Raw genomic sequence first — 192,076 nt, forward strand, 5'->3', positions numbered from 1 at the left:
CCTCGCTCCAGATGTAGGAGTAGTAGCCCGCGCTGTAGCCGCTTGACCAGATGTGGGCGAAGTACGTGCTGCGGTAGCGCGGAGGGACCAGGGGGACGTCCACGCCGGCCTCACGCAGGGCCTGGCGCTCGAACTCCAGGGCATCCAGCGGGTCGGCCGTGGTGGCGTCCACGGTGTGCCAGGCCCAGTCGAGCAGGGTGGCGGCGAGGTACTCGACCGTCTTGTAGCCCTGGTTGAACTTCTGGGCGGCCAGCATGCGGTCGACCAGCTCCTGCGGCATGGGCTCGCCGGTCTCCCAGTGGCGGGCGTAGTTGGCGAGGACGGCGGGCCACAGGGCCCACATCTCGTTGACCTGGGAGGGGTACTCGACGAAGTCACGGGGGACCGCGGTGCCGGAGAAGCGGGGGAACCTGACGTCGGAGAACAGGCCGTGCAGCGCGTGGCCGAACTCGTGGAACATCGTGTTGACCTCTTCGAAGGTCATCAGCGTCGGCTCGCCCGCCGGCGGCTTCACGATGTTGAGGTTGTTCACCACCACCGGCTTGGTGCCCTCCAGCACCGACTGCTTGACCAGGCTGTTCATCCAGGCGCCGCCGCGCTTGGACGGGCGGGCGTAGAAGTCGCCGAGGAACAGGCCGAGCTCCGAGCCGTCCTCGTTGAAGACCTCGAACACCCGCGCGTCGGGGTGGTGGCCCACGAGGTCGGGACGCTCGGTGAAGGTGATGCCGTACAGCAGCCGCGCCGCGTGGAAGACGCCGTCGCGCAGCACCCGGTCCAGCTCGAAGTACGGCCGCATCTGGCGGCCGTCGATGGCGTAGCGCTCCTTGCGGACCTTCTCCGAGTAGAACGACCAGTCCCACGGCTCCAGGTCGAAACCGGCCTGCTCGCGCAGTTCCTCGGCCTCGCGGTGCGCGTTCGCGACCGCGGGGGAGGTGAGCTTGCCGAGCATCTCGGTGACGGCCTCGGTGCTCGGCGCGGTCTGGTCGGCCACGACGTACGCCGCGTGCGTCGGGTACCCGAGCAGCGCGGCCCGCTCGGCGCGCAGCGCGGCGATGCGGACGATCAGCTTGGAGTTGTCCGGAATGCCGCGCTGCACCGAGGCGCGGTGGATGCGCTCACGCAGGGCGCGGTCGGTCAGCTCGGCGAGGTCCGGCTGCCCGGTGGGCAGCACCAGCGGGAGGACGTACTTGCCCGAGAGCCCCCGGGACTTCGCGGTCTCGGCGGCGGCCTTGATCGAGTCCTCCGGCAGGCCGTCCAGCTCGGCCACGTCGTCCACCACGATGGCCGAGGCGTTGGTGTGGGCCAGGAGGTTCTGCTCGAAGCGGGTGGACAGCGTGGAGAGCTCCTCGTTGAGTGCCCTCAGCCGCTCCTGGTCCTGCGCGCCGAGCTCGGCCCCGGCCCGCACGAAGTCGGTGACGTAGCGCTCCAGCAGCCACTTCTGCTCGGCGTCCAGGCCCTCGGGGGAGATCTGCCTGATGCGGGCGAACAGCGACCGGTTGAGGTGGATGGCGTCGCCGTGCTGGGTGAGCTTCGGGGTGATCTGCTTCTGGATCTCCTGCACCGTGGGGTTGGTGTCGGAGGACGCCTGGTTGAAGAACACCGTGGAGACGCGGGTGAGCAGCATCCCCGAGCGCTCCAGGGCCGCCACGGTGTTGTCGAACGACGGCGGCTCGGGATCACTCGCGATGACCTCCACCTCGGCCAGGTGCTCGGCCATGCCGCGCTCGAAGGCGGGGACGTAGTGCTCCTCCCGGATCTCGGCGAAGGGGGGCAGACCGTACGGCAGGGCACTCGGGACGAAGAAGGGGTTCTCGCTCAAGGCGCGGGCTCCTCACGTGGAAAGGGCTCTCGCTAGCAGCCTCGCACAGCCGGGCGCCGCCCCGGCACCCCCTGTGGACGACCGCGGGATGTGACGGGCGACCTGGGCGTTCACCAATCGTTTTGGTCCTCACCGCCAAGCTGGGCTATTCTTTCGGAGGCGCAAGCGGGCCGCTCCGCAAGGGGTTCCGCGAGCCGATGGGGTATGGGGTAATTGGCAGCCCGGCTGATTCTGGTTCAGCTAGTCTAGGTTCGAGTCCTGGTACCCCAGCAGGTCGCCAGCAACGACGCGGATGTCCGGCAACGGGCGTCCGCGTTCGTCGTTCCACACGGGCTTTCCGGGCCCGGGTGGCCCGGCTACCGGTTTGGCCGTGCTGTCAAGGGTGCGGTAGAGTAACGCCCGTTGCCGAGGCGTCCGGAAGGGCGCCTCAGTCGGTTCGGATCACCGGGCCGGCAGGCAGTTCGCGCAGGGGTCCCGTCGTCTAGTGGCCTAGGACGCCGCCCTCTCAAGGCGGTAACGCCGGTTCGAATCCGGTCGGGACTACCACTGCGCAACCGGCTCGTCGAGCCGTTGGCTCCGTCGTCTAGTGGCCTAGGACGCCGCCCTCTCAAGGCGGTAGCGCCGGTTCGAATCCGGTCGGGGCTACACCTGGTGTAGGCGAACCCTCGGACGTTCCGTCCGGGGGTTTTTCGCGTTTCACCCGGGATTGTGGACCCGCCGGGGACGGCCGGCTCGCGCCGTCCCCAGCCGCGGAAAGGACCTACCGGGTCGTGTTGCCCGAGCGGACCTTGAACAGGGCCCGCCGCGCCGCCTTGGCCACCTGACGGTCCGGGTGGGAGTCGCCGATCATCTCCAGCAGCTCCTCGACGTGCGGGTGCGGCACCCGCCAGATCACGTCCAGCAGGTTGCTCAGCACCGGCGCCGGGCCGATGTCGTGCAGGCTGCTGACGAACTCCGGCGTGCCGAGGCCCGCCGAGATCGTCCACATGTCCAGGATGAGCCAGTGGGTGTCGCTCTGGCTGGGCTCCGGCGCGTCCGGCACCCCGAGCTGGGTCAGGTGCGTCGCCGCGTACGGCCGCAGCGACGGCTCGTCCAGGGCGGCCTGCCAGGCGGGGACGGCGACCGGCCCGAGCGTGCCGACCAGGCTGGCCGCCTGCACCCGGATCAGCGCGTCCGCCTCGTCGTCCGCGGCGGCCTCCAGCAGCTCCTCGGCGGCGGTGGCGGGGTCGCGCAGCTTCATCCAGGCCGCGAACTCGGCGTCCGCCTCCTCCTCGGGCAGGTCGGCGCTGAGCGACAGCAGGTCGAGCGCCGTCATCGCGTCGATCGCCGGGCGGGCGTCCACCTCGATGTCGTCGTCGTCCAGCAGGTGGACGACGCCCTCGGTGCCGAGCGGGGTGAGCCGCACGACGTCGCCGGACACCTCGGCCATGCCGTACCCCGACAACCACTCCAGCACGGACGCCAGCGGGTCGCCGGCCTCCTGCCAGGCCTGCGCGCCGAGGTCGTCGAACTCGGCGGCGGCCTCGGCGAGCTCCTCGCGCAGCTCACCCACCGGGCGTTCGCCGCCCGCGAGCAGCAGGCGGATCAGCAGGCCGCGGGTCAGGCCGGAGAGCGCCAGCGTGAGATCGTCGTCGTCCAGCTCGGGGTCGCCGTAGTCGACCGAGTGGAGGCCGAGCATCCAGGCGTCCAGGACGTCCTCGTCGTTCTCGAACGGCCACGCGGAGGTGTCCTCGTCCACGCTGACCGTGTCGACGTCCGCGTTGCCCCCGTCGTCCGGGGTGAGGAACTCGAGGTCCACCGCGAGGTTCCACAGGTTCCACAGGGCGGGAACCTCGTCGGCGAGCGGTTTGGCGGCCGGCTCGGGCAGCCCCACGACGGCGAGGGCCTCGCGGATCTCCTCGTCGCTGAGCAGGGTCTCGGTCCCGACGGTGCGGGACGTGCCGACCCAGACGGCGAGGTCGCGGGCCTTGGCGATCAGCGGCGCCGCGCGGGCGGCGGTGGCCAGCTCGGCGTCCGGCCGCAGCCTGATGGTGGGCAGATCGGCGATCTCGTCGGCGAACGGCTCGAAGTCGCCGAGGCCCTCGACGTCCTCCTCGTCCAGATCGTCCTCGTCATCGTCGTCGTCCCACTCGCGGTCGCCGAGGACCTCCTCCAGCGCCTCGTCGAAGTCGTCCTCCAGGGTGTCGAGCTCGTCCAGCAGATCGTCGAGGGAGTCGGACCCCTCGGCGAGGCGGCCGGTCTCGGAGAGGAACGTCAGGTAGGCGCGCACGGCGGCGATCATGCCGTCCGCCGCGGCCTCGGCGTCCTCGACGACCTGAGGCATGCGCTCCACGAGGATGGGGCGCAGGTCGCCGCGGCGCCACAGGCGCACGTCCTCCCGCAGGATCAGGCGGTGCCAGAGAGCGACGGGCCCCACCAGATCGGGATCACTGTCCGGTGCGTTGTCCGGTGCCCAGAGAATGAACTCTTGCAGGAGGGGACGCAGCTCGGACGCGGCTGCCTCGATGCGATCTGTCACTCCGCCAGGCTAGTGCTTGGCGGCAGTGCTCTCTAATCAGTTAGGGCCTGTTGTGAGGCCATGTGGCGCCGTGGCGCCCGGCGGCTCAGTTGCTGCGGCGCATCGCCTCGGTGATGCGTTCGGCGGCGGCCACGACCGGCCCGGCGTGGATGCGCCCCGGGGTGCGGGTGAGACGCTCGATCGGGCCGGACACGGACACGGCCGCGATCACCTTGCCGCCCGGGCCGCGGATGGGGGCCGACACGCTCGCCACGCCCTGCTCGCGCTCGCCGACGCTGTGCGCCCAGTTGCGGCGGCGCACGCTGGCGAGGGTGGCGGCGGTGAACTTCGCGCCGCGCAGCCCGCGGTGCAGGCGGTCGGGCTCCTCCCAGGCGAGCAGCACCTGGGCGGCCGACCCGGCGGTCATCGGCAGCGAGGAGCCGACGGGTACGGTGTCGCGCAGGCCGCTGGCCCGCTCGGCGGCGGCCACACAGACGCGTTCGTCGCCCTGCCTGCGGTAGAGCTGTGCGCTTTCGCCGGTGATGTCGCGCAGGTGGGTGAGCACGGGGGAGGCGACGGCCAGCAGACGGTCCTCGCCGGCCGCGGTGGACAGCTCGGACAGGCGCGGGCCGAGCACGAACCGTCCCTGCGTGTCGCGGGTGACGATGCGGTGGTGTTCCAGCGCCACCGCAAGGCGGTGGGCGGTCGGCCGGGCCAGGCCGGTCGCCTGGACGAGTTGAGCGAGGGACGCGGGGCCCGCCTCGAGGGCGTTGAGGACCAGCACGGCCTTGTCCAGCACGCCGACTCCGCTAGAGTTGTCCATACCCCGATACTGCCGTCTCGCTATCCGAGATGCAACTGGCTTGTGGGCGTGGAGCGGGTAGGCTTGTCCATATAACGATATGTCCGTCTTAGAGATTGAGACGATCCGGGGCATGAAACGCGAGGAGGCGTTCACAGCATGGGTCGCACACTGGCCGAGAAAGTATGGGAGCAGCACGTCGTCCGCCGGGCCGGCGGAGAGCCCGACCTGCTCTACATCGACCTTCACCTCGTGCACGAGGTGACAAGTCCGCAGGCGTTCGACGGCCTGCGCATGGCCGGGCGCAGGGTGCGACGCCCCGACCTCACCATCGCGACGGAGGACCACAACGTCCCGACCGTGCTCGGGCCCATCGCCGACCCGGTGTCCAAGGCGCAGGTGGACACCCTGCGCAAGAACACCGCCGAGTTCGGCATCCGGCTGCACCCCATGGGCGACGACGGCCAGGGCGTGGTGCACATCATCGGCCCGCAGTTCGGCCTCACCCAGCCCGGCATGACCGTGGTCTGCGGCGACTCCCACACCTCCACCCACGGCGCCTTCGGCGCGCTGGCCTTCGGCATCGGCACCTCCGAGGTGGAGCACGTGCTCGCCACCCAGACGCTGCCCGCCTACCGGCCGAAGACCATGGCCATCGAGGTGACCGGCGAGCTGCCGTACGGCGTCACCGCCAAGGACCTCATCCTCGCCATCATCGCCAAGATCGGCACCGGCGGCGGCCAGGGGCACATCGTGGAGTACCGCGGCGAGGCCATCCGTGCGCTGTCCATGGAAGGCCGCATGACGGTCTGCAACATGTCCATCGAGGCGGGCGCCCGGGCCGGCATGATCGCCCCGGACGAGACCACGTTCGCGTACCTCCAGGGACGGCCGCACGCCCCCTCCGGGGCCGCCTGGGACGCCGCGGTGGAGTACTGGCGGTCGCTGCGCACCGACGACGACGCGGTGTTCGACACCGTGGTCGAGATCGACGCCTCCACCCTCTCGCCGTTCGTCACCTGGGGCACCAACCCGGGTCAGGGACGGCCGCTGCGTGACGCCGTGCCCGCGCCCGAGGAGACCGACGACCCGGCCGCGGCGCGGCGGGCGCTGGAGTACATGGGCCTCACCGCCGGCACTCCGCTCACCGAGATCGCGGTGGACACCGTCTTCGTCGGCTCCTGCACCAACGGCCGCCTGGAGGACCTGCGGGCCGCCGCGGACGTCCTGCGCGGGCGCAAGGTCACCACGCGCACGCTGATCGTGCCCGGATCCATGCGGGTGAAGGCCGAGGCGGAGGCCGAAGGGCTGCACGAGGTGTTCACCGCCGCGGGCGCCGAGTGGCGGGCCGCGGGCTGCTCGATGTGCCTCGGCATGAACCCCGACACCCTGTCCCCGGGGGAGCGCAGCGCGTCCACCTCCAACCGCAACTTCGAGGGACGCCAGGGCAAGGGCGGACGCACCCACCTGGTGTCGCCCGCGGTCGCCGCCGCCACCGCCGTCACCGGCCGTCTCACCGCGCCCGCCGACCTCTGACAGGAGCCTTCGATCATGGAAGCCTTCACCACGCACACCGGGCGCGCCGTGCCGCTGCGCCGCAGCAACGTCGACACCGACCAGATCATCCCGGCCGTGTGGCTCAAGCAGGTCAGCCGCACCGGCTTCGAGAAGGGCCTGTTCGCCGCCTGGCGCGAGGACCCGTCCTTCGTGCTGAACGACCCCGCGTACGCCGGGGTGTCCGTCCTGCTCGCCGGGCCCGACTTCGGCACCGGCTCCTCCCGCGAGCACGCCGTGTGGGCGCTGCAGCAGTACGGCTTCCGGGTGGTGATCGCCGCGCGGTTCGGCGACATCTTCCGGAACAACTCCACCAAGATGGGCCTGCTGCCGGTGGTGCTCCCCGCCGAGACCGTCGAGCGACTCCAGGCCGCCGCCGAGGCCGACCCCGCCACCGAGGTGACCGTCGACCTCGGCGAACGGCAGGTGCGCTGGGCCGGCGGCACCGCGTCGTTCGAGATCGACGACTACACCCGCTGGCGTCTCATGGAGGGCCTGGACGACATCGGGCTGACCCTGAGGCACGCCTCGGACATCGAGAAGTACGAGAATGGTCGGCAGCAATGGCTGCCGACGACCGTCTGACCCGACCCGCGAGCCCTGAGGAAGAGCTGGCGCGGCGACTGCGCGACGCGCACCGCCGCGTCACCGCCATGCCGCTTCCCGCTGCCGAGAAAGAGCGTTTCGCCCGCCGTTTCGTGGCGATTTGTGAGGTCGCCAAGCGCGATCTGGACCACGCCCGGGCCCGCCTGGACGCCTTCATGGCCGATCTCGACGGGCACTCCGACACGCCGCGTAGGTGAAAGATTGCGGAATGTGATTGAGTCCTGGCCCGGTGTCCCTTAATTTCAAGCGGGTAGGGGGTTTCTGACCGTTGACTGGTGGTTGCGTGCCGGAACCCCGCACTAGGCAACACCGGGTGAGGCGGGGTCGCGCGTCGACGCCGGCGACGCTCATTCTCAGACAGCGGTAACAGGGGGAGCAAAGCCAGATGAACAAGCGAGAACTCGTAGACGCGATCACCGATCGGGTCGGCGACAAGAAGACGGCGACCGAGGCGGTGAACGCCATCATCGAAGCGATCCAGCAGGCCGTTTCGAGCGGGGACAAGGTCTCGATCACAGGCTTCGGCGCGTTCGAGATGGCGCACAAGCCTGCCCGCCAGGCCAGGAACCCGAGCACCGGCGAGCCCATCAAGGTCTCCGAAAGCTGGGGCCCCAAGTTCCGCCCCGGCGCCGACTTCAAGGAACAGGTCAACGCCGCAGGCAAGAAGGCCTCAAAGAAGAAGTAATCCCAACCGCGCGCCCGGACCCCACTCCGGGCGCGCACCCACCCACACCAGAACACCTTCGGTGCACGCACCCACTCCGCGCCGAGCCGCTTCTCGAGGTGCGCATCCACTCCCCGCCGACGTTGCTCGGGGCGCGCACTCACTCCGTGCTGGGACGCCGCTCGGGGTGCGCATCCACTCCGCGCCGGGACGCTCCTCGGGTGCGCAGCCACTCGTGCCGGGACGCTCCTCGGGGCGCGCACTCACTCCGCGCCGGGACGTTCCGTGGTGCGGGCACCTGCTCCGTGCCGGGGCTTTCACTCCGGGTGCGCAGCTACTCTGTGCCGGGACGGTCCTCGGGGCGCGCACTCACTCCGCGTCGGGACGCTCCTTGTTCCGGGCCGGGAAGGGTCAGTCCGGGCCGGGGCGCCAGGGGCGGGTGATGGCGCTGAGCATGGGGTGGATCTGCACCGGGCCGAGGCCGGCGGTGACGACGGGGTCGCCCGCGCGGATGGCCTCGGCCTCCTCCAGGGAAGCGACCTCCAGGATGCCGGCGCCGAAGGTGCCGGCGGGGTCGGCGACCGGCCCGACCGCGATCGCGATTCCCTTGTCGGCGAGCACGCGCCAGTAGGCGGCGTGCTCGCTCATGACCGCGGCCTCGGCCTCGGTCATCGTCTCGACGAAGTCGGGGCGTGAGGTGAACTTGTAGAAGAAGTAGCTCATGTACCGTTCCTGCCGGGTTGGTCCGCCGCCTCGGCGGCGGTGGTGAAGCGGGCGAGAATCGTCGTCCAGCCCTCGTTGTAGGCCCCGCCGGTGTAGCCGCCGGGCAACGCGCAGTCCTTGGACAACTCGGCGTCCCCGAGCGCCTCCCACCCACGGTGCTCGACGGCGACCCTGGTCAGCGCCGGCCCGAGCGCGGTGAAGGTCAGCTCGACCTCGGTCGCCACCGGGGTGATGTCCCACGTCATGGTGAACCCGTGAGGCGGCCGCCAGTCGACCAGCTCGCCCCACTGGACGACGGTCCCGTCCTCCCACGTCTCGTAGACCCGCCCACCCGCCCGCTGCTCCAGCGTCACGTCCCGCACCTTGTCCTGCCCCGCGGAGAACGGCCGCACCGGCCACCACAGCCCGATCGTGCGGACGAAGACCTCAAAGGTGTGATCGACATCGCTACGCACAATGGTCGACTGCCGAACCGGCGGCGGCCGCAACGGCCTGCTCTGGGTGGTCATCGAACTCTCCCCGTGTGATGTCGAACCTGGCAAGGCGTGCCCTGCAAATGACGCCGACTGTGCCGACGCTGGTGGTGGTCATGCCGACGGTGGTGACGCCGGTACGGGTCACACCGGTAGTGGTGACGCTGATGCGGGCCACGCTGACGCTCGTACGGTTCACGCCGGTAGAGGTGACGACTCTCAGACGGCATGCCGTCCCTCCTCGTCATCGCTCAGCCCACGCTCGGCTTCGACAAGCCGCCGTGCCGTGTCCAGCGCGTCCCCCCACATCCCATCCAGAAAGGCCCGCACCCCGTCGAGTCCCTCCGGCCGCGCCCGGTACAGCCGCCGCGTCCCGTCCCGCCGCTCAGCCAGCAACCCCGCGTTCTTCAACACGGTCACATGCTGGCTGATAGCCGTACGACTCACATCGAACGCCGCCGCGATCTCCCCTGCCGACAACTCGTCCTGAGCCACCAGCCGCAAGATCCCCCGCCGCCGCGGCTCCGCGAGCGCCCGCAGCACCTCGTCGGTAGACGAGTCCTCGCTCACGCCCACAGCCCCACCTGATTCCCGTCCGGATCCGTGAACACCGCGATCCGCCCCACGTCCCCCGGCAGCTCCATCGGCGCCACCAGCCGCTTCCCCCCAACGCCTCCTCGATCCGTCAGCAGTCGCTAACGTTAGTGAAGGCTGACACTCTTGGCAATCCCCCCGAACTCCTGCGCGGTGGGACACCGGCCCCTCCCTCTGCTGCTATCGCGCAGCCTCCTTTTCGACGTCGCGCCAACGGTTGTCGTACGGCGAGGCGTCACCACCGTGTCGTACGGCGAATCCGTCCTCCGTGCCGTACGGCGGATCCGGCGCCTTCGTGCGGTGAGTGACCGGGAAGGGTGCGGAAGTTAGACTTACGGCCGTGCAGGCGACGGTGCGGTCCTATGACGAGCAGACGCGGTCGGGCTCGGTGTTCTTGGACGACGGCACCGAGATGCCGTTCGGCACCGCGGCGTTCGACGCGGGGCCGCTGCGGCTGCTGCGGTCAGGTCAGCGAGTGAACATCAAGGTCCAGGACGGGACCATCACGGTGATCACGCTGTCGACCTTTCCCCTGCCCGACTAGCCGGTCGGCGGCCCTGTGACGGCGCGCCGACTCCGCTGTACAACGTCCCGATGTCTTGGCGCCGGAAAGTTCTCTGTGCGAAAGCATCAGGGGGATGGTGCCGGTGTCTCGCCGCACATGGCGCCGGATTGGCCGTACAACGTCTCGCCGTCGCGGTGCTGGGAGTGTTGGCTGGTGATGGCGCCGGGGGCCCCGCCGGTCGGCTTTCGTGCGGTGGCGGCTTCGCCGTATGACAGCCTGTCGGCGTGGCGCCGGAAAGTTCTTCGCGCCAAAGTTCAGAGGGATGGTCGGGGAGGGTGGGTGGGGGTTGGTCAGGTGGTGAGGGTGGTCAGGGCTGAGAGTACGTAGAGGCAGCCGGCGATGGTTACTGCGAGGCCTGCTAGGGCGGGGAGCCATTTGGTCAGGTGGGTGGCATAGGGCCAGGTTTTGGTGCGGGTGTTGAGGAAGGTGTGGCTGCGGATGGTCAGGGCGCCTACGGCGGTGAGGGTGGCGGCCATTCCGGTGCCGAAGGCTATTACCAGGATCACGGCGTCCAGGGCGCGGCCGGTGAGGAGACCGGTGACCAGGATTATGAAGGCTGAGGGGGAGGGGAGGAGGCCGCCGGAGAGGGCTAGGGCGATCAGGCCGCGGCGGGACCATGGGTCGGTGGGGGGTGTTGCTGCGGGGTCTGGATGGGTTTCTTGGGGCTTCAGTAGGAGATGCCCGTGCCCGTGGCCGTGACCGTGACCGTGGTCGGGGGATGGGGAAATGCGGTGGCGGAGGTGGCGGTAGGTGAGGTGGGTGCCTACGGCTATGACGATCAGGCCGGCGGCGATCTGGAGCCACGCTGTTACGGAGTCGGTGGCGTAGCCGGCGGCGGTGGAGAGGCCGACCCAGGTGAGGGCGAGCACCAGTACGGAGAAGGTGTGCATCATGGCGACGATCACGCCTAGGCGTACGGCGTCGCGACAGCGGCCGTGGGTGCCGATCAGGTACGCGGCGGTGATGCTCTTGCCGTGGCCGGGGGCGACGGCGTGGAAGGCGCCTACGCCGAGGGCGATGGCGAGCATCAGAAGGAACGCACCCCCGCTGTCGAAGAGCGCGATGAGTCGGCTCTCGGCTTCACCCATGCCGGTCATGGACGCGCTCCTTCGCGGTGGCGGTTTGCGGAGCGGTCATGGACGCGCTCCTTCGCGGTGGCGGTACGCGGGGCGGTCATGCACGTGCCGCGTTCGCGGTGGCGGGCGGTGACGGTACGTGGGGTGGTCGTGGGCGTGCTGCGTTCGGGGTGGTGGGTGGGGGTGGTGTGTGGGGTGGTCATGTGTGGGTTTTTCTGCGGTGGCGTAGGTGGAGCAGGGCCAGGGTGCCGAGGAGTGCTGTGGCGGTTGTGGCTGTGGTCAGGGCCGTGGTGGTGACGGGGGAGGGGGCGGTCTCGGGGGAGAAGTGGAGGGTTTGGGTGGGGGTGGTGGCGGTGAAGAGGGTTTGGCTGGGGGTGGCGGGGGTGGTTGCGGTGAGCATGGTGCGGTAGTTCTCGTTCAGGTCGGTCAGGGCGCCTACGGTGACGGTCAGGGTGGTGACGGGGTGGGGGCAGGTGTAGGTCAGGCGGGCGCCTTGGGTTGTCAGGGATTCCAGGGGGTGCAGGGTCGCGGGGCAGGGGTGGCCTTGCTGGGTCACTTCGAGGTGGCGTAGGAGATAGGCGCGGACGGCGGGGGAGCGTTGGAGTTTTTGCTCGCCGGTCAGGGTGGTGGAGACTTCGCCGGCGCCGGGGGGTTCGAAGGCGCCCAGGGACTGGCCGAGGGCTACCCAGTCGTCTTCGGCGGCGAGCCAGGTGAGGGTCACCTCGGGGCCGTCGGCGCTGATCCGTGCGGTCGAGGGCGGGCCGAAGGGGTGGGCGGCGGCCGGGGCGGCGATCGCGAGGACGGCCAGTGCCACGACTGCCGGCAGGCCGATGCGGATGTTCACGCGTGCGGGTCTCCTGACGAGCGGGGGAACGTGAAGAGGCCCGGGTGCGTGCCGCCGGGTCCCGGCGGCACGCACCCGGGAGGGATCACTTGGCCACGGTGATGACCGGGCTGGTGATCTTCTGGTTGGCGCTGGTCAGGTACACCTCGTAGGCGCCCGGACGGATGTGGGCGGGCACGTCGAAGGTGTAGGTCAGGCGGCCGAGCTCGTCGGCGGTGGCGGTGCCGATGGTGCCCTTGTCGCCGTGGTGGCCGTCCCAGCCGTCCCGGCGGTCCCGGTCACCGTCGCCGTCCTCGCCGCCGTGGCGGGCGGCGTCGGCGGTGGCGGGCTCGGCGGTGCGGAGGTGGACGGTGACCTTCTCGCCGGGGTCGTACCCGAAGGCGGACACGGAGAGGCGGGCGCGCGGCTTCACCGTGGTGGTGCTCACGGTGACCTGCTGCCCGACGGTGTTCTCGGGGGTGCGGAGGTCGTTGACGGTGCGTTCGCCCTTGGCGTTCTTGCGGATGAGGAACCCGTCGTGGTGCTCGCCGTTGGCGTACCGGGCCTCGAACCGCAGTTGGCCGGACTCCACGTCGATCAGTTGGTAGAGCTGCGTGTTCTGGCTGGTGCTGACCACTTCGGCGCCGTTGCCTGTCCAGTTCTCGCCGCCGTTGAGCGCGTACATCTTGCCGCCGGACACGGACACGACGTACGCGACGCCGTTGTGCACCGTGGCGGACCTGCGGGCCGTCCGCACGTTGCCGCGGCCGTAGGAGTGGTCGTGGCCCTGCAGCACGAGGTCCACGCCGTACTTCTCGAACAGCGGGCCCCACTGTGCGCGGACGTTCGGGTTGTTGCGGGTGCCGGTGGTGGAGTACACCGGGTGGTGGAGGGTCACCACGGTCCACCGGTTGGGGTTGTCCTTGAGCAGGCCCTCCAGCCACGTCGTCTGCGCGGCCATCAGGGCGGCGTTGCTCTGGTGGTTGCTGTCCAGGCCGATGAACCGCACGCCCTGGTAGTCGACGTGGTAGACCGTCTGCTTGAGCTCAGGGTTGCCCGGTCCGTTGTCCGGATACGGGAACTGCGGCCGCCAGAAGGTGGACAGGCCGCTGCTGTACTCGTGGTTGCCGGGGATCGAGATGTTGTTGACCTGGCTGTCGATGAAGCCGCCGGCCTTGTACCACTGGCCCCACTGCTCTTCGCTGTTGGCGCTGTCGATGAGGTCGCCCGCGTTGACGATCATCTTGGCCTGGGGGCGCTCGGCGAACGCCTGGCGGAAGACGCGCGGCACGGCCGAGTCGATGTAGTTCTGCGCGTCGCCGTAGTAGATGAACGAGAACGGCTTCAGCTCGCTGGCGGCGGTGGTGAAGTCGTTCCACTCGCTCCAGTTGGTGCCGTCGCCGACCCGGTAGGTGTAGCGGGTGTCGGGCTTCAGGCCGGTGAACTCCACGGTGTGGTACGTGGAGGCGTACCCGAGGGTGGTGTTGACGGGGGTGGTGGACAGCGCCTTGATGTTGGCGACGGCACCGGCGGCCGGGGCGACCTGGCCGAGGGCGCGGGGAGATTCGAGGATCTCGGCCTGCGCGAACTCGGCGGTCGTCTCGGCGCGCCAGGTCACCTTCTGCGAGGTGGACGGCGTGGTGGTCGGGGTCAGGATGATGCGGTCGGGCATCGGGGACGGCTTGTGGATCTCGGCGGCGGGGTACTTCGGGGGGGCCGCCGCGCCGAAGGCGACGGGCCCGAAGGCGAGGCCGCCGACGAGTAGCGCACTGGCACCGATCAGGGTTAGTTTGCCCTGCCGGGTCCGGAAGGACCACGGCGCACGGACGTCACTCACGGTGAGGATCACTCCTGGGGGGACACGGGGAGACCGCCACGGAACCGCAGCGGGCGGAGTGGATTCAGCCAGATCGGCCTGACCGTTGATCCAATGGGGCTTTACGGCCGAATGAACGAATGATCCACAAGTGCCCGATGAGTCCCATGATGGGTGATCCGTCACCCGCCCTTCACGGCACCGACACCCGGAGTTGCCGCCTGCCTCGGCCGCGCCCGCCACGATGTGCCGGGCTTCGGCGTCCAACCGCCGTGCCCGGTCCGGGCGCAGTGCCGGCACGACCCGGCCGTGCGCAACCCCCTGAGGAGAGGTTCCCCCGATGACGACGGCTGCCGGGCAGGCCGCCCGAGGACGGTCGCGCCGCTTGGCGTTCCTCCCCGGTGTCCTCGCGCTCGGCGCGCTCTTCGTCCCCCCGGCCGCCCCCATGGTGACCAAGGGGGACACCTTCCTGAACGCGCGGACCACGGGTGTGCTCAACATCGAGAACGGCGAGTGCTTCGACGACCCGGCCTACTCGGCGGGCGCCGGCGAGGACGTCGTGGTCTACCGCCCGTGCGCCGAGGGCGCCGGCAACCAGGTCTACGGCTTCGTGCACGCCGAGGACGGCCCGTGGGACCGCCCCGCGCTGGCCGCGTTCGCGTGGGAGAGCTGCGGGCGCGGGTTCGCGCATTATTGGCCGGGGGAGACGCGGCTGGACTTCTACCCCGTGCTGCCCACCGCCGAGACGTGGGCGGACGGCGACCGTGACGTCATGTGCGTGGTCTACGACCCGGCGGGACGGCTGGCGCGCTCGGCGCTGCCACGTAACTGACCGGTGGGCCGGGGTCAGGTCCGGTCGGGGATGTAGCTGGCCAGCCCGCGCAGCAGGATGTCCAGGCCGAGCAGGAACCGCGTGTCGTTGTCCTTGTGGAACATGTGCCCCGCGAGGGCCACCAGGTGGGGGAACTGCTCGGGCGGCAGAGCGGCGAAGTAGGCCTTGAGCGTGCCGCTCATCTCGTCCCAGTCGGCCACCGCCGAGTCCCGCTGCCGTTCCTCCCACAGGCTCTCCTCCAAGGAGAACCCGTCGACGTAGGTGGCCATGATGTCGCCGGCGGTGGCCGCGATCTCGTCGGGCAGGCCGGCGGCGCGGAAGATGGCGAAGAGCCTCTCCACGGTGGGCAGGAGCTCGGGCGTGAAGGGCACCTGCGCCACGGAGATGCGGGCCATGTCCCGGTGGCGGAGCAGGCGGGTGCGCCATTCGAGCGCGTAGTCCTTGATCTGCTCCTGCCACCGCTCGGGGTCGGGCTCGGGCGGCTGGTGGCCGCGGAACAGGCGCTCGTACATGATCTGCAGCAGGTCGTCCTTGCTCGCCACGTGGGCGTACAGCGCGGAGACGGCGACCCCGAGCTCGGCGGCGACCTGGCGCATGCTGAGCCTGTCGTAGCCCTCGCGGTCCAGGACGGCGTACGCCGCCTCGACGATGCGCTCCAGGCTGAGGGGGACGCGCGCGGGCGCGGCCCGCTTGCGCGTGCGGTCCCAGGGAGGCGGGGGAGGAAGCTCCCCCTGGCGCCCGGTCGGGACGGGGGCCTCCCGGTCTGGACGGCTCATGTCTCACCGCCCCTCGGCGTCCCAGGTGATGGCGTACTCCGGAGTCTAGTGCGACGGCCCGGGCGCTTGATCCGCCAGGAAAAACCCGTGGGATCGGGGAACTTTGCCATCAACTTCACGATATATCTTGTCTTCCGCCTTGACGCGACATATCTTGAGAACGCCGCACTTTGCGACGAACACTGTTCAAGTGTAGAACACTGCTAACTGTTACTGAACACTGTTCTGTCCCCCCGCCTGGCGGACGCCGGCCCAAGGAGCCCTCCATGACGACGATCGACACCTCAACCACCACCGCCCCACCCGGCCCCGCGCCGTACCGATGGCGATGGGTCGCCCTGTTCGTCATCCTCGCCGCCGAGGTGATGGACATGCTGGACGCCCTGGTCACCAACATCGCGGGCCCCACCATCCGCGAGGAGCTCGGCGGCAGCGCGGCGATCATCCAGTGGCTCGGCGCCGCGTACACCTTGTCGATGGCGGTCGGCCTGATCACCGGCGGCCGGCTCGGCGACATCTACGGCCGCAAGAGGATGTTCATGATCGGCGCGATCGGCTTCACCGTCGGCTCGCTGCTGTGCGCCGTGGCGCAGACCCCGGAGATCCTGGTCGGCGCCCGCGTCGTGCAGGGCCTGTTCGGCGCGGTGATGCTCCCGCAGGGCCTCGGCATGATCAAGGAGATGTTCCCGCCCAAGGAGATGCAGGCGGCGTTCGGCATGTTCGGCCCGGTCATGGGCCTGTCCTCGGTGGGCGGCCCCGTGCTCGCCGGGTGGCTGATCGACGCGGACTTCTTCGGCACCGGCTGGCGCATGATCTTCCTGATCAACCTGCCCCTCGGCGCCGCCGCGGTGCTCGCCGGCCTGCGCTTCCTGCCCGAGTCCCGCTCCCCGCACCCGCTCAAGCTGGACTTCGGCGGCATGCTGCTGGCGTCCCTGGCCGGCGTGCTGATCGTCTTCCCGCTGGTGCAGGGCCGCGAGCACGACTGGCCGCTGTGGTCGTTCCTGATGATCGCCGGCTCGGTCGTGGTGTTCCTGGTCTTCGGGTGGTACGAGGCGCGCAAGAGCCGCGCCGGCGGCGACCCGCTGGTGGTGCCCAGCCTGTTCCGCAAGCGCGCCTTCACCGGCGGCCTGGTCACCGGCCTGGTGTTCTTCTCCGGCATGATCGGCTTCTCGCTGGTGTTCAACCTGTACACCCAGATCGGCCTCGGCTACAGCACGCTCACCGCGGGCCTCGCCATGGCGCCGTGGTCGATCGGCATGGTCGTCGGCTTCGGCGTCGCCCAGCCGCTGCAGAAGTTCGGCCGCAAGGTGCTGCACGGCGGCACGCTGGTCATGACGCTCGGTGTGCTGGCCATCCTGGTCACCATCAACGTCGCCGGCATCGGGGTCTCGCCCTGGCAGCTCGCGCCCTCGCTGCTGTTCACCGGCATCGGCATGGGCCTGCTGATGGCGCCGTTCTTCGCCATCGTGCTCGCCGGGGTGGAGCAGCACGAGACCGGCTCGGCGTCCGGCACGCTGACCGCCGTCCAGCAACTCGGCAGCGCCTTCGGTGTCGCGCTGCTCGGCACGGTGTTCTTCGGCCTGCTCGGGGGCAACGTCGCGGCCGCCGCGGACGACGGCACGCCCAAGCTGCGCGCCGACCTGGCCGCGGTGCAGGTCGCCGGCGCCCGGCAGGACGCCATCGTGACCGCGCTGCGCGACTGCGGACGCGACCGCGCGATCGCCAAGGACCCGCAGGAGGTGCCGGCCTCGTGCGTGCGGCTGGAGCGGGCCGGGCGTGCGGCGGCCACCTCGCCGGAGTCCGGCGCCGCGATCCAGAAGGCCGTCATGGACGCGGGGACGGACGCGGCCAAGGAGGGCTTCGGCGTCGCGATGAAGACCATCCTGTGGGTGGTGGCCGGCATGCTGCTGCTGACCTTCGTGGTCGCCTTCCTGCTGCCGAAGCAGGCCCTCCCCGAGGACCAGCTCACGCACTGAGCGTCACCCGGCCGGCGGTCACAGGGGTCCGCCGGAACGGGCCGCCTCAGGCGGTCACGGCCGGCCGCGCACGGTCACTTGGATCACGCGGGGGTCCACCGTCCGGTGGGCCCCCGCATCGTGTCGGCCACCGCCGCGGTGTGCGGGCCGACGCCGAGGGAGAGCGCCTCCAGCAGGTCGGCCGGGGTGTCCACGTCACGCCGCAGGGAAGCGATGCCGTCCAGGGTGAGCTCCTTGGCCCCGGAGCCGAGGTGCCGCGCACGGGACTCGCCCCCGAAGCGGGGACGGAACGCCACCCCGGGCCGCACCCCGTAGAACGTGGTCCCCACCTCGGCGGCGTCCGGCACGAACGCCTGGTCGAACTCGGCCGCCGCCGCCAGCGCCGCCGACAACTCGGCGGGACGCAGCGCGGGCAGGTCCGCCTGGAGCGCCCCCACCGGGTCCCCGGGCGACAGCCGTACGGCCTCCGCGCCCCCGGCCCGCAGCGCGGCGTTCAGCCCCGCCTCCGGGTCGGGCACCACCAGCGCGCCGAGCGCGGACAACGCGGCGGCGGGCACCGGGTCGGCCGTCACCACCACGACGCGGGCGACGTCCGGGCAGCGCAGGGCCGCGGACACCGTGTCGCAGGCGACGGCCACGGCGAGTGCCGCCCGGTGCGGCCCGGCCGCCTCGGCCAGCCGGGTCTTGGCCGCGATCAGCGTCTTCACCGGCACCACGAGGGTCCAGCCGTGCCCCCGAAGGGCATCAGAGGCGTCACCATGCATAGCCTTTAGCATCGCGCCTCGACAGCATGCCGAGCCAACCGGGAGACTGAGGGCGCACGAGGCATGACTGGAGGAGTCAATGAGCCGCCCCGGACGTCCGCCCATCCCGTTGGAAGCCTTTGTCGTGGTGATCGTCAAAGCCTTTCTCTACCTGTTCAGCAAACGGGACTGGCGGGGACGCGCCCACCTGCCGCGCACCGGCGGTGTGATCATCGCGACCAACCACCTGTCGTGGAGCGATCCTCTGCTGCTCGCGCACTTCACCTACGACAACGGGCGCTGGCCGGTGTACCTCGCCAAGTCCGGCCTGTTCGACATCCCCGTCATCGGCTGGATCATCAGGAAGTGCAGGCAGATCCCGGTGTTCCGCGGCAGCACCGACGCCGCCCGCTCGCTGAAGTTCGCCGAGGACGCCCTGCGTGAGGGCTCCTGCGTGATCTTCTACCCCGAGGGCACCATCACCCGCGACCCCGAGCTGTGGCCCATGGCGGGCAAGACCGGTGTGGCGCGGCTGGCGCTCGCCACCGGCGTCCCGGTGATCCCGGTGGCCCACTGGGGCGCGCAGGACCTGCTGCCGTACGGCCAGAAGGCGCCGCGGCTGCTGCCCCGCAAGACCTTCCACGCCATCGCGGGGCCGCCGGTCGACCTGTCCAAGTACGAGGGCCTGCCCCTGCGCGGCAAGGTGCTCAAGGAGGCCACCGCCGACATCATGGCGGCCATCACGGCGCAGCTCGCCGAGCTGCGCGGGGAGAAGGCGCCGGACACCCCCTTCGAGGCGGGGGAGAGCCGTTAGGCCTGTTTTTCCGTACGAGCCCGAATGCCCCTGGTCAGGTGCTATGTGTGGTCCGGTACGGTGAGCGGTCGGTTCAGGGCGTCGAGGGCGATGTGCGGAAAATGGGGCTGGGGCTCCGGTGATCCAAAGATGATCGGTCCATCCGAGTGAGCGTACGGTGAGCACATGACCAAGGCCGTCGTTTTCGGAACAGGTTCGTGGGGCACGACTTTCGCGATGATCCTGGCGGAGGCGGGCACCACGACCACGCTGTGGGGACGGCGCGCCGAGGTGGTCGAGGCGATCGACCGACGGCACGAGAACCCCGAGTACCTCCCCGGCATCACGCTCCCGTCCTCGCTGCGCGCCACCACCGACCCGGCGCTGGCCATGGAGGGCGCGGACTTCGTGGTCCTCGCGGTGCCGTCCCAGACCCTGCGCGGCAACCTCGCGGGGTGGCGGCCGCACATCCCCACGGACGCGGTGCTGGTCAGTCTCATGAAGGGCGTCGAGCAGCGCACCTGCCGCCGCATGAGCGAGGTGATCCACGAGGTCGCGGGTGTGCCGGCCGAGCGGATCGCGGTGGTGTCCGGGCCCAACCTCGTCGGCGAGCTCGTGCGCCGCGAGCCGGCCGCCACGGTGGTCGCGGGCGTGGACGAGCGGGTCACCATGCGCCTGCAGGAGGCGTGCCACCTGCCGTGGTTCCGCGCCTACACCAACCCCGACGTCGTGGGGGTGGAGCTCGGCGGCGCGGTCAAGAACGTCATCGCGCTGGCCGTGGGCGTGGCCGCGGGCATGGGCCTCGGCGACAACGTGCGGGCGATGATGATGACGCGGGGCCTCGCGGAGATCTCCCGGCTCGGCGCGGCGCTCGGCGCCGACCCCCACACGTTCGCGGGGCTGGCCGGCATGGGTGATCTGGTGGCCACCTGCATCTCCCCGTTGTCGCGGAACCGTACCTTCGGTGAAAATCTGGGCAGAGGCATGACCATGGCCGAGACCATCGCCGCGACCAAGCAGACCGCGGAGGGGGTCAAGTCCTGTGAGTCGGTCCTCGATCTGGCCAGGAAGCACGACGTCGAGATGCCGATCACCGAGGTGGTCGTGGGTGTCGTGCACGACGGAATGACCCCGAGCGAGGCCGCCATGCTGCTGATGTCGCGCACGCCCAAGCCCGAACGGTACGGCGTGTGACCCCCTCACGAAGGATGCGCAGGAGGCTGGGCGAGAACACCCGGGCGGTGCACCTGCCGGCGGCGCCCGTGCCCCGCCAGGCGCCCATGGGGTTGCCGGTGTGGCGCAGCGCCGCGTGGAGCTTCGACAGCTCCGCCGAGTACGGCGACGTGCTCGGCGACCGCGCGCCCGGTTTCGCCTACAGCCGCATCGACAACCCCACCGTGGCGGCGTTCGCGTCCGGCATCGCGTCCCTCGAGGGGGCCGCCGCGCCCGAGGACGTCGCCGGGCAGGCGTTCGCGTCGGGCATGGCGGCGGTGAGCACGGTGCTGCTGACGTTCCTGCGGGCCGGGGCGCACGTGGTGGCGCCCGCGCCGGTGTACGGCGGCACGTACTCGATGTTGTCCAACGTGCTCGGGCGGTTCGGGGTGTCGGTGGACTTCGTCGACTACTCGGACCTGCGGCGGGTGCACGACACCGTGCGCTCCGCCACAAAGATCATCTACGCCGAGACGCTGAGCAACCCCACCATGGCGGTCGCCGACATCCGGGGCCTGTACCGCATCGCCCGCGACGCCGGGGCCCTGCTCGTGGTGGACTCGACGTTCGCCACCCCTGTGGTGTGCCGGCCGCTGGAGCACGGCGCCGACCTGGTCGTGCACTCGGCCACCAAGTACATCGGCGGCCACGACGACTGCACGGGCGGGGCCGTGGTCGGCCGTCCCGACCTGATCACCAAGATCCGCGAGACCCGCATCGACACCGGGGCCACCCTGTCGCCGGACGAGGCGTTCCTGCTGCGCCGGGGCCTTGAGACCCTGCCGCTGCGGGTGCGCCGCATGTGCGCCACCGCCATGGTGTTCGCCGCCTCCATCGCCAAGCACCCCGCGGTGCGCCGCGTCGACTACCCCGGGCTGTCCGGCCACCCCGGGCACCAGCTCGCCCGCCAGCTCTTCGACTCCGGGCCCGAGGGCACACGCTTCGGCGCCTGTGTCACCGTCACCCCGCACGGCGGGTACGAGGCCGGGGTCGCGCTCGCCGACACCGTCCGGTTGTCGCGCATCGCCACCTCCATCGGCGGCACCCACACCAAGGTGGCCCACGTCGCCTCCACGACCCACCGCCAGCTCGACGAGGCGGCGCTCACGGCGTCCGGCGTCGACGCGGGCGCCGTGCGCTTCTCCGTGGGCCTTGAGGACGCCGAGGACCTCATCGCGGACGTCACCGATGCTCTGGACGCCCTGCGGTCCGGGCCGGCCGGCCGGGGTTGATCCCGGCCCGACCTGACAACCTGGGACGATGGGTACGCACGGTAGATTCGGGCGTCATGAACGAGCAGCATGACTCCCGGCGGCGTGTTCGGGTCGCGGTGGTTTTCGGCGGGCGCAACTCCGAGCACTCGGTCTCCCTCATGGGCGCGGGCAGTGTTCTCGCGGCCATCGACCGGACCAGGTACGACGTGATCCCCGTCGGGATCGCCCCCGACGGCCGGTGGGTGCTCGCGCCCGAGGACCAGAGCTTCCAGATCGAGGAGGGCGAGCTGCCCGCGGTGGCCGGCGCGGGCGCGGAGCTCGCCCTGCCCTCCGGCACCGGCAAGCTCGTCGCGCTCGACCCCGGCCGCATCCCCGCCTCCCTCGGGGAGGTCGACGTGGTGTTCCCGATGCTGCACGGGCCGTTCGGCGAGGACGGCACCATCCAGGGCCTGCTGGAGATGGCGGGTGTCCGCTACGTCGGCTCCGGGGTGCTCGCGAGCGCCGTCGGCATGGACAAGGCGTACATGAAGGCGCTGCTCGCCGCGGCGGGGCTGCCGGTCGGGCCGCACATCGTGGTGCGCGACCGCGAGTGGCGGCTGGACCGCGAGAGAGTGATCAAGGACGTCGAGGAGCTCGGCTGGCCGGTGTTCGTCAAGCCGTCCCGCGCCGGGTCGAGCCAGGGCATCTCCCGGGCCTCGGACGTCTCCGAGCTGGTGACGGCCGTGGAGGCGGCCCGCGAGCACGACCCCAAGGTGCTGATCGAGGCGGCCATCGAGGGACGCGAGATCGAGTGCGCGGTGCTGGAGTCGCTCGGGGACGAGCCGCCGGCGGCGAGCCTGCCCGGCGAGGTGCTGGTCGACGGCAGCCACGAGTTCTTCGATTTCTCGGCCAAGTACATCGGGTCCGACATGACGCTGCGGGTGCCCGCGGACATCCCGGTCGCGGTGAGCGAGGAACTGCGGCAGATGGCGGTGCGGGCGTACGAGGCGCTCGGGTGCGAGGGGCTGTCCCGGGTGGACTTCTTCTACACGCCGTCGGGCAGCCTCATCGTGAACGAGATCAACACCATGCCGGGGTTCACGGCGATGTCGGTGGCGCCGCAGCTGTGGGCGGCGTCGGGGCTGACGTACGCCGAACTGGTGGAACGCCTGATCCAGCTCGCGCTGGAACGGCCGGTGGGGTTGCGCTGACCGGTCCTGGACGGTCCGCGCGGGCCGGTCCGCTTCGCGCGGGCCGGCCGCCGGACGTCGGCGCGGATCAGCCTCCGAAGGCCGCCTTGATGGGCGCGGCCAGGTCGACGAGCACGCCGGCCGGCTGGTGGCGCGCGGAGATCGTGACCTCGACGTACCCGTCCCCGGCCAGCGCGGTGAACAGCGCGGGCCGGGCCGGGTCGTTGTACCACGGCACGCCGTCCACCTCGGTCACCTGCTGCTGCGGGTCCATGCCGGCGGGCCTCGGCACGCCGCAGCGCAGCGCGATCTCCGCGTCTCCCCACACCGCGACGTACGGCGAGGGCGGCTCGGACGGCACCCGCTCGGCGCCGTCAAGGGTGCGCGGCAGCCGCCCGTCCAGGGTGCGGCACGATCGCACGGCCGCGCCCTGCGGGCTCGGGGGGTCGACCCGGACCGCGCCGCCGCAGCCCGCCAGCACCAGCAGTGCCAGCGCGGCCAGCAGGACCCGGACCAAGGCTCTCCCCGCGACGCTCAGATGTGCACGATCGGACACGTAAGGGTACGCGTGATCCCCTCCACCGCCTGAATCTGCGCGACCACGAGTTTGCCCAGCTCGTCGACGTTGTTCGCCTCGGCCCGCACGATAACGTCGTACGGTCCTGTGACGTCCTCGGCCTGGGTGACTCCGGTGATCGACGAGATCGCGTCGGCGACCGCCGCGGCCTTGCCGACTTCGGTCTGGATAAGGATGTAGGCCTGCACCATCACGTCCTCCCGGCGGGGGCGAGTTGCCATGGTTCAAATCGCCCAATCTAGATCAGCGTGCCGAATCGCCACCGTACATGGAACACACCTGGAGGTGTGCTATCACAGTCGCAGATCTTGGCGAATTTGGGATCATTGCACGTATTGTCGGACGCTTGCCACAATCTCCGGCTGTATTGCTCGGTCCTGGTGATGACGCGGCGGTGCTGGCTGTGCCCGGCGGGCGGGTCGTCGTGACGACGGACCTCCTACTTGAGGGTAGGCACTTCCGGCGGGATTGGTCCAGTGCATACGACATCGGCCGCAAGGCGGCCGCGCAGAACCTCGCCGACGTCGCCGCCATGGGCGCCGAGCCGGCCGCCCTGTTCGTCGGCCTGGGCCTGCCCGGGGAACTGCCGGTGGAGTGGCTGGACGGGCTCACCGACGGGTTCCGTGACGAATGCACGCCGGTCGGGGCGAGCGTGGCCGGAGGGGACATCTCCCGCTCCGACCTGGTGGTGCTCGGCGTGACCGCGCTCGGCACCCTGGACGGCCACGCACCCGTCACCCGCGCCGGGGCCCGCCCCGGTGACGTGCTCGCCGTGACCGGCCGGCTCGGGTACGCCGCGGCCGGCCTGGCGCTGCTGGAGGCCGCCGTGCCCGACCCCGTTCCTGAACTGGTGGAGGCCCACCGCCGCCCGCTGCCCCCGTACGCCCGGGGCCCCGAGGCGGCCGCGCTCGGCGCCACCGCGATGGCCGACGTCAGCGACGGCCTGGTGCAGGACGTGGGGCACATCGCCTCGGCGAGCGACGTCGGGGTGGAGATCGACGCCGAGGCGTTCCCGGTGCCCGAGTCCCTGGTCGCCGCCGGCTCGCTGGTGGGCGAGGACCCGGTGCGGTGGGTGCTGACCGGTGGGGACGACCACGCGCTGGTGGCGGCCTTCCCCGCCGGTACGGATCTGCCTCCCGGATGGCTGATCGTCGGGCGGGTCGTCGAAGGGGAAGGTGTGCAGGTCAGAGGGCATGCCGGGGGAGAGGGTGGCTGGGATCACTTCCGTTAATGCAGCGAAAATTGTGACAAAGAAGTATCAAAGGTGTTATGAAGATGGGCGCCGAAGTTTCTAGCAGAGAGGCGCTTCATGGGACGGGGACGCCACACGTCATCCCACGGCCGGGACCACACCCCTTCTGGCACACCGGACGGCGACCCGCTCGTCCCTGAACTGCCCGACGAAGTGGACTGGTCCGCGGCGTACCGCCCCGTGGAACCCACACCGGACGGCTCCCCCCGCCGCTCCAGCGCCTGGGACGCCGAACTGCCGTCCTGGCCGAGCGCCTGGGACGACTCACCTGCGGCACCCCCCGAGCGCCCCGAGGTCCTGAGCGACCACGGCCCCGCCACCGGCCCGCTGGACGCGGCCCCCGGCGCCCGCGTCCCCGCCTGGGTGCACGGCGCGCAGACCCAGGGCGCCGCCCTGGACAGGCCCGCCGGGCCGGGGCTCGGCGGCTGGGCGGACGGGGGCGGCCTGCCGGGTGCCGGGGCCGCCGCCGGTCGTGAAGGGGGGAGCGCCGGGCCGGTTCCGGGCGTCGGGGATACCGGCGCTTGGCCGGCCCCGGGCCTGGAGGACACCGGGACGTTCGCGGGCATCGAAGGGCCGGGTGCCGGGCCGGCCTCGGCTTCTGACGGGCCGGAGCCCGGGGCCGGTGCGGACGGATCGGAGATCAGGTTCGGTGCCGGTGCGGACGGGCCGGAGATCAGGTTCGGTGCCGGTGTGGAGGGGCCGGAGATCAGGCTCGGCGGCCTGTCCGCCGAGCCGACCGGGGGGGACGGCTCCGGGGACTCCGGCGAGGGCCGGAGGGGCCGCTCGCGGCGGTCCAGGCGCCGGCCCAAGGTGTGGCAGGGGCGGCGGCTGGTGGCGTTGTGCGCTGTGGCGGTCGTGGCGGCGGTGAGCGTCGTCGTGATCGCCGTACGGCTCGGCTCCGGCCCGCTGAACCTCACCGAGGCACCGGACTGCGGCCCGGACGAGGTCTGCGCCGCCGTCGCCACCGGCGAGCCGAACAACGGCCTGGCCCTCCCCGGCACCGCCGACGCCGACCCCCTGGCCACCGAGGCCCCAGTGGACGAGCCGTCCGCGACACCCAGCAAGAAGGCCAAGACGGGCGACGGCAGGCCGTCCGCCCGCCCCACCGCGTCCGCCGTGCCGTCCCCGCGCCCGAGCCGCACCGGGGAGCGCTCCCGCCCCACCGGCCGCCCCACCCCCGAGCGCACCACCGCCGAGCCGGTACCCGACCCCACCAGGGACGCGCCGGACCCGTCCCCCGAGAACACCGAGATCAGTCCGCCGGACGACGACCTCACCCCCGACCAGAACGAACCTCTGACCACCGTGGGCACCGTCTCCGTGGGCTTCGGGGTCTCCGACGTCACCCGCACCGGCTACACCGGCCGCGTCACCATCACCAACACCGGAGAGGCCCTGAACGGCTGGGAACTCCGCCTCCCCGTCGGCGGCGCCGTCACCGCCGCGGACACCCCCGGCTGGTTCCAGGACGGCGACACCCTGGTGCTCACCTCCAGCGCTTCCCTGGGCAGGGACGAGACCCTCGTGGTGACCTTCACCGCCGACGGCGAGCCCAGTGAACCGGGCTCCTGCGAACTCACCGACGGCGACTGCCGCCTCCGCGGCGACGGCTAGTGCGCTGCCCGCACACCTTCGCCCGGTACTCGGACCGGCCGGGTGGTGTCCCGATCACCCGGCGGGGGCTGGTTTCATGAAGGCATGACTCCTCCCCGTGTGCTGACCGTCGCAGGCTCCGACTCCGGGGGAGGCGCCGGCATCCAGGCCGACCTGAAGACCATGCTGGCGCTCGGTGTGCACGGCATGAGCGTGATCGCGGCGGTGACCGCGCAGAACTCGCTCGGGGTGCAGGGGTACTGGGAGCTGCCGCCCGAGGCGGTGCGGGCCCAGCTCGACTCGGTGCTCGGCGACATCGGCGCGCAGGCCGTCAAGACCGGCATGCTGGCCTCTCCCGCGCTGGTCGAGGTGGTGGCGGAGGTGCTGGCGACGGTGACGGCACCCGTGGTGGTCGACCCCGTCGGCGTCTCCAAGCACGGCGATCCGCTGCTCGCCCCCGAGGCCGTCGGCACGATCGTCTCGCGCCTGCTGCCCGTGGCGACCGTCGTCACCCCCAACCTCTGGGAGGTGGAGCAACTCACCTCGATCAAGGTGGAGGACGAGGACGGCATGCGCCCCGCCGCCGAGGCGCTGCTCGCCCTCGGCCCGAGGTGGGTGCTCATCAAGGGCGGCCACCTCCCCGGCCCCCCGGTGGACCTGCTCACCGACGGCACCCAGGAGTTCCGCCTGACCGCCACCCGCCACGACAACCGCCACACCCACGGCACCGGCTGCACCCTGGCCTCCGCCATCGCCTCCTGCCTGGCCCTCGGCGACGACGTCCCCACGGCCGTCCACAAGGCCAAGGACTACGTCACCGGCGCCATCGCCCACGGCTTCCCTCTCGGCGCGGGCATCGGCCCCGTCGACCACGCCTGGCGCCAACGCTGAGCCGGCGGCGCAGAACGCCGTGGGTCTCGTGGAATGACAACAGCCCGCCCCCACGTGGGGACGGGCTGGAGAAAGGCCGCGAGCGAGGCTCTAGCGAGTGATCTTGCCGGCCTTGATGCAGGAGGTGCAGACGTTCAGCCGCTTCGGCGTGCTGCCCACCATGGCGCGCACACGCTGAATGTTGGGGTTCCAGCGACGGCGGGTGCGGCGGTGCGAGTGGGAGATGTTGTTGCCGAAAATCGGCCCCTTGCCGCAAACGTCGCAGACGGAAGCCACGGTAATCGCTCCTTAGATCAGTCGATCAGCCCGAACCGACTTCGGAAGCGGTAGTCGGGCATGCCGGGACAACCGGCTGGCCGTACGAGGATATCCGAACCCCCCGGGTCCACGCGAAACGGAAGCACCACCGACGGGGATAGTCTCGTGACACCCACCGTACCGCACCACCCCCCGCCCCGCTCCCCGAACCGCGCCCCACCCGGCGCCGGCCCAGGTGAGCCCCCGGGAGGGGAGGACGCCGGATACGCCGTGGAGGTGATGTCGGCGAGTCGAGGGACGTACGCGGCGGAGTCCGGGTGCGACCAGGGGGTGTCCATGGCTTCTGACTCCGGGGCGACGTCCGGGCCCGGGGGCGCGGTCGCACTCCAAGTCCTGGACGCGGCCGCCGTGCGGCGGTGGTCGCGGGTGTGCGCCGAGGCGCTCGGGCGGGCGCGGGCGGAGATCGACGCGCTGAACGTCTTCCCGGTGCCGGACGGCGACACCGGCACCAACCTCCACCTGACGATGCTCTCGGCGGCCGAAGCCCTCGACGACCTCCCCGAGGACGCCGGTACCGAGGTCACCTGGCGCACGCTCGCGCACGGGGCCCTGCTCGGCGCGCGAGGCAACTCGGGAGTGATCCTGAGCCAGGCTCTGCGCGGCATGGCCGAGGTGCTGAGGCGCGCCGAAGGCGGCGGCAAGGACCTCAGGGACGGCCTCGTCAGGGCTTCCGAGATGGCCAGGAGCGCCGTCGCCCGGCCCGTCGAGGGCACGGTGCTGAGCGTGCTCACCGCCGTGGCCGGAGCCGTGCAGAACACCTCGGGCGAGCTCGCGGAGGTCGCGGCCCGCGCCGCGTCGGCCGCCCGGACGGCGCTCATCCGCACGACCGGGCAGCTCGACGTCCTCGCCCGCAACGGCGTCGTGGACGCGGGCGCCGCCGGGCTCACCGTGATCGTGGAGAGCCTCGCGGCCGTGATCACCCGGTCGTACGCGGACCGCTACGACGTACCGCGGCCCGCCGCGAAAGTCGTGCCCGCCGAGAAGGACGCCGGCCCCGGCTACGAGGTCATGTACCTCCTGGAAGCCGGCGACACCGCCGTCGAGGCCCTGCGCCGCGAGCTGGACGCCCTCGGGGACTCCCTGGTGGTCGTCGGCGGCGAGGGCCTGTGGAACGTCCACGTCCACGTGGACGACGCGGGTGCCGCCGTCGAGGCCGGCATGCGCGCAGGCCGCCCGTACCGCGTGAAGATCGTCTACCTGGGCGCCCCCGCCCGCACCCACCGCCGCGCGGGCACCGGCCGGGGCGTCGTGGCCGTGGCCGCCGGTGCCGAGATCGCCGCCCTCTTCGAGAGCGCCGGCGCCGTGGCGGTCCGCCGCACCCCCGGCTCCGCCCCCACCCTGGCCGCCGTCCTGGACGCCGTCCACGCCGCCGGCACCGAGGTCGCCGTCCTCCCCAACGACGACGGCGCCTACGCCGTCGCGACCGCCGCCGCCGAGATCGCCCGCGAGGAGGGCACGGCCGTCGCCGTGCTCCCCACCAAGGCCACCGTGCAGGGCCTGTCCGCCCTGGCCGTGCACGACCCGCTGCGCCGCTTCGACGACGACGTGGTCGCGATGACCGGCGCCGCCGTCCACACCCGCCACGGCCACATCTGGATCGCCGACCGCGAGGCCATGACCAGCGCCGGCCTCTGCCGCTCAGGCGACGTGGTGGGCGTGATCGAGGGCGACGTGGCCCTGATCGGCTCAGCCGTGGAGGACGTCGCCATGGAGATCGCGTCACGCATGCTGTCCGGCAGCAGCGAACTGATCACCTTGATCGCCGGCTCAGGCCCCGGCCCCACCCTGGCGGAAACCGTCCGCACCCACCTGACCACCCACCGCCCCGACCTGGAGGTGACGGTCTACACCGGCGGCCAGGGCGGATACCCCCTCCTGATCGGCGTCGAATAACCCCAAACTCCGCCCAGCGTGGCGCCTCCGCCCAGCGTGGCGCCTCCGCCCAGCGTGGCGCCTCCGCCCAGCGTGGCGCCTCCGCCCAGCGTGGCGCCTCCGCCCAGCGTGGCGCCCCCGCCTGGTGTGGTGGCCTCCTGCCTTCGCCGGGTGTCCGCGGTCTTTCCGGTAATCAGGGGTTCTTCTTCCGGCGCCGGTACGGCGGGGTGCGGTATGGCGATTCCGGCGCCGCCGTACGGTGCCTCACCTCGAGAATCTGCGTGGACAACGCACTGGAGGCGACCGGGGTCGCCGGCCGGGGGAGCGACCTGTGGTCCGCTGGAGGTGGTGATCCCCCCTGACCAGGTTGGGCATCCGTACGGTCAGGCGCGTGGCCGCCGGTTGCTCCACGGTCTCCAGGGGGTCCCGTGACCCCACCACCTCTGTCCGGCGGCGAGGCCGGGCCGAAGGGGCGTCCACAAGGCGTGCCCTGGCCCGGGGAGTTGTCCACAGGTGGGGCGTCGGCGGGTGTGGTTGTCGGGTGCGGGCGGTAGAACTTGGTGGCGTGACGCGTTTTGAGGAGCCGCTCGGCAAGGCGCTCGACCCGAAGACGGCCAAGCCGCTGGAGAGTTCGCTCAACCTCACCACGGTGGGGGAGCTGCTCCGGCACTACCCCCGCCGGTACGCCGAGCGCGGCGAGCTGACAGAGCTCGACGCGCTCCAGGTGGACGAGCATGTCACCGTCGTGGGCGAGGTCTCCCGGCTGATGCGCAAGCCCATGCGCAACAGGGGCGGCACCTGGCTGGAGGTCGAGGTCGTCGACGGGCGGCGCAACAAGATCTACCTGTCGTTCTTCGGCAAGGTCTCCCACGTGGTGGAGACCCGCCTGAAGCCGGGCACCCGGGCGATGTTCTCCGGCAAGGCCGGGCGGTTCGGCCGCGGCACCGGCGGGCGGTGGCAGCTCAACCACCCCGACTTCGAGCTGTTCGAGGACGGCGACGCCACCGCGGCCGAGTTCGCCGCCGCCCCCGTCCCCATCTACCCGGCCGCGGCGGGCGTGTCCTCCTGGGTCATCCGCCGCGCCATCGCCGTCGTGCTGGACACGCTGGGCCCCCTCCCCGACCCCCTCCCGCCCGCGGTGCGGGCGAGGCACCAGTTGACGGGCCTCGCCGAGGCCCTGGAGGCCGTGCACCGCCCGCGCGACCACGCCGACATCGGCAAGGCGCGCAAACGGCTCAAGTTCGACGAGGCGTTCGTGCTGCAGGCCGTGCTGGCCCAGCGCCGCCAGGCCGCCGCCGCGTGGCCCGCGACCCCACGCCCGCGCCGGCACGACGGCCTGCTGGCGCGCTTCGACGAGCGCCTGCCGTTCAGCCTCACCGAAGGGCAACTGGAGGTCGGTGAGCAGGTCGCGGCGGAGCTCGGCCGCGACCACCCCATGCACCGCCTGCTCCAGGGTGAGGTCGGCGCGGGCAAGACCGTGGTGGCGCTGCGGGCGATGCTCCAGGTGGTGGACGCCGACGGCCAGGCGGCGCTGCTCGCCCCCACCGAGGTCCTGGCGCAGCAGCACCACCGCTCCATCACCCGCATGCTCGGCGACCTCGCCGGCGGCGGCGTGTTCGGCGGCACCGGGGTCGCCCTGCTCACCGGCTCCATGGGCGCCGCAGCCCGCCGCCAGGCCCTGCTGGACGCCGCGTCCGGCGCCGCGGGCATCGTGGTGGGCACCCACGCCCTGCTCCAGGAGCACGTCCAGTTCGCCGACCTTGGCCTGGTGGTCGTGGACGAGCAGCACCGCTTCGGCGTCGAGCAGCGGGACGCCCTGCGCGAGAAGGCCGGCGGCGGCCGTCCCCACGTCCTGGTGATGACCGCCACCCCCATCCCCCGCACGGTCGCCATGACCGTCTTCGGCGACCTTGAGGTGTCCACCCTCAGCCAGCTCCCGTCCGGCCGCGCCCCCATCACCACCCACGTGGTCCCTGCCGCCGACAAACCTCACTACCTGGAACGCGCCTGGGAACGTGTCCGCGAGGAGGTCGCCCTGGGCAGGCAGGCGTACGTCGTGTGCCCCCGCATCGGCGACGACGAGAGCGACGAGGACGTCCTGTCCGCCCCACCCTCCGACGAGGACCGCCGCCCCCCGCTCGCGGTCGCCGAGGTCGCCACCACCTTGTCCACCGGCCCGCTCTCCGCCCTGCGCGTGGAGATCCTCCACGGCCGCATGCCCCCCGAGGAGAAGGACGCGGTGATGCGCTCCTTCACCAAGGGAGACATCGACGTCCTGGTCTCCACCACCGTCATCGAGGTGGGCGTGGACGTCCCCAACTCCTCGGTCATGGTCATCATGGACGCCGACCGCTTCGGCGTCTCCCAACTCCACCAGCTCCGAGGCCGCGTAGGCCGCGGCGGCCTCCCCGGCCTGTGCCTCCTGGTCACCGACTCCCCCGAGGGCACCCCCGCCCGCGAACGCCTGGACGCCGTGGCCGCGACCGTGGACGGCTTCGAACTCTCCAGGGTGGACCTGGAACAACGCCGCGAAGGCGACGTCCTGGGCGCCGCCCAGTCCGGCCGCAGATCGAGCCTGAAGATGCTCCAACTCCTCCGAGACGAAGACGTCATCCACCAAGCGAGAGAGGAGGCCATCACCCTCCTGACCACCGACCCCACCCTGACCGCCCACCCCGACCTGAGAGCCGAAATAGACCGCCTCCTGGGCGACTCCCGCGCCGAATACCTGGAAAAAACCTGACCCCCGCCCGCCCCTCGCACCGCCCCCATCCGCCGAGCGGCGGCCTCACCAAGGCTCTTCTCCATCCCGGCAGAGCCGAGGTGACGTCCTTGGAGTGGTGACCGATCAAGTGGTCAGGGTGGGGTGAGCGGGGTGTGCCCGAACGTGAGCGGGTGGGTGCGCCGAAGGTCGGGCCGGGTCCGCAGCCTGGTCCTGGTCCTGGCCCGGTCCTGGCCCTGGCCCCGTTCCTGGTCCAGGTCTTGGTCCGGGTCGGGGTTCTGGTCCTGATCCTGGACTGGCGGCGGCTCGGAACGGCTGAGGGCCTGCTGGAGCTCGGCGCCGGCGGACAGCGGCCCGGTGGCTGGCATGGACAGGTTCTGCGGCCCTGTCCCGGGCCCCCCGGCCGGCGGGCCGAGAGGGCCGTGGTGGGAGCCGTTCGGGCCGCCGAGGGGTTTGGCGTGCGTCCCGCGGCCGTACTGCGAGGCGCGGCCCTGGTCCGGGTCTTGGCCCTGGTCCGGGCACCATGGCTTCGGCTTGTCGGCGCCGATACGGCGGGATGTGGAACGGCCTATCCGGCGCCTATCTGCGGTGGTCAACCGGCCGCCCGTATGGTGAGCGCTCCGGTGCCGGTTCCCCGTCCGAGTGATCGGTTGCACCACTCCATGGGACGCCACCGGGGGTGGTGGTTGGAGGGGTGGGGGTGGAAATGACCCAGGGCCCAGCCGCGGGACGGCCTCCCCCCGAATGCCGTCCCTGGCTGGGCCCACCCTCGGGTCAGGTGCCGAGGGCACCGGCGCGCGGAAGGGCTCACGATCACGCCGGTCGGCCTTCCCCTGGGTCACCATGAAGGCCGCAGAACTCATCATGTGGGCTCGGGCGGCCGGGGGGAATCACCCTTGCTCATTCGTCGACGACACTTGGGGACTCTTGACCCGTGGGACGCCGGTGGGCGCCGGGGCGGCGAGAATGGGGGAGTGACCAGGGTGATCGCGGGGAGTGCGGGAGGGCGGCGGATCGCGGTGCCGCCGGGGCGGGGGACTCGTCCTACCAGTGACCGTGCGAGGGAGGGGGTGTTCTCCACTGTGGGGTCGCTGCTCGGGTCGCTGGACGGGGCCAGGGTGCTCGATCTGTACGCGGGGTCGGGGGCGGTGGGGCTGGAGGCGCTGTCGCGGGGGGCCTCGCACGCCTTGCTGGTGGAGTCGGACGGGCGGGCGGCGCGGACGATCCGGGGGAACGTGGGGTCGCTGGGCCTGGAGGGCGCCGTCGTGGTGGCCGACAAGGTGGAGCGGGTGGTGGCTGGGGCGTGTGAGGAGCCGTACGACTTCGTGTTCGCCGATCCGCCGTACGCGGTGGGGGATGAGGCGGTGCGGCAGGTGCTCGGCCTGCTGAGGGACAACGGTTGGCTGGCGGGGGACGCCCTGGTGGCGGTGGAGCGCGAGTCGCGTGGGGCGGACCTGGAGTGGCCGCCGGGCTTCGAGGCGGAGAAGGTGCGCCGCTACGGGGAGGCCGCCGTCTGGTACGCCCGGGCGGTCTAGTGCTTCGCGCCTGATGGCCGCGCCTGCATAGCCGCGCGCCTGACAGCGGTCGGCTGGGGTTCCGACGGTGTGGCGCGGATGGGACGGGCCGGTGAACCGGTGGCCTTCAGGGGAGACCGGGGCGCCGCGATCAGTCTCCCCCGTGCGCACCCACGCACGGTCACCGTCGCCGAATCCGAGAATCGTGTATCACTACTTGGTTGCATTTCTGGTGAGTGTCACCGGCCTGCCGGCGGAGCCCTGGGTGGTGGCACAACGGGGTACGGATGGAGGAGGGCGGGGGTACAGGCCGGGAGGGCGGAGCGGTGAGGGAAGCTAGTGTTTGGTACGTTCGCGGGCGCCGGGAACCACGGATGGTGGGGGTAGGACTTGCGTCGGGTTGTGTGTCCGGGGTCGTTCGATCCTGTTACCAATGGGCATCTGGACATCATCGGGCGGACGTCTCGGTTGTATGACGAGGTCGTCGTCGCCGTGCTGATCAACGTGGAGAAGAAGAGTCTCTTCACGGTGGACGAACGGGTCGAGACGTTGCAGGCCGTGACCAATGAGTACGGGAACGTGCGCGTGGAGAAGTTCCACGGCCTGCTGGTGGACTTCTGCAAGCAGCAGGGCATCCCGGCCATCGTCAAGGGGCTGCGGGCGGTCAGCGACTTCGACTACGAGCTGCAGATGGCGCAGCTCAACTACCGCATGTCGGGGGTGGAGACGCTGTTCATGTCCACCAACCCCGAGTACTCCTTCCTGTCGTCCAGCAGGCTGAAGGAGATCGCGCGGTACGGCGGCGACGTCTCCGGCCTGGTGCCCGATCTCGTGCGCCGCATGCTGGTCGAGCGGTTGCGCGGCTGAGTCCTGGTATTGTTTCTATTCGGCCTTGTACGACGGCGGTGATTCGCCATGCCTCATGAGAGCAGGAAGACGCTGCACAGCCTCGACCCCCGAGCCCCCTGGGTCATCTCCACCCACGATCTGGGCCGGCGGCCGGGGTCCATGCGGCGGCTCTCTCCTGTGCTCCCGGCTCCGGTGAATCTCTCCGTCGACATGATCGGCGTCCCTGAGGGCGCCGATATCGAGCTGGACATCCGGCTCGAGGCAGTGATGGAGGGCGTGCTCGTCACGGGCACGGCGCGGGTTCCGCTCAGCGGCGAGTGCTCGCGTTGCCTGGATCCGCTGGTCTCGGAGATCGAGGTCGGCTTCCAGGAGCTCTACTTCTACTCGGCGGAGGACGCCGCCGAGGACGACTCACTCCTCGACGGTGAACTTCTCGATCTCGAGCCGATCTTCCGCGACGCGGTGGTGCTCGCACTGCCGTTGAGCCCGGTGTGCGGTGAAGACTGCCCCGGGCTTTGCGTGGAGTGCGGGACGAAGCTGGCTGACGCCGGCCCGGACCACCGGCACGAGAAGACCGACGCCCGCTGGGCGGCGCTGCAGGGCCTGAGAAAAGAAACGAACGCAAACGACCAGGAGGGTTGACGTGGCCGTCCCCAAGCGGAAGATGTCGCGGAGCAACACCCGCTCCCGCCGCGCGCAGTGGAAGACCGCCGCGCCCGTGCTCGTGAAGTGCAACCAGTGCCGCTCCTCGAAGCTGCCCCACGTTGCCTGCCCGACCTGCGGCACCTACAACCGCCGTCAGGTCATCGAGCCGTCGGCCTGACGCCCTCGATCGGCCGGTGTGATCCGGCCGGATGCAAGGCGTCCGGCCGGCCAGGACCGGCCCGTCGAAGGCGTGCGGTGGCGGTTCGCCCGCGGCCGTGGTGGGCGCCGGGGCTGCCGCAATCTCCCGGCGTCCACCACGTTTTCGGGCCCGTGTTCCATCCGCCATCGCGACCAAGGTCGTGACGTGCTCGCTCTGCGTGACGGCCGGAGATTCGTCCGAGGAGGAGACGTGGCCGCAGGTGGTAAGCCGATCGCCGTGGAGATCGCGAAAGAGGAGCTCGACCGCGAGCTCGGCGTCCGGCTGAACGAAGATTTGCTGGAGCGGGCGCTGACCCACCGCTCCTACGCGTACGAGAACGGTGGCCTGCCCACCAACGAGCGCCTGGAGTTCCTCGGCGACTCGGTGCTGGGCCTGGTGGTCACCGACACCCTGTTCCGGGGTCACCCCGACCTGCCGGAGGGCCAGCTCGCCAAGCTCCGCGCGGCGGTGGTGAACATGCGGGCGCTCGCCGACGTGGCCCGTTCCCTCGGTCTCGGCCGCTTCATGCGCCTCGGCCGCGGCGAGGAGGGCACCGGGGGCCGTGACAAGTCCTCGATCCTCGCCGACACCCTTGAGGCGCTGATCGGCGCGGTGTACGTCGACAAGGGCCTGGACGAGGCGTTCCGCGTGGTCCACCTGCTGTTCGACCCGCTGATCAAGCGTTCGGCCTCCCTCGGCGCGGGCCTGGACTGGAAGACGTCCCTGCAGGAGCTGACCGCCTCCGAGATGCTGGGTGTGCCGGAGTACCACGTGGACGAGAGCGGGCCCGACCACGCCAAGTCGTTCACCGCGGTGGTGCGGGTCGGCGGCCAGGAGTTCGGCTCGGGAGCCGGCCGCAGCAAGAAGGAGGCCGAGCAGCAGGCCGCGGAGGCCGCGTGGAACGCCATCCGTGCCCGCCGCGAGGCCGACGAGAGCCTGGAGAAGGCGACCACCTGACGCCATGCCCGAGTTGCCGGAGGTCGAGGTCGTCCGCGACGGCCTGTCACGCTGGGTCGCCGGACGCACCGTCATGGGTGCCGACGTGCTGCACGCCCGCGCGGTGCGCCGGCACCTGCCGGGCCCGGCGGAGTTCGCGGCCCGCCTGAAGGGCCGCACGGTCCGCTCGGCGGAGCGCCGCGGCAAGTACCTGTGGATGCCGCTCGGCGATCCCGAGGCCGGCGCGGACGCCCTGCTGGCGCACCTCGGCATGAGCGGCCAGCTTCTGGTCACCGAAGCGGACTCCCCGGCCGAGAAGCATCTGCGGGTACGGCTCGGCTTCACCGACGCCGGCGGCGAGCTGCGTTTCGTGGACCAGCGGACGTTCGGGCATCTGATGGTGGCCCCGCTGGTCGTGTCCACGGCACCGGGCGGGCGCCCGGTGCCCGAGCCGATCGCGCACATCGCCGCCGACCCGTTCGAGGACGCGTTCGACGACGAGGTGTTCGCGCTGCGCCTGGCCGCCCGGCAGACCGAGATCAAACGGGCGCTGCTGGACCAGTCGCTGATCAGCGGCGTGGGCAACATCTACGCCGACGAGGCACTGTGGCGGGCCGGCCTGCACGGGGGAGTGCCCACCCGGTCGCTGAGCCGCGCCAAGGTGGACGAACTGCTCACGGCGGTGCGCGCGGTGATGCGGGAGGCGCTCGGCCAGGGCGGCACGTCGTTCGACAGCCTGTACGTCAACGTGAACGGCGAGAGTGGGTACTTCGACCGCTCGCTGAACGTTTACGGACGCGAGGGGGAGCCCTGCGGGCGGTGCGGCGGCCCGGTGCTGCGGGAAGCCTTCATGAACAGGTCTTCCTACAGTTGCCCCCGTTGTCAACCTCGGGCGGCCGTGTGACGGGGCCCGCCGAGCCCGTCCGGCTCAACGCGTGGGTACGCGGCCGGGTGCAGGGGGTAGGTTTCCGTTGGTGGACGCGGTCGCGGGCGCTGGAGCTCGGCCTGGTGGGGTCGGCCTCCAACCTCGCGGACGGCCGTGTGGAGGTGGTGGCCGAGGGCCCGCGTGAGGCGTGCGAACGTCTTCTCGCCCTGCTCAGAGGGGGTGACACTCCCGGGCGCGTGGACGTGGTCGTGGAGCGCTGGTCGCAAGTCCGTGGGGATTTTGGCGGTTTTGTAGAGCGCTAGCCGCTTCCCTAAAACCCCACAAATGCGGTATATTTACATGTCGGGAGTGCCCATTGGTGCATTCATGGAGAGCGTTCAACTTGACCGCCTCCATCGCCGGTGCGACTCTTGAGAGGAAACACGCGCACCCCTCCCGCGGCAAGAAGTGCGCGAACCAGTTTGGTCACTCAGCGTGGAGGACCCTTAACCATGGCGAAGGCTCTACTCGGCCACGTCGGCGGTCTTGACCCTCGAATGGTCTCGGAAATGCGCCGTCTCCAGCAGCGAATCCGGGATCTGGAGGCAGAGCTCACCAGGCTCCAGGCGCAGAACGACGCTCTCGCCGCGCAGTCGCGCGACGAGGCGTTCGCTCGTCTGCAGGATCGCGAGCCGGCCCTCACCTGAGGTTCGGTACGGCAGTACACCGTGTCAGGGACGCCTCGCAAAAGGCGTCCCTAGTCATTTGCCTCTCCCCCGCGTACGGCCGTTACCCGGATCCGGCCCTTTCCAACCCTCCTGAGCGATGATCGTCATGCCCGTTCGGCGGCACCGCTCCACAGGTTGGCCGCCCGAGGCGTCGTGACCCGATAGTCTGCCCCGCAGGATCGCCTGGTACGGCGGTCGCCGAGCACAAAGGGGGAGGCCGCGGGTTGTATCTCAAGAACCTCACCCTGCGCGGCTTCAAGTCCTTCGCGTCGGCCACCGCCCTGCGTTTCGAGCCGGGCATCACCTGTGTGGTGGGCCCCAACGGCTCCGGCAAGTCCAACGTCGTGGACGCCCTGGCATGGGTCATGGGGGAGCACAGCGCCAAGTCGCTGCGCGGCGGCAAGATGGAGGACGTCATCTTCGCCGGCACCTCCTCGCGGCCCCCGCTCGGCCGGGCCGAGGTGACGCTGACCATCGACAACACCGACGGCGCCCTGCCGATCGACTACACCGAGGTCACCATCAGCCGGCTGATGTTCCGATCCGGCCAGAGCGAGTACGCCATCAACGGCGACACCTGCCGCCTGCTCGACATCCAGGAGCTCCTGTCGGACTCCGGCATCGGCCGCGAGATGCACGTCATCGTCGGCCAGGGCCAGCTCGACACCGTGCTGCACGCCGGCCCCGAGGAGCGCCGGGCGTTCATCGAAGAGGCCGCCGGCGTCCTCAAACACCGCAAACGCAAAGAGAAGGCCCTGCGCAAGCTCGACGCCATGCAGGCCAACCTCACCCGCGTGCAGGACCTCGCCAACGAGCTGCGGCGCCAGCTCAAGCCCCTCGGCCGCCAGGCCGAGATCGCGAGGAAGGCCGCCGTGATCCAGGCCGACCTGCGCGACTCCCGGCTGCGCCTGCTCGCCGACGACGTCGTGCGGCTGCGCGAGCACCTCGACAAGGAGGCCGCCGACGAGTCGGCCGTGCTCGCCCGGCGCGCCCAGGTCGAGACCGAGCTCGGCCAGGGCCAGGTCAGGGAGGCCGAGCTGGAGGCCGCCGAGGCCGCCGCCCAGCCGCGCCTCGCGTCGGCCCAGGAGACCTACTACCGCCTCGCGGGCCTGAAGGAGCGGCTCCACAGCGTCGAGACCCTCGCCGCCGAGCGCCACCGCCACGCCCTGGAGGCCGCCACCATCGAGCGGCGCGGGCGCGACCCCGAGGACTACGAGCGCGAGGCCGCCGAGGTGCGGGAGCGCGAGCAGGCGCTCAAGACCGAGCTGGACATCGCCGAGGAGATCCTGGAGCAGGCGGTGTCGCGCCGCGAGGACGCCGAGGGCGCCCTGGAGGCCGAGGAACGACGGCTCGCCGCCGCGGCCAGGGCGGCGGCGGACCGGCGCGAGGGCCTCGCCCGGCTGCGCGGCGAGGTCGCCGCGGTGCGCGGGCGCGCCCGGGCGGCCGAGGAGGAGATCGGGCGGCTGACCAAGGCCCTGGACGACGCGGCGCGGCGCAGCGCCCGCGCCCAGGAGGAGCACGACGAGCTGGAGCGGGCCGAGCCCGCCGCCGACCCGGAGCTGGCCGCCGAGCTGGCCCGCGCCGAGGCCGGCGTGGAGGAGGCCAGGGCCGTGGCCGAGGAGGCCAGGTCCGTCGCCGACGAGGCCAGGGCCGCCGCCGAGGGCCCGCGCAAGGCTCTCGCCGACGCCAGGGCCGCGGTGGGCACCGCCCGCACGGCCGACCAGGAGGCACAGCGGGCCGTCGCCGCGCTGGAGGCCCGCCGCGAGGCCCTCGAGCTCAGCTTGTCCGGCGGCGCGGACGGCGGCGCCGCCGTGCTCGCGGCCGGGCTGGCCGGCGTGCTCGGGCCGCTCGCGGCGATGATGACCGTCGAGACGGGGGCCGAGGTCGCGGTGGCGGCGGTGCTGGGCGCCGCCGCCGAGGCGGTCGCGGTCCAGTCGTTGTCCACGGTGGTGGACGCGGTGGAGCTGCTGCGCGCCGAGGAGTCCGGCCGGGCGTCCCTCGTGGTCGCCTCCGAGGCCGAGCTGGCCCGGCCCGCCCCGCTGGACGGCGCCCGCTGGGCCGCCGACCTGGTGAAGGTCACCGGTCCCTTCCGGGCGGCCGTGGAGACGCTGCTGCACGCCGTCGTCGTGGTGGACGACGTGACGGTCGCGTGCAAGGTGGTGGAGGAGCGCCCTGACCTGCGCGCCGTCACCTGGACCGGCGACCTGGTCGGCGCCTGCCACGCCCAGGGCGGCTCCGGCGGCGGCACCTCGGTGCTCCAGGTGCGCACCGCGCTCGACCAGGCGTCCGCCGACCTGGAGCAGGCGCGCGCCGCCGCCGGGCGGACCGCCGAAGGGCTGGAGCTGGCGGCGGAGGCCGAGCGTACGGCGCAGGCCGCCCTGGAGACCGCACAGGCTCACGCCGCGCAGGCCCGCACGGCCGTCGACACCGCCCAGGCCGGGGTGAACACCGCGCAGGGCACGCTGGACGCCGTGCGCCGCCGTCAGCGCGAGGCCGACCAGCGGGTCGCGGTGTCGGCCCGGCGGCTCGCCCAGCTCGGCGCCGCCGCGCAGGCCGCCAAGGACGAGAGCGACCGCCTCAGCGCGAGCGTCACCGCGGCCCGCGAGGCGCGCGACCGCCACCTGGCCGGGGTGACCGAGCTGGAGGAGAGCCTCGCCGAGGCCGAGTACGCCGACGAGCTGACCGCCGAGCCCACCACCGAGACCCGCGACGCGCTCGCGGCCGAGTGCGGGGTGACCCGCCAGGCCGAGATGGAGGCCCGCCTCGCCGTCCGCACCGCCGAGGAGCGGGTGCGGGGCATCGCGGGCCGTGCCGACCAGCTCATGCGGGCCGCGCGCCGGGAGCGCGAGGAGCGTGCCGGGGCCGCCGCGCTGCGGGCCCGGCGGCGCGCCCAGGCCGAGGTCGCCGAGTCGGTGCTGCGCGGGGCGCGGCGGGCTCTCGGCGCGCTGGACTACTCGCTGGGACTGGCGGAGACCGAACGGGTGGGGGCCGAGACCGCGCGCGGTGAGATCGACACCGAGCTGAAGGCCGTGCGCGTCCGGGTCCGCGAGCTGTCCGGCGAGCTGGACCGCCTGGTCAACCGCGCCCACGGCAACGAGGTCGCCCGCACCGAGCGCCGCCTGCGCCTGGAGCAGATGGAGACCCGCGCGCTTGAGGAGTACGGCGTCGAGCCTGAGGCGCTGGTCCGTGAGTACGGCCCCGACCAGCCGGTCCCGCTCGCCGAGGGCGACCCCGTGCCTTACGTCCGCGAGGAGCAGGAGAAGCGCGCCCGCGTCGCCGAGCGCCAGATGACCCAGCTCGGCAAGGTCAACCCCCTGGCCCTTGAGGAGTTCGCCGCCCTGGAGGAGCGCCACACGTTCCTCAACTCCCAGCTCGAAGACCTCCGCAAGACGCGCCGCGACCTGCTGACCGTGGTCAAGGAGGTGGACGAGCGGGTGGAGCAGGTCTTCACCGCCGCCTACGAGGACGTCGCCCGCGAGTTCGAGACAATCTTCACCCGCGTCTTCCCCGGCGGTGACGGCCGCCTGGTGCTCACCGACCCGACGGACATGCTGACGACCGGGGTGGACGTCGAGGCCCGGCCCCCCGGCAAGAAGGTCAAGCGCCTCTCGCTGCTCTCCGGTGGCGAGCGGTCCCTGACGGCCGTGGCCTTCCTGATCTCCATCTTCAAGGCACGCCCCTCGCCGTTCTACGTGATGGACGAAGTGGAGGCGGCCCTGGACGACACCAACACCCAGCGCCTCCTGACCCTCTTCGAGGAGCTCAGGCAGAGCTCCCAGCTCATCGTCATCACCCACCAGAAGCGCACCATGGAGATCGCCGACGCCCTGTACGGCGTCAGCATGCGCGGCGACGGCGTGACCCAGGTGGTCAGCCAACGCCTCCGCGACCGCGAGACCGCCTAGCTAGCGTGGTGACGGTGTGACGCAGGTGGTCAGTCGGCGCTTTCGTGACCGCAAGACCGTCTAGCTAGCGTGGTGATGGTGTGAGGCAGGTGGTCAGTCGGCGCTTTCGTGACCGCAAGACCGTCTAGCTAGCGTGGTGATGGTGTGATCCAGGTGGTCAGTCGGCGCTTTCGTGACCGCGAGACCGCCCAGCTAGCGTGATGATGGTGTGACGCAGGTGGTCAGTCGGCGCCTCCGCGACGGCGAGACCGCCTAGCGTGGTGACGGTGTGAGGCAGGTGGTCAGTCGGCGCTTTCGTGACCGCGAGACTGCCTAGCTAGCGTGGTGATGGTGTGATCCAGGTGGTCAGCCGGCGCCTTCGTGACCGCGAGGCCGCCTAGGTGCGGTGACCAGCTACCTTCGCCGGGGGGCCTCCTTCCCGCCGTCCGGCGGGCTTACCTCATCGGCGCCGCGTCGGTGGGACGGTGTACGGCGAATCCCGGCGCCGTCGTACGGCGAAGCACCCGGTGCACGTTCCTGGACACCGCGCTGGCGACGGCGCGGGCCGGTCCCATGAGTCGTCCGACTCGCTGAGTTGTCCACAACCGTGTGGGCCGGGGCGTGACCATGGCCCGCCGTCTGGAAAACTGACATCTTGTGGACGGGTACATCGGCATCATTCTGATCGTGGTCCTGATCGCGGTGTTCGCGGTCGGCGGCATGCTTCTGCTGTTCCGGCCGCGGGGGCGCCAGGCGCCGCCGGTGGTGCCGCCGCGTGCACCGGAGGTCACCGACCGAGGGCCAGGGGTCACGGGGGTCGCGGAGGACGAAGGCGCGACGACCACCATCCCGCCGCCGGCGCGGCCGGTGGAACCCGTGGTGCCGCCCGCGCCGGTCGTCGAGATCCCGCCGCCGTCGGCGGGGCGCATGGTGCGGCTGCGGGCGCGGCTGGCGCGGTCGCAGACGTCGCTCGGGCGGGGGTTGCTCGAGCTGCTGTCGCGCGACCGCCTGGACGACGACGCCTGGGACGAGATCGAGGACACCTTGATCACCGCGGACGTCGGGGTGACGCCGACGCGGGTGATGACCGAGGAGCTGCGCACCAAGGTCAAGGTGCTCGGCTCGCGTGGCCACGACGAGGTGCGCAAGCTCCTGCGCGAGCAGTTGCTCGCCCAGGTCAACCCTGACCTCGACCGCACCCTGCACACCAGCCCTCACGGTGACCGGCCCGCCGTCGTCCTCGTCGTCGGGGTCAACGGCACCGGCAAGACCACCACCACCGGCAAGCTCGCCCGCGCCTTGATCGGCGACGGCCGGAAGGTCCTCCTCGGCGCCGCCGACACCTTCCGCGCCGCCGCCGCCGACCAGCTCCAGACCTGGGGCGAGCGCGTGGGGGCCGAGGTCGTCCGCAAGGACGAGGGAGCCGACCCGGCGTCCGTGGCCTTCGACGCCGTGAGCAAGGGCATCACCGACAAGGTCGACACCGTGATCGTCGACACCGCAGGCCGCCTCCACACCAAGACCGGCCTGATGGACGAGCTGGGCAAGGTCAAGCGAGTCATCGAGAAGAAGGCCACCGTGGACGAGGTCCTCCTGGTCCTCGACGCCACCACCGGCCAGAACGGCATGCGCCAGGCCCAGGTCTTCGCCGAGGCCGTCAACGTCACCGGCATCGTCCTCACCAAGCTGGACGGCACCGCCAAGGGCGGCATCGTCATCTCGGTACAGCGAGAACTGGGCGTCCCGGTGAAACTCGTCGGCCTCGGCGAAGGCCCCGACGACCTGGCCCCCTTCGACCCGGAGGTCTTCGTCGACGCCATCCTCGGCGACTGACCCGCCCTCCCCGCCCGGGGCCCACGCGGCTTCGCCGCCGAGGTCCTGCCGCTGGGGGCTGCTCCCCGCGGCCGGTCACGTTGCCGGACTGCGGTCGGCCGGGCTGTCGTGGGCCGGATCGTCGTCGGCCGGGCTGTCGTGGGCCGGATCGTCGTCGGCCGGATCGTCGTGGGCCGGATCGTCGTGGGCCGGATCGTCGTCGGCCGGAACGTCGCCGGCGTGACCGCGGTCGGTATGACCGCTGTTGGGTGGGGTTGCGGTCAGGTGGTGAGGAAGGTGCGGAGGGTTTCCAGGCAGGGGGTTATGTCGATGTTCTGGGCGGCGAGCCAGGTGTCGTTGTCGTAGGTCTGGGTGTAGCGGTCGCCGCTGTCGCAGATCAGGGTGACGATGCTGCCTTTTGTGTTCTGGGTGCGCATCTCCTGTACCAGGTGGAGGGCGGCGGCCATGTTGGTGCCGGTGGAGGGGCCCACGTGGCGGCCGGTTACCTCCTGGACCCAGCGCATGGCGGCTATGGAGTGGGCGTCGGGGATCTGGAGCATGCGGTCGATCACGGTGGGGAGGAAGGACGGTTCGACGCGGGGGCGGCCGATGCCTTCGATGCGGGAGCCTCGGGCGGGGGCCGGGGTGCCGGTGGTCCAGAACGGGTAGAAGGCGGAGCCTTCGGGGTCCACCACCGCCAGGCGGGTGGTGTGGCGGCGGTAGCGGATGTAGCGGCCGATCGTGGCCGAGGTGCCGCCGGTGCCGGCGCCGACGACGATCCAGGTGGGCTCGGGGTGGCGCTCCAGGGACATCTGCTGGTAGATGCTCTCGGCGATGTTGTTGTTGCCGCGCCAGTCGGTGGCCCGTTCGGCGTAGGTGAACTGGTCCATGAAGTGGCCGCCGGTCTCCTCGGCCAGGCGGCGGGACTCCTCGTAGATCGCGGTCGGGTCGTCCACCAGGCGGCACTTGCCGCCGTAGAACTCGATCAGCGCGATCTTGTCGGGGGACGTGGACGCGGGCATCACCGCGACGAACGGCAGGTCGAGCATGCGGGCGAAGTACGCCTCGCTGACCGCGGTGGAGCCGCTGGACGCCTCGATGACGGTGGTGCTCGGGCCGATCCAGCCGTTGGCCAGGCCGTACAGGAAGAGGGATCGGGCGAGGCGGTGCTTGAGTGACCCTGTGGGGTGGACGGACTCGTCCTTGAGGTACAGGTCGACGCCCCAGCGCGGCGGCAGCGGGAACACGTGCAGGTGGGTGTCGCAACTGCGGTTGGCGTCGGCCTCGACCAGGCGGATCGCCTCGGCCACCCAGGCACGCACCCCGGGGTCGTGCTGATCCGCCTGTATCATGCCGCCTAGCACCACGTATGTCCGTTCTGTGTGACCTTCATCACATTTTCCCAAATTTGGGATGTATCTGTTATTGTAGTGGGACTTGTCCGGCCTGAGGTGTGATCGCGCCACCCCGGGCCTAATCGCTCCCAGGGGCCCCTGACCAGCCGAAACCCTTAACGTGGCCCTTATGGGTGAACCATGAGCATGGCACTGGCCGTCAATGGAGTAAAGCGGTTACCGAGCCTGCATGGGTTCATGCCGGATGGGTAGCGGGGGCAAGGCCGGATGAGGGGGACGAGATGATCTCGATGACAGACCAGCAGCGTCAGGCGTGGTTCGAACGTGACGTCATGCCCGTGACGAGCCAGCTCTACGCGTCCGCCATGCGACTCACCCGCAACTCCGCCGACGCCGAGGATCTCGTACAGGAGACCGTCGCCAAGGCCTTCACCTCCTACCACCAGTTCCGCCCGGGAACCAACCTGCGGGCCTGGCTGCACAGGATCCTCACCAACAACTTCATCAACGACTACCGCAAGAAGCAGCGCTCGCCGAAGTTGTCCGCCGCCGAGGACATCGAGGACTGGCAGCTCGCCGCCGCCGAGTCGCACAGCTCCACCGGGCTGCGCTCCGCGGAGACCGAAGCGCTGGAGCAACTGCCGGACAGTGTCGTGATGAACGCCCTGCGCTCCCTGCCCGAGGACTTCCGGGTGGCGGTGTACCTCGCCGACATCGAGGGTTTCGCCTACAAGGAGATCGCCGAGCGCATGGGCACGCCGATCGGCACCGTCATGTCCCGCCTGCACCGCGGCCGCCGCCAGCTTCGCACCATGCTGGAGGGCTACGCCCACGAGGAGGGCGCCCTGCGTCCCTCCCCGCAGTTCCAGGCCGCCTGAACCGTCGAAGCGGACAGCACCGGGGCCGTCCCTGAAGGACGGCCCCGGTGCTTTTGTGCCTCCGAGGGAGTGAGCGGGCCCGGGGGAGTGCGCGGCGCCGGTGCGATCGGGCCGCGATCAGGCTCCCGCGATCAACGCCACCGCGCCGAGGGCCAGCCCGACACCGGCCGCCTGGACCGCGTTGAGGCGTTCGCCGAGGACGAAGCGGGCCAGCAGCAGGGTGCTGGCCGGGTACAGCGACGCCAGCACCGAGACCAGCACGAGGAGGCCGCGTTGGGCGGCCAGCAGGAACAGCACGTTGGCCGCCATGTCCAGCACGCCGGCCGCCACGATCGCCGGCAGGCTGCCCGCACCGGGCCGCAGGGTGCGACGCAGGGCCAGTGCCAGCACCACGACCAGGGCGGCCGACATGAACCGCGCGCCGGCGAGCGGCCACAGGCCGGCGTCGGCCGGCACGTGCTTGAGCAGCACGAAGAACGCCCCGAAACCGACGCCGGACGCCAGTGCCCGCAACACGGGGCCGAGACGCACGCGCCTGGTCTCGCCGGTACCGGTGGAGCCGTTCCCGGTGGCGCGGCTGACCAGCACGACCGCGAGCAGCGCCAGGGCCACCCCGCCGAGCGCGATCGGCTCGGGACGTTCGCCCATCACCAGCCCGGTCAGCACGGGCAGCGCCGCGGACGTGGTGGCCGTCGTGGGGGCGACCACCGACATGACGCCGTCGGCCAGTGCCCGGTAGAAGAGGATGACCCCGGCCCCGCCCGCGAGCCCGGCCGCCATGCCCCAGGCCAGCGCGCCGGCGCTCGGGGTGCCCGGCAGCAGCGGGAGCAGCGGCAGCACGCAGACCAGCCCGGTGACCTGGGTGAGCAGTACGACGGCCAGCACGCGCGAGCGCCGGGTGGCGAGGCCGCCGAAGAAGTCCGCGGTGCCGTACACCACTGCACAGGTCGTCGCGAGCAGGACGGCCGTCATCTTTCCTCACCTTCCACTGTACTGTTCTGTTAGCACAATATAGTGCATGGTTTGACCAATACATTGCATCTGCTTTTCACTACACTGCACTCATGGCGGATGCGGAGACGATCACGGCGGCCATCGCCAACAACGTCCGCGCGCAGCGCGCCCACCGAGGGCTGACCCTCGACGCGCTGGCGGCCCGGTCCGGGGTGAGCCGCGGCATGCTCGTGCAGATCGAGCAGTGCCGCACCAACCCCAGCGTCACCACGCTGACCCGCATCGCCGACGCGCTCGGCGTGACCGTGGCCCGGCTGGTCGAGGTCTCCGACACCCCCGTCGTGCGGGTGGTGCACTCGGCCGACGTGGCGACGTTGTGGCGTGGCGACCAGGGCGGTTCGGCCCGCCTGCTCGTCGGTTCTGACGCCCCGGCGATCCTGGAGTTGTGGGACTGGCGCCTCGGCCCGGGGGAGCACCACGACGGCGACGCCCACCCGGCGGGCACGCGCGAGATGCTCACCGTGCTGGAGGGCGAGCTGAGCCTCTCGGTGTACGGCAAGCGGCACGTGGTGCGCCGGGACGAGGCCGTGCTGTTCAGCGCCGACCGGCCGCACCGCTACGCCAACGAGGCCGAAGGCCCGCTGCGCTTCATCATGGTCGTCACCGAGCCCCGCGAGACCCCCGACCTGTGACGACATGTGATGCGATGACATCACATGTCGGAATGCCTGATAGGGAAAGGCAAAGCTCCGGTAAATGCGGGGTACACCCCCTATGTGAGCGCTGACAAGTTGTGTGTTCCCGGGCCGCCGGCGGAGGTGGGCCTGTGACTGACGCCCGCGCGGCCATCGCGAAGCTCCGGGTGGAGCTGGAGGGCCTGGGGGTGACCGACGCCTATGAAGTATGTGATGAAGCGATACTTTCCGTATGGATTGGGCTAGTTGTCAGTTACAAGGAGGGTTTCTACCGTTGGCAGGAGGGAGTGGGGAAAAGGCGGCATTTGGGTACTGATGCGGTTGGATGCGCCATTCGGGTGGCGCGTCGTTATGCGGAGTTGCGGGCGGACGTCCCGTCCTGGTGGGAGGACCTCACCGCGACTTCGCGAGGGGACGCGGCCGACTACCCGTGACCCCTGCCGCGATTCGGGGGGAGTACGCGGATGCCGAGTATCCGGAAAAATGCCCTTTCGCTACCCATGTCGCTGCTGTTGGTGCTCGGCCTCCCGGCCTGCGGCCAGGTCGTGGCGCCGGCCGGTCTCGCCCGCCGCGACAACGCGTCCCGCGTCAGGTCCACCCCGCCCGTGCGGCCCGCCGACCCCGCGCTGATGGTGCTGCGCCTGACGCTCGCCCAGCCCGGCTGGCGCGGCAGGCGGCCCCTGGTGGCGCCCGCGCCCCGGGCGATCCGCTGCCCGCAGGTCAAGTGCGTGGCCCTCACCTTCGACGACGGGCCCTTCGACCACACCGGGCCGGTGCTCGACATGCTGGCCGCCTACAACGCGCGGGCGACGTTCTTCGTGGTGGGCCAGATGGTGACCGAGCAGACGGGCCCGCTGCTGCGCCGCATGGTCTCCGAGGGCCACGAGCTCGGCAACCACTCCTGGGACCACCCCGCCCTGCCCGGCCTGTCCGCGGACGGCGTGCACGCGCAACTCGGCCGTACGCAGGAGGCGGTGCGGGCGGTCACCGGCGTCACGATGCGCCTGTTCCGCCCGCCGTACGGGGCCACCGACGACAAGGTGGCCGGCGAGGCCAGACGTGAGGGGCTCGCGCAGATCCTCTGGGACGTGGACACCATGGACTGGCGCGACAGGAACACCCCGCTGGTGGCCCGGCGCGCGGCCGGGGCGCGGGCCGGTTCGGTGGTGCTGATGCACGACATCCACAAGTCCACCGCCGACGCGATGCCGGCCCTGCTGCGCGACCTGCACGCCAAGGGCTACACCTTCGTCACGGTCTCCGAGCTGTACGGCACCCGCCCGCTCCTCCCCGGCGAACGCTACGCCGGGGAGGCCTCCACGGGCCGGCGCTGATCAGCCGCCGCGCTTGGCGCGGGCCGCCGTGCGGGCACGCGAGGCGGAGTCGAGCACGACCTTGCGCAGCCGGACGGTCTGCGGGGTGATCTCGACGCACTCGTCCTCGCGGCAGAACTCCAGCGCCTGCTCCAGCGACAGTGCCCGCGGCGGGATGAGCTTCTCGGTCTCCTCGCTGGTGGAGGAGCGCATGTTGGTGAGCTTCTTCTCCTTGGTGATGTTCACGTCCATGTCGTCGGCCCGGGAATTCTCCCCGACGATCATGCCCATGTACACCTCGGTGGTCGGCGAGACGAACAGCGTGCCGCGCTCCTGGAGGTTCATCATGGCGAACGCGGTGACCACGCCCGCCCGGTCGGCCACCAGCGACCCGGTGTTGCGGGTGCGCAGCTCGCCGTGCCACGGCTCGTACGCCTCGAAGACGTGGTGCACGAGGCCCGTGCCGCGCGTCTCGGTGAGGAACTCGGTGCGGAAGCCGATCAGGCCGCGGGCCGGCACCACGAACTCCATGCGGATCCAGCCGGTGCCGTGGTTGGTCATGTGCTCCATGCGGCCCTTGCGTACGGCCAGGAGCTGGGTGATGGCGCCGAGGTACTCCTCGGGCGCGTCCACCGTGAGGCGCTCCACCGGCTCGTGCAGGGTGCCGTCGATCACGCGGGTGACGACCTGAGGCTTGCCGACGGTCAGCTCGTACCCCTCGCGGCGCATCTGCTCGACGAGGATGGCCAGCGCCAGCTCGCCACGGCCCTGCACCTCCCAGGCGTCGGGACGGTCGGTGGGCAGCACGCGCAGTGACACGTTGCCGACCAGCTCCTTGTCCAGGCGGTCCTTGACCATGCGCGCGGTGACCTTGGAGCCCTTGACCTTGCCCACCAGCGGGCTGGTGTTGGTGCCGATCGTCATGGAGATCGCGGGCTCGTCCACGGTGATCAGCGGCAGCGGCCGCGGGTCCTCCGGGTCGGCCAGCGTCTCGCCGATCATGATGTCGGGGATGCCGGCGATGGCGATGATGTCGCCGGGGCCGGCGGACTCGGCGGGCTTGCGCTCCAGCGCCTCGGTCATCAGCAGCTCGCTGATCTTGACCCGCTGGATGGTGCCGTCGGTGCGGCACCAGGCGACCTGCTGGCCCTTGCTGATGGTGCCCTGGTGGACGCGGCACAACGCGATGCGGCCGAGGTAGCTGGAGGCGTCCAGGTTGGTGACGTGGGCCTGGAGCGGCGCGGCCGGGTCGTAGGTCGGCGCGGGGATGGTGGTGGCGATGGTCTCGAACAGCGGCTCGAGGTCGGGCGAGTCGGGCATGCCGCCGTCCACCGGGCGGGTCAGCGAGGCGCGGCCCGCCTTGGCCGAGGCGTACACGATCGGGAAGTCGATCTGCTCCTCGGTGGCGTCGAGGTCCATGAACAACTCGTAGACCTCGTCCACGACCTCCTTGATGCGGGAGTCGGGACGGTCGACCTTGTTGATGCAGAGGATCACCGGCATCTTGGCGGCCAGCGCCTTGCGCAGCACGAAACGGGTCTGCGGCAGCGGCCCTTCCGAGGCGTCCACCAGCAGCACCACGCCGTCCACCATGGACAGCCCGCGCTCGACCTCGCCGCCGAAGTCGGCGTGGCCGGGGGTGTCGATGATGTTGAGCGTCATGTCGCCGTGCCGGACGGCGGTGTTCTTGGCGAGAATGGTGATGCCCTTCTCGCGTTCCAGGTCATTGGAGTCCATGACTCGCTCATCGATGTCCTGGTTGGCGCGGAACGCCCCGGACTGCCACAGCATGGCGTCGACGAGAGTCGTCTTGCCGTGGTCGACGTGCGCGATGATCGCGATGTTCCGCAGGTCGTCGCGGCTGTTCAAAGGCATGATGGGGTCTCGCTCTGAGGTCGTGGGGGCGCGCCGCGGACATCGCGGCACCTCCATTTTAGGTGATCGCTGTTACCGCCGGATGCCTTCACTTCGCAAATCACCACATATCTCCTAAAAACCGGCTGGGTCCCGTCCGCCGTGGACTAAGGCGGCACGACTCGGGCAGACAGCGAACATGGTGGACGAAGGAACAACCCAACTCGCCGCCTCCGCACGCCACGCCGTCGAGCCCGGCTCCCGGTTCCCCTGCAGGCGGTACGCGGGGGAACGATGCCGGCTCGTCGTCTGGACGCTCGTCGTGGGCGCGTTCGTCGCAGGGTGCGTCACGCCCATGGCCGCCGCGAGGGGGAGCGCCTACGCGGCCCCGCCGGGCGGCACGGGTGTCACGGGTGTCACAGGCGGGCCGCGGGTCGTGTGCGCCGGGCCGTCGCCGCATAAGCTCGACGCATGCCTCTCGCCACAGCTTTCCCCGCGACGCTGATGACCAAGGACGGCGTGCGGATCGACGCCGCGCACACCCCCTCGCGCGGCCACGGGGACCTCGGGATCGTGCTCGCGCACGGTTTCACGGGCTCGTGGCGGGACAAGACCACGCGGCGCATCGCGCACGTGCTGAGCGGGTACGGCGGGGTGCTGGCGTTCGACTTCCGCGGCCACGGCAGGTCCGGCGGCAGGTCGACCGTCGGGGACGCCGAGGTGCTCGACCTCGACGCCGCCGTCGCGCACGCCCGGTCCGTCGGGTACACCCGGGTGGTGAGCGTGGGGTTCTCCATGGGCGCCGCGGTCGCCGTCCGCCACGCCGCGCTGCACAGGGGCACCGACGCGGTGATCGCGGTCAGCGCGCCCGCCCGGTGGTACTACCGGGACACCCGGCCCATGCGCCAGGTCCACTGGGCCATCGAGCGCCCCGCCGGCCGCCTCGCGGCCCGCATCGCCAAGCGCACCCGCATCAGCAACGGCCGCTGGGACCCGGTGCCGCTGGCGCCGTACGAGGCGGCCGCGAGGGTCGCCCCCACACCGCTGCTGGTCGTGCACGGCGACGCCGACACGTTCTTCCCGCTGGACCACGCCCACCAGCTCTACGACAACGCCCGCGAGCCCAAGGAGCTGTGGATCGAGCGTGGCTTCGGCCACGCCGAGTCGGCCGCCACGCCGGGGCTGGTCCACCGCATCGGCGCCTGGGCGGCGGCCGTCCAGGCCGGCGCCCGCACCGCCTCGGCGGCCGGATAGACACGCCGCGCCCCTCCGCACACCACCGGACAGCACTCTTCACCCCGCGCATCCGAGCGACATCGTTCCCCGCGGTCACGGCACCGCGATTTCCCGGCCGGGAGGTGGATTTCAGTGATCCTGGTGATCAATTCGGGATCCTCGTCAGTAAAGTACAAGCTCTTCGACACGGACGGCCTCACCAGGCTTCAGGCGGGCAAGATCGAGCGCATCGGGGAGCCGGGCTCCGGCGTCCCCGACCACGAGGCGGCGCTCACCCGGGTGGCCGAGGAGACGTCCCTCGACACGCGTGAGCTGACCGCCGTCGGCCACCGCATCGTGCACGGCGGCGCGGTGTTCACCGAGCCCGTCCTCATCGACGACGAGGTGTTCAAACAGCTCTGCGACATCACGTCGCTCGCGCCGCTGCACAACCCCGCCAACCTCGCCGGCATCGAGGTGGCCCGCCGCCTGCGCCCCGACGTGCCCCAGGTCGCGGTGTTCGACACCGCCTTCCACGCCACCATGCCGGCCGCGTCCCGGACGTACGCCATCGACGCGGCGCTCGCCGAGCGGTACGGCGTGCGCCGCTACGGCTTCCACGGCACCTCCACCGCGTACGTCTGGCGGGTGGCGCGTGAGGTCATGGGCAAGCCCGACGCCAGGGGCATCGTGCTGCACCTCGGCAACGGCGCCAGCGCGACGGCCACCCGCGGCGGCCACTGCGTGGACACCTCCATGGGCATGACGCCCCTGGAGGGTCTGGTCATGGGCACCCGTTCCGGGGACGTGGACCCCGCGATGATCTTCCATCTGATCCGGGCCGGCATGTCGCCGGACGAGGTGGAGTCGATGCTGGAGCACCGGGCGGGCCTGCTCGGCCTGTGCGGCGACAACGACATGCGCACGGTCATCGAGCGGGCGCAGGCCGGGGACGCCGCGGCCACGCTGGCGTACGAGGTGTACTGCCACCGGCTGCGTAAGTACATCGGGGCGTACTACGCCCTGCTCGGCCGGGTGGACGGCATCGTCTTCACCGGCGGCGTGGGGGAGAACTCCGCGCAGGTGCGCCGCACCGTGCTGTCGGGGCTCGGGGCGCTCGGCGTGCGGCTGGACCCGCTGCGCAACGCCGCGGCCGACGGCGCGCGGGTGGTGTCCACCGAGGACTCCGCCGTGACCGTCCTGGTCGTGCCGACCGACGAGGAGCTGGAGATCGCGCGAGAAACATCCGCGTTGGTGGAGCGAACCTTTTCCGGATAAGAGTCGTCTACATACGCGGAGGTAGGAGATCCGCCTGGGGCCACCGCCGCCGTCGCGGCGGCTGTGGTACCTGTGACGGGGCGGTCTCCCGCGTCCAGGGGCGGACGGGCCGCCGCCCAGCGACGCGGGGGCGCGCTGGGCGGCGGCCCCACGCCGAGCCGGCCGGGGGCCGGCGGCCGGCCCCCGGGTGACGCCCGATCGGACGGGTTCAGCCGAGCCGGGCGATCGACTTGTACTCCAGGTAGGCGGACAGGCCCTCCGGGCCGAGCTCGCGGCCGATGCCGCTGGCCTTGTACCCGCCGAACGGCGCGGACGGCTCCATGGTGTTCATGATGTTCACGCCGTAGGTGCCGGTGCGCACGCGGCGGGCGACGTCCATGCCGCGCTCGGTGTCCCCGGTCCAGACGGTGCCGGACAGGCCGTACTCGCTGTCGTTGGCGATGCGCACCGCGTCCGCCTCGTCCTCGTACGGGATCACCGACAGGACGGGGCCGAAGATCTCCTCGCGGGCGATCCGCATGTCGTTGGACACCCCGGCGAAGACGGTCGGGGCGACGTACCAGCCGCGGTCGTGCGGGCGGTCCAGGCCGCCGACGACCGGCTTGGCGCCCTCGTCGATACCGATCTTGATGTAGCCCTCGACCCGCTCCTGCTGGCGCTTGGCCACGAGCGGCCCGATGCCGGTGGCGGGGTCGGCCGGGTCGCCGACCGCCTGGCCGGACACCATGTCGGCCACGGCCTGCACGACCTCGTCGTACCGCGAGGTGGACGCGAGGATGCGGGTCTGCGCGACGCACGCCTGGCCGTTGTTCATCAGCGAGGCGATGGACAGGAAGCCCATGGCGGCGCCGAGGTCGCAGTCGTCCAGGATGATCGCGGCGGACTTGCCGCCGAGCTCCAGGCTGCACCGCTTGAGCTGCTCGCCGCAGATGGACGCGATGCGGCGCCCGGCGGCGGTGGAGCCGGTGAACGCGACCTTGTCCACGCCGGGGTGCGCCACCAGGTGCTCGCCGGCCTCGCGGCCCGCGGCCACGATGTTGACCACGCCGTCCGGGATGCCCGCCTCCTTGACCATCTCGGCCAGCAGGTAGGAGTCGAGCGGGGTCTCCGGCGCGGGCTTGACCACGACGGCGCACCCGGCGATCAGCGCGGGGGCCAGCTTGGTCATGATGACGAACTGCGGGACGTTCCACGGCACCACGGCGGCGACCACGCCGACCGGCTCGCGGCGCACCGTCACCGGGCCGAACAGGCCGGGCCGCTCGTCCTCGACGGCGAACGTCGCGCCGAGCCCGGCGAAGTACTTGAGCATGCCGAGCGGCTGCGGGGCCTGGGCGAGCTGGGAGAACGTGATGGGGGAGCCCATCTCCATGGTGATCAGCTCGGCCATCTCGGCCTGGCGGGCGGCGTACAGGTCGGCCAGGCGGCCGACGACCTCCGCGCGTTCCGCCATGGTCATGCGCGGCCAGGGGCCCTCGTCGAACGCCTGGCGCGCGGCGGCCACGGCGTGGTCCATGTCGGCGGGGGTGCCGTCCGGCACCCGGCCGACCAGTTCCTCGGTGTGCGGGGAGACGACGTCGATGGTCGCCGTGCCCGCGGGGGCCACCCAGTCGCCCCCGATGAAAAGACGGTCGTGCTGAAGCATGTGTCGTGCCTCCTGGTCGCAGCGGGCCGGGTCCTGCGCTCGCCAGTCCACCATTGCCGGTCCGGACGCGCATGGGGGCGCGTCGCTCCGTTCCGCTGTGACAGAACCATGTTCTATCCCTGATGGCAAGAGCGGGGGACCAGGGAGCAGCTTCCTCGATAGGATCGGTGCCCGCCGCCGGACCGTTCCATCGGCCCACGTGCCGATGCCTGGTGGGTCTGGTGGGCCCAAATCTCCGGAAACCGGTCTCGGCCTCCTACGTCAAGTGGTAGATAGTTCGCGTACCGGTAGATAGGTTCTTCCGATCGTGTGGCGGCTCCGAAGATCGCCTCTTATAGTTTCGGGGCGTCCGAAGTGGGGAGGGCTGATGCGATCAGGCCGGATGGCCGCGCTGGCGGGGCTGCTCGGGCTGTTCTCCGTGTTCGCTGTGCCCGCGGCAGGAGCAGAGCCCAGCCCGCAGACCAGGCTGAACCGTCTCACCAAGCAGGCGGCCGACCTGCAGAAGGCGTACCGGGGCCAGATCCAGAGCCTCGAGGACGCCAAGGAGGCCGCCAAGAAGGCCGGCAGGAAGGTCAGCGATCTCCGGGCCGACCTCGCCGAGGCGCAGCAGGAGATCGCGCAGTTCTACAGCAACTCCTACATGTCCGGCGCGGTGGACGGGCCCCGGGTCTTCACCTACAGCGGTGACCCGGACGCCATCCTCGGCCAGGTGGCCACGGTCACCTACCTCGCCGAGGAGAAGAACCAGCGCATCAAGCGCATCGGCACCCTGATCAAGGACTCCAAGGAAGCCAAGAAGGAAGCCGACGCCAAGATCGCGGACCTGCGGGACGAGATCAAGGACCTCCAGAACAAGAAGAAGGACGTCGAGGCCCTCCTGCGCAAGTTCGGCTTCCAGACCCCCGGCTCCTCCACCGGCCTGACCGCGCGCATGGTCGCCATCCGCGCCAGCATCATGCAGAACTTCCCGATGCCCTTCGGCGTCGGCTGCCTGCGCTCAGGCGACCCGGGCGAACACGGCAAGGGCCGCGCCTGCGACTTCATGATGAGCACCGGCGGCCGCATGCCCGACGCCGCCGCCCAGGCCAGAGGCGACGCCCTGGCCCAGTGGTGCATCGAGAACGGCCGCGCCATGGGCATCATGTACATCATCTGGCGCCAGCGCTACTACGACATCAGGACAGGCGCCGGCTGGCGCACCATGTCCGACCGAGGCAGCGTGACCGCCAACCACTACGACCACGTCCACGTCTCGGTCTTCTGACCCCCGCCCCCGGCCACCTGACGACCCCGCCCCGGCCGCGCTGCCCCGACGGCGCTGCCCCGGCCGCGCTGGCTGCGCCGCCCCACCGCCGTCCGTTCGCCGGCTCCTTTTCGGCGCCGACGCGGCGGGACGTGGTACGGCGAATCCGGCGCCGCTGTACGGCGGTTGACCGGACCGCACTAAGCAGCCGTCCACGGCTTGGAGTGCGCGGCGAGGCGGTCGCGTAGCCAGTGGTAGGACGCCTTCGGAGTGCGCTTCTGGGTAGGGAAGTCAACGTGGACGAGGCCGAAGCGCTGGGTGTACCCCTCGGCCCACTCGAAGTTGTCGAGCAGGGACCAGACGTAGTAGCCGCGGACGTCCACCCCTTCGTCCATCGCGGCGCGCACGGCGCGGATGTGGCCGTCCAGGTACGCGATACGGGCCTGGTCGTCGACGGTGCCGTCGGGGGTGAGGTCGTCCGGCTGGGAGCAGCCGTTCTCGGTGACGTACACCGGGGGCAGAGTGTCGCCGTACCGGGCCTTGAGGCCCGTGAGCAGTTCCCGGAGGCCGTCCGGGACCACGGGCCAGCCGAAACCGGTGGTGGGGTAGCCCGTGACGCCGGCGTCCTCGAACGGCAGTTCCCCAGGCTCCGCGGGAGCGGCGATCCTCGTGGGGTTGTAGTAGTTGATCCCGATCCCGTCCAGCGGCTGGCCGATGACCGCGAGGTCGCCGTCCTTCACCACATCCAGCTCCGACACCCCGTACGCCGACAGGTCCGGATATTTCCCAAGAAGTACGGGGTCGTTGAACAGCCGGTTGTGCAGCGTGTCGTACGCCTCCGCCGCCCGCACGTCCGCCTCGGAGCCGGACGCCGCCCACACCGGGGTGCAGTTGTTGGTGATCAGCACCTGCCGCGCCCCCCGCGCCCGCAGCGCCTGGACCGCGAGCCCGTGCCCGAGCAACTGGTGGTGCCCCACCGGCAGGGCGTCCAGCATGAGGGCCTGCCCGGGGGCGTGCGCGCCGAGGCCGTGCCCGAGGACCATGTGGACGAACGGCTCGTTCAACGTGATCCACAGCGGTACCCGGTCCGCCAGCCGCTCCGCGACGATCCCCGCGTAGTCGGCCAGCCGCGCCGCGGTGTCCCGGGACGACCATCCGCCCTGGTCCTGGAGCGCCTGCGGCAGGTCCCAGTGGAACAGCGTCGCCGCCGGCGTGATGCCCCGCGCGCACAACCCGTCCACCAGGCGGTCGTAGAAGCCGAGCCCCGCCGCGGACGGCGCCCCCGTGCCGTCCGGCTGGATCCGCGGCCAGGCGATGGAGAAGCGGTAGGAGTTCACCCCGAGGCCGCTCATCAGCCCGAGGTCCTCCTCGAAGCGGTGGTAGTGGTCGCAGGCGACGTCGCCGGTGTGTCCCTCGCGCACGCGGCCGGGCTCGTGGGAGAAGGTGTCCCAGACGGACGGCCCCCGGCCGTCCGCGGTCACGGCGCCCTCGATCTGGTAGGAGGCCGTGGCCGTGCCCCAAAGAAACATACGACCCTCCGGTGATATGAGTAATTCTCAGGTTAGGCCGCACACCTCGGGGTTGGGGGGATGATGGGGGCATGAGCAACGTCTCCGCAGGGACGCTCCGCCGCCGCCCCGCCCAGCGCCGAAGCCTGGAGCGGGTCGAGCGAATGCTGGACGAATGCGCCCGGCTCCTGGACGAGGTCGGCTACGAGGCCCTGACCACCAAAGAGGTCGCCCGCCGGGCGGGGGTCCCCATCGGCACGTTCTACCAGTTCTTCCCGGACAAGCAGGGCCTGGTCAGGGAGCTGGCCCTCCGCAACCTGGACGCCTTCCTGGCGCGGCTGACGGCGCGTTTCGGCTCCGCGGGCATCACCGTCTGGACCGAGGTCATCGACCTGGCCGTGGACGAGTTCGTCGCGATGAAGCGCACCACGCCCGGGTTCGCCATCGTCGACTTCGGCGAGATCTTCCAGACCCCCGGCGGCCCTGCCATCGAGGGCACGAACCGCCTCCTGGACGCCGCCCTGGAGAACAACGTCATCGTCGCCGACCGGCTGCAGGCCCTCCTCGTGGACCTCGTCGGCGCCCCGCCGGGGCCCGGTCTGCACCGGGCCCTGGTCGTGGCCGTCGAGGCGGCCGACTCCGTGCTGAAGCTGGCCTTCCGCACCCGCCCCGGTGGCGACCCCGATCTGATCGCCGAGTGCAAAGACCTCGTCCGCCGCTATCTGACGGGCCACATGCCCGCACGGTGACGGCCGCCGGTTCAAGGGAAGGCGGCCCCCCGGGGACGCCGCCGGTGTGCGCCGGACGCCCCCGGGACGCCGCCCGGTGTGCGCCGGGCGCCTGCTACGCCAGCGCCGGGTCGTCCAGGCGGGCCCGCAGCTCGTCGTCCAGCTTCACGTCCGCGGCGCCGACGGCCTCCTCGACCTGGGCGAGGGTGCTGACGCCGACGATCGGCACGACGCCCTGGGCGGTGAGCCAGGCCAGCACCACCTGGTTCACGGTGGCGCCGAGCTCCTCGGCGACCGAGCGCAGGGCCGCTAGACGGCGTTCGGTGCCGGGGTGGTCGTACGCCGGCGGGATGGGCCGGTCCTCACGGGTGTAGGCACCGGCGAGCAGCGACGTGTACGCCCACAGCCGCAGCCCCTCGGCCCGCAGGTAGTCGAAGGTCTCCTCTGTGGCCTGGACGTGCCCCCACTCCGGCATGCGTGTCCCGGGCCGGGGCCGCAGGTAGGAGTGGCGCAGCTGCAGCAGGGAGTACCCCGGCCGCCCCGCGGCCCGCGCGATCCCCCGTGCGCGCTCCACCCGCCAGGTGGCGTGGTTCGACGCGCCGAGCTCGCCGGCCTTCCCCGTCTCGACCAGCTTCGCCAGCGCGTCCACCTGGTCCTCCAGCGGCGTGACCCGGTCCTCGATGTGCGCCCAGTACACGTCGACGTGGTCGCTGCCGAGCCGCCGTAAGCTGCCCTCGATCGCCGCGCGTATGGTGGCTCCGGACAGCCCCTCCGACCGCTCCAGCGTGCGGTCACCCGGCATGGCCGGGAAGGCGCCGCACTTGGTGCTCAGCACGATCCGGTCCCGCATGCCGGGACGCGCCGCCAGCCACCTGCCGATCGTGGCCTCGCTCTCCCGCCCGGTGGCCCCCTCGATCCAGAACGGATAGTTGTTCGAAGTGTCGATCATGGTGCCACCGGCCCCGGTGAACCGATCGAGAATGGCGAACGACGTCGCCTCGTCCACAGTGGTGCCGAAGGGAATGGTCCCGAGTGCGATGTGTGTCATGCGGCACACCCTGCATGCTGGAGCGTGCTCCAGGTCAAGAGCATTGACCTGGAGCGTGCTCCAGGTCAAGAGCATTGACCTGGAGCGGGCTCCAGGTGTCATGATTCGGACCGTGAGCGTCTACACACCCGGCCAGGCCGCGGAGGAGACCGGCTTCAGCCTGGACACCCTGCGGTACTACGAGCGCATCGGCCTCCTGGAGCCCGTGGAACGCAACGCCGCCGGCCAACGCCGTTTCACCGATGACGACATCGGCTGGCTCGGCATGCTGCGCTGCCTGAGAGGCACCGGCATGCCGATCGCCGAGATGCTGCGTTTCGCGGAACTGGTCCGCGCCGGCGACCACACCGTGGCCGCCCGCATCGCCCTCCTGGAGGCCCACGACCGCGCCGTCGAGGCCCAGATCGCCGAACTCCGCGAGAAGCAGTCCGCCATCCAGTACAAGATCGGCTACTACCGCGACGTCCTCGCGCTGCACGACCTCGACACCGCCCGCGAGCAGCTCCACGACGACGCCGGCGCCGGCACCTAGGCGTTCTCCGAGCGGTACGCCTCGGCCTGGAGCGTGTAGAGCTCGGCGTAGATGCCGCCCTGGCGCATCAGGTCGTCGTGGGTGCCCTGTTCGGTGACGCGGCCGTGGTCGAGGACGTAGATGCGGTCGGCGTAGCGCACGCTGGCGAGGCGGTGGGTGATCAACAGGACGGTGCGGCCGTCGGCGTGGTCGCGGATGCGCTCGAACAGGGCGTGTTCCGCGCGGGCGTCGAGGGCGGCGGTGGGCTCGTCGCAGATGAGCAGCGGGGCGTCGCGGTAGAAGCCACGGGCCACGGCGATGCGCTGCCACTGGCCGCCGGACGGCTCCTGGCCGTTCTTGAAGCGGCGGTCGAGCAGGGTGCGGTAGCCGAGCGGCATCTCGGCCACCACGGCGTCGGCGCCGGCCACCCGGGCGGCCTCGTGCAGGGCCTCCTCGCCCTTGTCCAGGCCCATCGCGATGTTCTCGCGCACGGTCAGCGGCCAGCGGGTGTGGTCCTGCGCGATCACCGCGATGTGGCGCCGCAGGTCGTTCTGGTCGACGTCCCCGATGTCGGTGCCGTCCCACAACACCCGGCCGCTGTCCGGCTCGTACAACCCGGCGAGGATCTTGGACAGGGTCGTCTTGCCCGAGCCGTTCTCGCCGACCAGCGCCACCACCTCGCCCCGGTCCAGGTGGATCGACACGTGGTCCAGCACCGGCTCCTCCTTGCCCGGGTAGCGGAACGTCACCTCCTCGGCGGTGACGCGCAGGAACGACGACGGCGCAGGCCCGGCCGGGTTGCGGCCGATGGACTCGCGTGCCTGCCGGCAGAAGTCCAGGAAGTCGGTGAAGTACAGGCCCTCCTCGTACAGCCGGTTGGTGGAGAACATGAGGTTGGCCAGCGACGACTGCCCGGTGCGGATCGCCAGCACCGCCGTGCCCGCCACCGCGAGGGCCACCGAGCCGACGGCCAGCAGCAACCCGAGCGCGGTGTACACGATGGCGGTGCCGACCCCGCCGAGGGCCTCGCCGATGACCCGCGCCACCGTCTGCTGCCGCGCCGTGCGCAGCACGACGGCCTGCTCGGCGTTCGCCACCCGGTCGTACAGCCGGATGAGGAAGGCCCGCATGGTGAACGAGCGCACCTCGGCGGCGGTGTTCTTGTCGGCCATCAGGTCGGTCAGGATCCACTTGCGGCGGCGCACCGGGATCAGCGCGTACATCGTGGTGTACCGCATGCGGGCCGCCCGCACGGCCGCCCAGGCGTCCGGCACGACGGCGAGCACCAGCAGCGGCAGCAGCACCGGGTGCAGGATGCCGAGCACGCCCGCCGCGGCGACGATGCCGATCAGCGCGGTGAGGACGTCGATGGCCGAGTCGACCACGCTGTCCACCACCGAGACGCCGCGCATGCGGGCCCGCTGCAGCGCGTCGTGGAAGTCGGGGTCGTCGTAGCGGATGAGGTCGACCTGGCTGGTCACGTCGTACAACTGTTTCTCGGCGATGCGGGCGACCTGCGGCTCCAGGCGCGCCTGCGCCCAGCCCGCCCCGGCCTGCAGTGCGGCGCGCAGCGTGGCGGCGACGCCGACCAGCAGCAGCGCGGGCAGAGCTGCCCGCACCCGCTCGGGTGTGGGCCCGGCCGAGAACAGCGCCTGCAGCACACCGGTCGTGGCGAGCAGCCCGAATGCGGTGAACATGCCGCCGAGCACACTCAGGGAGATGGTGGCGGCGGTGTCGCGCGGGCTGGCCAGCCACGCCATGCGCACGGCCTGGGAGATGAGCGCGGGCAGCCTGCGGGCGATGGTCAGGAAACCCACCCCCGTCATGGTCTCCAGGTGCGCCTGCCAGCCACTCATGGTGGCCTCACCGAGGTCGGCGTCGATGTCCTCGCCGGGGTCCAGCGGCGGCTTCAGCGGGGGCGACACCGCGGCCGTGGGCAGCGGCGGCGCGGCGGGCGGGGACGGCAGGGGCGGCGGGATGCCGGGGCCGTTCGGGGCGGAGCCGTCCGGAGCGGCGGACGTGGACCCGTCCGGAGCGGGGGAATCCTGGGGAAGGTCGGCCATACAGGCAGTGTGACGGCCGTCACCGACAGTTTTAAGAGGCCGGGTAAAGGAGGCCGGTCAAGTTGAAACCGGCAATTATCGCTATTGGTTCCTTTGCCGGGTGCCCGGTGATGTTCACCGGGTATTCATTGCCTCACTCTCCGCGCGGGTCGATCTCCCGGACGTACCCCGGTGCGTGCGACGGGCCGGACAGGGACAGGAGCCGCTCGGCCTCGTCGTGCAGCGCCGCGATGAGGAGCAGCTCCAGGTGAAGATCCTCCAGGTCGACCGTTTCCATCAGTGTCTCCCGATGTGAGATGCCTCCCCGGCCCGGAGGATGCCAGGGAGGGCGGTGTTCATCGGATCTTACCTTCCGTGACGGCCGCCGGGGGATCTCACCGGTAGTCATCACTGCACGTATATATCGGTCAAGCCGCAACCGGACCATCGGTCTGCACCCTCGGGCGCACCGCTCGCCGGGCGGGGGTGTGACGCGGATCCTCCCTCGCCGCACTTCGCTCTCCCATCGCCGGACCGACCGGCACCCGCGGGCATGGCGCCGCCGCGGGAACGTGCCATGACCCGAACGGGTCCCCCGCCCGGCGCCACCGCCGCGCGTGGGACGTGATCCCAGCAGCGTAACCAATGTGATCATATTTACGGAAGGTGGTAATCGTGGTTAGAGCAGATGAGTAGTACGTCTGATAACGGACGTCTGCCTTGACCAGATGGTTCACTCGGGACGGGTACGACGCGCTATATGGGGTGTTTATCTCCCACGCTATGTCGGAGATCGATGCCGTGTTCCGCTCCTGTCCTCGTGAGGCCCGTCCTCACGCGTCCGCGGGCAGCGTGGCCGCGGTCCCGGCGATGAGGTGGTCGAGTCCCGCTCGAACGGCACTAGGGGACCAGCAACGCCTTGCCCGTCACGGTGCGGGCCTCGATGGCGGTGTGCGCGTCGGCGGCGTGGTCCAGGGGGAAGGTGCGGCCGATCACCGGTCTGATCCGGCCCGCCGCCGCCTCGGCGAGGGCGCGTGCGGCGAGGGCCCTCCGCTCGGGGAGGCCCAACCGGACGTCCCCGATGCCGCGGACGGTGACGCCGCGCCGGGCCGCCTCGGCCGGGTCCACGGGGGCGAAACCGCCGGCCGCGGCGCCGTGCGCGGAGAAGCGGCCGCCGTCCGCGGTGACCTGGAACGCCGCCCGCCCGATCTCCCCGCCCGCGCCGTCGAACACCACGTCGGCCCCCGCGCCGCCCGTCGCCACCCGCACGTGCTCGGCCCAGCCGGGGCCGGTGTAGTCCACCACGAGCTCCGCCCCCAGCTCCCGCGCCAGGCCCAGCTTGCTCGCGCCGCGCGCCGCCGCCGCCACCCGCGCACCGGCCGCGCGCGCGAGCTGGACCAGCAACACCCCCATGCCGCCGCCCGCCGCCGTCACCAGCACCCATTCGCCCGGCTTGACCTCGGCCGACTCGAACACCGACAGCCCGGTCACGCCGTCGTGCATCAGCGCCGCGGCCCGTGCCGTCCCGAGCCCGCCCGGCACCGCGATCAGCGCCTCGGCCGGCACCACCACCTGCTCGGCGTACCCCCCGCCGCCCCCGGCGAACGCCGCGACCTCCCGGCCCACCCACCCGGGGTCCACCCCGCCCCCGGCCGCCCGCACCCGTCCCGCCACCGCGCCACCCGGCACGTACGGCGGTTCGACCTGGAAGAACGCGCGCACCCCGCCCCGCCGGATCTGTGTCTCCACGAACAACGTGTCCGCGGCCTCCACCTCGATCACGGCCTCCCCGTCCCCGGCCACCGGATCGTCCACCACCCGGACGACCAGCACCTCCGGCCCTCCGAACCGTTCCGCCTGTATCACCCGCATGTGGCTCCCCCATGACCCGGGCCGTTTCCTTCGACCAGCAGTGTGCGACCTCAACCCTTGTTGAGGTCAACCTTGCTTCCGGTCTCCACACCTACGTCTGCTCTATCGCGGCCACCCTCAGGGGCGTGCTGAGCGTCCTAATGTGGTCACTTCACGTGACGACGATGACTTTCGGAGGAAGACAATGGCCGGCGTCGCGGGGACACTGTTCGGGCAGGGGGTCCACGCACTCATGGTGGCGACGAGCCGTCACGCCCCTGGGGCCGTGATCGGCGATGTGCCCGCCGCCGCGGAGAGCATGCGTGACCTCGCCGACGCACTGGTCCGGCGCGCGGGGCTGAAGAGGGAGAACCTGGTCCGCCTGCTCGATCCGGCCGATCCGGCGGTGCTCGCGCAGGAGATCTCCTCAGTGGCGGGACGTGCCACGGAGGTGCTCTTCTTCTACTACGTCGGTCATGGCCTGCTCACCGTCGACGGCGAGCTGTGCCTCGCAACGAGGGCCACCCAGGACATACGGCATGGGCCGGTCCGCAACCAGGTACTGCCCTATGCCGAAGTCAGCGACCTCCTACGCCGGAGCAGAGCCAGGCTGAGCGTCGTTGTCCTCGACTGCTGCTGGGCCGGGCGTGCGACCGGGTGGCCGGACAGTTACCTGCTGACCGCCACCAGCCGGGACGAGGCGGCCTGGAGCCTTCCCGCTGAACGGCATACGGCGTTCAGCGGCTGCCTCATCCGGCTGCTGACCGAAGGTGATCCCGCCGGTCCGGCCTATCTCACCTTGGACGACCTGCACAGTGCCTCGACGCGGGTCATGTCCGCCCTGGATATGCCGTTGCCCCGTCGGCAAGCGGCGGATACCAGCGAGCGCCGCCCATTGGTGAGCAATGCCGCCTACAACCTCCCTTCGCCACGGAAACTGCCGAAGTTGGCGAGCCACGACGGGCAGCACAGTCCCTATCGCGGCCTCGCCCCTTACGGCATCGGTGACGCGGCCCTGTTCTTCGGGCGTGAACATCTGGTTCGCACGGTCGTGGAGAGAACGCAGGTCGAGCACGACGTGTCTCCGCTCCTGGTCACAGGGCCGTCAGGATCAGGGAAGTCCTCACTGCTGCGTGCCGGGGTTATTCCCGTACTCGGCGTGGGACGCTGCGTGCTGCTGACCCCTGGCGCACACCCCATGGACCGGCTGAGGAACGCCCTCGATCGGTCCGGCAACTCACGGGACGGCGACGCGCCGACGGTGCAGCACGAGAAGGAGTCACCGAATGCCTCGTCGGTGTCACCCGTGGGCACGATCATCGTCGTCGATCAGTTCGAGGAGGTCTTCACCCAGTGCGCCGACGGTGCCCAGCGCGCGGCCTTCATCTCCACGCTGACGAGCGGTGGCCAGAAGGCGATCATTGGGCTGCGTGCCGACTTCTTCGGGCACTGCGCCGCCCATGCCGGGCTCACCGGCGCCCTGGAGCGACCGGTCGTGGTCGGCCCGATGGAACTCCACGAGTTGCGGCAGGTGATAGAGGAACCCGCACGTCTCGTCGGCCTCACCCTGGAAGAAGGGCTGACCGAGCTGCTACTGGAGGATCTGCACGCCAACGACGAGGACACACCGCTCCCGCTCCTCTCGCACGCACTGCTGTCCACCTGGCAGCGGCGCGACGACCGGACGCTGACCCTGGGTGCTTACCGGGCCTCAGGAGGGATCGCCCAAGCTCTCACACGCACAGCGGACCAGACATTGGCCTCGCTCGACCTGGCGGATCAAGAGGCGGCACGGCGCCTGATGCTGCGCCTCGTCCACCTCGGGGAGAACACCGACGACACCCGGCAGGCCGTCCCGCTGTCGGAATGCGTCCCAGCGGCTGACGTGCCGGACCACGTGGCGACCGGCGCCGCACTTGAGGCGTTCACGCGGGCGCGGCTGATCACGGTTAACGGCGACGAGGTGGAGATCGTCCACGAAGCTCTCATCCGCGCCTGGCCGAGGCTCCGTACGTGGATCGACGCCGATCGTGCTGATCTGCTGGCCCGCCAGCAACTGGTCGAGGACGCCGCACGCTGGGACCGTCACCACCGCCAGCCGGGATACCTGTACGACGGCACCCGGATGTCGGCGATCAACGAGATCCGGGCGCGGTGGAAGGAGAATCCCGCGCGCTATCCGCGACTGGGGGACGTCCAGGAGAGCTTCCTGTCGGAGGGCGACCGTGCCGCCAGGAGGGCGAAGTGGCTCCGGCGATCCATTGTCACCGCCCTCGTTCTTCTTATGCTCGCCACCTTGGGTGGCCTCGCAGGGGCGATCACGGCGGCCAAGGATGCTCGCGCACAGGAGTCGATCGCGGTGGCACAGAGGAGGGCGGCGTTGTCACGGCAACTGGCGGTGCAGAGCCAGACTCTTGTCGGCACGAATCTGACCACCGCCGAGAGGCTCGCGGCGACGGCCTGGCACATTTCCACGACACCGGAAGCGAGATACGCGAGCCTGAAGATCTTATCCCAACCACTGCGTGCGGTGTTCTCAGGTCATTCCGATGTGGTGTACGGAGTGGCTTTCAGCAGGGACGGGAGGCTTGTCGCCAGTGGTGGATCTGACAACAGCGTGCGAATCTGGGACCCCAACTCCCATGGCGCCGTCGCTGTTCTCGAAGGTCATGACGCGGCGGTCAGGGCGGTCGCTTTCAGTCCCGACGGGCGACTGGTCGCCAGTGTCGCCGACGACGGGGAACTGAGGCTCTGGGATGTCGCAGGGCGACGGCAGAAGTTCGTCGTCGCCGCGCACCGCGGGGAAATCTGGGGTGTGGCGTTCAGCCCGGATGGCCGGACGTTGGCGACCGGCGGCTCTGACGGAACGGTGCGGTTGTGGGACCCGGACGCTCCCGGCCAGGAGGTGGTGCTGAAGGGCTGTCCCGACGTAGTGGGAGTCGCGATCGACGCCAGAGGCGCCACCGTGGCCGGTGCGTGTTCCGACAAGACCGTGCGCCTGTGGGACATCCGCAGCCGGCGCCTCGTCCACACTCTGCGGGGACATAACCGTATTGTTCACGGCGTGGCTTTCAGTCCCGACGGCCGCACATTGGCGAGCGCCGCGGAGGACGGCGTCGTCCGGCTGTGGAGCGTCCCCGGAGGGCGACGGATCGCGAGTCTGGTGGCCCACCCGGGCGAGAACCGGGACAAGGATGGTGCGTATATCGCACTGGGGGTGGCTTTCAGCCCTGATGGACGAACATTGGCGAGTTCGGGCACTGATATGTCGGTGCGGCTTTGGGACGTCGCGAGCCATCGTCAGCTTGCCGTGTTCAACGGGCATGAGGGAGCGGTCCCTAGCATCGCTTTCAGCGCCGACGGTGCGAAACTGGTGAGTTCGAGTGAGGACCGGACCGTCCGGCTGTGGAGCACTATGACGCCTAGGCAGACGGAGCCGCCGATCATGGACCATAGTTTCTATGCGGGGGTGGCCGTAACTCTGGATGGGCGCGTCTTCGCCGACTCGGTCGGAGACGGCGTCGTCCGGATCTGGGACGCGGTCGGCCATCGTCTCACCGAGGAACTTCGCGGCCATTCCGGTTTGGTGTACGGAATCACTTTCAGTCGGCGAGGAAATATGCTCGCGACCTCTGATGAGCGTGGAGTGGTGCTGCTGTGGGACATGACGACCCGGCGGCGAGCCGCCGCGTTCAACGATCACGATGAGCAAGTTTTCGGGTTGGCCTTCAGTCCTGATGGAGCCACTTTGGCGACCGCGAGTGATGACGGGACGGTGCGGCTGTGGGACACAAAGAGCCATGGGCAGCTCGGTGCCCTCCTAGCTGGGCATGGCGCGGAGGTCAGAAGTGTGGCCTTCAGCCCCGATGGACGTTTGCTGGCCAGCGCCAGCTTGGACGCGACCATACGTGTATGGGACGTGGAAAGCCACCGTGAGGTATCCGTCATGCGGGGCCATGCCGGTGACGTCGACACGGTTACGTTCAGTCCAGACGGCCGTTTCCTCGCGAGCTCCGGTGAAGATAGGAACATACGAATATGGAGCGCGCAGACGTACCGTCAGGTCGGCGGTCCCATGACAGGACACTCCGGCACCGTCTGGAACGTAGCCTTCAGCCCTGATGGGCAGACCCTGGCCAGTGCCGGCTTCGACAATACGGTGCGCTTGTGGGATGTCAGAAGCCGGAGTGAGTTGCTCAAACTTACCGGGCACACCGAGGTACTGCGCCAAGCCGTTTTCACTTCGGACGGTTCCAGGTTGATCACTGCCGCTGACGACGGGTTCGTACGCGTGTGGGGACACGTGAAGCTGCCTGACGACACCCGGCTCGAGACGGCCATATGCGCCGCCGCCGGGGGATCGCTCACCCAGGACGAGTGGAGGCAGTACGGCATCTCCGAGCCCTACACGAAGGTATGCGGGTGAGACGCCCTGAAATCCCGTGTCGCTCCGCACTGGCCCTCATGGGGCGGGCTCTCCCTGAAGCCGCAGGTGATGAGGCGGTGGGGAGCGAGGCGGTCGATGGCCTGCCGGACCCGTCCCGCGGTGGCGGCGTTGACCACCTGCGGCGGCCCGGGGCTCAGGTGGCGAGAAGGGGTACCGGGTGGCCGCCGGTGGCGTGCAGGTCGGCCTCGATGCGGGCGGCGGTGGCCAGCAGGGGTGGCAGCAGGTCGCGGCGGACCGCGTCGACGGACGTGCGGCTGGCGTGGGTGGAGACGTTGACCGCGGCGACCACCCCGCCCGCGCGGTCCCTGACCGGGGCGGCGATCGAGCGCAGGCCCTCCTCCAGCTCCTGGTCCACGAATGCCCAGCCCTGGGTGCGCACCCGGGCCAGCTCGGCGTCAAGGCGGGCCCGCGTGGTGATCGTGCGCGAGGTGTGGCGCTCCAGGGTGGCCCGCTCGTAGTACGCGTCGAGGCCGGCGGGCGGCAACCAGGCCAGCAGCACCCGGCCCATCGAGGCGGAGTGCGCGGGGAACCGCGTGCCGATGCTGATCGTCACCCGCATGATGCGCGTGGTGGGCACCCGGGCGACGTACACGATGTCCGGCGGGTCGAGCACCGACATGGACGCCGACTCGTGCACCTCGGCCACCAGGCGCTCCAGGTGCGGCAGCGCGACCTCGGGCAGCGTGAGCCCCGACAGGTAGGCGTACCCGAGCTCCAGCACCCGGGGCGAGAGGGCGAACAGACGGCCGTCGGTGCGAACGTAGCCGAGCTCCACCAGGGTCAGCAGGAACCGCCGGGCCGCGGCCCTGGTCAGCCCGGTGGCCCGCGCCACGTCGCTGAGCGTCAGCTCAGGCGCGCTCGCGTCGAAGGCTTTGATGACCGCGAGCCCCCGAGCCAGCGATCGCACGAATTCCTCGGCCATGTCCCCCCTCTTCGCGGGTGACCGTGCGTTTCGCGGGTGACCGTTATATCAGGGCGTGGTGAGCCCGCCACCCCCGGTCGTCGTCACGGACGGTGCCGCGCCGCGACGAGCGGTTCGTGGCGGCATCCGTCAACCGCCGCAAACCATTCGATAAGCGCACATTCACCCTGTAATTCGACGCTACTTACCCACCAGGAGGAGGTCAACGGCGGAGAGATGTCCCATATAAGTAAGGTTGTTGACTCGTTCCGGCCCAAGGCGTAGCTTGCACGAAATAATGTTCAGGTAAGGAACTTCCGTTCGTCTGCCGAACACGGTCTTCCTCTGGAGTGCTCAATGCGTCGCTCCACGGCCCAGCCGCCCACCCCGATCTTCAGCGACCCCGCCCACTGCGGGAGAGGGCGGTGACCGGGGCGGAAGCGGGAGACGAGGCCGGGGCCACCCGGGACGTGCGGGACGCCGTCTTCGGCGCGGTGCGGCGGGCAGGGATCACCACCGTCTTCGGTGACCCCGGGGCGGGGGACGAGCCTCCGCTGGGCGGGCTGCCCGAGGACTTCACGCTCGTCGCCGGGGCGAACGAGGGGATCGCCGCCGGCCTCGCCACCGGCTGGGTGCTCGGCCACGACCGTCCGGCCCTGGTGCTGATGCGCACCCCCGCCGGGTGCGGGGCGCTCGCGGCGGCCCGGGCCAACCACGCCCCCCTCGTCGTGCTGGCCGTCCGCCCGGACCGCAGCCACCCCGTCCTCACGCCCGCCGGTGAGCATCTGGTCTGGTCGGCCCGGCCCGCGCACGCCCGCGATGTCCCGGCCGCCGTCGCGAGGGCCGCGCTCGAAGCGGTCACCGGACGGGGCCCGGCCGCCGTCTTCGTCCCCCCGGACGGCTGGGACGAGCCGTACACCGCCGAACCTCCCGTCCTCATGGAGGCCCGCCGCCCCAGCCACGTCTCCGCCGAGGACGTGGCTCCCCTCGCCGCCCTGCTCGCCGGGGCCCGCTCCCCGGTGCTCGTCACCGGCGCCCTCACCTTCACCGACCACGCCTGGACCGCGCTCACATCCCTGGCCGACCGCCTGCGCTGCCCCGTCTGGCAGGACCCCTCCGCCACCCGCCCCGGTTTCCCCCAGGACCACCCCCGCTTCGCCGGCGTCCTCCCGGCGGACGGCCACCGGCCCGCGCCTGAGGAGAGGAACGGACGCCATCCGGACCTGGAGGTTCGCGAGCCCGGTGAGGCGGAGCCGTCCCCGGTCGCCGGCGAGCCACTGGAGACCACCGCGTCCCGGGCCGATCGGGCCGGGGGGCGGCCCGTGCTGGACGGGCACGACGTGGTGCTGGTCGTGGGGGCGCCCGCGTTCCGGGCGGGGGAGCTCGAGGTGCTGGTGCCGGACGGGGCCACGGTGGCGGTGGTCAGCGACGATCCGGCGCAGGTGCATCGCGGGCCCGCGTCGCTGGCGCTGCTCGCGTCGCCCGCGGCCGTCTGCGAGCGGCTCGCCGTCACGTTGCCCCAGCGGGACGACGGGGCGCCCGCGACCGCCGGCGGCCCCGCCGCGTACGGTGCCGCGGCCGAGGGGGAGTCGCTCCGGGCGGGGGTCGTGCTGGCGGAGCTCGCCGCGCGGCTGGCGCCGGAGGCGATCGTGGTGGAGGAGGCGCCCGCCGTACGGGACGGGCTGCACAGGCTCGTGCCCGCCCGCCGGCCCCTCGGGCACCTGTCGGCGGTGTCCTCCGGACGCGGGTTCGCGCTGCCCGCCGCGGTCGGGCTGCGGCTGGCCCGGCCGGACCGGCCCGTGGTGGCGCTTCTCGACGGCGCGGCCACCTTGTCCGCCGCCCAGGCCCTGTGGACGGCGTCCTACCACCGGGTCGGGGCGTTGTTCATCGTGTTCACCCCCACGGGCGGGGCCGCGTGGCCGGGCTTCGCGGGGATCGACCCCGCCTCCCTCGCCCGCTGCCTCGGCTGTCCCGCCGTCCGGGTGGACGCCTACGCGGCGCTGGCCGAGGTGTTCGACGAGGTGGTGCCGTCACTGTGGGCGCGTGAGGAACCCCTCCTGGTGGACGTGCTGGTCGACCCGGACACGTGACGCGAGATGCCGGCGCACGTGCGGGCCGAGCCGGCGGGGCGACACGAGATGTGACCGGCGGACGTGCGGCCGAGCCGGCCGGGGCGACACGAGATGCCAGCGGACGTGCGGGCCGAGCCGGACGCGTGAACGCGGGCTGTCGCCGGCGGACGTGCCGGCCGGACCTGGCGTGTGCGCGTGGGGTGTCATCAGCCATCCCGCCCGATGGTCCTTTCCGCCCACGGGATAGGCTTCGAGGCCTGTGAACGGCACGACCCCTGCCCGGGTTCCCCCGGCCTCCGGATCCCGGAGGGCGCGGGGCCTTCGGCTGTGCGGCGGGGCGCTGCTGGTGGCGGGGTTCGTGGTGGCGTCGCTGAACCTGCGGCCCGCGCTGGCCGGGGTGTCCCCGCTGCTCCACGAGATCATGCACGAACTGGGGCTCGGTGCGACGGCGGGCGGCGCGATCACCACGATCATGGTGCTCTGCCTCGGTGTCGCGGGCCCGGCCGCGCCCGCGCTGGCGAACCGCGTGGGCCTGGACCGCACCCTGCTGATCGGCCTCCTCGTCCTCGCGGCGGGCGTGGTGCTGCGCGTGAGCGGCGGGACGATCGCCCTGTACGCCGGCTCGGCCGTCGCGGGCATCGCCATCGCGATCATGAACGTGGCCATGCCCGGCGTCGTCAAGCAGCACTTCCCCCGCCGTGTCGGCGCGTTCACCGGCGTCTACGTGTCCGGCCTGGTCGTGGGCGCCGCCGTCGCCTCGGCGGTCATGGTCCCCCTCAGCGGCGACCACGGCTGGCGGCTCGCGGCGTTGTCCCCGGCCCTCCTCGCCCTGCTCGCCGCCGTCCTGTGGGGCCCCCAGGCCGCCCGCCGCGCCGCCCGCGGGCCGGAGTCCGCCAGAGTGCCGCGGCCGTACGCCGCCCTGCTGCGCAACCGGACGACCTGGTACATGACCGGCTTCATGGGCCTGCAGTCGCTGACCTTCTACGTCATGCTGGCCTGGCTGCCGACGATCTTCCAGGACGCCGGCCTGCCCGCTGACGAGGCCGGATACCTGCTCGCCCTCACCAACCTCGCGCAGATCGCCGCCACCCTCACCGTGCCCTGGCACGCGGGCCGCGCCGCCACGCAGGTGCCGCACGTCGCGGCCGCCGCCGGGCTGACCATCGTGGGCTACCTCGGCGTGCTGATCGCCCCCGTCACCGCCCCCTGGTTGTGGATGGTCGTGCTCGGCGTCGGGCAGGGCGCCTCGCTGGCCCTCGCCCTGCTGATCATCACGCTGCGTGCCCCCGACCCCACCTCGGTCACCGCGTTGTCCGCCGTGGCCCAGACGGCGGGTTACGTGATCGCCGCACTCGGCCCGCTGCTCATCGGCCTGGTCCACGAGATCGCCGGAGGGTGGACGGTGCCACTCGGGGCGGGCCTGGCCGCGTGCGCCGCCCAGTTGCTCTTCGGCGTGCTCGCCGCCCGCCCGCTGGCCGCATCCGGCCACCCCGCCGCCGCGCGTGTCACCGGGAATCCGACCCCCGGGGCCCCCTAACATCCCAGCGTGGCTCATCACTCCCTGGCTCGGGACCCCCAAGTCCCCGGCGCCCGCGGGCGCCGTCCCCTGCGGAGCCCCGGGCCGGGGAACCCCGCCGCCGGCTAGACCAGCGCGTCCTGCGACGCCTGCCGCAGCTCGTCGGCGTAGCTCACCGACGTGCGGCGCATCACGCCGTCGTCGCTGATGGTGTACTGGCCGAGGCGCCACAGCGGCGGCGAGTACGCGTGGATCGACACGCTGGTCTCGGCGTGGCCGTTGACGCGGTGGATGTGCTCGGGCCCGAACGACAACGTGTCGCCCGCGGGCACCAGGGTCTGCCTGTGCTCGCCGCCGATCCGCGGGTTGGACTCCTTCAGGGCGCCCGCGACCACGCGCAGCGCGCCGGAGGAGACGTCGTGGTCGTGCCAGCCGGTGTCGTCCTCGGGGCGCCAGCAGATCAGCCAGACGTCCACGTACGAGTCGCGGTACAGCGAGGCGTAGTGGCGCGCCTCGCCGTGCTCGCCGAACGCGACCTGGTGCGACCACAGCTCGGGACGGGCGGCGATGCCGTCGACGAGCGCCCGCAGCTCGCGCGGGTCCAGGAATCTGTCGGGCAGTGACTCCCAGCTCATCTGGGTTCGGCTCCTTCGTTGCTCAAAGCGGATGTGGTGGCGGGGGTCCCGGTCGCGCCGAGGAGGCGGGCCGGGTTGGTACACCGCATCTGCTGCTCGGCGGCCGCACCGAGCAGGGTCTTGGCGGGGGAGGCGTACGGGCGGTCCGAGCCGAGGACCACGACCTCGATCCCGGTCACCCGGGTGATCGCGTCGATGGCCTGGTGGCCGTACGACGAGGTCTCCAAAAACACGCCGGGGTCGACGACGCCCCTGGTGGATCCGCCCCGGGCGATGAAGCGTTCGGTGTGCAGCGGCGCGAGGCCCGCCAGCAGCGCGAAGCACACGCGCAGGCGGGGGTGACGGGGACGGCCGAACGCCTGGAAGGCGTACCAGGCGGCGTGCATCTGCTGGACGTACGGCACGACCGCGGCCCACCAGGCGGGGGCGCCGGGGGTGCGCGCGGGGCCGGGGTGGACGAAGAGCGGCAGGTCGCGTTTCTCCAGCAGGTCGAGCAGCGGGGCGGCCCGCTCCAGTCCCTCGGCGTCGCCGACGCTCGTGGCGGGGAGCTGGAGCCCGGCGAATCCGCGGTCGAGCGCGGCGGCGGTGCGGGTGGGGTCGATCTCGGTGACGCAGGTGCCCGCCCAGGCGCCGAACGGCGCGGGCAGTTCCAGGGCTCCGTCGTGGTAGGCGTCGAGCAGCGGCCAGGCCTCGTGCGGCGGCAGGTGCTCGATCCCGAGGGGGCTGGAGAGGGAGACCAGGGCCAGGTCGAGGTCCGCGTCGAGTGCCCGGCGCCGCTCGACGTCGTGGTCGCGCGGGTCGGTCTCGTAGGGCTGTTCGCCGTCCAGGTGGAGCGTCCAGCCGTCCAGGAAGGGCGGGGTGTCGCGGTCGCGCAGTGCCGCGGCGAAGCCGGGCGTCCAGATGTGCTGGTGCACGTCCGTGGCCATTGGTCACCTCCTCGCCCTCAGTGTACCCGGTAAAACCTACTCAGTTAGTAGGCATTACTCGTCCCCGCCGGTGAGGCGACCACTCGGCTGGTGAAGCGGTTCACTGATACGTTTCAGTGAACCGCTTCACTCGGCCTCCCGTCAACAGAGTGCCCCCAGGCGGGAGGTAACGGATGCCGCCCCGGCGCGGTGATTGGGCATAAGCTGGATCAGTGCCGCGCTCCCAGCCGCGCAAGCGGGCGACCATCCGCGAGGTGGCTCAGGCGACGGGCCTCTCTCCGGCGGCCGTCTCGTACGCCCTGCGCGGCATGCAGGTGTCGGAGGAGACCATCGAGCGCGTGCGTCAGGCCGCCGCCGAGCTCGGCTACGAGGCCGACCCCATCGCGCGGGCGCTCGCCAGCGGGCGTACCGGCATGATCGGGCTGCTGTGCGGGTCCCTGGAGGACCTGTGGCAGCAGTCCCTCGCGGTCGGCATCGGCCGCTCGCTGCGCGAGAAGGACCGCTACGCGCTGATCCTCGACGCCGCCGGCGACCCCGCCCGGGAGCGCACCCTCGCCCACCAGCTACGCGACCAGCGTGTCGACGGCATGATCGTCCAGCCGGTGGACCCGGCCGCCGCGATGTGGGCCGAGCTGGCCGAGACGCTGCCCGTGGTCGCGATCGGTGACGCACTCACCGGGGCGCGCACGGCGGGGGAGGTGGTGTTCGACAACCGGCGCGGCGTGACGATGGCCCTGGAGTACCTCAAGGAGAACGGCCACCGCCACATCGCCGTGCTGACGCCGACCCGGCCGAGCACCCCCGACCGGCCCGCCGACGTGCACGTCACCGCCGAGGCCGAGCGGCTCGGCCTGCGCATCGACGTGGTGACCGCCCCGCAGGGCCTCGCCGCCACCACCGAGGCGGCGTGCGGCGTGCTGAGCTCCGCAGACCGGCCCACCGCGGCGTTCTGCTTCTCCGACTCCATCGCCTACGGCGTCTACGCCGCGGCGTCCGAGCTGGGCCTCGCCGTCCCCGGCGACGTGTCGGTCATGGGGTACGACGACCACCCGATGTCCGGGCTGCTCACCCCCGCGCTCACCACGGTGGACTGGGACATCGACGGCATCGTGCGGGCCGCGGTGCGCCTGGTGGTGGCGGCGGCCGACGGGCGCAGCCGCAGGCGCCGCATCATCCAGGCGCCCGCGCTGCGCGAACGCGGCTCGGTGGGGGTGCCGTCCTGAGTCCCTGGTCCTCAGTCCTCGTTGAGGCCGAGGAGCATGTCGAGCAGCCAGGTGATGACGCCGACCAGCAACGCCCCCCAGAAGGCGGCCCAGAAGCCGTCCACGTTGAACGGCAGGTCGAGCTGGTCGGCGATCCAGCTCGTGAACAGCAGCAGCAGCGCGTTCACCACGAGGGCGAACAGGCCGAGGGTCAGTACGTAGAAGGCGCAGCCGATGGTCTTGATGATGGGCTTCAGCACGGCGTTCACCACACCGAAGATGAGCGCGACCGCGAGCAGTGTGGCGGCCGTCATCGCCGTGGTGCCACCGCTGACGGTGATCCCCGGGATCAGTTGCGTGGCCGCCCACAGGGCCCCCGCGACGATTATGATCTTGACAATGATCTTCACGCCCTGATGGTGGCACGGGGCGCACGATGATCGGTAGGGGCGGAAGACCAGGTGAGGGCAGGAAAAGGCGTATCGGAGCTACCGGATCTGCATATCCCTCAGATCCGCGGGAAAGGGGTGAAAGAGGGGTGATCCTTAATGGAAATGGACGAGCTGCAGGCACTTTCGCCGAAGGAGTTGCACGACCGCGCGGTGCGCTACGCCGTGGCGCACGGCGACCTCGGCTTCCTGTGGGATCTCCTGAAGGTCATCCCCGTCGCGGAGGCCGCCACCGGCCACACCGAGGAGGCCGCCAAGGACCTCAGCCGCTTCTCCGCCCTGCTGAGCGACGCCATGGGTGCCGGCGAGGGCGAACTCGGCGAGGCCCTGCGCCCCGTGTACATCGACTACCTCACGAAGCACCCTGACGCCTGAACCACCTAGGCTTCCCGTATGGCATCGGTCAATGTGGAACGCACCGACGACGGCTTCGTCGCCCGCAACGCCCGCGGCGCGGCCGTCCAGATCGGCAGCAGCGACACCGAAGGCGTCTTCACCCCTGTAGAGCTCCTCCTCGCCGCGGTCGGCGGCTGCAACATCGTCACGGTGGAACCCCTCACCGCCAAACGCGGCCACCGGCTGGCCCGCCTGTCGATGACCGTGGAGGCCGAGAAGGGCGCGCCCAACATCCTGGGCCCGGTGACCATCACCTACGAGGTGGAGCTCCCGGAGAACGACCCGGAGGCCGACGAGGTCTTCCGCAACGTGGCCGCCCGGGTCCACGCCAGCTACTGCACCGTGAGCAACACCCTCCAGAAGGGCGTCCCCGTCCACCTGGCCTTCAAGGAATAGGTCGTCCCCCGGCCGGGGTCCCCGCCCCGGCCACACGTCCCTGGATGCCGCACCGTCATGCTTCTGGATGAAATCCGCACGTTGCTGGCCCGGCACGCACGGCCCGACCTGAGCACCCCCATCGACGGCGTACTGATCTCCTGCGTCAAGGAGCCCGCCGGGCCGTCGGCGTCGATGTCCGGCACGGTCATGGCGCTGATCGCGCAGGGCGCCAAACGGCTCGCGCTGGGGGAGCGGGTCTACGAGTACCACGCCGGGCAGTACCTCGTCGCGTCGGTCGACCTGCCCGTCACCGGCCACTTCGTCGACGTCGGCCCGGACCGGCCGGCGCTCGGGTTCGGCCTGACGCTGGAGCCGTCCGCCATCGCCGACCTGCTGCTGCGGGCGTCGTCCGGCGCCGCGCCGCGGGCCGCCACCGCGTCCCCCGGCCTCGCCGTGAGCGACGCCTCCGCCGAGCTCCTGGACGCCGTGGCGCGGCTGCTGCGCCTGCTTGACCAGCCGCGCGACATCGAGGTGCTCGCGCCGCTGATCAAGCGGGAGATCCTCTGGCGGCTGATCACGGCGGAGCAGGGCCCGACCGTCCGCCAGCTCGGCCTGGCCGACAGCAACCACGCCCACATCGCCCGGGCGGTGCGGTGGATCCGCGACAACTACGCGCGGGCGTTCCGGGTCGAGGACGTGGCGCGGCTGGCCGGCATGAGCGCGTCCGCCTTCTACCGCAACTTCCAGGCCGTCACCGCGATGAGCCCCATCCAGTTCCAGAAGCAGATCCGCCTCCAGGAGGCCCGGCTGCTGCTGGCCGCAGGCCCCACGGACATCGCCGCCGTCGGCCACGCCGTGGGCTACGACAGCCCGTCACAGTTCACCCGCGAGTACCGCCGCCTCTTCGGCACCCCGCCGAGCCGGGACGCCGCCCGCCTGCACGACTCGGTGCTCGTCGCCGCGCCGATGTTGCCCTGAGGCGCCAAGCCCGGTCATCCCCCGCGAGTTAGACGGAATCTATACCGTCCGATGACGAGCGCCTCAGGCCCCGGTATGTAGTGTTAAGGCAGGTCAAGGGGGATGCACCGGCGCCCGGGGAACCAGGGCGCACTGGAGCTTTCTGCCACAAGGACGCGGTGGGGGACCGTGTCCGTACTGCGGGACCGCCCGGTGTTTTTGGGGGAAGACACCGGCGCAGGACCGTGAAACCGGGGCCGGGCAGGCGGGGGACTGCCCGGCCCCGACCTTTGCCCGGACCTGTTGCCCTCTCTCCTCCTTCCCGCATCCCGGTGATCCCGTGTGAGGACCGCCGTTCGCGATCATCTTCGGCGGTGCTTCGGTGCCCGGTGGCGACGTCGTGATCATGGGCGGGTGAGGGCCGCGGAGAGCGCTGGGTGGGTGTGGCGCACCCCCGGACCGGCTGGCAAATGCCGTAAATATAGGGGTTTGGGGTGCTTTGGTAGATCTTATAATGCTTTGTACACACATCGTTTGCTTTGCCCTGACTTGGAGGGTAAGGTTTTACCTACATCGGGTGGTGACCTGGTCTTCAGCCGGAAGGCCGCCACCCGGCGTCGAATCCCAGAAGGGCCCTGTGGGGCCTGGAGGGAGCCGGGGACCCAATCAACATTGGGGTGAATCCGTGGGAAAGCGAACGCAGACCCGCGGTAGGGCGACTCTCTAGCCCGAACCCGTCAGCTAACCCGGTAGACGTCATCGGAGAGGAGACCCGAGTGGAGCACCCCACTCCCCCCAAGCTCAATGCCCGGGTGACCTGACCCCGGATCTCGCCGTCAGAAGCGGCGGAAAATCGGCTTACAAGCAGCCGTCCACCCCAGGCGAGCCCGTCTCGCCCGCAGTGTGACGTGGTGGCGCATCTCCGCCACCGCTGACCGGCCCTTTACGTGACAACGCGCCTTAGTGCCGCGATCTCCAGCCAGGCCCACGAACGCCACGGTCTTGAGAGCGCTGTCCCATACCCGCACCGGTGACCCCACGCACACCGGCTCCGCGGCTCCGTGTCTTCTGATGAAAGATCCTGCCACCCCATGACCTTTCTCCGTAGCTGTTCGAAGAAACGCATGGCCTGCGGCGCCGCCGGCGCGACCCTGGCCCTCACCTCCATCTTCTGCGCGAACGCCGTAGCCGCCCACGCCCAGAAGCTCCCCCCTCCCGGTGCCTCCACCCGGATCGTCCCCCCCATGCTCCTCCAGGGCTCCACCAAAGCCTCCTACTTCTGGGACGACGCCTCCGGCCGCGCCGGCGACACCGGCCTCCCCGCCATCGGCAAGCCCATGCAGAAGGGCCTGTTCGCCAGCCCGAGCTGGCCCCTCGGCACCGAGGGCTACATCGTCTACAAGGACAAGGAAGCCCCCTTCTTCATCGGCGACCGCGGCCCCGGCATCCCCTCCGAGAACGGCGTCATGCTCGACATCGACGCCAAGACCTTCGCCGAACTCACCGGCGGCACCTTCAACTCCTCGACCCTGATGGTCCAAGGCTTCGACGCCGGCCACATCGAGGTCAGCTACGTGATCACCAAGTGGGGCAACGGCCCAGGCAAGAAGAACCACCCCGTCCCCTTCAGCGAAGGCGCCTGGAGCCAGATCGACAACAACCCCGCCCCCGCCCCCGCCAACTGACCCCCACCCCGCCGATGTGCGCACCCCCGCCACTACTGCTAAAGTCGCCGTAGCCGATGCGCCGCTAGCTCAGTTGGTTAGAGCAGCTGACTCTTAATCAGCGGGTCCGGGGTTCGAGTCCCTGGCGGCGCACCCAGCAGTACGCCATTGAACTGGGCATTCTCCACCACGTGGAGGATGCCCAGTGGTGTTTCGGTACCTGTGTGGGCTCGTTGTGCCCTCATGTGTCGGGGAACTGGCTCGTGACACCGCGATGCCGCCTGCGGCGGCGCCGGGCGTAGAACCCGCCGGTCGAGATCGGGCCGGACTTCGTCGGCTCCCTGGACGGCTGAACTGATCAGGAACCCGGGGATCACGAAGAAGACGTCGACACCGGCGTATCCGCCCGCCCGCAGCGGGACACCGCAGTGACTCAGCACCACGAGGCCGAGCGCGACGTCCGCTTTCATGGACTCCGTGTCGTTGCCAGGGGTTTTCAGGTGGTCCGGTGCGCGGAGGGGCGGTTGATGCGAGAGCCGGGCCATTCGCGGCCCGTCTCGGGTGCGGCGGAGTTCGAAGCGATCTACTAGCGTCACAGTCACCGCCCGCTTGCGACAGTGAACAAGGAAGTAGGCAGTTCTCCATCGAGCCGGACGGCTTCACACCAGGGAGTGTTCATGAGCAGCACGCTGGTACTCGTTCACGGCTTCTGGCACGGCTCTTGGTGCTGGAGCGAAGTCATCCTCCGTGTGGTGGCGGCCGGGCGCCTGGCCGTTGCGGTGGACATGGTGGGGCACGGGCTGTACGCGCGGCGTCCTCGGTGGTTCAGTGCGCAGTCGTACGATCCCGGGGCAGTCGGTACGGAGCTTTCGCCGGTGGGGGACGTGAGTCTTGACGACGCGGCCGGGTTACTTACTGCTCAGATCAAGTGGATCGGTGGTGGTGGGCCGGTCACGGTGGTCGCCCACAGCGCGGCCGGGCCCGTGCTGACCCGAGTGGCGCAGCGGACGCCCGAACTGGTCGCGCACGCGGTGTATCTTTCCGCGTACATGCCGTCGTCCGGTGTCCCGGCTGTGGCGTACACGCGGATGCCCGAGGCCGCCGATGACCACGTCGCGCCGTTGTTGCAGGGCGACCCGGCGCGGATCGGCGCGCTGCGGCTGGACTTCGCCACAGATGACGCGGCTTACCGGCGGCGGCTTCACGAGGCGTTCTACGGTGACGTCGACTCGGTCCTCGCCGACGCCGCCACCGGCCTGCTGACGCCTGACGGTCCGCTCGGCGTCATGCTCGGCACCACCGACCTGACCCACGACGGCTGGGGGTCGGTGCGGCGCACGTACCTCACCTGTGCCAGGGACATGGCGATCAGGCCGGCCCTGCAGGCGAGGTTCATCGCCGAGGCCGACGCGGCCTTCCCGGGCAACCCGACCTCCGTCGTCGCGCTCGACGCGTCCCACTCGCCGTTCCTCTCGATGCCCGACGTGGTGGCCGACATCCTCACCGCCATTGGCTGACACGAATCCGATAGGCGACAATCGCCGGGTAGCGCGGGAATCGCAGTCGGGCCCCCCACGGGAGAACCAGGCGATGCTTCTGGGTCGTCGTGCCGAGCGTGAGGCGATCGAAGGGTTGATCGCCGACGCGCGGGCGGGGCGCAGCGGTGTGCTGGTGGTGCGTGGCGAGGCCGGCATCGGCAAGACCACGCTGCTGGAGTACGCCCGCGGCGCCGCGCCGGAGTTCCGGGTGGAGCGCGCGGCCGGTGTGGAGTCGGAGATGGAGTTCGCGTTCGCGGGCTTGCATCAGTTGTGCGCGCCGATGCTGGACTGGCTGGGTGCGCTGCCCGATCCGCAGCAGGCCGCGCTGGGGGTGGCGTTCGGGCTGCGTGCCGGGGACCCGCCGGATCGGTTCCTGGTCGGGCTGGCCGCCTTGAGCCTGCTGGCGGAGGTCGCCGAGGAACGGCCGCTGCTGTGCCTGGTGGATGACGCGCAGTGGCTGGATGAGGCGTCCGCGCAGGTCCTGGCGTTCTTGGCCCGGCGGGTGGAGGTGGAGCGGGTGGCGCTGGTGTTCGGGCTGCGCGACCCGGGCCGGGGGGACGTGTTCACCGGGTTGCCGGAGTTGCGGGTGGACGGGCTGGAGGAGGGGGACGCGCGGGCGTTGCTGGCCGTGGCGGTCCCGGCGCCGCTGGACGAGGGGGTGCGCGACCGGGTCATCGCCGAAGCGCGCGGGAACCCCCTGGCGCTGCTGGAGTTGCCCCGCGGCGCGGAGCCGGGGCATCTGGCGGAGCTGGCGGGCGGCTTCGGGCTGCCGGACGCGCTCGGGGTGCCCGGCAGGATCGAGGACGGATTCCTGCGCCGGTCGGCCGGGCTGCCGGCCGAGACGCAGATGCTGCTGCTCGTCGCGGCGGCCGAGCCGCTGGGGGAGGCGGCGTTGCTGTGGCGCGCCGCGGAGCAGTTGCGGATCAGTCCGGAGGCGGCCGGGCCGGCGGAGGCGGCGGGGTTGGTGGAGATCGGTGCGCGGGTGCGGTTCCATCATCCGCTGGTGCGCTCGGCGGTGTACCGGGCGGCGGCGCCGGCCGACCGCCGCCGGGCGCACCGTGCGCTGGCCGCGGTGACCGATCCGCGGGCCGATCCCGATCGGCTCGCCTGGCACCGGGCCCAGGCCGTGCTGGGGACCGACGAGACGGTCGCGGTGGAGCTGGAACGTTCGGCGGGCCGGGCACGGGCACGCGGCGGCCTGGCCGCGGCGGCGGCGTTCCTGGAACGGGCGGTGGTGCTGACCCCCGAACCCGCGGACCGGGCACGGCGGGCGCTGGCGGCCGCGCAGGCCAAGCACAAGGCCGGTGCGTCCGACGCCGCGCTGGAGTTGCTGACGGTCGCGGCGGCAGGGCCGCTGGACGCGTTGCGACACGCGCGGGTGGAGCTGCTGCGCGCCCAGATCGCGTTTCACTCCACCCGGGGCAACGACGTGCCGGGGGCCCTGCTGCACGCGGCCAAGACGCTCGCCCCGCTGGACGCGGCGCTGTCCCGCGAGACCTACCTGCAAGCCCTGGAGGCGTCGATCATCGCCGGACCTCTCGGCCGCGGTCGCGGGGTGCTGGAGGCGGCCGAAGCCGTCCATGCCGCACCCGCGCCACCCGGGCCGCCGGGGCCGGTCGACCTGTTGCTCGACGGGCTGGTGACCAGATACACGCGAGGCTACGAGGCAAGCGTGCCCAGCCTGCGGCAGGCCCTGGAGGCGCTTGGCGACCAGGGACCCCGCGCCGCGGACGACGACCGCCGCTGGCTGTGGCTGGCCTGCCGCGTCGCGGTGGGGCTGTGGGACGACGAGCATGCCTACGTGCTGGCCGACCGCAACGTCCGGCTGGCCCGCGAGGCCGGAGCGCTGGCCGTGCTTCCCCCCGCGCTCTACGTCCTCGCCGGCGTGCTCATGCACATCGGCGAGCTCGCCCACGCCGCCGAGCTGGCCGCCGAGGAGGCCGCGATCACGCGGGCGATCGGGGCCGCGCCGCTGCCCCACATCAGGCTCCTGCTGGCCGCCTGGCGCGGCCGGCGGGCCGAGACCGCCGAGCTGTACGCGGCCATGGTCAAGGACGCGACCGGCCGGGGCGAGGGCAGAGGGGTCACCGTGGCCCAGTACGCACTGGCGGTGCTGCACAACGGCCTCGGCGACTACGACGCCGCGCTCGCCGCCGCGGCGGGGCCGTGCGACTCCGACGAGCTGGTGCACAGCAGCCTGGCGTTGCCCGAGCTGGTCGAGGCGGCCGTCCGCGCGGGCCAGCCGGACCGCGCGGCCGCCGCGCTCCAGCCGCTCGGTTCGCGAGCCCGTGCCGCCGGCACCCAGTGGGCCCTCGGGCTGGAGGCGCGCTCACGGGCGCTGATGAGCACCGGGCCGGCCGCCGAAGCACTGTATCGCGAGGCGATCGAGCGGCTCGGCGAGTGCCGGATGGCGACCCACCTCGCCCGCACCCACCTGGTCTACGGCGAGTGGCTGCGCCGCGAACGCCGCCGCCAGGACGCGCGCGAACAGCTTCGCACCGCACACGAACTGCTGTCCGGCATGGGCGCCGAAGCGTACGCGGCACGCGCCGCACGCGAGCTGCGCGCCACGGGCGAGCGGCCGCGCAGCCGGACCGCCCAGCCGGCCGACGCGCTCACCCTCCACGAACTGCACGTCGCGCGGCTGGTGGCCACCGGGGCCACCTCCAAAGAGGTCGGGGCGCAACTGTTCCTGAGCCCGCGGACCATCGACGCGCACCTGCGCAGCATCTTCCGCAAGCTCGGCATCACCTCCCGCCGGCAGCTCAGGAACCTGCACCTTCCCTGACCCCTGGGCGGGATGCATAGGCGACGTTCGCCGATGCGGCCGCGGGGCGGCGACGGCGAGCATGAGCGCGTGCGTCCCGGGACCGCCGCGCCGACCCGGGAGTCCTGTCCGCACCAGAACCGTCACCGGGAAGGCGCCATGCCTCGATCAGTGCTCCCTGAACGGCTGTACCCCGCCGCACGCCGGGCGATGAGGAGGTGGACACGGCGGACCGCCGGATTATCGGCCCTGGTGATGGCCGCCGGGCTCCTCGGTGCCGTGTCGCCCGCACAGCCCGCCGTCGCGGCTGTGACGCAGAATGCGATGACGTGGAATCTGCACGCGAACGGCGACAACGTAGCAAAAGTCCCCGGTTTGATGAGAGACCATGACGTCACCGTCGCCGCCCTCCAGGAAGTGGTCAACGGCGGCACCGACAACAGATTCATGGACCTACTTCCCGTGAACCACGACGTGCCTCATCTCAATCCGGACGGTACTCGCTCGACCCCGCAGAACTGGAGGGTCGCGACGTACACGCTTCCCGGCAACGGGGGAACCGCGTTCGTGATCCACACCCTTTCGCACAACCGCCGGCTCGCGATCGTCACCACAGTGCCCGGCGTCGACGTCTCCAGAGACGTACACGTCCTCGACGTGCGCTCGGACGCGCTCGACAACAGGTTCCGGAAAGCCCTGGGAGTGAGAGTCGGCAACACCTGGTACTACTCCATCCACGCCTCCACTGCCCCGAAGCGTGCGAACAACAACGCCGACACGCTGGTCGAGGACATTTCCCGCCTCCATGGGACGGCCGGTTTCGACAGTGATTGGGCCGCGATGGGGGACTGGAACCGGTTCCCCGACGAGGATTCGGCTGCATACAAGGCGAAGCTGAACGGCCTGACCGCCAGGGACAAGCTCAGGTTCCCGGACGAACAGGCGGCGTTGAAGAGCGTCGTGGAGCTCGATCCAGGCGAACGCATCATCTCGTCAGGTGCGAGAACCCACAACAAAGGTGGCGAGTTCGACTACATGGTGGCCAGGGGAGCCGATGAGGAGTACCGGGCCGTGCGTTCGGAGGGACGGCACGGATCCGATCACTACCCGGTGTTCTTCAGGGCCGACGACGGCGATCCGGACACCTGTACAGGTGGCACGACGCCGGTGGCGGCGAACGCGGCCCGCGCGGTCGCCCTGGACGTCTGCCCCCTGGACGACGAGCTGCCGGGCGCGGCCGTCGCGATGGGTGACAGCTACATCTCCGGTGAGGGAGGGCGCTGGCAGGGCAACGCCAACACCGCGTCCGGGGGTGATTCCTGGGGCACCGACCGGGCCGCCGACGGCACCGAGGTCTATGAGAAGAACGCGGACGGCAGTGACGCGTGTCACCGCTCCGATGTCGCGGAGATCAAGGGCGCGAGCATCGCCTCGCTCCCGCGGGAACGCAAGTTCAACATCGCGTGCTCGGGGGCCGAGACCAAGCATCTGCTCACCGAGACCTTCAAGGGGGAGAGGCCCCAGATCGAGCAGCTCGCCGACATCGCGGAGAACCACGTGGTGGACACGATCGTGATATCCATCGGCGGTAACGACCTCAACTTCTCCAGCATCGTGAAGAACTGCGCGACGGTGTTCATGCTCGGGCAGCCCCCGTGTCACGAGGAAGCCGACGAGCAGCTCAGACGCCGGTCGGGCGACGTGGGCCGGGCCGTCTCCCGCGTCCTTTCCGCCGTCCGCGACACCATGATCGAGGCGGGCCAGGATCAGGGCAGCTATCTGCTCATCGTCCAGTCCTACCCCGCTCCGCTGCCGCCCGCCCAGGAGATGCGGTACCCGGGCGACCACTATGACCGGTACACCGAAGGCGGCTGCCCCTTCTACGACGCGGACGTGACCTGGACGCGCGACGGCGCCATCAGGCAGATCAGCGACATGCTGCGCGGCGCGGCCCAGAAGGCGGAGGCGGCCTTCCTCGAACTGAAGGACGCGTTCAGCGGGCATGAGCTGTGCGCGAAGGGCGTCTATCAGGCGACGTCCGAGAATTCGCTGAGTTATCCGCCCAAATACCGAGAAACCGAGTCGGTACGGTTCGTCCATGGGGTGACCACGCCGGGTGTCACGGCGGAGGACATCCATCCGAACGCGTACGGCCAGAAGGCCCTCAGCAAGTGCCTCACAGACTTCGTCCGTAGGCTGCGCACGCAGGACGTGCTGGTCTCCCCGTGCATCGGCTCGCCGCACTCGACGGACCAGGTGTTCCTGTCCGGTTCACCCGTCCACAGCGCTTTGTGGACCGCGGACGCCTGGAGAGGCGACGGCAGCCGGATGGCCGACCACTACATCACCCATCGCGGCGAATACGCCCGGTTCAATCCGGATGCGAATCTCGATGGTTCGATCCCTCCGGGCCGGCTGGAGTTCAGCCGCGACGTCGACGGGCACCTCGGTGAGGTGCGGGCCATCGGCGACGACTGGCCGAGTCTGCGCGGCACCCGGTTCGCCGACCGCATCGACACCTCCATCGAGCTGACCGCCGACGGCAAGCGTCAGCTTCTGCTGTTCAGCGGCGGGGAATACGCGCGGGTCGAGATGGAGGAGGGCACGGACGACGACGTCCTTGTCCGAGGCCCCGTTCCCATCACCGAGTACTTCCCCCTGTTCCAGGGCACCCACTTCGAGTTCGGCCTCTCCGCCGCCGCCGGGGACGGCGTCGACCGGGCGCTGGTCTTCCACAAGCACATGATGGCGGTGGTGAGAGTCTCCATCGACCGCCTCGACGACAGCTGGATCCATGAACCGGCCCAGACCGGCATCGCGATACCGGCACTGGCGGGCAGCGATTTCGCGACCAACGTGGACGCGGCGCTGCTGCGGCACAACATGGGTCCAGGGATCGTGGTCGATCTCGTCTCCGGCACCCGGGTGGTGACGGTGCTGGTGAACATGGACGACCTGGCGCAGAGCATGATCTTGGACCCGGCCATGGAACTCACGGACAAGTGGCCGAGCCTGCGCGGCAGCATCTTCGACTGGACCGGCGGAGGACCTCCGGACGGGCTGCACGGAGGCGGGCTGAACCTGCAGATCGGCGCGGGCGTCCCCTACGACAGGAGCGGCGACGCCCGCGGGTTCAAGCCGCAGGTGCCGGGCGGGCACGCCCAGTGCCGCCCGGAGGGACTCGCCGCGACCCGCGGCGTCGACACGCCGTACTGCCAGGTGTACGACGCCGACGGCCGTGAATGGCTGGGCGGGGACGGACGCGACAAGCGGGTGGTCGGCTACTTCACCGGCTGGCGCACCGGCGAGAACAACCAGCCGCGATACCTGGTGCCGAACATCCCGTGGTCGAAGGTGACCCACATCAACTACGCGTTCGCGAAGATCGAGAACAACAGGATCTCCATCGGCGACCCCGACGATCCGAAGAACCCGGCCACCGGCCTGACCTGGCCCGGCGCCCTCGGGGCGCAGCCCGACCCGGTCCTGCCGTACAAGGGGCACTTCAACCTGCTGGCGACCTACAAGAAGAGACACCCACAGGTCAAGACGCTGATCTCGGTGGGCGGCTGGGCCGACACGCGGAACTTCTACGCCATGGCCACCGACGCCGACGGCGGCGTGAACCAGGCCGGCATCGAGGACTTCGCCGACTCGGTCGTCGAGTTCCTCGGTCGCTACGAAGCGGCGTTCGACGGCGTGGACATCGACTACGAATACCCGAGCGCACTGCCCAAGGCCGGCAACCCGGCCGACTGGGAGCTCTCGGACCCGCGCCGCAGGGGCCTGCAGAAGGGCTACAACGCGCTGATGAAGACACTGCGCGAGAAACTGGACCGGGCCGGCGCGGAACGGGGCCGCTATTACCTGCTCACGTCCGCGGCCTCCGCCTCGGGCTACCTGGTACGCGGTTACGACGCCGGCGAGGCCCTGCGGTACCAGGACTTCGTCAACCTCATGACCTACGACATGCACGGCTCGTGGAACCACTTCGTGGGCCCGCAGGCCCCGTTGTACGACGACGGGAAGGACAACGAGCTGAAGGCCGCCCAGTTCTACACGACCGAGGAGTACGACAAGACCGGGTACTTCAACGTCGACTGGGCCTACCACTACTACCGCGGCGCGCTGCCACCGGGCCGGATCAACATCGGCATCCCGTACTACACCCGCGGCTGGCAGAACGTGTCCGGCGGCTCCGACGGCCTGTGGGGCACCGCGTCCCTGCCTGACCAGGGGCGGTGCCAGCCCGGCACCGGTCCCGGTTCCGGCGCGGCCACCCCCCAGCCCTGCGGCGACGGCGCGCTCGGCATCGACAACATCTGGCACGACCTGGGCGGGGCCGGCCAGGAGGTGGCCTCCGGATCCAACCCGATGTGGCACGCCAGGAACCTCCAGCACGGCACGATGCCGGGCTACCTGCGCGCGTACACCGACCTCGCCACGGAGGCGGGCAAGCTGAAGGGCTCCTACGAGGAGAAGTACGACGGCACGCTCGAAGCCGCGTGGCTGTGGAACGCGGACAAGAAGGTGTTCCTGTCCACCGAGAACGACGCGTCGATCGACGCCAAGATCGAGTACGTCAGGCAGAACCAGCTCGGCGGCGTCATGATGTGGGAGCTCGCCGGCGACTACACCCAGTACGAAAGCGGCGAGTACGGCATGGGCTACCACATGACCACCCGCCTCGACGAGGGACTCCGTAACTCCGGCGGGTACCGGACCACCCGCGCGGGCGAGACCTCGTTGCCCGGCTCCGTGGTCGATGTGCGGGTCGAACTGGTGGACCATCCCACCGGGCCGGACCCGGAGTTCCCCGACGACGACCCCTTCTACCCGATGCGCCCCAAGCTGCGCATCACCAACAACACCGGCACCGCGCTGCCGTCCGGGACCGAGATCGCCTTCGACATCCCCACGTCCGCGCCGCCGCTCCTGAAGGATGTCAACTACCAGGAGTTCGGCAAGAACGTGACCATCGAGGAGGGGCGCAGCGGCAGCAACGCCGGAGGACTGGGCGCCGACTTCCATCGCGTGACCGTCAAGCTCGGCTACTGCGAGGACATCCCGGCCGGCGGCAAGCACGAGATCATCCTGCGCCACTACCTGCCGCTCACCGGCCCGGCCAATGTCACCCTCAGGTCCGGCTCCCGCACCTACGGCTCCACCCAGAACGATCAGAAGGGCGCCACCACCGTCACCCCGGTGATCACCGGCGGGGTCGCCTGCCAGGCCGAACAATGGCAGCGGCACCCCTACAACCCGCACGGCACCTTCGCCTTCGAGAAGGACGGCGCCAACTGGCGGATCGTGGACTGGGTCGGCGGCAATGTCCTGGACCACCCCGCCGACTGGACCGACGTCCACCTGGTCGGGAACCAGCCGGGCAACCAGAACCAGCTGTGGACCGTCGACGAGGACGGCGGCTCCGGCTGGTACCGCGTCAAGAGCCGCGGCAGATGCCTGCAAGCCGACGGGATCCTCACGTCGCTCACCGTGCGCGCCTGCGACGGGCAGCCGCACCAGTGGTGGCAACTGCGCGCCGGCGACGTCAGGGCCACCGGCGCCCCGGCTCCCGGCACCGGTTACCAGCTGGTGTCCTTCGCGGACGACTCCTACGAGCCGGCGTACGTCGCGGAGGGCAAGAACAGCGGCAACCTCCCCGGTACGCCGGCCGTCGCCGGCGACCCCGACGGCACCACCGCGAGCACCGTCATCTGGAACGGCTTCTACTGGCGGGCCAACTGGTGGACCACGTCCGCCGACGAACCCGGCAGGAGCGCCGCCTGGAAGAAGCTCGGCCCCGCCCCCGCCGCTTCCCCGCTCCGGCGGAGCCCGGCTTCGGACGCCGACCGGCTCCAGTCCACCCCGCACCCCACCACCGGCCAAGTCGCGCCACCGGCCGGCCCACGCCAAGGACACAAACCCGACCCGGACATGAAGCCCGCCCTGCCCAGACCCGACGTCCCGTAGAACCCCCAGAACCATCCGACCGGCGCCCCCGTCCCGCCTCACCTCAGGCCGGGACGGGGGCGCCGACGGGTTTGTTCCGGCCCGGGTCCCCCCGGCCGGTCGTGTCCTGGCCGGTGGTGAGTGCCGGGTGTATCGTCGTCGCCGGAGCCGGAAGGGGCCGCCATGCGGCAGGGGCAGCGTGCGGGTGAGTGGGTGCCGGGGGGTGCCGGGGAGCCGTTCGTGCGGGTCGTGGAGGGGGCGCTGTCCCGGGAGGAGTGCCGGCGGGTCGTCGATCTGATGGCGGGGGTGGCGGGGCAGGCGGGGCCGGTGCTCAGGAAGAGCGCCGACGTGGTCGACGTGCGGATGCGGCACTGCCGGGAGCACATGGTCGGCGCGCAAGAGGGGCGTGTCGTCGTGGCGGCCATGGTGCGGGTCGCTTCGGAGGTGCACGCCGGGGTGGGGGAGGAGATACGGCTCGACGGGCCGAAGTTCTGCAGTTACTCGCCGGGGGAGTACTTCCGGGCCCATCGGGACCGTTCGGCGGATCCTCATGACCCGCCCGCGGTGCGGGCCCGGCGGCTGACGGTGGTGTGCGTGCTCAATGACACCGAGCCGGACGGTGGGTTGCCGGTGTTCGACGGGGGGGGCGTTGGTTCTGCATGTGCCGCGGGGCGACGGTGCGGTGGAGGGCAGGGTCGTGCAGCCGGCGGCGGGGTCGCTGGTTGTTTTCGATGCCGGGCTTCTGCACGAGGTGCGGCCGGTCAGATCGGGGACCAGATACTCGGCCATCGGCTGGACCTTCGCCCCGGCCGGGCAGGACGGGTGAATCGTGCCGACAAGAAAGGTCCAGCGATGCGGAATCTGCACGACGACGTCAATGAGCGGCTCGAGGTGCGCGTCACGGACGACGTGCTCGGCGCCTATCGTCCTGAGCTGGCCGGGTTCCTCGGCGCGTGCGGGCTCGGCCGCCTCCTTGAGGAGGTCTTCGTGCCGCTGGCCGGCACGGCGCGTACGCGGACGGCCGTCGCGTACGAGGAGCGTCCGTGGCCGCCGGCCGGGGTCGGGGCGCGGGCGCTGCGCGGGCTGGGGCTCGCGGTCGTGAGCGAGGACGGGCAGGCGTTGCTGACGCCGGTCATCCTGACGCCGCAGCACCGCACGAACATCGGGCTCTCGGCCGCCCTGCTCAAGATCCTCCTGGAGGACCTCGGGACGCAGGACATCGACTGGGTCGCGGTGTTCGTCAACCAGCGCTCCCAGCTCGTCGCCGGGGAACTCGCGAGCGTCGGGTTCGAGCCGCGCGAGGCGCGGGTCGTCACCGGCCAGGCCGAGTTCACCGCGTACGCGGGCAGGCCCGCCGACGTGCTCGAACGGCTGGGGCTCGGCGGCGTCCGGCTGGGTGACGTCCTCGCGCTCAACCTGGAGCGTCCGCTCGTCACCAAGCTCGCCGCGCTTCAGTTCGCGCTGGCAGAAGGGGTCAAGAACTACTGGGCGGACGACCCGCAGTGGGCCGAGGTCTTCCCCGGGCTCATCGACTGGGCGGCGCTTCCCCCCGGCGGGATCACCGGCACGCCGGGGCCGGGTGTCGACCCGATCGACCCCGTGATCGTCATACCGAGGTGACCTCGCGGCCGCCGTCCGTCGACATCGTCATCCGGTCCTATCACCGCGACGAGCGTTGGCTCGCCCTGGCGCTGCGTTCGGTCGAGCTGTTCGTGACGGGTCACCGGGACGTGATCGTCGTGATCCCGCGGACGAGCTCGACGCGCATGGACGTCCCGGCCGGCGTGCGCCTCCACATCTGCCCGGACGCCGACGACGACTACCTCGGTCAGCAACTCACCAAACTGCACGCCGACCTGCTGACCGACGCCGCCCTGATCCTGCACCTCGACTCCGACCAGGTGTTCACCCGGCGGTGCGACCTGCGTGAACGCCTCTGGGAGAACGGGAGGCCGCGCATGGCGTTCTCCAGCGGCGACCGCAGATCGCCCCGGGACGGCTGGCGCCGCTCCCCCTCGGAGTTCTTCGGCCGCGCCGTGCACCACGACCTCGCGGTCCCGCTGCCGCTCGCCGTCCCGCGTCACGTGTACGCCGCGGTACGCGACCACAGCCTGCGCGCCCACGGTGTCCCCATCGAGGAGTACGCGCGCCGGGCGGGCCCCGCCGCGTTCAGCGAGGCCGCCCTGCTGCGCGGTCACGCCTACCTCTTCGAACCCGAGCGGTACGCCTGGCAGGACACCCGCGACGCCGACCCCTTCCCCGAGTGCCTGACCTTCTGGAGCCGCGCCGAGACCCCCGCCTCGGTGGCCCACCGCCTGCCCGGCCCGCTCGCCGCCCTCGCGGCCCGCCCGTGACCAGGACGGCGCCGGCGTCGGTCGTCATCCCCACGTACCAGGAGGGGGACGACCTCGCCGCCACGGTGCGATCGGTCTCAGCGGCGGACCCGCGCCCGCGCGAGATCATCGTGGTCGACGACGGCAGCACCGACGGCAGCACCGACCGGGAATGGCCGGACCACGTCACGATCGTCCGCCGGCCGCACAGCGGCGTCGCTCCCGCGAGGAACCACGGAGCGCGGGTCGCCTCCCAGCCGGCCCTGGTGTTCCTCGACGCCCACTGTTCCGTCGTGGACGGCTGGCTGGATCCGCTCCTCGACGCCCTGGACGAGGAACCCCAGGCCATCGCCGGCCCCGCCGTGCGGGACGCCGGAGACCCCGGCCACGTCGGATGCGGTGCCCAGATCGTGGACCCCCTGTTCACCTACCGATGGCACCGTGCCCCCGCCGGAGGCGGCCCCGTACCGGTGGGTGTGGTCCCCGGAGGCTGCCTGGCGGTCGGCCGGGCGGTGTTCACCGAAGCCGGAGGCTTCGCCCCCTTCACGGGTTTCGGCGTGGAAGACGTGGAGATCGCCCTGCGCTGGTGGCGCAACGCCCGCCCTCTCCTCGGCGTCCCGTCCTCACACATCACCCACCGCTTCCGCCGCACCCCGGCCCACCGCCCCGACCAGACGTCATGGCTGCGCAACATCCTGCGCACCGCCCTGCTCCACCTGACCGGCGAACCCCTGCGCGCCACCGTCCTGGCCTGCGCCCGCTTCGGCCCGTTCCCCGCCGCCATCGCCGACGTCCTCGCCGAGCCCCGGCCGGCGACAGCGGAACTGCGGCCCATCGACTCCTACCTCGACAGGTGGGCCCCGGCGGCGTTCCCGCACGCTGGACGCCACCGGCCGTCCGCGTGACTCTCGCTCGGGCCGCCGTCGCCGATGCCGGAGTAGCGCCGCATCCCGCCGTCGAAGGTGCCGCAGACACGGCGTGGCGCGCGGCGTGGGCTGGGGCGGGCCGGGCTACGCTGCTGTGCGTAACATGATCGACTAGCAATTTGGCGTACTCCCCTCGCGTCATGATTGTCGAGGGGAGAAGCATGTTCCGCAGGCCTGTCGTCACCGCCGGATGCGTGTTCGCGTTCACTGCCCTGAGCCTGATCGGGCCCGCCGCCACCGCGGATCGAGCTTCGGGCGCCTTCACGGCCGTGCCCGCCAAGCCGCCTCCGGGCATGCTGGAGGCGCTCCAGCGTGACCTCGGGCTCCCCAGAAGCCAAGCCATGCAACGTCTGCTCAACGAGACGCGGCTGGCGCCCGCCGCGGCGTTGCTCCGTCAGAGGCTCGGTGCCCGTTTCGGTGGCTCATGGTTTTCGGGACCCACCTCGGCGATCCTCACGGTGGCCACCACCTCCGCCGCCGACCTGCCTGAGATCACCGCCGCGGGCGCCCGGGGACAGGTGGTCGGCAAGTCGCTGGTCCAGCTCAAACGCGTCCTGGCGGAGATCGACGCGGTGCCGCCCACGTCCCCGGACGTGATCGCCGTGCATTACATCGAGGTGCGGACCAACAAGGTGGTCGTCCTCTCCCCGAAACCCAGCGACGCGGCGGCCCACATCAAGTCCATCGGGATCGAGCCGGACGTCGTGGTCGTACGCCCGTCCAACGAGAGGCCACGCCCTCTGTACGACCTGGTGGGTGGCGACGCGTACTACATCAACGGTACGAGCCGCTGTTCCGTCGGATTCTCCGTGCTCCGCGGCACCCAGAGCGCGTTCGTCAGCGCCGGGCACTGCGGCAGGGCCGGGGCCCCCACCAAGGGATACAACCAGGCAGATCAGGGCACCTTCCAGGCCTCCGTCTTCCCGGGCAACGACTACTCGTGGATCGCGGTGAACGCGAACTGGACACCCCGGCCCTTGGTCAGGAGCACGACGGGCGCCACCGTGTCCGTCGCCGGTGCCCGGGAGGTCATCGAGGGCGCGTCGGTCTGCAGGATCGGTTCCACCAGCGGCTGGCACTGCGGCACCGTCCAGCAGCGCGACGCCACCGTGCAGTACCCCCAGGGGAACGTCTACCACCTGACCCGCACCAACGCCTGCGCCGAACCCGGTGACTCCGGCGGTCCGTTCGTCTCCGTCGACCAGGCCCAGGGCGTCACCTCCGGCGGCTCGGGCGACTGCAGCGCCGGCGGGACGACCTACTTCCAGCCGATCCTTCCGATCCTCAGCTTCTACGGACTGAGCCTGGTGACCACCGCGGGCAATCCGCCGCCGCCGGACACGGGAACCTGCACGGGCTACCCGCGGACAGCGACCGGGTCCCTGAACGCCGGCCAGTCCGCCTACCAGCCCGGCAACCTCTACTACAGATCGACCGTCCAGAAGACGCACACCGGATGCCTGTCCTCCCCGGCGGGCACCGACTTCGATCTCTACCTGGAGAAGTGGAGCGGCCGGGCCTGGCTCGTCGTGGCCTCCTCAACGAGCCCGGCCAACCGCGAGACCATCTCCTACACAGGCACGCCCGGCTACTACCGGTACCGGGTCGTCGCCTACGCCGGCTCCGGTGCCTACACCCTGGGGTTCAGCACGCCGTGATCGGGCCGCCCTGTGCGGCACGGTCCCGTCAGGTGGCCCGGCCATCCACGCTGCCGCCTGACCGGACCGGTTCTCCCTTACCGGTGCGAGGCGCTTTCCCGCGCTTTCCGTGCGTTTCTGTGAAAGGTCGCGCGGTGCCGGAGTGCCGACCCCGTGGGGGGAACCGGCCGGATTCAATCACCATTCGATCGAATTCTCTTTCGGAAGAGAATGGGGAGTGGCTACTTTGATAAAACGGATTCTATTGGGCTGTGCCCTGACCGGGATCGTTCTGGTCTGCTCGGCGGCCGCCGTGGGCGCCGAAGCGGCCCGGCCGCCCGACCAGGGAGCCGCCCGCGGTGCGGCGCTCAGGGCGGTCCCCGGGACGCCGGCCGGGGACACCCGGCATCCCGCAGCCTCCAGGGACTGTCTCCCTGCCATCACCGTGTGGTGCCCGGCTCCGGTCGTGCAACTGGTCCCGCTGCCCAGACATGAGGTGACCGACTCCGCCACCATCCCGCTGTGCAGGTTCCTCCGCCTGCCCCCGCAACTGTGCAAGGTCCCGCCGGGCCCACCCGGTCCCGCCGGCCCAGCGGGTCCGCCTGGTCCTGCGGGTCCTGCGGGTCCTGCGGGTCCTGCGGGTCCTCCTGGCCTTGATGGCCTGCCTGGTCTGGATGGTGCGCCTGGTCCTGCCGGTCCTGCCGGTCCTGCCGGTCCTGCCGGTCCTCCTGGTCTCGATGGTGCGCCTGGTCCTGCCGGTCCTCCTGGTCTCGATGGTGCACCTGGCCCTGCGGGCCCTGCCGGTCCTGCGGGTCCTCCTGGTGCTGATGGCCTGCCTGGTCTGGATGGTGCGCCTGGTCCTGCCGGTCCTGCCGGTCCCGCGGGCCCTGCTGGTCCTCCTGGTCTCGATGGTGCGCCAGGTCCTGCGGGCCCTGCGGGTCCTCCTGGTGTTGATGGCCTGCCTGGTCTGGATGGTGCGCCTGGTCCTGCCGGTCCTGCGGGTCCTCCTGGTGCTGATGGCCTGCCCGGTCCCGCCGGGCCTGAGGGTCCCGCCGGGCCTCCCGGGCCTGAGGGTCCCGCCGGGCCTGAGGGTCCCCCTGGGCCTCCGGGGCCGCAGGGACCGTCCGGTTCGCCGGGGACCACGGCGACGTATCCGCCGGTCGTGGTCAGGCCGTACCCGCCGGTCACGGTGAGGCCCTACCCGGTGTGTCCGGCAGTCGTCGTCATGTACCCCATGTGTGTTTACTGATCGTCTCTGACGGTCGCAGGGAGACCGACGGAAAGGGGTGTGTGGCCGCTCGCGGCGCGCACCCCTTTCCGGTTCCCGGACGGTGGGGCGGTCGGAGCTGGACGCGGCAGAAATCGGGATCCCGAAAGAAGCCGGGTTCCTGGTCCGTCTCTGTGATGTGTCCGTCCGGAGGAGAACGGAGACGCGTGGAGTTACGGACCTCCCGGCGAGCTGTGTCGTTTTACTGATTTCTGGCCGTGGCGACGACCCTCCCTCCGCTGAACAGCGCTCATCCAATGCGATGATCAGAGCGGATCGAAAAGCCTATGCGTGAGATGCCCGTAATCCAATTGGTCTCCATGGGATTCGGCAGTTGTATGGATCGACATCGAGAAAGGAATTCCGAGGATTTATTATGGTCCGAACCACTTTCATCATCGTGGCCGCGCTCGCCGGCCTGCCATTCTCAGCGATGAGCGCCTCGGCGGACGCGGCACGTCCGGCACCGGTTGGACCGGCGGCGGCATCGCTCTCCCGGGCCGTCACGGTCCCGGCTTCGCAGCCTCCCTGCGACGGATGCGCCGCCGTGCAGTGCCCACCCGGCTACACGTGCGTGTACGCACCCAGGCAGTGCTTCACCACGCCCTGCCCGCAGTACGCGTGCGTCCGTGTCACCGGCTACCCGCCGTACCCGCCGTATCCCACCCCCCGGCCGCCCTACCCGCCCTACCCGCCGCCTCCGTACGTCCGGCCCGCTCCGCTGCCTCGTCCGCTACCCCCACGGCCGCCGCATGCCGAACTTATTCCCGCCCGGCCGGCTGTCGCTCACCCGCAACCCGCGCAGGTGTCCGGCACCAGGTGGCGGTAGGCACGCGCGTCGCCATCCGCCGCCGGGGCTGAGCGGACGCAGGTCACGGGGGCGGACGCGAGAAAGGCGGTGCCTCGTGGGCCACTGGCCCGCGAGGCACCGCCTTGGTATGACGGTCAGAGGCCGAGGCCGACGCCCAGGCCGAGGCCCACGCCGAGGAGGCCCCCCCGGCCGTAGCCGGCCCCGTAGCCGACGCCGGACCCGCTGCCGTAGCCGACGCCGTAGCCGACGCCCCCGCCGTAACCCGCGCCGTAACCGACGCCGTAGCCGACGCCTCCGCCGTAGCCGAGGCCCCCGCCATAGGCGCCGTAGCCGTAGCAGCCGCCGATGCCCACCGGCACCGTCACCGGCACGGTGGTGACGACGGGGCCGCAGGCGGGGGCGCAGCAGCTTGCCTTGGCGGAGGCCTTGGCGCGGGCCGAGTGGGACGCGTCCGCGGAGGCCATCGTCGCAGGGGCGACGACAGCCATCCCGACACACGCCGAAGTAACGAGAAGGCGGCGAATCATATGCTAATTCTCCCTAGGGTCAACCACCGAAAACAGGTTGTTCTCTGCGAACTCTGTCGTTCGGCTATTACCGACTGTGTTCGCTCAGACATTACCCAGCGGCTGAACACGTGCAAGGCTGATGAGCGGTCGGCCGTCGGTAATGATTACGGCCCCATGTTCTAGGGCGGACATGGGGCGGGTAAGGAAACGTGATTGTCGGCATATAGGGCATGCCGACTATTTCTTGAATGTCTGCGCCGGTCATCCGTTAACGTCGATCAGCCGGCGGACCCCGGAACGGGGTCGAAGCCGCGGAGCATCATCCCCTGGCCGCGGGAGCGGTGCACGTCCCGGACGGGTTCGTCGCCGGGCGCGCGGAACTGGGCCAGGAAGGTCGTGCGGGCCTCGGGGCTGGTGTTGACGCCCGAGCCGTGCACGGTCAGGTACCCGATGAACAACGCGTCGCCGGCCTCGGCCTCCACGGGGACGGCGGAGCCCAGCGGCCACTCGTCCAGCGGGAGGTGCCAGCCGCCCTCCTCCACGTGCGGGAGGAGACCGTTCCTGTGGCTGCCGGGAACGACGCGGACGCACCCCTTCTCCTCGGGGGTGTCGTCGAAATGGAAGATCGCGGCGGCGACGGTGTGCTCGCGGTGCGGAAAATGGGCGGCATCCTGGTGCAGGGGGAAAGGAGAGCCTTTTTCCGGCGGTTTCATGAATATCTTGGTGTGGTGGAGCTGGACGTTCGGCGTGCCGAGCAGGGCGGCGGCCACGTCGGTGAACCGGGGGTCCAGCAACAGACGGCCGAACGCGGCCGAGTGGAACTGGGCGTCATGACAGTGCCGCAGCTCGGTGCGGACAGGTGTGAGCCGGCGGGCGCTGCCCCAGGTGGGGTCACCGCCCGCCATCCGGGCGAGCACCGCGTGGCACTCGGCCCGGTAGGCGTCGGCTTCCTGGCGGGTCAGCAGGCCCCTGACCAGGAGGTAGCCGTTCTCCTCGTAGAACTCGACCGCGGATGAATCCACCATGCCGGCCTCCCGCGCGGGTGTCGTTCATCCCGGTATCTCCCACGCGAGGTCACCTGCTGAAACCGGCGGTCAGGCCGCTGAGGATCTGGCGGCGGCCGACGATGTAGAGCAGCAGGATGGGCAGGGTGGTGAGCACCACGGAGGCGAGGACGGCGGGCACGTTGACGCTGTACTGCCCCTGGAAGGTCCACAGCGCCAGGGGCAGGGTGCGCTTGCTCGGGTCCTGCGTCAGGATCAGGGGGAGCAGGAAGCCGTTCCAGATCTGCAGCGCGTTGTAGATGACGACGGTGATCACGGCGGGGCGGGTCAGCGGCAGCGCCAGGCGCCACAACATGCCCTGCTCGGTCGCGCCGTCGAGGCGCATGGACTCGAACAGCTCCTTCGGCACGTCCCTGAGGAAGTTGCTCAGCACGAGCACCGTGAGCGGGATCGCGAAGGCGATGGACGGCAGGATCATCCCCGTCAGGCTGTCGTACAGGCGCAGCTTGATGATGATCAGATAGACCGGGATGATCGTCGCCTGGAGCGGGATGGCGAGCCCCATCAGGAACAGCGAGTTCACCGACCGCAGGAAACGGTTCCTGCCGGCGCTCCGCACGATCGCGTAGGCGGCCATGAAGGACACCGCGACGGCGGGCACGACCGCGCCGATGGTCACGATGAGGCTGTTGATGAAGTACTGGACGAAGTCCGACTCGACGACCAGCCGGTAGTTGTCCAGTGTGGGCTCGCCCGGCGGGGCCAGCGGGTTGGTCGCGTAGTAGTTGCTCTGCGTCTTGAGGCTGGTGATCACGATCCAGTAGATGGGCACGATCACGACGAGCAGCCAGAGCAACGAGACCACGCCGGCGAGCCAGTTGCGGTGGCTCGCGACGGTGCGCTGGTCCCGGGAGGCCGCGCGCGCGGCACGACGTGGCCGCGACGCGGTGGTGGTCCCCATGGTCGTCAGGCCCCTTCCTGCTGGCTGGCGCCGGCGTTGGCCGAGCCGCCGCCGACCCGGCGCAGCAAAAGCGCCACCGCGAGGCCGACGAGCACGAGGATGAGGGCGATCGCGCTGGCCGGGCCCATGAGGCTGGCCTGCCAGCCCCGTTTCCACATGTCCACGGCGAGCACCCGGGTCGCGTCCGCGGGGCCGCCCGCGGTCAGCACGAAGATCAGGTCGAAGAAGGTCAGCGATCCGGCGATCATGAGGGTCGAGGACGTGATGATGGTGTACTTGAGCTGCGGCAGCGTGATGCTGAAGAACCGGCGCACCCGCCCCGCGCCGTCCATCTCGGCCGCTTCGAACATCGAGCGGGGGATCTGCCGCACACCGCCCTGGTAGATGAGCGAGTGGAACGGGATGAACTGCCAGGACACCACGAAGATGACGACGCCGAAGGCGAGCACGGGGTCGCCCAGCCAGTCCTGCACGAGGATCGGGATGTTGAGCCCGGCGCCGAGCCCGAAGTTGGGGTCGAGCAGTGCCTTGTAGGTGATGGCGATGGCGGCCGAGCTCAGCAGCAGCGGGATGAAGTACAGCACCGACAACACGGCGCGGTAGCGCTGCCGTCCGGCCAGGAACACGCCGAGCAGGATGCTCGCGGGCGTCTGGACCAGCCAGGACAGGGCGATCACCAGGAACGTCACCCAGAGGGCGTGGGGCAGACCGGGGTCGCTGAGGACGGCACGCCAGCTCGTGAGGCCGGAGAACGAGATCTCGCCGATCCCGTCCCAGGTGCTGAAGCTCAGAACCAAGACCCCGACGAGCGGGATCACCCCGAATGCGATGAAGAACAGCAGTGCCGGTACGGCCAGCCACGCGAGGCCGACGCTGCGACGGCTTCGCGTGGTGGCCGCCGGCGCCCTCCGCGTGGCGGAGGGCGCGAGCGTCGTGCTCACTTGCCGATGACCGCGTTCATGTTGTCGGCGAACTGCTGCGGCGAGATCGACAACTGGAACAGCTTGGCGATGTTGTCGAGGAGGACCTCGGCCGCGGTCGGGCTGAGGGCCTGGTCCCACGACTGGGCGAACGTCTTGGCGTTGCTGGCGATGCCGTAGAGGAACTGCTGCCACGCCGCGTCCTTGACGGTGGCGTACTGGCTCTCGACACCCTTGACGATCGGCACCGAGCCGGTGTCGATCCACTCCTTGATCTCGGCGTCGTTGAGGATGGCGGTGGCGAAGTACTTCTTGGCGATCTCCTTGGCCTCGGGGGTGGCCTTGGAGGAGATGGAGAGGTACTGGCCGGGGTTGCCCACGGTGTTGCTCGGGTCGCCCTTGCCGCCCTCCACGGGCGGGAAGTTCATGTAGCCGAGGTTGCCGCCGGAGACGAAGTCGCCGCCGTCCTGCGCCATGCCGCCGTAGGTCCAGCCTCCGTGGAGCATCATGGCGGCCTTGCCGGTGTACAGCAGGGCCTGGTCGGCGTTGGAGTCGGCGGTGATGGAGGAGAAGCCCTTGATGAAGCCGTTGGCCTTGACGAGCTCCTGCACCTTGGTGAGGCCGTCGATGGAGGCGGGGTTGCTCCAGGCGTCCTTCTCGCCGTCGAACACGGCCTGGAAGACCTCGGGGCCGCCGATGCGGTCGAAGAGGAACTCCAGCCACATCATGTTGGTCCAGCGGGACTGGCCGCCGAGGGAGAACGGCGCGATGCCCTTGGCGTTGAACTTCGGCACCAGGTCCATGATGTCGCCCCAGGACTCCGGCGGCTGGGCACCGATCTTCTCGAAGGCGCGCTTGTCGTAGTACAGGATGATCGGCTGCACGGCCTCGCACGGCATCGCGTAGATCTTGCCGTCGATGGTGGCGGCGCCGAACGCCGAGTCGAACAGGCGGTCCTTGACCTGGGGGGTGGAGTCGAACCACGAGGTGAGGTCCTCGACCTGGCCGGCCTGCACGTAGCTGCGCAGGGTGCCGCCGCCCCATCCGAAGATGATGGTGGGGGCCTGGCCGGCGCCGATCGCCGTCTTGATCTTCGTCTTGTAGGCGTCGTTCTGGAAGGTCGTCGCCGCGATCTTCTCGTTGGGGTTCGCCTCGTTGAAGCGCTTGAGGGTGTTGCCGCGGATGCCCTCCTGCGGCTGCCCGGTGATGTACCAGTAGGTGGCCTTCGCTCCGGCGGCACCGCCGCCACCTCCGCTTGCGCCGCCTCCGCCGGGGTTCGCGGGCCCGGAGGTGCCGCAAGCCGCTAGCGCGGCGCCAAGGGGCAGGCCCATCGAAAGGGCGAGGAAGTTGCGGCGAGACGTTGTCCTGGGCTCCACGCTTATCTCCGTACTCCAAATGCCGGGGGCTGGCCGCGGCTCGTCCATCACGGTGGCCGGCGGTCCTGGATCAAGTACCTCCCGATGCCGCTTTGTCCGGTCCTCCCAGAGTTGGTTTGTCGAAACATTTGCGACATGACCGCGCGGGACGCAATCTAGATTTCGGTTGATGGCATGTCAAGACCTATGACACCTCCTGGGCCCGGCGCGCCCGATGTGCAGGTAGGGGTACGTTTGCACCGACCTCTGTTCACCCTCGTGATGGAGAGAAGGTCGCGCTCGGGTCGCCTAACGGCACCGAAATGTTTCGGAAACTCGTGGCTGAATCGCTCATTAAGGAGAGCAGCAAGATGACGGCTCTAGACCGGACACCCGCGGCGGACGGGGTCCTCCGCCCGTGGCAGGACCCTGCGCTCCCCGTGGCCGACCGGGTCGAGGCGCTCCTTGAGGAGATGACTCTGGAGGAGAAGGTCGCCCAGCTCGGCAGCCGTTGGCCGGGCAACGCCGCGCAGGCCGCCGAGCAGCCCGAGCACGGTGAGGGGCCCGGCCAGCCTGAACAGCCGGCTGACGAGGACGCGGCGGCGCAGAACGTGGCCCCGATGCAGGACGTCTTCGCGGCGTCCGGTACGGTGCCGTTCGAGGAGTCGATCCGTCACGGACTCGGCCACCTGACCCGTGTGTTCGGCAGCGTGCCGGTGACCCCCGCCGAGGGCGCCGCCGAGGTCGTGCGCCTCCAGCGGCAGGTCGTCGAGGCCTCGCGGCTCGGCATCCCCGCCCTGGTCCACGAGGAGTGCCTCACCGGGTTCACGGCGTACGGCGCGACCATCTATCCCGCCGCCATCGCGTGGGGGGCGACCTTCGACCCCGACCTGGTGCAGCGCATGTCCGCCGCCATCGGGCGCGACATGCGGGCCGTCGGCGCGCACCAGGGCCTGTCCCCGGTGCTCGACGTGGTGCGCGACTACCGCTGGGGCCGGGTCGAGGAGACCATCGGCGAGGACCCCTATCTCGTCTCGATGCTCGGCACCGCGTACGTCCGCGGCCTGGAGAGCGCCGGGATCATCGCCACCCTCAAGCACTTCGCCGGGTACTCCGCCTCCCGGGCGGCCCGCAACCACGGCCCGGTCCCGATGGGCCGCCGCGAGCTGATGGACATGATCCTCCCGCCCTTCGAGACGGCCGTCGCCGTGGGCGGCGCCCGCTCGGTGATGAACTCCTACTCCGACGTGGACGGCGTCCCGGCCGTGGCCGACACCTGGCTGCTCACCGAGGTGCTGCGCGACGAGTGGGGCTTCACCGGCACCGTCGTGTCCGACTACTGGGCCGTGCCGTTCCTCGCCACGATGCACAACCTCGCCGCGGACACCGAGGACGCCGGCGTGCAGTCGCTCGCCGCGGGCGTGGACGTCGAGCTGCCCGACACCCTCGGCTTCGGCCCGCACCTGGTGCGGCGGGTGCGTTCCGGCGAGGTGCCCGAGTCCCTGATCGACCGGGCGGCCCGCCGTCTGCTCACCCAGAAGGTGCAGCTCGGCCTGCTCGACCCGGACTGGACGCCGGAGGGTTCGGTCGCCGAGGCCGCCGGCACCGACCTGGACTCGCCGGCCAACCGTGAGCTGGCCCGCGAGATGGCCGAACGGTCGGTCATCCTGCTCGACGCCGGCACCGCGCTGCCGCTGCTCGGCGAGGGACGCGAGGCGCCGCGCCGCGTCGTCGTCGCCGGCCCGGTCGCCGACGACCCGCGCGCCCTGATGGGCTGCTACTCCTTCCCGAACCACGTCCTGCCCCGCCACCCCGGCCTCGGCCTCGGCGTGGACGCGCCGAGCGTGCTCGCCGCGCTGCGGGCCGAGCTGCCGGACACCGAGATCACCTACGAGAAGGGCTGCGACGTCCGCGAGCACGACCGTTCGGGCTTCGCCGCCGCCGTGGACGCCGCCCGCGCGGCGGACCTGTGCGTCGCCGTCGTCGGCGATCTCGCGGGCCTGTTCGGCCACGGCACCTCGGGAGAGGGCTGTGACGCCGACGACCTTCGCCTGCCGGGGGTACAGGCGGAGCTGCTCGCCGAGCTCGCCGCGACCGGCACGCCGGTCGTCGTGGTCGTCGTCTCGGGCCGCCCGTATGCCCTCGGCGAGGCGCACGCCGCGTCCGCCGGCCTCGTGCAGGCGTTCATGCCGGGCCAGGAGGGCGCCGCGGCCGTCGCGGGCGTGTTGTCCGGCCGCGTGCAGCCCGCGGGGCGGCTGCCCGTGCAGATCCCGCGCGGCATCGGGGGGCAGCCGGGCACGTACCTTCAGCCGCCGCTCGGCGCCAACAGCCACGGCATCAGCAACCTCGACCCGACGCCGCTGTTCCCCTTCGGCTACGGCACTTCCTACACCACCTTCGAGGTCGGGGACCTTCGCCTCAGCGGCACCGAGGTGCCCACCGACGGCGAGTTCACCGTGTCGGCCCGGGTGCGCAACACCGGTGCCCGCGCGGGTGACGAGGTCGTGCAGCTCTACCTGCGCGACGTGGTCGCGCAGGTGACCCGGCCGGTGCGGCAGCTCACCGGGTTCGCGCGCGTCCACCTCGCTCCCGGCGAGAGCAAGGAGGTGCGCTTCCACGTGCACGCCGACCGCACCGCCTTCACCGGGCGGGACCTGCGGCGGGTCGTCGAGCCCGGCGAGATCGAGGTGTTCGTCGGCACGTCCGCCGCGCACCTGCCCTGCCACGGCTCGGTCCGGCTCACCGGCCCGCTGCGCGAGGTCGGCCACGACCGCAGGCTCAGCACGCCCGTCGAAGTGGTCGCCGCCGATTGAATTCCCGGCGAAAGCACCCGCCCGGCCGATAACCGCCCGGCCGCGGACACCTCTTAATGGGAGTGCCGGGGGAACGTGAGTTCCTGGACGCTCCCATGCATACCGTTCGCGGGCCCTCTCCTCACCGAGGAGGGGGCCTGTGGTGATTTTCCGCCCATACTGTGGCTTGTGCCTAGTTTTGGGGGCTGACCAGCACTTTCGTGCCGTCGCCTCACGTTCCGTCTGTTACGCCGCGTAGCTAATCGGCGCCCGCCGCCCGGCCCGCGGCGGCGATACTCTTCCGAAACCGTCGCTCCCGTAGAACGGTCTCCAAGCGGAGATTCCGCGTGGATGGAGACGCGATGCGAGAAAAGGCGCCGCGGCGGCGCTCGGGATTTCGGACGGTGAGTGGCGCGCACCCCGGCTGTTTCCCGGTGCGGCCCCCGTGTCCCCCGTGTTCCCCGTGTCCCCCGCGCATGCTGCGAGACGAGCTGTTCCGAATTGATCCCGGGAACGCGGCCCGTGCGAGTTCGGCGCCCCGGAGCGGACGACTGACAGGAGGTGCTGAGTGATGTCCACCATTCCCACTCAGATGAGGGAAGAACAGATGGACCGTGACGTTCCCCGGCCGCCGCAACCACGGCGCCGCCGGCGGGGCCGCGCCCTCGCCGGCGGACTTGTGCTGATCGTGGTGGCCGCCGGAGGTGGCTACGCCCTGAGCACCATGACGGGCCCCGGAGGTGAGAAGAACGGTACGGCCGGTGCCACCAGCAACGTCCCGACGGCGCTCGCCACCGTGGAACAGAAGAAGCTGACGTCGCAGACGCGGGTGAACGGCACCCTCGGCTACGCGGGCCTCTATGAAGTGGTCAACCGGGCCAGCGGGACCGTGACCAAGTTGCCGGCGGTCGGGCAGGTGATCAGCCAGGGCCGGGTGCTGTACCGGCTGGACGGCAAGCCCGTCATCCTGCTGCGCGGCGCGGCGGTCCCGGCCTACCGGGCGTTGTGGCGCACGATGAAGGGCACCGACGTGCGGCAGCTCAACGCCGCGCTGGTCGAGCTCGGGTACGCCAAGAAGTCCACCCTGGACCCGAAGTCGAACTACTTCGGCTGGCCCACCTACTACGCGCTCAAGAAGCTGCAGAAGAAGTACGGCCTCAGCCAGACCGGCGGGCTCGAACTCGGCCAGGCGGTGTTCCTGCCGGCCAAGCAGATCCGCATCACCAAGGTGAACGCCTCCTACGGCGCCACCGCGCCGTCCGGGGCGATCATGGAGGCCAGCTCGACGGACCGCCACGTGACGGTCGCGCTCGAGACCTCGCAGCTCACCGGGATCAGGGTGGGCGACAAGGTGACGGTGACGCTGCCGACCCTCAAGGAGACGCCGGGCCGGGTCGCGTCGATCGGCACGGTGGCCAAGAAGGCGTCGTCGGGCTCGCCCACCGTGGACGTGCGGATCAAGCTGTCCCGGCCGCGCGACACCGGGCGGCTCGACCAGGCGCCGGTGCAGGTCGCCATCGTCAGCGCCAGCGCCGACGACGTGCTCGCGGTGCCGGTGAACGCGCTGCTGGCCCTCGCGGGCGGCGGGTACGCGATCGAGGTCGTGGAGGCCGGCAACGTCCACAAGCTGTACCCGGTGACGCTCGGGCTGTTCGACGACAGCGCCGGCATGGTCGAGATCAAGGGTGCGGGCGTCACGGCCGGGCAGAAGATCGTGGTGCCCGCGGCATGAGCGAGGACGTGCAGACCATGGGATACGTCCAGGCCGCCGAGCCGCCGGACACGCGTGAGCGGGTCCTGCAGCTCGAACACGTGTGGAAGATCTATCCGGGCGCGACGCCGGTCAAGGCGCTCAACGACGTGAGCTTCACGATCCGCCGCGGCGAGCTGGTGGCGATCGTCGGGCCGTCGGGCTCGGGCAAGTCGACCCTGCTGCACGTGATGGGCACCCTGGACCGCCCGAGCCAGGGCAGCGTGCGCATCGTGGAGTCCGACGTCGCCCGGATGTCGGACCGGGAACTGGCCGAGCTGCGGGCCTCCCGCATCGGCTTCGTGTTCCAGCAGTTCTTCCTCGCCGAGTACAACAGCGCGCTCGAGAACGTCGCCGACGGGCTGCTGTACTCCGGGATCAGCCGCTCGGCGCGGCGGGAGGCGGCGGCCGAGGCGCTGACCAAGGTCGGGCTGGCCCACCGCATGGACCACCGCCCCGGCCAGCTCTCCGGCGGTGAGCGGCAGCGGGTGGCGATCGCCCGCGCGCTCATCGGCTCGCCGGACATCGTGCTGGCCGACGAGCCGACGGGAAACCTGGACAGCAATTCGGCCGCCGCCATCTTCGCCCTGCTCAGGGATCTGCACAACGGCGGCGCCACCATCATCGTCATCACCCACGACCGGGACCTCGCCGCGCGGCTGCCGCGCAGGATCGAGGTGCTGGACGGCCGGGTCGTCACCGACGTCGCCCAGGACACCTCGGGGCTGGACGACCCCGAGGTCTCGCCGGACTGGGCGGCCAGCATGAGGGAGCGTCCATGAGCGACGTGATGTCGTACCGCCTCCGGCCGTCCGACCTGGCCAGGGTGGCGAGCGTCGGGCTGCGCAGCCGACGGATGCGCGCCGCGCTGTCCGCGCTCGGCATCGCCATCGGCGTCGCGGCCATGGTGGCGGTGCTCGGCCTGTCCGCGTCGTCGCAGGCGGGCCTGCTCGCCGAGATCGACCGGCTGGGCACCAACCTGCTGACCGTCTCCAAGGGCACCACGCTGTTCGGCGACACCGCGGAGCTGCCGAAGGAGGCCCCCGGGATGATCTCCCGGATCGGCCCGGTGACCGAGGTGCAGTCCACCGGCTCCACCAAGGCCAAGGCGTACCGCAGCCCGCTGATCCCCGCCATCAACACCAACGGCCTGACCGTGGCCGCGAGCAGCCTGGACCTGCCCGCCGCGGTGAGCACCAGCATCGCGCGCGGCAAGTACCTGGACGCCGCCACCGCGGAGCAGCCGGTCGCCGTGCTCGGCGCGGCGGCGGCCCGGCGGCTCGGCATCGACCGCATCTTCACCGGTACCCGTATCTGGGTCGGCGGCCAGTGGTTCTACGTCACCGGCATCCTCAAGCCGGCCGTGCTCGCCCCGGAGATCGACAACTCCGTGCTGGTCGGGTACCCGGCCGCGGAGCGGTACCTGGGCTTCAACGGCCACCCGTCCATCGTGTACGTGCGGTCCGACACCGAGCAGGTGAGTGCCGTGCACGGCGTGCTCGCCGCCACGGCCAACCCGCGCAACCCGACGCAGGTGACGGTCAGCCAGCCGTCGGCCGCCCTGGTCGCGCGGGCCGCCGCCCAGTCGGCCCTGAACGGCCTGTTCCTCGGCCTCGGCGCGGTCGCGCTGCTGGTCGGCGGCATCGGCGTGGCCAACACGATGATCATCTCGGTGCTGGAACGCCGCTCGGAGATCGGGCTGCGGCGGGCGCTCGGCGCGACCAAGGGGCACATCCGCATCCAGTTCCTGTCCGAGGCCGTCCTGCTGTCCTGCCTGGGCGGGGTGCTCGGAGTGATCATCGGGGCGCTGGCCACCGCCGTGTACGCGACGGTCAAGAACTGGGCGATCGTGGTCCCCACGCTCGCCTGGGGCGGAGGGCTGGTCGTGGCCATCGCGATCGGGGCGATCGCCGGGCTGCTCCCGGCGATCCGCGCCGCGCGCATGGCGCCCACCGAGGCCCTGCGCACCATGTAGACCCCGGTTCCCGCGACCGGCCGCCGCCGAGGCCGGTCGCGGAAACCGGCATGAGGGACGACAGACGACATGCGCAGCCGACCGACCATCGGGGGTCAGGTGAATGTTTCGGTACTTCATCGTTCACGTAGCCGTACGGGATGACCAAGGCTGGGGTAAGCGGACGACCGGATGCGGCTGTTCGGCCGTCTGTCACGGAGGGCAGTGAACCGTTCACGTTCCGGTGTCCAAGAGGAGGCTTGGGGCGCCCGCCTTCATCGAGAGGGGTACGGCCAGAATGTATTTTTATGTGCTGGGAAATCTGGAAGTCCGGTTCGCGGCCCGGCGAATTCCCGTCACCGCGCCGAAACAGCGGGTCGTCCTCGCGACGCTGCTGCTCGACGCCAACAACGAGGTGCCGAGCGATCATCTGATCCGCTACATCTGGGACGGCCGCCCGCCGGCCGCCGCGCAGACCACGTTGCAGTCGTACGTGTACCGCCTCCGCCGGTCGCTGCGGCCCGTCAGAGGGGTGGAGCTGCAGACCGGCTCGGACGGCTACGTGCTGAGCGTGGACCCCGGCGCGCTCGACCTGGAGGTGTTCCGGCAGCGCGCCGCGGAGGGGCGCGATCTGGTGAAGGATTCTCTCGGCGCCGCCGTGGAGGCACTCAGAGGCGCGCTCGCGATTTGGCGTGGAAACGCTCTCTCCGGAATTCCGGGTGAGCTGGTCAGGCAGGAGGCGCGGTTCCTCGAAGGGGAAAGGATAGCGGTGTACGAGGAATTGTTCAATGCCGAGATCGAGTTGGGCAACCACCGCCAGATCATTCCCGAGTTGCAGAAGCTGGTGTCCGCCAACCCGTTCCACGAGCTATTACGAGCACAGCTCATGCTTGTGCTGTACCGATCAGGCCGGCAGGCGGACGCGTTGCATAACTATGCGGTCCTGCGGCGCAGGCTCCATGACGAGCTCGGAATCGAGCCGGGACCTGATCTTCGCGAACTGCAAAAGGCCATCTTGGGACAGGTTCCGTCGACGAGGATCATGCTGCCGCATTAGCTCCAGCGAGGCTCCAGCGAAATACCAGCCGGAAGATTACGTTCCTCTCACCTTGTCCAAGTATCATCGCCCGAGTGTTGGCAGATCACTTGGTGACCCAGTCAAAACCTGGGGTTAGGAGAAGATGAATTTAGCAGCTACCAGGACGCGTCGAATGACGAATCAGTTGCCTGTTGATAAGGGGAAGGTCGCCGCAAAGATCTTTTCAGACGCAAGCGATCTGACCGTCGAGACCATGAGGACCATGAGAATGGGGGCAGGAGACATGGACCATCAGGTGGTTGAGGTACCCGTCAGCGCGTTGTCGGTCGTCGGCTCACCGCGGACGTCCGGCGCGGATCCAGAACATGTCGAGGCACTGGCGGCGATGGGGGACGAATTTCCGCCGATCATCGTGCATCGCACGACTATGCAGGTCATTGATGGTGTGCATCGTCTTGAGGTGGCCAGACGGCGGGGCAGTAAGACAATCTTGGTGAGATTCTTCGAGGGCCCGATCGAGGACGCGTTCGTCCTCGCGGTGCAGTCGAACGTCGTGCACGGGCTGCCGCTCTCCCTTGCCGATCGCAAGAGGGCGGCCGAACGCATCATCCGCACCCATCCGCAGTGGTCCGCCCGCCGGCTGGCCGCCACGGTAGGGGTGTCACCGGGCACCGTGGCGGAGATCCGCAGGAGGATGCTCGGCGAACCGGCCGAGGGGGACGTCCGGGTCGGCCGGGACGGCAAGGTGCGCCCCATCAACGGCGCCGAGGGGCGCCGCATCGCCACCGAGTTGATCGCCGAGAAGCCGGAGCTGTCGCTGCGCCAGATCGCCCGCGCCGCGGGCGTCTCCCCGGAGACGGTGAGGAACCTGCGCAACCGGCTGCGCCGCGCCGAGGCGCCGCAGGAGGCCGGATGGGCCGGGGCGGAGCCGCCGGGCCGGCGTGGCGGGCCGGTGCTCCTCGCGGCGGGCGAGCACCGCCAGGACCGGGCCGCGGTCGTGCAGCGCCTGAAGGCCGACCCCGCGCTGCGGCTCAGCGTCACCGGCCGGGACCTGCTGCGGCTGCTGAACATCCACATGATCAGGACCGACGAGTGGGAGAGCCTCATCGAGAGCATCCCGCCGCACTGCCGCGGTGCGGTCGCCCAGCTCGCCCGGGGGTGCGCTGAGATGTGGGCCGAGTTCGCGTCGCAGGTGGACGGGAGGGTCGCCAGCCCGGCGTGAGGGCGGCGACCGCCGTCCGTCAGTCTGCTCCGTCACCTCACCAGTCCCGCACGCCGCTGTCCAAGTGCCGGAATCGAGCGGTTGGACGGCGAGGACATCTTCCATCGATCAGTTGACACACCGCCATGCACGAACGCTCGCTCCACCACACAGAACGTGTCCAGGGAGGGCAATGCAATGGACATCACCTCGATCGACCATCTTGAGTTGTACGTGGAGGACGGCGAACGGACCGCCGCGCACCTCTGCGAGGCTTACGGCTTCACGGTCCAGGGGCGCGGCGGCCCGGAGACCGGCTTGAAGGGCTGCCGTTCGATCCTGCTGCGCCAGCGCGGCATCACACTTCTGGTCACCGCCGCGGCAGACGGGCACCATCGCGCCGCCGAGTACGTGCGACGGCACGGCGACGGGGTCGCCGTCGTCGGGGTCGCGGTCGCCGACGCCCACGCCGCCTACACCGAGGCGGTCGAGCGCGGCGCGTACCCCGTCGCCCCGCCCGCCGTCCACGGCCCCGGCGGCGCGAGCGCCACCTTCGCCTCGGTCCACGGCTTCGGCGACGTGGAGCTGCGCTTCACCTCACGCGACACCGAGGACACCCCGTTCGCGCCCGGCGTCGTCGAGGAGACCGCCGCCACGGCGCCCGGCGGTCTGCTGGAGGCGGTCGACCACCTCGCGGTGCTGGTGCCGGCCGGGGAGCTGGAGAAGACCGTCCGCCAGTACCTGGAGGTCTTCGGCCTCACCCAGACCTTCGAGGAGCGCATCCAGGTCGGCGAGCAGGCCATGGACTCCAAGGTGGTGGCGAACGATTCGGGCTCGGTGACGTTCACGCTCATCGAGCCGGACGTCACCAGGGCTCCCGGCCAGATCGACACGTTCCTCTCGGCCCACGGCGGGGCCGGCGTGCAGCACATCGCGTTCCGCACGAGCGACATCACCCGGTCGGTGCGCGACGTCTCGGCCGCGGGGGTGCGGTTCCTGTCCACGCCGCCGAGCTACTACGACGCGCTCGACGGCCGCCTCGGCGCGGTCGGCGTGCCGGTGGAGACGCTGCGCGAGCTGAACATCCTCGCCGACCGCGACCACTGGGGAGTGATGCTCCAGATCTTCACCGAGTCCGCCCACCCCCGGCGCACGCTGTTCTACGAGCTGATCGACCGGCGGGGCGCCCGGACGTTCGGCAGCAACAACATCAAGGCACTGTACGAGGCGGTCGAACGGCAGGGCGGCACCCCCGGGCACCCCGGCGAAGCCTGAGAGGCGTACGTCCACGACGTAACGACCCATCGGGCGACCACGGCCGTGCCCGGAGCCGGACGGCTCCGCACGGCGTTCCACCCACCGGATCACGGGCTGGCAAGGCGGGGCGACACCCCAAGGTCAGCACCGGTCCCGATCACGCGGCGGCCGCCGTCATCCGTCGGCCGCCACCGCCGGCCCGATCTCGGGCCGCCAGTGTGACGGGCCACGGCATTGTACGTTCGCGGTGCGTGAGCGAGACCCCAGCACCCTGATGATCTTTTCGATGATCTCCGCTGACAGTCAGTGAACGGGTGAATCACGTCATGACCCTTGATCTGCGATCGTTGACCATCCATGAGGAGAGCGAGGCGGTGCCGGTCCCCCTCGACTCCCTGACCACGGCCGGCTCACCGAGAATCGGCGGCGAGGACCCCGAGCACCTGCGTCTGCTCGTCGCCACGGAGAACAGGCTCCCCCCGATCGTCGTGCACCGTCCCACGATGCGGGTGATCGACGGGCGGCACCGGGTGGCCGCGGCGCGGGAACGCGGCCAGGAGACGATCGAGGCCCGCTTCTTCGACGGCTCCGAGGACGACGCGTTCGTGCTCGCGGTCACGCTGAACATCGGGCACGGCCTGCCGCTCACCCTGCGGGAGCGCACGGCCGCGGCGGCCCGCATCGTCGGCACCCATCCCCACTGGTCGGACCGGGTGATCGCCTCGATCGCCGGCATCTCGGCCCGCACCGTGGCCGGGCTGCGCGCCAAGGTCGGCGGCGCCGCCGCCCGGGGGCAGGTGCGGCTCGGCAGGGACGGTCGTGCCTGGCCCGTGGACGGCACCGAGGGGCGCAGGGTCGCCGCCGAGTTCATCGAACGGCAGCCCGAGTTGTCCCTGCGGCAGATCGCGCAGCTCGCCGGGATCTCGCCGGAGACCGCGCGTGACGTACGCAACCGCCTGAGCCGCGGCCTCAGCCCGATCCCCGACCGCGGGCGCCGGGGCCGGCCAGAGCCCGAGCAGCCGGCGCCGCCCGCGCGGCAGAAGAGGGCGGGTGAGGCGGCCGAGCCGCCCGACTCGCGTTCCCTGCTGGTACAGCGGCTCCAGTCGGACCCGCAGTTCCGCAACTCCCCGGGCGGCCGGGCCCTGCTCCGGCTGCTGCTGTCCCACACCCCTGAGGCCAACAACTGGGAACGGCTGGCCGAGGGCATCCCCGCGCACCGCAGCAGCACCGTGGCGCGGCTCGCCCTGGAGTGCAGCCGGATCTGGGAGGAGTTCGCCGACCGCATCGAACACACCAAGGTGGGCTGACGTACGCACCGGCATCCCTCCTCGAGCGGTCCGCGTGCTGACACTCGCCGTGACGCTCATCAGGATGCTCAACTTGCGGTTTCGGCGAGGTTTCGCCGCACCGGCGATCGTGGAGGGATGACGGAGATGACGGTCCGCAGACTCAACGGGATCAACCTGCACACCGCGGAGTTCGGCACCGGGGACCCGGTGGTGCTGATCCCGGGCACCGGGGCGCGGGGCAGCATATTCCGGGCGCATCAGGTGCCGGCGCTGGTCGAGGCGGGGTTCCAGGCGGTCGCCGTCGACAACAGGGGGGTGCCGCCGACCGACCGGTGCGTGGAGGGGTTCACGCTCGCCGACATGGTGGGGGACGTCGCGGCCCTGATCGAGGACCTCGGCGCCGGGCCGTGCCGAGTCGTGGGCTTCTCGATGGGGGCGATCGTCGTGCAGGAGCTGCTGGTGGCCCGCCCGGACCTGGTGTCCCGGGCGGTGCTCATGGCCACCCGGGGCCGCACGGACCCGCTGAGCTCGGCGCACACCGAAGGCGAGCTGGCCATGCTGGACCGCGGCGTCAAGCTGCCGCCCCGGTTCGAGGCCGCGATGCGCGTGTACACCGGTTTCTCGCGCCGTACGCAGCGCGACGAGCGGACGGTGCGCAACTGGCTGGACCTGTTCGAGATGTCGATCGAGAGTTCCGAGCCGAGCCGCTCGCAGCTCGAACTGGAGGGCATCCCCGACCGGCGGGACGCTTACCGGCGCATTTCCACCCCCACGCTGGTGCTCGCTTTCGGCGAGGACGTGCTGACCCCGCCGCACCTGTGCCGCGAGGTCGCCGACGCCATTCCAGGGGCGATGTTCCGGGAGATTCCCGGTTGCGGGCATTTCGGTCACGTCGAGGACCCGCACACGGTGAACGAGGCGATCATCGCCTTCCTGCGCGGCTGATTTCCCGCGCGCCGGGGACCTGCACCGCGAACGAGGCGGTCACCGGTCTCCGCACGGCATTCGCGTCGAATCGATGCACGGCGCCGGCCTCTTTCCCCCGGGCCGCGACTTTCCCGTGAGTGAAGCATTCTTTGTTTTACGGATGCCCGCTGGATTGACGCTGGCGCCCTGATGGAGCCCATTCCTGTTGCTGGACACGTAAGCCGCGTCGAAGAATGAGGCGCCCATTATTCCGTCCGGCACTGTGAGGCCAGATGAGCGACCCGATCGTGGTGGCGGAGCCCGTAGCGCTGTCGCTCGGCGACTACGCGCGGCTGGCACGGGAGCGGCTGGACGTGGAGGTCGTGGACTACATCGAGGGCGGCGCGGGCGAGGAACGCGCGCTCGCCGCCAACACCGAGGCCTTCGCGCGGGTACGGCTGCGGCCCTCGGTGCTCACCGGCGCCGGTGAGCCCCGGCTCACCACCGAGATCCTCGGCCGCACGTGGGGCGCCCCCATCGCGGTCGCGCCGATGGGGTACCAGACGGTGGCCGACCCCGAGGGCGAGCTCGCCACCGTCCTGGCCGCGGGCGAGGCCGGGGTGCCGGTCGTCGTCAGCACGTTCGCCGGCCGCACCTTCGAGGACCTCGCCGCGGCGGCCAAGGCGCCGCTGTGGCTCCAGCTCTACTGCTTCCGCGACCGGGACGCCACCCGGCGCCTCGTGGAGCGCGCCGAGCGCGCCGGCTTCGAGGCCGTGGTGCTCACCGTGGACGCGCCGCGTCTCGGCCGGCGCCTGCGCGACCTGCGCAACGGCTTCCGGCTGCCGCCGGGTGTGGAGCCCGCCAACCTGGAGCCGGCCGGCACCACCGGGTACGCCCGGCCCGCCGCGCACGCCGCCGCCGAGTTCGACCCGGCGCTCGACTGGGGTGTCGTGGCGTGGCTGCGGTCGGTCACCCGCCTGCCGGTGCTGCTCAAGGGCGTGCTCACCGCGGCCGACGCCGCCCGCGCGGTCGAGGCCGGCGTGGACGGCCTCGTCGTCTCCAACCACGGCGGGCGCCAGCTCGACGCCGCCCCGGCCGCGCTTGAGGCGCTGCCCGAGGTCGTCGCGGCCGTGGACGGCGCCTGCCCGGTGCTGATGGACGGCGGGGTGCGCCGCGGCTCCGACGTGCTCGCCGCTCTCGCCCTCGGCGCCGCCGCGGTCCTCGTCGGCCGCCCGGTGCTGCACGGCCTCGCGGTGCACGGCCAGGCGGGCGTGCGCCGTGTGCTCGACCTGCTCACCGAGGAACTGGCCGACGCCATGACCCTCACCGGCACCCCCGCGGTGACCGCCGCCCGCCCCGAACTGGTGCGCCCCGCGCCCGCCCCGAATCCCCGCTCCGAACCGATGAGTCCCGCGCCCGGCCCGCGCCCCCGGTCCGAACCGACGGGTCCCACGGCCGGCCCGCGTCCCCGGTCCACCGGGTCCGCGCTGCTCCTGGCGGACCTGCACTCCGGGGTGGCCGACCCGGTCATGGACACCATGAACTTCCTCAACGAGGTGACCGCCCGCTATCCCGGCGCCGTCTCGTTCGCCCCCGGCCGCCCCTACGACGGCTTCTTCGACGTCGAGCAGATCTTCGGCCACATCCGCCGCTACCTCGGCCACCTCGCGGACCAGGGCGAGAGCCCGGCGCGCGTCAGGGACGCCATGTTCCAGTACGGCCCGACCGCCGGCCGCATCCGCGGCGTCATCGCGGACGCGCTGCGGGTGGACGAGGGCGTGGAGGTGCCGCCGGAGTCGATCGTGGTCACCGTCGGCGCCCAGGAGGCCATGTTCCTGGTGCTTCGGGCCGTCATGTCGGATCCGGACGACGTGCTGCTGCTGTCCACCCCGTGCTACGTCGGCATCACCGGCGCGGCCCGGCTGCTGGACGTGGACGTGGTGCCGGTGCGCGAACGCGAGGACGGGCTGTCCGCCGTGGACGCCGAGGCCGCGCTGCGCGCCGAGCTCGCCCGCGGCCGCCGCCCCCGCATGCTCTACGTCGTGCCCGACCACTCCAACCCCTCGGGCGTCACCATGTCGCTGGAGGGCCGCCGCGCGTTGCTGGACCTGGCGGCCCGGTACGACATCCTGATCATGGAGGACAGCCCGTACCGGCTGGTCAGCCCGGGTGCCCAGGTGCCGACGCTCAAGAGCCTGGACACCGGCCGCCGGGTGGTGCAGCTCGGCTCGTTCTCCAAGACCGTCTTCCCCGGCGCGCGGGTCGGCTACGTCGTCGCCGACCAGGAGGTCGTGACCCCGGACGGCCGCACCGGGCTGCTCGCGGACGAGCTTGCCAAGATCAAGAGCATGATCACGGTGAACACCTCGCCGCTCGGCCAGGCCGCCGTGGCGGGTGCGCTGCTCGGCTCGGGCGGCGGCGTCGCCGACCTGAACCGCGAGACCGCCGGGCACTACGGCGCCGCCATGCGCGCCACCCTCGACCGGCTCGCCGAGGCCTTCCCGCCGGAGGCGCGCGACCGGCTCGGCGTCGGCTGGAACACCCCGAGCGGCGGGTTCTTCCTCACGCTGCGCGTCGGCTTCCCCGTCGACAACGCGGCCCTCATTCGTTCCGCCGAGCAGTACGGCGTCATCTGGACGCCCATGTCGTACTTCTACCCGCACGGCGGTGGAGAACAGGAGATCCGGCTCTCCATCAGCTACCTGACCGCCCACGACATCGACGAGGGCGTCGCCCGGCTGGCTCGATTCGTCGAGGCAGAGACCACGGAACCGAAAAGGTGAAAGGGAAATGACCGAGCAGGCCGTCAAACGACTCATTCGCAGTAAGCGGCGAATGTGGGGGTGGACTTTCCGGTGACCATCCATATGGAACGACCCGTGCTCGTGGCCGAGGCCATGGCACAACCCGCGGCCCCGGCCGTGCGGGCGCGGATCGTCGGCGTGGGGACGGCCGTCCCCGAGACGTCGTACACGCAAGCGGAGGTGCTGGACGCCTTCCGCATCACCGACCCGCGGGTGCGGTCGGTGTTCCTCAACAGCGCCATCGACCGCCGCCACCTGGTGCTGCCGGAAACGGACGCCGAGGGCAGGCGCGTCGCCGAGGAGCAGGGCGACCTGCTCGACAAGCACAAGTCCCAGGCCGTCGAGGTCGGCATCCAGGCGCTGGAGAACTGCCTGAAGCGGGCGAACGCCTCCCTGTCCGACCTGCGTCACCTGTGCTGCGTCACCTCCACGGGGTTCCTCACCCCGGGGCTCAGCGCCCTCGTCATCAAGGAACTCGGCATCGACCGGCACTGCAGCCGCTCCGACATCGTCGGCATGGGCTGCAACGCCGGGCTCAACGCCCTCAACGTCGTGGCCGGCTGGTCGGTCGCCAACCCGGGGGAGCTGGCTGTCGTGCTGTGCACCGAGGCGTGCTCCTCGGCGTACGCCATGGACGGCACGATGCGCACCGCCGTCGTGAACAGCCTGTTCGGCGACGGCTCCGCGGCCGTCGCGCTGGTCGCCGACGACGGCACCCCGCCCGGCCTGCCCGTCGTGCAGGACGGCCCCCGCGTGCTGAAGTTCGCGAGCTGCATCATCCCCGACGCCGTGGACGCCATGCGGTACGACTGGGACCGCGACCTCGGCCGCTTCAGCTTCTTCCTCGACCCGCAGATCCCCTACGTCGTGGGCGCGCACGCCGAGATCGTCGTGGACCGCCTGCTGGCGGGCACCGGGCTGTACCGCAGTGACATCAGCCAGTGGCTCGTGCACTCCGGCGGCAAGAAGGTCATCGACGCCGTGGTGGTCAACCTCGGCCTGAGCAGGCACGACGTGCGGCACACCGTCGGTGTGCTGCGCGACTACGGCAACGTGTCCAGCGGCTCCTTCCTGTTCTCCTACGAGCGTCTGCTCAACGAGGGCGTGACCAGGCCGGGGGACTACGGCGTGCTGATGACGATGGGCCCGGGTTCCACGCTCGAGACCGCGCTGGTGCAGTGGTGACCGCTACCGAGGAGGAGAAGAACGTGAACGGTGTGGACGGCGACGAGCTCGTCCTGCGCGTCGACGGCACCGAGCCGTTGTCCCTCGCCGCGGTGCGGGCGGTCGAGGCCGTCTGCGCCAGGGCCGACGCGCTCGGGGCCGCGGGCGGTACCGGCGTGCTGCCGGTGCTGCTGTCCGGCGCCCCCGCCGGGTCGTGGACCGCGGACGCGGACGTCGCCCTGGTGACCAAGTGGGAGCGGGCGCTGCGGCGCCTGGAGCGTGTCGGCATGACGACGATCGCGACGGCCACCGGCGACGTCGGCGGGCTCGCGCTGGACGTCCTGCTCACCACCGACCTGCGCATCGTGACCCCCGACACCCGGCTGCTGGTGGCCGTCGGGGACGGGGCCACCTGGCCCGGCATGGCGGCCTACCGGCTCACCGTCCAGGCCGGGGTCGCCCCGGTGCGGCGGGCGGTGCTGTTCGGCCACCCCATCGCGGCGGCCGAGGCCCGCGCCATGGGCCTGGTGCACGAGGTGGAGGAGGACACCGCCAAGGCGCTGATCGTGGCCACCGAGGCCGCGGCGGAGCTGTCCGGCCGCGAGCTGGCCATCCGGCGCCAGCTCATGCACGAGGCCGCGCACACCAGTTTCGAGAACGCCCTCGGCGCGCACCTGGCCGCCTGTGACCGCGCGCTGCGCCAGGCCCCGGCGCGAGCCGCGTCGTGAGTCACGGCACCGACCTCGACGGCGTCGTGCCGGCGGACCTGGGCAAAGCCCTGGCCACGCTGGCCGACGCCGCCGCGGGCGTCACCGGGTTCCTGGCCACGCTGCCCGAGCCCGCCGCCCGCACCCCCGAGCAGCGCGCCGAGGCCGCGGCGGCCCTGGACGCGGCCCGCGACCTGCGGACCCGCTTCATGGACCGGCACGCCGGCGAGGTGTACGACCGGCTCACCGACGGCCGTACCGTCCACCTGCGGATCGCCGAGCTGGTCGAGGCCGCCGCGGCCGCGTTCCCCGGTCTCGTGCCCGGCGCGGACCTGCTGGCCGAGGACCGCGCCCGGCCGCAGGCCGCCAAGGAGGGCCACGAGATCGACCAGGGCGTCTTCCTGCGCGGCGTGCTGCGCTCGCCGGTCGCGGGCCCGCACCTGCTCGACGCCATGCTCCGCCCGACCCCCCGGGCGTTGCGGCTGCTGCCGCGGTTCTCCGGGACCGGCGTCGTGGACACCGGGTCGGTGCTGCTGGAGCGCCGCGACGGCGTGGCCCACCTGACGATGGTCCGCGAGGACTGCCTCAACGCCGAGGACGACCGCCAGGTCGACGACATGGAGACCGCGGTCGACCTCGCGCTGCTCGACCCGGCCGTCCAGGTGGCCGTGCTGCGCGGCGGCGTGATGACCCACCCCCGTTACCGGGGCAGGCGGGTCTTCAGCTCCGGCATCAACCTCAAGAGCCTGCACGCCGGGGACATCTCCCTGGTGAACTTCCTGCTGCGCCGCGAGCTCGGCTACATCAGCAAGATCCAGCGCGGCCTGCTCGCCGGCGGTGCGGGCACGTGGAAGGCCCGCACGGTGGAGAAGCCGTGGGTGGCCGCCGTGGACACCTTCGCCATCGGCGGCGGCACCCAGCTCCTGCTGGTGTTCGACCACGTCATCGCGGCCTCCGACGCCTACCTCAGCCTGCCGGCCGCCAAGGAGGGCATCGTGCCGGGCGTCGCCAACTTCCGGCTGGGCCGGGTCGCCGGCGCACGCCTGGCCCGCCAGGTCGTGCTCGGCGGGCGGCGCATCCAGGCGGCCGAGCCGGACGCGCGGCTGCTCGTCGACGACGTCGTCGAGCCCGGCGAGGTCGGCGCGGCCGTCGAACGGGCCGCGGAGGCGCTGAAGGCCCCCGCCGTGGTGCCCAACCGGCGCATGCTCAACCTCGCCGAGGAGCCCGCGGAGGCGTTCCGCGCCTACATGGCCGAGTTCGCGCTCCAGCAGGCGCTGCGGCTGTACGCGCAGGACGTGATCGAGAAGGTCGGCCGGTTCGGCGGCGGCTCGTGACACGGGTCAGGTACGAACGGAAGGGGCACGTCGCGTACGTCACCCTGGACCGGCCCGAGGTGCTCAACGCGATGGACGGCCGCACCCACGAGGAGCTCGCCGCTGTCTGGGACGAGGTGGAGGACGACGGCGAGGTGCGGGTGGCGGTGCTCACCGGCGCCGGGGACCGCGCGTTCTCCGTCGGCCAGGACCTCAAGGAACGGGTGCGGCTCAACACCGCGGGCGCCCCGCCCACGACGTTCGGCAGCCGCGGCCAGCCCGGCTGGCCGCGGCTCACCGAGCGGTTCACCCTGTCCAAGCCGGTGGTCGCCCGGGTGCACGGCTACGCCCTCGGCGGCGGCTTCGAGCTGGCGCTGGCCTGCGACATCGTCATCGCCTCCGACCAGGCCGTCTTCGCCCTGCCGGAGGTCACGCTCGGCCTCGTGCCCGGCGCCGGCGGGGTGTTCCGCCTCGCCCGGCAGCTCCCGCTGCGTACCGCGATGGGCTACCTGCTCACCGGCCGCCGCATGGACGCGCGCACCGCCCTGCACTTCGGCCTGGTCAACGAGGTCGTGCCGTACGACCGGCTCGACGAGTGCGTCGCCGGGTGGACCGCCGACCTCGTGCGCTCGGCCCCGCTGTCGGTGCGCGCGATCAAGGAGGCCGCGTACACCTCGGTGGACATGCCGCTGGAACGCGCGTTCGCCACCCGCTACGTGTGGGAGGAGCGGCGCATGTACAGCTCCGACGCCGCCGAGGGCCCGCGCGCGTTCGTGGAGAAACGCGAACCTGTGTGGATCGACGGCTGACCTTTTCACGCCGTGTCCAGGTGCGGGAAATGGCCGACTGGACGGACTTACGGGGTTTCGCCCGACGGGTTAATGTTTTTCTAAACAACCCCTAGGAGCGAACATGGCGAATCCGTTCGACAATGAAGACGGCACCTTTTTCGCACTCATCAACGACGAGGGACAGTATTCTCTCTGGCCGGCTTTCGCCGACGTCCCCGCCGGCTGGGAAATCGTGTTCGGCGAGGCCACGCGCAAGGAGTGCCTCGACTACATCGAAGAGAACTGGACCGATATGCGCCCGAAGAGCCTCATCGAGGAAATGGCGCAGTACGAGCGGGCCCGCTGATCCGATCTGACGATAAGTAAGGAGGTTCCCGCGTCATGATCGGAGGCTCGGGCCCCCAGTTCGTGATACATGGGATCGGCGAGGAATCCGGATCGGCCCGCCAGAAGATCAAAGCCGGCACGGTGAAGCGGATCCTCCCCTACACCCGGCCGTACCGCTGGGTCATCGCATTCCTTTTGGTCGTGACCGTCTCCGAGGCGGCGATCACCGCGGCGAGCCCCCTGCTGCTGAAGGTCCTCATCGACGAGGGCATCATGCCCCGCCAGGCGGGCGTCGTCGCCGTCGTCGCGGCGGTGGTCGCGGGGCTCGCCGTGCTGGAGCTGCTGGCGCAGTACCTCCAGAGCCGTCTGTCCGGCCGCATCGGCGAAGGCATGATCTACGACCTGCGCACCGAGGTCTTCGAGCACGTGCAGCGGCAACCGCTGGCGTTCTTCACCCGGGCGCAGACCGGCGCGCTGGTCAGCCGGCTCAACACCGACGTGATCAGCGCACAGCAGGCCCTCACCACCCTGCTGTCCACCGTCGTGTCCAGCGCGATCGCCGTGGCGCTGGTGCTCGGCACGATGTTCTACCTGTCCTGGGTCATCACCGTGTTCGCCCTGATCGCCCTGCCGCTGTTCGTGCTGCCGGGCCGGATCATCGGGCGGCGCATGCAGCGGCTCATGCGCGAGTCCATGGAGACGAACGCCGAGATGAGCCAGCTCATGCACGAGCGCTTCAACGTGGCGGGCGCGCTGCTGGCCAAGCTGTACGGCCGCCCGGCCTCCGAGGCCGCGCTGTTCCGCCGCCAGGCGGGCCGCGTGCGCGACATCGGCGTCGTGCTCAACGTCTACACCAAGATGCTGCTGGTCACCCTGACCTTCCTGGCGTCCATCGCCACCGCGCTGGTGTACGGCATCGGCGGCACGCTCGCCGTCAACGGCGCGTTCGAGATCGGCACCCTGGTGGCCCTCGCCACCCTGCTCACCCGGCTGTTCGGGCCGATCAACCAGCTCTCCAGCGTGCAGGCCAACGTCATGACGGCCCTGGTCAGCTTCGACCGCCTCTTCGAGGTGCTGGACCTCAAGCCCCTCATCTCCGAGAGGGCGGGCGCCGTCGCGCTGCCCGCCGTGTCCGGCCGCGAGACCGCGCCGGAGGTCGAGTTCGAACGGGTCACCTTCCGCTACCCGGCCGCCCGCGACGTCTCGCTCGCCTCCCTGGAGTCGATCGCGCTGCCGTCGCAGGAACGCAGGGACAACGCCTGGACACTGCGGGACCTGTCGTTCCGCGCCCCCGCGGGCAAGCTCACCGCGCTGGTCGGGCCGTCCGGCGCCGGCAAGACGACCATCACCCACCTGGTGCCCCGGCTGTACGACCCGAACTCGGGCACGGTGCGCATCGGCGGCGTGGACGTGCGCGACCTGACCCTGGACTCGCTGCGCGAGACCATCGGCATGGTCACCCAGGACGCGCACCTGTTCCACGACACCATCCGCGGCAACCTCATGTACGCCCGCCCCGGCGCCACCGAGGGCGAGCTGGTCGAGGCGTGCAAGGGCGCGCAGATCTGGGAGCTGATCTCGTCACTGCCCGACGGCTTCGACACCGTGGTCGGTGACCGCGGCTACCGGCTGTCCGGCGGAGAGAAACAGCGCATCGCGCTCGCGCGGCTGCTGCTGAAGTCCCCCTCGGTCGTCGTGCTCGACGAGGCCACCGCGCACCTGGACTCCGAGTCGGAGGCGGCCGTGCAGCGGGCGCTGAAGACCGCGCTCGCCGGGCGAACCTCCCTGGTGATCGCGCACCGGCTGTCCACGATCCGCGAGGCCGATCTGATCCTGGTGGTCGAGCACGGCGAGATCAAGGAACAGGGACGGCACGAGGAACTGCTCGCCATGAACGGGCTGTACGCCGAGCTGTACCGCACCCAGTTCGCGAACGGGCACACCGCCGAGCCGGTGCTCCAGCTCAGCGGCGGCCCGCCGCCGAACGGAGCGGACCTGCCTCCGCTGCCGAACGGCCCCGGCGTGTCCTACGGGCGCCCGCCCGGCCCGCCCCCCGGTTCGCCCGGCGACAACGGGCTGCCGCCCGGCCCCCCGCCACTGCAGATCCTCGGCGGCGGCGCGCCCCTGCCCCCCGGCATGTGACCGGCCCGATCCGACGAGTCGCACGAGAAGGGCTGCGAACAACCATGGACGTGTCCGCGCAGGACGCGGCGGCGAGGCTGCGCGAACTCGCCGAGTCGGGACGCCTCATCGCGGAGTACCCGAGGGCCGGCGGGCTGGTGGACCGGCTCGCCGGGCCGGAGCTGGACCGGGCCGGGCGGCTGCTCGCCCGGCTCGACCCCGGCGAGATCACCCGCGCGCACCCGGCGCTGCCCGCCGTAACTGTCGGCGTCACCGGGCACGGCACCCTCGCGCCGCTGATCCCGGCGCTCGCCGCGCAGTTCGCCCGGCACGGCCTCGTGCCGCGCCCGGTGCCGACCGACTTCGGCAACTACGTCTTCGACCTGCTCGACCCCGGCAGCGAACTGCGCCGGGCCCACCCGGACCTGATCCTCTGCGTCCTCGACGCGGGTGTGGTGTTCGACGAGGTGCCGGTGCCCTGGCGCCCCGGCGACGTGCGGCGCGCCGCCGACGAGCGCATCGGCGTGATCGAACGGCTCGCCGCGCGGTTCGACGAGACCGGCGCCGGCACCCTGGTGCTCAACACCATGCCGCTGCCCCGCCGGTACATCGCGCAGCTCGTCGACCACCGTTCCCGTGCCGAGCTCGGCGTCGTGTGGCGCGACGTCAACACCCGGCTGCTGCGCCTGGCCGAGACCTGCGCGTCGGTGGTGGTGCTGGACCTCGACCCGATCGCCGCCGAGGGCGTGCGGGTGACCGACGACCGGCTCAGCGTCCACGCCAAGATGCACCTCACCGGCGAGATGCTCACCGCCTACGCCACCGAGGTGGGCCACCTGGCCAGGCAGATCACCGGGCGCGCCAAGAAGTGCCTGGTGCTCGACCTGGACGGCACCCTGTGGGGCGGCGTGCTCGGCGACGACGGCGTGGAGGGCATCGAGGTCGGCGACGGCCGCCGCGGCGAGGCGTTCCTCGGTTTCCAGCGGGTCGTCAAGCAACTCGGCGACCAGGGGGTGCTGCTCGCCGTGGTCAGCAAGAACGAGGCCGCCCTGGTGGACCGCGCGCTGCGCGAGCACCCCCGCATGGCGCTCGGCGAGCAGGACTTCGTGCAGGTCATCGCCAACTGGCAGCCCAAGCACGACAACATCGCCCGCCTCGCGGAGAACCTGGGCCTCGCCGCCGACAGCTTCGTGTTCGCCGACGACAGCGCGTTCGAACGCGAACTGGTGCGCCGCGAGCACCCCGGTGTGGCCGTCGTGGACCTGGACGGCGACCCCGCCCTGCACGCGCGCAGCCTGCTGCGTGACGGGTGGTTCGACGTGCGCGAGGTCACCGCGGACGACCGCGCCAGGACCCGCCGCTACCGCGACGAGGCCGCGCGGATGAGCTTCCTCGACGGTTTCGCCTCCACCCAGGACTACCTGCGTGAACTGGACATCCACGTCAGGATCGAGCCGGTCACCGAGGCCGGCGCGGCCCGGGTCTCGCAGCTCACCCTGCGGACCAACCAGTTCAACCTGACCGGGCGGCGCCTGCAGACCAGGGACGTCCTCGAACTCGTCAGGGACGTCACCGCCCTGCCGCTCGCCGTGCACGCGGGCGACAGGTTCGGCGACCACGGGCTGGTCGGCGCGGTGCTGGCCCGCCGCGACGGCGACCTGCTGCGCATCGACAACTTCCTGCTGAGCTGCCGGGTCTTCTCCCGCTCCATCGAGGAGTCGTGCCTGAACTGGCTGCTGCGGCACGCCCGTGACACCGGGGCCGCCGCCGTGCTCGGCACCTACCGCGCGACCGCCAAGAACAAGCGCGTCGCCGACTTCTACCCGCGCAACGGCTTCGTGCCCGCCGGGCCGCCCGGCGGGGACACGGTGACCTTCCGGCACGGGCTCACGCGGATCGCGCCCCCGCCGGCGCACATCCGCCTGCAGACCCCCGAGGGTGAACCCGCGTGAACACCATCGAAGAATTCATCGCCCTGGTCAGCGACGAGCTGTCCCTGCCGCTCACCGTCGCCGACGCCGGCCGGGAGCTGGACGACATCCCCGGCTGGGACTCCCTGCACCTGCTGTGGCTCGTCACGGTCCTCGAAGCGCGGACCGGGCGGAACATCAGCGTCATCGACCTGCTCGACGCGCCGGACCTGCGGTCCATCTACCGGCTGGCGACGACCGGCTGACGCCGTCCGCAACGCATCGCACGTACCTGTAGTGAGGGGCTCGCATGGCTCAGCGCATCCGCCGTTTCCGGCTGTCCGCGGCGCAGTACGACATCTGGCTCGCCCAGCGCATCGGTGACCCAAGCCCGGTCTACAACTCCGGCGAGTACCTGGAGATCGACGGGCCGGTGGACCCCACGCTGTTCGAGGAGGCGCTGCGGCGGGCCGTCGCGGAGACCGAGTCGCTGAACCTGCGGATCGTCGAGGAGCCGGACGGGCCGTGGCAGGTGGCCGAGCCGGTGGACTGGCCGCTGCACGTGCTCGACCTCAGCGCGGGGGAGCGGCCCGAGGCGGAGGCGCTGGCGTGGATGCGCGAGGAGATGGGCCGCCCGGCCGACCCGCTGGCGTACCCGCTGTTCGCGCAGGCCCTCTTCAAGATCGCTGAGGACCGGTGGTTCTGGTACCACCGCTACAACCACGTGGTGATGGACGCCTACGGCTGGGCGATCTTCGGCCGGCGGGTCGCCGAGCTGTACAGCGCACTGGCCCGCGGCGCCGACTGCCCCGCGGCGCGGTTCGGCACGGTCGGGGAGCTGCTGGCCGAGCAGGACGCCTACGCCGGGTCCGCCGCGCACAAGACCGACCGCGAGCACTGGGCCGCGCGGTTCGCCGACCGGCCCGACCCGGTGAGCCTGCCCGTCGGCGGCGCCGCCGGAGCGGTGTTCCGCCGCGGCACCGCCCACCTGGACGAGCAGGACGCCCGGCGGGTGCGGGAGGCGGCCGGCACGGCCGACGTCGGCTGGCCCAACGTGGTGATCGCCGCCGCGGGGGCGTACTTCGCCCGCATCGCCGGTGTGCGCGACGTCGTGTTCAGCGTCGTCGTCACCGGGCGGGTCACCGCGCTGTCCGGGCGCACGCCCGCGACCACCGCCAACATCGTGCCGATGCGGCTGCGGGTGGACCCCGCCGACGACGTCCTCACCCTGGCGCGGCGGGTGCGCGACGAACTGCGCGACGTCGCCAGGCACCAGCGGTACCGGGGCGAGGAACTGCGCCGTGAGCTCGACTGGCCCGCGGGGAAGCGGCACTTCGGGCCGCTGGTCAACGTGGTCACCTTCGACCGCGACCTGGACTTCGCCGGGGCCCGCGCGTCGGCGCACGACCTGTCGGTGCCGCCCGTCGAGGACCTCATGATCACCGTGCGGGGCGGCGCGGGCGACGGCCGCATGCGGATCGACGTGGACGGGGACGTCTCCTCGCCCGGCGTGGACGACTTCACCGCCCACCAGCGGGCGTTCGTCACCTTCCTGCGCCACGCCGCCGCCGCGCCGGGCACGCCGGTCGGGCGGCTCGACGTGCTGGACGCCGGGGAGCTGACCCGCGTCGTGTCGTCGTGGAACGACACCGGCGCCGCGGTGCCGGCGACGACGTTGCCCGCGTTGTTCCGCGCGCAGGCCGCCCGCACCCCGGACGCCGTGGCCGTCGTCGACGAGCACACCTCGCTGACGTACGCCGAGCTGGACGCGCGGTCCGACCAGGCGGCCCGGTGGTTCCGCGCGCAGGGAGCGGGGCCGGAGAGCCGGGTGGCCGTGCTGATGGAACGCTCGGCCGGCCTGATGGTGGCGCTGTGGGGCGTGCTGAAGGCCGGGGCGTCGTACGTGCCGATCGACCCCGAGTACCCCGCCGAGCGCATCTCCTACATCCTGGAGGACGCCGCGCCGTCCGTGGTGTGCACGGGGGAGTCGTGGGACGACCCCGCGACCGTCGCCGCGATCGCCGCGATGCCCGCGTCACCGCTGGAGACGGACCTCCCGCCGGGGCTGCCCGCGTACATGATCTACACCTCGGGCTCCACCGGGCGGCCCAAGGGCACCGTGGTCTCCCACGCGTCCATCGTGAACCGGCTGCTGTGGATGCAGGACGAGTTCGCGCTGACCCCGGCCGACCGGGTGCTGCAGAAGACGCCGTCCGGTTTCGACGTGTCGGTGTGGGAGTTCTTCTGGCCGTCCCTGGTGGGGGCCGGCCTGGTGATGGCCAGGCCCGGCGGGCACCGGGACCCCGCTTACCTGGTGGAGGCCGTCGAGCGGTACGGCGTGACCGTCATGCACTTCGTGCCGTCCATGCTGGGGTCGTTCCTGCGTGAGGTGCGGCCAGGGGACTGCGCCGGGCTGCGGCGGGTGGTGTGCAGCGGCGAGGCGCTGCCCGCCGAGCTGGTCGCCGAGTTCCGGGGGCTGCTCGGGGCGGGCCTGTCCAACCTGTACGGCCCGACCGAGGCCGCGGTGGACGTCACCTCGTGGGACTGCGCCGAGGACGGGCCGTCCGGCGCGGTGCCGATCGGCCACCCCGTGTGGAACACCCAGGTGCACGTGCTCGACGCCTGCCTGCGGCCGGTCGGCCCCGGGGTGACCGGCGAGCTGTACCTGGCGGGTGCGCAGCTCGCGCGCGGGTACGCCGGGCGCCCGGGGCTCACGGCGGAGCGGTTCGTCGCGTCCCCGTTCGGCGGGCGGATGTACCGGACCGGCGACCTCGCGCGGTGGACACCCGGCGGCGAGCTGCTGTACATGGGGCGTGCCGACCACCAGGTGAAGATCCGCGGGTTCCGCATCGAGCTCGGCGAGATCGAGGCGGCGCTGGCCGCGCACGACAGCGTCGGACGGGTCGCCGTGATCGCCCGTGAGGACCAGCCGGGGGTCAGGCGGCTCGTCGCCTATGTGGTCCCGGCCGGCGACGGGGCCGACCCCGGGACGTTGCGGGCGTTCGCGGCGCGCGGGCTGCCCGAGTACATGGTGCCGTCCGCGGTGGTGGTGCTGGACGCCCTGCCCGTGACGGCCAACGGCAAGCTGGACCGGGCGGCGCTGCCCGCACCCGGGTTCGGCGGCGCCGGCCGCGGGCCCGCCACGCCGCTGGAGGAAGTGGTGTGCGGGCTGTTCGCCGAGGTGCTCGGGCTGGAAAGGGCCGGGGCGGAGGAGTCGTTCTTCGCGCTCGGTGGCGACTCGCTGCTGGCCACCCGCCTCATCTCCCGGGTGCGGTCGGTGCTGGACACCGAGCTGAACATCCGCGACCTGTTCCGCGGGCCCACGGCGGCGCAGGTCGCCCGCCTCGCCGGGAACCGCAGGGGCGCCGGTGTGCGTCCGCCGATCACACCCGCGGCGTCCGGCGGGGCGCCGCTGTCGTCCGGGCAGCGGCGCATGTGGTTCCTCAACCAGCTCGAAGAGGCCGCGGCCCGCGCCGCCTACAACGTGCCCGTCGTGCTGACGATCAGCGGGCCGCTGGACGTCCCCGCGCTCCAGGCGGCGCTCGCCGACCTGGCCGACCGCCACGAGACCCTGCGCACCGTCTACCCGTCCACCGGCGGCGTGCCGCACCCGCGTGTGCTGACCGGCCCCGGCGCCCACCCCGTGCTGCGGGTGCGGGAGACGCTGGACGTCGATCTGGCCGCGATCACCGGGCAGGGGTTCGACCTGGCGCGCGACCTGCCGTGGCGGGCCGAGCTGCTGGTGACCGGCGCGGACGAGTACGTGCTGGTGCTGGTGGCGCACCACATCGCCGTGGACGGGTGGTCCAAGGGGGTGCTGGCCGGGGACCTGCGGGCCGCCTACGCCGCCCGGCTCGCGGGCGAGGCACCGGACTGGGCGCCGCTGCCCGTGAAGTACACCGACTACGCGGTCTGGCAGCGCGACGTGCTCGGCGACGCCGCCGACCCCGGGAGCCTGCTCCACGCGCAGCTCGGCCACTGGCGGGAGGCGCTCGCCGGGCTGCCCGGCGAGCTCTCCCTGCCCGCCGACCGGAGCCGGCCCGCCGTGGCGTCGTTCCGGGGCGGCACCGTGCCGTTCGCGCTCGGGGCGGACGTGCACGCGGGGCTGGTGGCGGTCGCGCAGCGGTGCGGAGCCACGACCTTCATGGTCGTGCAGGCGGCGCTCGCGGCGTTGTTGTCCCGGCTCGGGGCGGGGACCGACATTCCCCTCGGTACCGCGGTGGCCGGGCGGGGGGATCAGGCGCTTGAGGACCTGGCGGGGTTCTTCGTGAACACGCTGGTGCTCCGGACGGACGTGAGCGGGGATCCGACGTTCACGGAGTTGCTGGGGCGGGTGCGTGAGGCGGACCTGGCGGCGTACGCGCACCAGGACGTGCCGTTCGACCGGCTGGTGGAGGAGCTGAACCCCGCGCGGTCGCTGGCCCGCCACCCGCTGTTCCAGATCATGCTCGTGCTGCAGAACGTGCCCGCGCCCCGCTGGGAGCTGCCCGGCCTGCGGGTCACGGCCCTCGACGAGGCCGACCTGCCGGCCGAGGCGGTGCCCGCACGGTTCGACCTGTCCCTCGACCTGACCGAACGCCGGGACGGCCAGGGGGCCCCCGCCGGGATCGACGGTCTCGTCCAGTACGCCGCCGACCTGTTCGACCACCCGACCGCCGAGCTGTTGCTGCGCCGCCTCGGGCGGGTGCTCGAACAGGTCGCGGCGGACCCCGGGCTGCGCGTCGGGCGGCTGGACCTGCTGGAGGAGGACGAACGGCGGGCCGTCGTCGACGCGTGGAACGCCACCGGCCATGACGTCCCCGCCGGGACGTTGCCCGAGCTGTTCCTCGCCCAGGCCCGGCGGACCCCCGACGCGGTGGCCGTGCACGCGCCGGACGCGGTCTGGACGTACCGGGAACTGGAGGAGCGGGCGTCCCGGGTGGCGGGGTGGTTGTCCCGTCGCGGGGTGCGGGCCGAGGACCGGGTCGCGGTGGTGCTGGAGCGCTCGGCCGAACTGGTGGCGGTGCTGCTCGGGATCACCAGGGCCGGGGCGGCGTTCGTGCCGGTGGACCCCTCGTATCCCGTCGAGCGCATCGGCTTCATCGTGTCGCAAGCCGCTCCTTCGGTGGTGCTGTGCACGGCCGCGACCGCCGGGGTGCTGCCCGAGGGCGTGGCCCGGGTGGTGTGGGACGACCCCGTCGTGACGGCCGAGATGTCCCGGAGCGGGGACGCCGCCCTGGTCGACCCCGGCGTGGCCGCCGAGATGCCCGGGAGCATGGACGCCGGCCCGATGGTGTGGAACGCCGCGGCGGTGGCCGAGGGGGCCAGGAGTCGTGCCGGGGTTGTCCCGCTGCATCCGGCGCTGGCGGCCTATGTCATCTATACCTCCGGGTCCACCGGCACCCCGAAGGGAGTGGTGGTCTCGCATGCCGGTGTCGCGGGGCTGGCCGGGTCTCAGATCGAGCGGTTCGGTGTCGAGCCGGGGTCTCGTGTGCTGCAGTTCGCCGCGCTGGGCTTCGACGCGGCGGTCTCGGAGATCTGCATGGCGTTGCTGGCGGGCGCGACGCTCGTACTGGCGCCCGCCGACCGCATGCCGCCGTTCGGGCGGGTCGAGGAGCTGCTCGCCGACCACCGGATCACCCATGTGACGCTGCCGCCCCCGGTCCTGGCCCAGGTCGACGAGCTTCCCGAGCATCTCGTCACCCTGGTCGTGGCCGGGGAGGCGTGCCCGCCTGAGCTGGTGGACGTGTGGTCGCCGTCCCGCCGGATGATCAACGCCTACGGCCCCACCGAGACCACCGTCTGCGCCACCATGACGCGGGCGTTGTCCCCGCGGCCGGGCCGTGCCTCGGTGCCCATCGGCGCCCCGATCTGGAACACCCGCGTCTACGTCCTGGACGACTTCCTCCAGCCCGTCCCCCCGGGGGTCACCGGCGAGCTGTACGTGTCGGGCCCCGGCCTCGCCCGGGGTTACGCGGGCCGCCCCGGCCTGACCGCCGGCCGTTTCGTGGCCTGCCCGTACGGCGGCCGCATGTACCGCACCGGGGACCTGGCCCGCTGGACCGCCGGCGGCGAGTTGCTTTTCGCCGGCCGCGCCGACGAGCAGGTGAAGCTTCGCGGCTTCCGCATCGAGCTCGGCGAGATCGAGGCCGTGCTGGCCGCCCACCCGGCCGTCGCTCATGCCTCCGTCGTGGTGGACGGCGCGAAGCGCCTGGTGGCCTACGTGGTCCCGGCCGGCCACCGCACGGCGGCGCCGGATTCGCCGCACCACGTCCCGCCGTACCGGCGCCGTCAGGATGCGCACACGGGTGGCGGGAGCGGGGATGCCCCGCTCGCGAGTGCCTCGCCCGGGAGTGCCTCGCCCGGGAGTGCCGCGCCTGGGATTGTCCCGCTCGGGAGTGCCTCGCCGGTGGATGCCGTGGAGCTGCGGCGGCACGCCGGAGAGAGACTCCCCGAGTACATGGTTCCGCAGGTGATCGTGGGGTTGGACACCTTGCCGGTCACGGCGAACGGGAAGGTGGACAAGGCGGCGTTGCCCGCGGTCGGGGGCGGGGCGGGGCGGGCCCCTGCCACCCCTGTGGAAGAGGTGTTGTGCGGGCTGTTCGGTGAGGTGCTGGGAGCCGGGAGGGTCGGGACGGACGACTCGTTCTTCGAGCTCGGTGGTGACTCGTTGCTGGCCATGCGGCTGGTGGTGCGGGTCAGGGCGGTGCTCGCCGTGGAGGTCACCATCAGGGACCTGTTCGCGGCGCCTACCGTCGCCGGGCTGGCGCGGCTAGTGGAGGACGGCCGGGGAAGCGGGCCGCGGCCCGCGCTGACGGCGCGGGAGCGGCCGGACGTGGTGCCGCTGTCGTACGGGCAGCAGCGCATGTGGTTCCTGAGCGGGCTGGAGGCCGCCGGGGCCGGGGCGGCGTACAACGCGCCGCTGGCCCTGCACCTCACCGGGGACCTGGACGTCGCGGCGCTGGAGGCCGCGCTCGCCGACGTGGCGGGACGGCACGAGATCCTGCGCACCGTCTTCCCCGAGACGGGTGGCGTGCCCCGGCAGGAGATCATGGACGGCGGGACGCCGCTGCGCGTCCGCCACGTCACCCCCGACGAGGCGCCCGCCGTGCTCGCCCAGGTCATGGCGCAGGGCTTCGACCTCGCGCGGGACCGGCCCTGGCGGGCCGAGCTGCTGGTGACCGGCGCGGACGAGCACGTGCTCGCCCTGGTGGCGCACCACATCGCGGTGGACGGGTGGTCCATGGGCGTGATCGCCCGGGACCTGCGGGACGCGTACGCGGCGCGGTGCCGGGGCGCGGCCCCGGCGTGGTCGGCGTTGCCGGTGCAGTACGCCGACTACGCGTTGTGGCAGCGCGAGGTGCTGGGGGACGCCGGCGACCCCGCGAGCCTGGCCGGCGAGCAGCTCGGGTACTGGCGGGAGGCCCTGGCGGGGCTGCCGGAGGAGACGGCGCTGCCGGTGGACCGGGTGCGGCCCGCCGTGCCGTCGTTCCGCGGCGGGTCCGTGCCGGTGCGCGTGGACGCCGCCACCCACGCCGCGCTGGTCGAGGCGGCCCGGCGGGGCGCGGTGACGCTCTTCATGGCCGTGCGGGCGGCGCTCGCGATGACACTGTCCCGGCTCGGCGCGGGCACCGACATCCCCGTCGGCACCGCGGTCGCCGGGCGCGGCGACTCGGCGCTCGACGACCTCGCGGGGTTCTTCGTGAACACGCTGGTGCTGCGCACCGACGTCAGCGGGGACCCGACGTTCGCCGAGTTGCTGGCCCGCGTCAAGGAGACCGACCTGGCGGCGTACGCGCACCAGGACGTGCCGTTCGAACGGCTGGTGGACGAGCTCAGCCCTGAGCGGTCCCTGGCCCGCCACCCGCTCTTCCAGGTCATGCTGGTGCTGCAGAACACGCCGCCCGCCACGTGGGAGCTGCCCGGCCTGACGGTGCGCGCGGAGGAGGCCGAGGCCCCGGCCCGGTTCGACCTGTCGGTCACGCTCACCGAGCACCGCGACGGCCAGGGCGCCCCCGGCGGCATCACCGGCGACCTGAGCTACCCCGCCGACCTGTTCGACGCCACCACGGCGCGGGCCCTCGCCGCCCGGCTGGTCCGCGTGCTGGAACAGGTGGCGGCCGACCCGAGCCTGCGGGCGGGCGACCTGGACGTGTTCGACGAGGACGAGCGGCGCCGGGTGCTGGAGGAGTGGAACAGCACCTTCCACCCCGTGCCGGACGTCACGCTGCCCGGCCTGTTCGCCGACCGGGTGGCGCGCGCCCCGGGCGCCGTCGCGGTGGTGAGCGGGGACGTCACGCTGACGTACGCGGAGCTGGACGAGCGGTCCGGCCGCGTGGCGCGCTGGCTGCACGGCCGGGGCGTCGGCCCCGAGGACCGGGTCGGCGTGGTGATGGACCGCTCGGCCGACCTGGTCGCGGTGCTGCTCGGCGTGGTGAAGGCCGGGGCGGCGTACGTGCCGCTCGACGCCTCCCACCCGGTGGACCGGCTCCGGGCGGTCGCCGCCGAGGCCGGCCTGGCCCTGGTGCTCGCCGACCGCGACCTGCCTTCGTTGCACGCCGTCCCGGTGACCGAGGCGCTGGCCGGGCCCGCGGGCGCCGTGGACGTGCCCCTCTCGCCGGACGGCCTCGCGTACGTGATGTACACCTCCGGCTCCACCGGCGTGCCGAAGGGCGTGTCCGTGACGCACGGCAACGTGGCCGCGTTCGTGCTGGACCGCTGCTGGCGCGCCGACGTGCTGGAACGGGTGCTGGTGCAGGCCAACCACGCCTTCGACGCCTCGACGTACGAGATCTGGGCACCCCTCGCGCACGGCGGCACCCTGGTGCTCATGCCCCCCGGTACCGCGGACGCGGCGGCCCGGGGCCGGGTGATCGCCCGGCACGGCGTGACCAACGTGCACGCCACCGCCGGCCTGTTCCGGGTGCTCGCGGAGGAGTCCCCCGAGATCTTCGCCGGGGTGCGCGAGGTCTCCACCGGCGGCGACGTGGTGTCGTCCGCCGCGATCCACGCCCTGCTGAAGGCCCACCCCGGCCTGGTGGTCCGCACCACCTACGGCCCCACCGAGACCACCGCCTTCACCACCCAGCTCGCGTTCGCCGCGGGCGACGACATCCCCGCGAGCGTCCCCCTCGGCCTCCCGATGGACAACTCCCGCGCCTACGTGCTGGACGAGCGCCTCCGTCCCGTCCCGCCCGGTGTGGTCGGCGAGCTGTACGTGGCGGGCGCCGGCCTCGCGCGCGGCTACGCGTCCCGCTCCGCCCTGACCGCCGAGCGTTTCGTGGCCTGCCCGTTCGGCCTGGGCGGCCGGATGTACCGCACCGGCGACCTGGCCCGCTGGACCCTCGACGGCCGCCTGCTCTTCGCCGGTCGCGCCGACGACCAGGTGAAGATCCGCGGCTTCCGCATCGAGCCCGGGGAGATCGAGGCCGTCCTCACCGCGCACGAAGGTGTGGACCAGGCCGCCGTGATCGTCCGCGAGGACCAGCCCGGCGCGAAGCGCCTGGTCGCCTACGTCGTCCCGGCCGGGGCCGGCGCCCCCGCCGACGCGCTGCGGGAGGCCGTCGCGGCGGTGCTGCCCGGGTACATGGTGCCGGCGGCCGTGGTGACGGTGGAACGGCTGCCGGTGACCGTCAACGGCAAACTCGACCGGGCGTCGCTGCCCGTCCCGGTGTACGAGACCACGCGGGGCCGGGAACCGGGGACCCCCGCCGAGGCGGCGCTGTGCGCCCTGTTCGCCGAGGTGCTCGGGCTGGACGAGGTGGGGGTGGACGACTCGTTCTTCGAGCTCGGCGGCGACTCGATCATGTCGATGCTCGTCGTGGCACGGGCCCGCCGGGCCGGGCTCGTCGTCACCGCGCGCCAGATGTTCGAGCAGCGCACCCCGGCCGCGCTGGCCCGCGTCGCCGGGACCGATTCCGCCGCGCCGGCCGCCGACGACGGGACGGGAGCGGTGCCGCTGACCCCCGCGATGCTGGAGCTCGCGGAGAAGGCCGGCGAGGTGGCACTGACCGGCTCACTCGCGCAGTCGGTCCTCCTGGAGGTGCCCGGCGGCGTCGAGCCGGAACGCCTCGTCGGCGCCGTGCGTGCCGTGCTGGACCACCATGACGTACTCCGGGCCCGGCTCACCGGTGGGCGGCTCTCCGTGCCGGAGAAGGGCGCCGTGCCGGCCGCCGGCATCGTCCGGGCCGCCACCGCCGACGCCGCCACCGAGACGGCCGCCGCCGTCGCGCGTCTGGACCCCATGGCCGGGACGATGATCCAGTTCGTCCGCTTCGGCGGCGACGCCCACCCCGCCGTCCCGTCCGCCACCCCGGAGCCGGGGCACGTGCTGGTGGTGGCCCACCACCTGGTGGTCGACGGGGTCTCGTGGCGGGTGCTCGTACCGGACCTGGAAGCCGCGTACCGGGGCGAGGTGCTGGAGGGCGGGACGTCGTTCCGGCGGTTCGCCACGGCACTGGAGCGGGAGGCCGTGAGCGAGGAGCGGGTCGCCGAGCTTCCCACGTGGCGGCGGCTGCTCGACGGGCCCGCCACGGTCGTGGCGGGACGCGCCCTCGACCCCGCCGTGGACCTGGAGGGGCGGGGCATGCGGCGGGTCACCGCACGGCTCCCGCTGCGCGAGACCGGGGAGCTGCTCACCCGGGTGCCGGCGGCCTTCCACGCGGGGGTGGACGACGTGCTGCTCGCCGGGCTCGTCGGCGCGCTCGACGAGTGGCGGCGCGCCCGGGGGCTGGACGTCACGGGCGGCGTGCTCGTGGACGTGGAGAGCCACGGGCGGGTGCCGCTCACCGGCGACATGGACCTCACCAGGACCGTCGGCTGGTTCACCGGCTCCCACCCCGTGCGGCTCGACCCCGGCCCCCTCGACCACGCCCGGGTCAGGGACGGCGCCGCCGAGGCGGGGCGCCTGGTCAAACGCGTCAAGGAGCAACTGCGCGCCGTCCCCGGGGACGGCCTCGGGTACGGGCTGCTGCGGTACCTGAACCCGCGCACGGCGCCCGGACTCGCCGCGCTGCCCGTCCCGCAGGTCGGCTTCAACTACCTCGGCCGCTACGGCGCCGGCGCCTCGGAAGGCTGGCGTCCCGCCGGGGACACCGTGCTCAGCGTCATTCCCGACCCGCGTATGGCCGCCACCCACGCCTTGGAGGCCGCCGCGTTCGTCCGCGACCAGCCCGGTGGCCCTGAGCTGACCCTCTCCCTCGTGTGCCCCGCCGCGCTGCTCGGCGAGGACGCGCTCGCCGGGCTGGCGTCCGCGTGGACCGCCATGCTGACGGGCCTCGCCGCGTGCCGGGACGGCGGGCGGACGCCGTCCGACCTGCCCCTCGTTCCTCTCACCCAGGCCGACATCGAGGACCTGGAGGCCACCGACCCTGGGCTCACCGACGTCTGGCCCCTGTCCCCGCTGCAGGAAGGGCTGCTGTTCCACTCCCGGTATGACGAGCAGGCCCGGGACGTCTACGTCGAGCAGACCTTCGTCGACCTCGACGGGCCCCTGGACGCCGCCGTCCTGCGCGCCTCCTGGCAGGCCCTGCTGGACCGGCACGCCGGCCTGCGCACCGGCTTCCGGCAGCCCGCGGGCCTGACCCGGCCCATCCAGGTGGTCCTCGACGGCGTGACGTTGCCCTGGCGCGAGGAAGACCTGTCGTCCTCGCCGTCACCCGAGGCGGACGCCACGCGGATCGCCCGCGACGAGCAGGTACGGTTCGACCTCGCCGTGCCGCCCGCGCTGCGGCTGCTGCTGCTCAAGCTCGGCGAGTCCCGGCACCGCATGGTCGTGACGATGCACCACATCGTGATGGACGGCTGGTCGCTGCCCGTCCTGTTCGGCGAGCTGTCCGCCGTCTACGCGGCCGGGGGCGACGCCTCCGGGCTGGCGCCCGCGGCCCCGTACCGCGACTACCTGGCCTGGCTGGCCGCCCAGGACTCCGATGCCGCCCGTTCGGCGTGGCGCTCGGCCCTCGCCGGGGTGTCCGAGCCGACGCTGGTGGCCCCGGCGGACCCCGGCGGTGCGCCCGTGGTGCCCCGCACCCTCACCTGGCGTCCCGGCCCCGCCACGTCCGCCGGCTTGCGGGACCTGGCGCGGGCGCACGGGCTGACGGTGAACACGGTCGTGCAGGGGGTGTGGGCCGTCCTGGTGGGGACGCTGACCGGGCGCACCGACGTCGTGTTCGGCACCACCGTGGCCAACCGGCCCGCCGAGGTGGCCGGGGTGGAACGGATGCTCGGGCTCTTCATGAACACCGTCCCGGTGCGGGTCAGTCTGGAGCCTTCCTCGCCGTTCGTGACGTTGCTTGCCGAGCTGCAGGGGCGGCAGTCGGAGCTGATCGCGCATCAGCATCTCGGGCTGGCGGACATCCAGCGGGCGGCCGGGGTGGGGGCGTCGTTCGACACGCTGCTGGCGTACGAGAACTACCCCCGCGACCCCGACGGGCCGCTGCGGCTCGCCGGGGTGACGGTGAGCGGCCTCGACGGGGAGGACGCGGCGCACTACCCGCTGGTACTCGGGGTGCTGCCTGGGGAGTCGCTGGAGTTGCGGCTGGACTACCGGCCGGATGTGTTCGACGAGAGTTCGGTGCGGGAGCTGGCGGGGCGGCTGGAGCGGGTCCTCGGTCAGGTGGTGGCTGATCCGTCGGTCCGGGTGGGGTCGCTGGAGGTGCTGTCCGCCGGGGAGCGGCGGATGGTCGTGGAGGAGTGGAACGCCACTCGGCGTCCGGTGGGTGGGGTGTCGTTGGCGGGGTTGGTGGAGGAGCGGGCCGCTCGCACGCCTGACGCCGAGGCGGTGGTCGGCGGTGGGGTGCGGTTGTCGTATGCGGAGTTGGATGCGCGGGCCAATCGGGTTGCTTGGTGGCTTTTGGCGCGGGGGGTTGGGCTTGAGGGGCGGGTTGGGGTGGTGATGGAGCGGTCGGTGGATCTGGTGGTGGTGCTGCTGGGCATCGTCAAGGCCGGGGCTGCTTATGTTCCTGTCGATCCTGCTTATCCGGCTGAACGGATCGCTTTGATGCTGGAGGGGGCTCCTCCTGGTCTGGTGATCGCGGAGTCCGGTACCGCTGATGTTGTGTCTGGGGCGGTGTTGTGGGACGACCCGTTGGTTGTCGCGCAGGTGGCCGCCCAGCCGGAATCGGCGCCCGAGGTCGCTGTCTTCCCGGGGTCGTCGGTGTATGTGATGTTCACTTCCGGCTCTACCGGGGTGCCGAAGGGGATCGTGGCCACCCATGGTGGTGTGTGTGGTCTGGTGACCGACCAGGGCTGGGAGGTGGGTGCCGGGGATCGGGTGCTGATGCATGCGCCCCATGCGTTCGACGCCTCCACCTATGAGTTATGGGTCCCGCTGGTTCATGGGGCGACGGTCGTGGTCGCGCCGGCTGGGGTGGCGGACGCGGTCACGGTCGGGAACCTGATCGAGTCGCATGAGTTGTCGCATGTCCATGTCACTGCCGGGTTGTTCGGTGTGCTGGCTGAGGAGTCGCCCCAGGCGTTGTCCCGGTTGAGTGAGGTGCTGACCGGTGGGGATGTGGTTCCCGCTGGGTCGGTGGGCAAGGTTTTGGCGGTGTCGCCGGGGCTGCGGGTGCATCATCTGTACGGTCCGACCGAGGTGACGTTGTGCGCGACCACGTATGTCCTGTCTCCCGGTGCCGACGCTCCGGAGGTTTTGCCGATCGGCGGGCCGCGGGACAACACCTGTACCTATGTGCTGGATGAGTTCCTGCGTCCGGTCCCGGCGGGTGTGGTGGGTGAGTTGTATGTCGCCGGTTCTGGTCTTGCCCGTGGGTATGACGGCCGGGCGGGGTTGACGGCGGAGCGGTTCGTGGCTTGTCCGTTCGGCCAGGGTGGCCGGATGTATCGCACGGGGGATCTGGCCCGGTGGACGGTGTCGGGTGCGTTGATGTTCGCCGGTCGTGCCGATGATCAGGTCAAGATCCGTGGGTTCCGGGTGGAGCCGGCTGAGGTCGAGGTCGTTCTTGCCTCTCATTCCGCTGTGGGTCAGGTCGCGGTGATCGCTCGTGAGGATCAGCCTGGGGTGAAGCGGCTGGTGGCGTATGTGGTTCCGGTGGACCGCCGTATGCAGGCGGCGGATTCGCCGTACCACGTCCCGCCGCGTCGGCGCCGAGACGGAGCGACGTTCAGCGGTGGGGAGGGGGCGGGCGGGGGCGTGCGCGGGGGTGCGGGCGGTGCCGCCCTGGCGGGCGGCGACCCTGTCCTGGTGGGGCAGGACCCTGTCCTGGCGGGTCGGGAGCTTGTCGAGGGGTTGCGGGAGTACGTGGGGGAGCGGCTGCCTGAGTACATGGTGCCGTCGGCGGTGGTGGTGCTTGAGGCGTTGCCGGTCACTGTGAACGGGAAGCTTGATCGGGGGGCGTTGCCGGTTCCTCAGTTCGGAGGGGTGGGGGGACGGGGGCCGGTCACGGCGGCGGAGGAAGTGTTCTGTGGGCTGTTCGCTGAGGTGCTCAATCTGGAGCGGGTGGGGGCGGAGGAGTCGTTTTTCGATCTTGGTGGGGATTCCATCATGTCGATGCTGGTCGTGGCGCGGGCTCGGCGGGCGGGGCTGGTGGTCAGTGCTCGGCAGGTGTTCGAGGAGCGGTCGGCGGCGGGGCTGGCGCGGGTCGCGGTGGTCGCCGGGGGGGTCGAGGCGGTCAGTGATGACGGGGTGGGGCGGATTCCGCTGACGCCGGTCATGCGGGAGCTGGCGGAACGGGCGGGGGAGGTGGCGCTGACGGGGGTGCTGACGCAGTCCGTCCTGCTGGAGGCGCCGGAGGATCTGGACTTCTCTCGTCTGGTGGCCGCCGTCCAGGCCGTTCTCGACCGCCGTCCTCTCCTGCGGGCCCGGCTGGACCTCGGCGCTCAGGCTCTGGTCGTGCCTCCGGTGGGCGAAGGGCTGCGGGCCGAGGACTGCGTCACGCGAGGGGACGTCGCCTCGGGTGCGGACGGGGTGGATCCCGTGGGCGGGGTGATGCTGCGCGTCGTGGCCGCGCCGGGCCGGGTGCTGGTGGCGGCGCATCACCTGGTGGTCGACGGGGTCTCGATGCGGGTGCTGGTGGCGGATCTCGTCGCGGCGTACGAGGGGGCGGAGCTCGACGCGGAGGGGACCTCCTTCAAGACATGGGCCGCGGAGCTGGAAGGGCGGGCGGGAAGCGCCGAGGAGGCCGGGGAATGGGCCCGGCTGCTGGCGGGGGAGGACGCGCCGCTGTCACGGCGGGCGCTGGATCCGGCGGTGGACACCGTGGGGAACGGCGTGCGGCGGGTGTCGGTGCGGGTGCCCGGCGCGGTGGCGGGGGAGTTGTTGTCCCGGGTGCCGGCGGCGTTCCACGCCGGGGTCGACGAGGTGCTGCTGGCGGGGCTCGCGGCGGCGCTGCGGGAGTGGCGTGGAGGCGGCGGCGGGGTGCTGGTGGACGTCGAGCGGCACGGGCGGGTGCCACTGGCCGACGGGATGGATCTCAGCAGGACGGTGGGGTGGTTCACGTCCGTGCACCCGGTCCGGCTGGACCCCGGGGGGATCGACACCGAGCGGGTCCGGCGCGGCGCGGCCGACGCGGGACGGCTGCTCAAGAGGGTCAAGGAGCAGGTGCGTGCGGTGCCCGGCGACGGGCTCGGGTTCGGGGTGTTGCGGCACCTCGACGCCGGCACGGCTCCGGTGCTCGCGGCGCTGCCGAGGCCGCAGGTCGGTTTCAACTACCTCGGGCGGTTCGGGGCGGCGCCAGGAGGGAGCTGGCAGCCGGTCGAGGACGAGGTGCTCGGCGGGTCCACCGACGGGCGGATCGCGATGTCGCACGCCCTGGAGGCGGGCGGCATGGTGCGCGACCTGCCGGACGGGCCGGAGCTGACCGTCACGCTCTTCGGCCCGGCGGGGCTGTTCGACGCGGCGGACCTGGACCGGCTGGCGTCCGCGTGGGTCGCGATGCTCACCGGGCTGGCGGCGTACCGGGGCGGCGGGCACACCCCGTCGGACTTCCCGCTGGTCGCGCTGGCCCAGGACGACGTGGAGGACCTGGAGGCCACCACCCCGGGGCTGGCCGACGTGTGGCCGCTGTCCCCGCTCCAGGAGGGCCTGCTGTTCCTGTCGGGCTACGACGAGCAGGCCCGCGACGCCTACATCTGGCAGCGCCTCGTGGACATCGACGGCGCCCTGGACACCGGCGTGCTGCGTGCCTCGTGGCGCGCCCTGCTGGACCGGCACGCGAGCCTGCGCGCCGCGTTCCCCCGCCTCGCGGGGCTGGAGCAGGCCGTCCAGGTCGTGGCGGGCACCGTGGACCCGCCGTGGCGCGAGGTGGACCTTTCCGGCTTGGCGCCCGAGCAGGCCGCCGCCGAGGCCGCGCGGCTCACCGCCGAGGAGGAGGCCCGGTTCGACCTCGCCACCCCGCCGCTGCTGCGGCTGCTCCTGCTCAAACTGGGGGAGTCCCGGCACCGCATGGTCGTCACCATGCACCACCTCGTCATGGACGGCTGGTCGCTGCCCGTACTGTTCGACGAGTTGTCGCAGGTCCACGCGGCGGGCGGCGACCCGTCCGTCCTGCCGCCCGTCACCTCCTACCGCGAGTACCTGTCCTGGCTGGCGTGCCAGGACACCGGCGCCGCCCGCGAGGCCTGGCGCGAGGCGCTCGCCGGGGTGGACGACCCCACCCTCGTCGGCCCGGGTGACCGCGGCGGCGAGCCGGTCCGGCACGTGGTGGCCCAGGCCGGCGCCCCGCTCACGAAGGCGCTCCGCGAGACCGCCCGGGCGCACGGCCTGACGCTGAACACCGTGCTCCAAGGCGCCTGGGCCGTCCTGGTGGGGATGCTCGCGGGCCGGTCCGACGTGGTGTTCGGCACCACGGTCGCCGGGCGCCCGGCCGAGCTGGCCGGGGTGGAACGCATGCTGGGCCTGTTCATCAACACCGTGCCGGTGCGGGTGTCCCTCACGCCGGACCGGCCGTTCGCCGAGCTGCTCGCCGGCCTGGGCGAACGGCAGACGGCGCTGCTCGCGCACCAGCACCTCGGGCTGGCGGACATCCAGCGTGTCGCCGGCGACGCCGCCACCTTCGACACCTTGATGGTGTACCAGAACTACCCGGGCGACCCCGGCGGCCCGCTCAAGATCCCCGGCCTGCGCAGCGCCATGGCGGGCGGCGGGGACGCGGCCCACTACCCGCTCACCTTCGTCGCGACGCCGGGCGAGGACATGGAGCTGCGCCTGGAGTACCGCCCGGACGTGTTCGACCGGGCCGCCGCCGAGACGCTGGTCGCCAGGCTGGCCCGCCTCCTGGAGCAGATCGCCGCCGACCCGGGCGTGCGGGTGTGCGACCTCGGCCTCCTCACCCCCGAGGAGGAACGGCGCGTGCTGCGCGACTGGAACGCCACCGCGCGTCCCGTCACCGCCACGCTCGTCCACGAGCTGGTCGAGGCGCAGGTGGCCCGCACCCCGGACGCCCCGGCCGTCGTCACCGCGCACGAGAGCCTGACGTACGCCGAACTGGACGCCCGCGCCAACCGGCTCGCGCACTGGCTGATCCGCCGGGGCGTCGGCCCGGAGGACCTGGTCGGCGTCGCGATGGAACGCTCGGCCGACCTGATCGCCGTCCTGCTCGGCGTGCTGAAGTCCGGCGCCGCGTACGTCCCCATCGACCCGGACTACCCCGCCGACCGCATCGCCGCCATGCTCACCGACGCGGCCCCCGCCCTGGTCGTCTGCACCCGCGCCTCCGCCCCTGTGATCGAAGTGGCCGGCGGTGCCGAGCGCCACGTGTGGGACGACCCGGTGGTGGCCGCCGAGCTGGCGCTCTGCCCGGCGGACGCGCCCGCCGACGCCGGCCGGGTGGCGCCGCTGCGTCCCGAGCACCCGGCGTACGTCATCTACACCTCCGGGTCCACCGGCAGGCCCAAGGGCGTCGCCGTGCCGCACCGGGGGGTGGCGAACTACGTCGCGTGGCGGATCCCCGCGTACGGCTGGGGGCCGGGGGACCGGGTGCTGCAGTTCGCCTCGGTGTCGTTCGACACCTCGGTGTCGGAGATCTACCCGACGCTCGCGGGCGGCGCCACCCTGTGCGTCGCCCGGCGGGACGGCGACCTGCTGCACGAACTGGAGACCCTGGCGGTGAACGCCGTCACCTTCACCCCCACCGTGCTGGAGTCCCTGGCCGGCGAGGACGACGAACGCGCCGCCGCGGTCCTCGGGAACATCGAGCACCTGGTGACCGCGGGTGAGGAGTGCGGGCCGGACGTGGTGCGCCGCTGGGCCCCGGGCCGGGCGCTGCACAACGAGTACGGCCCGACGGAGAACTCGGTGGACGTCACCTCGTGGACGGCCCCCGCCGACCCGCCGGACGTGGTGCCGCTCGGCGGCCCCATCGCCAACGTCCGGGTGTACGTGCTCGACCGGTTCCTGCGCCCCGTCCCGCCCGGCGTCACCGGCGAGCTGTACGTCGCGGGCACCGGCGTCACCCGCGGCTACGTCCGCCGCCCCGGCCTCACGGCGGAACGTTTCGTCGCCTGCCCCTTCGACGGGACCGGCGCCCGCATGTACCGCACCGGCGACCTCGCCCGCTGGACCGCGGACGGCGCCCTGCGCTTCGGCGGCCGCGCCGACCACCAGGTGAAGATCCGCGGCTTCCGCGTCGAACTCGGCGAGATCGAGGCCGTCCTCGCCGCCCACCCCATGGTCGCCCAGGCCGCCGTGCTCGCCCGCGCCGACCAGCCCGGCGTGAAACGCCTCGTCGCCTACGTGGTCCCCGCCGAAGGGGACGGCACCGGCGACGCGGCGGACGCCGAGGCGCTGCGTGCGCACACCGCCGGGCTGCTGCCCGACCACATGGTGCCCGCCGCGTTCGTGATGCTCGACCGGCTGCCCGTCACGGTGAACGGCAAGCTCGACCGGGCCGCCCTGCCCGCCCCCGAGTTCGGCGCCCCGGCGTCCGGGCGGGCGCCCGCGACTCCCGTCGAAGCGGTGCTGTGCCGCCTGTTCGCCGAGGTGCTCGGCCTGGACCGGGCCGGGGCGGACGACTCGTTCTTCGAGCTCGGCGGCGACTCGATCATGTCCATGCTGGTCGTCACCCGCGCCCGCCGCGAGGGCCTTGTCATCACCACCCGGCAGGTGTTCGAGCACAAGACCCCGGCCGCCGTCGCCCGTGTCGCCGACAAGGCCCCCGACGAGCCCGCACGCCGCGAACCCGACGTCGCGGTGGGCACCGTGCCGCTCACCCCCGTCATGCGGGAACTGGCCGAACGGGCGGGCCCGGTCGCGCTCAGCGGCTCGTTGTCCCAGTCGATGCTCGTCGAGGTCCCCCCGCTGGACCCGTCCCTGCTGGCCGCCGCGCTGCGCACTCTGCTCGACCACCACGACATCCTGCGGGCCCGCCTCGGCGACGGCTGCCTCCACGTCCCCGGGAAGGGCGAGGCGGCCGTCGCCCTGCGCACCGCCACCGGCCCCCTGGAACAGGAGACCGCGGCCGCGGTGGCGCGCCTGGACCCGGCCGCCGGCGCGATGCTCCAGGCGGTCTGGTTCCCCGAAAAGGCACACCTGCTCCTCGTGGCCCACCACCTCGTCATCGACGGCGTCTCGTGGCGTGTGCTCGTCCCCGACCTCGCCGCCGCCTACACCGCCCTGGAGGCCGGACGCGAGCCCGCGCTCGACCCGCCCGGCACGTCGTTCCGGCGCTGGGCCCGCGCGCTGGCCGCCGAGGTCCCCGGACGGCGGGCCGAGCTGCCCGCGTGGCTCCGGCTGCTCGGCGACCCCGACCCGCTGATCGGCGCACGCCCCCTCGACCCGGCGGTGGACACCGTGGCGGGCGGCATGCACCACGTGTCGCTGCCCGTGCCCGTCGCCACCACCAGGGAACTGCTGACCGCCGTGCCCGCCGCGTTCTACGCGGGCGTGGACGACGTCCTGCTCGCCGGGCTGGCCGCCGCCGTGGCCGAGTGGCGCGGCGACGTCACCGGCGGCGTGCTGGTGGACGTCGAGGGCCACGGCCGCGTCCCGCTGACCGAGGACATGGACCTCACCCGCACCGTCGGCTGGTTCACCGGCTCCCACCCCGTGCGCCTCGACCCCGGCACCCGTGACCACGCGGGCATCCGCGCCGGCGGGCCCGCCGCGGGCACCCTGATCAAACAGGTCAAGGAACAACTGCGGGCCGTGCCGGGCGACGGCCTCGGCTACGGCGTGCTGCGCCACCTCGACCCCGAGCCCGACCCCGCCCTGGTGGCGGCGCCGGCCCCGCAGATCGGCTTCAACTACCTCGGCCGGTTCACCCCGTCCGTCGGCCAGTTGGACGGCCATGACATCGGCGGAACCAGGTGGCAACCTGTCGGGGACGTGGTGCTCGGGGGTAGCGCGGACGCCCGGATGGCCGCGTCCCACGCCCTCGAAGCCGGAGGGCTGGTGCGCGACCTGCCGGCGGGACCCGAGCTGACCCTGACCCTGACCTGCCCCGCCGGACTGCTCGGCGAGACCGCCCTCCACGACCTGGCCACCGGGTGGGCGGCCATGCTCACCGGCCTGGTGGCGCACACCGCCGGCCCCGGCAGCGGCGGGCACACGCCGTCCGACTTCACCTTCGTGGCACTTGGCCAGGACGAGATCGACGAGTTCCAGATCAGGCTCGCAGGCGAAAGGGGACAGCGGTGACCCAGATGACGATCGAGGACGTTTGGCCGCTGTCTCCCCTGCAGGAGGGCCTGCTCTTCCACGCCGCCTACACCGAGGACACCGAGGACGTCGGCGACGTCTACGTACTCCAGGGCGCGATGGAACTGCGCGGTGCCCTGGACGTCGCCGTGCTGCGCCGCTCCTGGCAGGCCCTGCTGGACCGGCACGCCAGCCTGAGGGCCTCCTTCCAGCGGCGCGGCACCGGTGACCCCGTGCAGCTCATCGTGCGGGGCGTCTCCCTGCCCTGGCACGAGGAGGACCTGTCCGGCCTGCCCGCCGCCGAACGCGACACCGCCGCGGCACGGCTGGCCACCGCGGAGAAGGCCCGCTTCGACCCGGCGGTACCGCCGCTGCTGCGCCTGCTCCTGCTGCGCCTCGGCCCGTCCCGCTACCGGCTCGTCGTCACCCTGCACCACCTCGTGATGGACGGCTGGTCCGTGCCGATCCTGTTCTCCGAACTGTCGGAGGTCTACGCCGCCGGCGGCGACACCCGCGTGCTGCCGCCCGTCACGTCCTACCGCGAATACCTGCTCTGGCTGTCCCGCCAGGACAAGGACGCCGCCAGGGACGCGTGGCGGCAGGCCATGGCCGGCGTGACCGAACCCACGCTGGTCGCCCCCGTGGACCGCCCCGGCGACCAGTACGAACGAGTGCTCACGCACACCGGCGAACGCCTCACCGGCGCCCTGCGCGACATGGCCAGGCGCCACGGCCTCACCCTCAACACCGTCGTCCAGGGCGCCTGGGCCATGACCGTCGGCATGCTCACCGGCCGCACCGACGTCGTACTCGGCGCCGTCGTCGCCGGCCGCCCCGCCGAAGTCCCCGACGTGGAACGCATGGTCGGCCTGTTCATCAACACCGTCCCCGTGCGGGTCCCCCTGGACCCCCGCAGGACCGTCGCGGAGACCCTCACCGCGCTGCAGCACTGGCAGTCCGCCCTGCTCACCCACCAGCACCTGGGCCTCGCCGAGATCCAGCGCGTCGCCGGCCCCGGCGCCACCTTCGACACGCTGATGGTGTACCAGAACTACCCCCGCGACCCCGGCGGCCCCCTGAAGCTCACCGGCCTGAACATCGAAGGCGGCTCAGGCGACGACACCAGCCACTACCCGCTGAGCCTGCTCGTCGCGCCGCTGGACACGATGGAACTGCGCCTGGAGTTCCGCCCCGACCTGCTGGACCCCCGGATCGTGCACGACCTCGCGGACCGGCTGGTCCGCCTGCTGGCCTGGATGGCCGAGGACCCGTCCCGGCCCCTCGGCGCCTTCGACCCGCTGGACTCCGAGGGCCGCCAGAAGGTGCTGTCCTCGTGGAACGCCACCGCGCACCCGGTGCCGTCCACGACGCTGGTGGAGCTGTTCCGGGCGCAGGTGCTGCGTACTCCCGATGCTGTGGCCGTCGTCGACGAGCGTGTGTCGCTGAGCTACGCGGAGCTGGATGCGCGGTCGGATCGGGTGGCGCGGTGGTTGCGGGGTTTGGGGGCGGGTCCGGAGTGCCGGGTGGCGGTGCTGATGGACCGTTCGGCCGACTTGATGGTGGTGCTGTGGGGGGTGTTGAAGGCCGGGGCGTGTTATGTGCCGGTTGATCCTGAGTACCCGGTGGACCGTATCGCGTACATCTTGGGGGATGCGGCTCCGGCGGTGGTCTGTACTCAGGAGTTGTGGGAGGCCCCGGCGACGGTCGCGGCTGTGGCCGCCGAGCCCGCCACCCCGCTGGAGTCGGTGCTTCTGCCCGCTCACCCTGCCTATGTCATCTACACCTCGGGTTCGACCGGTCGTCCCAAGGGTGCGGTGATCAGTCACCGGGCGATCGTGAACCGGTTGTTGTGGATGCAGGACCGGTTCCCCCTGGGGGCGGACGACCGGGTGCTGCAGAAGACGCCGTCGGGTTTCGACGTCTCGGTCTGGGAGTTCTTCTGGGCCCACCTGGCCGGTGCCGGCCTGGTCATGGCCCGTCCGGGCGGGCATCGTGACCCGGCGTATCTGGTGGACGCCGTCGAGCGGTACGGCGTGACGACCATGCATTTTGTGCCGTCGATGCTGGGTCCGTTCCTGCAGCAGGTCGAGCCTGGCCGGTGTGGTGGGCTGCGGCGGGTGGTTTGCAGTGGTGAGGCGTTGTCGGGTGAGCTGGTGGCGGAGTTCGGGCGGCGGTTGGGTGCGGGGTTGTTCAACCTGTACGGCCCGACCGAGGCGGCGGTGGACGTCACCTGGTGGGACTGCTCCCGCATGACCTCCTCCGGTGCGGTGCCCATCGGCCGCCCGGTGTGGAACACCCAGGTCTATGTCCTGGACGACTTCTTGCGTCCGGTACCCCCCGGGGTGATGGGCGAGTTGTACCTGGCCGGTGTGCAGTTGGCGCGCGGCTACGCCGGCCGCCCGGGTCTGACGGCCGAACGCTTCGTCGCTTCCCCGTTCGGGGGACGGATGTACCGCACCGGAGACCTCGCCCGCTGGTCGAACGACGGCGAGCTGCTGTACGGGGGCCGGGTGGACCACCAGGTCAAGATCCGCGGCTTCCGCATCGAACTCGGCGAGATCGAGGCCGTCCTGGCGGCCCACGACGACGTGGCCACGGTCGCGGTCCTGGCGCGTGAGGACCAGCCCGGGGTCAAACGCCTCGTCGCCTACATCGTCCCCCGTGAGGGTGGCGTGGACACAGCCGAGCTTCGGGACCTCGCCGCGAGCAAGCTTCCCGACTACATGGTCCCGTCCGCGTTCGTGACGCTGGACCACCTGCCGGTCACCGCCAACGGCAAGCTCGACCGGGCCGCCCTCCCGGCCCCCGACTTCGGCACCCAAGAGGGCCGCGCCCCCGCCACTCCAGTGGAGGAGATCCTCTGTGGCCTGTTCGCCGAGGTCCTGAGCCTGGACCGGGTGAGCCCCGAGGAGTCCTTCTTCGCCCTCGGCGGCGACTCCCTGCTCGCCATGCGCCTGGTCGCCCGCGTGGGGTCCGTGCTCGGCACCACCGCCGGCATCCGTGACGTCTTCGCGGCCCCCACGGTCGCGGCGCTCGCGCGCCTCGTGGAAGGCGCGGAGGGCAGGGCCCGGCGGCCCGCGCTCGACGTGAGGGAACGCCCCGAGGTGCTCCCGCTGTCCTTCGGCCAGCAGCGCATGTGGTTCCTCAACCGGCTGGAGGAGGCCGGCGCGGGTGCCGCCTACAACGTCCCCCTGGCTCTCCACCTCACCGGCGAGCCGGACACGAGCGCGCTTGAGGCCGCTCTCGGCGACGTGGCCGGCCGCCACGAGACCCTCCGTACCCTCTTCCCGGACAACGGCGGCGTCCCCTACCAGCACATCCTGTCCGGCAAGGCCGGATGCCCGCCCCTCGGCAGGCGCCGGGTCACCCCGGACGAGCTCCCGGCCGCGCTGGCGGACGTGGCGGCCACCCGATTCGACCTGACCCGCGACCTCCCGTGGCGTGCCGAGCTGCTGACCGTCTCCGCCACCGAGCACGTGCTCGCCCTGGTGGCGCACCACGTCGCCGTGGACGGCTGGTCGATGGGCGTCCTCGTGCGGGATCTGCGCACGGCGTACGCCGCCCGCCGCGAGGGCGCCGTTCCGGACTGGCGTCCGCTGCCCGTCCAGTACGCCGATTACGCGCTCTGGCAGCGCGAGGCCCTCGGCGAGCTGGACGACCCGGAGAGCCTCATCACCGAGCAGCTCACCTACTGGCGTTCCACCCTGGACGACCTCCCCGAGGAGCTGACCCTCCCCGCCGATCGCCAGCGTCCGGCGACGGCGTCGTTCCGCGGCGGCACGGTCCCCTTGGAGATCGCCCCTGAGACGCACGCCGGCCTGGCGGAGGCGGCGAGGGCCGGCGGCGCCACGATGTTCATGGCCGTCCAGGCCGCCCTGGTCATGGTGCTGGCCCGTCTCGGCGCCGGCACCGACATCCCTGTGGGGACCGCGGTGGCCGGTCGCGGCGACAGCGCGCTTGAGGACCTGGCCGGGTTCTTCGTCAACACCCTGGTGCTGCGTACCGACGTGAGCGGCGACCCCACGTTCGCCGAGCTGCTGAGCCGGGTCCGCGAGACCGACCTCGGCGCCTACGCCCACCAGGACCTCCCGTTCGAACGCCTGGTGGACGAGCTCAGCCCGGAGCGCTCGCTGGCCAGGCACCCCCTGTTCCAGGTGATGCTGGTCCTGCAGAACCTCCCCGAGACCGCCATCGCCCTCCCGGGCCTGGACGTCCGCCCCGTCGACACCGGCGAGAGCGCCGCCGCCCGCTTCGACCTGTCCGTCACCCTCACCGAACGCCGCGACGACCGGGGCGCCCCCGCGGGGCTCGGCGGCAGCCTGCTGTACGCGGCCGACCTGTTCGACGAGTCCACCGCCCTCACCCTGGCCGCCCGCCTGCGCCGCGTGCTTGAGCAGGTCGCCGCGGACCCCGCCCTGCGGCTGTCCGGCCTCGACGTTATGGAACAGGGCGAGCGCGACGCCGTGCTGCGCGACTGGAACGACACCGCCGAGCCGGTCGCTCCCACCACCTTGCCCGAGTTGTTCCACGCTCAGGTGGCGCGCACCCCGGACGCGCTCGCGGTGCTGGACGAGCGCACGTCCCTGACCTACGCCGAGCTGGACGAGCGTGCCAACCGGACCGCCCGCTGGCTGATCGGCCGCGGCGCAGGCCCGGAGAGCCGGGTCGCGGTGCTGATGGACCGCTCGGCCGACCTGATGGTCGTGTTGTGGGCCGTGCTGAAGGCCGGGGCGTGTTATGTCCCGGTCGACCCGGAGTACCCGGCCGACCGCATCGACTACATCCTCGCGGACGCCGCCCCCGCCGTGGTGTGCACCCAGGAGATGTGGGACGACCCCGAGACGTCCGCCCGCGTGATGTCCCACTCCGGCGCCCCGCTCGACTGGGCCGTGGCCCCCGACCACCCGGCGTACGTCATCTACACCTCGGGCTCCACCGGTCGTCCCAAGGGTGCGGTGATCAGTCACCGGGCGATCGTGAACCGGTTGTTGTGGATGCAGGACCGGTTCCCCCTGGGGGCGGACGACCGGGTGCTGCAGAAGACGCCGTCGGGTTTCGACGTCTCGGTCTGGGAGTTCTTCTGGGCCCACCTGGCCGGTGCCGGCCTGGTCATGGCCCGTCCGGGCGGGCATCGTGACCCGGCGTATCTGGTGGACGCCGTCGAGCGGTACGGCGTGACGACCATGCATTTTGTGCCGTCGATGCTCGGCCCGTTCCTCCAGGAGCTCACGCCGGGCCGCTGCCCCGGTCTGCGCCGGGTGATCTGCAGCGGCGAGGCCTTGTCCGCCGAGCTGGTCGCCGGGTTCCACCAGCGCTCCGACGCCGAGCTGTTCAACCTGTACGGCCCCACCGAGGCCGCCGTGGACGTCACGTACTGGGACTGCTCCCGCGAGTCCCCCTCCGGCGCCGTCCCCATCGGCCGCCCGGTGTGGAACACCCAGGTCTACGTGCTGGACGACTTCCTCCGGCCCGTACCTCCCGGCGTGATCGGCGAGCTGTACCTGGCGGGTGTGCAACTGGCCCGCGGCTACGCCGGCCGCCCCGGCCTGACCGCCGAGCGCTTCGTCGCCTCCCCGTTCGGGGGAAGGATGTACCGCACGGGCGACCTGGCCCGCTGGTCCCGCGACGGCGAGCTGCTCTACATGGGCCGCGTCGACCACCAGGTCAAGATCCGCGGCTTCCGCATCGAGCTCGGCGAGATCGAGGCCGTGATCGCCGCCCACGGGTCCGTCCGCCAGGCCGCCGTGGTCGTCCGCGAGGAACAGCCGGACGTGAAGCGCCTCGTCGCCTACGTGGTGCCCGCCGGTGCGGACGTCACCACCCTGCGCGACCTCGCCGCGAGCAAGCTCCCCGACTACATGGTCCCGTCCGCGTTCGTGACGCTGGACGAGCTCCCGGTCACCGCCAACGGCAAGCTCGACCGGGCCGCGCTGCCCGCCCCCGAGTTCGGCGACGCGGCGAGCCGCGGCCCGGCCACGCTGCTCGAAGAGATCCTCTGCGGCCTGTTCGCCGAGGTCCTCGGCCTGGAGCGGGTCGGCGCCGAGGAGTCGTTCTTCGCCCTCGGCGGCGACTCCCTGCTCGCCATGCGTCTCATCGTGCGGATCCGCTCGGTGCTGGAGACCGAGATCGGCGTACGGGAGCTGTTCGGCGCCCCCACCGTCGCCGGGGTGGCCCGGCTCGTGGAGAGCGGCCAGGGCGGCGGCCCCCGCACAGGGGTGACGGCGCGGCACCGGCCCGAGGTGGTGCCGCTGTCGTTCGGCCAGCAGCGCATGTGGTTCCTCAACCAGCTTGAGGAGTCCGGTTCCGCCGCCGTCTACAACGTGCCGCTGGCGCTGCCCCTGACCGGTGAGCTGGACGCCGAGGCGCTGGAGGCCGCGCTCGGCGACGTGGCCGACCGGCACGAGTCCCTGCGCACCGTCTACCCGTCCACCGGCGGCAGCCCCCGCCAGCACATCGTGGAGGGCCGCGCCGGCCGCCCGTACCTGTGCGTGCGCGACGTGACCCCCGCCGAGCTGCCCGCCGCGCTCGCCGAGGCCTCCGCACGCGGCTTCGACCTGGCCCGCGACCTGCCGTGGCGCACCCAGTTGTTCGTGTTGTCCGACACCGAGTACGTACTCCTGCTGGTGGCGCACCACATCGCGGTGGACGGCTGGTCCATGGGCGTGCTGGAACGCGACCTGCGCGCCGCCTACGAGGCCCGCTGCCGCGGCGCGGCCCCCCGCTGGCGGCCCCTGCCCGTCCAGTACGCCGACTACGCGCTCTGGCAGCGTGAGGTGCTCGGCGACCTGGAGGACCCGGGGAGTCTCATCAGCGAGCAGCTCGCCTACTGGCGGAGCACCCTGGCGGGCCTGCCGGAGGAGCTGACCCTCCCCGCCGACCGTCAGCGTCCGGCGACGGCGTCGTTCCGCGGCGGCACGGTCCCGCTGGAGGCCGGCCCGGACGTGCACGCGGGTCTCGTGGAGGCGGCCCGCCAGGGCGGCGCCACGATGTTCATGGTGGTGCAGGCCGCGCTGGTGATAGTGCTGGCCCGTCTCGGTGCCGGCACCGACATCCCTGTGGGGACGGCGGTGGCCGGTCGCGGCGACAGTGCCCTTGAGGACCTGGCTGGGTTCTTCGTCAACACCCTGGTGCTGCGTACCGACGCGAGCGGTGACCCCACGTTCGCCGAGCTGCTGAGCCGGGTCCGTGAGACCGACCTCGCGGCGCACGCCCACCAGGACCTCCCGTTCGAACGCCTGGTGGACGAGCTCAGCCCGGAGCGCTCGCTGGCCAGGCACCCCCTGTTCCAGGTGATGCTGGTCCTGCAGAACCTCCCCCAGACGGCGGCCCCCGCGGAGCTGCCCGGCCTGACCGTCGGCACCCAGGAGTCCGGTGCGCTGCCCGACGCCGCGGTGCCCGCCCGCTTCGACCTGTCGATCACGGTGAGCGAGCGCCGCGACGCCGCGGGCACCCCCATCGGCCTGACCGGCGGCGTGCAGTACGCGGCCGACCTGTTCGACGAGTCCACCGCGCGGTCCGTGGTCGACCGGCTCACGCGCGTGCTCCGCCAGGTGGCCGCCGACCCGGGGGTGCGGCTCAGCGCGCTCGAAGTGCTCGACCGCGACGAGGAGTTCGCGGTCGTCGAGGGCTGGAACGACACCACCCGGCCCCTGCCCGCCACCACCCTGCCCGGCCTGTTCGAGGCCCAGGCCGGCCGCACCCCGGACGCCGTGGCCGTCACCGCCGAGGGCACCACGTGGACGTACGCCGAGCTGGACGCCCGGGCCTGCCGGGTGGCCCGCGGCCTCGCCGCCCGTGGCGTCACCCGCGAGAGCCGCGTCGGCGTCGTCATGGACCGCTCGCCCGAGCTGGTCGCCGTGCTGCTCGGCGTGGCCAAGGCCGGCGCCGCCTACGTCCCCATGGACGGCGGCCACCCCGTGGACCGCCTCAGGGCGTCGGTCGCCGAGGCCGGCGTGGCGCTGGTCCTCGCCGACGCCGGCATGGCCGTGCGCTTCCGCGAGGGCGGCGGCCTCGCGGTGGAGGTGCTGCGCCCGGACGAGCTGCCCGACGGCGGCGAGCCCGAGGCGCCGCTGCCGGACGGCCTGGCGTACGTGATGTACACATCCGGCTCCACCGGCCGGCCGAAGGGCGTCGAGGTGACCCACCGCAACGTGGTGAGCTTCGTGCTGGACGAGGCCTGGCGCGCCGACGTCGCCGAACGGGTGCTGTTCCAGGCCAACCACGCCTTCGACGCCTCGACCTACGAGCTGTGGGTGCCGCTGGCCCGGGGCGGCCGGGTGGTGCTCATGCCGGCCGGTGAGATCGACACCGCCGAGCGCGGCCGGCTCATCGCCGAGCACGCCGTCACCAACGTGCACGCCACCGCCGGGCTGTTCCGGGTGCTGGCCGAGGAGTCCCCGCAGATCTTCGCCGGGGTGCGCGAGATCTCCACCGGCGGTGACGTGGTGTCGGCCGCCGCGATCGGCGCCCTGCTCGACGCCCACCCGGGTCTCACGGTGCGCACGACGTACGGCCCCACCGAGACCACGGCGTTCACCACGCAGCTCGCCTTCCAGCGCGGCGACGCCGTGCCGCCGAACGTGCCGATCGGTTACCCGATGGACAACAGCCGCGCCTACGTGCTGGACGGGTTCCTGCGCCCCGTGGCGCCCGGCGTGATCGGCGAGCTGTACATCGCGGGGTCCGGCCTCGCCCGGGGCTACGCCCGCCAGGCCGGCCGCACCGCCGAGCGGTTCGTCGCCTGCCCGTACGGCGGGCGCATGTACCGCACCGGCGACCTCGCGCGCTGGTCGCCGGAGGGGTGGCTGGAGTTCGCCGGCCGCGCCGACGACCAGGTGAAGATCCGCGGGTTCCGCATCGAGCCCGGTGAGGTCGAGGCGGTGCTGGCCGCCCACGGCAGCGTCGGCCAGGTCGCGGTGATCGCCCGCGAGGACCAGCCGGGCGTCAAACGCCTCGTCGCCTACGTCGTGCCCGCCGGGGACGGCGGGCCCGGCGTGGACGGCGACACGCTCCGCGACCACGTGGCCGCCGTCCTCCCCGACTACATGGTGCCGACCGCCGTGATGGCGCTGCCCGCGCTGCCCGTGACGGTCAACGGCAAGCTGGACCGGGCCGCGCTGCCCGCCCCCGAGTTCGACGACCGCGTCACCGGACGCGACCCCGAGACCCCGCTCGAAGCGCTGTTCTGCGGCCTGTTCCAGGAGGTGCTCGGGCTGGACCAGGTCGGCGCGGACGACTCGTTCTTCGCGCTCGGCGGCGACTCCATCATGTCGATGCTGGTCGTCGCCCGGGCCCGCCGCGCCGGGGTGGTCGTCACCGCCCGGCAGATGTTCGAGCACAAGTCCCCCGCCGGCCTCGCCCGCGTCGCCGGGACCGTCACCGCCGAGGACGGCACCCCCGGTGAGGAGGACACCGCCACCGGCCGCGTGCCCCTCACCCCGGTCATGCGCGAACTGGCGGAACGTGCGGGCCCCGCCGCGCTGACCGGCCCGTTCTCCCAGTCGATGCTCGTCCAGACCCCCGCCGGCCTGGACGAACCCACCCTCGTGGCGGCCCTGGACGCCCTGCTGCGCCACCACGACGTCCTGCGCGCACGCCTGGAGGGCGTCACCGATGTCAGCGAGGCCCAAGAGGTAGGCGGGGCCGAAGGTCGGGACGCGCGTGGTGGCGTGGGTGCGGGGGGTGATGGCGCGGGGCGTGCCGCCTGCCTGGTGATCCCGCCGCCGGAGGAGGGGCCGCGGGCGGCGGATCTCGTCACGCGCCGGGCCGGGCCGTTCGACCCGGGCGAAGCGCGGGCGGCGGTGGACCGGCTCGACCCCGTTTCCGGGACGATGCTCCAGGCCGTCTGGTTCGACGCCGGGCCGGGGAAGCCGGGGCGGCTGCTGCTGGTGGCGCACCACCTGGTGGTGGACGGCGTCTCCTGGCGGGTCCTGGTGCCCGACCTCGCCGCGGCCTGCTCGGCCGTCGCGCTCGGCCGGGAGCCGGACCTGCCGCGCGGCACGTCGTTCCGCCGCTTCGCCACCGAGCTGGAACGCCAGGCCGCCGGCCGGGCCGCGGAGGCCCCCGAGTGGGGCCGCCTGCTCGGCGGCCCCAACCGCACCCTCGGCCGGCGCCCGCTCGACCCGGCGGTGGACACCGTGGCGGGCGGCGTGCGCCGGGCCGAGCACACCGTTCCCGCGGAGGTGACCGCCGAACTGCTGACCCGGCTCCCGGCGGAATTCCAGACCGGCGTGGACGCCGTCCTGCTCGCCGGGCTGGTCGCCGCGGTCGGCGAGTGGCGGCGCCGCTTCGGCGGCAACCTCGCGGGCGGCCTGCTGGTGGACGTCGAGAGCCACGGCCGGGTGCCGCTCACCGAGGACATGGACCTCACCCGGACGGCCGGCTGGTTCGCCGCCTCCCACCCGGTGCGGCTCGACCCGGGCACCGCCGACCACACGCGCGTCCGGTCCGGGGGGCCGGCCGCGGGCGACCTGCTCAGGCGGGTCGCCGAGCAACTGCGCCGGGTGCCGGGCGACGGCCTCGGCTTCGGAATGCTGCGGTACCTCAACCCGGACACCGCCGCGGCCATGGCCGCGCTCCCGGTCCCGCAGATCGGCTTCAACTACCTCGGCCGGTTCGCCGCCGGACCGGGCGACGGGGCTCACACCGACGACGGGGAGACCGGCATGACACCTGAACGGCACGGCGACTGGCGACCCGCGGAGGACGCCGTCCTCGGCGGCACCGCCGGCGGCGCCACACCCGCCGCGCACGCACTGGAGGCCGGGGGCCAGGTGCGTGACCTGCCCGGCGGCCCCGAACTGACCGTGACCCTCGCCGCCCCGGCGGGCCTGTTCGACGACAGGTCCCTGCGCGACATGGTCGCCGCGTGGGTGGCGATGCTCACCGGCCTGGCCGCGCACCACCCAGGACCCGCGGGGGACGGGCACATCCCCGCGGACTTCCCGCTCGTCTCCCTCGGACAGGACCAGCTCGACGCGCTGCAGGACAGACTCTCCCAAGAGAAGGATTGATCGCGGTGACCCAGGTGCGGATCGAAGACGTGTGGCCGTTGTCGCCGTTGCAGGAAGGCCTGTTGTTCCACGCGCAGTACGACGAGCAGACCCGCGATCTGTACATCGAGCAGCGCATCCTGGACCTCGCCGCGCCGCTCGACGTCGCCGTGCTGCGCCGGTCGTGGGAGGCGCTGCTGTCCCGGCACGCCGCCCTGCGCGCGAGTTTCCAGCAGCCCGCGGGGGCGCGGCAGCTCGTGCAGGTCGTGGTGCGGGGTGTGGCGCTGCCGTGGCGCGAGGTGGACCTGTCGGGCCTGCCCGCCGAGGACGCCGAGGCCGAGGCGGCGCGGCTCACCGAGGAGGAGCACGGCCGCCGGTTCGACCTGTCGGTGCCGCCGCTGCTGCGCCTGCTGCTGCTCAAGCTGGACGGCGAGCGGTACCGGCTCGTCGTGACGCTGCACCACATCTTGCTCGACGGCTGGTCCATGCCCGTGCTGTTCGGTGAGCTGGCCCAGCTCTACGCGGCGGGCGGCGACCCGGCCGCCCCGGCCGCCCCGCCGCCGGTCACCCCGTACCGCGACTACCTGGCGTGGCTGGCCCGGCAGGACTCCGGCGCCGCCCGGGACGCCTGGCGAGCCGCGCTCGCCGGCACCACCGGGCCCACGCTGGTCCGTCCGGGCGCCGCGCAGGCCGCCGCCGTCGCGCCCGAGCACCTGAACGTGCGCATGGACGCCGCCGCCACCAAGGCGCTGCGCGAGGCCGTACGCGAGCACGGCGTCACGCTCAACACCGCGGTCCAGGCCGCCTGGGCGATGCTCGTCGGCATGCTGACCGGCCGCTCCGACGTGGTGTTCGGCGCCACCGTCGCCGGGCGGCCCCCCGAGCTGCCCGGCGTCGAGCGCATGCTCGGCCTGTTCATCAACACCCTGCCGGTCCGGGTGCGGCTCGACCCCTACCGCACCGTCGGCGGCCTCCTCGGCGACCTGGCCGCCGAGCAGGCCGGGCTGTTCGCCCACCAGCACCTCGGTCTCGCCGAGATCCAGCGGGTCGCCGGGCCGGGTGCCGGCTTCGACACGCTGCTGGTGTACCAGAACTACCCCCGCCCGCCCGGCGGCGGCCTGCTGGAGTCCGGCGGGCTGCGCATCACCGGGACCGCCAGCGAGGACGCCGCGCACTACCCGCTGGTGCTCGGCGTCGTGCCGGGCGAGGAGCTGGACCTGCGGCTGGACTACCGCCCCGACCTGTTCGACGAGGCCGCCGCGCGGGAGCTCGCGGAGCGCCTGGTGCGGCTGCTCGAGCGCATCGCCGCCGACCCCGGGCTGCCCGTGGGGCGGCTCGACCTGCTCGGCCCCGCCGAGCGCGACGCCGCCGTGCGCCGGGGGAACGACACCGCGTGGCCGCTGCCGGTCGCCGGCCTGCCCGAGCTGTTCCGCGCCCAGGCGCGGCGCACCCCGGACGCCACCGCCGTGAGCGACGCGGCCACGTCGCTCACCTACGCCGCGCTGGACGAGCGGTCCGGCCGTGTCGCGGCCTGGCTCGCCGCCCGTGGCGTGCGCCGGGGCGACCGGGTGGGCATCGTGATGGACCGCTCGGCCGAGCTGGTCGCGGTGCTGCTCGGCGTCGTCAAGGCAGGCGCCGCGTACGTCCCCGTGGACCCCGATCACCCCGCCGAGCGTGTCGCGGCCGTCCTGTCCGGCACCGCGCTGACCCTGTGCGCGCCTGGATCAGCGGCCGTCGCCGCCGAGGCGGTCGTCTGGGACGACCCCGCCCTGCCCGCCCCCATGGAGCCGGTCGCGGTGTCCGCCGACGACCTGGCCTACGTCATGTACACCTCGGGCTCCACCGGCGTGCCGAAGGGCGTCGAGGTCACCCACGGCAACGTCGTGAGCTTCGCGCTGGACCGCTGCTGGCGCGAGGACGTGCTGGAACGGGTGCTGGTGCAGGCCAACCACGCGTTCGACGCCTCCACCTACGAGATCTGGGCGCCGCTCGCCCGGGGCGGCCACCTGGTCGTGCTGCGCCCCGGCGACGTGGACCCGGCCGAGCGGGGCCGCGTGATCGCCGGGCACGGCGTCACCAACGTGCACGCCACCGCCGGGTTGTTCCGGCTGCTCGCCGAGGAGGCCCCGGAGATCTTCGCCGGGGTGCGCGAGGTGTCCACCGGCGGCGACGTCGTGCCGTCCTCGGCTGTCCGCGCGCTGCTCGACACGCACCCGGACCTGGTGGTGCGCACCACCTACGGCCCCACGGAGACCACGGCGTTCACCACCCAGACGCCGTTCGCGGCCGGGGACGTCGTGCCGGTGAGCGTGCCGATCGGCCACCCGATGGACAACTCCCAAGCGTACGTGCTCGACGAGTTCCTGCGCCCGGTGCCGGACGGCGTCACCGGCGAGCTGTACATCGCCGGCGCCGGCCTCGCCCGCGGCTACACCGGCAGGGCCGGTCTCACCGCCGAGCGGTTCGCCGCCTGCCCCTTCGGTGAGCCGGGACGCCGGATGTACCGCACCGGCGACCTCGCGAGCCGCGGCGCCGACGGCGAGCTGACCTTCGAGGGCCGGGCCGACGACCAGGTGAAGATCCGCGGGTTCCGCGTGGAGCCCGGCGAGGTCGAGGCCGCGCTGGCCGCGCTGGACGGCGCCGGACGCGTCGCGGTGATCGTCCGCGAGGACCAGCCGGGGGCGAAGCGGCTCGTCGGGTACGTCGTGCCGGACGGCCCCGGCGTGGACGGCGCCGCGCTGCGGGACCACCTGGCCGAGACGCTGCCGGAGTACATGGTGCCCGCGGCGGTCATGGTCGTGGACTCCCTGCCGGTGACCGTCAACGGCAAGCTGGACCGGGCCGCGCTGCCCGCACCGGAGCTCGGCGGCACGGCAGGGCGGGGTCCCGCGACGCCGCTGGAAGAGCTGCTGTGCGGGTTGTTCGCCGAGGTGCTCGGGCGGGAGTGGGTCGGCGCGGAGGACTCGTTCTTCGACCTCGGCGGCGACTCGCTGCTCGCGATGCGGCTGGTCGTGCGGGTGCGCGCCGTGCTGGACGCCGAGGTCAGCATCCGCGAGCTGTTCGGCACGCCGTCCGTGGCCGGGCTCGCACGGCTCGTGCAGAGCCGCAGGGGCGGCACCCGGCCCGCGCTCGCCGCACGCGAACGGCCCGAGGTGCTGCCGCTGTCGTACGGGCAGCGGCGCATGTGGTTCCTCAACCAGCTCGAAGAGGCCGGCGCGGGCGCCGGGTACAACGTGCCGCTGGCGTTCCGCCTCACCGGAGCCCTGGACGTCGCCGCCCTGGAGGCCGCGCTCGGCGACGTCGCCGACCGCCACGAGTCCCTGCGCACCGTCTACTCCGAGACCGAGGGCACCCCCGCCCAGCACGTCCTCACCGGCCCCGCGGCCCACCCGCCCCTCACCGTCCGCGAGGTCCCCGAGCCCGGCGTCCCCGCCGCGATCGCCGAGGCCGCCGCCCGGCGCTTCGACCTGTCCCGCGACCTGCCCTGGCGCACCGAGCTGCTCGTGCTGCCCGGCGGCGAGTACGTGCTGCTGCTGGTGGCGCACCACATCGCGGTGGACGGCTGGTCCATGGGCCTCGTCACCCGGGACCTGCGCACCGCGTACGCCGCCCGGGTGGCCGGGGCCGCGCCGGCCTGGCGGCCGCTGCCGGCGCAGTACGCCGACTACGCGCTCTGGCAGCACGAGGTGCTCGGCGACCTGGACGACCCCGCAAGCCTGATCAGCGCACAGCTCGGCTACTGGCGTGAGGCGCTGGCGGGCCTGCCCGAGGAGCTGGCGCTGCCCGCGGACCGGGCGCGGCCGGTGCTGCCGACCTTCCGCGGCGGGTCGGTGCCGTTCCGGCTGGACGCCCACACGCACGCCGCGCTGGTGCGGGCCGCGCAGCAGGGCGGCGCCACGATGTTCATGGTCGTGCAGGCCGCCCTGGCGATGCTGCTGGCCAGGCTCGGCGCGGGCACCGACATCCCCCTCGGCACCACGGTCGCCGGGCGCGGGGACTCGGCGCTCGAGGAGATGACCGGGTTCTTCATCAACACCCTGGTCCTGCGCACCGACGCGAGCGGCGACCCGGCGTTCGCCGACCTGCTGGCCCGCGTCAAGGAGACCGACCTCGCCGCGTACGCCCACCAGGACCTGCCGTTCGAGCGGCTCGTGGACGACCTCAACCCCGAGCGGTCCCTGGCCAGGCACCCGCTGTTCCAGATCATGCTGGTGCTGCAGAACATCCCCCTCGTCGAACGGGCGTGGGACCTGCCCGGCGTCGAGGTGGCCCCGATGCCGTCCGACGACGCCGTCGCCGCCCGCTTCGACCTGTCGATCAGCCTCGGCGAGCACCGCGACGAGCACGGCGCCCCCGCCGGCATGGGCGGCGCCCTGCAGTACGCCGCCGACCTGTTCGACGAGCCGTCCGCCCGCACGCTCGCCGCCCGGCTGGTGCGCGTGCTGGAGCAGGTCGCCGCCGACCCCCGGCTGCGGGTCAGCAGGCTCGACGTCCTCGAACCGGCGGAAGAGGGCTTCGTCATCGAGGGCTGGAACGACACCTTCCAGGCGATCCCCGGCGTGACCCTGCCGGAGCTGTTCGCCGCCCAGGTGGAGCGCACCCCGGACGCCGTGGCCGTGGTCGCGGGCGACGTCACGCTGACGTACGCGGAGCTGGACGCGCGGGCCAACCGGGTGGCGCACTGGCTGATCGGCTTCGGGGTGGGCCCCGAGGACCGGGTCGGCGTGGTGATGGACCGCTCGGCCGACCTGGTCGCGGTGCTGCTCGGCGTGGTGAAGGCCGGGGCGGCGTACGTGCCGCTCGACGCCTCCCACCCCGTGGACCGGCTGCGCGCGGTGGTGGCCGAGGCGGGCGTGACGGTGGTGCTGGCCGACCGCCCGGTGGACGAGCTGGGTGCCGTCGTGGTGCACGGGCTCCTGGAACACGGCGACACGACCGCCCCCCGGGTGCGGGTGGCCCCCGGGTGCCTCGCCTACGTGATGTACACCTCGGGCTCCACCGGCGTGCCGAAGGGCGTCGCGGTCACCCACGCCAACGTGGTGGCCTTCGTCTTCGACCGCTGCTGGGGCGAGGACGTCCTGGAACGGGTGCTGGTGCAGGCCAACCACGCGTTCGACGCCTCGACGTACGAGATCTGGGTGCCGCTGGCGCACGGCGGCACCCTGGTGCTCATGCCGCCCGGCGACGCCGGGGCCGCCGAGCGCGGCGGGCTCATCGCGGGACGCGGCGTCACCAACGTGCACGCCACGGCCGGGTTGTTCCGGGTGCTCGCCGAGGAGTCGCCGGAGATCTTCGCCGGGGTGCGTGAGGTGTCCACCGGCGGGGACGTGGTGTCGTCCGCGGCGATCCGCACACTGCTGGAGGCCCACCCCGGCCTGGTGGTGCGCACGACGTACGGGCCGACGGAGACGACCGCGTTCACCACGCAGATGGCGTTCACGGCCGGTGACGAGGTCCCGGCGAACGTGCCGATCGGCTTCCCGATGGACAACGCGCGTGCCTACGTGCTGGACGAGTACCTGCGCGCGGTGCCGCCCGGCGTGGTCGGCGAGCTGTACGTCGCCGGCCCCGGGCTCGCCCGCGGGTACGCCGGCTGGGCGGCACTCACCGCGGAACGGTTCGTCGCCTGCCCGTTCGGGGGGTACTCCGAGCGGATGTACCGCACCGGGGACCTCGCGTCCTGGTCGTCGGACGGCCGGCTGGTCTTCGCCGGGCGGGCCGACGACCAGGTGAAGATCCGCGGTTTCCGCATCGAGCCCGGCGAGATCGAGGCCGTGCTGGCCGGCCGGCCGGACGTCGCCCAGGTCGCCGTCGTCGCCCGCGAGGACCGGCCCGGGGTGCGGCGCCTGGTCGCGTACGTCGTGCCCGCCGGGGAGACGGTGGACGCGGACGCGCTGCGCGAGGCGGTGGCCGCCGTGCTGCCCGACTACATGGTGCCCGCCGCCGTGGTGACCCTTGACCGGCTGCCGGTCACCGCCAACGGCAAGCTCGACCGGGCGGTGCTGCCCGCCCCCGGGCACGAGGACGACGAGGGCCGCGGGCCGCGCACCCCCGCCGAGGAGGCGCTGTGCGACCTGTTCGCCGAGGTGCTCGGCCGGGAACGCGTCGGCGCGGAAAGCTCGTTCTTCGCGCTCGGCGGCGACTCGCTGCTCGCCATGCGGCTGATCGCCCGCATCAGGGCCGTGCTCGGCGCCGAGATCAACATCAGGGAGTTCTTCGGCGCGCCGTCCGTCGCGGGCCTCGCCCGCCTGGTGGAGGACGACCGCGGCGGCGTGGCCCGCACGGCGGTCACGGCCCGGCCGCGGCCCGAGGTGGTGCCGCTGTCGTTCGGGCAGCAGCGCATGTGGTTCCTCAACCGGCTGGAGGAGGCCGGCGCCGGGGCCACGTACAACGTGTCGCTGGCCCTGCGGCTCACCGGCGCCCTGGACGCCGCCGCGCTGGAGGCCGCGCTCGGCGACCTGGCCGACCGGCACGAGACCCTGCGCACGATCTTCCCCGAGACCGGCGGCACCCCGCGCCAGGAGATCCTGACCGGTACGGACGGCCGTCCCGTGCTGCGCCGGGGCGAGGTCGCGCACACCGAGCTGGCCGGCGTGCTCGCCGAGACCGCACGGCGGGGCTTCGACCTCGGCCGCGAGCTGCCCTGGCGGGCCGACCTGCTCACCCTGTCCGACACCGAGCACGTGCTGGTGCTGGTGGCGCACCACATCGCGGTGGACGGCTGGTCCATGGGCGTGCTCGCCCGCGACCTGCGCGACGCCTACGCGGCCCGCGTGGACGGCCACGCGCCGCACGACTGGACCCCGGCGGTCCAGTACGCCGACTACGCGCTCTGGCAACGTGAGGTGCTCGGCGAGCTGGACGACCCCGCCAGCCTGGTCAGCGCCCAGCTCGGCTACTGGCGCGACACCCTGGCGGGGCTGCCCGAGGAGCTGGTGCTGCCCGCCGACCGCACCCGGCCCGCGGTGCCGTCGTTCACCGGCGGCGCGGTGCCGGTCCGGGTGGGCGCCGAGGCGCACGCCCGCCTGATCGACGCGGCCCGCGACGGGTCGGCCACCATGTTCATGGTCGTGCAGACCGCCCTCGCGATGCTGCTGGCCAGGCTCGGCGCGGGCACCGACCTGCCGTTCGGCACCGCCGTCGCCGGGCGGGGGGACCGCGCGCTGGAGGACCTCGTGGGGTTCTTCGTCAACACCCTGGTGCTGCGCACCGACGCGAGCGGCGACCCCACGTTCGCCGAGCTGCTCACCCGGGTGCGGGACGCCGACCTCGCCGCGTACGCGCACCAGGACGTGCCGTTCGAGCGGCTGGTCGAGGACCTCAACCCGGCGCGGACCCTGGCCAGGCACCCGCTGTTCCAGATCATGCTGGCGCTGCAGGCGGACCCCGGGACGCAGGAGCCGTGGGACCTGCCGGGGCTGCGGGTGGAGCAGATGCCCGCCGGTGACACGATCGCGGCCCGGTTCGACCTGTCGGTGGGGCTGGCCGAGCTGCACGACGCCGACGGGGCGCCCGCCGGGCTCGGGGGCGGCATCCAGTACGCCACCGACCTGTTCGACGAGCACACCGTGCACACGCTGGCCGCCCGGCTGCAGCACGTGCTCGAACAGGTGGCGGCCGACCCGGCGCTGCGGATCAGCCGGCTGGACGTGCTGGACGCCGGGGAGCTGCGCACCGTCGTCGAGGAGTGGAACGACACCGCGCAGCCGGTCCCTGCGGCGTCGCTGCCGGAGCTGTTCCGCGCCCGGGTCGAGCGGGCGCCGGAGGCCGTCGCGGTCGTCGCGCCCGGGGAGACGCTGACGTACGCCGGACTGGACGAGCGGTCCGGGCGGGTGGCGGGGTGGCTGCACGGCCGGGGCGTCGGGGCCGAGGACCGGGTCGGGGTGGTGATGGACCGGTCGGCCGACCTGGTCGCGGTGCTGCTCGGCGTGGTGAAGGCCGGGGCGGTGTACGTGCCGCTGGACGCCGCCCACCCCGCCGAACGGCTGTGCGCGGTGGCGGCCGAGGCCGGGGTGTCGGTGGTGCTGGCCGACCGCGACGTGGCCGGGCTCGGCGCCGTACCGGTGGCCGAGGCGCTGGGCTGGGCGGGTGCCGCCGCCCCCGAGGTGGTGTTGTCGCCGGACCACCTGGCGTACGTGATGTACACCTCGGGGTCCACCGGGGTGCCGAAGGGTGTGTCGGTCACGCACGGGAACGTGGTGGCGTTCGCGCTGGACCGGGGGTGGTCCCCCGAGGTGCTGGAACGGGTGCTGGTGCAGGCCAACCACGCGTTCGACGCCTCCACCTATGAGCTCTGGGTGCCGCTGGCCCATGGCGGGAGCCTGGTGCTCATGCCCCCGGGGGACGCGGACGCGGCGGCCCGCGGGCGGGTGATCGCGGAGCACCGGGTGACGAACGTGCACGCCACGGCCGGGTTGTTCCGGGTGCTGGCGGAGGAGTCGCCGGAGATCTTCGCCGGGGTGCGTGAGGTGTCCACCGGTGGCGACGTGGTGTCGGCGGCGGCGATCCGTTCCCTGCTCTCGGCGCATCCCGGCATGGTGGTGCGCACCACTTACGGGCCGACCGAGACGACCGCGTTCACGACGCAGACGCCGTTCGTCCCAGGGGACGAGATCCCGGCGAACGTGCCGATCGGCCGTCCCATGGACAACACGCGCGCGTACGTGCTGGACGAGTACCTGCTGCCCGTGCCCGCCGGAGTCGTGGGGGAGCTGTACGTCGCCGGGGCCGGCCTCGCCCGGGGGTACGCCGACCGGCCCGGCATGACGGCCGAACGGTTCGTCGCCTGCCCGTACGGCGGCCGCATGTACCGTACGGGCGACCTCGCCCGGTGGACCTCCGAGGGGGACCTGCTGTTCGCCGGCCGTGCCGACGACCAGGTGAAGATCCGCGGCTTCCGCATCGAGCCCGGGGAGATCGAGGCCGTCCTCACCGCGCACGCGGACGTGGACCAGGCCGCCGTGATCGTCCGTGAGGACCAGCCCGGGGTGAAGCGGCTCGTCGCGTACGTCGTGCCCGGCGGCCCGGCAGGGGTGGATGTCGCCGGGGTGCGGCGGTTCGCGGGGGAGCGGTTGCCGGACTACATGGTGCCCGGTGCCGTGGTGGTGGTGGACGGGCTTCCTGTCACGGTGAACGGGAAGCTCGACCGGGGGGCGTTGCCCGCGCCTGACGTCGTGGTGGCGGGGCGCGGCGCGGCCACGGCGGTCGAAGAGGTGTTGTGCGGGTTGTTCGGTGAGGTGCTGGGGCTGGAGGAGGTGGGGGCGGAGAGGTCCTTCTTCGAGCTCGGCGGGGACTCGCTGCTCGCGATGCGGCTGATCGTGCGGATCAGGGCGACGCTCGACGCGGAGATCAACATCAGGGAGTTGTTCGGCGCGCCGACCGTCGCGGGGCTGGCGCGGCTGGTGGAGCACGGACGCGACGGCGGGGTGCGGGCGGGCATCGTGGTGCGGGAACGGCCCGAGGTGGTGCCGCTGTCGTTCGGGCAGCGGCGGATGTGGTTCCTCAACCGGCTGGAGGAGGCGGGGGCGGGGGCCGCGTACAACGTGTCGTTCTCGGTGCGGCTCACCGGCGAGCTGGACGTCGCCGCGCTCGAGGCCGCGCTGGCGGACGTCGCGGGGCGGCACGAGACGCTGCGCACGGTGTTCCCCGAGAGCGGAGGCGTGCCGCGGCAGCACATCCTGGGGCTCGACGACGCGCGGCCGGTGCTCAGGGTCCGCGCGGTGACCGAGGACGAGGTGCCCGGGGTGCTGAGGGCGGCCGGGGAGGAGGGGTTCGACCTCGGGGCCGACGTGCCGTGGCGGGTCCACCTGCTGACGTTGTCCGCCGCCGAGCACGTGCTGGCGCTGGTGGCGCACCACATCGCGGTGGACGGCTGGTCCATGGGCGTGCTCGCCCGCGACCTGTGGTCCGCCTACAAGGCCCGCGTCCAGGGCGCCGCGCCGGACTGGGCGCCGTTGCCGGTGCAGTACGCCGACTACGCACTCTGGCAGCACGACGTGCTCGGCGACCCGGACGACCCGGGCAGCCTCGTCAGCGGGCAACTGGACTACTGGCGCGGCGCCCTCGCCGGGCTGCCCGAGGAGCTCGCGCTGCCGGTGGACCGCCCCCGCGCCGCGGTCGCCTCCCACCGGGGCCGATCCGTGCCGGTCGAGCTGGACGCCGGCACGCACGCCGCACTCGCCGAGCTGGCGGAGCGCGGCTCCGCCACGATGTTCATGGTGGTGCAGGCCGCGCTGGCGGTGCTGCTGACCCGGCTCGGCGCGGGGACCGACATCCCCGTGGGCACCGCCGTCGCGGGCCGCGGGGACGACACGCTCGACGACCTCGCCGGCTTCTTCATCAACACCCTGGTGCTGCGCACCGACACCGGCGGCGACCCCACGTTCGCCGAGCTGCTCGCCCGGGTGCGCGAGACCGACCTCGCCGCGTACGCCCACCAGGACCTGCCGTTCGAACGGCTCGTCGAGGAGCTCAACCCGGCGCGGTCGCTCTCCCGGCACCCGCTGTTCCAGACCATGCTGATCCTGCAGAACGTGCCCCGGGCGCAGACGCCGTGGGACGTGCCGGGGCTGAGCGTCGCGCCGATGCCGGTGGACGAGAACGTCGCGGCGCGCTTCGACCTGTCGGTGAACCTGGCCGAGCACCGGGACGAGCACGGGGCGCCCGCCGGGATCGCCGGCACCCTGCAGTACGCCACCGACCTGTTCGACGAGGCCACCGCGGTGGCCCTCGCGGGACGGCTCACCCGGGTGCTCCGGCAGGTCGCCGCCGACCCCGGCACGCGCGTTGCGCGGGTGGACGTGCTGGCCCCCGACGAGCGGCGGCTGCTGGAGGAAGCCGGCGCCGCGCCCCGGGCGATCGTCCCCGCGACGCTGCCTGAGCTGTTCCGCGCGCAGGTGGCGCGGACGCCGGACGAGGTCGCGCTGGCCGGGACGGAGACGCTCACCTACGCGGAACTCGACCGGCGGACCGACCGGGTGGCGCGGTGGCTGGCCGGACGGGGCGTCGGCCCGGAACACCGGGTCGGGGTGCTGATGGAGCGCTCGGCGGAGATGGTCGTCGTGCTGCTCGGGGTGCTCAAGGCCGGGGCGTCGTACGTGCCGGTGGACCCCGGCTACCCGGCCGAGCGCATCGGGTACATCATGGCGGACGCCGCCCCGGCGCTGGTCGTCTGCACGAGCGCCACCGAGGGCCTGCTGGCCGGGACCGCCGCCGACGGGCGGGTGGTGTGGGACGACGCGGCCGTCGCCGGTGAGGTGGCGCGCTGCCCTGACCGGCCCGTCGACGTGCCGCTGCGGCCCGCGCACCCCGCGTACGTGATCTACACGTCGGGCTCGACCGGCGTGCCCAAGGGGGTCGTGGTCTCGCACGGCGGGATCGCGGCGCTCTCGGTGTCCCAGATCGAACGGTTCGGCCTCGGGACCGGGTCCCGGGTGCTCCAGTTCGCCGCCCTCGGCTTCGACGCGTCGGTGTGGGAGCTGGTGATGGCCCTGACGTCCGGCGCGACGCTGGTGGTGGCCCCGCCGGACCGGATGCCGCCGTTCGGGCGGGTGGAGGACCTGCTCGCGGACCACGGCGTCACGCACGTGACGCTGCCGCCGTCGGTGCTGGCGGGGGCCGCCTGGTTGCCGTCCTGCGTGCGGGTGGTGGTCGTCGCGGGTGAGGCGTGCCCACCGGCGCTGGTGGCGCGCTGGGCGGGCCAGGTCCGGTTCGTCAACGCGTACGGGCCCACCGAGACGACGGTCTGCGCGACCATGACGGAGCCGTTCTCGTCCTCCTGGGCCGGGTCGGCGGTGCCGATCGGCGGGCCGGTGCTGGACTCGCGCGTCCACGTGCTCGACGAGTTCCTGCGGCCCGTCGCCACTGGCGTCGTCGGGGAACTGTACGTCTCCGGGGCCGCGCTGGCGCGGGGGTACTCGGGACGTGCCGGGCTCACCGCGCAGCGTTTCGTTGCCTGCCCGTCCGGGCGGATGTACCGGACCGGCGACCTGGTGCGGTGGACCGCCGACGGGTCTCTGGTGTACGCCGGGCGGGCCGACGACCAGGTGAAGATCCGCGGCTTCCGCGTGGAGCCCAAGGAGATCGAGGCGGTGCTGGCCGCGCATCCGGAGGTGGACCAGGTCGCGGTGCTGGCCCGGGAGGACCAGCCGGGGGTGAAACGGCTGGTGGCGTACGTGGTCCCGGCCGGGGTGGACCCCGCCGGGCTGCGGGTGTACGCGGGGGAGCGGCTGCCCGAGTACATGGTGCCGGCGGCCGTGGTGGCGTTGGACGCGCTGCCGATGACGGTGAACGGGAAGCTCGACAAGGGCGCGTTGCCGGCGCCGGACTTCGCGGGGAGCGGAGGGCGCGACGCGGAGACGGCGGCGGAGCGGGCCCTCGCCGAGTTGTTCCGCGAGGTGCTCGGGCTGGAGCGGGTCGGGGCCGAGGAGTCGTTCTTCGATCTCGGTGGGGATTCGCTGCTGGCCATGCGGCTGATCGCGCGGATCAGGGCGGCGCTGGACGTCGAGGTCGGGATCAGGGAGTTGTTCGGGGCGCCGACCGTCGCCGGGCTGGCGCCGCTGGTGGAGGCGGGGACGGCGGGGCTCACCCGGCCGGGCGTGGTGGCACGGGAGCGGCCCGAGGAGGTGCCGTTGTCGTACGGGCAGCAGCGCATGTGGTTCCTCAACCGGCTGGAGGAGGCCGGGGGCGGCGCCGGGTACAACGTGCCGCTGGCGCTGCGGCTCACCGGCGCGCTGGACGTGGCCGCGCTGGAGGCGGCGCTCGGCGACGTCGCCGAGCGGCACGAGGTGCTGCGCACGATCTTCCCCCAGACCGGCGGCGTGCCCCGGCAGGTGATCCTGGACGGCGCGCGGGGCCGTCCGGCCCTGCCGGTGCGCGCCGTCACCCCCGAGGAGCTGTCCCCGGCCATGGGCGAGACGGCCAACCGCGGCTTCGACCTGACCGCCGACCTGCCCTGGCGCGCCGAACTGCTCGCGCTGTCCCCCGAGGACCACGTGCTGGTGATCGTCGCGCACCACATCGCGGTGGACGGCTGGTCCATGGGCGTGCTCGCCGCCGACCTGCGCGCCGCCTACGACGCCAGGCTGCGCGGCGTCCCCGCCCCGGCGGCCCCGGCCGTGCAGTACGCCGACTACGCGCTGTGGCAGCGCGAGGTGCTCGGCGAGCTGGACGACCCCGGCAGCCTCATCAGCCGGCAGCTCGGCTACTGGCGCGACGCCCTGGCCGGCCTGCCGGAGGAGCTCACCCTCCCGGTGGACCGCACCCGCCCCGCCGTCGCGTCCTACCAGGGCGCGTCCGTCCCGGTCGAGGTGGGCCCCGAGGCGCACGCCGCGCTCGCGGAGACCGCCCTGCGCGGCTCGGCCACCATGTTCATGGTCGTGCAGGCCGCCCTCGCGATGCTGCTCGCCCGGCTCGGCGCGGGCACCGACATCCCGGTCGGCACCGTCGTCGCCGGCCGGAGCGACCCGGCGCTCGAGAACCTGGCCGGGTTCTTCGTCAACACCCTGGTGCTGCGCACCGACACCGGCGGCGACCCCACCTTCACCGAGCTGCTGGCCCGCGTGCGGGAGACCGACCTCGCCGCGTACGCCCACCAGGACCTGCCGTTCGAGCGCCTGGTGGACGACCTCAACCCCGAGCGGTCCCTCGCCAGGCACCCGCTGTTCCAGGTCATGCTGGTGCTGCAGAACCTGCAGCAGACCGGCGCGTCCTGGGACCTGCCCGGCCTGGACGTGCGCCCCATGCCCGCCGACGAGAGCCTCGCCGCCCGCTTCGACCTCTCCCTGACCCTCGCCGAGCACCGCGACGAGCACGGCACACCCGCCGGCATCCACGGCGGCCTGCTCTACGCCACCGACCTGTTCGACGACACGACCGCCACCGCCCTCGCCGCCCGCCTCGCCCGCGTGCTGACCCAGATCGCGGCAAACCCCCACGTGCGGGTCAGCGGCCTGGACGTGCTCGACGACATGGAGCGGCGCCGCGTCGTGGAGAGCTGGAACGCCACCGCGGCGCCGGTGCCTGGCACGTCCCTCGCCGCCCTGGTCGAGGCGCAGGTGGCCCGCACGCCGGACGCCGTGGCCGTCACGGGGGACGGGACGCGGCTCACCTACGCCGAGCTGGACGAGCGGGCCACCCGGGTGGCGCACTGGCTGCGCGCCCGCGGCGTCGCGCGGGAGAGCCGCGTCGGCGTGGTGATGGACCGCTCGCCCGACCTGGTGGCGCTGCTGCTCGGCATCGTCAAGGCGGGGGCGGCGTACGTGCCGGTGGACCCCGCCTACCCGGCCGAGCGCGTCGCGTACATCCTCGCCGACGCCGCCCCCGAGATCGTCGTCTGCGCCGCCGCCACCGCGCCCCTGCTCACCGAGGTGGCCGCGGTCATGGCGCCGGCCCGGCCCGGCCTCGCACGGGTGTTGTGGGACGACCCCGCGGTGGCCGCCGAGGTCGCCGCCGCGCCCCGAGAGCCGGTCCACGCCGGGGCGCACGCGCACTCCGCGGTGTACGTGATGTTCACCTCGGGCTCCACCGGCACCCCCAAGGGCATCGTCGCCACCCACGGCGGCGTCTGCGGCCTCGTCACCGACGGCGGCTGGTCCGTCGGCCAGGGGGACCGGGTGCTGATGCACGCCCCGCACGCCTTCGACGCCTCCACCTACGAGCTGTGGGTGCCGCTGGCGCACGGCGCGACGGTCGTCGTCGCGCCCGCCGGGGTGGTGGACGCCGCGGCGCTCGGCGGGCTCGTCGAGGCGCACGACCTGTCGGTGGTGCACGTCACCGCCGGGTTGTTCGGCGTGCTCGCCGAGCAGTCGCCCGGGTCGCTGCGCCGCCTCGCCGAGGTGCTGACCGGCGGTGACGTCGTGCCGGCGGGCTCGGTGGGCAAGGTGCTCGAAGCCTGCCCCGGCCTCCGGGTGCGGCACCTGTACGGCCCCACCGAGTCCACGCTGTGCGCCACGACGTACGTGGTCCAGCCGGGCGACGAGGCGCCCCCGGTGCTGCCGATCGGGCGGCCCCGGGACAACACCCGCGCCTTCGTGCTGGACGAGTACCTGCACCCGGTGCCGCCGGGCGTCATCGGCGAGCTGTACGTGGCCGGGTCCGGCCTCGCCCGGGGCTACGACGGACGGGCCGGGCTGACCGCCGAGCGGTTCGTCGCCTGCCCGTTCGCCCCGCCGTCCGCCAACGGGGCCGGGCGGCGCGGCCGGATGTACCGCACCGGGGACCTGGCCCGCTGGACCCCGGACGGCGACCTGGTGTTCGCCGGGCGTGCCGACGACCAGGTGAAGATCCGCGGGTTCCGCGTCGAGCCCGGCGAGATCGAGACGGTCCTCGCCCGGCACGAGCACGTCGGCCAGGCCGCGGTGATCGCCCGCGAGGACCGGCCCGGCGTCAAGCGCCTCGTCGCCTACGTCGTGCCCGCCGGCCCCGCCGGGGTGGACGGCACCGCGCTGCGGCGGTACCTCGGCGAGGTGCTGCCCGACTACATGGTGCCCGCCGCGGTGGTGCCGCTCGATGCGCTGCCGGTGACCGTGAACGGCAAGCTCGACCGGGCCGCGCTGCCCGCCCCCGAGTTCGGCGCCGAAGGCGCGCGCGGCCCCGCGACCCCGCTGGAGGAGGTGCTCGCCGGGCTGTTCGCCGAGGTGCTCGGCACCGAGCGGGTCGCCGCCGAGGTGTCGTTCTTCGAGCTCGGCGGGGACTCGCTGCTGGCCATGCGGCTGATCGCCCGCATCCGGTCGGTGCTGGACGCCGAGGTCAACATCCGTGAGCTGTTCGGCGCCCCGACCGTCGCCGGCCTCGCCCGGCTCGTCGAGGGCGAGCGCGGCGCCGCCCGGGCGGGCCTCACCGCCCGGGAACGCCCCGAGGTGGTCCCGCTGTCGTTCGGCCAGCAGCGCATGTGGTTCCTCAACCGCATGGAGGAGGCCGGCGCGGGCGCCGCCTACAACATGCCGATGGCCCTGCGCCTCACCGGCGACCTGGACGTCCCCGCCCTCGAAGCCGCCCTCGCCGACGTCGCCGGCCGCCACGAGACCCTGCGCACCGTCTTCCCCGAGACCGCCGGCGTCCCCCGCCAGCACGTCCTGACCGGCCCGGAGAGCCTCCCGGCGCTGACGCTGCGGAAGGTCACCCCCGAGGAACTGCCCGGCGCGCTCGCCGAGACGGCCGGACGCGGGTTCGACCTCGCCCGCGAGCTGCCCTGGCGCACCGAGCTGCTGGCACTGATCGGTGAGGACACCCCGGACGCGGAGCACGTGCTGCTGATCGTGGCGCACCACATCGCCCTGGACGGCTGGTCGGTGGGGGTGCTCGCCCGGGACCTGCGCACCGCGTACGCCGCGCGCCGGGCCGGTGCCGCGCCGGACTGGCGGCCGTTGCCCGTGCAGTACGCCGACTACGCCCTCTGGCAGCGCGAGGTGCTCGGCGACCTCGCCGACTCCGGCAGCCTCGTCGGCGCGCAGCTCGCCCACTGGCGCACCGCGCTGGCCGGCCTGCCGGAGGAGCTGACGCTCCCCGCCGACCGGACCAGGCCCGCGGTGGCGTCCTTCCGCGGCGGCGCCGTCGAGGTGCGGCTCGGCGCCGAGGCGCACGCCGCGCTGGCCGAGGTCGCGCGCCGGGAGTCGGCCACCATGTTCATGGTCGTGCAGGCCGCCCTGGTCATGCTGCTCACCCGGCTCGGCGCCGGCACCGACATCCCCGTCGGCACCGCCGTCGCCGGACGGGGAGACGCCGCCCTGGACGACCTGGCCGGCTTCTTCGTCAACACCTTGGTGCTGCGCGCCGACACGAGCGGCGACCCCACGTTCGCCGAACTGCTGGCCCGCGTACGCGAGACCGACCTCGCCGCGTACGCCAACCAGGACGTCCCCTTCGAACGCCTCGTGGAAGAGCTCAACCCCGCACGCTCCCTCGCCCGGCACCCCCTGTTCCAGGTCATGCTGGCCCTGCACGGCGACGGCCCCGCCGGGGACGGCTGGGACCTGCCGGGCCTGCGGGTCGAGCCGGTGCGCGCCGACGGCGCGGTCACGGCGCGGTTCGACCTGTCGGTCACGCTCGGCGAGCACCGCGACGAGCACGGCGCCCCCCAGGGCATCGGCGGCACCATCGAGTACGCCGCCGACCTGTTCGACGAGACCACCGCCCGAGCCCTGGCCGCCCGCCTGGTGCGGGTGCTCGAACAGGCCGGCGCCGACCCCTCCGTCCGCGTCGGCGGGCTCGACCTCCTCGACGGCGACGAGCGCCGCGCCGTGCTCGCCGGATCCAGCGGCGAGGCCCGCCCGCTGCCCGTCCGCACCCTGCCCGAGCTGTTCGAGCGGCAGGTCCGCCGCACACCCGGCGCCGTCGCCGTCACCGCCCCCGGCGTCACGCTGACGTACGCCGAGGCCGACGGCCTCGCCAACCGCATCGCCAACTGGCTGATCGCCCGCGGCGTGCGGCCGGACGACCGCGTCGGCGTCGTGATGGACCGCTCGGCCGACCTGCTGGTGGTCATGCTCGGCATCGTCAAGGCCGGCGCGGCGTACGTGCCGGTGGACCCCGGCTACCCGATCGAGCGCATCGCGTTCATGCTGCGCGACGCCGCCCCGGCGCTGGTCGTGTGCACCCGCGCCTCCGGCGCCGTGCTGCCCGAAGACACCGAGCACGTGGTGTGGGAGGACGCCGTCACCGACATGGCGCAGTGCCCGCCCACGGCCCCCACGCCGGCGCTGCGGCCCGGCCACCTCGCGTACGTCATGTACACCTCGGGTTCCACCGGCACCCCGAAGGGTGTCGCGGTGACCCACGAGAACGTCGTGTCGTTCGCGCTCGACCAGGGCTGGCGCGAGGACGTCGTGGAACGGGTGCTGGTGCAGGCCAACCACGCGTTCGACGCCTCGACGTACGAGATCTGGGTGCCGTTCGCGCACGGCGGCACCCTGGTCGTCATGCCGCCCGGCCACGCGGACGCCGCCGAGCGCGGACGCCTGATCGCCGAGCACGGCGTGACCAACGTGCACATGACCGCCGGGCTTTTCAGCGTGCTCGCCGAGGAGTCCCCGCAGATCTTCGCCGGGGTCCGCGAGGTGTCCACCGGCGGCGACGTGGTGCCGGCGTCCGCGGTCCGTGCCCTCCTGGAGGCGCACCCCGGGCTGGTGGTCCGCACCACCTACGGGCCGACCGAGACGACGGCGTTCACCACGCAGTTGCCGTTCACCGGCACCGGCGAGGTCCCGGCCAACGTGCCGCTCGGCCGCCCCATGGACAACAGCGGGACCTACGTGCTGGACGAGTTCCTCCACCCCCTGCCCGCCGGGGTGATCGGCGAGCTGTACGTCGCCGGCTCCGGCCTCGCCCGCGGCTACGCCGGGCGGGCGGGCCTGACCGCGGAACGGTTCGTCGCCTGCCCGCTGGGGTCGGGGCAGCGGATGTACCGCACCGGCGACCTGGCGCGCTGGTCGCCGGCGGGCGAGCTGGTGTTCGCCGGGCGGGCCGACGGCCAGGTGAAGATCCGCGGGTTCCGCATCGAACCCGGTGAGGTCGAGGCGGTGCTCGCCGCGCACGAGAGCGTCGGACAGGTCGCGGTGGTCGCCCGCGAGGACCGGCCGGGGGCCAAGCGACTGGTCGCGTACGTCGTGCCCGCCGGCGACACCGTGGACACCGGGGCGCTGCGCGAGTTCGCCGCCGGACGGCTGCCCGACCACCTGGTGCCGTCCGCGGTGATGCCGCTACCCGCGCTGCCCATCACCGTGAACGGCAAGCTGGACCGGGCCGCGCTGCCCGCGCCCGACCAGCGGCGGCAGGGCAGGGGCCCGGACAACGCGGCGGAGGCCGTGGTGTGTGACCTGTTCGCCGAGGCACTCGGGCTGGACCAGGTCGGCGCCGAGGAGTCGTTCTTCGAGCTCGGCGGGGACTCGCTGCTGGCGATGCGGCTGATCGAGCGGATCAGGTCCGTGCTCGGCGCCGGGGTCACCATCCGGCAGTTGTTCGCCGGGCCGACACCCGCCGCGATCGCCCTCGCGCTGGGCGACGCCGCCGGGGGAGCGGAGGAGTACGCCCGGATCCTCCCGTTGCACGACGGCGAGCCCGGCGGGGCGCCGCTGTTCTGCATGCACTCGGGCGGCGGGCTGAGCTGGCACTACGCGGGCCTGGTGCACCACCTGCCGGGCCACCCGCTGTACGGTGTGCAGGCGGCGGGGCTCACCGGCGACGAGCCGCTGCCCGGCGCCATCGAGGAGATGGCGGCCGAGTACCTCTCGCTGATCCGCGCGGTGCAGCCCGAGGGGCCGTACCGCCTGGCCGGCTGGTCGCTCGGCGGGGTCGTCGCCCACGCCGTCGCGACGCGGATCCAGCAGGAGGGCGGCGCCGTCGCCCTGCTCGCCGTCCTGGACGGCTACCCCACCCGCGAGATCGCCAGGTCCGCCGACCCGGCCGCCGAGGCCGGGCCGGGCCCGGACGCGGGCGCCGAGGCGGCGTTCGGCGCGCTGAAGCCCGGCGATGAGATGGTGCTGCACATCCAGGGCGACGGCCCCGAGCCGCCGCCCCCCGGGGAGACGACGTCGGCCGTGCAGCGGGTCGTGGAGAACAACATGCGGCTGCTGCAGGAGTACACCCCGGCGGTGTTCGACGGCGACCTGCTGCTGTTCGTGGCGCTGCGCGGCCGTCCCGAACTGCTGCCCGCCGAGGCGGCGCCACGGGCCTGGGAGCCGTACGTGCGGGGCGCCGTGGAGACCCACGACGTCGACTGCGACCACCGCCGGATGATGACCGCCGAGCCGTTGGCGCAGGTCGCACGGGTCATCGGGGAGAGGCTCGGCGCCGCGGAGTGACGCGGTGCCGGTGATACCTCTGTGAAACCCCCTCCCCCGTAGTTTCTTACTCAAGCGGCCCGGCAGCGAGAGAAAACCGCGGTCGTAATGAACCGGATTAACGAGAAATCTCGATGAGAGGCGGCGAAGGACATGCACGGAATTTCTGGTCACGGCCGTGGCGGGGGAGGCGGCGCACGGCTCTGGCGCACCCGGTCGCTGGCCGGTTCCCTGGTGGGAATCGCCGCCGTGGTGATGCTGGCGAGCGGATGTGGCGGGTCGCCGGACAGCGGCAAGAAGGTCGCCGCGGCGCCGGGCACCCAGGCCGCCTCGTCCGCGCCCGCGGCCCCGCCTGGTGGAGGCAGCACGCTGGAGTACGCCAAGTGCATGCGTGAGAAGGGGATCACCAACTTCCCCGACCCGAACGCGCAGGGCAAGCTGGACCTCAACGGCAACGAGCTGGACAGCAACTCGGCCCAGTACAAGGCCGCCGACGAGGCTTGCAAGCCGTTGCTGCCCCAGGGTGGTGCCCCGCCGCCCAACGCGGCCGCGGTGGGCGCCGCGCAGGTCAAGTACGCCAAGTGCATGCGCGAGAACGGCGTGCCGAAGTTCCCGGACCCCAACCCGGACGGCGGCATCGACATCAACGGCGACACCCTCGGGGTGGACCCGATGGGCCCGGTCTTCAAGGCCGCCGACCAGAAGTGCCAGCCCATCCTGGCCGAGGTCGCGGGCGGGCCGCGCGTCGAGAAGCGCCCGTAACCCCGTCCACCGAACGGAACGCCGTGCCGGCCCCCTCGCCGGCACGGCGTTCGTCCGTCCGGCGGGTCGGGCAGACTCGAAGTGTTCACCCTCACACGGAAAGGAGCGGAGCGGTGCGTGTGCTGGTCGTCGAGGACGACGAGGAGATGGCACGTGCGGTCGGAGTGGGCCTGCGGCGGGCGCAGATGACAGTGGACATCGCGCTGGACGGCCCGAGCGGCCTGGAACGCGCCCTGATCAACGACTACGACGTGATCGTCCTGGACCGCGACCTGCCCGGCGTGCACGGCGACGACGTCTGCCGTGAACTCATCACCGCCGGCTGCCGCAGCCGCGTCCTCATGCTCACCGCCGCCTCCACCACCGAGGACATGGTCGGCGGCCTGGGCCTCGGCGCCGACGACTACCTGGCCAAACCCTTCGACTTCCCCGTCCTCGTGGCCCGCATCAGCGCGCTGGCCCGCCGCACCCAGCCCGCCCACCCCCCGGTACTCCGCCACGGCGACCTGGTGCTCGACTCCTCCCAGCGGGTGGTCCACCGAGCCGGCCGTAAACTCCAGCTGGCCCACAAGGAGTTCGGCGTCCTGGAGCTCCTGCTGGCCGCCCAGGGCCGCGCCGTCTCCGCCGAGGAACTCCTGGAACGCGTCTGGGACGAGAACGCCGACCCCTTCACCAACGCCGTGAAGATCACCATCAGCCGCCTGCGCACCAAACTCGGCGACCCCCCACTGATCCAGACCGTCGCCAAGTCCGGCTACCGCATCTGAGGACCACGATGACCCGCGCCCCCGGCCCCTCCGAAGAGCCCACCCGCTCCCGCCGCGCGAGGTGGCTCCCGGCGGCCCTCCGGCTCCCCCGCCGCACCGTACGCCTGCGCCTCACCCTGCTGTACGGCGGCCTGTTCCTCATCTCCGCCGCCGGCCTGCTGACCCTGAACTACGCCCTGGTGAGCCACGCCACCCAAGGGGCCATCTCCTACCAGGGCGCCAACGGCCTCAGCGGCACCGTCGACGGCCTCACCGGCGGTCAGCGCCCCCAGCAGCGCGCCGAGGGCGGCCCCCAACTCTCCGCCGCCGAGATGGACAAACTCGACCAGGCCATCCAACGCGAACAGGCCCGGGCCATCCGCCAGCGCGCCGACAACATGAACGCCCTCCTGGCCCAGTCCGGCGTGGCCCTGGCCGTGATGGCCGTCGTCTCCGTCGCCCTCGGCTGGATCATCGCCGGCCGCATCCTCGGCCGCCTCCGCACCGTCACCACCGCCGCCCGCGACATCTCCGCCACCGACCTCCACCGCCGCCTCGCCCTCCCCGGCCCCGACGACGAACTGAAGGAACTCGGCGACACCTTCGACGAACTCCTCGCCCGCCTGGAATCCTCCTTCCAAGCCCACCGCCAGTTCATCGCCAACGTCTCCCACGAACTCCGCACCCCCCTGGCCCGCCAGAGAGTCCTCAGCCAACTGGCCGTCTCCGACCCCGACGCCACCCTGGACTCCCTGAAAGAAGCCCACCAACGCGTCCTGGTAGCCGGCTCCCAACAGGAACGCGTCATAGAAGCCCTCCTCACCCTGGCCCGCAGCCAGGGCGGCTTCGAAACCCGCGAACCCTTCGACCTGGCCGCCATCACCGACCAGGTCCTCATCACCAGAGCCCCAGAAGCCGAATCCAGATCCCTCACCCTCCACACCAACCTCACCTCCGCCCCCACCTCCGGCGACCCCCGCCTCGCCGAACGCCTCATCACCAACCTCATAGACAACGCCCTCCGCCACAACCACCCCCACGGCACCCTGGAAATCGTCACCACCATGGACGGACGAAGCCCCGTCATCCGCGTCACCAACACCGGCCCCAAGATTCCAGAAAGCGATTTGAATCGCCTTTTCAAGCCTTTCCAGCGCCTGGGATGCGAACGCACGAGCCGGGTCGAAGGGCTGGGCCTGGGCCTTTCGATCGTCCAGGCAATAGCAGAAGCACACCACGCCACAATTGACGCCCGCCCTCGGCCCGCCGGCGGCCTTTCCGTTCAGGTGACCTTTCCTGCCCCGGTCCCGTCCCGCACGCAGCGTCCTCCGGCTCATGTATGACTGATTCCAGCACGGCATGGTACAAAGGCGGTGAGATGTCGCCGCGCCGGGAAATGTACGACACAGATAAGAGGGAACGCGCCTGTCCCGCCGCGAAGGTAAGCCCCCGCTTGTTGTCGGATTCGGCCTGATATATGGTGATATGACCAGATTGGACCGATATGCTAGGTCAAAGTAGCGGTCTGGTGCGCATGTGAGTCGAGCGATGGTCCGGTCAGCCGCAGGTGCTACCGGCAATGACGCTATGCGGCCGGTCCCTGTGCGGAAGCCTGTAGGCGGCCTGAATCGGCCAAACGGACACGAATGGTTGATGTGGACCTTGCGTGGCGGGGCTCTGGGTATGGGCTCGCCATTCTGGGGGCCCAGAATTGGGTGTCCGGGTAGCGTAAGAGCTCTCATATGTCCTACGCTAGGGCTCGCTCCTCGACGGAGCTCGAAACGTTATGACAAAATTATCATGAAATCGCCCCTCGTGGACCGGCGATTTCAAGAACGGTTGACGATTATGCGAACCGAGCAGACGCTGACCACATGTGTGGTGGAAAATATTCCGGATCCCTTCGAGGGGGCCGACTCGTTCGAGGTCACCTTCAATTCATCCATATGATGTGACCGATTTGCTATGGATGGCGTCGTCCGGCCGTTCCGCGAATTCGTTCTCAAGGTCGCAAGCAGGTGTGATCTGGCTTGCGACCATTGTTACGTTTATGAGCACGCGGACCAGGGATGGCGTAAGCAGCCCAGGTTCATGTCCGATCGGACCGCCGCCCAAGTAGCGGAGAGGATCGCGGACCACGCCAGAGAGCACCGCCTGCCGGTCGTGCATGTCATCATGCACGGAGGCGAACCCCTTCTGGCCGGTCCGTCCCGCCTGCAGCGTTTCGCCGAGATGTTGCGCAGGGCCCTCGACGGCGTGTCGGCACTGGACCTGCGGATCCACACCAACGGCGTGCTGCTCGGCGACGTGTTCTGCCAGGTGTTCGACACCGCGGACATCAAGGTAGGCATATCGCTTGACGGGGACCGGATCGCCAACGACCGGCACCGGCGGTACAGGAACGGGCGGAGCAGCTACGACGAGGTCATCAAGGCCGTCGACCTGCTGCGCGCACGATATCGCCGTCTCTACGCCGGCTTGCTGTGCACCGTCGACATCCTGAACGACCCGATCGCCGTGTACGAGGCGCTCCTGGAGCTGGAGCCGCCGCGCATCGATTTCTTGCTCCCTCACGGCACATGGGACCAGCCGCCGCCACGCTGGGTGGAGGGCGGCACGGCGTACGCGGACTGGCTGATCGAAATCCATGATCGATGGGTCGCGGACGGCAAACCCATCGCGATCCGGCTGTTCGACTCGATCGCATCGGTCGCCAAGGAGACCGGCACGGAGTCGTTGAGGAAATCCGGCGACTTGGTGGTGATCGAGACAGACGGCTCCTACGAGCAAGCCGACTCGCTGAAAATCGCTTATGACGGCGCCCCCGCGACGGGAATGCGCGTCCTTCACCACTCGCTTGACGAGGTCGCACGGCGACCGGGCCTGGAAGCCCACGCGGGTGATGCCGCCACGTTGGCCGGGCAATGCCAGGAGTGTCCGTTGGTCACCAGTTGCGGCGGCGGCCTCCATGCGCACCGGTACCGCACCGGATCGGGCTTCGCGAATCCTTCCGTCTACTGCTCCGATCTGTTCAAGCTGATCCCTCATGTGGAGCAGGTGACAAGGGGGCGTAACCACGAGTTCCCGATCTCGGCGTTGCGCGTCCTGGCCGGCGCGCGAGGCGGGCCGCGGGAGATCGAGCGGCTTCGCGCCCCTCAGCTCAGCCTGACCCGGCGCCAGGTGCACGCCACGGTGCACGCGACCGGTGACACTGTCTCATGGCGGATCTACTCCAGACTGCGGGACGATCACTGGAAGATCGCCGACGAGGTTCTGGAGCACCCGTACGTGCGTGCATGGGCGTCCGCCGGGGCGGGAGTGGAGTCCGCCGGGCTTCCCGGACGGCTCGCGGGCATCGCCGCGGCCATCGCGGTCCGTGCGGGCGAGTCGCTCACGATAGAGGTCCCGGTCTCCGGCGGCCTGGTCGACCTCCCGACACTCGGCCGGATGCGCGTGGGCGACGTGCCGTCGGCCCATGTCGAGATCGTGGGCGGGGAGTTCCAGGTGTACGCGGCCGGAAGCCTCCGCGGGCAGCGGAGCCCGCACTGGGAACCGGTGCGGAAGCTGGCGGCCGCCGGCATGGAGCTGCTCTTCGACGACGTCGATCCGTACCGGTCCTGTTTCGCCGTTCCCGTCAGCGACAGGTTGCCGGCTGAGCGGTTCGCCCGATGGCAGCGGCTTTTCGTCACGGCCGCGGAATTGTTGCGGAACGAGCATCCTGAACAGGCGGCCGCCGTCAAGGACGGCCTTCGCGTCGTGACTCCGCTGGCCGGTGAGCCCGGGCGTGTCGCGACCTCCCGGCATGCTTACGGCGCGGTGGCGGTGTCGGAGACCCAGGACGTGCGAACCCTGGCCATGCTGTTGGTGAGCGGATTGAGGGCCGGCCAGTTGCGGGCACTCCAGGCGATGTACGACCTCACGGGCCGCGACACCGGGATCGCCGAGCGGCTCCGCCGGGCCCACAACCGGCTGGCGGTGCTCGACTTCCTGAGTCCCGCGGACGCGGGTGTGGCGCTCCGGGAGGTGGAGGGCATCCTGCGGGAGCTGGCCGGACAGGCGCTCCCGGAGGCCGGGTGTGAGTTCGTGGCGGGCATGCGTGCCGCGGTGTCGGCCCGCGCGGCGGGGCACGTGCCGTCCGGTCCCGCTGCTTCGGTCCCCGGATCAGGCTGACCGATGGCCGGCCGGAGCCCGGTGCGCCTCGGGGCGAGGACCCCGAGCCGCCCGGCATGGGACACGAAACGGTCCAGGGAGTCCCTGGCGGCCGATCTGGGGGCGATGGGGCTTCGCCGTGGGGACGTCGTGCTCGCGCACATGTCGATGCGGCGCCTGGGCTGGATCGCCGACGGCGTGGAGACGATGCTGGCCGCGTTCAGGGACGTCATCGGCTCCGAGGGCACGCTCGTCGTCCCCACCTTCACCTCGGCGAACTCCGACACCTCCCGCGAGTACGCGAATCGCACCCGCGGGATGACGGGGAGCGATCTCGTCAGATACCGCGCGAGCCTGCCCCCGTTCGACCCGGAGACGACGCCGTCGCTGGAATGCGGTCTGTTCACCGAGATCACGCGAACCCAGCGGGACGCCGTGCGGAGCAGGCATCCCCAAACGTCCTTCGCCGCGATCGGGTCTCTGGCCGCGCGGCTCATGGCAGATCACGACCTCAGCGATCATCTGGGGGAGAATTCTCCACTGGCCAAGCTTTATGAGAAAAAAGCTCGCGTTCTGCTGGTTGGTGCGGGATATGAGTCCTGCACCGCTTTTCACCTGGCCGAATATCGTTACATCCCGTCACCGCCGCGCACTGTGTACGGCTGTGTGATCAAGACGCGCGGCGGCCGGGCATGGTGGCAGTACGAGGACGTCGTCCTCGACGATCGTGATTTCGCCGCGTGCGGACGTGAGATGGAACGTTTCGTCATGGTCGCCAGGGGGCACGTCGGTGACGCCGCCAGTCGCTGTTTCTCGCTTAAGGCGGCTGTGGACTTCGCTGGGGCGTGGCTTCGGCGCAACCGGCGCCCACGCTGACGGCCTCGATATCGTCATATGATGGGATGCCGCAGCGCTGATGTGATTCCATAGTGGACATTGATGGCCCAGCGGTACGGGAGGTGCGGTGGGCGGTACCTCCGGTGGAGAGGAACACGCACCATATTTCTTCCTGAGCTATGCGCGCACGCCACGCAATGGGCGTCAGAAGCCGAACACGTGGATGCAGCGATTCTATGATCATCTTTACGCTGAAGTGCTGGAACGCACCTTTCTGCCGCACGGTGTCCCGGCGGGGTTCATGGACGTCGATCTTCAGACCGGCGTCGAGTGGGACCGGCGGCTGGCGAAAGAGCTGGCGACGTGCAGGGTGTTCGTGCCGATGTACTCCAGGCGCTACTTCCACAGCGTCCAGTGCGGCAAGGAGTGGGCTGCGTTCGATTTACGGCGACGGAGGCACAGGGAGGACAAGGGCGATGTCCCCGAGGTAATCGTTCCGGCGCTCTGGGTGCCTGTACCTGACTATGAATTGCCGGAAATGGCGAGGTCGATCCAGTTCGCTCACGCCGACCTGAGTGGTCACTACCTTGACAAGGGCCTGTACGACCTGATGAAAATCAGGCAATATCGTGATCATTACTGGCGTGCTGTCCGGGCACTGGCGGTGCGGATCATCGAAGTCGCCGAGAGTGTGAAGCTGCCGGAAACGGAGCCGTGCGACTACAAGTCGATCAGGAGCGCGTTCACCGGGGATCCGGGGCGAAAATTCACGATAACCGTGGTGGCCGCCTCGTCGAGCACATTGCCCCACGGACGGTCCGCGCGGTTCTACGGGCCGGCCGCCACGGATTGGAACCCCTACCATCCGCAGGGCCGTCCCATCGCTCAGATCGCCGCGGACATCGTCCAGGACTTGGACTTCGAGCCTGAGATCGGCTCATGGAATGACCATGGCGAGGAGCTGCTCAGCCGCAGATCGCCGTCGTCACCGGGCTTGATCCTGCTGGATCCCTGGGCGGTGGTGGACCCTCGCTATGAAGACCTGCTCCGTGAGCTCGACCAGGTACACAATCCGTGGGTCGGCCTGGTGCTCCCGTGGAACAGCGCGGACCCGCAGATCACGGAGCACACCGTCGTCCTGCGCGAGCACCTGCACGCCCTGCTGCCCGCCAAGCTCGCGCAAGGACGTCCCGCCACACGGAACGCGGCGCTCGGCGTCGCCTCGCTGGAGGAGTTCAGGTCGGCGCTCCGGCCCGTGGTCCAGGAGCTCGGCAGTTCTTACCTGCGCAACGTGCAGGCGTTCCCCCCGCAGGTTCCGGGTACCGAGCGGCCGTGGCAGCGGCCGTCGATGGACCATCCGCCAGGACAGGAAGGGATGTCATGAGTGAGTCGCGTGACGGCCAGATCATCACCTTCTACTCGTTCAAGGGTGGCACCGGCCGCACCATGGCGCTCGCCAACACCGCCTGGATCCTCGCCGCCAACGGATTCCGGGTGCTGGTGATCGACTGGGATCTGGAGTCGCCGGGCCTGCACAAGTTCTTCCGTCCGTTCCTGGACGGCGACGCGATCAACGATACGCCGGGGGTCATCGACCTGATCACGGAATACTCCTGGGCGGCCACCGATGACACTCCCCGGTCGGCCGACTGGCACCGGGAGTACGCCAAGGTGCAGCGGCACGCGATGTCGATCGACTGGGAGCACTTCGCCGAGGGGGGAAGTCTGGACATCCTCTCTGCCGGCCAGCAGAACCGTGACTACTCCTCCCTGGGGTCGACCGTCAACTGGGATCACTTCTACGAGAGCCTGGGCGGCGGGCCGTTCTTCGACGCACTGCGCGACGACATGCGCGCGAACTACGACTACGTGCTCATCGACAGCCGCACCGGCCTCGGCGACATCGCCGAGATCTGCACGGTGCACTTTCCCGACATCCTCGTCACATGTTTCACCTTGAGCGACCAGAGCATCGAGGGTGCCGCCTCCGTCGCGTCGCGCATCGCCGACCGGTACCCGGACCGCATCCGCATGCTTCCCGTGCCGATGCGGGTGGACGACGCGGAGAAGGAGAAGCTGGACGCCGGACGGGCCTTCGCGCGAAGCCAGTTCGAGGGGTTCCCCGCGCGTGCCGGTCTGGAGAACACGAGCACGTACTGGGGAGCCGTGGAGATCCCCTACAAGCCGTTCTACGCGTATGAGGAGACGCTGGCGACCTTCGGGGACGAGGCGGGGTCGCCCGCGTCCCTGCTGGCCGCTTACGAGCGGCTGACGGCCGTGATCACCTCCGGCCGCGTGCGTTCGCTCCCGCCGCTGCGCGAGGAGACGCGCATGCGCTACCGCGAGCTCTTCATGCGCCGCCGGCCGGCTGTGACGAGCGACGTTCACCTCAGCTACGTCCCCGAGGACCGCCTGTGGGCCGAGTGGATCATCGCTCTCCTCGGCCGCGCCGGTCTCCGGGTCCATCCGCGCCGGGTGTCGGGCGAAGCGGAGGACGCCGCGGCCGAGGCGGTCGTGGACCCCATGGCGCGGACCGTGACTCTGCTCTCGCCGGCCTACCTCCGGTCGTCCCGCGCTCGTGAGACATGGCGGGCGACCACATCGGGAGAGATGGCCCTGAGCGGCGCCGGCGTGATCGCCGTCCGGGTCACCGAGGTCCAGATCCCCCCCACTTACACCGATTCCGCGTTGATCGACCTCGTGCAGATGGACGAGAGGCAGGCGACCACCGCGCTGCTCCGTGCTCTCGACCATCCGCCCAGGGAGTTCGAGCCCGATTCCTCCCCCGTCCTGCCCCGCTATCCGGGGACGCAGCCCGCTGTGATGAACCTCCCGACACGGAACGCCAAGTTCACCGGACGTATCGAGGTTCTGGAGCGGCTCCGCGATCAGCTCGTCGGCGGAAGCCAGGCCGTGGTGACCCAGGAGGTTCCTCAGACGGCCCTGTACGGTCTCGGCGGAATCGGCAAGACCCAGCTCGCCCTGGAGTACGCACACCGCTTCATGGCCGACTACGACGTCGTCTGGTGGGTCGCCGCCGAGCAGTCGGTGCTGCTCAACGTCGCCATGGCGGAACTGGCGGAGAAGCTGGGCATCCGCATGGGCGACAACGTCGCCGAGGCCGCCCAGGCGGCGAAGGAGGCGCTGCGCACCGGCAGGCCGTTCAGCCGCTGGCTGTTGATCTTCGACAACGCCGACGATCCCAAGGACCTGATGAACTACCTTCCCGGCGGCACGGGGCATGTGGTGATCACGTCCAGGAACCAGACGTGGTCCGATATCGCGGCGCCCCTGGAGATCGATGTCTTCACCCGCCAGGAGAGCGAGGAGCATCTGCGGCGCCATGTCCCCCGGCTGACCGCCGGGGACGCGAACCGGGTGGCCGAGCAGTTGGGAGACCTTCCCCTGGCGATCGAGCAGGCCGGCGCCTGGCTGCACGAGACCGGCATGGACGTGAACGAGTACTTGGAGAGACTCGCCGACCAGCCGGCACGGACACTCGCGTTGGGCGACACGCCGCTCAGCTACCCCACCCAGGTGGCGGCGGCGTGGAACGTCTCGTTCGAGCGGTTGAGGGAACAGTCGAGGGCGGCGGCGCGACTCCTGCAGCTTCTGGCGTTCTTCGCGGCCGAGCCGGTGTCCCTGTCCATGCTGTACGGCGACGAGACCGTGCGCTGTCTGGTGCCCTACGACAAGTCGCTGGCAGAGAAGATCATGATCGGCCGCCTGATCAGGGAACTGAACCGCTTCGCCCTCGCCCGGGTGGACCAGCGTGACAGATCCGTCCAGGTGCACCGGCTGGTGCAGGCCGTGCTGCGTGACCAGATGAGCCCGGAAGAGCGCGAAGCGACCATGCACGAAGTGCATCGCATCCTCCTCGGCGCGCGACCTGACATCGGCGACACCGACGACCCGGAGAACTGGGCGCGATACGACGAGATCTGGCCGCACCTGGTCCCCTCGCAGGCGGAGACCTGTGACGAGGAGCAGACACGGCAGCTTCTCATCGACCGTGTCCGCTACTTCTGGAAGCGGGGTGAGTTCGATCAGGCGCTGGACCTCGGCCGCCGTCTCGAACGCACCTGGATCAAGAAGCTCGGCACCTTCGACCGGCAGACGCTTTACCTGCGTTTCCACATGGCCAACGTGCTGCGCTCACAGGGCAAGTACCGGGAGGCACACGACCTCGACCGGGCGGTCATGGAGGACCAGCAACGCGTGCTGGAAGAGTCACATCCCCACACTTTGATGACGGCCGGTGGTCTCGCCGCCGACCTTCGGGCACTGGGGGACCTGGAGGAGTCCCTCCAACTGGCGGAGGAGACGCACGGCCGCACCAAGGAGTTCTTCGGTGAGGGCCACCCTCGCACGCTAATGGCCGCCAACAACCTCGCGGTGTCGCTGCGCCACATGGGGTACTTCCCCGCCGCGCGGGATCTCGATCAGGAGACCTTGTTCCTGCGCCGGGAGGTGCTGGGCCACCTCCACCCCTACACGCTGTTCTCCCAGAACAACCTGGCACTCGATCTGCGGGAGACCGGTGAGTACGTGCAGTCGGTGGATCTGCTGCGCGGCACGCTGGAGAGTTACGAGCAGGTCCTCGGCCCTGACCTGGTCGACACCTTGCGCACGGCGCGCAGCCTGGCCGTCTCGCTGCGCAGGGCCGGTGCGATCGCGGAGGCCCGGCAGATGACCGAGAGGGCCTACCAGCGCTACCTGGAGCGTTACGGCCCCGAGTCGCCGGAGACCATCGCCTGCAAGCTGAATCTGGCCGGCGACAAGTCGGTGACCGGTGACGAGCCGGACTCCTTGGTGCTGATCTCCGAGGTCCTGCTGAGCTACGAGCGCGACCTGGGGGAGAACAATCCCTACACCCTGGTCGCGGCCAACAACAAGACGATCTATCTACGGCTCAACCGTGACCCCGGGCAGGCCAGGGAACTCGGGGAGCGCACCTTCCGGCTGTTCACGGACAAGCTCGGGCCGGATCATCCCTTCACCCTGTGCTGCACCGTCAACCTCGCGAACGTGATGGCCGATCTCAAGGACCACACGTCAGAGGAAGAACTGCTGCGTGAGACGCTCCAGCGTCTCACGCAGGCTCAGGGGCCGCGGCATCCGAACACCTTGGTGTGCAAGGCCAACCTCGCGGCCGCGGAACGGGACCTCGGCCGGACGGACAAGGCCCGTGCCGTTCACGAGGAGGTGCTGACCGAGCTGCGGCAAGTTCTCGGGGAGAAGCACCCGGTGATCACAGCGGTGCTGGAGTGGCGCCGGATCGACCGGGACCTCGAACCTCTGCCCTGGTGAGGCCCCGAGGCTCCTGGGCGTCATTCGCACCGATGAGCCAGGGCAGGAGGTCGGGGAGGATTCGCAGCGCATGGAAGTGCGCGACTCCCCGCTGCACGGTGACCTTCGCCGTCGGGATGCGTGCCGCGAGCCAACGGGAGTGGCTGGGAGGGGAGAAGACGTCCTCCGCGCCGTGCCACAGATAGGTCGGCACGGTGATGTCGGCGGGGTCGAAACCCCAGGGGGAGGAGAACGCCATCGCGTCGTCGACCCAGCCACCGGGGGAGATGCGCAGCGCCTCGGCGTAGTTGTCCACCAGCATCCTGCGGATCCCCGTGTCGGCCATCACGCGCCGGTCGTCGCTTGTCAGCGCGTCGTACAGCACGTTGACGAGGTGGATCGGATCCTGCTTGATCTTGTGAGCGGTTGGTTCCAGATGGGCCGCCAGCCAGGCGAGTCCCTGACGCGCGATCGTGTACTCGGCGATGTTGCTCTCGGTCATGCCGTCGAACCAGTTGAGTCCGTCGGCTTCGCGCGGTGCCAGGCCGACCAGCACCGCCGCCCTGGTCACCAGTTCAGGCAACAGGGCGGCGCACGCGAGTGCGTGGGGGCCGCCTCCTGACCGTCCCACGACCGCGAAACGCTCCAGGCCGAGATGTTCGGCGATGGCCCGCACATCCGCCGCCACGTCCCCCACCCGGCGCCCGATGTGACGGTCGGAGCCGCCGTAGCCGGGCCGGTCGAAGGTGATGAGCCGCACGCCGAGCCGGTAGAGCAGTCCATGGCGGGGCAACGGGCCGATGCGGCTTCCTGGAGTGCCATGGAGGAGGAAGACGGGCTCGCCGCCGTCTACTTTCCCCCATTGCGCGACCGTGAGCCATCGCCGGCGATCGGTCGTCCTGATTCGATTCGTCAACTTCTTGCCTCCCCTGGCGATACGTCAACGAACGAACTCCAGCATCCCTGTAACCGGTCGCGCGGGGAAGCCCACCACGGCGACCAGTTGCCGTCACGCCGCAATGAGGAGGCCGGCCCCCGCTCAGAGGAAAAGCATAGCTAGATCATGCACACATCCCGGGTTACTTTCGAGGTGACGTCTTTCCGATAACCAGGCCGCCGAGCGAAAGAAGTGATCAATGCCGATTTCTGCGACAAATGTGGTACGTGTCGCATTCGGGATACTTGCCGTCGTCGCCCTGGTGACGGGATACGTGGGTCTCGATGATTTTCTGGCGAGCCAGTCGAGTCAGTCGAGCCAGCTGGCGACGGGGTTTGATCTTCTTTATTGGGATATACAGCTTTTTGTCCTGGATTCCGTGGCCAGTGACGGCGGCCAGTTGCCGGCCACTCTGCAGTTCGCGCGCTTCGCCGCGCCGGCCGTGACCATCTTCACCCTGGTGGACGGTGCGAGGCTGCTGTTCGCAGCGGAACTGCGCCGCATCCGAGCCCGTGAGTCGAGGGATCACGTGGTGGTCTGCGGGTCAGGGGCGGTGACGATCGCGTTGGTGGAACGTCTGCGAGAGAACGCCGAGCGCGTCGTGGTGATCAGTTCGGCGCCGGCCACGGCGCCGGGCGACCGCAGGGTGCTGCACGTGTCCGGGGACGCGCGCAATCCCGCGACGCTGCGGGCCGCCGGAACCCAGCGAGCCACCAGACTGTACGCGTGCGAGGCGGACAGTTCCACCAACACCGCGATCGCGCTGGCCGCGCACAGCCTGTCGCGCCGTGGGACGGACACCCCGCTTTCCGCCTATGCCTATATTCCTGACCCTGATCTCTGCGCGGCACTGCGTGCCCGCAGGCTGAGCCTGGCAGGACGGTCCCGATTACGGCTGGACTTCTTCAATCTGGACGAACTCGCCGCGCGGGTGCTGCTCGAACGGCATCCCGTGTTGAATGACCAGCCCATTGTGGTGATGGGACTGGATACGTTCGGTTGTGCTCTGCTTGTGGAGGTCGCAAAACGGAGACGACTGGACACCTCGTCGTCGGAGCGACTGCCGATCACTGTCGTGGACGACAACGCCGCTCAGACAGGCGCGGCGTTGTGCAGACGGTTCGAGTTCCTGCCGGAGGTATGCGAGATCACCTTTCATGACGCCGAACCCGATGATCCCCGTCTGGCCGAAATATTGCCCGCAGGGTCGCCGCAGCGGGTTTTCGTTTGCTACGCCGACCAGGACCTGGCGTTGAAGACCGCGCTCACCTCGATCCGGCTGTGGTGCTGCGGTCCGGGCTCGCTCATCGTGAGAGTCGAACAGGCGGCCACCTTCGGACGGGCGTTCCAGGACGTGCGGCTGCTGGAGGGCATAGCCGGAGCGTTGCACATCTTCGCGATCAACGAGGAGGCGGGGGACCCCCGCCTGATCGGCGAGGACCTGGTCGAGACGCTGGCCCGGGCCATCCACGATCGTTATCTGCTCGAGGCCGCCGGCCGCCGGGAGAACCTGCAGAGCAATACCTCGATGGCTTCCTGGGAACGGCTGCCTGATCGGCTTAAGAACGCCAATAGGCGGCAGGCCGAGGATATAGGCAGGAAGCTGGCCAGCATCGGTTGCGCGCTCGCGCCTCGTGTCGAACCCGGACTGGCCTTCTCGTTCAAGGAGCAGGAGATAGAACGACTTGCCGTCATGGAACACGACCGATGGCTCACGGAGCTGGTCCGCCACGGGTGGACCCAGGGCCCGGAACGTGACTCCGTGCGGCTGCGGCACCCCGACCTGGACAGATGGGAAAATCTTTCCGAGGTGGCGAGAGAGAAGGATCGTGACACGGTTCGCAACCTGCCGTGCATCCTCTCCGACGCAGGTTTCCAGATCGTACGGATCACCTGACATGGCGACGTCGGCCGGTCCAGGAGGAGAGGACATCGATGCCCAGGATCGCCATCACAGGTCACCGTGACCTGACGGAGCCCACGGCGAGATCGGTGCGGGAAGCGGTACGCGAGGCCCTCACCACCCGGCGGGAAAGCCTGATCGGTGTGTCATGCCTGGCGGAAGGAGCGGACCAGCTTTTCGCCCGTGAGGTTCTCACGGCCGGCGGTGAGCTTCACGCGGTCATCCCGGCGGCCGATTACCGGGACACCCTGCCCGTCGACGCGCGGGCCGCCTACGATGATCTTACTGGGCTGGCCGCGCACGTCCATCGAATGCCCGCGCGCGTTGCCGCTCCGACGTCCTACATGGCCGCCTCCGAGTACATGTTGCGCGGAACGGACGAACTCTTCGCGGTGTGGGACGGTTGCCCGGCCCTGGGGTACGGCGGAACGGCGGATGTCGTCTCGTATGCCCGCCGGAAAGGGGTCAAAGTACACGTGATCTGGCCGCAGGGCGCCGAGCGTGCGTGACGTCGATGGTCAGGTGTGGCCGGGAGGGTCGATGAGGCGGGTCATGGCCTGCTTGTCGGGCTTGCCGGCGTCGGTGAGGGGGATCTGGCTGAGGACGGTGATCGAGCGGGGGAGGTGGCCGGTGCTCAGGGAGGCGCGGATCAGGGTGAGCAGGGATGGGCGGTCGATGGTGTGGCCGGGGGTGGGGGTGACGAAGGCGTGGAAGGCTTCGCCGGATTCGTTGTCGGGGGTGCCTACCACGTAGGCCTCGTTCACCGAGGGGTGGCTGGTGAGGACGAGTTCTACGGCGCCGGCGTGGCAGACCTCGGCGTTGACCATGATGACGTCTCGGCTGCGGCCGGTCAGGTGGAGGAGGCCGGTGGGGCCTAGACGGCCCAGGTCGCGGGTGTGGAGCCAGCCGTCTTTCAGGACTTCGGTGGTGTGGGTGGGGTCGTTCCAGTAGGTGGTCATCATTTGGGGGGTGCGGACCCAGATCTCGCCGGTCTCGCCGTGCGGGAGTTCGGTGCCGTCGCGGCGGATGCTGAGGTCCACGGCGGGGAGGGGGTGGCCTACTGAGGTGAGGGCGTCTTTTTCGGTGGTGAGGTCGTGGGGGGTGAGCATGGAGATGACGCCTGCTTCGGCTTGGCCGTAGCCCTGCCAGATGATGGGGCCCAGGGTTCGCATGGCTTCGGTGAGGAGGGCGGGGCCTGCGGGGGAGCCGCCGAGGAGGAGGGCGCGGAGGGCGGTCAGGTCGGCGGGGTGGGTGCGGAGGGTGGCGAGCATGCGGTGGAGGGCCGGTGGGGGCATCATCACGGCGGTGACGGCGTGGCGGGCCAGGGCGTGGGGGAGGAGGGGCTGGGGGTCGTCCTCGGCGGGGAGCACCACGGTGCCGCCGGCGACGAGGCAGCGGCCGAGGTAGGTCATCATCACGGGGCTGGCGAGGCTCTGGTGGATGAGGCAGCGGTCGAAGGCGGTCATCAGGGTCTTCAGCGGCGGGGGCCAGTGGTCCTGGCGGTAGGCGAGGGTGAAGGCCCTGTATGTCTGGGCGCAGGCCTTGGGCATGCCGGTGGAGCCGCTGGTGAAGGTGAGCCGGGCGACGGCGCCGGGGGTGGCGTGCGAGGTGAGGTCGCCTTCTGCTCCGGGTGGGCCGGCGAGGAGGTCGACGGCGCCGGGGCGGAGGCCGAGCGACAACACCGGGACGCCGGGGTCGTCCGGTATCCCCGGGAGGGCGGGGCCGGCGGCGGGGTGGGAACCCGGAGACTCTGGGGCGGTGGGGCGGG

General features: G+C 71.8%; 116 protein-coding genes, 4 tRNA genes and 1 riboswitch (1 of these 121 cut by a window edge). Of the genes, 85 read left to right on the top strand and 35 right to left on the bottom strand.

Going from position 1 to position 192,076, the window contains the following annotated elements:
- Window positions 1-1,819 carry the 5' portion of a M3 family metallopeptidase gene (locus ABGB17_RS06065; RefSeq protein ID WP_347626795.1) on the bottom strand. It extends 185 nt beyond the left edge of the window, so only the first 1,819 of its 2,004 coding nucleotides appear in the window; its start codon is at window positions 1,817-1,819; the stop codon falls past the left edge of the window.
- Window positions 1,820-2,017: 198 nt separating this feature from the next.
- Between ABGB17_RS06065 and ABGB17_RS06070 the strand changes: the two genes are divergently transcribed.
- From ABGB17_RS06070 to ABGB17_RS06080, 3 genes are all read left to right on the top strand, one after another.
- Window positions 2,018-2,089: transfer RNA gene (locus tag ABGB17_RS06070), tRNA-Gln, on the top strand.
- Window positions 2,090-2,289: 200 nt separating this feature from the next.
- Window positions 2,290-2,365: transfer RNA gene (locus ABGB17_RS06075), tRNA-Glu, on the top strand.
- Between the two features lie 26 nt (window positions 2,366-2,391).
- Window positions 2,392-2,464, top strand: a tRNA-Glu gene (locus ABGB17_RS06080).
- A gap of 115 nt (window positions 2,465-2,579) precedes the next feature.
- Here the strand turns inward: ABGB17_RS06080 and ABGB17_RS06085 are convergent.
- Both ABGB17_RS06085 and ABGB17_RS06090 read right to left on the bottom strand, forming a co-directional pair.
- A complete protein-coding gene (locus ABGB17_RS06085; RefSeq protein ID WP_347626796.1) occupies window positions 2,580-4,337 on the bottom strand; it encodes a hypothetical protein in 1,758 nt (585 codons plus the stop codon).
- A gap of 85 nt (window positions 4,338-4,422) precedes the next feature.
- Complete coding sequence (locus ABGB17_RS06090; RefSeq protein ID WP_347626797.1) at window positions 4,423-5,139, bottom strand: IclR family transcriptional regulator; 717 nt, start codon at window positions 5,137-5,139, stop codon at window positions 4,423-4,425.
- A 138-nt stretch (window positions 5,140-5,277) separates the two neighbouring features.
- On the opposite strand from ABGB17_RS06090, the gene leuC reads away from it, so the two are divergent.
- The 4 genes from leuC to ABGB17_RS06110 all read left to right on the top strand — a co-directional run bounded on the left by leuC (window position 5,278) and on the right by ABGB17_RS06110 (window position 7,963).
- Window positions 5,278-6,654, top strand: coding sequence for a 3-isopropylmalate dehydratase large subunit (leuC, locus tag ABGB17_RS06095; protein ID WP_347626798.1), 1,377 nt, complete (start codon window positions 5,278-5,280; stop codon window positions 6,652-6,654).
- A 15-nt stretch (window positions 6,655-6,669) separates the two neighbouring features.
- Window positions 6,670-7,257, top strand: coding sequence for a 3-isopropylmalate dehydratase small subunit (gene leuD, locus ABGB17_RS06100; RefSeq protein ID WP_347626799.1), 588 nt, complete (start codon window positions 6,670-6,672; stop codon window positions 7,255-7,257).
- Window positions 7,236-7,475, top strand: coding sequence for a hypothetical protein (locus tag ABGB17_RS06105; RefSeq protein WP_347626800.1), 240 nt, complete (start codon window positions 7,236-7,238; stop codon window positions 7,473-7,475). Before leuD ends, ABGB17_RS06105 begins: the two co-directional genes overlap by 22 nt.
- 188 nt (window positions 7,476-7,663) lie before the next feature.
- Window positions 7,664-7,963 carry an HU family DNA-binding protein gene (locus ABGB17_RS06110; protein WP_347626801.1) on the top strand — a complete coding sequence of 100 codons (300 nt, stop codon included), beginning with the start codon at window positions 7,664-7,666 and terminating at the stop codon, window positions 7,961-7,963.
- A 390-nt stretch (window positions 7,964-8,353) separates the two neighbouring features.
- On the opposite strand, the gene ABGB17_RS06115 is transcribed toward ABGB17_RS06110, so the two are convergent.
- The 3 genes from ABGB17_RS06115 to ABGB17_RS06125 form a co-directional block, all read right to left on the bottom strand.
- Window positions 8,354-8,665 (bottom strand): YciI family protein, encoded by a 312-nt coding sequence (locus ABGB17_RS06115; RefSeq protein ID WP_347626802.1) that lies wholly within the window; start codon window positions 8,663-8,665, stop codon window positions 8,354-8,356.
- Window positions 8,662-9,174, bottom strand: a complete 513-nt coding sequence (locus ABGB17_RS06120) for an SRPBCC domain-containing protein (RefSeq protein ID WP_347626803.1) — start codon at window positions 9,172-9,174, stop codon at window positions 8,662-8,664. Before ABGB17_RS06120 ends, ABGB17_RS06115 begins: the two co-directional genes overlap by 4 nt.
- 183 nt (window positions 9,175-9,357) lie before the next feature.
- The gene (locus ABGB17_RS06125) at window positions 9,358-9,708 is read right to left on the bottom strand and encodes a metalloregulator ArsR/SmtB family transcription factor (protein WP_347626804.1); all 351 of its coding nucleotides are present in this window, start codon (window positions 9,706-9,708) and stop codon (window positions 9,358-9,360) included.
- Between the two features lie 364 nt (window positions 9,709-10,072).
- Between ABGB17_RS06125 and ABGB17_RS06130 the strand changes: the two genes are divergently transcribed.
- On the top strand, window positions 10,073-10,276 hold the full coding sequence (locus tag ABGB17_RS06130) for a hypothetical protein (protein ID WP_347626805.1): 204 nt from the start codon (window positions 10,073-10,075) through the stop codon (window positions 10,274-10,276).
- Between the two features lie 311 nt (window positions 10,277-10,587).
- Here ABGB17_RS06130 and ABGB17_RS06135 read toward each other — a convergent pair whose 3' ends face one another.
- The 3 genes from ABGB17_RS06135 to ABGB17_RS06145 form a co-directional block, all read right to left on the bottom strand.
- A complete protein-coding gene (locus ABGB17_RS06135) occupies window positions 10,588-11,394 on the bottom strand; it encodes a hypothetical protein (RefSeq protein ID WP_347626806.1) in 807 nt (268 codons plus the stop codon).
- Between the two features lie 178 nt (window positions 11,395-11,572).
- A complete protein-coding gene (locus ABGB17_RS06140) occupies window positions 11,573-12,217 on the bottom strand; it encodes a hypothetical protein (protein ID WP_347626807.1) in 645 nt (214 codons plus the stop codon).
- An 85-nt stretch (window positions 12,218-12,302) separates the two neighbouring features.
- Window positions 12,303-14,033 (bottom strand): metallophosphoesterase family protein, encoded by a 1,731-nt coding sequence (locus tag ABGB17_RS06145; protein WP_347626808.1) that lies wholly within the window; start codon window positions 14,031-14,033, stop codon window positions 12,303-12,305.
- Window positions 14,034-14,352: 319 nt separating this feature from the next.
- Here ABGB17_RS06145 and ABGB17_RS06150 point away from each other — a divergent pair, with 319 nt between their 5' ends.
- Window positions 14,353-14,844, top strand: a complete 492-nt coding sequence (locus tag ABGB17_RS06150) for a hypothetical protein (protein ID WP_347626809.1) — start codon at window positions 14,353-14,355, stop codon at window positions 14,842-14,844.
- 14 nt (window positions 14,845-14,858) lie between these two features.
- Here the strand turns inward: ABGB17_RS06150 and ABGB17_RS06155 are convergent, their stop codons facing one another.
- A complete protein-coding gene (locus tag ABGB17_RS06155; RefSeq protein ID WP_347626810.1) occupies window positions 14,859-15,620 on the bottom strand; it encodes a TetR/AcrR family transcriptional regulator in 762 nt (253 codons plus the stop codon).
- Between the two features lie 266 nt (window positions 15,621-15,886).
- On the opposite strand from ABGB17_RS06155, the gene ABGB17_RS06160 reads away from it, so the two are divergent.
- Window positions 15,887-17,596: an MFS transporter gene (locus ABGB17_RS06160; RefSeq protein WP_347626811.1), complete on the top strand. Its 1,710-nt coding sequence runs from the start codon at window positions 15,887-15,889 to the stop codon at window positions 17,594-17,596.
- 83 nt (window positions 17,597-17,679) lie between these two features.
- Here ABGB17_RS06160 and cofC read toward each other — a convergent pair whose 3' ends face one another.
- Window positions 17,680-18,360, bottom strand: coding sequence for a 2-phospho-L-lactate guanylyltransferase (cofC, locus tag ABGB17_RS06165; RefSeq protein ID WP_347626812.1), 681 nt, complete (start codon window positions 18,358-18,360; stop codon window positions 17,680-17,682).
- A gap of 79 nt (window positions 18,361-18,439) precedes the next feature.
- Here cofC and ABGB17_RS06170 point away from each other — a divergent pair, with 79 nt between their 5' ends.
- The 4 genes from ABGB17_RS06170 to ABGB17_RS06185 all read left to right on the top strand — a co-directional run bounded on the left by ABGB17_RS06170 (window position 18,440) and on the right by ABGB17_RS06185 (window position 22,748).
- A complete protein-coding gene (locus ABGB17_RS06170; RefSeq protein WP_347626813.1) occupies window positions 18,440-19,153 on the top strand; it encodes a lysophospholipid acyltransferase family protein in 714 nt (237 codons plus the stop codon).
- 165 nt (window positions 19,154-19,318) lie between these two features.
- Complete coding sequence (locus tag ABGB17_RS06175; RefSeq protein ID WP_347626814.1) at window positions 19,319-20,326, top strand: NAD(P)H-dependent glycerol-3-phosphate dehydrogenase; 1,008 nt, start codon at window positions 19,319-19,321, stop codon at window positions 20,324-20,326.
- Window positions 20,327-20,340: 14 nt separating this feature from the next.
- A complete protein-coding gene (locus ABGB17_RS06180; RefSeq protein WP_347626815.1) occupies window positions 20,341-21,576 on the top strand; it encodes an aminotransferase class I/II-fold pyridoxal phosphate-dependent enzyme in 1,236 nt (411 codons plus the stop codon).
- 56 nt (window positions 21,577-21,632) lie between these two features.
- Window positions 21,633-22,748 (top strand): D-alanine--D-alanine ligase family protein, encoded by a 1,116-nt coding sequence (locus tag ABGB17_RS06185; RefSeq protein WP_347626816.1) that lies wholly within the window; start codon window positions 21,633-21,635, stop codon window positions 22,746-22,748.
- A 67-nt stretch (window positions 22,749-22,815) separates the two neighbouring features.
- On the opposite strand, the gene ABGB17_RS06190 is transcribed toward ABGB17_RS06185, so the two are convergent.
- Together ABGB17_RS06190 and ABGB17_RS06195 are read right to left on the bottom strand one after the other, a co-directional pair.
- Window positions 22,816-23,283 (bottom strand): DUF3515 family protein, encoded by a 468-nt coding sequence (locus ABGB17_RS06190; protein WP_347626817.1) that lies wholly within the window; start codon window positions 23,281-23,283, stop codon window positions 22,816-22,818.
- On the bottom strand, window positions 23,262-23,495 hold the full coding sequence (locus ABGB17_RS06195; protein WP_347626818.1) for an Lrp/AsnC ligand binding domain-containing protein: 234 nt from the start codon (window positions 23,493-23,495) through the stop codon (window positions 23,262-23,264). Before ABGB17_RS06195 ends, ABGB17_RS06190 begins: the two co-directional genes overlap by 22 nt.
- Window positions 23,496-23,572: 77 nt before the next feature.
- On the opposite strand from ABGB17_RS06195, the gene ABGB17_RS06200 reads away from it, so the two are divergent.
- The 3 genes from ABGB17_RS06200 to thiD all read left to right on the top strand — a co-directional run bounded on the left by ABGB17_RS06200 (window position 23,573) and on the right by thiD (window position 27,040).
- The gene (locus tag ABGB17_RS06200; protein ID WP_347626819.1) at window positions 23,573-24,535 is read left to right on the top strand and encodes a thiamine-phosphate kinase; all 963 of its coding nucleotides are present in this window, start codon (window positions 23,573-23,575) and stop codon (window positions 24,533-24,535) included.
- Window positions 24,536-24,613: 78 nt separating this feature from the next.
- Window positions 24,614-26,170: a hypothetical protein gene (locus tag ABGB17_RS06205; RefSeq protein WP_347626820.1), complete on the top strand. Its 1,557-nt coding sequence runs from the start codon at window positions 24,614-24,616 to the stop codon at window positions 26,168-26,170.
- A gap of 84 nt (window positions 26,171-26,254) precedes the next feature.
- Window positions 26,255-27,040: a bifunctional hydroxymethylpyrimidine kinase/phosphomethylpyrimidine kinase gene (thiD, locus tag ABGB17_RS06210; protein WP_347626821.1), complete on the top strand. Its 786-nt coding sequence runs from the start codon at window positions 26,255-26,257 to the stop codon at window positions 27,038-27,040.
- Window positions 27,041-27,130: 90 nt separating this feature from the next.
- Here thiD and rpmB read toward each other — a convergent pair whose 3' ends face one another.
- A complete protein-coding gene (gene rpmB / locus ABGB17_RS06215) occupies window positions 27,131-27,316 on the bottom strand; it encodes a 50S ribosomal protein L28 (RefSeq protein ID WP_184985553.1) in 186 nt (61 codons plus the stop codon).
- 318 nt (window positions 27,317-27,634) lie between these two features.
- On the opposite strand from rpmB, the gene ABGB17_RS06220 reads away from it, so the two are divergent.
- Both ABGB17_RS06220 and recG read left to right on the top strand, forming a co-directional pair.
- The gene (locus ABGB17_RS06220; RefSeq protein WP_347626822.1) at window positions 27,635-29,251 is read left to right on the top strand and encodes a DAK2 domain-containing protein; all 1,617 of its coding nucleotides are present in this window, start codon (window positions 27,635-27,637) and stop codon (window positions 29,249-29,251) included.
- Between the two features lie 544 nt (window positions 29,252-29,795).
- Window positions 29,796-31,973: an ATP-dependent DNA helicase RecG gene (recG, locus tag ABGB17_RS06225; RefSeq protein WP_347626823.1), complete on the top strand. Its 2,178-nt coding sequence runs from the start codon at window positions 29,796-29,798 to the stop codon at window positions 31,971-31,973.
- Between the two features lie 113 nt (window positions 31,974-32,086).
- Here the strand turns inward: recG and ABGB17_RS06230 are convergent, their stop codons facing one another.
- On the bottom strand, window positions 32,087-32,320 hold the full coding sequence (locus ABGB17_RS06230) for a hypothetical protein (protein WP_347626824.1): 234 nt from the start codon (window positions 32,318-32,320) through the stop codon (window positions 32,087-32,089).
- A gap of 606 nt (window positions 32,321-32,926) precedes the next feature.
- On the opposite strand from ABGB17_RS06230, the gene rsmD reads away from it, so the two are divergent.
- From rsmD to ftsY, 10 genes are all read left to right on the top strand, one after another.
- Window positions 32,927-33,487: a 16S rRNA (guanine(966)-N(2))-methyltransferase RsmD gene (gene rsmD, locus ABGB17_RS06235; RefSeq protein WP_347626825.1), complete on the top strand. Its 561-nt coding sequence runs from the start codon at window positions 32,927-32,929 to the stop codon at window positions 33,485-33,487.
- Between the two features lie 369 nt (window positions 33,488-33,856).
- A complete protein-coding gene (gene coaD, locus ABGB17_RS06240; RefSeq protein ID WP_347626826.1) occupies window positions 33,857-34,333 on the top strand; it encodes a pantetheine-phosphate adenylyltransferase in 477 nt (158 codons plus the stop codon).
- 48 nt (window positions 34,334-34,381) lie between these two features.
- Entirely contained in the window at window positions 34,382-34,957 is a 576-nt protein-coding gene (locus ABGB17_RS06245; protein ID WP_347626827.1) for a YceD family protein, read from the top strand.
- 1 nt (window position 34,958) lies between these two features.
- Window positions 34,959-35,138 carry a 50S ribosomal protein L32 gene (gene rpmF / locus ABGB17_RS06250; protein ID WP_347626828.1) on the top strand — a complete coding sequence of 60 codons (180 nt, stop codon included), beginning with the start codon at window positions 34,959-34,961 and terminating at the stop codon, window positions 35,136-35,138.
- 252 nt (window positions 35,139-35,390) lie between these two features.
- On the top strand, window positions 35,391-36,116 hold the full coding sequence (gene rnc / locus ABGB17_RS06255) for a ribonuclease III (protein WP_347626907.1): 726 nt from the start codon (window positions 35,391-35,393) through the stop codon (window positions 36,114-36,116).
- 4 nt (window positions 36,117-36,120) lie between these two features.
- The gene (gene mutM, locus ABGB17_RS06260; RefSeq protein ID WP_347626829.1) at window positions 36,121-36,999 is read left to right on the top strand and encodes a bifunctional DNA-formamidopyrimidine glycosylase/DNA-(apurinic or apyrimidinic site) lyase; all 879 of its coding nucleotides are present in this window, start codon (window positions 36,121-36,123) and stop codon (window positions 36,997-36,999) included.
- Complete coding sequence (locus ABGB17_RS06265) at window positions 36,996-37,283, top strand: acylphosphatase (RefSeq protein WP_347626908.1); 288 nt, start codon at window positions 36,996-36,998, stop codon at window positions 37,281-37,283. Before mutM ends, ABGB17_RS06265 begins: the two co-directional genes overlap by 4 nt.
- A gap of 189 nt (window positions 37,284-37,472) precedes the next feature.
- Entirely contained in the window at window positions 37,473-37,667 is a 195-nt protein-coding gene (locus ABGB17_RS06270) for a hypothetical protein (protein WP_262848107.1), read from the top strand.
- Between the two features lie 245 nt (window positions 37,668-37,912).
- A complete protein-coding gene (smc, locus tag ABGB17_RS06275; RefSeq protein ID WP_347626830.1) occupies window positions 37,913-41,593 on the top strand; it encodes a chromosome segregation protein SMC in 3,681 nt (1,226 codons plus the stop codon).
- 636 nt (window positions 41,594-42,229) lie between these two features.
- Window positions 42,230-43,405, top strand: a complete 1,176-nt coding sequence (gene ftsY, locus ABGB17_RS06280; protein ID WP_347626831.1) for a signal recognition particle-docking protein FtsY — start codon at window positions 42,230-42,232, stop codon at window positions 43,403-43,405.
- Window positions 43,406-43,665: 260 nt separating this feature from the next.
- On the opposite strand, the gene ABGB17_RS06285 is transcribed toward ftsY, so the two are convergent.
- Window positions 43,666-44,736, bottom strand: coding sequence for a PLP-dependent cysteine synthase family protein (locus ABGB17_RS06285; RefSeq protein WP_347626832.1), 1,071 nt, complete (start codon window positions 44,734-44,736; stop codon window positions 43,666-43,668).
- Window positions 44,737-45,020: 284 nt separating this feature from the next.
- Between ABGB17_RS06285 and ABGB17_RS06290 the strand changes: the two genes are divergently transcribed.
- Window positions 45,021-45,617: a sigma-70 family RNA polymerase sigma factor gene (locus ABGB17_RS06290; RefSeq protein WP_347626833.1), complete on the top strand. Its 597-nt coding sequence runs from the start codon at window positions 45,021-45,023 to the stop codon at window positions 45,615-45,617.
- A gap of 117 nt (window positions 45,618-45,734) precedes the next feature.
- Here ABGB17_RS06290 and ABGB17_RS06295 read toward each other — a convergent pair whose 3' ends face one another.
- Window positions 45,735-46,589, bottom strand: a complete 855-nt coding sequence (locus ABGB17_RS06295; RefSeq protein ID WP_347626834.1) for a DMT family transporter — start codon at window positions 46,587-46,589, stop codon at window positions 45,735-45,737.
- Window positions 46,590-46,681: 92 nt separating this feature from the next.
- Here ABGB17_RS06295 and ABGB17_RS06300 point away from each other — a divergent pair, with 92 nt between their 5' ends.
- The 3 genes from ABGB17_RS06300 (at window position 46,682) to ABGB17_RS06310 (ending at window position 48,600) form a co-directional block, all read left to right on the top strand.
- The gene (locus ABGB17_RS06300) at window positions 46,682-47,263 is read left to right on the top strand and encodes a cupin domain-containing protein (protein WP_347626835.1); all 582 of its coding nucleotides are present in this window, start codon (window positions 46,682-46,684) and stop codon (window positions 47,261-47,263) included.
- 134 nt (window positions 47,264-47,397) lie between these two features.
- On the top strand, window positions 47,398-47,700 hold the full coding sequence (locus ABGB17_RS06305; RefSeq protein WP_347626836.1) for a hypothetical protein: 303 nt from the start codon (window positions 47,398-47,400) through the stop codon (window positions 47,698-47,700).
- Window positions 47,701-47,766: 66 nt separating this feature from the next.
- Entirely contained in the window at window positions 47,767-48,600 is an 834-nt protein-coding gene (locus ABGB17_RS06310; RefSeq protein WP_347626837.1) for a polysaccharide deacetylase family protein, read from the top strand.
- Here ABGB17_RS06310 and typA read toward each other — a convergent pair whose 3' ends face one another.
- The gene (gene typA / locus ABGB17_RS06315; RefSeq protein WP_347626838.1) at window positions 48,601-50,454 is read right to left on the bottom strand and encodes a translational GTPase TypA; all 1,854 of its coding nucleotides are present in this window, start codon (window positions 50,452-50,454) and stop codon (window positions 48,601-48,603) included. It abuts the gene before it with no gap.
- Between the two features lie 450 nt (window positions 50,455-50,904).
- Between typA and ABGB17_RS06320 the strand changes: the two genes are divergently transcribed.
- Both ABGB17_RS06320 and ABGB17_RS06325 read left to right on the top strand, forming a co-directional pair.
- Window positions 50,905-51,687: an alpha/beta fold hydrolase gene (locus tag ABGB17_RS06320; protein ID WP_347626839.1), complete on the top strand. Its 783-nt coding sequence runs from the start codon at window positions 50,905-50,907 to the stop codon at window positions 51,685-51,687.
- Between the two features lie 123 nt (window positions 51,688-51,810).
- Window positions 51,811-52,926 (top strand): acetate kinase, encoded by a 1,116-nt coding sequence (locus ABGB17_RS06325; protein WP_347626840.1) that lies wholly within the window; start codon window positions 51,811-51,813, stop codon window positions 52,924-52,926.
- A gap of 208 nt (window positions 52,927-53,134) precedes the next feature.
- Here ABGB17_RS06325 and ABGB17_RS06330 read toward each other — a convergent pair whose 3' ends face one another.
- Window positions 53,135-54,571: an aldehyde dehydrogenase gene (locus ABGB17_RS06330; protein ID WP_347626841.1), complete on the bottom strand. Its 1,437-nt coding sequence runs from the start codon at window positions 54,569-54,571 to the stop codon at window positions 53,135-53,137.
- Window positions 54,572-54,938: 367 nt separating this feature from the next.
- Between ABGB17_RS06330 and ABGB17_RS06335 the strand changes: the two genes are divergently transcribed.
- Complete coding sequence (locus ABGB17_RS06335; protein WP_347626842.1) at window positions 54,939-55,835, top strand: hypothetical protein; 897 nt, start codon at window positions 54,939-54,941, stop codon at window positions 55,833-55,835.
- 179 nt (window positions 55,836-56,014) lie between these two features.
- Here the strand turns inward: ABGB17_RS06335 and ABGB17_RS06340 are convergent, their stop codons facing one another.
- Window positions 56,015-57,343 carry a GH1 family beta-glucosidase gene (locus tag ABGB17_RS06340; protein ID WP_347626843.1) on the bottom strand — a complete coding sequence of 443 codons (1,329 nt, stop codon included), beginning with the start codon at window positions 57,341-57,343 and terminating at the stop codon, window positions 56,015-56,017.
- A gap of 71 nt (window positions 57,344-57,414) precedes the next feature.
- Here ABGB17_RS06340 and ABGB17_RS06345 point away from each other — a divergent pair, with 71 nt between their 5' ends.
- Complete coding sequence (locus ABGB17_RS06345; RefSeq protein ID WP_347626844.1) at window positions 57,415-58,071, top strand: TetR/AcrR family transcriptional regulator; 657 nt, start codon at window positions 57,415-57,417, stop codon at window positions 58,069-58,071.
- Between the two features lie 94 nt (window positions 58,072-58,165).
- Here ABGB17_RS06345 and ABGB17_RS06350 read toward each other — a convergent pair whose 3' ends face one another.
- A complete protein-coding gene (locus tag ABGB17_RS06350) occupies window positions 58,166-59,098 on the bottom strand; it encodes an aldo/keto reductase (RefSeq protein WP_347626845.1) in 933 nt (310 codons plus the stop codon).
- 112 nt (window positions 59,099-59,210) lie between these two features.
- On the opposite strand from ABGB17_RS06350, the gene ABGB17_RS06355 reads away from it, so the two are divergent.
- Window positions 59,211-59,630 (top strand): MerR family transcriptional regulator, encoded by a 420-nt coding sequence (locus tag ABGB17_RS06355; protein WP_347626846.1) that lies wholly within the window; start codon window positions 59,211-59,213, stop codon window positions 59,628-59,630.
- On the opposite strand, the gene ABGB17_RS06360 is transcribed toward ABGB17_RS06355, so the two are convergent.
- The 3 genes from ABGB17_RS06360 to ABGB17_RS06370 form a co-directional block, all read right to left on the bottom strand.
- A complete protein-coding gene (locus tag ABGB17_RS06360; RefSeq protein ID WP_347626847.1) occupies window positions 59,627-61,672 on the bottom strand; it encodes an ABC transporter ATP-binding protein in 2,046 nt (681 codons plus the stop codon). The genes ABGB17_RS06355 and ABGB17_RS06360 overlap by 4 nt on opposite strands.
- Window positions 61,673-61,805: 133 nt before the next feature.
- Window positions 61,806-61,949, bottom strand: a complete 144-nt coding sequence (locus ABGB17_RS06365; protein ID WP_347626848.1) for a hypothetical protein — start codon at window positions 61,947-61,949, stop codon at window positions 61,806-61,808.
- Window positions 61,950-62,551: 602 nt separating this feature from the next.
- On the bottom strand, window positions 62,552-63,523 hold the full coding sequence (locus tag ABGB17_RS06370; protein ID WP_347626849.1) for a zinc-binding dehydrogenase: 972 nt from the start codon (window positions 63,521-63,523) through the stop codon (window positions 62,552-62,554).
- Between the two features lie 184 nt (window positions 63,524-63,707).
- Here ABGB17_RS06370 and ABGB17_RS06375 point away from each other — a divergent pair, with 184 nt between their 5' ends.
- Window positions 63,708-67,928, top strand: coding sequence for a hypothetical protein (locus ABGB17_RS06375; RefSeq protein ID WP_347626850.1), 4,221 nt, complete (start codon window positions 63,708-63,710; stop codon window positions 67,926-67,928).
- 154 nt (window positions 67,929-68,082) lie between these two features.
- Here the strand turns inward: ABGB17_RS06375 and ABGB17_RS06380 are convergent, their stop codons facing one another.
- The gene (locus tag ABGB17_RS06380; protein ID WP_347626851.1) at window positions 68,083-68,871 is read right to left on the bottom strand and encodes an IclR family transcriptional regulator C-terminal domain-containing protein; all 789 of its coding nucleotides are present in this window, start codon (window positions 68,869-68,871) and stop codon (window positions 68,083-68,085) included.
- Window positions 68,872-69,275: 404 nt separating this feature from the next.
- Here ABGB17_RS06380 and ABGB17_RS06385 point away from each other — a divergent pair, with 404 nt between their 5' ends.
- Together ABGB17_RS06385 and ABGB17_RS06390 are read left to right on the top strand one after the other, a co-directional pair.
- Window positions 69,276-70,940 carry a thiamine pyrophosphate-dependent enzyme gene (locus ABGB17_RS06385; RefSeq protein ID WP_347626852.1) on the top strand — a complete coding sequence of 555 codons (1,665 nt, stop codon included), beginning with the start codon at window positions 69,276-69,278 and terminating at the stop codon, window positions 70,938-70,940.
- 241 nt (window positions 70,941-71,181) lie between these two features.
- Window positions 71,182-72,459: an MFS transporter gene (locus ABGB17_RS06390; protein WP_347626853.1), complete on the top strand. Its 1,278-nt coding sequence runs from the start codon at window positions 71,182-71,184 to the stop codon at window positions 72,457-72,459.
- Between the two features lie 104 nt (window positions 72,460-72,563).
- Here ABGB17_RS06390 and ABGB17_RS06395 read toward each other — a convergent pair whose 3' ends face one another.
- Window positions 72,564-73,073, bottom strand: a complete 510-nt coding sequence (locus tag ABGB17_RS06395) for a cysteine dioxygenase family protein (RefSeq protein ID WP_347626854.1) — start codon at window positions 73,071-73,073, stop codon at window positions 72,564-72,566.
- Window positions 73,070-73,999, bottom strand: coding sequence for an amidohydrolase (locus ABGB17_RS06400; protein WP_347626855.1), 930 nt, complete (start codon window positions 73,997-73,999; stop codon window positions 73,070-73,072). The genes ABGB17_RS06395 and ABGB17_RS06400 overlap by 4 nt, the downstream gene beginning before the upstream one ends.
- Before the next feature lie 212 nt (window positions 74,000-74,211).
- On the opposite strand from ABGB17_RS06400, the gene ABGB17_RS06405 reads away from it, so the two are divergent.
- A complete protein-coding gene (locus tag ABGB17_RS06405; RefSeq protein ID WP_347626856.1) occupies window positions 74,212-75,222 on the top strand; it encodes a LacI family DNA-binding transcriptional regulator in 1,011 nt (336 codons plus the stop codon).
- A gap of 11 nt (window positions 75,223-75,233) precedes the next feature.
- Here the strand turns inward: ABGB17_RS06405 and ABGB17_RS06410 are convergent, their stop codons facing one another.
- Window positions 75,234-75,611 carry a phage holin family protein gene (locus ABGB17_RS06410; RefSeq protein WP_347626857.1) on the bottom strand — a complete coding sequence of 126 codons (378 nt, stop codon included), beginning with the start codon at window positions 75,609-75,611 and terminating at the stop codon, window positions 75,234-75,236.
- Window positions 75,612-75,755: 144 nt separating this feature from the next.
- Between ABGB17_RS06410 and ABGB17_RS06415 the strand changes: the two genes are divergently transcribed.
- The 13 genes from ABGB17_RS06415 (at window position 75,756) to ABGB17_RS06475 (ending at window position 95,391) form a co-directional block, all read left to right on the top strand.
- The gene (locus ABGB17_RS06415) at window positions 75,756-76,025 is read left to right on the top strand and encodes a hypothetical protein (protein ID WP_347626858.1); all 270 of its coding nucleotides are present in this window, start codon (window positions 75,756-75,758) and stop codon (window positions 76,023-76,025) included.
- 18 nt (window positions 76,026-76,043) lie between these two features.
- Entirely contained in the window at window positions 76,044-76,442 is a 399-nt protein-coding gene (locus tag ABGB17_RS06420; RefSeq protein WP_347626859.1) for an OsmC family protein, read from the top strand.
- A gap of 57 nt (window positions 76,443-76,499) precedes the next feature.
- Entirely contained in the window at window positions 76,500-77,402 is a 903-nt protein-coding gene (locus ABGB17_RS06425; RefSeq protein ID WP_347626860.1) for an AraC family transcriptional regulator, read from the top strand.
- Between the two features lie 584 nt (window positions 77,403-77,986).
- Window positions 77,987-78,153: riboswitch (cyclic di-AMP (ydaO/yuaA leader) on the top strand.
- 319 nt (window positions 78,154-78,472) lie between these two features.
- On the top strand, window positions 78,473-79,066 hold the full coding sequence (locus ABGB17_RS06430) for a hypothetical protein (protein WP_347626861.1): 594 nt from the start codon (window positions 78,473-78,475) through the stop codon (window positions 79,064-79,066).
- A 58-nt stretch (window positions 79,067-79,124) separates the two neighbouring features.
- A tRNA-Lys gene (locus ABGB17_RS06435) sits at window positions 79,125-79,198 on the top strand.
- A gap of 524 nt (window positions 79,199-79,722) precedes the next feature.
- Window positions 79,723-80,562 carry an alpha/beta fold hydrolase gene (locus ABGB17_RS06440; RefSeq protein WP_347626862.1) on the top strand — a complete coding sequence of 280 codons (840 nt, stop codon included), beginning with the start codon at window positions 79,723-79,725 and terminating at the stop codon, window positions 80,560-80,562.
- A gap of 73 nt (window positions 80,563-80,635) precedes the next feature.
- Window positions 80,636-83,371, top strand: a complete 2,736-nt coding sequence (locus tag ABGB17_RS06445) for an AAA family ATPase (RefSeq protein ID WP_347626863.1) — start codon at window positions 80,636-80,638, stop codon at window positions 83,369-83,371.
- 357 nt (window positions 83,372-83,728) lie between these two features.
- Window positions 83,729-89,323, top strand: a complete 5,595-nt coding sequence (locus ABGB17_RS06450) for a glycosyl hydrolase family 18 protein (protein WP_347626864.1) — start codon at window positions 83,729-83,731, stop codon at window positions 89,321-89,323.
- Window positions 89,324-89,485: 162 nt separating this feature from the next.
- Window positions 89,486-90,922, top strand: a complete 1,437-nt coding sequence (locus ABGB17_RS06455) for a hypothetical protein (protein WP_347626865.1) — start codon at window positions 89,486-89,488, stop codon at window positions 90,920-90,922.
- The gene (locus tag ABGB17_RS06460; RefSeq protein ID WP_347626866.1) at window positions 90,919-91,656 is read left to right on the top strand and encodes a hypothetical protein; all 738 of its coding nucleotides are present in this window, start codon (window positions 90,919-90,921) and stop codon (window positions 91,654-91,656) included. Before ABGB17_RS06455 ends, ABGB17_RS06460 begins: the two co-directional genes overlap by 4 nt.
- Window positions 91,653-92,540 carry a glycosyltransferase gene (locus tag ABGB17_RS06465; RefSeq protein WP_347626867.1) on the top strand — a complete coding sequence of 296 codons (888 nt, stop codon included), beginning with the start codon at window positions 91,653-91,655 and terminating at the stop codon, window positions 92,538-92,540. The genes ABGB17_RS06460 and ABGB17_RS06465 overlap by 4 nt, the downstream gene beginning before the upstream one ends.
- Before the next feature lie 182 nt (window positions 92,541-92,722).
- A complete protein-coding gene (locus tag ABGB17_RS06470) occupies window positions 92,723-94,219 on the top strand; it encodes a trypsin-like serine protease (RefSeq protein WP_347626868.1) in 1,497 nt (498 codons plus the stop codon).
- Between the two features lie 635 nt (window positions 94,220-94,854).
- Window positions 94,855-95,391, top strand: a complete 537-nt coding sequence (locus tag ABGB17_RS06475) for a hypothetical protein (protein ID WP_347626869.1) — start codon at window positions 94,855-94,857, stop codon at window positions 95,389-95,391.
- A gap of 1,019 nt (window positions 95,392-96,410) precedes the next feature.
- Here ABGB17_RS06475 and ABGB17_RS06480 read toward each other — a convergent pair.
- The 5 genes from ABGB17_RS06480 to ABGB17_RS06500 form a co-directional block, all read right to left on the bottom strand.
- On the bottom strand, window positions 96,411-96,740 hold the full coding sequence (locus ABGB17_RS06480) for a hypothetical protein (protein ID WP_347626870.1): 330 nt from the start codon (window positions 96,738-96,740) through the stop codon (window positions 96,411-96,413).
- Between the two features lie 323 nt (window positions 96,741-97,063).
- Window positions 97,064-97,810, bottom strand: coding sequence for a phytanoyl-CoA dioxygenase family protein (locus tag ABGB17_RS06485; protein WP_347626871.1), 747 nt, complete (start codon window positions 97,808-97,810; stop codon window positions 97,064-97,066).
- Between the two features lie 49 nt (window positions 97,811-97,859).
- Window positions 97,860-98,750, bottom strand: a complete 891-nt coding sequence (locus tag ABGB17_RS06490; RefSeq protein WP_347626872.1) for a carbohydrate ABC transporter permease — start codon at window positions 98,748-98,750, stop codon at window positions 97,860-97,862.
- Between the two features lie 5 nt (window positions 98,751-98,755).
- Entirely contained in the window at window positions 98,756-99,691 is a 936-nt protein-coding gene (locus tag ABGB17_RS06495) for a sugar ABC transporter permease (protein ID WP_347626873.1), read from the bottom strand.
- Window positions 99,688-101,046, bottom strand: a complete 1,359-nt coding sequence (locus ABGB17_RS06500; RefSeq protein ID WP_347626874.1) for an extracellular solute-binding protein — start codon at window positions 101,044-101,046, stop codon at window positions 99,688-99,690. The genes ABGB17_RS06495 and ABGB17_RS06500 overlap by 4 nt, the downstream gene beginning before the upstream one ends.
- Before the next feature lie 350 nt (window positions 101,047-101,396).
- Between ABGB17_RS06500 and ABGB17_RS06505 the strand changes: the two genes are divergently transcribed.
- The 28 genes from ABGB17_RS06505 (at window position 101,397) to fxsT (ending at window position 187,489) form a co-directional block, all read left to right on the top strand.
- Complete coding sequence (locus tag ABGB17_RS06505) at window positions 101,397-103,838, top strand: glycoside hydrolase family 3 N-terminal domain-containing protein (RefSeq protein ID WP_347626875.1); 2,442 nt, start codon at window positions 101,397-101,399, stop codon at window positions 103,836-103,838.
- A 586-nt stretch (window positions 103,839-104,424) separates the two neighbouring features.
- On the top strand, window positions 104,425-105,549 hold the full coding sequence (locus ABGB17_RS06510) for a peptidoglycan-binding protein (protein ID WP_347626876.1): 1,125 nt from the start codon (window positions 104,425-104,427) through the stop codon (window positions 105,547-105,549).
- Window positions 105,546-106,349 carry an ABC transporter ATP-binding protein gene (locus ABGB17_RS06515; RefSeq protein WP_347626877.1) on the top strand — a complete coding sequence of 268 codons (804 nt, stop codon included), beginning with the start codon at window positions 105,546-105,548 and terminating at the stop codon, window positions 106,347-106,349. Before ABGB17_RS06510 ends, ABGB17_RS06515 begins: the two co-directional genes overlap by 4 nt.
- Window positions 106,346-107,542, top strand: coding sequence for an ABC transporter permease (locus ABGB17_RS06520; protein ID WP_347626878.1), 1,197 nt, complete (start codon window positions 106,346-106,348; stop codon window positions 107,540-107,542). The genes ABGB17_RS06515 and ABGB17_RS06520 overlap by 4 nt, the downstream gene beginning before the upstream one ends.
- A 289-nt stretch (window positions 107,543-107,831) precedes the next feature.
- Complete coding sequence (locus ABGB17_RS06525; protein WP_347626879.1) at window positions 107,832-108,578, top strand: AfsR/SARP family transcriptional regulator; 747 nt, start codon at window positions 107,832-107,834, stop codon at window positions 108,576-108,578.
- A gap of 367 nt (window positions 108,579-108,945) precedes the next feature.
- Window positions 108,946-109,782, top strand: coding sequence for a ParB N-terminal domain-containing protein (locus tag ABGB17_RS06530; RefSeq protein WP_347626909.1), 837 nt, complete (start codon window positions 108,946-108,948; stop codon window positions 109,780-109,782).
- Between the two features lie 177 nt (window positions 109,783-109,959).
- The gene (hppD, locus tag ABGB17_RS06535; protein WP_347626880.1) at window positions 109,960-111,036 is read left to right on the top strand and encodes a 4-hydroxyphenylpyruvate dioxygenase; all 1,077 of its coding nucleotides are present in this window, start codon (window positions 109,960-109,962) and stop codon (window positions 111,034-111,036) included.
- A gap of 308 nt (window positions 111,037-111,344) precedes the next feature.
- Complete coding sequence (locus ABGB17_RS06540; protein ID WP_347626881.1) at window positions 111,345-112,325, top strand: ParB N-terminal domain-containing protein; 981 nt, start codon at window positions 111,345-111,347, stop codon at window positions 112,323-112,325.
- 117 nt (window positions 112,326-112,442) lie between these two features.
- The gene (locus tag ABGB17_RS06545) at window positions 112,443-113,252 is read left to right on the top strand and encodes an alpha/beta hydrolase (protein ID WP_347626882.1); all 810 of its coding nucleotides are present in this window, start codon (window positions 112,443-112,445) and stop codon (window positions 113,250-113,252) included.
- A gap of 254 nt (window positions 113,253-113,506) precedes the next feature.
- Entirely contained in the window at window positions 113,507-115,996 is a 2,490-nt protein-coding gene (locus ABGB17_RS06550; protein WP_347626883.1) for an aminotransferase class I/II-fold pyridoxal phosphate-dependent enzyme, read from the top strand.
- Window positions 115,997-116,068: 72 nt separating this feature from the next.
- The gene (dpgA, locus tag ABGB17_RS06555) at window positions 116,069-117,202 is read left to right on the top strand and encodes a 3,5-dihydroxyphenylacetyl-CoA synthase DpgA (protein WP_347626884.1); all 1,134 of its coding nucleotides are present in this window, start codon (window positions 116,069-116,071) and stop codon (window positions 117,200-117,202) included.
- Window positions 117,199-117,909: an enoyl-CoA-hydratase DpgB gene (dpgB, locus tag ABGB17_RS06560; RefSeq protein ID WP_347626885.1), complete on the top strand. Its 711-nt coding sequence runs from the start codon at window positions 117,199-117,201 to the stop codon at window positions 117,907-117,909. Before dpgA ends, dpgB begins: the two co-directional genes overlap by 4 nt.
- Window positions 117,906-119,222 (top strand): (3,5-dihydroxyphenyl)acetyl-CoA 1,2-dioxygenase DpgC, encoded by a 1,317-nt coding sequence (dpgC, locus tag ABGB17_RS06565; RefSeq protein ID WP_347626886.1) that lies wholly within the window; start codon window positions 117,906-117,908, stop codon window positions 119,220-119,222. The genes dpgB and dpgC overlap by 4 nt, the downstream gene beginning before the upstream one ends.
- On the top strand, window positions 119,219-120,010 hold the full coding sequence (dpgD, locus tag ABGB17_RS06570) for an enoyl-CoA-hydratase DpgD (RefSeq protein WP_347626887.1): 792 nt from the start codon (window positions 119,219-119,221) through the stop codon (window positions 120,008-120,010). The genes dpgC and dpgD overlap by 4 nt, the downstream gene beginning before the upstream one ends.
- Before the next feature lie 103 nt (window positions 120,011-120,113).
- The gene (locus ABGB17_RS06575) at window positions 120,114-120,338 is read left to right on the top strand and encodes an MbtH family protein (protein ID WP_347626888.1); all 225 of its coding nucleotides are present in this window, start codon (window positions 120,114-120,116) and stop codon (window positions 120,336-120,338) included.
- Window positions 120,339-120,373: 35 nt separating this feature from the next.
- A complete protein-coding gene (locus ABGB17_RS06580; protein ID WP_347626889.1) occupies window positions 120,374-122,461 on the top strand; it encodes an ABC transporter ATP-binding protein in 2,088 nt (695 codons plus the stop codon).
- Between the two features lie 44 nt (window positions 122,462-122,505).
- Complete coding sequence (locus ABGB17_RS06585) at window positions 122,506-124,392, top strand: HAD-IIIC family phosphatase (RefSeq protein ID WP_347626890.1); 1,887 nt, start codon at window positions 122,506-122,508, stop codon at window positions 124,390-124,392.
- Entirely contained in the window at window positions 124,389-124,616 is a 228-nt protein-coding gene (locus tag ABGB17_RS06590) for a hypothetical protein (protein ID WP_347626891.1), read from the top strand. The genes ABGB17_RS06585 and ABGB17_RS06590 overlap by 4 nt, the downstream gene beginning before the upstream one ends.
- Before the next feature lie 44 nt (window positions 124,617-124,660).
- The gene (locus ABGB17_RS06595) at window positions 124,661-144,919 is read left to right on the top strand and encodes a non-ribosomal peptide synthase/polyketide synthase (protein WP_347626892.1); all 20,259 of its coding nucleotides are present in this window, start codon (window positions 124,661-124,663) and stop codon (window positions 144,917-144,919) included.
- A gap of 5 nt (window positions 144,920-144,924) precedes the next feature.
- The gene (locus ABGB17_RS06600; protein ID WP_347626910.1) at window positions 144,925-155,931 is read left to right on the top strand and encodes an amino acid adenylation domain-containing protein; all 11,007 of its coding nucleotides are present in this window, start codon (window positions 144,925-144,927) and stop codon (window positions 155,929-155,931) included.
- Between the two features lie 5 nt (window positions 155,932-155,936).
- Window positions 155,937-175,706: a non-ribosomal peptide synthase/polyketide synthase gene (locus ABGB17_RS06605; protein ID WP_347626893.1), complete on the top strand. Its 19,770-nt coding sequence runs from the start codon at window positions 155,937-155,939 to the stop codon at window positions 175,704-175,706.
- 132 nt (window positions 175,707-175,838) lie between these two features.
- Window positions 175,839-176,447: a hypothetical protein gene (locus tag ABGB17_RS06610; RefSeq protein WP_347626894.1), complete on the top strand. Its 609-nt coding sequence runs from the start codon at window positions 175,839-175,841 to the stop codon at window positions 176,445-176,447.
- Between the two features lie 113 nt (window positions 176,448-176,560).
- Window positions 176,561-177,214: a response regulator transcription factor gene (locus ABGB17_RS06615; RefSeq protein ID WP_347626895.1), complete on the top strand. Its 654-nt coding sequence runs from the start codon at window positions 176,561-176,563 to the stop codon at window positions 177,212-177,214.
- Between the two features lie 8 nt (window positions 177,215-177,222).
- Entirely contained in the window at window positions 177,223-178,536 is a 1,314-nt protein-coding gene (locus ABGB17_RS06620) for a HAMP domain-containing sensor histidine kinase (RefSeq protein WP_347626896.1), read from the top strand.
- 622 nt (window positions 178,537-179,158) lie between these two features.
- Window positions 179,159-181,363: an FxsB family cyclophane-forming radical SAM/SPASM peptide maturase gene (locus tag ABGB17_RS06625; RefSeq protein ID WP_347626897.1), complete on the top strand. Its 2,205-nt coding sequence runs from the start codon at window positions 179,159-179,161 to the stop codon at window positions 181,361-181,363.
- Between the two features lie 129 nt (window positions 181,364-181,492).
- A complete protein-coding gene (locus ABGB17_RS06630; protein ID WP_347626898.1) occupies window positions 181,493-182,218 on the top strand; it encodes an AAC(3) family N-acetyltransferase in 726 nt (241 codons plus the stop codon).
- Window positions 182,219-182,306: 88 nt separating this feature from the next.
- A complete protein-coding gene (locus ABGB17_RS06635) occupies window positions 182,307-183,563 on the top strand; it encodes a TIR-like protein FxsC (protein WP_347626899.1) in 1,257 nt (418 codons plus the stop codon).
- Window positions 183,560-187,489 carry an FxSxx-COOH system tetratricopeptide repeat protein gene (fxsT, locus tag ABGB17_RS06640; RefSeq protein ID WP_347626900.1) on the top strand — a complete coding sequence of 1,310 codons (3,930 nt, stop codon included), beginning with the start codon at window positions 183,560-183,562 and terminating at the stop codon, window positions 187,487-187,489. The genes ABGB17_RS06635 and fxsT overlap by 4 nt, the downstream gene beginning before the upstream one ends.
- Here fxsT and ABGB17_RS06645 read toward each other — a convergent pair.
- Window positions 187,431-188,384, bottom strand: a complete 954-nt coding sequence (locus tag ABGB17_RS06645) for an alpha/beta hydrolase (RefSeq protein WP_347626901.1) — start codon at window positions 188,382-188,384, stop codon at window positions 187,431-187,433. The two genes, fxsT and ABGB17_RS06645, sit on opposite strands and share 59 nt — an antisense overlap.
- Before the next feature lie 220 nt (window positions 188,385-188,604).
- Here ABGB17_RS06645 and ABGB17_RS06650 point away from each other — a divergent pair, with 220 nt between their 5' ends.
- Entirely contained in the window at window positions 188,605-190,302 is a 1,698-nt protein-coding gene (locus tag ABGB17_RS06650; RefSeq protein WP_347626902.1) for a RyR domain-containing protein, read from the top strand.
- A 38-nt stretch (window positions 190,303-190,340) separates the two neighbouring features.
- Window positions 190,341-190,817, top strand: a complete 477-nt coding sequence (locus ABGB17_RS06655) for a hypothetical protein (protein ID WP_347626903.1) — start codon at window positions 190,341-190,343, stop codon at window positions 190,815-190,817.
- Window positions 190,818-190,826: 9 nt separating this feature from the next.
- Here ABGB17_RS06655 and ABGB17_RS06660 read toward each other — a convergent pair.
- Window positions 190,827-192,076: fatty acid--CoA ligase family protein (locus ABGB17_RS06660; protein ID WP_347626904.1), on the bottom strand; the 1,250-nt coding region annotated here is incomplete at its 5' end.

The sequence above is a fragment of the Sphaerisporangium sp. B11E5 genome (assembly GCF_039871875.1).
In the GTDB taxonomy this organism is placed as follows: domain Bacteria; phylum Actinomycetota; class Actinomycetes; order Streptosporangiales; family Streptosporangiaceae; genus Sphaerisporangium.

What these genes read in the sequence shown, in the direction of transcription:
- ABGB17_RS06090 (WP_347626797.1), bottom strand. Translation starts at nt 5,139, where the DNA reads ATGGACAACTCTAGCGGAGTCGGCGTGCTGGACAAGGCCGTGCTGGTC.
- leuC (WP_347626798.1), top strand. Translation starts at nt 5,278, where the DNA reads ATGGGTCGCACACTGGCCGAGAAAGTATGGGAGCAGCACGTCGTCCGC.
- leuD (WP_347626799.1), top strand. Translation starts at nt 6,670, where the DNA reads ATGGAAGCCTTCACCACGCACACCGGGCGCGCCGTGCCGCTGCGCCGC.
- ABGB17_RS06105 (WP_347626800.1), top strand. Translation starts at nt 7,236, where the DNA reads ATGGCTGCCGACGACCGTCTGACCCGACCCGCGAGCCCTGAGGAAGAG.
- ABGB17_RS06110 (WP_347626801.1), top strand. Translation starts at nt 7,664, where the DNA reads ATGAACAAGCGAGAACTCGTAGACGCGATCACCGATCGGGTCGGCGAC.
- ABGB17_RS06115 (WP_347626802.1), bottom strand. Translation starts at nt 8,665, where the DNA reads ATGAGCTACTTCTTCTACAAGTTCACCTCACGCCCCGACTTCGTCGAG.
- ABGB17_RS06120 (WP_347626803.1), bottom strand. Translation starts at nt 9,174, where the DNA reads ATGACCACCCAGAGCAGGCCGTTGCGGCCGCCGCCGGTTCGGCAGTCG.
- ABGB17_RS06135 (WP_347626806.1), bottom strand. Translation starts at nt 11,394, where the DNA reads ATGACCGGCATGGGTGAAGCCGAGAGCCGACTCATCGCGCTCTTCGAC.
- ABGB17_RS06150 (WP_347626809.1), top strand. Translation starts at nt 14,353, where the DNA reads ATGACGACGGCTGCCGGGCAGGCCGCCCGAGGACGGTCGCGCCGCTTG.
- ABGB17_RS06155 (WP_347626810.1), bottom strand. Translation starts at nt 15,620, where the DNA reads ATGAGCCGTCCAGACCGGGAGGCCCCCGTCCCGACCGGGCGCCAGGGG.
- ABGB17_RS06160 (WP_347626811.1), top strand. Translation starts at nt 15,887, where the DNA reads ATGACGACGATCGACACCTCAACCACCACCGCCCCACCCGGCCCCGCG.
- cofC (WP_347626812.1), bottom strand. Translation starts at nt 18,360, where the DNA reads ATGCATGGTGACGCCTCTGATGCCCTTCGGGGGCACGGCTGGACCCTC.
- ABGB17_RS06170 (WP_347626813.1), top strand. Translation starts at nt 18,440, where the DNA reads ATGAGCCGCCCCGGACGTCCGCCCATCCCGTTGGAAGCCTTTGTCGTG.
- ABGB17_RS06175 (WP_347626814.1), top strand. Translation starts at nt 19,319, where the DNA reads ATGACCAAGGCCGTCGTTTTCGGAACAGGTTCGTGGGGCACGACTTTC.
- ABGB17_RS06180 (WP_347626815.1), top strand. Translation starts at nt 20,341, where the DNA reads ATGCGCAGGAGGCTGGGCGAGAACACCCGGGCGGTGCACCTGCCGGCG.
- ABGB17_RS06185 (WP_347626816.1), top strand. Translation starts at nt 21,633, where the DNA reads ATGAACGAGCAGCATGACTCCCGGCGGCGTGTTCGGGTCGCGGTGGTT.
- ABGB17_RS06195 (WP_347626818.1), bottom strand. Translation starts at nt 23,495, where the DNA reads ATGGTGCAGGCCTACATCCTTATCCAGACCGAAGTCGGCAAGGCCGCG.
- ABGB17_RS06200 (WP_347626819.1), top strand. Translation starts at nt 23,573, where the DNA reads ATGGAACACACCTGGAGGTGTGCTATCACAGTCGCAGATCTTGGCGAA.
- ABGB17_RS06205 (WP_347626820.1), top strand. Translation starts at nt 24,614, where the DNA reads ATGGGACGGGGACGCCACACGTCATCCCACGGCCGGGACCACACCCCT.
- thiD (WP_347626821.1), top strand. Translation starts at nt 26,255, where the DNA reads ATGACTCCTCCCCGTGTGCTGACCGTCGCAGGCTCCGACTCCGGGGGA.
- ABGB17_RS06220 (WP_347626822.1), top strand. Translation starts at nt 27,635, where the DNA reads ATGGCTTCTGACTCCGGGGCGACGTCCGGGCCCGGGGGCGCGGTCGCA.
- ABGB17_RS06230 (WP_347626824.1), bottom strand. Translation starts at nt 32,320, where the DNA reads ATGCCAGCCACCGGGCCGCTGTCCGCCGGCGCCGAGCTCCAGCAGGCC.
- ABGB17_RS06245 (WP_347626827.1), top strand. Translation starts at nt 34,382, where the DNA reads ATGCCTCATGAGAGCAGGAAGACGCTGCACAGCCTCGACCCCCGAGCC.
- mutM (WP_347626829.1), top strand. Translation starts at nt 36,121, where the DNA reads ATGCCCGAGTTGCCGGAGGTCGAGGTCGTCCGCGACGGCCTGTCACGC.
- ABGB17_RS06270 (WP_262848107.1), top strand. Translation starts at nt 37,473, where the DNA reads ATGGCGAAGGCTCTACTCGGCCACGTCGGCGGTCTTGACCCTCGAATG.
- ABGB17_RS06285 (WP_347626832.1), bottom strand. Translation starts at nt 44,736, where the DNA reads ATGATACAGGCGGATCAGCACGACCCCGGGGTGCGTGCCTGGGTGGCC.
- ABGB17_RS06290 (WP_347626833.1), top strand. Translation starts at nt 45,021, where the DNA reads ATGATCTCGATGACAGACCAGCAGCGTCAGGCGTGGTTCGAACGTGAC.
- ABGB17_RS06295 (WP_347626834.1), bottom strand. Translation starts at nt 46,589, where the DNA reads ATGACGGCCGTCCTGCTCGCGACGACCTGTGCAGTGGTGTACGGCACC.
- ABGB17_RS06300 (WP_347626835.1), top strand. Translation starts at nt 46,682, where the DNA reads ATGGCGGATGCGGAGACGATCACGGCGGCCATCGCCAACAACGTCCGC.
- ABGB17_RS06310 (WP_347626837.1), top strand. Translation starts at nt 47,767, where the DNA reads ATGTCGCTGCTGTTGGTGCTCGGCCTCCCGGCCTGCGGCCAGGTCGTG.
- typA (WP_347626838.1), bottom strand. Translation starts at nt 50,454, where the DNA reads ATGCCTTTGAACAGCCGCGACGACCTGCGGAACATCGCGATCATCGCG.
- ABGB17_RS06320 (WP_347626839.1), top strand. Translation starts at nt 50,905, where the DNA reads ATGCCTCTCGCCACAGCTTTCCCCGCGACGCTGATGACCAAGGACGGC.
- ABGB17_RS06330 (WP_347626841.1), bottom strand. Translation starts at nt 54,571, where the DNA reads ATGCTTCAGCACGACCGTCTTTTCATCGGGGGCGACTGGGTGGCCCCC.
- ABGB17_RS06335 (WP_347626842.1), top strand. Translation starts at nt 54,939, where the DNA reads ATGCGATCAGGCCGGATGGCCGCGCTGGCGGGGCTGCTCGGGCTGTTC.
- ABGB17_RS06340 (WP_347626843.1), bottom strand. Translation starts at nt 57,343, where the DNA reads ATGTTTCTTTGGGGCACGGCCACGGCCTCCTACCAGATCGAGGGCGCC.
- ABGB17_RS06345 (WP_347626844.1), top strand. Translation starts at nt 57,415, where the DNA reads ATGAGCAACGTCTCCGCAGGGACGCTCCGCCGCCGCCCCGCCCAGCGC.
- ABGB17_RS06350 (WP_347626845.1), bottom strand. Translation starts at nt 59,098, where the DNA reads ATGACACACATCGCACTCGGGACCATTCCCTTCGGCACCACTGTGGAC.
- ABGB17_RS06360 (WP_347626847.1), bottom strand. Translation starts at nt 61,672, where the DNA reads ATGGCCGACCTTCCCCAGGATTCCCCCGCTCCGGACGGGTCCACGTCC.
- ABGB17_RS06365 (WP_347626848.1), bottom strand. Translation starts at nt 61,949, where the DNA reads ATGGAAACGGTCGACCTGGAGGATCTTCACCTGGAGCTGCTCCTCATC.
- ABGB17_RS06370 (WP_347626849.1), bottom strand. Translation starts at nt 63,523, where the DNA reads ATGCGGGTGATACAGGCGGAACGGTTCGGAGGGCCGGAGGTGCTGGTC.
- ABGB17_RS06375 (WP_347626850.1), top strand. Translation starts at nt 63,708, where the DNA reads ATGGCCGGCGTCGCGGGGACACTGTTCGGGCAGGGGGTCCACGCACTC.
- ABGB17_RS06380 (WP_347626851.1), bottom strand. Translation starts at nt 68,871, where the DNA reads ATGGCCGAGGAATTCGTGCGATCGCTGGCTCGGGGGCTCGCGGTCATC.
- ABGB17_RS06395 (WP_347626854.1), bottom strand. Translation starts at nt 73,073, where the DNA reads ATGAGCTGGGAGTCACTGCCCGACAGATTCCTGGACCCGCGCGAGCTG.
- ABGB17_RS06400 (WP_347626855.1), bottom strand. Translation starts at nt 73,999, where the DNA reads ATGGCCACGGACGTGCACCAGCACATCTGGACGCCCGGCTTCGCCGCG.
- ABGB17_RS06415 (WP_347626858.1), top strand. Translation starts at nt 75,756, where the DNA reads ATGGACGAGCTGCAGGCACTTTCGCCGAAGGAGTTGCACGACCGCGCG.
- ABGB17_RS06420 (WP_347626859.1), top strand. Translation starts at nt 76,044, where the DNA reads ATGGCATCGGTCAATGTGGAACGCACCGACGACGGCTTCGTCGCCCGC.
- ABGB17_RS06425 (WP_347626860.1), top strand. Translation starts at nt 76,500, where the DNA reads ATGCTTCTGGATGAAATCCGCACGTTGCTGGCCCGGCACGCACGGCCC.
- ABGB17_RS06430 (WP_347626861.1), top strand. Translation starts at nt 78,473, where the DNA reads ATGACCTTTCTCCGTAGCTGTTCGAAGAAACGCATGGCCTGCGGCGCC.
- ABGB17_RS06440 (WP_347626862.1), top strand. Translation starts at nt 79,723, where the DNA reads ATGAGCAGCACGCTGGTACTCGTTCACGGCTTCTGGCACGGCTCTTGG.
- ABGB17_RS06445 (WP_347626863.1), top strand. Translation starts at nt 80,636, where the DNA reads ATGCTTCTGGGTCGTCGTGCCGAGCGTGAGGCGATCGAAGGGTTGATC.
- ABGB17_RS06450 (WP_347626864.1), top strand. Translation starts at nt 83,729, where the DNA reads ATGAGAGACCATGACGTCACCGTCGCCGCCCTCCAGGAAGTGGTCAAC.
- ABGB17_RS06455 (WP_347626865.1), top strand. Translation starts at nt 89,486, where the DNA reads ATGCGGCAGGGGCAGCGTGCGGGTGAGTGGGTGCCGGGGGGTGCCGGG.
- ABGB17_RS06470 (WP_347626868.1), top strand. Translation starts at nt 92,723, where the DNA reads ATGTTCCGCAGGCCTGTCGTCACCGCCGGATGCGTGTTCGCGTTCACT.
- ABGB17_RS06475 (WP_347626869.1), top strand. Translation starts at nt 94,855, where the DNA reads ATGGCCTGCCTGGTCTGGATGGTGCGCCTGGTCCTGCCGGTCCTGCCG.
- ABGB17_RS06480 (WP_347626870.1), bottom strand. Translation starts at nt 96,740, where the DNA reads ATGGCCTCCGCGGACGCGTCCCACTCGGCCCGCGCCAAGGCCTCCGCC.
- ABGB17_RS06485 (WP_347626871.1), bottom strand. Translation starts at nt 97,810, where the DNA reads ATGGTGGATTCATCCGCGGTCGAGTTCTACGAGGAGAACGGCTACCTC.
- ABGB17_RS06490 (WP_347626872.1), bottom strand. Translation starts at nt 98,750, where the DNA reads ATGGGGACCACCACCGCGTCGCGGCCACGTCGTGCCGCGCGCGCGGCC.
- ABGB17_RS06505 (WP_347626875.1), top strand. Translation starts at nt 101,397, where the DNA reads ATGACGGCTCTAGACCGGACACCCGCGGCGGACGGGGTCCTCCGCCCG.
- ABGB17_RS06510 (WP_347626876.1), top strand. Translation starts at nt 104,425, where the DNA reads ATGGACCGTGACGTTCCCCGGCCGCCGCAACCACGGCGCCGCCGGCGG.
- ABGB17_RS06515 (WP_347626877.1), top strand. Translation starts at nt 105,546, where the DNA reads ATGAGCGAGGACGTGCAGACCATGGGATACGTCCAGGCCGCCGAGCCG.
- ABGB17_RS06520 (WP_347626878.1), top strand. Translation starts at nt 106,346, where the DNA reads ATGAGCGACGTGATGTCGTACCGCCTCCGGCCGTCCGACCTGGCCAGG.
- ABGB17_RS06530 (WP_347626909.1), top strand. Translation starts at nt 108,946, where the DNA reads ATGGGGGACGAATTTCCGCCGATCATCGTGCATCGCACGACTATGCAG.
- hppD (WP_347626880.1), top strand. Translation starts at nt 109,960, where the DNA reads ATGGACATCACCTCGATCGACCATCTTGAGTTGTACGTGGAGGACGGC.
- ABGB17_RS06540 (WP_347626881.1), top strand. Translation starts at nt 111,345, where the DNA reads ATGACCCTTGATCTGCGATCGTTGACCATCCATGAGGAGAGCGAGGCG.
- ABGB17_RS06545 (WP_347626882.1), top strand. Translation starts at nt 112,443, where the DNA reads ATGACGGAGATGACGGTCCGCAGACTCAACGGGATCAACCTGCACACC.
- ABGB17_RS06550 (WP_347626883.1), top strand. Translation starts at nt 113,507, where the DNA reads ATGAGCGACCCGATCGTGGTGGCGGAGCCCGTAGCGCTGTCGCTCGGC.
- ABGB17_RS06575 (WP_347626888.1), top strand. Translation starts at nt 120,114, where the DNA reads ATGGCGAATCCGTTCGACAATGAAGACGGCACCTTTTTCGCACTCATC.
- ABGB17_RS06580 (WP_347626889.1), top strand. Translation starts at nt 120,374, where the DNA reads ATGATCGGAGGCTCGGGCCCCCAGTTCGTGATACATGGGATCGGCGAG.
- ABGB17_RS06585 (WP_347626890.1), top strand. Translation starts at nt 122,506, where the DNA reads ATGGACGTGTCCGCGCAGGACGCGGCGGCGAGGCTGCGCGAACTCGCC.
- ABGB17_RS06595 (WP_347626892.1), top strand. Translation starts at nt 124,661, where the DNA reads ATGGCTCAGCGCATCCGCCGTTTCCGGCTGTCCGCGGCGCAGTACGAC.
- ABGB17_RS06600 (WP_347626910.1), top strand. Translation starts at nt 144,925, where the DNA reads ATGACGATCGAGGACGTTTGGCCGCTGTCTCCCCTGCAGGAGGGCCTG.
- ABGB17_RS06610 (WP_347626894.1), top strand. Translation starts at nt 175,839, where the DNA reads ATGCACGGAATTTCTGGTCACGGCCGTGGCGGGGGAGGCGGCGCACGG.
- ABGB17_RS06620 (WP_347626896.1), top strand. Translation starts at nt 177,223, where the DNA reads ATGACCCGCGCCCCCGGCCCCTCCGAAGAGCCCACCCGCTCCCGCCGC.
- ABGB17_RS06625 (WP_347626897.1), top strand. Translation starts at nt 179,159, where the DNA reads ATGGATGGCGTCGTCCGGCCGTTCCGCGAATTCGTTCTCAAGGTCGCA.
- fxsT (WP_347626900.1), top strand. Translation starts at nt 183,560, where the DNA reads ATGAGTGAGTCGCGTGACGGCCAGATCATCACCTTCTACTCGTTCAAG.
- ABGB17_RS06650 (WP_347626902.1), top strand. Translation starts at nt 188,605, where the DNA reads ATGCCGATTTCTGCGACAAATGTGGTACGTGTCGCATTCGGGATACTT.
- ABGB17_RS06655 (WP_347626903.1), top strand. Translation starts at nt 190,341, where the DNA reads ATGCCCAGGATCGCCATCACAGGTCACCGTGACCTGACGGAGCCCACG.